Genomic DNA, 228,595 nt, shown 5'->3' on the forward strand with positions numbered 1-228,595 from the left:
CCATATACAACGCCGTGCGGACCTCGGCACGGCCACCGAAGGATTGTTCGGGCCCCCTTGACCGAGCCGCTGTCGCGGGCGCGGGGGGCCAGGCCCGCCAGCGCCGAGACCTGTTTGCCTGTCAGTTGGCCCAGCTCGGGCAGCAGGCCCAGCAACGCTCGCGAGGTTTGCGGCCCGATCCCCGGCACGCTTCGCAGCACCTCGTCGCGGAGCTTCCACTCCGTCTTGGCCTCGATCCGCTCGCCGATCGATCGATCCATCGGTTCAACCTGATCGGACAGGTAGGTGATGTGGGCTTTCAGGTCGGCTTTCACCGCGACGGTTGACGTCTGTTTGAGCCGATTCTGCTCGGAGACCCGCATGGCCACCAGTTGGCGTCGCCGATCCAGCAGGGCCTGCAGGTCGCGTGTTTGCTCGTCGGGCAGTTCGCGGGCCTCGGGGCGGACGGCCTCGGCGAAGTGGGCCAGGACGCGTGCATCGAGGGCGTCGGTCTTGGAGTGCTGGCCGATGGAGCGGGCGAAGTGGCGGACGCGAGCCGGGTCGACGATCCGGGTCGGCAGGCCGGCCTCGGCCAGGGCGACGGCCGCCGCCCGCTCCAGGCCGCCGGTGGCTTCCAGCAAGACCAGAGCGGGTGGTGACGCGCTGAGCTGGCCGACCAGCGAAGCAATTCCTGCGGGGCTGTTGGGCAGACGCACCTCGAGCCCGTCGGGTCGCGAGGCGACGTCGAGGTGGGCCTTGGAGACGTCGATGCCGACGAAGCGGGGTGTGGGTTGCATGGCGATTTCCCGATGTCCGGCGGACGACATCCCGGCGTGGCCCAGCCTTGCGAATCCGGTGTGATCCGGGCGACTGTTCCGGCTCAAGTCCGGGAAGAAACACCGCGACGACCAAGCTGTCCCACGGCCTACAATGGCCAAGGCACAAACGGACTATCGCGGCGAGTCGCCTTCCGTGGAATCATACAAGGCACCTGCGCTTCGCTGCGGAGCCAGTCCCCTTTTCCTCAATCGCGCCGAACTAGCGAGAATCGCACTCAAAGAACTAAGTGCCGGCAACGAAGTCCGATTTCTCGTCGTTGAGACCGAATATTCGCTTCTCCGCGTTTCATTCTCAAGGTACTGGCGCGCACATCGTCCCGGCTGCATCGCTTACCCAGTCGTCGGGATCGATTCGGAATGCAGTCAGCCCGCGAGCCTTCAAACTCGTCAAAATGACCTCGACAGGACTTGCCAAGTCTTTATTGTTCCGGTCCGTCGAGATGGATTTCGGCAGGATTAGCCCGGTATCCCCCCGCCCGTCGCCGTCTGCTACGCCCTGGCTTGACAAGATCGCACCTGAGACGAGCGTGAGCGTCGGGACATCTCAACACAGGGAGGTGTTTCGCATGATCTTCGCCTACTTCGGCCCCGAGACCACCCTTCCGTTGACATCGGCCCTGGCCGCGATTTTCGGATTCGTGCTCATGTTCGGCCAGCGGGTCCGATTTTTCCTCGTCGACCTGATCAGAAGCAGGCGTGAGGTTAAGGCTCATCGGCCGGTTGCCATCGCCCGTAATGCCGGCGATCGAATTCGCCGTCCGGGCAATCGTGCTGATTCGACGTTGGCCGCCCCGTCGGCTAATCAGTCTAGGGTCACCTCCTGATGGCCCTCCGAGCCGTGGTCGACCGGGTGATCGTGATCGGCCTGGATGGGCTGGAGCCGAAGGTGGCTGCGCCCCTTCTGCATGCCGGCGAGTTGCCCAACCTTGCCCGACTGGCCTCGCATGGGAGCGGCCTGGCGCGAGTCGCCACCACCTCCCCGGCGCAGACGCCTGTCGCCTGGTCGACATTCGCCACGGGCCTGAACCCCGGCGGCCACGGTATCTTCGACTTCATCCGCCGCGACCCCCTGACCTACCGCCCCGACCTCTCCCTGAACCGCTACGAGCAGGCCGCCGCCTGGCTCCCACCCAAGGCGGTGAATCTCCGCGGCGGGACGCCGGTCTGGGACCTCCTGGCCAAGGCGGGCATCCCCTCGACCATCCTCCGCTGCCCTTGCACCTATCCGCCGGCCATCGGCCGGGGCCGGATGCTCGCCGGGATGGGCGTGCCCGACCTGCGCGGGGGGCTCGGGACACCGACCTGGATGACGAGCGCGAGCGACCCCGTGACCGAAGAATCGGAGGTCGTCGTTCCTCTAATCGAATCGGGCGACGGGACCTATCGGGGCGAGCTGCTCGGGCCCCGCGGGGGCAAGGATCAAGCACCGCTCCGATTCGAGCTGGAACTCAGGCCGGCTCCCGATGGCCAGACTGCCGTCGTCCGTTCGGCTGGCTCCCCCTCGGAAAACGTCCTCACCCTCGGTGAGTGGAGCGGCTGGCTGAAGGTTCACTTCAAGGCCGGCCTGCTCCAGACCGTCCGTGGAATGATCCGGCTCTACCTCGCCGGCACTTCGCCCGACGTGAACCTGTATGCATCGCCGATCAACTTCGACCCCGACCAGCCCCTCTTCCCGATCGCCGCACCGGCCTCCTACGCCCGCGAGCTGGCCGGCGTGCTTGGACCCTACTACACCACGGGGATGGTCGAGGACCACTCCGGCCTTAACAACGGCCGGATCGACGAGTATGCGTTCCTCGACCAGTGCGCCGACGCCTGGGACGAGCGAGAGGCGATGCTGCTCCACGAGCTGAACCGGCACGAGGCGGGCCTCCTCTACTGCCTGTTCGACACACCCGACCGCGTCCAGCATATGTTCTGGCGGTTCCGCGAGCCCGACCACCCCGCGAACAAGGGGCGTGGCTACCCCGCCGAGTTCGGCCGGGTCGTCGAGGACCAGTACCGCAGGGCCGACCGCGTCGTCGGGCACGCACTGGAATCGGCCGATGACCGAACGCTGGTGATCGCGCTGAGCGACCACGGCTTCACGACGTTCAGGCGCGGATTTCACATCAATAACTGGCTGCGTGACAACGGCCTGCTGGCGTATCGAGACGATGGCGGAAGCTTCCCCGACCGAGTCGATTGGTCGAAGACCCGCGCCTATGCGCTCGGTTTGGGGGGACTCTACCTGAATCTGCAAGGCCGCGAGGGTCAGGGAACCGTGACGCCCGCGGACGCCGTGCGGCTGAAGTCCGAAATCGTCGCGGGCCTCTCGGGCCTGGTCGACGCCGAGACCGGCACGGTAGCCGTTCGTGAGGTCAAAACGCGCGAGCAACTCTATCGCGGGCCGCTCGCCGAGGGAGCCCCCGACCTGATGGTCCACCTGGCCGATCGCTATCGGATCTCGTGGGACTCGTCGCTGGGGGGTGGAGGCGAGGCGACCGGCTTGTTCGAAGACAACACACGAAAGTGGGGGGGCGACCACATCATCGACCCCGCGCTGGTGCCCGGCTGCCTGCTGATGAACCGCCCGTTTTTGAGCGAGTCGGCCCGCCTGCTCGACCTCGCGCCGACGATCCTCGAGGCCCTGGGGCAACACCCAGAGCCGGCCATGGAAGGGAGAAGCCTGCTGCCATGAAGGTACTCGTCGTCGGTCTTGATTGCGCCGCCCCAGAGATCCTCTTCGGCGACGATCAGCTCGTCAACTTCCGCCGGATGATGGCCGCGGGCCTCCACGGCAAGATGGAGAGCGTCAAGCCCCCCATCACCGTCCCGGCCTGGATGTGCATGTCGACCGGCATGGACCCCGGGACCCTGGGTGTTTACGGGTTCCGCAACCGCCGGGATCACTCCTACGACGGCCTCAAGGTCGTCGACTCCCGCTCCATCACCGACCTGGCCATCTGGGATCAGGTCGCCCGCGAGGGGAATCGGTCGACAGTCATCGCCGTCCCGCCCAACTACCCCCCCCGCAAAGTTAACGGTACCTCCGTCGGCTGCTTCCTCACGCCCGACTCGTCCAAGGACGTGTTCACCTATCCCGCCTCCGCGAGCGACGAGATTCGGAGCCTGGTGGGCTCCTATCCGGTCGACGTCAAAGGCTTCCGCACCGGCAACAAGGCGAAGCTGCTCGACGACATCTACGCGATGAGCCGGGCCCACTTCGAGGTGGTGCGCCACTACCTGAAGCGTGGCGACTGGGACTACTTCCAGCTCGTCGAGATCGGACTCGACCGCATCCACCACGGCTTCTGGCGTTACCACGACCCGCTTCACGTCCTGCACGAGCCCGACAGTCCGTTCACGCACGCCATCCGCGACTACTACCGTTACCTCGACGAAGAGCTCGGCTCCGTCCTGGAACTGCTCGACGAGGAAACCGTCATCCTGGTCGTCTCCGACCACGGCGCTACCAGGCTCGACGGCGGCTTCTGCGTCAACGAGTGGCTCGTCCGCGAGGGGCTCCTCAAGCTGAACAGCTACCCTGAGAAGGTCACGCCGTTCTCGGGCCTCGACGTCGACTGGGACAACACCGTCGCCTGGAGCGAGGGGGGCTACTATGCCCGCGTCTTCCTGAACGTCCAGGGACGTGAGCCCCGCGGCCTCATCCCCGCCGGCGACTACGAGCGTGTCCGCGACGACGTCCGCGACCGCCTGCTGGCCACCGCCGGCCCCGATGGCACACCGCTCGGCACGCTCGTCTTCAAGCCGGAAGAGATCTACAAGTCGATCAAGAACGTCGCACCCGACCTGATTGCTCACTTCGGCGCGCTCCAGTGGCGTTCCGTCGGCGGCGTGGGGTATCCGACGATCCACGTCCAGGAAAACGACACGGGCCCCGACGACTGCAATCACGCCCAGCACGGCGCGTTCATCCTGGCCGGCCCGGGGGTTCCCTCGATCGGCGAGATCCGCGGCGCCCACCTCCTCGACGTCGCCCCGACACTGCTTGAACTGGGCGGCTATGACGTCCCCCAGAATATGAGGCAATCCACCCCCTTCCGCGACATCGCCGGCGCCGTCGCCGAGGTCGGCGCGGCATCGGGCTACTCGCCCGGCGGCGAGGACCTCGTCCGCGAGCGTCTCAGCGGCCTCGGGTATATCTGAGCCGGAGAGAGATGCTGTTCTTCCAGGGTGCGAGGCCTACGCTTAAGCCGAAGCCTGGCTCCCGGGAAGCTTCTCCCGTCCCAGCGTCGTGACCCAACCGGGAAGAGTCCGATGGACTCCGTCGCACCCGGCTTCGAGCCGCGATGCGTCATCCGGCGCGACGTTCCAAGTGCGCCAACGCCCGGCCCACCGGGATCGAGACGAGCATGACGACCGTGTCCGAGCCGAAGGCCGAGTGCCGAGCCGAGGCCTCACGCATCCTGGCCCGTGCCGCCTGGTTCGGTCTAGTTGCCGGCCTGGGCGAGGTCACCACGCTGACGATCCAGCACGTCAGCTCGACCTCGTCGACGCTGGGTGCGCTGCAGATGAACCGCCATTTCATCTGGATGATCCCGGCCACCCACCTCGCCGTCGCGTTGGTCGTCACCGTCCCTTTCCTCGCGGCCTCGTTCCGCTGGCCCGCCGCGGCAAGAATCGGTTCGATCCGCACGCTACTCGCGCTCACGTTGGGCTCGCTGCTGCTCCTGGTCGCCGGATTGCACGCAGGCGCGGTTGCGGTGCTGACGCTCGGCATCGCCTTCCGCGTCGCTCCGATGATCGAACGCCGCGCAGACGGCTTTGCCAGGGTTGTCCGCTACACGCTGCCTGCACTCTTCCTCATCTTCGCCGGCCTTGGTGCCGTCTCTTATCACCGGACCACGCTGGCCGAAAAGCGTGCGCTGGCCGCCTTGCCCCAGGCCTCGGCCGATGCCCCCAATGTGCTGCTCTTGGTGCTCGACACCGTACGTGCGGACCGCCTCAGCCTGCACGGGGCCGACCGCGAGACGACTCCCAACCTCGCCAGGTTGGCCGAGCAAGGGGTCACCTTCAACGAGGCACGCTCCGCCGCACCCTGGACCTACCCCTCGCACGCGAGCCTGTTCACGGGCCGCTGGCCCCGCGAGCTCAGGATCGCCGACGAGCGTCCCCTCGACTCAACCTTCCCCACGATGGCCGAATATCTCGGCGCGCATGGCTACGCCACGGCCGGCTTCATCGCCAATACCTACTATTGCAACTCCTGGTTCGGCCTGAATCGTGGCTTCGCCCATTACGAAGACTACTACGAGGCCAATGTCGTCGTCTCGATCGATGAGTCCCTCCGCTGCTCAGCCATCGGACGCAGGATCATCAAGGCTGTCTGCACTCTCGACGGCTCCCGCCCGGGCGCGCACTTCGAGACCAAGGACGCCGCCCACATCAATCACTCTTTCCTGAGTTGGCTCGACAAGCCCCGCCCCAAAGGTGCTCCCTTCTTCGCATTCCTCAATTACATGGATGCGCACGACCCGTATAGCGCGGAGCGCGAGGACGGCAAGCACTTCGGCGCCGTCCCGGAATCCCCCGAAGAGGAGGAGTTCGTCCGGGCCTGGCACCTTGCCCCCAAGAAAGTCCTCAATCCCCGCCAGGTCGACCTCGTCCGCGATCGCTACGATGACTGCATTCACTCACTCGACGAGCAACTCGGCCATCTCTTGGACGACCTGAAAACGCGAGGGCTGATGGAGAAGACCCTCATCGTCGTCACCTCGGACCACGGAGAAGGGTTCGGCGAGCATGGGTTATTCCTCCACGGCCATAGCGTCTACAGCCAGGAAACCCACGTTCCCCTGCTCATCGTGGGGCCCGGCGTCCAGCCCAGGAACCTCGACGTCGACCAACCGGTCAGCACACGCGACGTCGCCGCGACCGTCGTCGATCGCCTCAAGATCGCCGATGGCTCCCCGTTCCCCGGCCGCAGCCTCGCCCGGTTCTGGGATGCAGGCGCCATCTCACCCGGCCAGCCGGAAGAGCCCATCTTCAGCGAAGGCATGGTCCGGACCAAGATCGCCAAGAACCCCAACCGCCCCCCCGCCCAGCGCGGGCCGCTCGCCTCGGTCATCGTCGATCGTCTGCACTACATCCGCGACGCCCACGGTCGTGAGGAGTTGTACGACATCACCGTCGATCCCCACGAGGAGGTCAACCTCGTCGACGACGCGGTCCACCGGACCGCGCTCGAACGAGGCCGAGTTACCCTGGAACAGTTCGGCGGATCAGACGTCAATCGTCGCTGACCATCTCGCTCGTCGGCGGCCTGAGCGACTCGGGCACTCGACGTGGTCGGCCGCTGCTCGGGTCGATGGCCACCCAGACGCTCCGCATCCGGGCAAGGACCTCGCCCCCGACCTTGCCGATCTCGATGAATCGCTCCATCGTCGCCCCACCGGCCTTGCCGATCCAGGTCCGGGCTTCGAGGTTGTCGCCGGGGTAGGCCGGCTTAAGGTAGTCGATCTCGTGCCGCCTGACGAACCAGGCCACCCCTTCGCGGACCTCGGGCGGCACCGCCGTCATCCAGTGCGCCACGGCCGCATCCTGCGCATAACGCAAGTAGACCACGTTGTTCACATGTCCCTGGATGTCGATATCCTCGGGCTGCACCTCGATAGGGTGCACGTACACTTCGGGGTCTGCCATCCGTGCCTCGCAGCGGGCCGGCCCGCGCGACAGTCGCGCGGGCCGGCCAGGGGTGTCCCGACTGAACTCAGACGCCATTCTTCTTGAACCAGGCGAGCATCTTCGCCCAGGCGTCGTCGGCCGCTCCCTTGCGGTAGCTCGGCCGATAGTCGGCATAGAAGGCATGAGGCGTGTCGGGGTAGACGATGATCTCCGACTTCTTCTCGCCCTTCTTAAAGGCCTCTCGCAGCTTCTCCACGGTGGCGACCGGTATGCCCGTGTCGGCTGCGCCATAGAGACCTAGGACCGGCACGTCGATCTTGTCGGCGACGTCGATGGGGTGCTTCGGCTGAAGTTCCGTCGGTTCGCCCACGATCCGGCCGTACCAGGCGGCGCCCGCCTTCAGCTTCGGGTTGTGTGCCGAGTAGAGCCAGACGATGCGCCCGCCCCAGCAGAATCCCGTCGCCGCCAGCCGCTCTGTGTCCGCCTTGGCCGTCGACTTGGCGTAGGCGACCGCCGCGTCCAGGTCTGACATCACCTGGGCATCGGGGACCTTCGAGACGACCTTGGCGAAGATCTCTTTGAAATCCTGGATCTGAGAGACATCCCCCTGGCGGGCGTACAACTCAGGTGCAATGGCGAAGTAACCAAGTTTGGCAAGGCGTCGGCAGATATCCTTGATGTGCTCGTGGACCCCGAAGATCTCCTGAATGACTAGGACCGTGGGGAACGGCCCGGCGCCCTCGGGCAAAGCCCGGTAGGCGGGGATCTCGCCATCGGCGGTGGGCACCTTCACTTCGCCCGCATCGATCCCGTTGGTATCCGTCGTGATGGTCTGAGCCGAGACGGGCTGCACCGACATGGCGAACCCCGCCGCCAGGCCCGTCATCACGAATCCACGCCTGGAAACTTCCAGGCCGGGCAGCAAGCTGAGAATCTCGTCGTGCATCAGTCGTGCCTCCAGATCCCACCGACAGCCCCGGCCGACGACCCCCCGTCGAAACCAAGGCCGGAGCCATCCTAACGACCCTCATCGACCCGGGCGAGCCCGCGACGGGTTCAACCTCCCGCCGGCCCCCAGAGCGGTTCGGCCAGGGTGTTGCTCCAGGCCTTCCATTCCGCATCCAGCGACTTGACCAGGTCGGGCCGCTGGGCGCTCAGGTCCAAGGTTTCGCCGATGTCTTCCGACAAGTTGTAGAGCTTCGCCTCAGTAACGACCGCCCGCGCCCCTTTTGTCACGGGCTCGCCCGCCCTTGCGTCGACGTTCCGGTCATAGCGCACGAGCTTCCAGTCCCCCCGTCGGATCGCCGTCTGCTCTCCGAGACGCCAGAAAAGAACCTCGTGTGGCGTCCCTTCGCGGTCACCTTTCAGGAACGGGAGAACATCCACGCCGTCCAGCTTCCAATCGGGCGAGACCTCGACCCCGGCCAGGGCCAGCGCCGTCGGCAAGACATCAAGCTGGACGAGCGGCTTGTCATAGACCTTACCGGCCGGCAGGACACCCTTCCAGCTCCAGACGAAGGGCACCCTCACGCCCCCTTCGAGGGTCGTCCGCTTCGAGCCGCGTAACGGCGTATTGATCGACCCGTTGATCGTCGTGCCACCCATCGTCGGCCCGCCGTTGTCCGAGAAGAAGATGACCAGGGTGTTCTCCTCGAGCCCCTTCTCCCGCAACTTCGCCATCACGCGGCCCACCGCGTCGTCCATCGCCGAGAGCATCGCCGCGTAGGCACGCCGCCTCGGATTGCTGATCGAGGCGAACTTCGCCTCGCGCTCGGCGGTCGCCTGCATCGGCGTGTGAACCGCGTTGAAAGTGATTTCCAGGAAGAACGGCTTCTCGCCGCTCGCCTGGCGGTCGAGGAACGCGGCGGCCTCACGCCCGATCGCGTCGGTCAGGTATTCCGTCTCTTTCACGACCTCTTCGCCGCGAAAGATCGGGGCCCCTTCGCCAGGCTGGTACGGGTGGGCCCCGCCCAGGAAGCCGTAGAACTCGCCGAAGCCTCGCTTCAGCGGATGGAACTTGGGCGCACCGCCTAGATGCCACTTGCCGATCAGGGCCGTTGCATAGCCCGCTTTCGTCAGGCGATCGGCGATGGTCACCTCGGACGTCGGCAGCCCGGAGGTCGGCCCGCTCGGGTTGAACTCATGCCCGAATCGCTGCTGATACCGGCCCGTCAGCAAGCCCGCACGCGTCGGGCTGCAATAGGGACCGGTCACATAGCCATTCGAGCACCGGACACCCCCCGCGGCCAGCGCGTCGATGTGCGGCGTCGGGATCTCCTGACCCGCCTGGAATCCGAGGTCGGAGTATCCCAGGTCATCCGCCACGATCAGCACGATGTTAGGCGTCTTCGCCGCATGCACCTCGCCTGACGCGACACCCAGCCCGATGACTAGCCCCGAAATCAATCGCTTCAGTCCGCCGCCAATCAACATCAAAGCCTCCCAATCGGCCATCCTGAATGAGATGCCCGAAGTTCCGCAGAAGTATGCAAGTCTCGGGGTGAGGCCGGTCGCACTGTCGAAAGAATGACCGACGGGCCACACCCCGCTCCTCCGTCGAGCTTGCCGCGAACTCCGTCGGACCCCGCCGATCGGCAACATCCTGTTGACGGCCGTCGGAACGAGGGGGTCGATCTCGGGACATGGTCTGGACTTCCAGCACATGCCAACCCCCCCGCCGGCGTGGACGCGTCGCACTCCACGAAGAAACAAGGTGCGGCTCGCTCGAGTTCAAACGCAGATCTCGTGGCAAGCTGCCGCCCGCAAGACGCGAGGCGGGCACAAGCACCCGCGAGAATCCGCAATGTTCAGCGGAAGGGGACGATCAATTCGCCTGGCTCACGGCAAACGCCGGCCGACAACCTGCGGCGGAGTCCACGGTCTCGCGGGCGACCAGGCCCGTCAGCCGATCGAGCCGCCGAGTCGGCGAGCCCGCGTCGAGGAATTCGGAGTTGACCCGGAGCCAACGCAAGACCGAGCGGGCCTCGAGGCCCGTCAGCCTGACCTCGCAACGCGCATCTCCCGCCTGGCCCGAGAACCCGAGCCGGAGCTGGGGACCGTCCGAATCGGTCTCGACGACCGCATAGGCCAGGAGCGAAGGATTGATCAGCACGTCACCCGCCGCCAGAAAGCTCTTCATGGCATCGTCATCCCTATCCGCAAGCCGCAGGATTGGACTACGTCCGCCCGACCGACCATCACCACGACCTCGAACCACGAAGTCGTGCAACCCGAAACAAAACCACCCTCGCCATGTCGAGGCCAACGCATCTTTGGCTTCGATTGGCAGAAAATCAACCCCTTTATTCACAATCTCGATCGTAATTATCGAGATTTGAATTGTGTCGCCTCTAGATTTGCTTCAGGCATCTCTTTGCGTGCTTGAACCGATACCAGGCCAACATTACCCGGGGCCATTGTTCCCTTTGACGAAGACGGCGTAGATTTCCCGTGAACCTGGCGATTTCCTTGCGCATGCTCGGTCCAGGTCGCGAGCGGACTGGGAGACAATCGATTCACGGTTGCGCGAAATGGCTTTAGGACTTCGATCCAAAGTAGCCGGTTTCGAATCTTCAACTGGAAGGGACGAGTTCACCCGAACGGTGTTCGGCTCTCGCGTCAGCGTGTAACCCTGGCCTCGCCCTGCGATCGGTGGAGGTAAAGATGGGCCTGGATCCCTGCCCTCACTGCAAATCGATTCGAACGACCCTGGGCCATCTCACCGCTCAAGAGCAAACACCGGCCTCGAACTTCATTCCTTCCAAGACCCGATTTTCCTTCCAAAGTTTCCTGCCGGTCGAGCTCACGGATCCAATGGTCCATGCCTGCATAAATTTGCGGGCTTGTCTGGTCAGAAGTCTCCCCGACATCGCTGTTGAGCGTCATCGAAAAGAATGGGCGCGAGGTCGCCCGACAGGTCATCGACGACCGACTTCCCGTCATCAAAGACCCTAACTTTGAAGTCGTCCTCGACCCAATCCGAGAGGTTGACTGTCTCATTCTGTACAACCAGGCCCCAACCGCCCCCCGACACCTTCGGGAGACGGCACCCATCATCTGGGATCAGGCAATCGAAGCCGTTCGTCACTGGGCCGACATGCCGCGTGAGGCGAATACGCCCTCTATGGCTGGGAAACAAAATCGTTCGTCGACGATGAGCTTGCCTGATGGAGGGACCACGGCTCGAAAATTTAGATCACCACGTCCTTGCACGCGAAGATCGGCCCTTCCAGGCAGACGCGCCGCAGGTCGGTCGAGCCGTCGGGCTGGCGGATCGGCGTCACGCAACTGAAACAGGCTCCGAAGCCGCAGGCCATGCTGTTCTCGAGAGATAAGTCGCAGTCCAGATCGTGTCGAATCGCGATTTTCGAGAGCGCCGACAGCATCGGGGCCGGGCCGCAGCCGATCACCTTGGCCGGCTTCGAGCCCGCCTCCAACCGTTTCGCCAACAAGTCGGTCACGTATCCGCGAGTTCCGGCCGATCCGTCGTCGGTCGCGACCTCGACCTCCAGGCCACCGGTGGCAAAGTCAGCGAGGCCAGCGAGCAGGCCGGCATCCCGGGCCCCATAAAGCAGCGTGGCCGACGTCGAGGCGGTATTGCCTTGGTAAGTACGACCGGCATAGGCCTGCCGGCCCAGCCACCACTTGCCCAGGGCCAGGAACGGCGTCTGACCGATACCGCCCGCGACGAACACCGCATGCCCGCCCGCCTTGGGTGGCCCGAACCCATTGCCCAGCGGCCCCCAGACGAGCACTTGGTCGCCGGACCTTCGCATGGCCAGCGCCGAAGTCCCCCGACCCACAACGAGATAGACGACGTCGATCGCCCAGGGCTCTCCGCTCGCATCCTCGACCACGTCGTAGAGCGCAAACGGTCTTCCGAGCAACGGATCGGTCGATCCGTTCGGCCGGATCATCACGAACTGGCCGGGCTGGATCGCCCGAGCCAGCACCGGAACTTCGAGTCGGATCCGATAGGTATCCCGCGCAACGGCGACATTCTCGACGACGGTCGCCATGACGCGGGTGGCCTGAGACGCAACGAGTTCTGCCGCCACGTCCTTGATCTCCCGACCTCGACTGAATCCGAATCTCGACGCCCAGCGACCACTGGCCCGAGGCCCACGGGACTGGCCATTCTGACCAGGCCGTCGCCCCCCGACAATGCGAAACGGGCCGATCGCGGCAGCCTTGGCTGGCGCGATCGGCCCGTCGTCGGATGATCTCGTCTCGTCCCGCGAGGATCGATCAGTTATTGGTCGCGCCGACAAGTTCGGGCTCGCCGTCCGTATGACTTTTGCGTAGGCCCTTGGCCTTGGGCTTCGACTCCGCGGCGAGCCTCACGGCGTCGAGCGGGGCGGGCTCATTCAATTCTGATTTGGGGGTCACCTTGGCGTACTTGACCGATTTTGCCAGGCCAACCATCTGCATCGCCCGGATGGCGATGTAGGTGGTGTCGATCTCCCACCAGGCCAGGCCGTGGGCGGCCGAGGTCTGGAAGGCGTGGTGGTTGTTGTGCCAGCCTTCGCCGTAGGTGATCAGGGCGACCCACCAGAGATTCGTCGACTTGTCGCGGGTCTCGTAGCTGCGGTAGCCCCAGACGTGCGTGGCCGAGTTCACCAGCCAGGTGGCGTGCTGCACCAGGATGGTCCGGACAAAAAAGCCCCAAACCAGGTAGGGCATCCCGCCGATTGCGAAGAGCGCACCAGCCAGCGCGATCGGGAACAGGATGTTCCACTTCTCGATCCAGCGCAGGACCGGGTCGCGGTACAGGTCGGGAGCCCAGCGGTTGAAGTACTCGGGCGAATGCGCGGCGTCGGCGTCGGGCAACATGAACCAGATCATGTGGGCCCAGCCGAAACCACGCGGGTTGGGGCTGTGGACGTCGTTCTCTTCATCGGAAAAGGCGTGGTGCCTGCGGTGGTCGGACACCCAGGCGATCGGGCCGCCTTCCGAGGCGGTCGTGCCGATGATCACCAGCACATATTCGAGCCACTTGGGCCTGGTGGCGAAGCTCCGGTGCGTCAGCAGCCGGTGGTACGTCATGCAGATCCCGATGCCGCCACTGAGCCAGTGCAGGAAGAGGCAGACGAGCAGGGCGTTCCAGGAGAAATACGCCGGATTGAACGCGAGCAAGGCGCCAATATGTAACGCCGCGATCCAGATCAGAGGGCCCCAGGCGACTCCGCTCGACTCCGGCCGGCTAACGGTCTGTGTCGACATGCTGATCCTTCGATGGTTCGAAAAGGCAGGGGGCGCGATCAGGGCGGTGGACCGACTCTCGGGGGCTACTTCCCCGAGCCGAGTCGCGCCGCGAAGCGGGCTCACATTCGTCGCCGGGACCAGACCCAACCTCCGGGATGACCCGGACGAGGGGCGATCGACACGCCGCTCCAACCGTATAAGGACACGACCGACGAACGAAATCGCTTGGCCCCAGCATTTTGGCGGCCCATCCCCGTCCACGCAACCCCGCTCGCCACGTCCTGTTCCGCCATCAGCGAAATTTTTTCTGCAAATTTGACAAAAGAAAACGGAGGGTTACATCAAATCGTCGATGGCTTTGGCCCACAGAGCCACAGAAGTTCACTGACGTCGGGAAATGATCCAGCAAGTCCCACTGATCTTTCAGACCAGTCAGAAGTTCCCTGGAACAATTTCTCCCATCGATCATCGAGCCGGGTAAACTTTCAAATCGCCTCGAACTCAACGATCCAACTCTTCGCGCTGAGCATTTCGATTCATTTCCGCTCAAAAACGAACAAATTAAACCGTCCTCGAGGAATTGACTCGACTCAGGCGAAAGGACGGGACAAACCCGATCAAACTTGGAACTTCCAAAAATTCCCCTTTATACTTCACGGCGCGACCCGCTCGAGGATCGTCACGCGGTTGCATTCTTGCCGACATCCCACCGGCTCGCCGAGATTTCCGCGGGTCGCAATTTTGGGGCTCGGCAAATCCCAACTTGCAAGAGATAAAATTCATGCGTGGATGTTTCTGTGACGGGAGGTCCATCCGGCTCCGAACCGATCTGCCCGAACCGGTCCCCGCCGCCGGGGAGGTCCGCCTCAAGGTCAGGCGTGTCGGGATCTGCGACACGGACATTCAGCTCGCCCGCGGATACATGGGGTTCCGGGGGATCCTCGGCCATGAATTCGTGGCCGAGACCGAGGACGGCCGACGCGTCACGGCCGAGATCAACAACGCATGCCACAGTTGTCCCACCTGCCTGGCCGGACGGCCGGGTCACTGCCCCAATCGCACGGTGCTCGGGATTCTCGGGCACGACGGGGCCATGGCCGATCTCGTCTGCGTGCCCGGGCGTAATCTGCACCCGATCCCCGACCATGTGTCCGATGACCTGGCCGTCTTCATCGAGCCGCTCGCCGCCGCATTTCGCATCGCCGAGCAGGTCGACCTGGATCCGTCCGTGAGGGTGGCGATCCTCGGAGACGGCAAGCTCGGCCTGCTCTGCGCCTGGGCCACTCGCCTGACGGGTGCCCAAGTCGAACTGATCGGCAAGCACCCGGCGAAGCTCGCGCTGGCCGGGCCCGGCATCGCCGTGCACACCCTCGAAGAGGCCGAGACGCTAGCCCATACCTTCGACGTCGTGGTCGACTGCACCGGCTCGCCTACGGGCCTGGCGGGTGCCCTTAAGCTGGTCCGGCCATGCGGAACCGTGGTCCTGAAGACGACGGTGGCCGGCGAACATTCCTTGAACCTCGCGCCGGCCGTGGTCGACGAGGTCCGGATCGTCGGATCCCGCTGTGGGCCCTTCTCAAGGGCCATCGCCGCACTGGCAGCGGGCGAAGTTGACGTTCGCCCGCTGATCGAGGCCGAATATCGTCTGGACGACGTCGAGGAGGCCTTCCGTGTCGCGAGCCGGAACGGGGCCCGCAAAGTGATCCTCTCCGTTCTCTAGCCGGACCTCAGATGTCGATGTCCTTGGCGGTGTAGGCCTCGGCCATGATGAACTTGAACCGGGGCTCGGCCTCTTTACCCATCAGGTCGGAGACCGTCCGGTCGGTGAACGGGCGGTCGGCGTCGGGCACGGTCACTCTCAGCAGCCGCCGCCTGGCCGGGTCGAGCGTGGTTTCGAACAGAAGCGACGCCGGCATCTCGCCCAGGCCTTTGAACCGAGTGATATTGGGCTTCGCGTTCGCCGGCAGCTTGGCGATCGCACGGTCGCGGCTGGCATCGTCGGCCGCCCAGAAGGTCTCCTGTCCCCAGCTGATCTTGTACAGCGGGGGGCAGGCCAGGAAGAGCCGCCCTTCGGCCAGCAGATTCGGCAGATGCCGGTAGAAGAAGGTCATCAGAAGGGTGGCGATGTGGTGCCCGTCGCTGTCGGCGTCGGTGAGCAGGATCACCTTGCCGTACCGCAGTCGGCTGGCGTCGTACTGGTCGTCCATCCCGCAGCCGAGGGCGCTGACGAGGTCGGTCAGCTCCTTGTTGTCCAGCATCTTGGCCCGGCCCGCCTGCTCGACGTTGAGCACCTTTCCTTTGAGGGGCAAGATCGCCTGCACATCGCGGTCTCGCCCCTGCTTGGCCGAACCGCCGGCCGAGTCACCCTCGACGATGAACAGCTCGGACTCCTCGGGGTTCGTGCTGTCGCAGTCGTGGAGCTTGCCCGGCAGGTTCAATCGAGTCGAGATCGCCGTCTTGCGGCGGACCTGCGAGGCCGCGGCGCGGCTGGCCTCGCGGGCCTTGGCCGCCTGGATGACGCGCATCGCCACCGCGTCGCCGACCGACTTGTTCTTCAGCAGGAAGTCTTCCAGCCGAGGTCGGATCAACGACTCGACCAGTCCTTTAACCTCGGGATTATTCAGCCGCCCCTTGGTCTGACCCTGGAACTGAGGCTCGTGGACGAAGATGGAGAGGATCGCCGTCAGCCCCTCGCGGATGTCCTCCCCCTTGATCTCGGTCCCCTTCTTCACCAGGTCGTGGGCCGCCATGAACTTCTGGACCGCCGCGCGCACCGCCTGGCCAAGCCCCTGCTCGTGGGTGCCGCCGTCGACGGTGGGGATCGTGTTGACGAACGACTTGACCGCCTCGTCGGTCGACTCGGTCCAGGCCAGGGCGACGTGGCAGCGGATTCCATCGGCCACTTCTTCTCGTTCCAGGACGAACGGCAAGGCCGCGACGCGCTGGTCGGCGCGGCTCTCGTTCATGGCCGCCAAGAAGTCGACCACGCCCCCGTCGTGCCGGTACTCGGTCGACGTCCCCGCCTTGAGGTCCTGGAACTGGATCACCAGACCCTTGTTCAGGAAGGTTTTGACCTCGAGCCGCTCGGCGATCAGCGACGCGTCGTAATGGACGTCCCTGAAGATTTCGGGGTCGGGCGTGAACGTGACGGAGGTTCCCGTCCCGCGCGCCGGCTCCCCCTTCTGCACCGGCCCCTGCACCTTCCCCTTGCGGAAGTGCTGGGTGAACACGAATCCGTCGCGTCGGACCTGGACCTCCAGGTGGCTGCTCAGCGCATTGACCACGCTGGCCCCGACCCCGTGCAAGCCGCCGGCCACCTTGTAGGCGTCGTTGTCGAACTTACCGCCGGCGTGCAGGGTGGTGAAGACCGTTTCCAGGGCGCTGATGCCCGTCTTGGAGTGGGCGTCGACGGGGATCCCTCGGCCATTGTCGACGACCGTCAGAGACTTACCGTCGGCTGCCAGGGTCACCGAGATCCGGGTGGCGTGGCCGTTCATGACCTCGTCCACGGAGTTGTCGACGATCTCCCAGAGCAGGTGGTGGAGGCCCGTCTTCTCGGTCCCACCGATGTACATGCCGGGGCGGCGTCTGACGGCCTCGAGGCCCTCCAGTACGGTGATCGAATCGGCGGTATAGGCTCCCGAGGACATCGCTCTTCCTTTCAGCCACTTCGGGCCAACCTCATCGAATGGCCCGATTGGCCAGCAACGGCACGTCAACTTCGATCAAAGATCCATCACGTCCTCGACGGGCGGGATCGGCTTGGCGTCCTCGTGGACGACCGCGTCGAGCGTGCCGCGCTGGAGGACGCCGTAGCCCTTGCCGCCTCGGGAGGTGACCGGATACTTGGTCGCCCGGACGAACTGGATCGCCCCTCGGCTCGTCCGGACCTGCAATCCTTCGCGTTTCCGGTCGGCCAGCGTGAAACCGAGCACCTTGTCGTCGGCGTCGAGCTTGATCGCCCCGACCCCTTTGGCGGTGCCCGAGACCACGTTGACTTCCTGGACGTGGAAGATGAGAACCCGTGCCGACCGGGTCGCCAGGCAAATGTTCTCGGTGCCGTCGGAGCACTCGACGCCCACGACCAGGTCATCGGGCCTCGTCGCGTCGAGCCGAATGACCGACCTGCCCTTACGGGTCGAGACCGTGGAATGGGCCGCGAGCGAGCATCGCAGGACCTTGCCGCCTGCCGTCATCGCCACCGCGTAGGGGGGCGGCGGGACGTCGGGAGCATGGCCGTTTGTCCCCTCGCCGTTGACCTTCGACAGCTCACCGCCGAGGAGCTTCTGCACGGGGCTGGTCGGGGTGACTGCGGTGCTGGAGACCCTGGGCAGGCACCTGGGATCGTGGCAGGCGACGCCGACAATGTGCTCGTTGTCCTCGAAGGCGAAGACGGTCCGGATCGGCTCGCCGTGACCGGTCGTCTGCGGAATGTCGTTGACCCGCATCGTGTAGGCCACGCCCCGATCGGTGAAGAACGTGATCGTCTGGCGGGCACGGGCGCGATAGACCCAGCCGACCCGGTCTTCCTCGCGGACCCGGATCGACGGCACATCGGCGAACGACTTCTGGCGCTTGAACCAGCCGTCGCGGGTGACGATGACCCAGGAGTCGTCGTCGACGATGTAATCTTCCTCGCGGAACTCGACCACCGGTGGCGGGCCGGAGAGCGTCGTCCGTCGTTCGTCGCCGTAGGCCCTGGAGATCTCTCGCAGCTCGACGCGGATGATCTGCCAGCGCGCCGGCTCGTCGGCCAGAAGCCGCTGGATCTCGGCGGCGCGGTCCCGGCGGGCTTTCAGCTCGTCGCGGATCTCCTGGATCTCGAGCTTTCCCAGGCGGTAGAGCTTCGTCTCCAGGATCGCGTCGGCCTGCAGGTCGCTCAGGCCGAAGCGGTCGATCAGCTTGGGCGCGGCGTCGGGCTTGCCGTCGCTCGCCCGGATGATCCGGATTGCCTCGTCGAGGTGGTCGAAGACGATCTCGAAGCCTTCGAGAATGTGGATCCGTCGGAGCAGGTTGTTCAGCTCGTTCGTCAGCCTGCGGGTGACGATCTCCAGCCTGAAATCGAGGAAATGCAGCAGCATTCCGCGCAAGTCGAGCCGCTCGGGCACTGCGACCTCGGCCCCGGCCGACGGCAGCAGGCAGGTCATGTTGACGTTGAAGTTCGTCTGGAGCGGCGTGTTCTTGAACAGATACGCCAGCGCGGCCTCGGCGTTGGCCCCGGGCCGCAGCTCGAGCTGGATCCGGATGTCCTCGGTGCTCAGATCCTTAACGTTTGTGAGCTGCGGAACCTGACCTTTGCCGATCAGCTCACCGATGCGCAAGACCAAGGCGTCCTTCTCGACGCTGTACGGGATCGACGTGATGATCAGAGTATTCGCGCGATCTCCATCGGGCTCGTAGGTCCCCCGCAGCTTGATCGAACCCTGGCCAGTCGCGTAGATCGATCGGAGCTCGTCGGCGGAGTTAAGGATGACCCCGCCGGTGGGGAAGTCCGGGCCTGGGATGTGCTGGGTGAGGATTTCGAGTGGGGTTTCGCGGTCGGTCATCAGGACGTCGAGCGCCTTGCAGAGCTCTTTCAGGTTGTGCGGCGGGATGTTCGTCGCCATCCCCACCGCAATGCCCGTCGCCCCGTTGAGCAGAAGGTTGGGGAACTGGGCCGGCAGGACCTCGGGCTCTTCGGTCGTCGACGCGTAGTTTGGCCTGAGATCGACGGTCCGATCACGCAATTCCTCGAGCAGTTCCTCGGCAATCGGCATCAGGCGGCATTCGGTGTACCGCATCGCCGCGGGCGGGTCGCCGTCGATCGACCCGAAGTTGCCGTACCCCTCGACCAGGGGGTAGCGCAGGCTGAAGGACTGGGCCATGCGGACGAGGGCGTCGTAGATCGACTGGTCCCCGTGGGGGTGATAGCTCTTCATCACCTCGCCGACGACCGCGGCCGACTTCATGTAGCGGCCGTCGGAGGTGATCCGCAGGTCGGTGGCCATGGCGTACAAGATGCGCCGCTGCACCGGCTTGAGTCCGTCGCGGACGTCGGGCAGGGCTCTCGACGTGATGACGCTCAGCGCGTAATTGAGGTAGCGCGAGCGAGTCGCCTCGGCGAGCGAAACATCCTCGACGATGGGCTTGGGCTTCGGCTCGCCCACGCCCATCCCGCCACCACCCTGTCGCCTTGTCCGCTTGGCCATAACTGCCGCGATCCTTCAACTAGCGTCCATACCGTGCGGGGTACCCGCCCCAAATCGGCCGGTCCCTCAATACCCTAACATCGGACGCGGCGTCCAGACAATGAAGTGACCTGTACAAAAATTCCGTTGTGAAATTCCGTCGACTCCGACGGAGTTCGCCGCGGGATTCTCCGGGTTTCGATCCCGAGAATCGGGCTAAATCCCTCATCAATGCTGGAATGGCAACACCACTTCGGCGATCATCTCCGGTCCTGGGCGCGCTGCGCCGGGCGAAATTGCAACCCGCCAAACCGCATAGGGAGACCCACCATTGAAAAAAGCTCTCGTCGAACTGATCGGAACATTCTTTCTCGTGTTTACGGTCGGGATGACTGTCATCGCCCCCGGTGCCGGGGATCTCGCCCCGCTAGCGATCGGCTCGGTCTTGATGGTCATGGTCTACATGGGGGGGCACTACTCCGGCGGGCACTTTAATCCGGCCGTGACCCTGGCGGCAACGCTCCGCGGCCGATGCCCGGTCGCCGATGCGCCGGTCTACATGATCGCGCAGGTCCTGGGGGCCGCCGCGGCCTCGTTCCTGGTGCTCTACCTGAAGCCCGCCTCGACAACCACTCCGGCCGAGATTCCGGTCGTTCCGTCGTTGATCGTCGAGTTCCTCTTCACCTTCGCGCTCTGCTTCGTCGTCCTGACCACGGCCACCACCAAGGCGACCGCGGGCAATTCCTACTACGGCCTGGCCATCGGCTTCACGGTTCTCGCCGGGGCGTTCGCCGTCGGCGGAATCTCGGGCGGTGCGTTCAATCCGGCGGTTGCCGTCGGCCTGGTCCTGATGAAGATCAAGGCGATCTCGGCGATCTGGATTTATCTCGTCGCCGATTTCCTCGGCGGCCTCGTCGCCGCCCTGCTCTTCCGCTTCCTTTACGAAGACGACCTTGCCCCGCTCGCCTGACCGAAATCTCGGAAGTTCCGCTGGCCGGCCGAGTGTCGGTCAGCGGGCCTCATCCAGGGCTCGAGTCAGGCATTCGATGCTCTGCTTCGCCGTCTCGACGGCCCCTGGGCTGTAGTCGAAGACCTCGACCGAGACCCAGCGGTCGTAACCCGATTCGACCAGGGATTTCATGATCGGGCCGAAGTCAACTCGGCCCATCCCGGGCCCTCTCAGATTGGTGTCCTGAGCGTGGAAGTGGCCGGCGCCCGCGGCATGGCGGCGGATCAAGTCGGGGACCGTCTGGCCCTCCTCGGCGCTCTGGGCCTTCACGTCCATGTGCAGCTTGAAGTTGGGATGGCCGACCGCGGCGATTATCGCCTCGGCCTCGTCGCAGGTGTTGAGGAAGTTTGTGTCGTCGGGGGCCAGCGGTTCCAGGCAGAGGTCGACACCGAGGTCGCCGACCGTGGGCATGATCGATCGGAAGACGTCGACGGCGTACTTATTCGCCTCTTCGCGGGTCACACCCGGGAGCAAGTCACGCTGTTTGGGCGAACCCAGGACCATGATCGAGCCGCCCAGGTCGCGGGTCGCCTCGGCCAGCGCGAGGAAGTAATCAGCGGTCTTCTGCCGTGTCTCCTCGTCGGGGCTAGTCAGGTAGAATCCTTCGGTCTTGGCGAGAAGCCAGTGCAGGCCGATGGTCTGGAGCCCCCAATCCTCGACAATCGACTTGAGGTCACGCCGCCGGCCGGGCTTCAGGTCGGTGATTCGCGGGGCGAGGGTGAACGGAGCAATCTCGATTCCGTGATAGCCAAGCCGCTTGATCGTCCTGCAGATATCGGGGAAGTTCCAGCCGTCGAACAGCTCGTTGCAGATCCCGAACTGGATCATCGAGGGGCCTCTTTGTCTCGTGTAGAAGCGGGCACGCTGAGCCTGGCGGCATCGAGCGTGTTTCGAAGCAGCATGGCCACCGTCATCGGTCCGACGCCGCCGGGGACGGGGCTGATCCAGGAGGCGACTTCTGAGGCCTCTTTGAAGTCCACGTCGCCGCAAAGCTTACCGTCGGCCTTCTTATGAATTCCGACGTCGATGACGACCGCCCCCGGCTTGATCCAGTCCCCTTTGACCTGCTCCGGCCGTCCCACTGCGGCAACGAGAATGTCGGCCCGTCGGGTGAACTCGGGGACATCCCTGGTCGCCGTATGGCAAACGGTCACCGTGGCATCGCCCCCGGGTCCTTTCTGCAAGAGCAGCAGGGCCATCGACTTACCGACGATCTGCGACCGGCCGAGAACCACGGCGTGGGCACCTCGGGTCTCGATGCCCAGCTCGATGAGCAGTTCGCGGACGCCCAGGGGGGTGCACGGGACGAATCGAGGGGTGCCAATGGCGAGCAGGCCGGCGTTAACCGGATGGAAGCCGTCGACATCCTTCAACGGGTCGATTCGCTCGATGACCCGTCGGTCGTCGATGTGCTTCGGCAGCGGAAGCTGGACCAGAATTCCGTGGACCGACGGATCGGCGTTGAGTCGGTCGATGGTGTCGAGGACGAGGGACTCGGGGGAGTCGGCGGCAAGACGGATGATCTCGCCACTCATCCCGGCGGCAGCACATGCGGAATGCTTGCTCTTGACGTAGACCTTGCTCGCCGGATCCTCGCCGACCAGGACCACGGTGAGCCCCGGCACAATCCCGGAGTCGGCCTTGAGCTGGGCGACACCGCGAGCGACCTCGTCGCGGACGCGCTGCGCGACCGCCTTTCCGTCGATGATGCGGGCCGGCACGTAAAGCATCTCCGCGAGGCATTGGACAGGGTGAGTCGCGGCCGGGGATTCGACGACCGCGTGCGACCGCCTATGATAATCGGCGTCGAGGCCAATGTCTCGCGGTGATCAGTCCGTTGACCTCGAACCGGTTCGGGAGTTGAGTGACGTGCCGACACCCGCCCCGAGCAATTCAGAGGCAAAGTCCGCCCGAAATCACGAGCCCATGCCTTTGAAGGAACAACCGATCGGCTGGCGGATTTTCCGGCTCGCCGGTCCTGTGCTCGTCGAGCAAGTCTCCCTCTACTTTGTGGGGCTTTCGGACACGGTGCTCACCGGGCGAATGTTCTCGGAGAGCCACCTAGCCGCGGTGACCGTATCGAGTTACCTGATCTGGGTCGTGAGCGCCGTGATGTCGATCGTCTCCGTCGGCGCCACGGCGTTGGTGGCCCGGATGGTCGGCGGGGGTGACTGGTCGGGGGCCAATTCGATTGCGAGGCAGGCGGTGGGGATGTCGCTCATCGTCGGTCTGATGGTCTTGATCGTCGGCATCGGCGGCTCGACGACGGTCATCGACGCGATGAATCTAGAGGGCGAGACGGCCGAGCGGGCCGCCCTGTTCCTACGGATCGTGCTCCTGTCGGCCCCTCTCATCGCCTGCACGTCGGCGGGCCTGGCCTGCCTGCGAGGCGCGGGCGACACGCGGACCGGAATGTGGGTGATGGTCCTGGTCGACGTGCTGAACATCGGCCTGAGCTGGGGCCTGATCGGTGGGTTCGGCCCCCTGCCGGCGCTCGGATTCGCCGGGATCGCTGCGGGCACAGCGATCAGCGAGTCGATCGGGGGCCTGATCATCCTGGCTGTCCTGGCCGCGGGCCGTTCGGGCCTCAGCCTGACGACATCCGGAATGATCCCACGCCTCGAATCCACGCGTCGTCTGCTGCGGATCAGCCTACCCGCGGCCGGCGAGAGCCTGACGAGCGTGGGCTGTCAGCTCTGGTTCGTCGGCCTGATCAACCGACTGGGTCCGACCGCCACGGCGGCCCACGGGGTGGCGATCCGCTGCGAGGCGATGGCCTTCCTCACCATCTCCGCGTTCGCCGTCGCAGCCAGCACCCTCACGGGACAGTCGCTCGGGGCGGGCCGTCCCGATCTCGCGGCACGAGCCGTGCGTTTGTCATGGTTCGCGGGCGTCACGACCCTCTCGGCGATGGGGGTCTTCCTCTACTGGCAGGCGCCCAATTTGTTCGACCTCTTCCTTGGGGGTCGGCAGTCGGAGGTGACGCGTGAGGGGGTGACCGTGCTGCGGATCGTGGTCTTCGCCATGCCCGCGCTCGCGACTCTGAATGTGCTGAACGGGGCCTTACGAGGGGCGGGCGACACGCGCTGGCCCTGGCTCGTCGTCATCCTCGGCTGCCTATTCGTCAGAATCCCGCTGACTTATCTGTTCACCCTGCCCGAGAGCTCGGGCGGAATGGGCCTGGGCCTGGCGGGAGCCTGGTACGCGATGTTACTCGACCTCTGGGTCCGGAGCGCCATCGTGACGGCCCGATTCCTCCAGGGGGGGTGGAAGCGGGTGCGCGTCTGACCGGATTCATCCGGAGAAGGCGGGGCGGGCTGGGTCTTGCGTGTTCAGACGTGTTCCATTGCCTCGCGGAGGTCGCGGTCGACCCCGAAGAGGCGGTCGAGATTGGACGTGCGGAAGACACCCTGCACCGTCGGGGTCATCTCGCAGAGGCGGAACTTTCCGCCTGCCCCCTCGACCCGACGTTGGAGCAGCACGAGCTTGCCCAGGAATGAGCTGCTGATCAGCTCGACGCCTGAGAAGTCGAGGACCAGACGCACGGGCGGCCCTTCGGCGGGAATCGCCGCGTGAATCTGCTCGCCGACCTCGCGGACGATGCGCTCGTCGAAGAGCCGCGGCTCCAGGAAGCGGATGACCGTCACACCATCGAAGTCGAGGGCCGTGACTCGGGTTGTCGTCGGCATGTCGCTCAGGCTCCGGAATGGCTCGAGAAGGGGGACTTCATCCATTCAGTCTAAAGGTTTACGGCGACCCCGACGCAGGGAGGCATTGGCGTCGCCTGCGGGTGGCTTCCGATCCGCCTGGCCCGCCGCATCATTCAGACTGGACATAGGCGTTTGCTCCGAGTGCCCGGCCGGCTTCCCCGCCGCCTCGGCGATGGCCCGGGCCGCGGCCACGTCGGGCACGAAGGTGAAGAAGGGGTCGAGCTTGCTCACCCGGAACACTTCGAAGACGTTGGCGTCGACGTTGCAGAAGATGAGCCGGCCCCCGGCCCCTTTCGCCACTTTATGAAGTGCGAGGAACCCACCCAGCGACGAGGATCCGGCGAAGGTGATGCCGTTGAGGTCGACGACAAGAACGGGAAGGCCGCCCGACTTCAGATGCGCCTCGTATTTGGCCCGAAGGTCTTTGACGGGGGCCGGATCGAGCCTGAGGCAATCCCAGAACTCGGCGACCATGACCCCGTGTTCGGTCGCGACCTCGACTCTCGGTTTCAGCATGATGGCGGTGGCGACCTCACCTGGATCGGACGTTTCAAACCGGCGTGGCCCAGCAGTCGTTCCTCGTCGCTCGACAACCGACACGTCCGCCGAACAGAACATCCTAACATCCATCGGGTGTCCAAGGAAGACAGACTCCTGCCAGGGTACGGGCACGGGCCGACGCCTCAACGCACCCGACGTCCCTCGCATCTGACTTGCCGCATCACGGAACCGGCGCATGCCCCGGCCGCGGATGTGGTATGATCCTTCAATGGACGACTCGGGCGCGGCCCGGTCCGCCCCGCCCTCCGGCGCATCCCGAGGGCGGTTTGACGCGACACCTTGGCCCGATCAGCGGCGACCGGCAGACGCACTCGTCGGACTCCCGGAGACATCCCGAGTCCCGGGGCGTGCTCGCGGAGGCTCACACAAGCCGGGACGATCGTAGGGACGCCGATCGGCGGACCCACGGCCAGGGGAGATTCCCATGCGTCGCTTCACCTTCGGGCTGATCGCTTGCGGCTTGCTCGGGCTCGCCCCGGCTCCGGCCTCGGCACAGGCCCCGGACTGGGCCAGCACGATCATCGCCCAGCGTTCGTTCGACTTCGGCACGGTGGCCCGCGGCTCGAAGGTGCGCCACACCTTCAAGCTGGTCAACACGACTCCCCAATCGATCCACATCGCCACCTGGCAGACCAAATGCGGCTGCACCGAGGTCCGCGTTGGCTCGCAGGACGTGCCCCCCGGCACGCAGACCACCGTCGAGGCGGTCATCGACACCACCAAATTCGAAGGCTACAAGGCCTCGGGTTTGACCCTCGTCATTGACAAGCCGACGTTTGCGAATATCGACCTGAACTTGACCTGCTTCATCCGGGGCGACCTGACTTTGAACCCCGGCCTGGTCGACTTCGGCGTCGTCACGCGGACGTCCAAGCCGATGGTCGCCCTGAACCTGACTTATGCCGGCGGCCAGCCCGATTGGGCGATCACCAAGATGGAGACGATCGACTCACACGTCACGGCCAAGCTTCAGGAAGTGGGGCGTTCGCCGGGCGGGCAGGTGCAGTATGTGCTCTCGGCCACGCTTAACCCGAGCGTCCCGGGCGGGTTCTTCAAGGATGCGATCACCCTGCATACTAATGACCCGAAGAGCCCGACTATCCCGGTCTCGGTGGTCGCCAACGTCCAGTCGAGCGTGGTCGTCTCGCCCTCGGTGATCAACCTGGGCCAGGTCAAGCCGGGCACCGAGGTGAAGAAGACGCTGATCGTCCGGTCGTCGCAGCCATTCAAGCTGACCGACCTGAAGTCGACCCGCCCCGAGCTGACCACGGTCACGGCCGCAATCGCCGACGACAAGCCCAAGACGCTGCACACCGTGGTCGTCAGCTTCAAGGCCCCCGCCGAGCTCGGCCCGTTCTCCGCCTGGTTCGAGATTGGCACCGACCTGAAGGATGAGACGCCGACGAAGTTGACCGCCTACGCCGTCGTCACCCCCTGACGCCCCGGGCCAAGCCCGCTTCGTCGATGCAATGAAACGAGCCCCGCGCCGATCGAGATCGGCGCGGGGCTCGTTCGTTTCAAAGTCCGGCCCGTCATCGGCAAGCCGATGGCGGGCGACGGATCAGAAGCCCTGCTTGCTCGGGGCAACCGGGGTGGCGTAGACGGGGGCGGACTGGGACGTGGGGTACACGGCCGGGGTGTCGCAAGCGACCGGCGCGGCGGCGTAAACAACCGGCTCGCACTTGGCCTTGCGGTGCTTGACCTTGGCGACCTTCACCTTGTGGTGCTTGACCTTGACCGGCTTGGGGCAAGGGGCCGAAACCACAACCGGGGCCGGGGCGGCGCAAACCACCGGGGCCGGGGCGGGGGCACAGGCGGCCTTCTTATGGCCGTGGAGGCCGCCGGTGACTGCCATCGCGGTCAGCAAGATCAGGTGCTGCATGGAATCGAACCTTTCTCAAGATGCGGGCGTCGGATTCAAACCGCCTGCGGACGCCCGCGGCGGTTGGTGCGTCCCTGCAACTGGCAAGGACGAGCATGATCCCGATCGGTCCCTTCGCGGCCGCGGTTTCCCGGCGGCTCTGAGGGGCCCATCGCCCTGAAGCTCGTTGTTTCCGGGCACCCCTCCCGCCATGAATCCACGGCAGTCGGGGCACACACGAGCACGGATTGTAGGGGCCAACCCGCCGAGCGCCAACCGGCACGCCCGTGGTTTGCGGGATTTTTCCCGATTTCGTCGATTGCAAGCCCTTCGCATTCCTGGGCATCTGGAGACTCTTTGACGTGACGATCGCCGCCTTTCATTCCGCGAGAAATTACCAATTTTATTGGATCTAAATCAATACAATAAAACGACTTGAGTCATTAATTCCGGAATCCTTGCCGTCTCGCTTGCATCCATTCCATCAAGACACCCGTGTTTCACCTCCCATTTGTCCAGGTGCCCAAGAACCCGCGAGGAAATTCTGCCCGAGTCCCACCCTGGAATCCGGGTGCGCCGGGCGTGCGTCTCGTGCCGCTGAAAAAGGCACGGCCCAGGCAGGTCTTCCAGGCGCGAATCCGCAGGGCCAAGCCCTCAGCACTGAACGCACGTTCTTGACGTGTTCCTTCGTTCAGAATAGACTCCCGTCCATGAGCGCAAACCCGCAAGCCGTTGGACACCTGGATGCCGACTGCTTCTACGTGTCGGCAGAGCGGGTTCGCGACGGCTTCCTGAAGGAGAAGGCGGTGGGGGTGCTGGGCAACCAGGGTGCGTGCGTCATCGCCAAGAGCTACGAGATGAAGGCGGCGGGGGTGAAAACTGGCGAGCCGATCTGGGAGGCGCTGGTGAAGTGCCCCGAGGGGATTTACGTCAAGCGCGACTTCCGCTGGTACGAGGTGCTCAGCCGCCTGATGCTCGACGTCATGCGCGAGTTCTCGCCCCGGGTCGAGTACTACTCGATTGACGAGTTCTTCTTCCAGGCGGTCCCCCTGCCTGGCAAGACGCTGCAGGAGACGGCCGTCGTGATCCGCGACCGGATTAACGAGCAGATCGGCGTGCCGGTGTCGGTGGGCATCGCGCGATCGAGGACGCTGGCCAAGCTGATCTCCGACACAGTCAAGCCGTTCGGCGCCATCGCGACCCTGGAGCGCGAGGCGGAGGAGGAGCTGCTGGCGGAGAACCCGGTCACCGAGATCACCGGCATCGCGGGTCGCCGCGCCGCACGGCTGGGGCACTGGGGCATCCGCACCTGCCTGGACCTGGCGCGGGCCGACCGGACTTTGATCCGCGAACTGCTGACGGCCTCGGGCGAGGCGCTCTGGTGGGAGCTGAACGGCGACCCGGTACGGCCGATCCTGCCGCAACGCCCCCGCCACAAGGCGCTGTCGCGTGGGGGAAGCTTCGGCGAGGCGACCGATGACCCGGTGGTGCTCTATGCCTGGCTGGTGCGTAACACTGAGCGGCTGATCGAGGAGCTGCATTACCACGGAGTCATCGCCGGCCGCCTGTCGGTCTGGGTGTCGTACAAGGACGGGACGTCCGGGCTGGGCCAGGCGAATCTGGCGCTGCCGACGGACCGCTTCGACCTGCTGCTGGACGCCGCGCGCCCCTGCCTGCGCAAGGCCTGGCGGCCCCGGGCCCGCGCCGAGCGGATGCAGCTGATCGCCGAGCGGCTGGGCCCCCGCGACGGCGCCCCGCTGGGGCTGTTCGATCCCCCTTCGGTGCAGGCCGAGGTACTGGCCCGCGTGAAGCGCGAGATCAACAGTCACCATGGCCGATTCCTCGTCCGCAGCGCCGCCACGCTACCGCTGGCCCCGATCTACGGAGACTCGGCCAACGGCTATGACATCTGCGACATTCGCGGCAAGAGTTGCTTCTGAATCCGACTCGGTCTCGCGTGCTCAGGTTCTCGGTTGCAGCAAGGGGACGGCCGGAGGGCTTGGGCCAGACTCAAACCGATGTGCGTAGGCGTGTCTCTAGCATGGAGCGAATTGCCCAGGGATCTGATCGGGCGACACGGCCTAGAGCGCCGCGTCCACGACCGCGGAGGCGAGCCGGAGATCCGCTTTCATTATCGCGACCGGATCCCCCGCATCCCGGTCTGGCGAGACGGCCGGCTGCAAGTGGTGCGCTGGGGCAACGGCCGGGGCCAGAGCCGGGCTCTGCCGCGGACGGGCTGGACCTGGCTGTCGACGATCGAGGAGGGGGGCTGGCGCAACTCAGGCGCGGTGCCGGTCGACATCCCGGCGTCGCTGGCCATGGAGCGCGGGGTCTGGTATCGCGTCCGCCAGGGGGTGCGCGGGCTGCTGGTGCCGGATGAGCGCGGCTTCGCGGTGGCCTATGTCATCTGCGAGCCGGCGAGCCACTACTACCAGGTGATGACCCGATCCGACCGCATGCCCGTCCTGATCCAGGAGCAGATCTGAAGCGGGGCGGCGCCGTTCCGAAGGCCGCCCGCGGATGCTACAGTCCTCACCTGGTCTTGCGGTCGAGGATCGAGCCAGCCCAAGAACGTCCGGAGCGCCCTGACATGCCGCCGGGACAGCCCCCCACCAAGAAGCCCGACCCCTCACGCCAGGGTCCGCCGCAGCAACCGCAGGGGCGGCCCGCGCAGGCGCCCCAGAAGCGCCCGCCCATTCTGACCCCCACGCCGCCGGTCATCGCCGCGCCCGGCGGCTCGGGAGAGCTAGGACTCGGCATCGCCGTCGCGCCCGACGCCGGCACCGGCACGGTCACCGCCCGCAAGGCGGGGGGTCTGCGCGACATGGGCCTCGTGGTCGACCCCGCCAAGGTTGGCCTCCGCGCGGCCTTGCAGCACCTGGCCAAGGCGGTGAACATCGCCTTCCAGGTCGACTACGGCGAGAACGACCTGGAGGCCGTCTATCAGGCCGCGATCGTCCGCAACGGCGAGATCCGCATCATCCACCGCGAGTATTTCGGCTTCGGAGACACCTGGTTCAGCCAGTTCGGCCGCCTGCTCCGCTCGCTCTCGCTGTCGTTTGAAGGGCCCGACCCCGCCTCGCCCGAGGGGCAGCGGCGCTTTGCCGAGAAGGGCGCCTCGAGCATCCGCGGGCTACTCAGCGTGGTGGGCCGCAAGCTCGACCTGGTCACCGAGTACGAAGATCGCGTCCCCGCGTCGGTCGAGCAGATGTTCGACCGCCTGGAAGCCTCGGGGATCATCGTCGGCTGGAGCCGAGACGACTGGGAGATCCGGACCACCTCCATCGGACTGGATGTCCTGATCACGCCAAAGCTGACCCTAGCAGACCGCGCCGCGTCGCGCTGAAACCGGCGCCAAGGTTCCACGCTTCTCCAACCCCTCCCACCCCGAATCGCCAACGTCCGAGGTCCCCGCATATGACCGTCCACGCGATGCCGGTGATGCTCGGCGTTCTAGCCGTGCTTGCCGTCGCCTATCGATACTACAGCGCATTCCTGGCTGCCCGGGTGGCGGTGCTCGACGGCACGCGAGTGACGCCGGCGCACGAGTTCAACGACGGCCAGAACTTCCACCCGACGAACCGTTGGGTCCTCTTTGGCCACCATTTCGCGGCGATCTCGGGGGCGGGGCCACTCATCGGGCCGGTCCTGGCAATCCAGTTCGGCTACATGCCGGGCCTCATCTGGCTGATCGTGGGCGTCTGCCTGGCCGGCGCGGTTCAGGACATGATGGTTCTGGCCGCCTCGACCCGCCTGAAGGGGATGAGCCTGGCGGGGATCGCCCGCGCGGAGGTCGGTAAGGCCGCCGGCACCGCGACGACGGTCGCCATTCTCTACGTCATCGTCATCGCCCTGGCAGGCCTGGGCATCGTCGTGGTCAAGGCGCTCGGCGGTGAGGAAGTCGCGATGAAGGCGGGAACCTCGCTCTTCTTCCCGGCCGATGCCGCCATCACCAAGCGCATCGACCGCGACGGAACCCGGATCTACGACGTCCCCCCGGGCACCGACTACGAGTACGCCCCGGGCGAACACATGAAGTTCAACGAGGGATTCAAGCTGGCGGTGGGTCGGGAGGAGCCCAAGGCGGACGACGCCAAGAAGGCTCCCGGGTTCGTCCTGCCGGCGAAGTCTCGTCGGCTGGTGCCGGGGAGTTCGTGGGGAACATTCACGATCGCCTGCACCATCCCCATCGCGCTGCTGGTGGGGCTTTATATGTACAAGATCCGCAAGGGGCGGGTCGTCGAGGCCTCGATCCTGGGCGCCATCGGGGTGCTGGGGGCGACGGTGGCGGGTGCCTGGATCCCGGGCTCCGACCTGGAGTCGACCTTCTCGCTGACGAGGGAACAGACAATCTACGCCATCGCGGGCTACGGCTTCGTCGCGTCGATCCTGCCGGTCTGGCTGCTGCTCTGCCCGCGAGACTACCTGTCGAGCTTCCTCAAGATCGGCACGATCGCACTGCTGGTGGGGGGCGTGATCGTCGCCAACCCCGAGTTGAAGGCGCCCGCCGTCAACGTCCACTTCCAGAATGGCGGCGGGCCCTACTTCGACGGCCCCATCTTCCCTTACGTCTTCATCTGCATCATGTGCGGGGCGATCTCGGGCTTCCACGCGCTCGTCGCCTCGGGCACCACGCCGAAGATGATCGGCAACGAACGCGAGATCCGCATGATCGGCTACGGCGCGATGCTCACCGAGGGGCTCGTCGGTATCGTCGCCCTGATCGCCGCGGCCAGCCTGCCGAACAAGATGTACTATGACATCAACATCGACCTGGCCAACAGGCCCAAATACGTGAACGTCCTCAAGCTCATGGATGCCGACATCCACGGGCATATCGAGGCGCCGGGGTCCAGCCTGGTCGAGGTCGAGAAGGAGGTCGGCGAGTCGTTGCACGGCCGGACCGGTGGGGCCGTGACCCTGGCCGTGGGCATGGCACGAATCTTCACCGAGGCCATGCCGCGCATCGAAGGCGTGGTCAAATACTGGTATCACTTCGCCATCATGTTCGAGGCCCTCTTCATCCTGACAACGATCGACACCGGCACGCGGATCGGCCGGTTCATGGTGCAGGAAAGCCTCGGCAAGATCTGGAAACCGTTGGGCGACCTGGACTGGCTGCCAGCGTCGGTCCTGGCGACGGCCCTGATCGTCTTCGGCTGGGGCTACTTCATCTGGACCGGGTCGATCGAGACGATCTGGCCGATGTTCGGCATGGCCAACCAGTTACTCGCGGTGATCGCGCTGGCGGTGGTGACGGCCTACCTGTTCAACCGGGGCCGTTGGCGATATGCCTGGGTGACCGTGCTGCCGCTCCTGTTCGTAACCGCGACGACGGGGACGGCCGCCTACGACCAAGTCACAGGGCGGTTCTACCGGATGACGCAAGTCCCCGAGACCTACGTCAAAGGGGCACTGAATATCGGCCTCACGCTGATGCTGCTGACCTGCGTGCTCGTCGTCCTGGTTTCCGTGGCCGTCCGCTGCGTCCGGAGCACGAGGGCCGAGCACTCCACTCCCCAGGCTGTCTGAAGTTCACGCCCAGGTTCTCCCCGAGCGACGGATCCATAAAAACGAACAACGCCCCCGAGGGAGGGGGCGTTGTTCGTTTGTTATTCGGGAGCAAGTCATCAAGGCTCGATCAGGGATCAGACCAACTCGCCGGTTGGCTGCTCGGTCTTGATCTTGCCGAGGTGGCTGTGATGCGCACCGTAAAGGAAGTAGATCACCAGGCCGATGCCCAGCCAGATGATCAGGCGGATCCAGGACTCCCAGGGGAGGCTGAGCATCAGGCCGACCGAGGTCAGGACGCCCATCGGGGCGGTGAACCAGACGAACGGGACGCGGAAGGGGCGATGGATCTCGGGCCTGCGGATGCGCAGGGCCAGCACGCCGGCCGAGACGACGGCGAAAGCGAACAAGGTGCCAATCGAGGTCATCTCATTGACGAGCGTGCGCGGCAGGAACCCGCCGCCGAACATCACAATGACGCCGGTGATGATCGTGGTGATGTAGGGGGTGCGGAACCGCGGGTGGATCTTCGAGGCCGACTCGGGGAGCAGCCCGTCCTTGGACATGGCGAAGAAGATCCGGGGCTGGCTCATCAGCATGACCAGGATGACCGACGTCAGGCCGGCGATGGCACCCAGCTTGATGAACTTCGACAGCCAGGGCATGTGGATCGCCTCGATAGCGACGGCGACGGGGTCGGGCACGTTGAGCTGCTTGTAGCTGACGATCCCGGTCAGGACCACGGCCGCCAGCACATAGAGCAGCGTGCAGATGGCAAGTGACCCGAGGATGCCGATGGGCATGTCGCGCTGGGGATTCCTGGCCTCCTGAGCGGTCGTGGACACGGCGTCGAAGCCGATATAAGCGAAGAAGGTCAGGCCGGCCGCGCGGAAGATCCCGCTATAGCCGAACTCGCCGAACTTACCGGTATTCGGCGGGATGAACTGTCCGCCCCAGTTGTCCATCGACACGTAGCTGATGCCGAAGCCGATGAAGAGCAGGATCACGACGATCTTGATCGCGACGATGACATTATTGAACCTGGCCGACTCCTGGATGCCCACCACCAGCAGGGCTGTGATCAGCACGACGATGATCATGGCGGGAAGGTTGAACATCGCGGTCGCGGTGGAGAACGAGGAGAAGTCGACGTTGGCGTCCTTGAACAATTTCTCGACCGACTCGAGCGCCTGCCAGCCCCCGCGCATGTTGAGCTTATGGGCAATGGCGTCGGGCACGTCGACGATCTTCAACCCCGGCGAGGCGGTGAGCCTGGGCGGGACGGTGATGCCCATGTCGTGCAGGATGCTGACCATGTAGCCGGACCATCCGATCGAGACGGTGATGGCCCCGCACATATATTCGAGGATGAGGTCCCAGCCGATGATCCAGGCGACGAGTTCGCCCATTGTGGCATACGCATAGGTATAGGCCGAACCCGCGACCGGCACGGTCGAGGCCATCTCGGCGTAGCAGAGCCCCGCGAAGGCGCAGACAATGCCGCCGACGACGAAGGCCAGCGCGACGGCCGGCCCCGCATGCTTGGCGGCGGCCTCGCCGGTGAGGACGAAGAAGCCGGCCCCGATGACCGCGCCGATACCCAGGGTCGTCAGGTTCAGGGCCGAGAGCGATCGTTTGAAGCCGGCGTCATCGTGTGCTTCGGCCTCCGCTTTGAGCGACTCGATCGATTTGCGTGCGTACATATTCGGCATGGTCACGTCACCTCGGGTCCGACGGGCTGGCTGTTCGTCGTGGGTGGGAGGGGGAGACGGGAGAAGACTCGGCCCGATCGCGGGGAGAGGGGGCGGCCGGGAAGCCGCTGGCATGACCGGGCTTACGCCCGTTCCGCTGAGTCCAACAGTCTGCCCTCTGCCGCGACTCGAATCCAGACCCGGCCGCGAGGTGGGCCTGATTTTCGTCCGAACCTCCCCAGACCGACGAAGGCTCGAATCGTCGGGCTGGGACGACCCGCCTCCGGCGAGTACGATCGACGGCCCCGCACCTTGAACGCTGGCAACCCAGCCGGCGGCGAGGCACGAAGCCCAGGTAGCCCGAGATGAACGCAACGACCGACGCTGAAACCGCTTCCGGGAACATCGAGACAACCACGCTCGCCGATCCCGCGGGCGAATACTCCCGGAGGCTGGCCGACCGTCGGGCCGTCGTCGACCGCCTGGATCGGGGCCAGAAGCGACTGGGAGATGTCCGCCTCGTCACCTTTGGCCTGGCACTCCTGATCGGCTGGCTGGCCTATTCCGGGTCGATCCACCCAGGCTGGCTCGTCTTACCGCTTGCGGCCTTTGTCCCCCTGACGCTGGGGATTGCGCGTTATGGGCGATCTCTGCTGGGGGCCCGCCGCGCCGTGGTCTATTACGAGGCGGGAATGGCGCGGCTGGAAGATCGCTGGGCGGGAACCGGCGATGCCGGCGAGCGTTATCGCGACCCTCTGCACCCGTATGCCGACGACCTGGATCTCTTCGGTCTCGGATCGCTGTTCGAGCGCCTCTGCGGGGCCAGGACGCGATCGGGCCAGGACCGCCTGGCGGGCTGGCTACTCGCGCCGGCGACGCCGGCGACCCTGGAAGACCGGAGATCGGCGGTCGTCGAGCTTCGTTCCAGGCTCGACCTGCGCGAAGACCTGGCGGGGCTCGGCTTCGAGATCCCGGCGTCGCTCGACCTGCAAGCCCTGGCGGCGTGGGGGAAATCGCCGAGGCTTTTGCGCGGTCAGATCCCCCGAGTCTTGGCGTTGCTGCTGGTCGCCGGGACGGTCGTATCGATGATCGCGGTCTTCGGCTTCGATGCCAAGCCGGGGCCGATGTACGCGTTCTGGCTGGGCGAAGCCCTGTTCTCGGCCTGGTATCGACGACGTGTCCGGACCGTCGTCGGGCCGGTGGAAGGAATGGCCGGCGGGCTCGGATTTCTGTCCGAGATCGCCGGAAGGCTGGAGCGCGAGACGTTCGACTCGCGCATCCTGGCCGGTGTGGGAGCCACGTTGACCGCGGACGGCGAGCCGGCATCGCGGAGCATCGAGAAGTTGCGCGGGATGGCCGATCGCCTGGCGGCGAATCACAATGTCTACTTCGCGCTCCTCGCCCCGTTCTTGCTCTGGAAAACCCGCATTGCCTTCGAGGTCGAGGCCTGGCGAGCGGTCAGGGGTGCCCGGATCGAATCATGGATCGACGTGATCGCCGAGGTCGAAGCGCTCGCGTCGGTGGCTTCTTACGCGTATGAATGTCCGGCCGACCCCTTCGCGGAGATCGACACCGAGGGGACGAGCGTCGAGGCGATCGGGCTGGGCCATCCGCTGCTACCCGTCTCGAAATCGGTGCGTAATGACCTGTCGCTCGGCGGACCGGTCTCGACCAGGGTCCTGGTCGTCAGCGGCTCCAACATGTCGGGCAAGAGCACCTGGCTGCGGACGGTGGGGGTGAACGTGGTGCTGGCCCAGGCCGGGGTGCCGGTGCGGGCCGTTCGCATGCGTGTCTCGCCGCTGTCCATCGGAGCGACCTTACGCGTGCAAGACTCGCTACAGTCGGGGGCCTCGCGGTTCTACGCCGAGATCAAGCGGATCAAGCAGGTGGTCGACCTGGCCTCGGGGTCGCGTCCGCTCCTGTTCCTGCTCGACGAGATTCTCCACGGGACGAATTCGCATGACCGCCGTCAGGGGGCCGAGGCGATTGTGCGTGGGCTGCTCGACCGAGGTGCAATCGGCCTGATCACGACGCACGATCTGGCACTGGCGGACATCGCCGAGGGGCTCTCCCCGGTCGCGACGAATGTCCATTTCGCCGACGCCTTCGACGGCGGCACCTTGCACTTCGACTACACCATGCGGCCCGGCGTGGTCCGCGAGAGCAACGCCCTGGCTCTCATGAGGTCGGTCGGCCTGGCCGTGGGCGATACGGGGCCGACCCCCGGGAAATCATGGGACGCCGACCGAAAATAACGAAAAGGGGGCGGGATTTCTCCCGCCCCCTCGCCGTCGCTGCGTGACCTGGCGCCTGCTCAGCTCGCCTTCCGCCGATCGCGGAGGCTCTTGCGAGTTGGCTTCGTAGTTGGGGCAGCCTTCTTGGTGGCGTCGCCGGCCGCTGCCGGATCCGCGGGCTTAGTCTCGGCCTTTGCCTTGTCCGCGGAATCTTTCTGGGCCTCGTTCTTGTCATAAGGCTTGCGGAGGCGGGACATGTCGAACGGCGCGCCGAGCAAGGCGTCGAAGGACTGACGCTGGTTCTTGCGGAGAATCTGCCCGGCGGCCTGCATCTGGGCGGCTGCGGACTGATCGTCCCAGGTCCTGGCCTGGGCAATCGCCTGGGCCGGGGTCCGTTGGACTCCGACTGGCCCCGGGATCGCTGTCGCCTCGATCGAGCCGTCTTCGTTGACGAAGACCGGGGTCTCGTTCTGCACTTGCTGTTGGAGGAATTCCTGCTGCTCGTTGTTGAGGCGCTGTTCCCCGGTCTCGCCGAAGACCTCGTGGATCTGCATGACCTGCTCCTCGGTCATCTTCAGTCGATTGATGACGTCGGGGCGGAGCAAGGCTCGGGCCCCTGCGTTGCGCAGGACGAGTTGATTCAATCGCTGCTTCTGCTTGGCGTCGAGCGACTTGGTGAGGCTGGCCTCGGCCTCCTCGTCGGTTGTCACGTTCGATTCGCCTTCATTCTGGGCGCTACGCCCCTCCGACCCTCGGCGACGGCGGCGAGAAAGGTCGGAGATGGCCCGGTCGATGGACTGCTTCTGGGCATCCTTGAGGTCCAGCTCGTCACGCACCTCGGGTCGCGTGAGCAGCGCCCCTGCACCGGCACCCAGAGGGATCCCTTGAAGCGTGCGGGCCTGTTCCTCGCCCTCATTCCGTCCACGCCCAGTGCGGCCCCGATCGCGGGCTTCGACCTTGGGTGCCGGTGAGGGACGCGACTGAGCCTGTGCCGTCGATGAGTCGAAGGCATCGAGCGTGAGCATCAAGCCCAGGGCAAGAGGCAGCTTGCGTGGGATCTTCATCGGGGCGACCTCCGGACATATCGGGGCTTGGACCGCCCCTGGAAGTGACGGCTGAAAGGGAGCTGAAGGGAGCAGAATGCCCCGGCTCTCGATCGGTTGAATTGACGGCCGATCAATTCTACGCCGTTCTTTGGACGCTCTGGCGCGAATTCGGTTCCGAATCGCGGATCGACGGCCAACCGATGACCCCGGATCGTCGAGCGGCGACCGCCTCGTCAGGCACGCTTCGTTTTGTAGCCCAGAGCACGAAGACACGCTTCTGCGGCGTCGAAATGTGCCCCTTGCAGTTCAATCTGGCCGTCCTTCAACGTCCCGCCCGTGCCGCACTTCCCCTTGAGGGTGGCCGCGAGCGCGGTCAGGTCATTTCCGGCAGGGTCGAGGCCGTGGACGACGGTGACGACCTTCCCCTTAGGCCTCTTCTCGACGCGAAGGCGTGCCGTCTGCTGCTCAGGAGGAGTGCGCGGGACCTCGATGACCTCGGGGGGGCAGGTACATTCGGCATCCAGCTTGTCGCAGCGGTCGCATCGAGGTGGGCGATCCCAGGCGGTCCCGGCGAAGAGGCGTCCCATCGTTCGTGGTCCCTATCGCTCAGTGGAACGAGTAACGGGGCTGGATCGCCACGCCGATGCTGGCACGCTTGGCGTAGAGAAATCTCAGGTGATGGTCCAGGTGGCTGACGTAGCCGGCGACCAGCTCGGCCAGTGTGAGTGGGCCTCGCTCGGTGTGGAGGCCCGACCTCGAATAGTCCGTGTCGGGGAGTCCCCGCAGGATCCGGGCCATCCACCGCCGATTGTCGACGAACATCCGAACGGCTTCGTCGACGGGCATCGCGTGAGAGTCGAGACGGGCAATCCAGGCGTCCTGGTCGAACGCCAGGAGGGTCGGGTTCTCTTCGGCGATGACCCGCTTCATCCGGTCGGAACCGACGAGATCGGCGTCGAGAAGGTGCGCCACCAGCTCGGCGATGCTCCAGGCCCCCGGCCCCGATCGGGCGATGGCGTGGGACAGCTCCAATCCGGTGACGGCATAGGCGAGCAGCGGGCCGCCGACTTCGTATCGATCGATCAGGTCTTGCACGCTCATGACGTCCGGTTACCCTCGGCCAGATCACCCTTACGCCAGATTGCCAGGCGGGTATTGGCGTATTCGACGAACCAGATTTCTTCCTCGATCCCCAGCTCCTCGGCGAACCGATGAGCGACGAGGTAGTTGATCACCTCGAGCGAGGCGCCGAGGAAGTCGGGCTGATTCTCGCGTACAGGGCCGGGGTTGTGGAAGATGAAACGGATGGCAAGCACGCGCTCGTCGACGGCCCCGGTGGGAGAGAGGTATCGCCCATCCATCTCGTAGATAGAATATCCACGCGAGGCCTGGCAGAGCGTCTTGACCCATCCCTGGTCATCAAAGGCGGGGTCGACCTTGCGGCTCTGCGCGATTGAGTCTCGGATGAAGGGCACGTCGCGGATCGCCTTCTCGTCGAAGAGGTCTTCCAGCACTTCCTGGATCTTGCCGAAGTAGCCGAGCTTCTTGGGCAGGATCACCTCATACATCCGGGCCTCTTTGGGCCCTTCCAGGTTGTATCCAGGCTTGACCTCGGCGGCGGCCCGAGGGCGGGCACGAGGCGTTTCACGCTTGCTCCGCTTCTTCACGTTCGACCTCGGAAGAAGGTTCGCGCCGACCAATCGAGGGATTGGTCGGCGGCGGTCGAATCGTCAAGGAAGCTCGATCACCTCGACCTTGCGGATCGTCACCTTGCTGCCCGGGTCGTGCTGCTGGAAGGCGAAGTGGCCCGAGGCAAACAGACGGTCGTGGTCGAGATACTCATAAAGGATCTCGCCGTTGATCTTCACCACAATCCGTGTGACGGTCTTCCCGCGGTAGGGGATGTCCGACGCCTCGATCTCCTGGGTGAAGTAGGTGTCGGCGGGCGCCGGAGTCTTGTAGATGTGGACCAAGGTGTAGAGCGACCCCGTCCGGATCGGGTCGGTATGGGTGGCGTTCACCTGGACCTCGTAGCCCTGGGTGAACGTCGCCTTCTTGGGCGCCCGGATGTACATGCCGGAATTGCCCTTGTCGCTGATCTTCAGCTCGGCACGATAGCGGAAGTTCTTATAATCCCCGCGCGGGCTGAACAGCATCGAGGCGTCGCCTGTGCCCACGATGGTACCGTCCTTAACCTCCCAGTTCGTCTTGGCACCGGCCTGCAGCGGCAGGAAGGTCCAGCCGCTGAGCGTCTTGCCGTCGAACAGCGGCGTCCACTTCTCCTGGGCCTGAGCCCCAAGCGGGGCGGCGAGGCCGAGGGCAATCCAGGCGTAGGCGGCGAGTCGCGTCGTTCGAAGCATCGTCTAGGATCCTTGGGTTCGTTCCGCGCGTCGCGTGCGGAGAGTCGGTTATCTCGGCGTCGGTCCGTTCGAGGGAGGATACCCCCCTCGTCGGCCGAAATCCTAAACCAAGCCGGGGCTCGTTGCCAGGATCCCGGGGCGACCGACGGAGTCTGACCGATGGCCCACCACAAGCCCACGGAGAACGAGCCGGAAATCCGGCGATCGGCCGTCGACCGGCGTACCGCCCTGCGATTCGATCTCAAACGCGATGTCGACGACTCAACGCTCCGGGTCGTTCTGGACGCGGCGACCCGTGCCCCGTCCCCTTATAATCTTCAGCCCTGGCGATTCGTCCTGATCCGGGCCGCCAGAAATCGACGGCGGCTTCGCGACTGTGCCTACGGGCAGACCTGGCTGGCCGAGGCCCCGGCGGTGGTGCTCGTTCTGGGATACCTGCATCCCGAGACGGTCCGGCTCGATCGCGTCATCGAGGAGCAGCGGTCCGGAGGCTTGCTGGACGAACAGGCCGCTGGGGCGGCGAGGTCCAGGGCGTTGCGCAGCTTCGCCCAGAGGGATGACGCCGGGCGGGCGCTCTGGGCAACGCGTTCGGCCATGCTTGCGGCAGCCTCTTTGATGCACGCCGCGCAGGAACTGGGCCTCGCACCCATTCCCTCGGAGGAATTCGACATGGTGCGGCTGCGGACGACGTTCGGGATCCCGGACGACCACCTTCCTTGCCTGATGATCGGCCTGGGATACGCCGCCGAGCGTTCGCCGGCCGCCGGTCGCCTGGCGCTGGACGAGGTCTGCGATCTCGAACATTTCGGCGCCCCCTGGCCTCAGGCCGGCGGCCCGCTGGATTCGGCCGGCCCACCCCATTAGGATGCGTCCGATTCAGTCCGACTCCAAAGTCGTGACGACGCTCTCCCGACGAGGTACAGACGATGATCCGCTTCCGCAGCGTTCTCACCGCCACCCTGCTGGCAACCCTGTCGCCGATGCTCGCCGGTGCGCAAGAGGTCCCCAAGAACAACGCGATCGAGCCCGCCTCGCGCGAGGGCTGGTGGATGAAGATGCACGAGGCCTTCCTCGAACGCGCCAAGAAGCCCGTCGACGTGCTCTTCCTGGGAGACTCGATCACCCAGGGCTGGGCCGGCGAGGACAAGGATGGTCACGGCCCGATCGAGGTCTGGAACCGCTATTACACCCCCCGCAACGCCGCCAACTTCGGCATCGGCGGCGACCAGACTCAGCACGTCCTCTGGAGGCTGGACCACGGCGAGGTCGACAGCATCAAACCCAAGCTCGCCGTCCTCATGATCGGCACCAACAACGCCGGATCGAACTCCGCCGAGCAGATCAGCGAGGGGATCACCGCCATCGTCAAGAAGCTCAAAGAGAAGCTCCCCGAGACCAAGATCCTCCTGCTCGGCGTCTTCCCACGCAGCGAGAAGCCCGACCAATTCCGCGCCAAGCTCAGCGCCGTGAATGAGACCATCAAGTCGCTCGATGACGGCAAGACGGTCCATTATCTGGACATCAGCAAGTCGTTCCTGAAGGATGACGGTTCGATCTCCCAGGACATCATGCCCGACTACCTCCACCTCAGCCGCGCCGGCTACCGCATCTGGGCCGATGCCATCGAGCCGAAGGTCTGGAGCCTCGTCGAGGGCAACTGACCTGTCCCTCTCCGAGCAGACGTGGCAATCAAGGCGCCCCGACGCGTCTGGCCATGACCGCACGCCTGCCCCGAGGGGCCTCGATCAAGAACATCGAGATCTTGCCGGGACCGTGCGGTTTGAGCTCTTGCCTGAGGGTCGCCGGCACGATCGCGACGCCCCTCGGCTTGATCTCCACTTCGCCGATTTCCCGCTCCGCAAGCCAGGCACGCACCAGCTTGCGGTCGAAGGGCAAGACCTCGATCACCTCGAATGCGGCGAGGAACGGGGAGTCGACTCGATCTGCCGAGGTCAGCGCATCCCGCCTCGTCCCGATCCGACTCAGCCCATGAAAACCCGCGAACCCGTCGAGCAAGCTCGAGCGGTCGAGCGTCGGGTCGGGGTCATAGAACCACGCCAGAGGGGCCTCAGCCGACCTCGGCCGCAAGCCGGCAGGCGTGTCTCGATCGGTCCAGGTGGCCCCGGCCGGCAGGCAGCTCGCCCGCTTGCGGCAGCCGGCCAGCGAACCGAACCAGACCGTCGCCTCCTTGCATTCCCCCTTCAGGCTGATCAGCTCCACCTCGAAGCCCGCACCGCTGAAATGCTCGTCGAAGTCACTGATCGGGCTGACCTTGAACGCCCCTCCCTCCACGGTCCTGGAGAGTTCCAGCAACTGTTCCAGGCCCGGCGAATAGTTTTCGACGGAGCGAACCCGGGTTGAGCCGACGGGACGACGGTCGGGGTCGACATGCACCAGGGTCGTCTCCCCGATCGGCGAGTGCTCGACCCGGCCCAAGATCGGGATGAGTCGTTCCTGTACCCCGTAAACTTCGGCATTCCACTTCAACCGACGGGTCATCCCGGGGTCGGCATCGAGGGCCACGACCCGGCTTGCGACCTCGGCGAACGCGATCGCGTCACCCCCCAGGCCGCTGCAAAAATCGGTGACCTCCTGGCCGGCGAAGCGACGGGCTTTCCAGCGGGCGACGACTTCGGAGGTCGATTGTTCCAGGCCGACCGGGTCCATCCACATCGAGCCGGCTCGGGTGAATTTGGCCAGGCCCCGACGCCTCCCCTCGGCCAGCCGGATCGCGGCCGAGACACGCTCCGGGGAGTGCGTCCGCCTCCAGCGGACGAGGTCGGCGGGCAGCGGCGTGGGATGCTCGCCCGCCTCAGCCAGCAGGGCCAGCCCCTCGGGCTCGGTGAGTGCCCAGAATTCGCTCTCCCAATCAACCTTGGACTGCAATGCGTCGCCTCCTGGGCTCGGCTCGTCGGGGAACTTGCAAGCGGCTAGACTGGACGGGACGCACAACGACGAGCGCCCGGAGCCAGACCTTGGACGAACGCCACGATCGGGACACGCCAACCCCGCCCTCCATCACGCGCGAGCCGCTCTGCATCGGCAACGTGCCCATCCCGTCGCGCTTCTTTCTCGCGCCGCTCGCCGGATATACCGGCCTGGCTTACCGTTCTACCATCCGCGGGCTGGGCGGCCTGGGACTGGCGACCACCGACCTGGTGAATGCCCGCTCTTTGCTCGAGAACCGCCAGAGATCGCAGGAACTGACCGAGACCGACGACCTCGACCGGCCGGTCTCGATGCAGATCTATGGCGCCGCGACCGACGAGATGCGGGCCGCGGCCCGCCGGGTCGTCGAGCTGGGCGCGACGATCGTCGACATCAACATGGGCTGTCCCGTCAACAAGGTCGTCAAGTCGGGCGGCGGGTCGGCCCTGATGTGCCAGGTTGATGCCGCCGTCTCGCTGGTGGCCGGGGTCGTCGACTCGGTGGACGTCCCCGTCACGGTGAAGATGCGCCTGGGCTGGGATGACAACGACCTGAGCGCCCCGGGGCTGGCCGCCGCCTTCGAGCAGGTAGGCGTCGCGGCCGTCATCATTCATGGACGGAGCCGCGAGCAGGCGTTTCGAGGCGTCGTGAATCGAGACGGAATTCGCGCCGTGGTCGAGGCGGTGAAGTCGATGCCCATCATCGGCAACGGCGACGTGCGGACGATTGCCGACGCCGATCGGATGTTCCGCGAGACCGGGTGCGCCGCAGTATCCATCGGCCGAGGGTCGCTGGGCAATCCGTTCATCTTCCGCCAGCTCGCCCACTGGACCGAGCACGGCGAGCCGGGCCCGAGCCCCTCCTTCGAAGAGCGTCTTGACGTCATGCACGGCCACTTTCACGGGCTGCGACACTACCGGGGCGAGCGCCTGGCGTGCCTCCAGTTCCGCAAGGTGTTGAAGTGGTACAGCCATTTCATCAAGCCGCCGAAGGAGTTGTATCACCGCCTGATCAATCTCCCGAGCGCCGCCCGCTTCGACGAAGTCGTCGCGGCCATTCGCCTGGCCGGCCCATCGGCCCCCCTGCCCGGCCACTTCGACCCCAAGATTCCCGTCCCCACCGGGCCGATCGAGCATTGGTGAGGAACCATTCGGCTAGCCCTGGGCCATGATCGGTTGGCCCACGTTGCCGCTCTCGATGATCTCGGCCTCGGGGCTGGGGCGGACGACGACCTTGGGCTCGGGACCGGGGCCGAAGACGTTGCCGGTGATGGCGCACTGACGGACGAACGGGCCAATCTCGACGCCGATCCGCATATTCGGCTCGCGGGCGCGGGCGAACTGACAGCCGACGATGCTCGCCCGATGAACCCAGTTCGGCCCGCCGCCAAATCGGATGTAGGGGACCGGCTTATTGCCCACGCCGCCCAGTTCGCAGGCCGAGATGATGATGCCCTCGGCCTCGTCGCAGTGAATCGCGGGCGCCGAGTTACTCTGCATCCGCGCCCCGATCAGCCGCAAGCTGCTGGACCGGCCCCGCACGAGGATCCCCTCGTGCTCATTGAGGAAGTCACCGCCAAGCACGTTCAGCCGGGTGTCTCCGGTGATCTGCCAGCCCCGGACACAATTGTCGGTGGCGCAGTCGACATACGTTCCATACGTCCCCTTGCCGTGGCGGGGCGAGTCGCCGAACGCGAAGCCCAGCGTGCATCCATACGTAAAGAGCCTCTGTCCGTGCACCTCGTCGTTGTAGCCGAAACGGAAGCCCGCGCCCCGGCTGGGGCCCAGGTTGCACCAGACCTCGATGTTGCGCAACGTCGCCAGGTCGGCCGTGTTGGTGATCGTCAGGCCGTCACGGCCGGGCGAGATGACGAAGACGTTCTCGATATTCGTCCGGCCGTTGGACGTGGCGTCGTCCATCACGATGCCGTCATAGGGCAGCATGATCTTGACGTTGGTGATCGTCGCCTGCCCCTGAACCAAGATGGCCGGCGGCCTGGGCGTGAACCGCCTCTCCGCGTCCTGGACCAGCCCTCCCCGCGCATCGTGGCTGACGCAATCCTGGATGGCGATCCCATGCACCGTCGCGCCATGGCCGACGGAGATCGCGGGCCCTTCGGTGTGCATCACGACCAGCGTGGGCAGGACCATCTCGTCGGGATTCCAGCCGCCGGCAACGTGGCCGATGAGGTGCTGACGGGCGAGATCCAGGGGCCGTCGAAGGATGTAGGTGCCCATCGGCACACGAACGACGGCCCCGTTGATCCGCGAGGCCTTCAGGGCGGCCAGGAACGCCTCGGTATCTCGATCCGCGCTCTCGGGCCGTCCGTCCCCGATCGCGCCGAAGTCGCGGACGTTGAAGACCAGGGGCTCCGACTCGCCCACCGGCCCTGGGGCCGCCAGGGCCTCGCGGGGCAAGGCTCCAAGCCCGAGGGCCGTCGCCGAGCTCGCCAACCAACGCCTGCGCGGGAATGTGGACACGAAACGACTCCGGGGGCGGAAGGCTCGGTGTCGAGGGCTAACGACGCGTCCATCCGGCCGAGGCCCGCCAGGGAGATGATAGCGTCACGGACGTCGGAGATGCCATGCGAGGAGAGTGATCAATGGCCGCCTCTCTGCCCCTGACGGCTTGAGCGGCCGGCGACACTTCGTAAGATGGGAGGTGGTGCGTGGCGGCGGGTTTGCGAGCCCCGACGCCTTAACGCAGCGTCCGCAACGGACACGCGGCCCGTTCGGCCGACCCTCACTCAAGACCGGGAGAGCGAACCATGGCCACGGCCACCGAGCCCAGGCGATCCCCGACACTCCGATCGTTCCAGACCAAGCTGCTCATCGACGGGCAATGGCGCGACAGCGTCAGCGGCAAGACATTCCAGACGTTCAATCCCGCCACCGAGCAAGTCATCGCCGAAGTCGCCGAGGGCGGCGCCGCCGATATCGATCTGGCCGTCAAGGCCGCGCGCAAGGCCTTCGAATCAAAAGCCTGGCGCACGATGGACGCCCGCGATCGCGGACGTCTGATGTACAAGCTGGCCGACCTCATCGAGGCCGAGATCGACGAGCTGGCCGAGTTGGAGACCCTCGACAACGGCAAGCCCATCTCCGAGAGCCGGAATGCCGACCTGCCGCTCGTCATCGACTGCTTTCGCTACTACGCCGGCTGGGCCGACAAGATCGCCGGCCAGACCCTCCCCGTTCGCGGCAATTTCTTCACCTACACCAAGCGCGAGCCGCTGGGGGTGGCCGGCCAGATCATCCCCTGGAACTTCCCGCTCCTGATGGTCGCCTGGAAGTGGTCGCCCGCGCTGGCCGCCGGCTGCACGATCGTGCTGAAGCCCGCCGAGCAGACCCCGCTAAGCGCCCTGCGACTGGGCGAGCTGGCCCTCGAGGCCGGATTCCCCGCCGGCGTCATCAACATCGTCAACGGCTTCGGCGAGACTGCCGGCGATGCCCTGGTGAAGCACAAGGGGTGCGACAAGATCGCCTTCACCGGCGAGGGTCGCACCGCCGAGATCATCATGAAGAACGCCGCCGACAGCCTGAAGCGGATCACCTTCGAGCTCGGTGGCAAGAGCCCCAACATCGTCTTTGACGACGCCGACCTCGACGCCGCAGTCGACGGCTCGATCGTGGGGATGTTCCTGAATCAGGGCCAGTGCTGCTGCGCCGGTACCCGCCTGTTCGTCCAGGAAGGGGTCTACGACGCCTTCGTTGAGAAGCTCGCGGACAAGGTCAAGACCCGCCGCGTTGGCGACCCGTTCGACCCCCAGACCGAGATGGGCCCGCAGGTCGACCAGGCCCAATTCGACAAGATCTTGAAGTACATCGGCCACGGCCAGGACCAGGGCGCCCGGTGCGTGACCGGCGGCAAGCGTCACGGTGACACCGGCTTCTTCGTCCAGCCAACCGTTTTCGCCGACGTCCGCGACGACATGGCAATCGCCACCGACGAGATCTTCGGGCCCGTCCTGTCGGTCCTGAAGTTCAAGACCCTCGACGAGGTCGTTGACCGGGCCAACGCGACCGAATACGGGCTCGCCGCGGCGGTCTGGACCCGCGACATTGGCAAGGCCCACTCCATCGCCAACCGCGTCCGCGCCGGCACCGTCTGGGTGAATTGCTACGACGTCTTCGACGCCGCGGCCCCCTTCGGCGGCTTCAAGCGGAGCGGGATCGGCCGCGAGCTGGGCGAGAAGGCGCTCGACAACTACACCGAGCTGAAGACGGTCACCGTCAAGCTCGACTGATCGGATCATCCCGATCTGACTCAACGAGAAGGGGGGGGCGGGACACTTGGTCCCGCCCCCCCCTTCTCATTTCAAGATCTCAGCCAGAGTCATTCAGAACGACAACCAGGGGGGATTCTCGTCCGCCCCTGGCAGGCTGATCAGGCTGACGCTGAGGATGTCGGGGTGGGCCTTCACCTCTTCGATGGCGGCCTCCGACGGCATCACATCCAGATTGACCACGCCAATCGCGTCGCCGCCCGGACGTTCGCGGCCGACGTTCATCTGCGCGATGTTCACGCCATGCCGGCCGAACGTCGTGCCGATGAAGCCGATCAGGCCCGGCACGTCGCGGTGCGTGAAGACGAACAGGGTACCGTCCAGGTGGGCGTCCAGCCGATACGGGCCGAGCTTCACCAGGCGGACAAACTGCTTGCCGAAGAGGGTGCCGGCAGCGATGTAGCTCTTGCGCTCTGTCTCGACCTCTGCCTGGATCATCGTGCCAAAGTCGCCCGGGTCGGTCGACTTCTCCTCGATGATCGTGATGCCGCGCTCCTTGGCCAGCATCTCGGCGTTGATAAGGTTGACCTGCCCTTCCAGGGCCGTCTCCATCCAGCCTGCGGCGAAGCTCGCGGTGATGAGCCGCGTGTTCTTGCTCGCCACCTCGCCTCGATAGCGAAGCGTGGCCGACTTGACCGCGCCACGGTCCATCTGGGCGTGCAGCATGCCCAGGCGACGGGCCAGGTCGAGATAGAGCCGCAGGTCTTCCAGCTCGGCGCGATCGAGGGTCGGCACGTTCACCGAGAACTTGATCTTGCCGCCGCGGAAAAAGTCGCCCAGGAGCTGCGCGGCCTCGACGGCCACGGAGATCTGCGCCTCCTCGGTGGAGGCGGCCAGGTGGGGGGTCACCAGCACGAGCGGGTGCTTGATGAGCGGCAGGTCGGCGGGCGGGGGCTCGGGGTCGAAGACGTCGACGGCGGCGCCGGCGATCTTGCCCGAGTCGAGCGCCGCGATGAGCGCCGCTTCATCGATCAGCCCGCCGCGGGCGCAATTGATGATGCGGGCGCCGGTCTTCATCAAGGCCAGCTCACGCTCGCCCACGATGTTTCGGGTCTCGGCCGAAAGCGGGGTGTGCAAGGTCAGGTAGTCGCAGCGGCCCCACAGATCGTCCAGGGAGGCGACCGCCTCAATGCCGTATTCGGCCGCGCGGTCGGCCGACAGGAAGGGGTCGAAGCCGACCACCTGCATGTCGAACCCCTGGGCCCGCTTGGCCACCGCAAGGCCTACACGGCCCAGGCCGACGATGCCCAGCGTCTTGCCGCCGAGTTGGGTGCCGGTGAACTTGTTGCGCTCCCACTTTCCGGCCTTCAGGCTGTCATTGGCCCGGGCCACATTGCGCGACAGGGCGAGCATGAGGGCCATGGTGTGCTCGGCGGTCGACACCGTGTTGCCGCCGGGGGTGTTCATCACCACGATCCCCTGGCGCGTGGCCGTGGGGACGTCGATGTTGTCCACGCCGACGCCAGCCCGGACGATCGCCTTGAGCCTGGGCTGATCGCGCAGGGCCTCGGCGGTCAGCTGGGTGCCGGAACGGATCACGATCCCGTCGGCCTGGGCCAGCTCGGCCCTCAAGGTCGCCAGGTCAAGCTTGGTCTTGACCACGACCTCCAGCCCGGGCTCGGCGCGGAGCAGGGCAAGTCCTTCTTCAGCAAGTGTATCGGTCACCAGAACGCGATGCGGCACGGTCTCCGTCTCCTCTCGGGCGAACCCCTTCGTCCACAGGCCCGACGCGGCGTCTTCGACGCCCCGCCTGCCCATCCGTCGCCGCCGGTTCGCCCCGGCCGGCCACGGTCCTCGATCCATTTCACGATTGAATAACTCTGGCTCAAACGGTCGCGACCCGCTTCTGCCCCAGCAACACGCGCTGGGCGGCGGTCACGGCGCGGCCGGGCTCGACCTCATATCCGAGCTCATCGAGAACCATCTCCAGGGCCGCGAGCCCCGAGATCACGTCGAGCTCGTCCATATAGCCCATGTGGCCGACCCGGATGATCTTCCCCTTGAGCTTGTCCTGGCCGCCGATCGTCGTGATGCCGAACCGATCGGAGAGCCCGCCCCGGATCGCCGAATCGGTCAGTCCTTCCGGGATCACGAATGCGGTCAGTCCCTCGGCAGGACTCGCGCTGAAGAGTTCCAGGCCGATCGCGGCAAGACCGGCGCGGCAGGCTTCGCTCATCAGCCGGTGCCGTCGCCAGACCTCCTCGATCCCTTCCGCGCGGATTTGCTGCAAGGCCTTGCGCAGGCCCAGGAAGTAGACGTGATTCGGGGTGAAAGGCGTGTCGGAATCGTCCAGCTTCTTCCTGGCCAGTTTCAGGCTGAGGTAATAGCAGGGGGCCTCGAAGGCGTCGATTCTGGCCCAGGCCTTCGGGCTCACGGCGACGAAGGCCAGGCCGGGAGGCAGCATCAGGGCCTTCTGCGAGCCGACGCAGAGCACGTCGATGTTCCAGGCATCGGTGCGACACTTCATCGCGCCGACGCCGCTGATCCCGTCGACGACAAACAACGCATCAGTCCGCGCGACCACCCGGCCGATCGCCTCGACGGGGTGGCCGGTGGCCGTCGACGTCTCGCTGAGGGTGCCGAAGACGCAGGCCACGTCGGGGTGTTGGGCCAGGGCATTCGCCACCGTCTCGGGGTCAACCGCCTGGCCCCACTCGGTCGTCAGGACGATCGGCTCGATGCCATAGGCCCTGCAAATCGTCGCCCAGCGCTCGGAGAACCAGCCGGCGGCCAGCACCAGGGCCTTACCGCCGCGAGGCACCGTGTTGACCACCGCCGCGTCCATCGAGCCGGTGCCCGAGGCGGTCAGCAGGATGACGTCGTTGACCGTCTGGAAGACGTACTTCAGGCCCTCGGTCACCTCGGCGACCACGGCTTTCGCCTCGGCCGAACGGTGATGGATGACCGGCCTGGCGAGTTCGAGCAAGACATCGGCGGGGACCGGTGCCGGCCCTGGAGTCATCAGTCGCGGCTTACGCATCAACCCCCGCCCTTCCAGGCTCGGAGCCCTGCCCCGAAGTCGGGTCGGCCCGGATCAATCCAAGCAGTGTACGCCCCGACGCCGCCTCGTAGGAAGACGGTTCGGCGGCCCGTCGCCTCGCCCTGCGTCACGCGGGACAGTCGAAAGCTTTTGGACGGTCGCGAGGAAATTCCGATCAATCGACATAAACCAAAATAAATTACCGACTTACAACCGCCCATCTTCAGACGGTCGGCTTGCCGTAAGCAAGCTCTGGGCTGAAGACAGGAGCTTCGGTCACGCGAAGGTCTCCCTCGCCATCCACCTCGCGGAAGAAGCACGACCGATAACCTTCGTGGCAGGCGCCCCCCACCTGACGGGCCCGGATGAGCAGGACATCGCCATCGCAGTCGACACGGATCGAGTGGACATGCTGGACATGCCCCGACGTCCCACCCTTGTGCCAGGCGGACTTGCGCGAGCGCGAGTAGAAGTGCGTCTGGCCGGTGGCCAAGGTCTGTCGGACGGCGTCGGCGTCCATCCAGGCCATCATCAGGACGTCGCCATTCTCGGAGTCCTGCACGATAGCCGCCACGAGGCCGTCGGCGGTCCATTTCAGATTGGCCAGGAACGTGGGGTCGGTCGGGGCTTCGGTCACGTCGGGCTCGCGTCGAGGAGTTCTAGCAGGCGTTGGGCACGCTGGCCTAGTTCGGGCTGGCCGGACTTTGTGGCCCGGAGGATGGCGATGTCGAGCAAGGTGCGAGCCGCCTCCTCCTCGTCGTTATCGATCAGGGTCTCGGCGCCGTCGACGGCCGTGGCCACGTCGTTGGGATCGGCCTCGAGCACCTCGCTGTAGACACGCGAGGCGGCCTCGGGTTCGCCCGACCGGGCATAGACCTCGGCCTTCCAGATCGTCAGCACCTTGAACATCCGGCCCCCCTGCTCGGCCGCATCGACGGCGATGGCGCGGTCGATCTGGTCGAGGGCGAGATCAGGGTCGTCGGCCGCAAGCGCGAGCCGGACCAGCGTGGCGGCCGCGGCCTGCAAGCTCGCCCCAGCTGCGATCGAGGCAGGCCGCAGCAAGACTTCGTCGGCAAAGCGGGCCGAACGAATGTCATCCCTGAGTGCCTCGGCCGAGGCGAAGGCGTCGGCGAGCCGGGCGACTTCGAGGGTCGCAGGGTCGAGGGCGTCAAGCTCCTCGGGCCCGAGGCAAGACTCGTCGGCCCCTTCCACAGCGGTGGGGTCGCGGAGCGGGACCGAGAGACGGCGCCGAAGCCGATCGAACGGGTACCCTTGATAGAGCGCCGCCGTCCTGGGACGGTCTCCAAGCTGCTCGCGCATCAGGATCACACCCGCGAGTTTTGCCCGCAGAGTCGCATCACCGCCGACGGCACGTCGAGAAGCCTCGAGTGGTGTCAGGCCGTCGAGCCCATGCCGGGCGCGTCGGATCCAGATCGACTCATAATAATGCTCGACCTCGGCCCGGTAGAGCGGTCCGCGGTGCTCGGCCTCCAGCCCTTCGGGCAGCCGGAACGACCAGACGGCGGCATCGAGCAGGGTGAGCTGGAGCGGCGTGGCCGAGCGCTCAACGTCGCAGCCGGCGAACATTCCGACCTCATCCAGCGCCTCGATGGCCTCATCTAGGCCGAGCGGCTCGGGGCTGGAGAATCGCAAGGATCCGGATGACGCGACGCCCATCGCGAGCAGACGGGGAATGTCTTCGACGCCGGTCGCCGCGTGAAGATCCTCACCAAACGGCCGGTCGAGCCACTCGAACACACGGGTCTCGCCGGTGCCAGCAACCCCGATCTCGGCGGCCCCTGGAGTGCGAACCAGCCGCGCGGCGCCATGTTCGGCGGCGAACTCGAGGACCTCGTCGGAATCGATCGGGCCGACCACCTGGACCGCGTAATTCAGATCATCTGCCACGTCCTCGGCGCCAGCCCCTTGCCTGAGCAGGTCGGAGAGCGCCCAGGCGTGGGTGGCGAAGGCGAAGTCGGCGTCGGCAAGAAGCTGAACGACGACGTCGAGTGCGTCGATGGCATCGAGGTTCCGGCCCAGCCAGGCGAAGCAAAGGGCCTGGTTATAGGCCGCCTGGGCATCTCGGCCGCCGGCAAGCTCGCCAAAAGCCGCGGCGGCGACCTCTAGGTCGGAGACGTCGCGACCTCGGAGAGCTTTGTCCCAGCGGGATCGTCGGGCGGGATCGCGCGGGTTCTGGAATGCCAGGGCGCTCCTGGCCAGTGCGGGAAGGTCGGGGGCCGTCGACAGGCGATCGAGGGCTTCGGTCGCCGCGACATTCTCCGGGTTGAGCCTGAGGGCCCGCTGCCAGCAGGCCCAGGCGGCCAGCGGTCGCTGGAGGCGCAAGTGGTCCCAGCCCCGATGGACCAGGTTCAACAGATCGTCATCCGCTTCGATCGGGGCCGGAGCCACTTCGGTTCGCCTCGTTATGCCCACAGCTCAGCGGCCGGGGATGATCAGCTTGGGTTTCTCGCCGCCGGCCGCCGGGCTGCCCGAGCCTGGTGTCCAGAGGCCACCGCCGCCGCCCTGGTTGGAACCGGGCGTCCAGATTTCCTGCTTGGTCGCCGAGACGCCGAGCTGGCCCGACGCCGTGGTGACCTTGGGGCCGAAGCGTTGGAGCAGCATCTGAAGGCCGCGGGGGTCGACCATGTACCCCTGCGCCGGATCTTCGCTGGGCAGCATCCGGACGATGCCCATCTCGATCAGGTTGAGCAGGATGACCTGATTGGCCTCGGGGCTCTGCTGATAGCGTTCCAGCACGATCGCCAGGTCGGGCACCCAGGTTTCGGGAGTCTCGGACCGGGCTCGGAGCCGGACCTCCAGCATGTCCCAGACGGGTGCATTGCGGGACTTGGTCGCCTGCGGCTCCAGGCCACGCCCCTTCTTGATCCATTCCAGGGCGGTCGCCAAATCGCCCTTCTCGGCGGCCATCGAGGCCAGGTCGCCATACAGCGAGGTGGCGGCCAGCTTGCCGGACTGGACCACGGCCGGGCGGCTGACGAGCGCCTGGGCCGCGTTGTGCATCGCAACGGTCAGGGCCAGGCGCCTCGACTTGCGATAGAAGTCGACCAGCGTCGTGTCGTCGAACCTGGACGGATCGACCCGATGATAGCGGCCGTAATTGAGCCGGCTCAGGTCGAGCCCATCGGCGGAGATTTCGGGCTCGGCCTTCAGGCCAAGCTTCTGCCGCAGTGGTGTAAGGTCGATCGAGTCGGGGCCATCCTCGAACAGGCAGAGGGCGGCCCGGAGCGCGACGACCGAATCACCGGCGGAAGCGGCCTTCAGCGGCGAACGCCCCTTGAAGGCGGGATTCGGCACCTCGGGCCAGACGTCGTTGATCGTCGTACGCCGCCGCTCGTCGGTCAGGCGGGCGAGCGTCGGTCGGTCGATCCCCTCGGGCGGCAGCCATTCCCAGGTCAGGGTCAGCACGGCTCGTTCGAGCTTGGCGACGACCTTCGTCTTGGGGTGCGAAGGGGGGACGGCCGTCCCGGCGACCGCCGTGAAGCGGCCGGTCAGGTTGTCCAGCTCGCCGTCGTCGTTCGCTTCGAGAATCGCCTGGGTGGGTCCGACCAGGATCCGTCCGACGATCTGCGGGATGTCGGTGGCCTTGAGCGTTGCATAGTCCACCGTCCCCAGCGCGGGGCGGTCGAGGAGGGCGAAGGCCTGGACCTCGGGCGAGTCTTCCTCGGCGGGGTCCAGCTGCGTCGTCCCCTCTTCGAGGACGTCGCCGATGGCCCTCAAGTTGGACAGCAGGCGTTCGCGGTCACGCAGGGGCCAGGTGAGCTGGACCCGCTCGACGAGATCGGCCGAGCTGGGGGGGGCAACCTGCTGGCAGAGCGCCTCGAGGTCGACGGCCTCGTCGGTCTCTCCCGCGGTGGCGATCCAGCGGCGCAAGGCCAGAACGGCGCCAGCGTCGTCGGCGATCCAAAGGCGGCAGAGCCCCGCGTTACGATCGCTCTCGGGGCCGCCGGTGCCGGCCGCGGACAGCGACTCGAAGAGTGCCGCGGCAGTCGACCAGAGTCCCTGCTCGGCCCAGTTGAGGGCTTCCTGGAACCGGCCACGGGCCGAGGAAGCGACGGCCGGGCCGGGCTCCGACAGCTCGTAGGGGTTCTTCAGCCAGGGGGAAACCGACGGGTTGCTCTCCAGGTTCAGCAGGGCCGATTCGATCGCCTGGTCGACCTCTCCGCCCAGCGCCGCGGCCAGCTCCAGGTGCTTGCGAGCCGCCTGGTACTGGTGCAGGTCGCCAAGCATCAGGCCGGCGACCCGGAACAGCAGTCCGAGTGCGCCTCGACGCTCGGCCGGGCAGGCCGCCAGGGCGAGCTGGAGCTGTGCGGCGCCTTCGACGGGCCCTTCGGTCTCCAGCACGGCCCGGGTCAGCAAGAGCTGCGCGCCGAGGTGTCCGGGATTGGTCGACAACACCTCGCGAAGTGTGGCCTTGCAGGCGTCAGGCTGATCGGACCTGAGCTGGATAAGGGCCTTGCGGGTCAGAAGCCAGGGGTTGGCCGGCTCCTTCTTCAGGCCGTCATCGAGCGCGCCGATCGCGGCCTCAACCTGGCCGTTTTCGAACAGCTTCTGGGCCCGGTCGGCATAGGCCTCGACCTTATGGCAGCACCACTTGAACTTCTGCCCGCTCCCGCAGGGGCAGGGAGCGTAGGGGTCGAGCGCAGCCATCGGGCGGGTTCCTGAAAGTCGGGGGTGCCACCATGGGCAGAGCGAATCAGGGTAGCAGGTTGCGGCCCGTCGCGCCAACGGCGGACGACCCGCGAAGGCGTGGGTCGGCCCCCGGAAGAGGCCTCGTCGCGCCGCCCGTCGACGATGCCCTTGTGGCCGAGATCCGTCGAGACCAAAGTATTAGGGCGAGTCGCGGCTTCCCGACGCGGCACGGGCCCAGACGACGAGGAACCGACGATGACCGCCTCCCGCAATGCGCCCCGCACCCTGATTCTCCTCTGCCTGGCCGTCTCGATGTTGGCAAGCTCGGCGACCGAGGCCGTCGCCTGGGGGCCGGTCGGTCATCGTGCGAGCGCCATGATCGCCGAGTTCCGGCTTTCGAAAGAAGCGAGGGCGGCCATCCGCGACCTGCTCGAGCCCGGCGAATCGTTGGCCGACGCCTCGACCTGGGCCGACGAGATCCGCGGCGAGCGCCGCGAGACCGGCAGCTGGCACTACGTGAATGTTCCCATCACCGACAAGGCCTACTCCCCCCGCCACTGCTCGCGCGGGGCGTGCGTTGTCTCCAAGATCGAGCATTACCGCGATGTGCTGGGGAACAAGTCGGCCACGAAGCTCCAGCGCCGCGAAGCCCTTCGCTTCCTCGTCCATTTCATCCAGGACATCCACCAGCCCCTGCACGTCGGCGACCGCCACGACAAGGGGGGCAATGACTTGCAGCTCGATTACAACCGCCGCCAGGCCAACATGCACCAGATCTGGGATTCGGGCCTCATCCGCGGTGTGGACGAGGTGACCCTCGCGCGCGCGCTGGTCGGCAAGCTCAACCCCGAGGACACCGAGAAGTGGGCCGCCGAGGAATCGGTCGAAGTCTGGGCGAATGAAAGCCTGGAGGCCGCCCGTGACGCCTACATCAATCCCGAGAACGGTGCCCCGCTCCGCGAAGGCGATAGGCTCGGCCCGGCTTACACCGAACGGCAGCGTCCGATGGCCCATCGGCGAATCAGCCAGGCCGGGGTCCGCACCGCCGCGGTCCTCAATGAGATCTTCGGCGGCGAGGCCCCCCAGATCGCGCCGGCCCGCGAGGCGGGCGCGGCGGCGACCGCACGCTAGGCCTCAGTCAAGTTCCTTGATCTTCACATTCTTGTACCAGCAGTCCGAGCCGTGGTCCTGGAATCCGAGATAGCCCTTGCGGGGGAGGTCCTTCACGACGACCTTCGAGAACTTGTGCTTCGAGCCGTCGGGGCGTTCCCCGGCGGCCGTCCACTTGTCCAGGTCGATCGTCGTGACCACGTCCTCATTCAGCTCGACGTCGATGCGCGGCCCCTTGGCCGAGATCGACATGTGGTTCCACTGGCCCACCGGCTTCTGGGCATTGATCCTCGGCGGGACCAGGTCATAGAAGGCCCCGGTGTCGTGCACGCCGGTGCCCTTGGTGTCGTCGATCGCCACCTCGATGCCGGTGTTGACCGGGTCCTTCAGGTCGCCGACGCGGAGGAAGACGCCCGAGTTGCAGCCGGGGGTTAGCTTGTAGTCGAAGCTGAGCACGAAGTCTCCGTGCGGCTTCTCATGGACGGTGATGTAGCCGCCCGACTTGTGCGGGTTCAGCCCGTCCTGCTGGACATTAGCGGAGGGGAGCGGCTTCCCCTCGGCGACGATCCAGCCCGACGGTGACTTACCGTCGAAGATCGTCGTGAACGCGTCGTCGGCGGCGACCCCCGCCGCCAGGGCGACGAGGGCGAGGGCACCACGCTTGAAGGTCATCAGTCGCATCAGATCTTCCTCTTGGATTCGATCGATCTCGTCCGCGGATCGGTGATCAGTGTGCGGTCGTCTGCAACTTCGTTTCCTCGGCGGAGGCGGCGAGTTCGAGCTCCATCTCGCGGAATTCCTTGCTCTCGGTCTTCGACCGCCAGACGGCCCAGATGATCGCCGCGACCCCGATCAGCCCGAACACCTGAAGCATCCAGGCTGAGGGCCCGCCCGACAGCGCGAGGATGGGCCCGATGGCCAGCAGGGCCACCATGTTCATCACTTTGATGAGCGGGTTCAGCGCCGGGCCGGCGGTGTCTTTCAGAGGGTCGCCCACCGTGTCGCCGGTGATGCTGGCCTTGTGGGCTTCCGAGCCCTTGCCTCCGTAAAGGCCGTCCTCGATCGTCTTCTTGGCGTTGTCCCAGGCCCCGCCAGCATTGGCCATGAACACCGCGAGGAGCTGGCCGACCACGATCATCCCGGCCAGAAATCCGCCCAACGCATAGGGCCCGAGGTAGATGCCCACCAGGATTGGGGCGAAAATCGCCATCAATCCGGGGCCGATCAATTCGCCCTGCGCGGCCTGGGTGCAGATGTTGACCACCCGGCCGTAGTCGGGCGTCTTCGTCCCCGCCCAGATCTCGGGGTCGCGGAACTGGGCGCGGCATTCCTTGACGATCAGGAACGCCGCGCGGCCCACGGCGCGGATCAGCATGGAGCTGAACAGAAACGGCACGGCGCCCCCGAGCAGCATGCCGACGAAGACCGTCGGGTCGGCCACCGACAGCCGGCCGGCCTCCGCGGCATATTGCGCCGCGGTCATCAGGCCGATTTTCGACTCGCTCCCCACGGCGATCACCGCGATGAAGCTGGCGAACAAGCTCACCGCCGCGATCACGGCACTGCCGATGGCGATCCCTTTCGTCTCGGCCTTGGTCGTGTTGCCCACCGCGTCCAGGTCGGCCAGGATCTGCCTGGCCCGCTTGTAGTTCTCCTCGCCCATCTCCTCGCGGTCGTAGCCCATCTCGCCGATCCCGTTGCTGTTGTCGGCCACCGGCCCGAAGACGTCCATGCTGATCGTGTTGCCCGAGAGCGTCAGCATGCCGATCCCGCACATCGCCACACCGTAAGCCACGAAGATCGGGCCCGATCCCGCGTAGATCAGGACCGACATCATCAGGGCCGACGCGATGATCAGGACGGCCACCACGGTCGACTCGTACCCGAGGGCGAACCCCTGGATGATGTTGGTCGCGTGCCCCGTCTGGCAGGCCTTCGCAAGCCCCTTCACGGGCTCGTGGCTCGTGTGGGTGTAGTAGCTCGTCCCCTTGTTCAGGGCCACCGCCAGGATGATGCCCACCAGGCACGTCAATGCCGGCCTCATGTCCAGCGTGGACACGCCGAAGCTAGCCCAGGACGGCAGGCGTCGATCGGCCAGGATCTGCTCGTGGTAGTCCTTCACGAACGTGCGGAAGGCGAGGGCCGTCGCCTCGGCGTTCTCAGGGGTGATGGGATGCGCCGCGTCGAAGGCCTTGCGTGCCGCCTGGAACTCGGCGGTCGTCGCGTAGCCTTCGAGCATCTGCGGGTGCTCACGCACCGCGTCATCGTCGAAGTGGAGGTAGCTCAGCCCCAGCAGGAAGAATCCCGCGACGCTGATGTAGGAGCCGAGCAGGAATCCCTTGTGGACCGCCCCCAGAGCCTCGTCACTTGAACTATCCGGCCCGGCCTTCACGCTGTAGGTGCTGATGATCGAGCCGATCACGCCGATGGCCCGCACCAAAAGGGGGAAGATGACCCCTTTGTGGCCGAAGCTGGCGTAGCCCAGGATCATCGCGGCGACGATGGTCACCTCGTAGCTCTCGAAGATGTCGGCCGCCATGCCGGCGCAATCGCCCACGTTGTCGCCCACATTGTCGGCGATCGTCGCGGCGTTTCGCGGGTCGTCCTCGGGGATGTTGGCCTCGATCTTGCCGACGAGGTCGGCCCCCACGTCGGCCGCCTTCGTGTAGATCCCGCCGCCGACTCGCATGAACAGGGCGAGCAGGGTGCCGCCGAAGCCGAAGCCGAGCAGCACCTCATAGGCGTGTTCCCCGTAGATCATGAAGATCAAGGTGCCTCCGAGCAGCCCCAGGCCGTCGGTGAGCATCCCGGTCACGGTACCCGTGCGATACCCGAGTCGGAGGGCCCCGCCGTAGCTGGTGCGGGCGGCCGCCGCCACGCGGAGATTCCCCCGCACGGCCAGGCTCATCCCCACATAGCCGACGGTCCACGAGAAGGCAGCACCGGCGAAGAAGGCGACGGACCTGCCGATGGCGATCGAGGCGGCGCTCTCCCCGCCGGCGGTCAGGAAGTAGAGGAGGGCAGAGATCAGGAGGACCAGGGTGATGATCGCCTTGAACTGCCGGCCGAGGTAGGCGTTGGCCCCCTTGCGGATCGCGTCGGCTACCTCGCGCATTTTCGGAGTGCCCTGGTCGGCGCCCAGGACCTCGCCGACGAGAAGGCCAGCATAGGCCAGGCCCAAGACGGCGATGCCCAAGACCGTCCAGAGGGCGGCGCGCTCGAACGAGTCGTACCGGGGGTCGTGCATGAACCCGAACGGTTCGAAGGAGACCTCATTGGCGGGTGCGACGGCGGCAGGCGCCGGACCCCCTTGTTTCATCACGGCGGCGTCCAGGCGGGCGGCGGAGGCCGCGGCCAGGCCGATCAGGGCGATCAGGGCGGGGATGACCAATCGACGTCGCATCGGGGGGAGCCTCCGCATCGAGAGGTGACTCGGGCGTCGGGACGCCGCGGCCGGACGTCGGGCCCGGCGGCTTGAAGCCATCCGGCCACGCCTCTTGAGGGCCTGCCGCATTCATCCCGGGTACGCGTCTGAGGGTCGGCAACCCGGATTAAACACCACCCGTCGCGCCCCCGGAAGGGGGACGAGCCGCGGACTCCCCCGAAGGGCCCCGTCTCTGGCGTAGAGAGCCCGGCCGTCAGCGAGTCGGACGCGGGAATTTGCGGACGTCGACGTAGCGGTAGACGCCCCCGGTCGACTTCGCCAGGTCCTGCAACGGCCCCTGATGCCGCAGGTCCTCGCCCAGTCCGAACTCCACGGCCTGGATCCTGATCTTGCCCGCCTCGGCCCGCAGCTCGGCCGCGTCGCGGGTGGTCATCAGGTCGCCGTCGCTCAAAAAAAAGATCACCTCGGGCCTCAGGTCGAACCCCGTGCGCAGGGCCAGCATGTGGTCGGTGCCGCCGTCGGGCGAGACGCTGGAAAGCAGGGAACGCACCCGCTCCTTGTTCGCCGCCGTCGCCGTCATCAATGAGGCGCGGCCCTGGGAGTCGGTGAAGACCGTGGCCCTCAGGTTATAGAAGACCACGCCGAACCGCGCGTCCGGCGGCAATTGAGACAGGCTGGCCATCAGCTCGCGCTTGGCGAGGTCCAGGGCGCCGCGAGATTGCATGCTGCCCGAACAATCGATGACATAAGCGAACGAGCCGGCGCGTTCCGCGACGTTGAAGAACGTCGTCCCCGGCCCAGTCCCCCGGCCGATCCCCCCACCCGATCCTCCGCCGCTCCCCCCTCCGCCCCCGGTCCCGGGGCCCGGAAGTGTCCCCAGCCCGCTCGTCGCCGGGCCGGGCAAGGCCCTCGGCGAGGGGGCAGACGCGGTCATCGGCGCGGGCATCGCCTCGGCAAGCAAGGCATCGGCGGGGTCGACGGAATCTCCCCCTTCGGGCACCACCGCCACGGTCTCCTCGATCCCGAGGGCCCCGAGCTCGCCGGGATTGCCGCCGCCCAGGGACCCACCGGCCCGGTTGTCCACCGGGCCGAGCTCTCCCTGAATCTCGGGGGCAGGCTGTTCCTGGCCCGGGCGGATCACCTGGAAGGCCGCCCACGAGGCCAGGAGCATGAGCAGCGAGTGCACGACGAACGAACTCGACAGCGACCGAAGGTCGGTCATCGGTGACTCACCCAGCTTCAAGCGTTGCGCCGGCATGGGACATGACCTCGGCTCGGGACCTGGCTCCTTGAGGGCGTGCCCCACAATTCTAGGGGAGAAGTGTCCGCCCGGCGAGCCCGCCCGCGTGAGGCGGCGCCCCACGCGAGACGGCCCGGCCCTCCGCGTCGTCGCGGGAGGGCCGGGCCGTCAGCAAATTTTCAAGTCGAGGTGGGAGGCTCGACGGATCAGCGGGCCCCGGGGGTCACCGTCGGAAGCGTCGGCGTCGTCGCCGCACCCGTGCTGACCGGGGCACTGAGGGCCTGGACTCCTCGGGCCGCGAACGAGTAGGTGAAGATGTTGTTGATGACCGTCGAGAATGGTGCCGCGAGGCGGTCGAGGAAGATCGTGCCGCGGACGATCGGGTCGCGATAGACCACGACGCGGTCGCCGGGCATGAGCTGATAGTTCGTCGTCGAGTCGCCCGTGCTGGTGATCGCGTGCAGGTTCACCGGCAGGACCTGCTCGCAGCAGGCACCGGGCGGGGCCGGCCGAACCAGGCGGATGTTCCGCGGGGCGGCCGTCGGGATCAGGCCACCGGCGAAGACGATGGCGTCGAGGACCGTCTCGTTGCCGGTGATCGGCAGGCGACCGGGCGTGCCGACGTCCCCCTGCACATAGTAGAATTTGCTGTTATACGCCGAGACGTCCACGATGACGGTGTCCGAGTCGGCCGGGTCGATTTCCTTCGGCTCGCCGGTCTCCTCATCCTCCTGCACCAGGCCCAGGTACTCGTCGCTGAGGTACTTGCGCAGGTGGAGGACGATCTTCTCCTTGGCCTCACGCAGCGTCAGGCCGGCCACGTACACCGTGCCGTAATAGCCGAGCGAGACCTTGCCGTCGGGCCGGACCAGGGTCTCCCCGGTGATCGGCCTGCCCTGCAACGCCTGCAAGACCTCGATGACGAGGAGGTCGGGCGGCTCGATGACGTAGTCCGGCATCGAGACCTTCTGGAATTCCCGAGGCAGATTCGTCTTGGCGATCTGCTGCTCCGGCGTCTTGACCGTCTGGCAGCCCGTCGCGGTCGTCGAAACGACGGCGGCCAGGGCCAGGAACCAGCCGATCCGTCGGTGTGTCACCTTCAAGCCTTCCATGCCACACTCCTGCCCGTCGATCCGGGTACGGCTGAGGTCCGCCGGCATCGCGCCGGCCGTTCGGCCCCGACTCTTGGCCCTTCGATCCGCAGCGGCCAGGGTCGAGAGACCCCCGTCATCCGCACCGCATCGGCCCGCCCGCCTGTCCGGGGCGGGCCATCGACCATCATCATCGACACTGATCCCATCGGCATGTCGGGCCTCGCCGCTGGAATGCTTTTCCAGGCCCAACCGTCAATACCCGTAATTTTGGAAGAACCCGCCCTTGCGAGTGAACTGGCTATGCGTCTGGTCGGTCTGACGGATCCCGCGCTGGAAATAGCGCGAGGCGCCGGCTCCGGCCACCTTGCCGGTCGCCACGACCGACGGCGGCCTCGCCCCGACCACCGAACGGCCCTGCCGGGCCGCCTTGGACATCTTCCCGCCGCCGAACGTCCGACTCAGACCGGTCGGAACCCCGCGATCGGGAAGCTCGTCGCCCCCGCGATCGGCCAGGCCCGTGACGCCCCGATTGGCGTCCGCGGCCCCCGCATTGCGACTGGGCCTCACACCGCTGAGCTGGCCCGAGCCGAGCCCGCCGTTGGCCTGCTGCATCTGGAACGCGTAATAGCCGACGGCCGTTTTGTCCATCGATGCATTGGCCGAGAACGGGTTGAACAGCGGGTTCATGTACGGATTGGCATACGGAGACTGCACATAGCCCCCGGGCGAGGCCGCCGCCGGCACGTTCGCCTGAGGGTTCACCTGGGCCCCGACTTCCGAGGAGGCCCACGCCAGAGTCAGCAATCCAAGGCCCAACGTGCGAATCTTGCCAACCATGGCCACCCCCGCGGCATCTCGTCCCTGGACGCCCCCCGTGTCGCAACCGGCACGGGGCCGATCCGCGAGGAGTTCCGTCCTGCCTCTTCTCGGATCGACACGCCCGGGGCCGGACCATCAACGCTTCTGCCGAAACCGGTCGAGCCCGGGAGCCGACCCGGCCATTGCTCCGGTGCATTGTCGAGAATCGCTAGAACCCTATAATCCCGATCTTTCCCACCTTGCCTAGATTATTGAGTTCTAACCGCTCCGATTGCCGATGGGATGGCGAGGACGGTGCCTGAGGCGTGGCGGCGCGGAGTGGTTCTGCGGCGGCCCCGAATCAACCGCAACCGGTGAGGCAATAGGATGCGAGCGATGACACGGAGGCGCGACCGGCTGTCGGCAACCCTGGTGCTGACGGTGCTGGGGATCTTGGGGATGGAGGACCTGGCCCAGGCCCAGCAGGGCGGGCTGTTCCCCCTCGCGGGCACCCATCGTCGGCGAGATGAGCAGCCCTGCGACCAGGAACCGGCCATCTACAAGATGTACCGGCAGGAATATTTCGGCTATCACCCGACCTGCTGGCGTCAGTTCCCGGGCGGCTGGGGCTGCCCGAGCCCGTACGCGGCGAACAAGGCCGAGGAATACCGCAAGCTCCCGCTGACCAAGCCGAAGCCCCTCGACGCCGACAACGACGACGCGCCGCCCGATGCCTCGGCGCCGCTGCCCCCGGGCGACGAGGCCATGCCCGGGAATATCCCCGATCTTCCCGACGCTTCGACCCCCTCGCCGTTCAACCTGGACAATGCCCCCAAGCCTGGCGCCGCGTTGCCGCCCGCCGACCTTCCTCGTCGCGATTCCGCCCAGCCGCCGGCCGCGGCCGAGCCCAGCGACCTCGCCCCGCCGGCGAACGCCCCGTCGCCCTTCGATGTCGGCCTGCCCCCGGCCGCGACCGCGACTCCCCCGCAGGCCTCACGGCCCAGGCTCCTCCCCGGCCGCACCGTCTCGCTGGCCAATACCACCAGAGAGATGCCCGTCATCGCGATGCCCGAAGCCCCCGAGACCGGCATGCCGGCGGCGTCAAGCCTCACCCTGACCCCGCCCCCGGGGACCGTCATCGAGGGGCTCCCCGTCGTCACCGAGCCCGAGGCGCTCGCCCCGGTTCAGGCCCCCCAGCGACGCGGGATCCTCACCGGCCTGTTCGATCGCGCCAACAAGCGGCGTCGTTGAGCCGTCCGAGAGAAAAATCCTGACGCGAAGGGCGGGATGCCCGAGGCCCAACCGGCCCGGGTCTCCCGCCCGTTTCGCATGCCACCAACGGACTCCGCCCGAGGCACGCGACTCGCTGCCCGATGAAAACTTCCGCGTCCCCTGGCACAATGGCCGGGGCCGCCCCGCGAATGACCTGGCGGCGGACACGTCCAGACTCAGACTCGCGCGTGCACGAGACCATCGCCAATGCGATCGCAACCCTTCAGGCTCGCCTTGGCCCTGATGACCCTGGCCTTCCTCTCGGCCACCTGGCTCGTCGTGTCGCTCATCGACATGCACGACCGCCTGGCCCGGTTCAGCGCCCCGGTCGCCGTCGGCTTCGTCGTCTTCGCGACGATGATCTTCGCCGTCTCGAGCCTGGCCGCCGCGAGGTTGCTCTGGAGGTTAGGCCGCTCGCCCGACCGCGATGCAGACGCCGTCGCGCCCGCTGACGTGATCCGCGCCGCCGAGATCCAGGCGGAGAAAGCCGAAGGGGTCATCACCCAGGTTGGCGACGAGGCCGCACGAGCCCGGTTGTCGACTGAACTGGCCGAGATTCGCTCGGACCACCGACGTAAGACCTTCCACGTCGTCGTCTTCGGCACGGGCTCCGCGGGCAAGACGTCGCTGATCAACGCCATTGTGGGCCGGGACGTGGGACTCACCGAGGCGACGATCGGCACGACCCGGTCGGCCCATCAGCAGACCTACGTGCTGGACGGCGTCGACGAGCAGCTCATCCTGACCGACACGCCGGGTCTCTCCGAGATCGGCGTGGGCGGTTCCGCCCGCGAGGCCGAGGCCCGCGATCTCGCCGCCAGGGCCGACCTCCTCCTGTTCGTCCTGGAACACGACCTGATCCGCTCCGAGTACGAGCCTCTCGCGGCGCTCGCCCGGCAGGGGAAGCGGTCGATCGTCGTGCTCAACAAGGTCGACCGCCTGAGCGATGCCGATCGCGAGACCATCCTGGCGAAGCTCCGCGAGCGGCTCGATCGCCTGATCCCGGCCGCCGACATCGTCCCCGTCGCCGCCTCGCCTCGGCCGACGGCCGTCCGGGTCGTCGATCCCGACGGCTCGAGCCACGTCATCATGGAGGTCGAGCAGCCCGACCTCAGCAAGCTCCGCGAACGGATCGCGGCGGTCCTCGACGCCGAGGGGGGCGAACTGCGAGCCGGCAACCTGCTGCTGCGTGCCCACCTTCTGAGCCGTGCGGCGCAGGATCAACTCTCGGCCGAGCGCGATCGCAAGGCGAAGGCGATCATCGACCGGTTCCAGTGGCTCACCGCCGCGACCGTCTTCACCAACCCCATCCCGGCGCTCGACCTGATGGCCACCGGGGCGGTCCAGTTCCAGATGATCAGCGAGATCGCCGGAGCCTACGGCGTGCCGCTGACCCCCTCGCACGCCAAGACGATCGGCGGGCAGATGGTGCAGCTCCTGCTGAAGCTTGGGATGATCGAGGCCGCCAGCTCGCTAATCGCCGGCCTCTTCAAGTCGTCGATCGTCGGCTATGCCGCCGGTGGCGCCGTGCAGGGGGTGACGATGGCCTACCTCACGCACATCTCGGGACTGACGTTCACCGAGTATTTCCGCAAGGGCCAGAACTGGGGCGACGGCGGCATGCAGGCGGCCCTCGCCCGGCAATTCGACCTCCACTCTCGGGGCGAGTTCCTCCAGGAGTTCGGCCGCCAGGCCCTGGAGCGGGTCAAGTCTTATTATGCACGCCAGCCCGCCGAGGCCCGCTGACACTCGCCTTCCGCCAGGGGCCCCAGCACGGCATCATGGCGGTTTGGACGCCGCGACTTAGGATCTCCCGAGCGACTCAACATGAAACGCATCGCGATCCTGGGGGCAGGCGGCATGGGAACCGCCCTGGCGATCCTCTTCGCCAGGAGGGCCCGAGGCGTGACCCTCTGGGTCCGAGACCCCGACCGCGCCACCGAGATGGCCGCCACCCGGACCAATGACCGCCACCTCCCGGGCGTCAGGCTGCCCGACAGCGTGATTCCCCTGGCCAATCCGTGCGACGCCACCGCGGGAGCCGACCTGATCGTCGCGGCGATTCCCTCGGCCTACCTGCGGGCCACGCTCGCCCCGATGGCCGAGCGCTTCCCGCCGGGCGTCCCGGTGCTCAGCGTGGTGAAAGGCCTTGAAAACGAGACCTTCGCGCGGCCCAGCCAGATCATCCGCGAGATCCTCGGCCCTCGCTCCGTCTCTGTGCTCAGCGGGCCCAGCCACGCCGAGGAGCTGTCGCGCGGCCTGCCCGCCTCGCTGGTCGTCGCGGGCGAAGACGACGCGCTGAATCGGGCCGTGCGGGACGCACTGAACAGCGAGACATTCCGCGTCTACACCAACCCCGACCCCCTGGGCGTCGAGCTGGCCGGGGCCCTGAAAAACATCCTCGGCGTGGCCGCGGGCATATGCGACGGCCTGGAGTTCGGCGATAATGCCAAGGCCTCGCTGCTCACGCGCGGGCTGGTCGAGATCTCCAGATTCGCCGTCTGCCTCGGTGCCAGGCCGGACACCTTCAACGGCCTCGCCGGCATCGGCGACGTGGTGACCACCTGCTACAGCCCGTTCGGCCGCAACCGCAGGGTTGGCGCACGGATCGGACGGGGCGAGTCGCTCGACGCGATCCTCGCCGGCATGGTCGACGTCGCCGAGGGGGTCTCCTCCACCCGCAGCGTGCACGGACTGGCCCTCGCCCGCGGCATCGAGATGCCCATCACGGCCGAACTCTACCAGGTCCTCTTCCACGGCAAGGCACCCCGCGCCGCCGTCACCGACCTGATGCTCCGCCAGCCCAAGGACGAATGGCAGCCATGACCGGACCGGGCGACCCCTCTTCAGCAAGTGCCTGCTCCGTCGCCTTCAAGGAGTGGGCCGGCATCTGCGACGCCCTCGCCGACGGCCGACAGTCGATCCTCCTCCGCAAAGGGGGCATCGCCGAGGAGGGCGGACGATTCGTCCCCGAGCACCCCGCCTTCTGGCTCTATCCCACGCGACTCCACGAGTCCCAGCAAGGGCTCCGCGCCGAAGCTCCCAGCCAGGTCCAGTCGCCCCCCGGCACCGTCCCGCTCTACGTCCTGGCCGTCGCCGAGGTCGTCCTCCATCTCGACCGCGAAACCGACCTGGCCACGCTGGGCGACCTCCACATCTGGACCGACGAGACGATCCAGAAGCGATTCCACTACCGGACGCCCGGCATCTGGGTCCTCGGCGTCCGTGCTTATCGTCCCGAAGCCCCGATCGTCCTCGAAGTCACCCCCGAGCAGGCCGGCTGCAAGACCTGGGTCCCGCTCGATCGGCCCATCACAACCGCGGGGCTCGTCCCGGTGCTCGAAGACGCGAGCCACGCCCTCAGGATGGATCGGCTCCGGGAACTCGCGGCGGTGACACGATGACTCGCGTCGGACGCCTTGCGACCATGACCCAGGCCGGCCCGCCAGAGGACGACCGCTTCGCCCTCTGGCGCGCGTTCCCGGCCACCTCCGCGCTGGCGGCCCTCTGGGTGGCCGTCTATGCGTTAATGCTGCTGAGCCGCAACACGGCGCTTGCGCCCGGAGGCGGGCTGGTCGGCCCCGGCGGGATCGACACCGCGACCGCATGGCGGTTCGGCGATGCCACGGCGCAGGCCGTCTGGGGAGAGGGGCAGCTCTGGCGTGCCGAGACGGCCGCCTTCATCCACTTCAGCCTGCTCCACATCGGCATGAACCTCGTGGCCCTGGTGCAACTCGGCCGGATGGTCGAGTCGATGTACGGCCCGGGACCGACCCTCCTGATCGCTTCCCTGATCGCCTTCATCGCCAACGTCGCCGCCTCGTACGGCCGGATCGCCTTCAACGACTCCCCCGACACCCATTTCGGCGGCGGCTCGTCGGTCATCATGGGGCTCGTCGGGCTGCTGGCCATCGTCGGCTGGCGTTCGGGCACGGCAGTCGGTCGATACATCGCCCGCCAGATGTTCGCCGCCACGGCGTTCATCGTCATCCTGGGCATCGCCCTGCCCGTGGTCGACAATTATGGCCACGCCTGCGGAGCCCTCGCCGGCGTTCTCATCGGGCTCTTCCACCGTCGGCTGCTGCGGCTTTCCGACGGCCCTCTAGGCCGACGATGCGGCGTCGTCGCCGTCGCTTCGTTCGTCCTGGCCGCCAGCCTGCAATATCGCGGCTCCTCGCAGCCGATCCCACGGCCAGTCGAGCTCGAGGCCCGGCAAGACCCGAGCCTCAATCGCCCCCGGCAGTTCAACGGCCTCCAGCTCGCCCTCGTCCTGTACTTGAACTACGCCGAACAGGCGTCCAGACCAACCCCCGTGATCGTCCCGAATGAGGCACTTCCCCCGCTCTCGCTCCTGAAGCTCCGAAGGCCCCCTTCGCGCAAGTTCCCCAAGCGAATCCTGCGCGAAATCCTCCGCTCAACCCTCGCGGAGTGGGACGACCACCTGGGCAATCTCCGGGCCCCTCGCCCGAGGCCCGATGCCGATTACGACCTCGCGAAGCAGCTCCTGGGCCGGGCCATCAGCAAGCCCCCCACCCTCGAAGAAGCCCGAGAATTCCGCACCGCCATCGACCGCCTCGCCGCCCGCACCGGCATCATCCCGACGCCGCCTGCCAGGCCGGTCCGCAAAGCGACAGAGCGCCCGTTGCGTCAGATTCCGAAGATCCAGGAGTAGAAGATCGCGAAGCAGGCAATCACCCCCGCGATGAACCACCAGGGGCGACGCGCAGGCCGGGCATCCTCGCGAGAAACCCAGGCTCCGCAATAGGGGCAGCGTTCCGCGTCTTCGTAAATCTCCTTGTGGCATCGGGGGCAAGGGGCAGTGGCGTCCTCGTCGTCTTCATCGTCCCAGGCATCGTCGTCCAGATCGGCCAGGCGAGGCATGATCGAATTCCTCTCGGGACCGGGGCGGCCCTCAATCCAGCGGCCCGGCCGCCATCAGGTCACCGCCGGCATGCCTCGGAATCCCCTTGCCGGAGCGAACCGCGGTCACGAAGTCGGCCATCGTCCGGATTGTCCCGGGGAACTCGGTGTGATAGCAGCCCACCACTTCGGCCTGGTGTGCATCGCTCGAGCCCGTCCGGCCCATCGGGAGCCTTGAGAGCAGCCGCTCGGCCTTCGCTCGGGTCTGCGGGGTCACGTTGTTGCTGACCATCTCGATGCCATCGAAGCTGGCGCCATTCTCCGCGACGATCGAGTCGAAATCCTGGTCCCACCGATAGGGGTGGGCTGCCACGATGGCCGCCCCGCGCCGGCGCACCACCTTCAGCAGCTCTCGGACCCGCATCCCTGGGCGTACGTCGGTCAGGTCAGGAAGCCCATAAACAAGGAAGTGGCCCTCGAAGGCCGAGACTTCGACCCCGGAGAGGATCACGAAGTCAACCAGGCCGGCGTTGATCTCCTCAAGCTCCTCTGCGCTCCACTGGTGGTCGTGCTCGGTGATCACCAGGCCGTCGAGACCCGCAGCCCGGCCCCGCACCGCCAGGACGTTCGGATCGATGATGCTATCCGGAGAGTGGCGCGACGTATGCAGATGATGGTCGAACTTGGCCATGTCAGCAGGATCCTTGGAAGCGTTCCGCGGGGGTCAAGCCGAGTCCATCCCGGCGCCCCGTTGACCCTCATGGGACGGGATGTTCACGAGATGCGCCCCCGACCCGTTCACTCGAAGATAGTTCGTCGCCGAATGCCAGCCGCCCAGCACCACCAGCCGGGGAGACGGGCCCGGGTCGTCCCACTGGACGTGAATGTGACCCACCACGAGCAAGTCGATCTCGCCCGCCACCGAATCCGCATACTGCCGATAGATGACCCGATGCCGGGCGTCGGTCTTCTCCAGGAGGCGGGCGTTCGAGCGTTTGAGCTTCAACGCCAGGCGGTCGGCAACCAGGGACGGGAGCAGCCCGAATCCGTGCAAGAAGGCGCGACTCTCCATCGCCCCCTTCCAGGCAGACCTCGCCCCCAGCAAGTGGCCGTGAACCATCCGGATCCTGAGGCCGTGCGAGACGACGTCCAGCGGCTCGTCCACGACCTCGGCGTCGAACGTCTCCCTGTAGAACGAGCCCAGCCAGGTGTCGTGGTTTCCGAGCAGCACGGTCGTCCGGCCGCCGGCATCCCGCCGCCGGATCAGGGCGAGCAGGCCCTCACATTTCGTGATGTCCCCGAGGCGCTGCCGTGCCGCGAACCAGAAGTCGCAGAGGTCGCCGACGATCGTCAGATCATCGCCGGGAGCGACGCCTTCCAGGAAGCGCGCGAGCCGCCGACCCCGCTCGGGCCGGTCGAGTCTCAAATGGACATCGCTGATGAAGAAGCTGGGCATAAGCTCGGTCGGGCAGGTTGTGAGTGCGGAAGCGGGGAGTCTCAGGTGGGCCAGTTCCGTCATCGCCAGTCGGCAAACCAGGCGGGCATATCGCTCGCCGGCCTCGCCACCGAGGCCCTCGGCGTCGGCCTCGCCGGCTTCACCTCGATCCGATCCGAGGCTGTCCACTGAGCCGCCGCGTACAAGTTCACCCTGCGCCCGGAGGCCCTGGCTGCTTTGCGTGCGGCGCGAAGCGCCAGGGCGGGCTCGTTGCACTGCTCGCTCAGGTGCAGCAAAACCACGTCTCGAACCGAGGCCCGGCCCGATCGCCCTAGCACCGAGGCGAGCAAGGCCGCCCCCTGTTCGTTCGACAGGTGCCCGTGCTCGCCCAGCACCCGCGCGATCAGCGAGGGCGATCGCCCCGAGGTGCGCTGGAGCTTGACGTCGTGGTTGAACTCCAGAGCCAGCAGGTCGACGTCCGCCATCGCGTCGGCCATCGGGTCCGACCAGCTCCCGGTGTCGCTCAGGAACCCGATCGCCGCCGGCCGCCCTCGCCGCCCGCCGTGCACTTCGACCCGGAAGCCATAGGTCGGCCCCGCGTCATGTCGCAGTGTGACAGGGTCGACCCTTGCGCCTGAGGGGACCAGGAACGGCTCATCGCCATACCATCGCACCTTTTCGGCCGCCAGAAGTGCCTTGAACCCGCTCGACCAGGCCAGTTGCGGCCCGTGCCCCTCGTGCACGTAGAGGCAGATGCCCAGCCGGGCCATCCACCGCAGGGTCGCGTTATTGACGTGGTCGCCGTGCGTGTGCGTCAGCACGACCGCCGCCACCGATCCCCAGGCCGCGCCGACGCTGGCCATCCGCGCGGCCAGCGCCCGAGGCCCCAGGCCGACGTCGATCAGGAGCCCCGCGCCATCCGTCCGGATGAGCGACGAGTTGCCCCGAGATCCACTGCCCAGGACGCAAAATTCGACGGGCATCGTCGGGCCATCACCCCCGGACAAGGCCGAGGCCGGGACGTTCCTCCCCCGGCCAGGCCCCGTCACTGTAAGCGAATCCACCCGCACAGGCAAGCCGGTCAGCCCCTCCCGGGCCGCACAGGAGACCATCCCTCGATCGGGGACACTCGGGCGATCCGCGGGATTGGCCCGGGCCCGGCCAACGTTCCTTCATCGAATACACATCAATCGCATATCAAATGAAACCGATTGCACGAACGTGCCCCCGACCGGATTCGATGGAATCGTCGCGGCCGGAGAGACCTTCCTCTGGAGGTCGCCCCCCGGGGAGAGGGCCTGGTCCCCTCACGCCGCCGCGGAGCAAGTCCTGCGATCGCGCCAACCAAGCGTCAACGGGTCCCAACCTCGAGGTTTCGACCGTCGCCTGCCAGTGGATGGCTGAATCCTTGAAGCCACAGCCGACCCCCATCTTTGAGTTCGACGGTCGTTCGTCTTGCCAGCGAGGCAGAGGACTGGCCCCGGACCTTCGTCTGGCTGAAGGAGCCCTCGTCAGCCGTTGACAATAAAATTTGCGAAATCGAAAGATCGTAGGGAGAGACCGGCTTAAAAATCGGACTATCTTAAGGTGGCGTCTTGTCACTGCCCATCGTCCGCAACGCCCAGCAGTGAACACGGATCGACCTCGAGGGGCGACCAATAATCACAGATCCTAAGTGGTTCATCCGGCAGGTGATTTGCAGGTGGATGGAGGTATCTCCCAGGAGACCTCGCCATGGCCGCCCGCGTCCTTCTCCGCCCGATGACGTCCGAGGAGCAGCAGGCCATCGCCGAGTTGCTCCACTCGCGCACCGCCCCGGTCCGCCTGGTCGAGCGAGCCCGCATCGTCCAGGAGGCCGCCTACGGCCGATCGGCCCCCACCATCGCTGCGGCCCTCGGCTGCTCGCGGCCGACCGTCTATGCTTGGATCCGTCGCTTCAGCGAGCTGGGCATGGCCGGCCTCCAGGAGCGGCCCCGCGCCGGCCGACCGCCGACCTATACCGTCGACCAGCGGGCCGAGGTCCTGGCCGTCGCGCTGACCGCCCCCCAGGACCTGGGCCTGCCCTTCGGCTGCTGGACGCTCGACCGCCTGGAGGCCTACCTCAACGAGCAGAAGGACATCGCCATCAAGCGGAGTCGGATCGACGAGATCCTCGCGGAGGAGGGCCTCCGCTGGCGCAAGCAGGAGACGTGGTTCGGCGAGCGGGTGGACCCCGAATTCGCCGAAAAAAGGGGGCCATCGAGCGACTCTACCGCGAGCCTCCGGCGGATTCGGCGGTCGTCTGCCTCGACGAAATGGGGCCGGAGAGCGCCAAAAGCTTCCCGGGACAGAACCCCCTGCGAACCAAGCCCGAGACGACGGCCGAGGGCAGCCGCCAGCCCGCCGGCCGCGCTCGGCAGGAGGCCGACTACGGCCGCCGCGGCAAGGGTTACGTCTTCGGCGCCTTCCGACCCGCCACTGGCGAAGCCTTCACCCGCCCCTACGACAGCCGCTCGACCCGCAACTGGGTCGAGTTCCTCGGCCAGGTCGAGGCGTGGGTCCCGGCGGACGCCGAACGGGTCTACGCCATCCTCGACAACCTGAGCGCCCACCGCGCCACCGACGTGCTGCTGTTCAGCCTGGCCCATCCCCGCTGGGAGTTCGTCTTCCAGCCAGTCTCCGCGGCGTACCTGAACCTGATCGAGCCGTGGTGGAAGGTGCTGAGAAGCCTGGCGTTGAAGGGCCGCCGGTTCGAGACTTGGGAGGAGATCTGCCAGGCGGTCGAACGAGCGACAGCGTACTGGAACGCGCATCGTCACCCCTTCGTCTGGGGCCGTCGTCGTCGCCATCAACCACGCCGAACGCCGGGAATCGCCGCCGTACCGGGTGTCAGGACACTTGCCGGATGAGCCACTAAGTCCTTTACGACAAGAGACTTGACTCCTTCGAATGAGGCCAAGCCGTGCCAATTCAAGAGACCTGGTCCGCGTTCGGCGGCCGGTGAATTCACGAAGACGAAACGAACCCGAGCGTTTATTTAAATCAACATCTGGATCGCAGTCCCGAGAAAACCAAACGAACCCGAGCGTTGATTTCAATCAACACAGCCAACATCGTGGTCCAGCGCCGAGATGACGAAACGAACCCGAGCCTGGCATCCGGCCCGACCTCGGTGACCACCCGCCTCAACCCAGGCGCCTTGCGACCCGGCACTCGCCCGTGAACAATCTAAGATCCGTCCTCGCCCGCTAAATCTGCCGAGGCCTCACCGATGACCCGAACGCCCCGGAAATCCCTGGTCCTCATTGTGGTCGCCCTGCTCGCGGCCTGTGAGGCCAGGTCCTCCTGCGCTCTTGCCCAGGTGCCCGACCTGGGAGGCGAGATGTCGGACGATTCCGGCATGCCGGCCAAGCGAGGAGGTGCCCGCAAGAAGGGACGGGTGAGGAGGGTGCCGCTCAAGGCCGGGGCCGAACCTAAGGCCCAGCCCAAAGAAGTCGAAAAGGAGATGGAGAAGGCCGCCGAGCCGGCTGAGACCAAGGCCGAGGCCGCTCCCGCCGATGCGGCCCTCGTCTTCTCGCGTGACATCGCGCCCGTGCTGGTCGCCAATTGCGCCCGCTGCCACAACGACAAGCAGAAGCGCGGTGGGTTCGACCAGACGTCGTTCGCGGGCCTGATGAAGGGGGGCAAGACCGGCCCCGCCATCGTTGCAGGCAAGCCCGAGGAGAGTCGGCTGTTGCAGATGATCTCCGGAGAGGAGACCCCCAAGATGCCGCCGGGCCAGACGAACCTGGCGCCCGAGACCATCGAGCGGATCGCCAAATGGGTGAAGGCCGGGGCGATCCTCGACGCCGGCAAGAACCCGACCGCCCCGCTGGCCTCCTACGCCGCCAAGCCCGAGGACATCCGCAAGTCGCAGCTCTCCAAGCTCAGTCCCTCGGAGCGTGACACAAGGCTCGCCGAGCTGGCCAACGAGCGCTGGAAGAAGGCGAGCCCGTCGGGCCCCAAGCCCGAGATGGTGTCGGTCGACCGCCTCCACTTCCTCCTCTTCGGCGAGGTCCCCAAGGATCGCGCCATCGCGTCGCTCAAGGTTATCGAAGGGCAATACATCAAGCTCCGGAACCTCCTCTCGACCCGCGGCAAGCCCACGCCAAACTTCGACGAGAAGGTCAGTATCTACGCCTTCAAAGACCGGGCCACCTATGTCGAGTTCGTCCGCAGCGTCGAGAACCGCGAGGTCGAGCAGGGAACTCAGGCCCACGCCAAGCTCGCCGTAGACGGCCCCTATATCGCCTGCATCGCCCCCCAGGCGGGCGGGGCCGAGGCCCCGGCGACGCAGGCCAAGAAGCCCGGCCGGTCCAGGCGCGACGAGGGGGGCGGAGCCGAACGGACCCTCAATGGGCTGGTAGCTGAAGAGCTTGCCATCGCCGCGATCAACCAGGCCGGCAAGCCACCCCGCTGGGTGAGCCTCGGCCTGGCCGCCCAGCTCGCCTCGCAGCTCGAGCCCCGCGCCACCTATTACAGGGCGATCCGCGGGGTCGCCTTCGAACAGGTCCGGCTCGGCTGGATCGCCAAGTCCACCGAGGCCCTGGGTGACGACGCCGACTCCGACAAGGCTCGCGCCGTCGGCTTCGCCATCTTCGAGTTCCTGGGCAACAACTTCAGCCAGGCTTACCCCGCGTTCATCCTGGGGATGCTCGAAGGGGGGAACAAGTTCGACGAAGTCGTCGCCGCCTGCCTCGACGCCAATCGTCAGCAGTTCCTCACGACCGCCGGCGAATGGGTTGGCCAGGCCTATGCCCAAAACTGAACGGACCCATTCATGAGCGACGAAAACTACTTCATCGAGCGGGGAAGCGGATCACGCCACCCCCTCTTCCCCGGCGTGGTGGCCCTCACCACGACGGGCCAGGGGATGACCCTCTCGGTCGTCAATTTCGAGGCCGGCTCCGTCGTCCCCGAGCACGCCCACCCGCACGAGCAGATGGGCGTCATGTTGAGCGGGAGCCTGACCTTCCACGTCGGCGGCAAGACCAGGGTCCTCGGCCCCGGGGACCAGTGGCGGATCCCCGGCGGAGTCGCCCACCGGGTCGAGGCCACCCACGGCCCGGCCGTCGCCCTCGACGCCTTTCACCCCGTCCGCGACGACTATCGCTGACGCCCCGGTCAATCCCCCGACGCCTTCGAGATCTGCCGCCTCGGGTCGGGTATTCCGTGGATCAGGCCGGTCGCCGGGTCGACGATGATCGTGTGGGCATCCCCCTGGATCCCGCCAACCTGGAGCTTGTGGCCCCTGGATCGAAGATCGGCGAGAGTCTCTTCGGGCCAGGAGTTCCCCTCCAGCCTGAGGACGTCGGGAAACCACTGATGATGCGTCCGAGGGGCATGCACCGAGTCCCTCGGCGAACGTCCGAATTCGAGGACATTCAGCAGTACCCAGAGCGTCGTATTCGGGATCGTCCTGCCCCCCGGAGAGCCGGTCACCACCCGCACCTTGCCGTCTTTCAGCACCAGGGTCGGCGTCATCGAGCTGATCATCCGCTTGCCCGGCTGGATCAGGTTGGGCTTGGTGCCGATCCGCCCCGCGACGTCGGTGCGGCCCGGGATCAGGTTGAAGTCGCCCATCTCGTTGTTCAGCAGGAACCCCGCGCCGGCGACGACCGCCTTCGACCCGTATCCCTCCTCCAACGTATAAGTCAACGCAACGGCATTGCCCTGCCCGTCGATCGTAGAGAGGTGGGTCGTGTGCTGCCCCTCGACCCCCTCGATCGGGAAATTGGCCAGCGAGGCGCTCGGAGTGGCCCGCTCGCCGATCGTGGCGGCGAGCTCGTCGGCATACCGATCGGAGATCAGCTTCCGGACCGGGACGTCGACAAACGCAGGGTCGGCAATCTCCGTCGCCCTGCTGAAAAAGGCCCTTCGCATCGCCTCGGCAACCCTGTGCAGCGTCCTGGGCGACGTCGGGCCGTCGGCCCTCAGGTCGTACCGCCCCAGGATCGCCAGGGCTTGCAGCGTGACGATCCCGCCCGAAGATGGCGGGGCCATGCCGTAGACTTCATGCCCACGATACGTCCTGTGCAGCGGCTCGACGGACCTGGCCTCGTAACGAACCAGGTCTTCCGACGTGATCAAGCCATCATTCTTGCCCATGTAGTCGACGATCAGGTCAGCGGTCCGCCCCTTGTAGAAGCCGTCGGCCCCGTCACGGGCAATCCGGTCGAGGGTCTCGGCCAGGTCGCCCTGGATCAGCCTATCTCCGCCCGCCCACTGCGTGCCGTCGGGCTTGCGGAACGCGGCCACCGACGAGGGGAAGTCGGCCAGGCGATCGGCCTCCGGTCCCAGGTCCTCGGGCACACCCGATCGATCGGTGGCCAGAAACAGCTGGCCGTTGAGCGACCGAGCCAGCGTAGGGGTGATGACAAACCCTTCACTCGCCAGCCTCGCCGGCCCGCTCAGGAGGTCCGCCCAGGGAAGCTTCCCGAGCTTCGAGTGCGCCAGGGCAAGCCCCTTCACGGTGCCCGGGACCGCCGCGGCGCGGGCGCCCGCTCGATAGTGCGAGAGGAGCCTGTCTTTCGAGTCCAGGTACATGCGGTCGGTGGCCGCGGCCGGGGCCATCTCGCGGAAGTCGAACGTCAGGACCCGCTTCGAGGCCGAGTCGTAGGCGACCAGGAACCCGCCCCCCCCGAGATTCCCCGCGGCCGGGTGCGTGACCGCCAGGGCGAACGCGGTGGCGATGGCCGCGTCGACGGCGTTGCCTCCCCGGCGCAGGACGTCCCGCCCCACATCGGCCGCGTCGCCCTGCTGGCACACGACCACATGCTTGCGGAAGACCCCGTCCTCGACTTGCTCGGCACAGATCGCGGCCCGGGTGGGGACCAGCACCAAGGCCAGGACAGCAATCACTCTGAGCCGCATTCGTGGGGACCTCCGTCGTATCTCGTGTCTCGCCCGCCTCGACCTAACCCGTCGATGTTATCGCATATGACGGCCGAATTCCCGCGGTGCCGGGAGAAATCGCCGCATCTCCCTTTGATGTTGACCGAATCCGGGTCAATCTCTAAAGTCCCGCCCATTCCATCCCGGAACTTGAATCGATTTCGGGATTCGTGGGGACCACGCCCGGCAGGAGGCTCAGCGTGATGTTCGCGACGGCGCAAACTCGACATTTCCGGCGGATGGCCGCCCTCTCCCTGGCCCTGACCTCTGCGGTCGGCACCAGCCATGGCCAGGTCGCGCCCAAGGCGCAAGCCCAGGCCCAGGCCGATGCCTCCAAGGTAAGGGTCGGCGTCAAGGCGATCCCGGTCAACCCGGGCGACGCCATCGCCACGATCAACGGTGAGCCGATCACCCGCCAGCAGCTCGCCGACGAGGCCGTCGCCCGCAAGGGTACCGAGATCCTCGAGACGATGATCGCCCGCAAGCTCATCGACCAGGCGATCAAGGCCCACAAGCTCGACGTCACCGCCGACGAGATCAACCAGGAGATCGAGAACACCGCCCAGCGCATGGCCGGCGTCACTCGCGAAGCCTGGCTCAGGTCGCTTGAGAAAGAACGCGGCATCAGCCCGGTGATGTACGCCCGCGACGTCATCTACCCGGCCCTGGCCCTGCGCAAGCTGGCCACGCCGCGCGTGCAGGTCACCGAGAAGGAAATCGACTCCGCCTTCGACGCCTCCTACGGCGCCAAGGTCCGGTGCCGGATCATCATGGTGACCAAGCTGCGTGAGGCCCAGGAGATCTGGGAGCAGCTCAAGAAGAACCCGGCCGGCTTCGAGAAGATCGCGCAGGAGAGGTCGACCGACTCGGCCACCCGCTCGCTGGGCGGACTGCTCGCCGAGCCGATCTCGCGCCACGCCTATCCCCTGGGCGTCTCGACGGCCGTCTACCGTCAGCTCTACGACGGCGACCCCGAGGACAAGGACCCGGCCCACAAGCCGAAGGACGGCGACTTCACCGGCCCGGTGCAGGTCGAGGAAAGCTCCTGGGTCATCCTCCAGCGCGTCAGCGTCATCGACGCCCAGCCGCAGGTCAGGACCAACCCGGCCATCCGCGCCCAGCTCAAAGACGTCGTCTTCGAGGCGAAGCTCAAGGACGCCATGTCCAACGTCTTCATGGAGGTGATGGACGCCGCCGCCATCGAGAACCAGCTCACCGGCTCGACCAAGCTCGCCCACGAAGGCAAGCACGCCGAGTCGCGAGTCGACGGCGACGTCAAGCTGATGTCCAACCCCCCAGCGGCGGCCAACTCCGCCCCCAAGGGGACCGCACCGGGCACCCCCGGTCGTGCCACCGGCAAGATGGCCTCGCCCGTCGGCCTCTCGGAAGCGGACCAGAAGCGGTTCGCCGTCCCGAACAAGCCCAAGGCCACCGGCACCATCCCGGTTCCCGTCCCGGCCGCAGCTTCGGCCCCGGCCAAGCCCTGATCCGAGTCTGGGACAAGCCAACCATCCAACGGCAAGAGGCCGGCCGGGGTCACACCCCGGCCGGCCTCTGTTATATTGAAAGACGAGCGACGAAGTCCGGTTGGGTTGCGACGAAATGGTGAAAGCTTGGCTCGGCGACGTGCTGTCTCTTGGTACCCACTGAATCGGAAGACCGCCTGTCCTGCCATGAACCTTTCCGCGGACGCTCCCCACTGATTCCAAGGCCAGACCCGCGACGGCAGACCGCCCCAGAACGACGCGACGCACAGGACGACTCGACGATGCTCGACCATACGACCCATCCCGACCACGTGCCCGACTATGACATCGACGTGGCGCCCAGGGTCCGGGCCCTGCCCCCCTACCTGTTCGGCAAGATCAACGAGCTCAAATCGAGCAAGCGGCGAGCCGGTGTCGACGTCATCGACCTGGGCATGGGCAACCCGACCGACCCGCCCGAGTCGTGGGTCATCGACAAGCTCTGCGAGGCCGCCAGGGACACCCGCAACCACCGCTACAGCGTGGCCTCAGGCGTGTTGAACCTCCGCCGCGAGGTGGCCGCCCGCTACGACCGCCGCTTCGGAGTCTCGATCGACCCCGACCAGGAGGTCGTGACCACGATCGGCTCGAAGGAAGGCTTCAGCCACATGTGCCTGGCCCTGCTGGGGCCGGGAGACACCGCGCTGGTGCCCGCGCCCAGCTTCCCGGTGCACGTCCATGCCATTGCCCTGGCCTCGGCCAACGCCATCGCGCTGGACGCCCGAGACCCGGCCGCCTTCCTTTCTAGCGTCGACAAGGTCTGCGAGAGCCTGTCACCCAAGCCCAAGATCGTCGTCATCAACTACCCCCACAACCCGACCGGGGCCGTCGTCGAGACCGACTTCTTCAAGGACCTGGTGGCGCTCGCCCGCAAGCATCGGTTCCACGTCATCAGCGACTTCGCCTATGGCGACATCGGCTTCGACGGCTACCAGCCCCCCAGCTTCCTCTCGGTCCCCGGGGCCAAGGAAGTTGGCTGCGAGTTCACGACGATGTCCAAGGGCTACAACATGGCCGGCTGGCGCGTCGGCTTCGCCGTGGGCAACCCGGCCATGCTCCGGGCCCTGAAGGCGATCAAGGGCTACTACGACTACGGGCTGTTCCAGGCCGTGCAGATCGCCGCGATCGTGGCGCTGCGGCATGGCGAGGAAGCCAGGCTCGCCCAGGTGGCCGAGTACCAGATGCGCCGCGATGTGCTGGTCGACGGCGTCCGGCGAATGGGCTGGGAGGTCGAGACGCCTCGCGCCGGCATGTTCGCCTGGGCGAAGATTCCCGAGCCCTGGGCCCAGATGGGCTCGATCGACTTCGCCATGAAGCTTCTGGACGAGGCCGAGGTCGCCGTCAGCCCCGGCCGTGGCTTCGGCGAAGTGGGCGAAGGCTACCTTCGGCTCGCCCTGGTCGAGAACGAGCAGCGACTCAGGCAGGCCGTCCGCCAGATAAGCCGCTGCCTGAAGGGCGACCGCACGCCCGTCTGACCAAGGGTCTCAGGCCGGGGTCGGCCGACGCGGGCCTTCCCCGGTCTCGGTCACTTCGCGGGCGGTCGTCGCGTCATTCTGGACGGCGTGATTGCCCGACCCGCGAGGTCCGGGGCCTTCCACTCGGCCGAAGATCATCCGGCCGGCGCTGGTCTGGAGCACGCTCGTCACCGTCAGGCGGACCATCTCGCCCAGGTGATTGATCCCCTGCTCGGTGACGACCATCGTGCCGTCGTCCAGATAGCCGACCCCCTGCCCCGGCTCCTCGCCGCGTTTGATCAGCTTGACGGTGAGGTATTCGCCCGGCAGCACGATCGGCTTCATCGCGTTGGCCAGGTCATTCAGGTTGATGACCTCGACGCCTTGCAGCCGCGCGATCTTGTTCAGGTTGTAGTCGTTGGTGACAACCTTGCCATTGAGGTGCTTGGCCAGCACGACGAGCCGCTGGTCGACTTCGCGGATGCCGGCAAGCTCGGGGATCTCGGCGTCGTGGATCTTCACCTCGATGCCGGGCATCTTCTGGAGCCGGTTGAGGATATCCAGGCCCCGCCTCCCTCGGTTTCGCCGGAGCTTGTCGGAGCTGTCGGCGATCCCCTGAAGCTCCTGGAGCACGAACCTGGGGACGAGCATCGGCTGGTCGATGATCTTGGCCTCGGCGACGTCGGCGATCCGGCCGTCGATGACCACGGACGTGTCGAGGATCAACGGGCGCGAGCCCTTGACCTCCTTGGAGAACTCCATGTACGGGATGATGAACCGGAAGTCGTCCTTGGTCTGGAGGATCGTGCTGACGCAGAGGTAGCAGATCACGATGGCCAGCAGCCCGCCGATGACCTTGCGGACCTCTTCGCCGTGGAAAAAGAGGTTGAGCGTCGGCTCCAGGGCGCTCGCGGTCAGGTCGCTGAGGATCAGGCCGACGATCAGGCCGAAGTAGACCGCGGAGATGGTCTGGATCTTCTTGCGCGGGGTGAGGATGTCGACCACGATCAGGGCGACGGCACCGAGCAGCAACGAGAAGAAGACCGTCAGGCTGGAGACGCTGAGGCCGGTCGGGAAGCCGGCCAGTCGGGTTGCGAGCCCCGCGACGACCAGCACGAACGAGGCCCGGACGATATTAATAAGCATGTCGTTATACCTGACAGGCGGCAGAAGTCCGCGTCGTCGGAAAGGTTCGAGTGGGGGCCGCGGTGCGGGCCGTTGAACTCTCGGCCCGCGTCACAGCTCGCCCGCGAGGCGGTCGTAGAACTCGTGAAGACTCTCGATCAAGACCTTGGTCTCGCCCAGCACCGGCATGAAGTTCGTGTCGCCATCCCAGCGAGGGACGAGATGCCAGTGCATATGACCCGGAAGCCCCGCGCCGGCGGCGCTGCCGAGGTTCAGGCCGACATTGTAACCTTGAGGTCGGAGCATCACGTCTAAAATTGTGATCAATCGGCTGATCGTCGACAGGGGTCCGTTCAGCTCCTCCCCCTCGAAATCCTGGAGATTCGCCCGGTGCTTCAAGGGGACCACCAGCAGGTGGCCATTGTTGTACGGGTAGCGATTCAGGAAGACGGCCGAGTGGGGGAACCGCCAGACGAGGAGGTTATCGCGATCGTGATCCCCGGCCAGGGCCTCGCAGATGAAGCAAGACACTCCACCGGCCGCGACAGGCGGGCTAGCCTTTTGAACATACCCCGCGCGCCAGGGTGCCCAGAGTCGTTCCATGGAATCATCCGACCTCGTACGAGTCCCAGTCGGACCTTGCGACGCGGTCGCACCCACGCCCATTGGTCTCGATCTTATCACGCAACCGACGGAAAGTCGCTGTCCCTCGGGCCGAAGTCGCCGCCGAAACCCACCCCTCATCGAAGGAGTCGCATCTCGCCGAGCGGGTACGACTGGGCCCATGCCTTCCCGATGACCATATCCGATTCGATCAGGATCGAGTCGCCAAACCTCTTCCCCGGGTGAGAGAATTCGAAGCAGATCAGCAAGAGGTTTTCGGGAACCCGAAAACGCCCCCTGCCCGAGAGCCTCGCCGAGGTCGGCCCCGGAAGACCATCGACCGCAAACCGCCCCGGGGACCATGCCACTTCCTGCCCCTTGCCGGCGATGACTCTGGCCATATTAAAGCGTTGGGGCGATTTCGACTCAATCCAGACGACCTCCCCCGCCTCGGGCGAACGACCGAGGTAGGCCCGACGATTCACCAGAAAGATGGCCGACCGGTCCCCCTGTTCGAGGGCCGGCCAGGCCAGGGTGGCGCCCGCCAGCAAGACCGGCCCGTAGATCATCGCGATCACGAAGCTCGCCAGCGAGAATCGGAGCCAACGCGAGTTGAACCCGAGGAACGGGCGACGGGAGATCGCGGCGACCGCCAACCTGACGTGGGCCGCGAATGCGTAGACGATCGAGATCCAGGCGAGGTAGCGACCCCAGCTCATCAGCGCAATGCAGACGGCAACGGCCGCCGAAGCCCCGAGAAGCAACGATCGAGCCCGATCAACCTCGGGCATGGCGTGCGGCCCCGGGGGTTTGGGCCCGGGGATCTTGCACGAGGAGGGCGCACCGGACGAGACGGCACGCATCATGGCTGAAACTCCCGAGTCGGCCTGGTTCCACGAGGTCTGGATGCCGTTTACGCGTCACAGAATCCCGTGTTCTTTGAAGACGTCGGCCAGGCTCCGCCCCTCGGCGAGTTCCCGTCGCGTTGTGTCCTCGCCGTCGACCTTCGACCAAGCCCATCCGAGGATCTCACGCTCGCGGGCGCGAGGCACCACGACAACCCCGTCTCCGTCTCCCACGATCAGGTCGCCGGGCGCGATCGCGACGCCGTCGATCTTGATCGGGACGTCGGCGTCGACCACGATGCCCCGGCCTCGGGAATCCAGGGGCCGACGACCGGTGCAATAGACCGGAAGCTTCATTTCCTTGATCCGCGAGGCGTCCCGGATCAGGCCGTCGAGGACCACGCCTCGACCACCGCGGGCGACGGTCGCCGTCGACAGAAGCTCTCCCCAGGGAACGATTTCCGTCGACCGACCGGCCGCCATCACCAGCACCTCGCCGGTCTTCAACGAGTCGAGCGCCGCGATCTCGCGGTCATACGGCCGTTCCGGGATGTGGAACATCGGGGCCCAGACGACCGTCTTGGCGCGCCCGACCAGGACGAGCGACTCGTCCAGCGGCCGGATGTCCGGCAATAACGACTGAAACCTCAGGCCGGCCGCGTCGCAGGCGTCGCTCACGACCGCGGTGTAAAGGTGGGCGGCGATCCAGTTGAACATCGCCGTCTCGTCGGCGAACTCGGGCAACACGTTTTCGATCGGACACCCCCTGCCACCAGGGCTCGTACTCAGTCGCTCGCGCGACCAGGAGTCGCCCCGGGACGACGACCTTGACCTGTGTGAGAACTAGGCGCTAATCCGCCCATGGTTGTGCCCATGGCCGAGAAAATTCTACTCCAGCCCCGTTCCGGTGGCAGGAAAATCAGGGATGAGTGCGCCGAATGACGTCCGGTCAAACCGTTCGTCATTGACGAAAATCTTGCAGGCGATAGGATATTTACCACGACCGATGAAGTTCCACGGGCCGGCCGCGCGCCGCGCCTCCCCGCCCGCCCGCCGCGAGGCCCTGGTCGAGTTCTCGCGGCGCGACCCGCGTTCGATCGCTTTTCACCCGTCTGTCCCGCCCGTCGTATCGGACGGGACATCTCCAGCCCCATGCCCGAGCGCGTGTTAGACCCCGGGACGAGGGCACTCGCCCCTATCGAGAAATTCCCATCGCTCATGGAAAATCTGCGAAACGTTCGGAACATCGGGATCTCAGCGCACATCGACTCGGGCAAGACCACGCTGACCGAGCGCGTCCTGTACTACACGGGGCGCATCCACGTCATCAATGAGGTCAAGGGCAAGGGCGACGGCGCCGTCATGGACCACATGGAGCTGGAGAAAGAGCGCGGCATCACGATCACGTCGGCCGCGACGACCGTCCAGTGGGATGACAAGAAGATCAACATCATCGACACACCCGGCCACGTCGACTTCACCGTCGAGGTCGAGCGGTCGCTCCGCGTCCTCGACGGGGCCGTCCTCGTCCTCTGCGCCGTGGCCGGCGTGCAGTCGCAGTCGATCACCGTCGACCGCCAGATGAAACGGTACCGCATCCCCCGGCTCGCGTTCATCAACAAGATGGACCGCACCGGCGCGAACCCGGCGAAGGTCATCGAGCAGCTCGAGAGCAAGCTCGGCCTCACCGCCGTGCCCATCCAGCTCCCCATCGGCGGCGAGATCAACTTCCAAGGCTGCATCGACCTGATCACCCGCCAGGCCGTCTACTTCGACGGCGAGAAGGGCGACGACGTCCGCCACGAGCCGATCCCGGCCGAGCTGGTCGACGAGGCCGAACGCGCCCGCCAGGGTATGCTCGAGGCCCTCTCGCTCGTCTCCGACGAGATCATGGGCCTGCTGCTCGACGAGAAGGACGTCCCCCTCGACCTCATCCACTCGACCATCCGCGAGGCGACCGTCGCCCAGACCATCTGCCCGGTCCTGGTCGGCTCGGCCTACAAGAACAAGGGCGTCCAGCTCCTCTTGAACGCCGTCAACGCCTACCTGCCCAGCCCCCTCGACCGCGAGATCCACGCCAAGGATATCGACGACGGGATGGCCGAGATCGGGCTGAGCCCCGACGAGAGCAAGCCGCTCGTCGCCATGGCGTTCAAGCTCGTCGAGGAGCAGTTCGGCCAGATCACCTACGTCCGGGTCTACCAGGGGACGCTCAACAAGGGCCAGTTCTACTTCAACAGCCGCCAGCGCAAGAAGCAGCGGATCAGCCGCATCCTTCGCGTCCATTCCAACAAGATGGAAGACATCGACGCCGCCTCCGCCGGCGACATCGTCGCCGTCATGGGCATCGAGTGCGCCACCGGCGACACGTATTGCGAGGAGGGGACGAACATCTCCCTGGAGAGCATCTTCGCCGCCGAGCCGGTCATCGACCTCTCGATCGTCGCCGCCAAGAAGGGGGACAGCGACAAGCTGTCCAAGGCCCTCAACCGCTTCATGCGCGAGGACCCGACCTTCCGCGTGCACAACGACCCGGAGACCTCCGAGACCATCATCTCGGGCATGGGCGAGCTGCACCTGGAGATCTACGTCGAGCGCATCCGCCGCGAGTACAAGGTCGACTGCGTCGTCGGCATGCCCAAGGTCAGCTACCGCGAGGCGCCGACCAAGGAAGTCTCGTTCGACTACAAGCACCGCAAGCAGACCGGCGGCTCGGGCCAGTACGCCCACATCAAGGGCGTGCTGACCCCGCTCGAAGCCGGCTCCCCCGAAGTCTTCATCTTCGAGAACGATGTCTCCGGCGGACGCATCCCGACCGAGTACATCCCCTCGGTCGAAAAGGGCTTCCGCCAGTCCCTGGTCAAGGGCCCCGTCGCCGGCTACGAGGTCATCGGCACCAAGATGGTGCTCCAGGACGGCTCGTACCACGACGTTGACTCGTCCACCATGGCCTTCGAGATCTGCGCCCGCGACTGCTTCCGCGAGACCTTCCGCAAGTCGGAGCCGGTCCTCCTCGAGCCGATCATGAAGGTCGAGGTCGAGTGCCCCACCGAGTTCCAGGGGCCCGTCACCGGCCAGGTCTCTTCCAAGCGTGGCGTGATCCTCGGCACCGAGAATCGCGGCAGCTTCGTGGTCATCGAAGGCGAAGTGCCCCTCTCCGAGATGTTCGGCTACTCCAACGACCTCCGCAGCATGACCCAGGGCAAGGGGGGCTTTACCATGGAGTTCCTCAAGTACCAGAAGATGCCCGCCCGCCTGCAGGAAGACGTCGTCAAGAAGTCCCTGGCCGAGGTCAAGTCCTGACCCACGCCCGCCTCTCTCTCCTGAACTGATCCACAACGGCCCGGCCCCATCCAACGATGGGGCCGGGCCGTTTCCAATCCGTCGTCCCCAGCAGGAAGAAACACCCCTCCTCCTGGCTCGCCGGACTCGAAGCCCAGTTCGAGGAACACATCCGGGGCCTCGACCTCGAGACCGGCCGAATTTGGGGCGAATTGACGGCCCGAGCCCAGAAGAAGGGCGTCGTCATCCCCGCCGCCGATGGGCTGCTCGCCGCGACCGCACTCCGCCACGGCCTGCACGTCATGACCCGCAACGCGATGCACTTCGAGGCGAGCGGGGCCCTCATCCTGGATCCTCGGCAGGGTCACGATTAGCCCCAGATCAAGGGAATGATTCGACAGGACTCGAGATTGCGTGGGCGCATGATATGGATGGCGTGATGTCCTGTCATCGGACCGAGGGGAGGGGGTTCTTCACGAACCGGCTGGGCTTAGGGCCGGAGCCGTGCTAGCATCAAATTAAGTGCAAATTCGATGCAAGGAGTCAGGCCCGTGCTCGACCTTACCAACGACATCGATTCCCTCTCGCAGTTCAAGCGACACACGCCCGAGTTTATCAAGCGGCTCAAGGCCGAGGGACGCCCGGTCGTGCTCACCGTTAACGGCAAGGCCGAGGTCGTCGTGCAGGACGCCGCCTCCTACCAGAAGCTCGTCGAAACCGCCGAACGGGTCGAGCGGATGGATGCCCTGAAGGCTTCGTTCGAAGACATGAAGGCGGGCCGCGTCTCTCCGGCCGAGGAGATGCTCGCCGAGATGCGTCAGATCCTCGAAACGAAGAAGCCACGATGACTTATCGGGTCGTCGTCACGGCACGGGCAAGAGCGGATGCCCTGGAGGCGTTCGGCTGACTCGCCGAGCGGTCCCCCGATGCGGCCGAACGCTGGTATCTCGCCTTGCAAGAAGCCATCGCCGAGCTGGCGACCATGCCCGAGCGGCATCCGGTGGCCGAAGAGGAATCGGAGTGGCTCAGCCTCACGCTCAGGCAGATGCTCTATGGAAAACGTCGAGGAGTCTACTGCCTCCGTTTCTCCGTACAGGACGACGTCGTCACACTTCATTATGTCCATCACGCTTCACGGGGGCCCATTGAACGATGAGTATCAGCACCAAGACGCGTCGTTAGCCTTAGATAAAGGGAATTATCTCCGGTAAAGAATTTGATTTCACGGTTTAGAGGAGGAAGGTATGGCCCCATATCAGGAGTGCCCGGAGGGTGATACAACGGCTGTCATGAAGCACGCTTATCTCCAGAACTCTTTCTCCAAGGTCGAAACCACCGTGAAACGAATTGCCGTGTCAGTGCTGGCTGTCGGGACCTTGCTCGGCACGCTGACGGGCCCAGGCCGACTCGCCCTTGCACAGGACGGGACCAGCTCGCGGGCCACGCCCGGCTTCAACACCGAGATTCCCGGGCAAATCCTCACGCCAGATACGTTGGAGACCCGCATCGGAACGCTGAAGTTCTTCGATGGGCTTCCGACGAAAGAGACCGTCCAGAAAGTCTACGACAACCTCGATTTCATGCGTGGAGTCGATGTGTTCCTGAACTTTATCCCGGCCACGTCGATGGAAGCGATTCGTCGCGGCCTGGCGGATGTCGGCGTCGCCAGGGCGAACCAGGCCATCCTTTTCGACGGGTTGATGGACTCGAATTCGCTCTTCCTCACGGGCAATACAGACACCGTCTACTGCTTCGCATTCACCGACCTGGAGAAGGATGGCCCGACGGTCGTCGAGATTCCGCCGGGGTGCGGGCCGGGCACGGTGAACGATGCCTTCTTTCGCTTCGTGACCGACATGGGCATTCCCGGCCCCGACCGTGGCAAGGGCGGCAAGTACCTGCTGGTCCCCGAGTCCTACAAAGGTGTGGTGCCCGAGGGATACATCGTGGCGAAAACATCCACTCACGTGAATGCGGTCATCCTTCGCGGCTTTCTCGTGGACGGAAAGACCGACGCGGCCAGCAAGATGTTCAAGGATGGTCTGAAGATTTATCCACTCTCCAAGGCCGGAAACCCACCGCCTATGGACTTCGTCAGCGGTTCGCACAAGGCCTTCAACACCGTCGACGCCAACACTTTCGCGTTCTACGAGGAGTTGAACGCAGTCATTCAGAAGGAACCGATTGATTTCCTCGACCCGGAACTGCGTGGCCAGGCGGCGAGCATAGGCATCATCAAGGGCAAGCCGTTCGCCCCGGACGAGCGGATGAAGAAGCTCCTGACCGAGTCCGTCGCCGTCGGCAACGCGACCGCCCGTGCCATCGGCTTCCGCAATCGCGACCCCCGCGTGTTGCTCTACGATAACAGCCAATGGAAGACGGGGTTCATCGGCGGAGATTACCGCTGGCTCGACGGCGACGGCGTTGCCGGCCGAGACCTCGACGCCCGGACGTACTTCTTCTACCTCGCGACTGTGAACACGCCCGCGATGGCCGCCAAGATGGTCGGGCGGGGTGCCCAGTACGCCTTCATCAACACCGACAAGGACGCAAGCTACCTTGACGGCGGGAAGGACTACCGGCTGCACATGCCCGCCAAAGTCCCGGCTAAGGACTTCTGGTCGGTTGTTGTCTATGACCCGCAGACCCGCTCGGAACTCCAGACCGGCCAGCCGTTCCCGAGCAAAAACAACAAGCGGGACGAACTCCTGGTCAACGCGGATGGCTCAGTGGACCTCTACTTCGGTCCGAAGGCACCACAAGGCAAAGAAAAGAACTGGACGCAAACCGTTGCCGGCAAGGGCTGGTTCGCGTTGCTGCGTCTCTATGGCCCGCTGGAGCCGTGGTTCGACAAGACGTGGCGGCCCGGAGATATCGAGTTGGTGAAGTGAGCTAGCGAGCTAGCCTCCCTCGCCGATAGCAGCTTTCCCAGCGGTTTCCGGCGAGGGAGACATAAAGGCATTATCGGCTGGTTGCCTTTCCAGAGGGCCGAAACCCACATCCGGCAGCGGTTATTGGCACTTTGATTCCGGAATGCGAGATGGGGAAGGCATTCGGGACGTTTCAGGCCATGTTGCCCGGTCGAGTGGAAACATCCCGAAATCGACCGGGTCCTGTTGGCGAATTCGGCCGGGTGGTCGGTGGTCGCTGTCGTTCAAGGTCGCCTCTTTCCAAGACTCAGGCCTATGCGGCACCGTCAGAAATTCGCCGACGGAAGCGTGCAGTCACAAGTCCCGCTCCGAGAAACTTTGGGAGATTTCCAAGAAAGTAGGGAGGGCACGGCCGTTTTTTCAGATTGTTCTTGATAGGGGCCTCGATGGCGCGACGTCGCGCACGAGGAGCCAACGCCATGCCGGCGACATCTTGAACCGACCGACTTTGAGAGGCGCAACGACGCACCATGGATACTCCCACAACCAGCCAGAAGCGGATTGACGCCAACCGCCGCAATGCGATGCGCAGCACCGGGCCCCGGACGGTCGAGGGGAAGGAGAAGTCTCGGCGGAATAGCCTGGTTCATGGGCTTTCGGGGGCGGGGGTCGTGCTGCCTCGGGACCAGGAGCAGGCGGCCAGGGAGCGGGCCGAGCAGTGGAATTCGTCGCTGCGGCCGATGAATGCGTTCGAGATGAGCCTGGTCGAGACGATCGGCGTCGAATCGCTGCGCATCGAGCGTTGCCGTGTTGAAGAGCGGCTCGCTCGCGACAATCGAAGCCGTCGCGCCGTCAGTTGCTGGGGCGATGAGCGGAAGGCCGAGACGGCCAGGATTGCTCGTGGTCTGGAACGCCGGCCGGCGGAGGTTGCGGCCAGGCTCAGCATCAACGCACCAGGCTGTGACTGGATGATCGACCGCTGGCGGGCTCTGGGCCATGCCCTGGATAAGAATGGGACGTGGACCGATGAACAAGTGACGCTCGCGCTGGACCTGCTCGGCATTGACCACACGCTGCGAGACCTGCACACGCCGCTCGATCCCGCCGATGAATCCAGCATTCTCGACCATCGCCAGGAGCTGATCGACGACCAGCTTGAACGGCTGCTCGACCGCAAGGATTCGAGCCTCGATGACATCGAGGAGGACGAGCGCCAGGCGGCGATCCTGGGATTCTCGACCGGCGACGACCGCGTCCTGGTCCTGCTGCGCCGCTACGAAACCGCCAGCTTCCGGCGCATGAAGTGGGCCCTCGACCTGATGCACAAGGGGCGATCCCGGCCCAACAATCCCGTCCCCGACCCCAAGTGGGATGATGACGCTCCCGCCTCGCGGAGCCCGTACACGACCGGTGAGGAGGTCGAGCGGAACCGGCTCGCCAAAGAAAAGTTCGATGCCGAGCGAAGCCAGCCCGCCAACGCATCGGCCCACGCCAGGCCGATCTCGACCCATCCGCGACTGGTGACCTTGTTACGGAACGAACCCAACGCGACGATCATGAAGCCAGTCCATGCCACCCCCAAATCACGCAACGAGGCCCGCCAGATCGCCAATCACAACGCCCGTCTCCTTCGCGATCTCCCCAAAGCACGGCGCCCCACAAACACGTCCCTCGCCGCCTGATCCGTGAGGTTGAATTTTGGGTGCCATGCGCTCGACGCAGCATGAGCTTGGGAACTGTTGACCCCGCGACGCGTGCTCCGGCCCTGCCGGGAGTTCGTCCTCGCTCCATTCTCGTCGGCGCTTACCCCTTGACCGAAGTCGTTCCAGCCCCCTGCCGGGGCCCACGGCCCGCTCGCGTCCTTGACGGTTTAGGGGCAGATCGCTAGTCTCGGCGGTATTCAGCGCATCCCGACGAAAGTCGAGGAGGCCCTTAGCCTCCAGGCTTGTTGGCCCCCGACGGATCTATTTTGGAGCGAGCACGACAGATGGCGGACCAGCCCAAGCACGTGTATTCCTTCGGCGGCGGTAAGGCCGAAGGTAAGGCTGACATGAAGACCCTGCTCGGCGGCAAGGGGGCCAACCTCGCCGAGATGAACGTCATCGGCATCCCGGTCCCTCCCGGCTTCACCATCACCACCGAGGTCTGCGCGGCGTACTACGAGAACGGCAAGAAGCTGCCCGACTCGGCCGTCCCCCAGATCAAGGCCGCCATCGCCCACATGGAGCAGCTCTTCGGGGCCAAGCTCGGCGACCCTTCCAACCCCCTGCTCGTCAGCGTCCGCTCGGGTGCGGCCCTGTCGATGCCGGGCATGATGAATACCATCCTCAACCTCGGCCTCTCCGACGTCTCCGTCGAAGGGCTCGCCAAGAAGACGGGCAACGTCCGCTTCGCCTACGACGGCTATCGCCGCCTCATCGACATGTTCGGCTCGACCGCCATGGGCGTCGATCACGAGCACTTCGAACATGAGCTGAGCGCCCTGAAGGCCGAGAAGGGCGTCAAGCTCGACACCGACCTCTCCGGCGACGACCTCAAAGAGCTGGTCAAGCGGTACAAGGCCGTCTACAAGACGCACGTGAAGGCCGACTTCCCGCAAGATCCCATCGAGCAGCTCATGGCGTCCATCAACGCCGTGTTCAATAGCTGGATGGGCAAGAAGGCGATCGAATATCGCCGGATCGAGCGGATCAACGGCCTCAAAGGGACGGCCGTCAACGTCCAGGCCATGGTCTTCGGCAACATGGGCGAAGGCTCCGGCACCGGAGTCGCCTTCACCCGCGACCCGAACACCGGCGAAGACGTTTTCTACGGCGACTACCTCATCAACGCCCAGGGCGAAGACGTGGTCGCGGGCATCCGCACCCCGGAGCCGATCTCGCGGCTCCAGGACGACATGCCCAAGGTGTATGACGAGCTGATGGCCATCCGCCAGAAGCTCGAAAAGCACTACAAGGAAATGCAGGACATCGAGTTCACGGTGCAGGACGGCACCCTGTACATGCTCCAGACCCGGACCGGCAAGCGCACCGGGTCGTCGGCCGTCCGCATCGCCGTCGAGATGGCCAAGGCCGGCCTGATCGACCAGAAGACCGCCGTCCTGCGGGTCAATCCCGACAGCCTGAACCACGTCCTGCTGCCCCAGCTCGACCCCAAGGCCAAGGTCGAGATCGTCGCCCGAGGGATCGCCGCAAGCCCTGGTGCTGCATCGGGTAAGGTCGTCCTGTCGGCCGACGATGCCGTCGCCTTCGCCGAGGCCAACCCCGGCGTGCCGATCATGCTGGTCCGCAAGGAGACCAGCCCCGAGGACGTCGCCGGCATGAATCTGGCGAAGGGCATTCTCACCGCGACCGGCGGCAAGGCGAGCCACGCCGCCGTCGTCGCCCGCGGCTGGGGCAAGCCCTGTATCGTCGGCTGCGAGGCCATCGCGATCGACGAGAAGAACGGCCAGATCACCATCGGCGACAAGGTGGTTAAGGCCGGCGACTTCCTGACCATCAACGGGACCACCGGCGACGTCATGCTCGGCAAGGTGCCGACGGTCGCCCCCGAGATGACCGGCGACTTCGCGACCATCATGGAGTGGGCCGACCTCCACAAGACCATGAAGGTGCGGACCAACGCGGACACGCCGCAGGACGCCCTGAAGGCTCGCGAGTTCGGCGCCGAGGGCATCGGCCTCTGCCGGACCGAGCACATGTTCTTCGAAGGCCAGCGCATCGTCGACATGCGCAAGATGATCCTGGCCGACGACGAGGCCGGCCGCAAGCTGGCCCTCGACGCCCTGGAACCCTACCAGCGCGAGGACTTCGTCGGCATCTTCGAGGCGATGGGCGGCTACCCCGTCACCATCCGCCTGCTCGACCCGCCCCTGCACGAGTTCCTCCCCCACGAGGAAGCCGGCCAGGCCGAAGTCGCCAAGCAGCTGAACATCCCGCTCGAGAAGGTCAAGCGGCGCGTGGAGCAGCTCCACGAGTCGAACCCGATGCTCGGCCTCCGCGGCTGCCGCCTGGCGATCAAGTTCCCCGAGATCGGCGACATGCAGATCCGGGCCATCATCGACGCGGCCATCGAGGTCAAGAAGAAGGGTATCGACGTCCTTCCCGAGATCATGATCCCGCTGGTCGGCAGCGTCGAGGAGCTGACGTTCCTCAAGAAGCGGGCCATCGAGATCGCCGACGCCCTCATCAAGAAGTCGGGCGTGAAGGTGGAATACCTGATCGGCACGATGATCGAGGTGCCCCGCGCCGCCCTGACGGCCGACGCCATCGCCGAGGAGGCCGAGTTCTTCTCCTTCGGCACCAATGACCTCACCCAGATGACGTACGGCTTCAGCCGCGACGACATAACCTCGTTCATGTCGAACTACATCGACAACAAGATCTTGCCCATCGACCCGTTCCAGTCGCTCGACGTCTCGGGCGTTGGCCAGCTGGTCGAGATGGGCGTGCAGAAGGGCCGGGCTTCACGTAAAGCCAAGACAGGTCAGCACTTGAAGGTCGGTATCTGTGGCGAGCACGGGGGCGATCCCGACAGCGTCGCGTTCTGCCACAAGGTGGGCATGGATTACGTCTCCTGCTCCCCGTATCGCGTCCCCATCGCTCGGCTGGCCGCGGCCCAGGCCGCCCTGTCCGACGGCAAGACGGCCGCCCGCGACAAGTGATCGATCTCTTCTGACGACAAGCAATTCACACGAGCCGCCGATCTCAACGATCGGCGGCTCGCTGTCGTTGCGAGATCTCGCCTTTGGTCGCCGTCAAGCACCTCGTAACTTCCCGACCCCGAATGGACGGAAACCACCGTCGGGACGGGGGTTGATTGCCGCCGCACTTGCCATGTGATAGCCTGAATGGTGGTCGCCCGACGCCGCGCCTTTCTACGGACGAAGGCCTCGCGTGACCTGCCCGACTCGTGGTCGTCTTCGCGGCCCGCAGACGCCCTCCTTCCTCGCAGATCCAGGTCCAAGTCCGGGGGAGTGCCCGCGACGGGGTTTTCCCGCCGCTCGGGTCTTCTCCGCCCGCAATCGCGGGGTCCCCCCGTTATGGAGTCAGGTCCCCATGGCTAAGCAGAGCCGCGACTGGAGCGACATCCTGATGAGGCGCGGGGCCGTCGGCCCCGACCAGATCAAGGAAGCCCAGCGGATGAGCACCGTCCCCATGGAGGACGCCCTCGTCAAGCTCGGGTACGTCGAGTGGGACGACATCATGAAGGCCAAGGCCGAGCACTCCGGCTACCCCTTCGTGGACCTCCACGAGATCGAGATCCCCGCCTCCATCGTCGAACGAGTCCCCGAGTCGATCGCTCGCGAAAATTCCGTCATGCCCCTCTCCGAGGAGAATGGCACGATCCGGGTCATCATGCACGACCCGATGGACTTCGAGACCGTCGACAAGCTCAGGTTCGTCCTGAACCGAGAGATCGAGGTCGCCCTCGCCTCCAAGGAAGCGATCGTTGAGGCGATCAACCGTTATTACGGCAAGACTTCCTCGGAGACCGAGTCGGTCGACTCCATGCTCCAGGAGTTCACCGACACGGCGATCGACTACGACGACTCCGACGCCGGGGCGACCAAGAGTTCAGCCAACCGGCTCGAGGCCAATGACGCCCCGGTCATCAAGCTCGTGCACCTGATCATTCAGGAAGCGATCGTGAGCCGGGCCTCCGATATTCACATCGAGCCGTTCTCCGACCGCGTCCGGATCCGCTACCGCATCGACGGGGTGCTGACCGAACGTGAGTCGGCCCCCCGTCGGCTCCTGTCGTCGATGATCAGTCGCCTCAAGATCATGGGGTCGATCGACATCGCCGAACGTCGTCGACCGCAGGACGGGCGAATCAAGATCTTCGCCGGCGGCAAGGATGTCGACCTGCGTGTGAGCATCCTCCCAACCAACCACGGCCAGTCAGTGGTCATGCGCATCCTCGACCGCGACAACATCAAGGTCGGCCTGAGAGATCTCGGGTTCGGCGAAGAGGACTGGAAGCGCTTCAGCCAGCTCATCAAGCGCCCCAACGGCATCTTGCTCGTCACCGGCCCCACCGGGTCGGGAAAGACGACGACGCTCTACGCAGCCTTGAACGAGTTGAATCGCCCCGACGTCAAGATCATCACCGCCGAAGACCCGATCGAGTATTACCTCCCTGGCGTAAACCAGTGCGAGGTGAAAGCCAAGATCGGGATGACCTTCGCCCGGATCATCCGGGCCATGCTCCGGCAAAATCCGAACATCCTGCTCGTCGGAGAAATTCGCGATGAAGAGACCGCAAACACGGCAATTCAGGCCTCACTGACAGGACACTTGGTTTTCAGTACGCTGCACACGAACGATGCCCCGAGCGCTGTTACGAGACTGGTCGATATTGGTGTTCAACCGTTCTTGGTCGCGAGTTCGGTGATGGCGATCATGGCCCAGCGCCTCGTTCGCAAAATCTGCCCCAAATGCAAGCAGCGTTACGAGCCTTCCGCGTCGCTTCTAGAGTCGATCGGCCTCAAGCCGGAGATCGCCAAGAAGGCGAACTTCATGAAGGGCAAGGGTTGCAGCAACTGCAACAAGAGCGGGTATCGGGGCCGCATGGGTATCTACGAATTGATGGTGATGAGCAGCCAGATTCGCGAGCTAACCTTCAAGGGAGAGTCCACCCAGGCCCTGCGTAAGGTCGCACGGAAACAGGGGATGCGCTCCCTCTTCGAGGATGGGATGGTTAAGGCCATCAAGGGTCAAACCACGATCGAAGAGATCCTGCGCATCACTCACAAAGAGAAGGTCGAATAAGGCCTTCAATCGCAGGCCGGGCGAGTCTTCTCTCCAGGGAGAGACGTTCGCCCGGTGGTGCGGCACCGTTCTCGACCGGACGCCCTTGAATGCCGATCTTCTCGATTCCCGGCCCAGGCAAATGCATGCTCGGAACGTGTCCAAACCCGTTCTGAGTCTGTTTTTTGCTTGATTCGACATGCTGTCGATCGAATAAATAGGTTGAACCCACCCCGCAATCGGTCGACGCAACTCTCAACTGAGAATGATGGAAGTTGCGGACACCTGGTTTGCGGGACTGAGTCAACCCTTCCCCACCCCTACACAAACCAGCCTGCTCGCTTCGGGCGTTCGCCGCCGGAGGCTGGACGGGAGGACTGACTCGACATGGGTACGCTGCTCATCGACAAGCTGCTGCAGACCGTCTGCACCCAGAAGGCGAGTGACCTTCACCTGACCGTCGGCAGCCAACCTATGCTCAGGCTCCACGGCCACATGAGGCCGCTGGCGACGAAGGTGCTCGAGGCGGCCGATACCGTCGCCCTGATGAAGAGCATCACGCCCGAGCGGTGCCAGCAGGAATTGCAGGAAGTGGGGGGGACCGACTTCGGCTTCGCCTTCGGCGAGATGGCCAGGTTCCGCGTCGCCGTCTACAAGCAACGCGGCAACATCGGCCTGGTGTTGCGGCGGGTCCCGAACGAGTTCCTCACCTTCGAGCAGCTCGGCCTGCCGACGGTGATGGAGCAGCTGATCCAGCGTCCTCGCGGGCTCATCCTCGTCACCGGGCCGACCGGCTCGGGCAAGACGACGAGCCTGGCGAGCATGATCAACTGGATCAACAACAACATGGACCGCCACATCATCACGATCGAAGACCCGATCGAATACTTCCACAAGCACAACAAGTCGCTGGTCAATCAGCGCGAGATCGGCATCGACGTCCCCGACTTCCCCGAGGCCATCCGCCGGGCCCTGCGTATGGACCCCGACATCATCCTCGTCGGCGAAATGCGCGACCTGGCGACGATCCAGGCGGCCATCACCGCGGCCGAGACCGGCCACATCGTCTTCGGCACCCTGCACACCAACTCCGCCGAAGGCACCGTCAACCGGATCATCGACGTCTTCCCGCAGGAGCAGCAGGACCAGATCCGCACCCAGCTGTCGGTGGCCATCCTCGGCATCCTCGCCCAGGCCCTCCTGCCGCGCAAGCCCAAGGGCCTGGTCGCCGCCTACGAGATGCTCGTCATCACCCCGGCCATCTCGAACCTCATCCGCGAGAACAAGACCTACCGCATCGACAGCTCGATCCAGACCGGCAAGAAGCACGGGATGATCCTGCTGGACGACAGCCTCTTCAACCTCTGGAAGCAGGGGCTCGTCGAGGAGGAGGAAGTCCTCTACAAATCCCGCAAGGTCAACGAGCTCCGCGAGCGGATCGAGCTGGCCAAGAAGGGGATCTTCGAGGACGAGCCCGACGAGGACGAGGAAGAAGCCCCGCAGAAGAAGAAGTGATTTCATGATCCTGCGTCACGCACGCCATCTGGCGGCGTAACATTCGGCGGACGCCGCGCGGCGACGACCCGATCGGGTCCCCGGCGGCGACGCCCACCTTTCGCCCGTCTTTCCCTTCGTCCACCACCGTCTCGCGACCTGCCCCCGGAAGGATTGTGCTCCCATGGCACGTCTCGGCATGATCCTGGTCGACCTCGGCTACCTCGACGAGGAAGCCATCTTCAAGGTCAAGGATGAGCAGGATAAGAGCCCTGCGCAAGAGCTGTTCGGCAAGGTCGCCATCCGCATGGGCCTGGTCACCGAAGAGCAGGTCCTCAAGGCGCTGGCCGAGCAGTTCGGGATGAAGATCGTCCGGCTGGCCGACATGACCATCCCGAGCGACCTCGTCGACGTGGTCAACGAGACCATGGCGACCTCATTCAAGGTCGTGCCGATCTCGCAGAACAAGAAGGACAAGTCGATCACGGTGGCGACGGCCGACCCCCAGAATCAGGCCATCGACAGCATGGGCCCGTTCCTGGGCGTGCCCGTCAAGGGGGTCCTGACCACCGAGTCGGAGATCGCCGCGGCGACGACCAGGCTCTACGCCGGCAAGCAGGAGTCGATCCAGGACGTCGTCCGCCAGATCGAGATGGACAAGGGGCTCTCCCAGTTCGCATCTCGTAATGAGAATACGATCGACCTGGAGGCCATCGAGGAGATGGCCGACGCGGCACCGGTGCGCAAGCTGCTGAACATGGTCCTGCTGATGGCCATCCGCGACAAGGCGTCGGACATTCACTTCGAGCCATTCGAAGATGAATACAAGATGCGTTATCGCGTGGACGGCATCCTCTACGAGCTGGTGCCGCCGCCCCGCCACCTCGCGCCCGCCATCTCCAGCCGCATCAAGGTCATGTCGAACCTGGACATCGCCGAGCGTCGGCTCCCCCAGGACGGCCGGATCGAGCTGGCCATCGGCGGCAACTCGGTCGACATCCGCGTGAGCACGCTGCCGACGATGTTCGGCGAGAGCGTCGTGCTGCGGATCCTCGACCGGACCGTGGTCAACCTCGACCTGGCCAAGATCGGAATGGCCGATGACCTGCTCGCCAGGTGGCGTGAGGTGATCCACAAGCCCAACGGCATCATCCTCGTCACCGGCCCCACCTCCTCGGGCAAGACGACCACGCTGTACGCCACGCTCAATGAGCTGAACAGCGTCAAGGAGAAGATCATCACCACCGAGGAGCCCGTCGAATACGACATCGACGGCCTCGTCCAGGTGCCGATCAACCCCGAGATCGGCGTCACCTTCGGCGCCTGCCTGCGGGCCATCCTGCGGCAGGACCCCGACAAGATCCTCGTCGGCGAGACCCGCGACCTGGAGACCGCCGAGATCTCCATCCAGGCGTCGCTGACCGGCCACATCGTCTTCACCACCCTGCACACCAACGACGCCCCGTCGGCCATCACGCGGCTCCGCGACATGGGCGTGGCCACGTTCCTCATCACCGCCACCATCGAGGCCGTGCTCGCCCAGCGGCTCGTCCGCAAGATCTGCAGCAACTGCAAGACCGAGTTCAGCCCCAGCCAGGAGGTGACCATGGAGCTGGGGATGGACGCCGAGGAGGCCGCCACCAAGAAGTTCTTCTACGGCCGCGGCTGCGAGAAGTGCAACAACACCGGCTACAAGGGCCGCATGGGCCTGTATGAGCTGCTCGTCATGAACGAGGAGCTGCGGGAGATGATCGTCCGCGAGACCTCGCTCGACGAGTTCCGCGAGTCGTGCCGCAAGTTCGGCATGCGGACCCTCCGCGAGTCGGGCCTGATCGCCATCCACGCGGGCCAGACTTCCATCGAGGAAGTCATCCGCGAGACCATGCTCGACGACATCTGATCGCCGGCCATCGACACCCAAGGGCTGACCGGGTCGCGCACCGCCGCGGGCCCACGCCAGGACACGCTCGGGACACACATCGGACGCGACACGGGAGGCCCCGCAGATGCCGACATTCCAGTATGAAGCGATGGACCGGACGGGCCGCGAGGTCAAGGACTCGATCGACGCGTCGACGCAGGAAGAGGCCCAGCAGCTCATCCGCCAGAAGGGCTTCTTCGTCACCAAGATCAGCGAGCGGGCCAAGGGTGCCAAGGCCGCCAAGAAGCCGGTGAAGAAGGGGGGCCGCAAGAAGAAGCGGTCCTTCACCATCGGCCGGATCTCGACGAAGCAGCTCTGCACATTCACACGCCAGCTCTCCACCCTCCAAGACGCCGGCCTGCCGATCTTGCGCAGTCTGAAGATCCTCGAGGGGCAGTGCAAGCCGGGCGTGCTGAAGAACGCGCTGGGCGAGGTGGTCGAGGATATCGAGAGCGGCCAGACGCTGTCGGAAGCCTTCGCCAAGCACCCCAAGGCGTTCGACAAGCTCTACTGCAACATGATCAAGGCCGGCGAGGCGGGCGGTGCCCTGGAGGCGATCCTCCAACGCCTGGCCGACTTCAAGGAGAAGTCGCAGACGTTGAAGCGACGCATCAAGGCGGCGATGGTCTACCCCGTCGTCGTGATCACCGTCGCCTGCGTCATCGTCGGCTTCATCCTCTACTTCATCATCCCCAAGTTCGAGTCCATCTTCAAAGACTTCGGCGTGTCGCTGCCCAAGATGACCATCTTCCTCATCTCGGCCAGCCACATCATCATCGACAAATTCTACCTCGTGATGCTCACGCCGTTCTTCATCGTGGTGGTCATCAAGCTCATCTATCGAATGCAAACCGGGGCCTATGTGCTGGACTGGATCCTGCTGAGGATCCCCGTCATGGGCTCAATCGCCGAGAAGGCCACCGTCGCACGCACGATGCGCACCCTGGGGACCCTGGTCCAGTCGGGCGTGCCGATCCTCGAGTCGCTGAACATCGTCCGAGACACCGCCGGCAATGCGGTCTTCGAACGGGCGTTCACCCGGATCTACGACTCGATCCGCGAGGGCGAGACGATCGCCCAGCCGCTCCGCGAGTCACGGATCGTCGATGACATCGTCGTGAATATGATCGACGTCGGCGAGGAGACCGGTGACCTCGACTCGATGCTCAACAAGATCGCCGACAACTACGATGAAGAGGTCGAGACGGCCGTCGAGAGCCTCGTCAGCCTGCTCGAGCCGATCATGATCGTCGTCCTCGGCGGCATCATCGGCTTCATCGTCATCGCCCTCTTCCTCCCCTTGATCTCGCTCATCGAGAAGCTCTCCGGCTGATCGAAGCCGCAGATCGGGGCACAGCCCGAGCCGTCAATCGTGTCCGTCTCAGCCCGGCTTGGCCGGGCTCGATGGGCCAGCCGGGGAAGCTGCCGACCCGGCCTGCCTTGCCAGCTCAGTTCCGTTCCGCTCACGTCGTTGCGACACACCGACCGAAGCCCCAAGACGAAGTGGACGAAACGTCCCGCCCGGCTCTCGCGGCGAGGATGCCCACGAGGACTCGACCATGATCGCCTCATCGCCCATGGAGACCCGACCGATGCGCGTCTCTGACCCCCGCCGGCGTGCCGGCTTCACGCTCATCGAGCTCATGGTCGTCATCCTCATCCTGGGCGTCCTGATCGCCCTGCTCCTGCCGGCGATCAACGGCGCGGTGAAGACCGCCCGCGACGCCACGGTGACCGCCGAGATCAACCAGATCGCCACCGCCCTGGCCGACTTCAAGAGCAAGTACAACAAGTATCCCCCCAGCCGCCTCATCCTCCGCGAGGACGGCATCTACGATACGTCGGTCAACACCGCCCTCTCGTCCGTGCCGGCAACAGCCTGGGTCGGGGGGGCGGAGACCTTCCCCGCGGTGGTCGGCGACCTGACCTATGGTGAGCTCGCCACGCGATCGCTCAAGTTCCTCAAATCCAACTGGCCTCGCGCGTTTTTCGTCGAGGGAACACCCTCCGCCACCGCCGCCCAGCAGCACGACTTCAACGGCAATGGCACGTATGAGCAGGGTTCGATCTACCTGGAAGGGCACGAGTGCCTGGTCTTCTTCCTGGGCGGGATCCCCATCGCCCAGACGCTCGGCGGCCCCGGGGTCTCGGGATTCGCCAATAGCCCGACCAAGCCGTTTGTCAACTCGAGCCTCGCGACGAATCGCACCGCGCCGATGATGGAGTTCCGCGTCTCCCGCCTGGTCGATAATGAAGGCGACGGCATGTATGGCTATGTCGATCCCCTGGGGACGTCGCCGGACGTCCGCTATTACGCCTACTTCTCGGGGACCGGCGGCGGATACGACCCCAATGACGTCAACTTCGTCGTGACGACCGGGGCGAACGGGATGAATGAGCTCGATGCGCTGGATACGTACGAGTCCGGCGCCAGGACCTACAAGGTCGGCTTCCGCACCGCGCTGATCTCTTCCACCGCCCCCAATCCCTACACGACGAGCCTGCCGACGGCCACGCCGACGACCAACTACGTGAATCCGGATAGCTATCAGCTGATCTCCGCAGGCCGCGACGGGCTCTACGGGCTCGGCGGTCAGTACAGCCCCAACGAGCCCTCGACCAAGCTGCCGGGCGATGTCAACGTCAACGCCGGCCAACGCCAGGGCGAGTCCGACAACCTGACGAACTTCGCCAACGGCCACCTCGACTGATCGAACGCCCAGGGGGCGGGGGTGCTTTGATCCCTTCGCCCGAGATCGGCTGTCGGCATCCACGGGCCTTTATCTGACGACGGGAGAGTGAGTCGTGCGACGCGTCCCTCGTAACCATACCGCCGGCTTCACACTCATCGAGTTGATGGTTGTTGTCGTGATCATGGGCATCATCATCGCCTTCATCACAACCGCGGCCATGGACGGCGTCCGTCGCGCCGAGGAGCGTGCGACTCAGGCCCTGATCACCAAGCTCGAGTCGGGCGTTAGCGATCGCCTGGAAGCCCTGATCGGCAACCGCCCGCCTATCAACGACGCACATCGGGCCCTGGCCAGCATCTATCCCACGGATCCCGCGGGCCGACTGATCGTCATTCCCGGCGAACAGCGTGCTGCCGCCATCGCCCTGGCCGACTATCTGAAGTCCGAGATGCCGGATGTTTTCTTCATCCAAAGCAATACAGACTTTCCCTTGAACTTCGCGGGAACTCCATATCCCAACCCGTTCGCGACAGGGGCTCCAATAGCTGAATATCTCCTGCCAATGGGACATTCGCTCCCGAAATTCGTCGGTACACCTGCGAGACCAATCCCCCTGGGGGATTGGCAGCAGGACACGAATGCCGCCAATTTTGATCCGTCTGAAGGTGACCCTGTCCCTGGGGGTCTTCGTGCGGGCAGCACGGGCATCTTCGGCGCAAGCTATGCCGCGCAAGCAGGAATCAAAAAAAATCTGGGATTTACGGCCGCCGGCTACGATGGGACCGACAACGATGGAGATAAATTAGTCGATGAGTGGGATGAAGGCGTAAACACCGCTGATGCAGCTCAAGTCAAGATAATCACGGACAGAATGAGGTTGCACACACATAAGACGGCCCGGTCGGAGATGCTGTACGCGCTGCTCGTCGAGGGCATCGGTCCGATGGGGAGCCTGTTCACCGCCGACGAGTTTCGCGACACCGAGGTGAAGGACACTGACGGCGATGGGTTGCCCGAATTCGTCGACGCGTGGGGCGAGCCGCTGCAATTCTTCCGCTGGCCCGTGATGTACTTCTCGCCGTCTTCGAGTGAGGTTCAGAAGGGTTATAACCCCTACACCCAGACCGAGACCCGCCAGCAGAACCCCCTGGACCCGAACCAGAACCTGGTGGCGCCCGCCTGGTGGGATTCCAATTACAACGCGAACGATCCGACTGTCTTCGCTCAGATGGCCCCGGCAAACACGAATTGGAATATGAGTCGGATGGCGGCCACCTTCCAGGCCAGTTTCTACAGTCTGATGGACCCGCGCGGCGACCTCTATCCGACGAATGTGCCGCGCGCTTTAGGGTGGGCCTGGGACCGCAACGCCAGCTCGGGACGACGGGCTTTCTACAGCAAGTTCCTCATCCTATCGGCCGGACCTGACCGCGTCCCTGGGGTCTTTCTCTACGATGAGTCGACCTTTCCGCCCAATCCGAAAATTGCGACGGCCTTGACGATCCTGGAGAACCAGGCCTCACCTTACATCCCTGCCGATCGTGGGCCCGAGGCTTACGTTCCTAACAATCCAAACCTCGCGTCATTCTACCCCGTGATCAAGTCCATCACGGCGAGCGCAAACGTCATCGCCGGGATGGATGACGATCTCACCAACCACAACATTTCGTCCGCCGGGACGGGGGTGCGATGATGGACCGATCTCGACAAATCCCCCGGGGGTTCACGCTCATCGAGCTGCTGGTGGTCATCGCGATCATCGGCCTGGTCAGCATCGCCACCCTCCCGGTGATCCTCCCGGCCTATCAGCATCGTCAGATCAGCGAGAGCGCCCGGGTGCTCCAGGCTGCCCTCGCCGGGGCCCGCGACGCGGCCCTCCGCGCCGAGTCCTCCCGCGGCATTCGCCTCCTCGCCGATCCCGTGTATCCCGGCCCCACCCCCGGCAATCCCGACGCGCCCCTGGCCTTCAACCGCTGGGTGCCGATCGAGCCGGCCAATGACCACACCGAGGGGTACATCTCCCTGGGAACTCCGTTCAATAACGATCTCAACTTTATGAGCGGTGTGAACTATTTGGGAAATGCAGTTGAAGCTGGGTTTAACATCCCGACCGTGTCCGCGACTAATTTCTATGGCCTGCTGGATTCTGCCCAACTCGGGAAGCTCGTTTATAATTCAACCTCAGGACTGACCTACCCGAATAACTACGCCGGACATGACCCATTCCCGTTCGGTCGGATCGGCGTTCAGGAAACGAAGTTCTACGCAGTGCCAGTGCCTGGGAGTGTCCCGCCAACTGTGAACTGGCTTCCCAACCCTCCCACTTCCTGGTTTTGGAACATCCGCCAGGGCGACAAGATTCGATTCGATGATTCGGGGCGGTATTACACAATCGCCGGGCCAATGCTCCAGGGAATCTCCAATGGGGCCGGGGTGGCCGTTAATCCAGAGCGGTACATCAATTACGGCATGCCCGGTTCGACAAACACTTATCGTGAGTTTCTCTTCCTCGTCAATGGCTTAGACGATGACGGCGATGGCTGGGTTGATGAAGGCTTCGATGGCGTTGACAACGACAACGACGGAATCACGGATCCGGGCTTCAACGGCATTGATGATGACGGAGTAAATGGTGTTGATGATCCCGCAGAACTCTTTATCAACAACGGGGGCGAGTACGAGCCTGAGCAATTCGTCGGTAGTCAATTCGCTCCACACAGGGATAACGTCGACAATGCGGCTGATTTCGACCCCCTGATGGTTGATCAGATCGGCGGCCCTCCAGGGAATGGGCTCATCGATGAGGTCCAAGAATGGTTCTTCAACAAGAAGTACACGATCATTCGAAGGCCTGTGGTCACCGCCGGAGCCCGCGAGACCATGCTGCCGTCGGGCGTCGTCATCGATGCGACGACCTGGAATTCGGGGACGATTAGGCAAACGCTAGGAAACCCGGTCGGGAGTCCAGGAGTAGCCGTGAGCCCTCCACCGCTGCCCGAGCGTTCTCGGCTGCCGATCGACCCATATACACAGACCGCGGACATCATGGTCGCTCCCAATGGGCAGATCACCCCCGGTGGCGCCGGGACTGGAAGTGTGCTGCAGAACCCAACGGCTGCGGCGGTCAATGTGCCATTCTATCACTTCTGGTTGGCCGAACGAGAGGACGTCTATTCGACCATTGGCGCCCAGTTCGTTCGGCGATCCGCAAACGGGCCTGCGGTGGCGCAACTCAGGGCTAATCCTCGTTATAACCCCGGGGGGCTTGCTGCCGACTTGGCCGCGAATCGCCCCTATCTATTGCCCATGCCCGAGGGAACGGTCGGCTACGAAGACGCGACCCCGCTCTTGTTCCCAACGAACACGTTCCTGAAGGGTCAGCGCCGCCTGGTGACGCTTTTCACCAAAACGGGCCAGACGCTGACGACCGACGACGTCCAGTTCATGGGCAACGACACGAACTACCCCTATTACGCCGCCCAGGCCGGGGCGAGGGAAGCACGATGACGCACATGACGCATCACCCCCGCATGGGCCGACGCGGGATCACCCTCATCGAGATCTTAATCTCGATCCTCATCATGGGCGTGGGCCTGGTCTCCCTGGCGACGCTCTTCCCGCTCGGCCTCCTGCGGCTGCGCGACGCCGCCCGCAACTCGCGCTCGGGCCTGCTCGCCGAGAGTGCAACCGCCGACATCAAGGGCCGGAACCTGCTCAACAAGCAGAGCTTCCTCGATGCCAGCACTTGCCCCTGGTATTACGGCTCCGCCAACACTCTCTATAATCCCGCGATTCCCATCGCTCCGTATGACCCCTGGCTGGAAGATGGTCCTGCTCCCCCCGTCGGGAACGGCATCAACCTGAGGAGCGGCGGAAACTATGGGCCCGGGTTGCCGGTCTGTTACGACCCCTTCTGGCTCGCCATCACCGGATATTACGGATCGGCCAATCCCAATAACAAACCGGCTAGGTTCGCCCAGGGAACTGATCTCCAAAGCCAGCCCGATTCAATCGGTGGAAGGACTGCCAGCGCCCACGGCCTACAACGCATCACCAACTTCTCAGTTGATTTCCCGACCGTCGCAGCCCTTGGGACGGGTGTCGCGTCCTGGCAAACACTCCAGAATATCTTCGTTTCGCCAGACGACATCGTTTTCAACAGCCTCGAAGACGCCAACAAGCCAGGTGGGGCAAGCTCAACTCTGCCTGACCTCACTCCGACCACGCCCGGCGGCCCGTTGGAGATGAAGCTCGACTATGCTTATAGTTGGTTCTTCACCGGGCATCAGTCGGACATCACCAACGATAGCTGCTTCGTCGGTGACTTAGTCGTCTGCAACAATCGCCCATTCGGCGTCGAGACCATCGGCGGGTTCGACACGGCCACGGGCGAGACGGTTGTCGAGGGTATCTTTGGCTATTCGACGCCCGTCATCGACTCTCGACATGCGGCAGCCGGAGTTTCATTCGGGTATGCCCCACGTTCCTCCCGGACCGTCCTGCTCCGCTGGCCGGCCGGCATGCCCGATCCCGAAGTTCGAGTCGGAGGCTGGATCGCGGACGTGACCTATGAGCGTTTAGCGAACAATGAGGCGGTTAAGCTCAGCGAGGCCCTCAGGATGGTTACCGCCGATATTGCCTATAACGCAGGTCTCACATTCCCCCGAAACCCGATAGCCTTGACTCCGCTCTATGGGATGCAGCGATGCCACTGGTACCGGATCGTCCGCAAGAGCGTCGTTGAGGACGAGATCCCGAACACGACTAGGCCGCCGGCCGTCGCGGGCTACCGCCGGATGACGGTGGTCGTCGGCTCTGAGCTCCAGTCCCTGACGATCATGGACGCCGCCGGCAACCCCGCCCACGTCAACGCCGCCCTGGTGATGCCGAGCGTGGTAAACGTCTTCCCGCGTTCGTTCAACACCCATTAATCAACTCATTGCTCGTTCGCAATTCTTCATTCGTTTGTTCGTTCTCTCCCCCGGGCGGTGCCCGCGGCTCTAATCGAGGTCAACACGATGCGTTCCCCGCTCAGTCACCTTCGATGTGGCCGACCCCGACGAGGCATGACGCTCGTCGAGATGATGGTGGTCGTCGCGCTCGTCGTGCTGATGATGTCGATCCTCGTGTCGATCTTCTCCTCGGCCACGGGCGCCATCTCGTCTTCGAGGGTCTTCGTCGAGCTCGACTCGGGCCTCCGCGGCCTAGACGCCACCATCCGCCGAGACCTCGCCGGCGTGACCGCCCGGATGACCCCGCCGCTCGACCCCAGTAAGAATCTTGGCTACTTCGAATACGCCGAGAACAGCTTCTCCGACGCCCAGGGGGAGGATGGCGACGACACACTTTCCTTCACCACCAAGGCCCCAGAAGGCCAGAAATTTACTGGTCGGTTTTACGTCAAGTACCTCATCAAACCAGGACTCATCTCGCCCACTGATGCGGGCGTTCTCTCGATCGCGACGACACAGCCGACGTTGATTAGTAGTGACTTCGCCGAAATTATCTATTTCCTCCGAAATGGCAATCTCTATCGCCGAGTTTTACTCATTGTGCCCGAGAAACAAGGTGCGGGGCTCGAGCCACCACTCGGAAGCGTATTCAATCAATTCACGTCAGGTCAGTTCAATCTCCCCAATGGTTCGAGCTGGCAAGGCTTGAATGATGTCTCGGCACGCCCTTCGATGGTTGATGGCAGTCCAGCACCCATCCTGAATACGCTCGGAGATCTCACGAACCGCCAGAATCGATATGCCAGACCGAGATTTAGCAATGATTATGCGACATCTTTCGCAACGGCTCGTTCCATCCCGGATGGCCTTCCAGATGATGGTAATGCCGACGGCTTGCCCGACTATTATCCGACAATGTATGCCAAAATGATGGAATCAAATCTTGCAGGCCTCCTAAATTGGACACCGCCTTCTGCCCCACAACTTTTTAACTTCAGCGCAACCCCGAATTATGAATCGATCTTCGCATTTCCCTACATCTATCCCGCCTCATACTCCAAGCCGGATCCAACGCGAGGGTCTAACGGCACGACATCCGATGTCATGGGTTGGATTCGCAGCGCGATCGTTGCCAACACGATCAATCAGTGCCCGCTTGAGATCGGCGACAATCTCATCACGGTCGCGACGACACCCGCGATTGACAATCAGAGCTGGTGGGGATATCCGACCTGGCGTGAGACGATGAGCCCGAAATGGGGCGATCCCGTCTACAGGCTCAATTCATCATCGACCAATGGAATTCAGGCTTCGGGTATTCAGCCGCAGCCGCAAATTGGTTCGACACTCTTCACGTCGGCCACGGCAAATTGGGTGGTGAACAATATGTTGCCCCCGGTCAATCCGTTGATCGACACCACCACGGTGACAAATACCAATACCGGACAAGGGGCAGGATTCGCGATTTGGGCGAACAATCTCCTCCCGACTTCGGCGGGTCCCCCCCCTGGGTTTACCGACAATGCGGGCTTCAGCGGCTCGGGTACACTGACCCCATTCCGGCCCACGGGTTCACCCAGTAGCGGCTACAACCCTAACATGGTCTGGGAAGACGACCTGATCCTAACCGGGGTCCGCAGCTTTGACGTAAAAGCTTATGACGATGCTTATGGCGGCTATCAGGACTTAGGTTGGGGAAATAAGTCGATTTTGCCGGCGGATGACTTCTCCTACAACCCGTCCGTCCTACCGAACCTCGCGGCTCCAAGCACCGCAATTCCCCTTAATTATTTCCTCGACCGCACCCCATTCCGCATGAGTTGGAACAACCGGCTCTGGAAAACGCTGGACCACACATTCGCACACGAAGGTCGCATCCCGCCACTTGTGGAGGATGGCCGATACGACGCTCAATCCTTGGTCCACCCATTGGGTGACAATACCCCCGGGGTGATCCGTATGAGGCGCGTCTGGGATAGCTGGTCGACGGATTACACCAGGGCTCCTGCCACGAATATCCTCGGCCAGGGCTGGAACCCCCCTCTCACGAATGGCCTGCCGCTAGCGATGAGCAGGCCCGCTTATCCTTCGTTCCCGCCGCCTTACCCAATGCCGCTACGTGGCATCCAAATCAACGTCCGCCTGGTCGACCCGCGGAACGAGAAGGTCCGGTCTCTGACTATCACTCAAGACTTCTCCGACAAGCTTTGATCCCTCGAAGAGGCGGCCCGCGACCGGGGGAAGAACCCCCGAACGGACGCCTGATATGCCGGGAACACATCTGCTCAGGAGGGATGGATCATCATGCTCGCCCGAAGAAATCGAACAGCCGGACGCCGTCGAGGCGTGGTGCTCATCCTGATCCTGGGAATGCTCGGCCTGATGGCCCTGATCGGCGTAACTTTCGCCGCATTTGCCGGCCAGGCTCAGGTTGGCTCCCGCAACTTTGCCGCGGGGGTTGCCTCGGCTAATGCCGAGCAGATGATGGATTACGCCCTGGCGCAGCTCATCAACGACACAAACAATCCGCTCTCTGCGCTGCGCGGACATAGTCTTGGCCGCGACATGTACGGCAATGACTCCGTCATGGCGAATGGTATTAATAATTCGCTCTACAAGAATTATCTGGAGGCGCTACCGAATGGAAATTTCATCAGACTTCAGAGCGTGGGGACACACCCTGGCGGCTCGCCTCATCCCACGCTGGCCGGCAAAATTCGGTACGAGACGAACATCCCGGTTGGATATACCTATCCCCAGCTCTATGGGCTGAACTTCACCCAGTGGACGGCACGGATTCAGGATCCGACAGGTCCCTACGCTGCCCAGACCTTCGAGATCCTCGAGGACGATATCCTCTCCGGTGCGAACCATATCTTGACGCTCTCGGTCTCAGATGACCAGATCAGCAAGCCGCTTCCGCACCCGACCCCTCATCCGACTCCCGGCCAGAATGTGGGGGCCGATAGGGCGGACAATGTTCCCCCGACAACGCTCTTTAACAACAACACTAACGGCCTCACGCAGCCCACTCCCCCGACGCTTCTCGCCCCTCCTGCACCTGGTGTCACGTTTCTAAGCTCACCTAGAGACCTTTCTGGCGCAGTTAACACGGCCGCTCGAGTTGTACTCGATGGCCGCCGTATTCGCGCATTCAATGGTCCAGGTGTCAGTGCATTGAGTCGGACGCTTGCCGACGGCATCACTGAGATCAACGCGGGGTACTACCCTAACTACCGGATTAATGGTGGTCTTCTCAAGCCACTGGGAACTTATGCGGGCGTCAACGCCGGAGGTAACCCCGATGCCGTCGGCCTCGACGAAGACTATGACGCCTGCGACCTCGAGAATTGGTTTCTCGCCATCCAGAGTGCCGATGGCAAGGTTGTGGTCCCATCCTTCCACCGCCCGGGCATTATCCGCGTGGATAATCCTGGCAATCTGCTCAACGACGACTGGATGCGGCGAGATGTGGAGGCTGCCGCAAGATTTCTTCGGCCTCGTCAGATCGACCATCCGCGCAGCGGCTTGAGAAACCTGTATCCCGACGCTAATAACCAGATCACTTACGACATTGACAACGACGGCGACGGCACGACGGACTCCGTCTGGCTCGACCTGGGATTTCCGCCGTCTCGTGACTTGTCGGGACGACTCTCCAAGCCCCTTTTCGCGTTCCTCGTGCTCGGCCTCAACGGTCGAATGCCGCTCAATACCGTCGGCAACCTGCAAGCTCGCGACTCCAACGCATACGACTCCCCGACCGGCACCAATCCGGTCCGTTATCCGGCCAACCTCCCGACCTTCGATCATGCGTCACACTTGGGCTACTCACCGAGCGAGATCAACCCGAAATTCGCCCTCCAAGTCCCATACGACCCAGACCCGCTTGTGACGATGAAATATTCGTTGGCGGATAATGCACTCGACCCGAACGATCTGCCTTTACAGCTCCCTGTCTTCCCTGCGCCGCCTATCGTTCCAGGGCGGAATTATCGAGGCGTCCCTGTCTGGCTCACACAACTCCGTAATCTGCTCGCCGGAACCAGGCCTCAGAAGGATCCTCAATCGACCGACTTCACGGCGAATGGTGACGCGAATCTCGTCTATTTCAATGGCGCCACTTACGCCATGCCAAACGGACTCTTCGACAACAACGACAGCATTGGTACCAGCGCTGGGATTGTGAATATCAACACCCCCGCCGTTCCCGGTCGTTGGGGCGAAGCGGGATTTATTCCCACGGCCTTGCATAACAGGGTCATCTCGGTGGCTGGCTCGTCGATCCCAACAAATACTCCTGCCACGGTACTCAATTGGATCTACCCGCCGGCTCGTGCCGGCGCGACCTGGCCCGGTGGCACCGGAATGACTTTCCCGCTCAACCATCTGAATTGGATGAACCCGGTCCGGGCCGGTAAATCGGCCTCACCCGACGCCCCACACGCCACGGACTCGACCGACGACAATTACACCGCCTGGGATCCATACCCTTATTTTCAACGCGGCCCCAATAACTCACCCCCTTTGAGCACGCCCGAGTATTACAACCACCTTGACAACTCGGGCTCGCTAACTCTCGCCTCCGAGCGGATGCGAAGATTTCTCACCCCTGTCGACGTCTCCGGCAGCGGTCGTGTCGTTCGGTATGACTCTCCTTCGCCCGCGAAAGTGGGTCTTACAGCGGCCGATCTCGGTTCTGATGCGAACTGGGGGGCGGATTCCTACGGTCGGGTCGGGTATTTCAATTACTTCAGGCCCCCTGGCCTGCCGGGTTATGAGATCCAGAATGGTTTTTCCACCTGGGTTGCACCCCCGGGCCTGACCAATATGGCAGATACCGCCACCAACGGTCTCGGATGGCCCGCCAATACTGCTGCAAGGTCGACGAACCTTAACGTCACCGGGGGTTTTGAGTCGAGGCGGATCCCCGGGGGCATCAATCGCCGTTCGATGGGCCGTATGCCTCAGGACAATACGACCGCAATCCAGACTGCCCAGGGCGACGCTGGCCTGCCACAAGCCCTCACGTATCTCTCTCAATCTCTACTACTCGACTATGGCAGTCTCCGCGGCATCTCATCCGTCAGTTCTGAGCCGAGCATCGAGACGATTACCACGCGCACCGGGACTTATCCCGATAATTACACGGTGCCCCCTCCGTCGACGACCGATTCTCCCATGGGTTCGCTCGCGGACGGTCTGAGGATGGCGAGCGTCCAGTACCCGATGGGGAGCCTTGGCCGCGATGAAGCCGACGAGATGAATCTCTATCTGCCCACCAACGTGGACTCCCCATACAGCGTGAGCGACCTGGAATGGCTCTACCGCCTGCATGACACGGACGGCAGTTCGCTCACCAGCAGGTTGGCGAAACTTGCCCCTATCAGTTTCACCAATCCCGATGACGGACTCACACGTCGCCGGCTTTTCTCGGTCGACTCCTGGGAATTGACCAATGCCGCTTGGTCACCCGACAATCCCGTCAGCTCGTTCCACGGTGCGATGGGGGTCCCGGCTTTCCCCAATAATTCCCACTTCGCGCCTTTCGCCAATGCCAGCGTCGCCAACTTCAGTGGCTACCAAACCCCCCTTTCTCCGGTCAACCTGGTCGACGGATCCGGCGTCTATCCGGCGTCCGAAACTCCTTCGGTCGCCCACGCAGACAAGAAGATCAACCTGAACTTCCCCCTTCCAATCTCGAACGACCCCGATGAACCGGTCCGGAAGAAATGGATTGGCGAAACCTACAAGTATATGAAGATGGTCCTGCCGCCCAGGGCCGTAGATACCCCCGAAGAACTGGCCGAGCTGAGCCAGTTTCTCGTCAATCTGGTCGACTTCAGGGACACCGACGGCGCTTGCACCCACTTCGCCAACCCCGACCTGAAACTCGTCGATGCGAGGGCAATTTCCCCGCCCCGTGTGGTCTTCATCAATGATGTGATTGATCCAGCGGTCTTCAGCACAAGGATTTTTGAGCAGTTCGGGATGGAGTACAACCCGATTGCACTCAACGAGGTGCTCGCCTACCGCTTTGAAGGCAAACCTTCTGGTGTTGCCACCTCGATGACCAGGCTGTTCATCGAGGTTGTGAACACGCTCGTCGAGACGGAACCCGCCGGTTCTGCCGACCTGACTCCCTCCACTGACTTGAGGGGATGGGAACTTCTGATCCTCCCCGACAATCCGGCAGGTCGCCCCAATCCGGTCAACGGCCAACTCTCGATTGATCCTCTCGCCCCCGCGCTCGCCACGAACAAGATCCAAGGCGTTCCGCTCTCGTCCTTGAGCCGTAGTCCGACGGCCGCGGCTCCGCTCGCCCAGAGTATCCCACCACTGGCCAGTCCGGTTTTGAATGCCGACAACCCCGGCCGGTACTATTACGTCATTGGACGAGACCCTTTCGACGCGACCGGTGCGCGGATTGATCCAGCCTCCGTCGAGCATGCTACGCCGGCAGTTGCTCCCGATGCTTACCTCCAGCCCGCGCCAGCGGCAACCGTGAACCAAGATTTATTCAGGCAATTAGATCTCATCGTCGATCCGGCCAATTTCGTCGACGCCGGCACAGGCCCCACACTTCGGACGGTTCCGGTCGCTGCAGAACGTAACTTCAAGTGGCTTTATCTCCTCCGACCATCCAACCCTTTCGATCCTACCTCGGCGAAGGTCGTGGCAGACTGCATTCGATTCGCGTTCACCGACACGGGCGGTAGAGCAAACCCCGTTGCGATGGGCACGGGGATGCCCCTGACGACTCAAAGGCTGCAGCCCTTCCGCGGCGGACATTTGATCAGCCCCATCGGTCCCACGGCCGCGACTACTCCCGCCGCCAGCGGCCTGACTCCCTTCAGCCCTTCGGACGCCTACGGATACTCGGAGCAGACCTCTTCCCCGAGCGGAACCGGCGACACCCGTACAGGCCCCATTGGCAGTACAGGAGGGACCATCAGGCAGGTCCTCGGATCCTCCACCGATAACCCCCTAAATGTTGCAACGACTCCTAATACGCCGCTCATCCTCTCAACGCTTGGGGCGGGCAACATTCCTTCCGACCCGAACTGGGAGAGGTTCACGTTCCTCGACCGCGATTTCCAAAGCGTTGCCGAGATCTTGATGGTTCCGGTGACCCCGCCGGGCTTGTTCACCAAGAGGTTTGTTGAGAACGCCCCCCCGGCGCTCAATGTAGGTGCCTACTCAATCAGCAATGATCCCGTGCCGACGGCAATCCCCGCCGTCGGACTAGACGCAGGACAGCAGTTCCCCAGGACAACACTCGCCGATGCGACGAATCCAGACAAAATTGTGGCCCTGACTTTCCCCTACTTATCCGACAAATTCTTCTACACCGCCGCATCCGACGCCTTCCATCCCGGTGTGAATACTGACGCTAGCACCACCCGCCGCACCACGGGTACGCAGGGGGGATGGACTTCCGCGGGTTGGCATAGGATGCTGGAATTCTTCGATGTTCCGAGTCCGGCGCTCGGCTCGATCGGGCTGGTGCAAGATGGGGCGAATTTCGATTGGGCGCGCCAGGACCTGAAGCCCGGCATGCTCAACATGAATCTGATCATCGACCAGGAGGTCTTCCTTGGGCTCCTCGATAACCCCAATCTCGACCTGAGCAATGCGCTCGCCCCGGCCGATGGGACTACCCCGAGGGTCGTCAATCAGATCGGGAGTGCCCTGAATTACCCGAATGCCTCTTTTGCCATGACGTCCAAGTATCTCGTCTATCCCAATGATGACGATTCCTACCATAAAGAGGGGACTACCTTAGTCCCACTACTCCCGCTCGTCCTGCCGCATAGCCCAGAAATGGGTATGACGGCCGCATTCTCCGATTTCCTTAAGCTACGACACGGGGGCTCGGGCTACCTGTTCGCCTTCGGGACCGGGGTCGTGGGCTCGGGTGCAGCCCCGACGAAAACCGTGACCCCCAGCATCGTCGAGGCCAATTCTCGGGTTGCCGCCGAGCGGCCATTCCGCTCCCTCTCCTATCCAGACATCGATTACACGGTCCTTCGCCCGGCAACACTGCCGCCGAATCTGCTATCTCTAGATGCAACGCTTCAGGTCCCTCCGCTCCTGTCCGCTCCGCTCGTCACCACGCCAGCCCAGGGGAACACTCAACCCGACTTCAAGGTCGATGGACCGGCCTCAAACTATTACACGGGCGACCCTGGGGTGAAAAATCCATGGGTCACCCCAGCAGTGTTGCCGCCCAACCCGGCAGCCTCATTTCCTGCCTATCGGATGCTCGCTGATTTGGCCACTTCGACCTCCGTCGTACCGAATGGCAATGGGAGTCTAGTCGCGGACGCCACCACCAACCCCCTCGGGACAATCACAACAATCGTCCCAAGCACAGGGGCAGACTTTATGCGTGCGTCGATCACTACAAGTGTCAATGTGACGACCACGCCGCCTTACAATGTCCCTCAACCTCCGCCAATTCCCACGCGTCGTCTGTTCGCAATCGCCGATGCTCCGAATCCCCCTGGCATGATCGCTCCTCCGACGAATAAGTTTCCTGCCAACAGGCCGCCGATGTACAACAGCAACGCGGCCACGAAGCAGATCTGGACGGCACTTGGCGATAACGGTCAGCCCGAGATCAACCAGCCAATTCTGCATCCAAATCTTTCGAATCCCTTGGCTAATCTCACCGCCTCGGGAAGGTACGAGACACCTACCTTTAACTCACGCTTCCTCGGCGGTTCGGACCCGACTGATCGCAGGCAGCACCCTTACTTCCGCACCGAGATGCTCCAGAAGGTGATGAACCTGACCACAGTCCGAACGCACCAATTCGCTGTTTGGATTACCGTCGGCTTTTTCCAGGTCGTCCGGCCTGGGAATGCGACTTTTATCAATCCGGACCCCACGTACCTCCCCGACGTCATCGCTCAGCCCCAGCCGGACGAACTTGGCCCGGAGATCGACCTGGAATTGGGTCGGAACCGACGATTCCGCTCGTTCTTTGTGCTGGACCGAACCAGGCTGAATGGGTTCAACCCTGGCAACCCGCAAGACTTCCGCGACGTTGTCACCTATCGTCGCCGGATCGAATGAGGTCGGCCGCGACACGAACACGCGCCGGGTTCGTAATACAAAACAAACCCGGCGCGACCCGTCAACTTCGATGCTCAAGCCTTGCCCGGCATCACCCGCCCGCGATAAGATACCAAGAATTACGGTCCCCGAATTTCTTCCGAAAGGACCAGTCATGACGCGTCGTCGTCGCCCCGGTTTCACGCTGATCGAATTGCTGGTTGTGATCAGCATCATCGGCGTGCTGATGGGCCTGCTTCTGCCCGCCGTGCAGGCGGCGCGTAAGGCGGCCCGCAAGATGCAGTGCGCCAACAACATCCGCCAGGTCGGCCTCGGCCTGATCGGATTCATGAACGCCAAGAATTACCTGCCCAACTCCGGCACCTACGGCGAGCCCGACGTCCCGGGAGCCACCTCGAACATCGCCGCCACCGCCTTCGGCACCTCCTTCGCTGGAACCGCCTCCGCAGGCGTCACCACGAAGGTCGACCAAGGCCCGCTCTATAGCTGGGTGGTGGACTGCCTGCCTTACCTCGACAATCAGGACATGTACAACGCCTACAATCGTAGCCGCCTGTACTATGACACCGGCCTGGTCCGGGAGACGGGCTCCACGGTTCAGATCCCGTCCAACTTCACGGTGGCGAGCACCGCGATCAAGATCCTTCAGTGCCCCGACGACGACACGCTGGCCGAAGGTCAGGGCAATCTCTCCTACGTGGTCAACGGCGGCTTCTCCCGCTGGCACTATCCGGCCGCCTTCACCGCCGCCGACAACGCCACGGTCGGCTGGGTTGGTGGTGCGCTCGGCGATGGCTCGCCCGGCCCGGCTCCCACCTGGGGCCAGAAGGGTGTTGCTGAACGCCTGGGCGTGATGTTCCTCGGCTCGTCCTCGGGTCGTGCCCCTTGGGACGTCCGCACGACTCCCAGCAGCATCATCGACGGCACGAGCACGACCGTCCTGGCCAGCGAGAATCGCGCCGCCGGTTACTCACCCCAGATCTTCGGCTCGACCGTCTCCCTGGCCTCGAACTGGGCGACCCCTCACCCGAACTATGTCACGTTCATCGGGTCGGGCAGGATTTGCCCCGGCGGCGTCTGCGACTTCACGGCCTCGGGCCTCATGGCCAGCAACACGGGCACCGGCGGCCAGCAGATGGACGGGCCCGCCTGGTCGTTCGCCAACAAGTCGGGCACGAACGAGAACATCAACGGGTCGCTGACCGCCTCCGACGGCCGTTACCCCTATCCCACGAGCTATCACTCTGGCGGCGTGAACGTCGTGATGTGCGACGGCTCGGTTCGCTACGTCAATGACACCATCGACGGCAGCGTCTGGGCCAAGGTCCTCTCGCCCGCCGGCAGCAAGCTCCCCGTCATCAAGCAGCTCCCGGTCGATGCCGACGCCATCGGCAACTGATCCGGATGAAATTTAAACTCGATTGATCTTCAGAACCCCGGCACGATCTCCATGATCGTGCCGGGGTTCCTTGCGTCAATGCTTGCACCCATTGACGCTCGCACTCGTACAGGGAAAACTAACTCGACGGTGGAATTCGGGCTCAGGACCACTCGACTTGCCGCCCAATAAAATCGCGGTTCTCTTGGTCTTCAACCTCTCTCGGAAGGACCAGCCATGACGCGTCGTCGTCGCCCCGGTTTCACGCTGATCGAGTTGCTGGTTGTGATCAGCATCATCGGCGTGTTGATGGGCCTGCTCCTGCCCGCCGTGCAGTCGTCACGCAGGGCGGCCCGCAAGGCGCAGTGCGCCAACAACATCCGCCAGGTTGGCATCGGCCTGATTGGCTTCATGAACGCCAAGGGCTATCTGCCCAACGCCGGCACGTTCGGCGAAGCGGATGTGATCGGCGAGCATTCCAACATCGAAGGATCCTTGTATGGATCGAACTTCGGGGGATCGGCCACCGGTGGCAACTCGACCAAGGTTGACCAGGGCCCGCTCTTCAGTTGGGTCGTCGACTGCCTGCCGTACTTCGATGAGCAGGGACTGTACAACTCATTCAATCGCAACCGCCTCTACTTTGACAAAGGCGCGATGCGTGAGCTGTCATCGGTCCAGTCGCCCTCGAATGCCATCGTCTCGAGCACGACGATCTCGGTCCTCCAGTGTCCCGATGACGACACACTCGTTCTGGGCCAGGGGAACCTCTCCTACGTCGTCAACGGTGGATTTACCCTCTGGCACCACCCATCCACGCTTCCGCCCGACCCCAACAAGCCCCCTCGCTTGAACCAGATTGCGGGTTGGACGGGCAGCCAGCTCGGCGACGGCGTCCCAGGGCCCACCCCTTGGTGGGGCCAGAAGGGGATCTCCGAGCGCCTCGGCGTCATGTTCCTCGGCTCCAATACCGGCGGCTGCCCCTGGGACGCCCGCTCGAGTCCCACCAGCTTCATGGACGGCTCGTCCACGACCGTCCTGGCGTCCGAAAACCGGGCGGCCGGATATTCCTCTCAAGTCCTCGGCTCGACCGGCGGCATCAGTTCGGGCTGGGCGAGCCCGCACCCGAACTACATGATGTTCATCGCGTCGGGCAAGATCTGCCAGAATGGCCTGTGCGATACCAGCCCCTATGGCCTCTCCGTGAACGTCGACGGCAACGGCGGCCAGACCGATGGGCCCGCCTGGTCGATGGCCAACAAGGCGGGCACCTTCGAAAATATCAACGGGTCACTCACTGCGAGCGACGGCCGTTTCCCTTATCCGTCCAGCTATCATGCCGGCGGCGTGAATGTCGTCATGTGTGACGGCTCGGTCAGGTTCGTGAACGATAAAATCGACGGCACCGTCTGGGCCAAGATCCTCTCGCCCGCCGGAAGCATGATCCCCGTCATCAAGCAGCTCCCGGTCGACTCCGACGCCATCGGAAATTGATCGGTCGAGTTCAGCCCCTACAAACTCAGCGCCCCGGCACCGTGGCCACCACCGTGTCGGGCGTGCTTGTTTCGAAGCTTCACCCCTTTCCTCAGGCAACCGAGTCCGCCGCAGCCAACGTGCCGCAGGCCGCCTGGATGTCGGCACCCCCGGAATACCTGCGGACGACCGGCTGTCCGACGTACTTCGTCAAGGCATCGCGAAATGCCGCCATCTCTTTGGGGCCTGGAGCCTGGAAGGACCCCTTCGGGTCGGTTACGTCGATGAGGTCGATGCGCGTCGGCGTGTCGCCGATCAGTTCGCCCAGGGCTCGTGCATCGTCCTCGCCGACGTTGCGGCCGCCGATGCAGACGTAAGCGAGATTGATCCGCTGACGACGTGCCAGGGCGTGACGTCGCGCGGCGGCCATGACCTCGGCGGCCGACCAACGGGCCGCGACCGGCACGAGTTCCCTGCGTTTCTCGTCGATGGCCGCCCCTAGGCTGATGGTCAGGCGATACTTGTGCCCCTCGGTCGTGTAGCGGTCGATCTCGGGGACGAGGCCGACGGTGCTGATCGTGATCGCGCGGGCTCCGATCGAGGCCCCGTAAGAGCAGCGGAACAGGTCGGCGGCGGCCATCACGCGGTCGTAGTTGGCCAGGGGCTCGCCCATCCCCATGAAGACGATTCCCGTGACCCGCCGGCCCTGGCTTTCCACCATGGATCGGGCCTGCAAGAACTGGTCGACAATCTCCCAGGTCGCCAGGTTTCGCCTGACCTTCATCCGGGCCGTCGCGCAGAAGACACAGCCCATCGCGCACCCGACCTGAGACGACAGGCAGAGGCTCACCGCACCGATCTTGTGTAGCGGGATCAGGACCGTCTCCAGCGCCAGGCCATCGTTGGTCCCGAATCTGAGTTTCTGGAACCCGTCCAGGGGCGATGTCACCGACGCTTCAAGCCGCAGCCTCGGCAGCTCACCCGCCGCCAGACTCAGCACCTTGGGGACCTGGAATCGAGTTCCCCAGACCATTGGATCGAATTCTTCCCTCCCGACCACAGCACGAACCATGCGCCGTGCCGCCTCTTCGGTCACCCCCAGCGCCAGGCAACGCTCGATCATTCGTCCCGGCGTCTGGTCTCTTGGGTCGAGCACGGCAACTCCGCTCTCTGGAATCGTATGATTACGACCGGCCATCCGAGGATCGTCGTCTCAAGGATCTCGGAGGCCGGCCGAATGACTGATCGAACGCATTTCCGTCAATAATTGAGGCCGGTCCCAGGTCGCCCGAAAAAAAAGGGGCGCAAACCATCCGGTCTTCTCGCTCGTAGAAGCTGAGTTGGCTGTTTCCCGAGGGAAGCGCCACCCAATGCGATTCTCTTAAAACGACCCCAGGAGTTCACTTCGCATGAATCGGAATCTCGTCGCCTGGGCTGCACTGGTCGTCTCCACGGCCTCGCTCGTCAGCTCGCAAGCCATGACCCGCAAGGTGCCCGCCGCGCCCGACCTCCCGGCGGAGGGCCAGAAGGTCGCCCGTGAACTGTCCGAGGCCTTCGAGGCCGTCTCGGAATTCGTCAAGCCTTCGGTCGTCCAGATTAGCGTCCAGCGCAAGTCCGGCGCCACTGCAAAGCTGCGCGGCGCCCCCGGCCGCGGCAATCCGTTCGGTCCCAACGGCAACGTTCCGACCGATCCCAAAGAGCTGCAGGAGATGCTGAAGAAGTTCTTCGGCCCCGAATTCAAGCTGGAGAAGGAGCAATTCTCCCCCGGCGAACAAGGGACCGGCTCGGGCTTCGTCTACGACGACAAGGGCCATCTCCTCACCAATAACCACGTCGTCGAAGGGGCTGAGAAGCTCGTCGTGACCTTCCACGACGGGACCGAATTGCCGGCCAAGGTCGTGGGCACCGACCCCGAGACCGACGTCGCCGTGATCAAGGTCGACTCGTCCGAGTACCGTGCGATGCTCCGGGGCAATAGCTCCAAGCTCCGCGTCGGCGAGTGGATCCTCGCCGTCGGCTCCCCCTTCGGCCTCAGCCAGACGGTGACCGCCGGGATCATCAGCGCCACCGAGCGGAACGAGATCGGCATCAACCCGTTCGAGGCGTTCATCCAGACCGACGCGGCCATCAACCCGGGCAACTCGGGCGGCCCGATGGTCGACATGAACGGCCGGGTCGTGGGCATTAACTCGGCGATCGTCACGGGCACTCGCAGCAATGCCGGGGTCGGCTTCGCCATCCCCATCGACATGGCCTCTGAGCTTGCCGACAAGCTCATCCGCGACGGCAAGGTCAACCGCGCCCGCATGGGTGTTGGCCTCGAGGTCCTGACCCCCATTCTCGCCAAGCAGCTGGGCCTGGACTCCAAGACCAAGGGGATCGTCGTCGATCAGGTCCTGAAGGGGAGCCCCGCCGACAAGGCCGGCTTGAAGGTGGGCGACGTCATCCTGTCGTTCAACGGTGAGCCTGTCCTGAGCCGGGCCAGCTTCCGGATCAAGGTCTCCAGCAGCGATACGGGCAAGGCTTATGACCTGGGCTACTTCCGCGAAGGGGAGAATTCCAAGACGAGCGTGACCCTCGCACCGCAGGATCAGGTCGTCTTCGACCAGGAACGGGTCGGGCGTGAGCAGCGAGCCGAGAAGGAAGCGACGAAGAAGGAAGAGACTCCCGCGCCCAAGGTGGTCAGCGAGGGCTTCGGGCTCGAAGTGCAGCCCCTCACCCCCGAGTTGGCCAAGCAGTTTGGACATGCGGAAGGGACCGAAGGCCTGGTCATCTCCAAGGTCAAGCCTGGCGGTGAAGCCGAAGCGGCCGGCCTGGAATCCGGTCAGGTCATCACCAAGGTCATCAAGGACAAGAAGGTGACCGCCGTCTCCGAGCTGAAGGACTTCGACGCGATACTCGCCAAGGGTGACACCATCGCAGTGTTCATTGAGGTGCCCGGTGGTGTGGGCAAATTCGTCACTTTGAGCAAGGTGAGCAAGTAAGTCAGACCAGGCTTCCGACAGTGCGGACGGGAGACGGGGCGGGCCCGGCGAGAGAATTCTCGCCGGGCCCGTTCGCGTTGACCGTTCGGCACCGAACCGCTACCCTCTCGATCCGCCGGCCGGACTTGGACAGGCGGGCCTACCCGAGGAATGCGCATGCGGGCGATGCTCAAGGTCACGGTCCTCAGCTTCCTGGGCCTGTTCGCGGCGGGCTGCGGCACCACCAAGGTGACCGGGACCGCGCGATCTGGCACCGAGCAGCTCCTGCTCACGAATGCCTGGGACACCGCGATCCAGAAGGTCGACTTCCGCCCCCTGACGGGCGTGCCGGTCTACCTGGACACCACCAACGCGATGGCGCAGGACCAGGGATGGGTCGTCTCGAGCCTCCGCCAGGCGATGCTCACCCAGGGCGTCCTGCTTCGCGCCAAGCCCGAGCAGGCCCAGTGGATCGTCGAGGCCCGCGTGGGCGCCTATGGCACCGACTCGTACAACTGGCTCGTCGGCGTGCCCCAGGTCACCATCCCGACGACCGTCACGGGCATGCCGGCCGGGACGATCCCCGAGATTCCGTTCATCAAGAAGAGCGACCAGCAGGCCGTGGCCAAGCTCGCCCTGTTCGCCTATGACCGGGGCTCGGGCCGTGTGACCTGGACGTCGGGCACGTCTCTGGGAACCGCCAACGCCAAGGACGTCTACCTGGGCTGGATCGGGCCGATCCAGTCGGGCACCATCCGCGGTGGGACCGAGTTCGTGGGTGTCAAGCTGCCCACGGCGGGCGATCTGCATGGGGGCACCGACGGGCCGGCTGCAAGCAAGGACGCCCTTCCCTTCAGCACGCCTGCGATCCGGACCCCCGCCATCACCGGCGACACCGACTCGTTCTCGCCGCCATGATCGCCCGGATTCGGCCACGGCCTACCCCCATCGACCCGGAGTGGGTGCACAATGGGCCCGATTCGGTTATAACGGGCAGGTCCAATGCGGGACGACCCCGCTCGGGCCATGTCCGGAGCCGCCCATGACCCCGCCCGCCTCCCAGGTTGATCCTCGCGACTTTATCCGCGATGTCCCCGACTTTCCCAAGCCGGGCATCCTCTTCAAAGACATCACCCCGCTGCTGTCTGACCCGGCCGCCTTCGCCGCCGTCATCGACGGCCTGGCCGAGGCATTCAAAGACCGCCATATTGACGGAGTGGCCGCGGCCGAAGCCCGCGGGTTCATCTTCGGAGCTCCCCTGGCGCTCAAGCTCGGCGTCGCCTTCATCCCGATTCGCAAGCCGGGCAAACTTCCCTTTCAGAAGATCTCCCACAAGTACGACCTCGAATACGGGTCGGACCAGGTCGAGATGCATTCCGACGCCGTGAGCAAGGGTCAGAAGATCCTCCTCCTCGACGACGTCCTGGCCACCGGCGGCACGATGAAGGCCTGCCACAACCTGGTCTCCGACGCAGGCGGCGAGGTGGTCGCCTGCGCCTTCGTCGTCGAGCTGGCCTTCCTGGAAGGGCGTTCCAAGCTCGAGCCCTGCGAGATCTTCAGCTTGATCTCCTACTGATCCGACGTCGGTCCTGTCGGACGCGGAGAGGACCGGGCCCGCATGAGGCCCGGCCCTTCGGGGGTAGCCGATTGCGTTCTCGTGCCTAGACTCAACTGGGTTGAATGCAAAGGGCGTTGCGACGGGAGCGATCGACAGATGGACCACAGACGGGTCGTGGTCATCGGCGCGGGAATCGGCGGGCTCTCGGCGGCCCTTGAACTCCGACGGCGCGGGTATGAGGTCACCGTCCTGGAGCGCCACCCGTACGTCGGCGGCAAGGCCCGAGAACGCCACGAGGCGGGGTTCCGCTGGGACGAAGGGCCGAGCATCGTCGTGATGCCCTGGGTCTATCGGACCTTGTTCGAGGCGAGCGGGCTCGATCCGGACGCCTACTTGCCGATGGATCGGCTCGATCCCGCCTTCCGCGTGGTCCTCACCGACGGCACCGACCTGACCATCCCGGCCGACGAGAAAGGGCTCTGCGACGCCTTCTCCGAGATCGACCCGGTCGACGGCCAGGCCTTGCGCGGCTTCCTGGAGAAGCTCGACCGATTCGCCGCCCTCATCGGTCACGCCTACTGCGACCGTCAGCTGGAGAGCTGGGGGCAGGTGATGCTCTCCCCCCTGCTCCTCTCCGCCGCGCTCATCTCCCCGCGTCAGTCCTACGCCGCCGAGATCGACAAGACGTTCCGGTCGAAGGCGATTCGCGAGTTGCTCTACGGCTTCCCGACCTATTCGGGGTTCGACCCCAAGCGGGCGCCCGCCTCGCTGACGATCATCCCCTGGACGATCATACGCGAGGGGGTCTGGTATCCGCGATCCGGGGGCATCGCCGCGATCCCGCAGGCGATTGCCCGCGCCTGCCGCGACGTCGGCGTCGAGATCGTCAACGGCGTGGAGGTCGAGGCGATCGAGCTCTCCGCCGCGGGCCATGTCGTGGGGGTCGCCACGTCGGCGGGCCGGTTCCCGGCTGCCGGGGTCGTCTCCAATGGCGACTACGTGAACACCCATCGCCTGCTGCGCGGCGGCAAGGGGTTTGGCAAGGAAGTCGAGTCGCTGCGAGCGGGCAAGGCGGAGCCTTCGAGCTCATTCTTCACGATCGAACTGGGCTGTGACCGGACCTGGGACAACCTGGCCCATCACCTGCTCGTGCTGACCCCGGGCTCCGACCGCGTCTATGACGAACTCTTCGAACGTGGCCAGTATCCGACCGATCCGCCGATCTACGTGAACGCGACCAGCGTGACCGACAAGGCCGACGCGATCGAAGGGGGATCGAACCCGTTCATCGTCATCGGTGCCCCCCCATTGCGGACCGAGGATCAGGCGGCCGATCGCGAGTTCGAGGCGCGTTATGCCGACCAGCTTCTGGCCAGGCTCGAAGGGGTAGGCCTGACCGGCTTGCGGGCGTCCGCTGTCACCCGCCAGATCAAGGGGCCGACTGACTGGCGCGACGACTTCAACGCGTTCAGGGGGGCCATCTACGGCTTGGGCAACAAGCACAATATCCTCGGCGGTAGCTTCCGCCCGCTCGTCTACCGGAAGGATGTTCCGGGGCTCTACTTCGTGGGGGGTGGCGTACAGCCTGGCGCGGGGATGCCGATGGTGGTTCAGAGTGGCAAGATCGTCGCGGACCGCCTTGCCCGCGACTTCCCCGTCTCGGCCCCATCGGTCGCACGACGTTGAGGCTCGCCCGATGAGCCTCGTCTGGATTCTTGCCGTCCTGGCGGCACTTGCGGTTTGCCTCGCCTGGTCGTGCCTCGCCGCACGTCTCATCGGCCGTCGACATGCCTACGCGTTCCTGGGCCCTGATTCGACGACGGTTGACCAACCGCCGAGGATCGACGCGATCATCCCGGCACGCGACGAGGAAGAACATCTCGAGGCGACGCTGCGGGGGCTGGCCTCGCAGGACTTTCCGGACCTAGCCATGATTGTTGTCGACGACCAGTCGAGCGACAGGACGGCCAAGATCGCGGAGTCGCTCGCGGATCGCCTTGGCGCGCCGATCCGTCTGGTTCGTGGCGTCGAGCGTCCGGCCGGCTGGGTGGGCAAGACCTGGGCAGTGCATCAGGGGGTCGAGACGTCGACGGCGGACTGGATCTGGTTCGTCGACGCCGACATGACTCTGCACCCTCGGGCCCTGGCGACCGCCATGAACCTGGCTCGCTTGCATGGGTCCGACTGCGTCTCGCTCTTCCCCAGGCCGGTCTGTCGGACCTTCTGGCAGGCGACGATCGCGACTTCGTTCCTGCAGATCCTGGCCCAGCTTTATCCGTTCGACCGGGTCAACGATCCCTCAAATCCCGAGGCCGTCGCCGCCGGCGGGTTCATCCTGGTTCGCCGGTCGGTTTACCTTGATATCGGCGGTCACGAGTCGGTTCGCGGCGAGATCGTCGAAGACATCCAGCTCGCGCGGCGGATCAAGCGGGGGGGCTTCCGCCTGACGGTCGCCCTGGCCCCCGAGCTGGCCAGGACCCATATGTACGGCAGCCTGGCGGCGATCGGGCGTGGACTGCGCAAGAACGCGTATGCCGGCATGGACTATATCTTCTACAAGTTTGCGTTCGGCCTGATCTTCGGGGTGTTGATGGCCTGGACCCCGCTCGTCACGCTGGTTGCCGGTCTCGGATTCGGGAACCTTGTGCTCATCGGGCTGGGTGCCTGGGGGATGCTGGCTCAGGCCGCGGCCAGTTATCCGACGACGCGATTCCTTGGCGTCTCTCCCCTGTATGCATTCGCATTCCCGGCGGGAATCTCGGCCTACATGGCCATCGCCGCGTCGAGCGTCTGGCAGTACCATCGTGGCGGGACGGTCTGGAAAGGCCGGCGGTTCGAAGCGACGCACGATGAGTTGGGGGCGCGATGAAACCCGGCGAGGAGGCCCGGATCATCCGAGCCGATAAGAGGGGCTGGCCCCGCCTGGCCGTGCACTCGATGATCGTCGGCAGGATGCGCAAGGGCCTGTTCCGGGTCAGGGCGCAAGGCCTGGAACGGCTGCGGGCCTCGATGGATGCGGAGCCCGGAGGGACGCTCTTCGTCGCAAATCACTCGTGCTGGTGGGACCTCTTCCTGGCCCACTACCTCAACGAGCAGGTCCCCGTTGACGGCTACGGCATGATGGAGCATGCAAATCTCAAGAGGTTTCGCTTCTTCAATCGGATCGGCGCATTCTCGGTCGACCGGGAAGATCTCGCCTCGGTCCGCGCATCGCTGGACTACACATGCGAGCTGCTTGAACGCCCCCGATCGGGCGTCTGGATCTTCCCTCAAGGCAAGATCGTGGCCAATGACGCCCGGCCGCTCGACTTCCGGCCCGGGCTGAGGGCTCTCGTACGACGGGCGGGGCGGGTGCGGATCACCCCCGCGGCCTTGCGGTACGAATTCTGGCAGGACGAGAGGCCCGAGGCCTTCGTCCGATTCAGCGAACCCCGCTGGTACACTCGCGACGACCTGCCCCTGCTTCTCGGATCGGTCGAAGAACGCCTGATTGCCGAGCTGGATGCACTGAACGTCGACGTCCGATCGCAGGAAGCCGGGCGTTTTACCACGCTGCTACAAGGTCGCGAGTCGATCAGCGAACGTTACGGCCGATTCGTGGCCGGTTTGCGCCGCGAGAGGCCGGGTTGACCGGGCTCGCCCTTCGGCTACGATGCCGCGGGATCGAGGCCTGCGGAGGATGTGCTCGGATGGATCGGCGTCTGGAATGGATCCTGCTGGCGGTATTGCTGGCCTGGGTCCTCGGGCTCCGGGCTACGCAGCTCGATCAACCGATCCTGGAAAACTACGTCGGCCGCCAGATCCCGACGGCGATGGTCGCGCGAAACCTGGAGCGAGGCTCGGGTTTCCTCCACCCGCAGCTCGACACCGAGCCGACCCCCAACCTATTCCTGGTCGAACCGCCGATCTATGCGGCGACGGTCGTCGGTCTCCGACGGCTGACCGGCTTGAATCTAGAACAGGCCGGGCGTTGCCTTTCGGCCCTGGGGGCGACGCTGGCCGCCTGGGGTTTGTTCGGCCTGGTCCGCCGCCGTGAAGGCCCGGCCGTGGCCTTGCTGGCGGTTGCCGCCTGGTCGATCTGCCCGCTGACCGTCCGCTACGGTCGAGCCTTCCAGCCCGACATGCTGATGATGGGCCTCTGGATCGCCGGGCTCGAACTTCTGGACCGGGGGACCAGCAGGCGGGTTCCCGGGCTTTTCCTGGTCGCGCTCGGGCTGACGATGAAGGTGACGTCGGCCCCGATGCTGGTCCCTCTGCTGGCGATCTTGCCCTGGAAGCGGCTGCCGAAGCTGCTGCTCTGCCTGACCCTGCTCGTCCCAGCGGGGCTCTGGTACGTACATGCGGGCCGGACGATGGCCTTGGCGGGGGGATCGCAGGCCTCGGCGGAGAACGGCGCAATCTGGCTCTCGGTGCTCGTGCCCAGGGCTTTGCTGGAAACAGAGACGTGGTGGCACGCCGTCCGCTTCACGTTGCTCCGAGGGTTCACGCCCCCGGGGTTTGTCCTCGCGATTTACGGCTTCTGGCTGGGTGGTCCGTTCTGGCGACAATGGACCCTTGCAGCGCTGGCCGGCTTGCTCGCGCTCGCCGCCAAGCTCCATCACGAGTATTATTGGTTGGCCCTGGCGCCCGTCGCTTCGGTTGGCATCGCTCGCGGTATCGCCAAGCTCTGGAAGGCACGCCGCGCTCGGCGGATCGCCGGCCTGGCGCTGGCCTTGGTGCTGGTCGGCTGGAGCCATGCCGCGACGCGTTCGACCTGGCGGACTCCGCCCGAGTGGGCTTCGTGGGATGTCGCGATCCGCGAGATCGAGCGAGTCGTCCCCGAGGGTGAATCGATCGTCGCGCCCGAGGCCTTGCTCTATCTGGCGGACAGGCGAGGCTGCCGGATGGAGTACTCGGCCGACTCGATACGTCGGGCGATCCGCGAATGGCCCGGGCCGCATCCACGGGCCCTCGAAGCGACGGACCTGCTTGATTTCTACGGCACCCGGGGTGCGACCTTTTACGCGGACCTGACTACCGAGGCCGACCCCGATCGCCGGGCGACGCTGGACCTGATCCGCCGGAATTACCCCGTGGTCGTCGACGGCTCGGGCGTCTTGATCGTCAGGCTCAGAGCTTTGAGAGGATCTGCGGATGGCCGTTGAACCCGCCGTCGTCACCCCGTTCGACCTCCTCAGATGGAAGGTCGACGGCCGCAAGGTCGTGATGCTCACGGCGTACGACTACACGATGGCCCGCCTGCTCGACGCCGCCGGCGTCGACTGCCTGCTGGTGGGCGACTCGCTCGGCACCGTCGTCCAGGGGCGTGAGAACACCCTGCGTGTCACCCTCGACCAGGTGGTCTATCACGCCGAGATGGTCTCTCGCGCGGCAAAACGCGCCCTCGTCGTGGCCGACCTGCCATTCGGCAGCTACGAAGAATCGCCCGAGCAGGCGCTCCGCTCGGCGACTCGGCTTCTCAAGGAGACGGATTGCCGCGCGGTGAAGCTCGAAGGGGGACGGCGGATGTCCGAGACGATCAAGACCCTCGTCCGCGCCGGGATCCCCGTCATGGGTCACGTCGGGCTGACCCCCCAGGCGGTGCATCGCCTGGGGGGCTTCAAGGTCCAGCGAGACTCCGACGACATTGCCTCGGACGCACGGGCCGTCGCGGAGGCGGGAGCCTTCGCGATCGTCCTCGAATGCGTCCCGTCGCCGGTCGCCGAGCGCGTCACCGGCGAGGTCAAGATCCCCATCATCGGGATCGGAGCGGGGCCGACCTGCGACGGGCAGGTGCTGGTCACCAACGACATGTTCGGGCTCTTCGACGCCTTCCAGCCCAAATTCGTCAGGCGCTACGCCGACCTCGGCGCCGCCATCGGCGAGGGGGCCGGTCGTTATGCCGACGACGTCCGCCAGGGCAAATTCCCGACAATCGCCGAGAGCTTTCGATGATCTAACCGGAGCATCCAGCCATGCCCGACACCACCCGAGATGATCTCATCCGCAAGCGGTGCGTCCCTTGCGAGGGAGGCGTCCCCGCGCTGACGCCCGCCGAGGCCGCCACGCTGCGACCTCATGTCCCGGAATGGTCGATCACAGCCGATGGCAAGCGGATCCGTCGCGAGTGGATCGCCAAGAACTTCGTCGCCGCGATCCGGTTCTTCGACAAGATCGCCGACCTGGCCGAGACAGAGGGGCACCACCCCGATCTCCACCTGGAAGGCTACCGCAACGTAGCCGTGGAAGTCTGGACCCACGCCATCGGCGGGCTTTCCGAGAACGACTTCATCCTGGCCGCCAAGATCGACGAGATCCCCTTCGACCAGAAGAAGCCGAAGGGGAGCCAGCCGTAACTCCCGAACTCACTTCACGTCGAGCATCCGCTGCAAGGCGACGCGGGCCCAGTGGGCCGTCTCCTCGGGCACGCTCACCCGGTTGACGACCGTTCCTTGCAGCAGGTTCTCGACCACCCAGGTCAGGTGCGGCAGGTCGATCCGGTACATCGTCGAGCACATGCAGACCATCGGCGAGAGGAAGTGGACCGTCTTGTCGGGATGGGCCGCAGCCAGCCGGTTGACCAGATGAAGCTCGGTGCCAACAGCCCACTTCGAACCGCTGGGGGCCTCGGCCACCGTCTTCAGGATAAATTCGGTCGAGCCCACCAGATCGGCGGCGTCCACCACCGGCATCGAGCATTCGGGGTGAACCAGGATCTTGATCCCCGGCTCACGCTTGCGGAACTCGTCGATGTGTGCCGGCTTGAACATCTGGTGCACCGAGCAGTGCCCGCGCCAGAGCAAGACCCGACTATTTTCCAGGGCCTCGGGCGTGTTCCCGCCCAGCGGCAGCCTCGGATTCCAGACCGGCATCTGCTCCAGCGGGATGCCCATGGCGCGGGCCGTGTTGCGCCCCAGGTGCTGGTCCGGGAAGAACAAGACCCGCTTGCGGCGGGCGAACGACCATTCGAGCACCGCCCGTGCGTTCGAGCTGGTGCAGACGATCCCGCCGTTGCGGCCGCAGAACGACTTCAGCTCGGCCGTCGAGTTGATGTAAGTGACCGGCATCAGCTCGTTCAGGTCGATGTGCTCGCCCAGGTCGGCCCAGGCGGCCTCCACGCTCTCCAGGTCGGCCATGTCGGCCATGCTGCACCCGGCCGTCATGTCGGGCAGGATCACCTCGACCTCGGGCCTGGTCAGGATGTCGGCCGTCTCGGCCATGAAGTGGACGCCGCAGAAGGCGATGTAGCGGCAAGCGCGGCTTTCGGCGGCCATCGCGCTCAACTTGAAGCTGTCCCCGCGCAGGTCGGCGAACTTGATCACCTCGTCCTGCTGGTAATGATGACCCAGGATCAGCAGCTCTTCGCCGAGCGCCGCCTTGGCGGCCGTCAGCCGCGCCTCCAGCTCCTCGGTCGGCAGGTCGCGGTAAGCCTCGAAGATCAGCGGGGACGCGTCGGACAGGGTCGTGGACATGGCGGGACAACCTCGCTTTCGCTCTCCGGCGACGACCCGAAACCGGGTGGGGTCGTCGCTCAGGCGCACTCTTCCCGTATTATAGACGAGCAAACCTCTCGAAAGGCCCAAAAGTCCCGGACCGGATGGTACGAAGCGGCGGCCGGGCCGCGAACCGGGGAGGCACCGGGCATGACTCAGGCCATCTTGATCGTGGGGGACCGGGCGGGCCACAGCCGCCTCGTCGACCTCCTCCAGCCGCCCGACTTCCAGGCGTCTTGCTCGGACGCGGGGGGGCCGATCGCGTGCGAGTCGCTCCCCAGCCTCATCATCCTGTCGACACAGGCCCATCCTGCGTGCGAGATCCGGGCCATCCGGGCTTGCCGCTCGATCGAGGGTGTTCCGATCCTGGCCCTCTGGAACCCCGCGGATGCGGCGGATGTCGAGTCGATCCTTGATGCGGGGGCCGACGATCTCATTGATCCCGACACGCATCCCGCCCTGCTCCGCTGCAGGGTCGGACACCTGGCCCGCGGGCATCAGCTCCACCTGTCCAACCGCCGAGACGCCCAGATGGCTTCCGCCGGACGGCTGCTGGCCGGCATCGTTCACGAGCTCCGCGGCCCGCTCGCCTCGATCCTAGCGCACGCTGAGTACCTCAGGCTCACCGGCGAGGCCGACGTCTTTCTGCTCTCCGAGATCGAGCCGATCATCAGGGCGGCCGACCTGATGCGGGGCCGCCTGGAACACTTGATGGCCGGGGCATGCACCGGCCCGGGCCGGCCCATACCGCTCGACGCCGCCCCCTTGCTCCGCGAGGTCGTCGACTTCTTCCGCAAGAATCCGAACAGAAACCTCCGCCGCTGGACGGTCGAGTTGACCATCGACGACTCGCTACCCCGCGTCGAGGCCGACCCCGGGCGCCTGTTGCAAGTCGTCTTCCACCTGCTGATCAACGCCATGGAGGCCGTCAGTAATCAGCCGACCGACGGAACCATCCGCGTCCACGCCTGGTCCGATCCCGAGACCTTTGCCATCGAGGTCGCCGATAACGGCCCGGGCATTCAACCCGGCCACGTCGCCCGCATCTTCGAGCCCTCGTTCACCACCAAGCCCGACGCCCGGGGCTACGGACTCTACCTCGCCGCCGAATTCGCCCGCGAACTCGGCGGCCGGATCGACGCGACCAATCAACCCGACGGAGGGGCCCGCTTCCGACTTCAACTGCCTCGCGCCGGTCCGGTCGCCTGATCGGCTTCCCGGGGGAATTCAGGCCCAAACTGCTCACGTTGGCGACATATTCCGAGCACGTCCGATGAGCCGTCTCGCAACCCCTCACGCTGTTCACCCCTGGTCGCAACGGCTCGGTCACCTCGTGCCGCTGGCGGCAAGCGCCGGCGCGGCGTCACTTGCCGTGTACTGTGGATTTCCCTCACTGGCGTTGGCCGTGCTTGCAATCGGCGTCGCCGGCAACCTGGCTGGCTGGTGGGCCGCTCGGGCCGAGACCAGGCGGCTTCGATCCAACCTGATCGACTCATTGTCGAGCTGGGCCGAACGGCCGGCAAGGCAGGAGCTTCGCGTCGCACTCGGACTCACCGACGCAGACTGGCTCAAGTTCGGTCCCTCGCTCCGACTCTTGCGCGGCGAAGACCCGCCTCCGCCGGGCCTCATGTCGCCATACCACTCCGAACCCGGCACCATCAGACGCGGGCATAACCCTTCGCTGATGACCCGCAGCGGCATGTTCGAGCCCCCGATGGCGCCCCACGTCGCCACGTTCGATCCGAATGCGTCCGCCGACTACTCCACGGCCGACATGGTCAATCGCCTTGAACCCGGCACCCTCGATTGGATCGACTCCAGCGCCGCGGAACAGTCATTCCTGGGCTTCTCCCTGGCCAAGCTCCGGTCGATGTCCTTCCTCGATATTGTTGACCCCGAGGACCGGGGACTCGCCGCCGAACAGCTCAGGATGGCGCTGCTCAAGGGGGAGGCGCATGGGCTCGTCTATCGGATCAGGACCGCGGACGGCGAGCGTAAGGCCATCGAGGTCAATGTCGGCGTCCGCTACGGTCCCGGCATGGTGGCGACCCATCTCCGCTGCCACCTCACCGACGTCACCGCCAAGCTCAGGGCCACCCGCGAGCTGCGGCGGCGGACCAGGGAGCTGACCCTGGTCAACCAGCAGCTCAGGAAGGCGAACCGGGAGCTGGAAGACCTGCGAGACCGCTATCGCGACCTCTACCAGAACGCCCCGGCGATGTACTTCAGCCTCGATGCCAACGGCCGGTTCACCGAGGTCAATGACACACTCGTGCGTGCGCTGGGCTATCCCCGCGAGGAACTCGTCGGCCGCCCCTATTCGATGCTGCTCACCGCCGAACGGCGGAACGGCTTCGCCAGCCAGATGACCGCGTTCGTCAAGACGGGCACCGTCGAGGTCGAGAGCAACTGGCGGTGCGCCGACGGCCGGTCGCTCGACGTCTGGGTCTCGGGCTCGGCCGTGCTCGCCGCGGACGGCTCATTCGACCACTCGCGGAGCGTCGCCCAGGACATCACCGCTCTCAGGACCCTGGAAGCCCAGCTCCAGGTCAAGAACACCAAGCTCGGCCGGACCAACGAGGAGCTCTCGCGCAAGAATCGCGAGCTGGATGAGTTCACCTACGTGGTCTCGCACGACCTCCAGGAGCCGATCCGCACCCTCATCGCCTTTTCCGACTTCCTCCTCAGGGATTACGGTGAGCAGCTCCACGAGGAAGGTCGGGAGTATGTGCACTACCTCGTCGACGCCTCTCGGCGGATGCGTTCCCTGATCCAGGACCTGCTGAACCTCTCGCGAGCCGGCTTGGTGACCGGCGAATTCGGACCGATCGACCTGGATTCGCTCATCGACGAGGCCCGCGCCGACCTCGGCGAGCTGATCCGCTCGAAAGGGGCCGAACTTCGAGTGCGAGGCCCGCTCCCCTCGATCTGGGGAGACAGGGAGCGTGTCGGCCAACTCCTGCGCAATCTCCTGAGCAACGGCTTGAAGTACAATCGGGACCCAGCCCCCTGGGTCGAAATCTCGGCCGGGCCCGATGACCCCGCCGGGTTGGCGGTGCTGGCGATCCGCGACAACGGGATCGGCATCGAGCCGCAGTTCCACGCGAAGATCTTCCAGCTCTTCCGAAGGCTCCACAATCGGGACGACTACGAGGGGACGGGGGCAGGCCTGGCCATCTGCGTCAAGATTGCACAAGCCCACGGCGGCCAGGTCCGGGTCGAGAGCGAGCCGGGAAAAGGATCGACTTTTTTCGTCAGCCTTCCCAGGCCACCGACGATGACTCAGAAGACGACGGCCCTCATGACCATCACGACGCCAACGCCGGGCACCAATTCTCCATGACTCCGTCGCTTCACATCCTGCTCGTCGAGGACAGCAAACCGGACGCGCTCATCATCGAGCGTGCCCTGCGTGAGGGCCATGTCGCCCACACCCTGGTCGTGATCCAGGACGGCCTGAAGGCCCTGGACTACCTGGGCGGCCTGATCGGCGACGGCCCAACGGGCGACGACACACCCGACCTGATCCTGCTCGACCTGAATCTGCCGGGCCTGGACGGCTGCCAGGTCCTCTCCCGGATCAAGTCCGACGAACGCCTCAGGTCCATCCCCGTCGTCGTCCTGACCACTTCGCGGCGTGAGGAAGATGTACGCCGGACTTACCAGGCAGGCGCCAACACATTCATCCAGAAGCCGTCGGAGTTCCCCCACTATCGCGACCTCGTCGTGGTCCTGAAGCAGTACTGGCTCGACTACGCTCTCCGCCCCCCCCGACATCGCCTCACGCAAGGCCACGATCGCTGATTTTCAGCCCGTTTCGCCGGGTCTGATCGGCCGAGGAACGGGGCTCCCCTCGCTCGGCCCCCGGGATCTTCGAACTTGCATCGCGTCCGGAACTAGTGTGAGATGCCTCCGCAACCCGTGGATCTCGCACCCAAGGAGGGGACGACAGGATGGACTCCCGGTTCCCGCTCGCCGCCGATGCGCACGAGGCCCCCTCGGGCCGGACCAGGGCCCGCCGCCGCATCGCCGTCCCGCTGGTGCTGGCCGCCCTGACCGCCGCCGCGGCGGTTTATATGGGGTATCATTGTTTCTCCATCGGGCCGAGCCTTGAGGACTCGAATATCCTCGAGACGGTCCTGATCCGCTCCCTCGGGTCGCAATTCCTCCTCGGGCCGGGCGCCCTCTATGGGCCATTCACCAGCGACCACCCCTGGGTCCTGATCCACGCCCCGCTCTATTACCGCCTCGCCGGCCTGATGGCCTGGCCGGCCATCATCCGGGGTGTCGACGTGGACCTCGCGTCGCTCTACGCCGGGCGGATCCTGGCGTTCGCCGCCTGGGTGGCCACCCTGGTTGTCGGCTACAAGCTCACGCGTCTGGACGGTGCCCCCCGCTGGGCCGGCTACGCCTCGGTCTGCCTGATCGCCTCAGCGGCGGTGCTCGCACCGTTCCACGTCACGGTCCGGCCCGACACCCTGGGTCTCTTCTTCCAGACCGCGGGCGCCTGGCTGGTCGCGCGGGCGTGGCTCGATGGCCGTCGACCGACTCGCGACCTGATCCTGGCTTACACCGCGTTCGCGCTGGCCTCCTGCGCCAAGCAGCACGACGTCTTCGTCGCCGCGGCCTGCTCACTGGGCTTGTTTGTCGGAGTCTTCCGCGGTCGCTTCCGAGCCCGAGACGTCATCGTAGCTCACGCCGCGTCGGTCGCCATCGTCGCCGCGTATTACGGCGTTGAGGAATGGGTGACGGGCGGCATGATGTCCCGGTCTGTGTTCATCCTCCCCGCGCGGTTCCGCGAGTTGACCTACGGCGGCTGGCCCCGGGTCGGGATCATTTTCTACGACGTCATTCGCCGCTCCGCAGGCCTCCTCGTCATCGCCGTCGCCTGCCTGTTTGCATCGAACCGTCGACCGGCCGGCAACCGACTCGACGCGTTCCTGGTCGCCTTGACCGCGGTCGAAGTCCTCTCGATGATCCCGCTCTGCTTGTACAGCACGGGTTCGTTCTATAACTACGCCATCCAGGCCGTCGTCTTCCTCTCCATCCTCGTCGGCCGCGCCCTCCCGCGTGTGCTCGAACCGACCGAAGAGACTCTCACGCCCGCGCGCCGCCTGGCATCGGCCATCGTCGTGCTGGCGACATTTGCCCTGCTCGCCGACGTCACGCGGTTCTCCCTGATCAGCTACCGACTACGGACCGAGACCAACCAGGCGCTAAGCGACCTTGTCGCGGCTTCGAGACTCTCGGGCATTGGCCGCGAAGGACGCTACTTCATCGATGGGCCGCAGCACAACCGCCTCGTCGGCCGAGGCGAGCTCTCGCACGATGAATGGCTCTATGGCGCCTACGAAGCGACTGGTGATGTCGAACCCCGCCAGAAGTGGCTCAAGCAGGCTTTGACGGGAGACGGTCCCGTCCACCAGGTCATCGCCACTCTCGACAAGCCAACCATCCCCGGCATTGCCGAGTCGATGGAAGAACTTGGGTACCACCGGGTAGGAGTATACGGTCCATTCCGAGTCTGGCAGCGAGATTGAACAGGAGCCTGGGAAGGTCGCTGCTCAGGACCGCCCCTCAGCTTCGATGAGTCGATCGAGGAGTTCGGGGATAATTTTCCCCTTGAACCGGACCTTTCCATCGATCGCCACGACGGGGACTTCCAGCCCATAGCGGGCCGTCAGATCGGGGGACGTGTCGATATCGACCGTCTCCAGGGCGAAGCCGTGGCGCGCCCTCAACGGCTCGAGCACGCCCATCGCCGTCAGGCAGCAACCGCATCCTTCCCTGGTGTAGACTGTGACCTTCCAGTGGGAAAGATTCGCGGCGGTCCGGGGCCTTAGCAGGCGGGCGAGGGCTGCGATCATCGTCGGGTTTCCTTCCCGGTCGGGTCGGTGGCGGGCCCGACCTGCACGAGATTGTCGAAGAAGGTGGCGCCACCCCCCATGTCGGTGAGCGCCGTCGAGGTGGTCGCGTTGGCGTTGGCTGCTCCTGGCACGAGCTTGTTCCAGTAGAGGCCGGCAGCGACCGCGACCCCGGGCTTGACCGAACCTTCCAGCGCCACCTTCGCCAGGAACCGTCCACGATCATTATAGACCTCGGCCCAATCCCCGGCCCGCAACCCCCGGGCCTCGGCATCGGCCGCCGCCATCTCAATCGTCGGCTCTCCTGCCGCCTTTCGATGGCTCGTCGAGTTGGCGAACGTGGAGTTGAGGAACTGCGGACGCGGCGGGCTGAGGAGTTGAATCGGATACGAACGGGCCAGATCGGGCCTAGTCTGCGGATCCTCGCGAGGCGGAAGATAAGCAGGCAGAGGGTCGAAGCCCGCACTGGCCATCGACTCCGAATACAGTTCGCACTTGCCCGACGGTGTGGGGAAATCTCCCTCGGCGAACGGTGAGTATTCCTCGGGAAGATTCAAGCGGACGCTCTGCTCGGCCACAAGTCGCTCGTAGGAAATCCCTTCCAGCGTTGGGCCGCCATCGAGGACCTCGCGGATCAGCGTCTCATCATCCGGGAACAGATCGGGCTCGAATCCCATCCGATCGGCCAGGGCCCGGAAGACGTCATTGTTGGAGCGGCATTCGCCGCGAGGCTCGATGGCCGGCGGGTTGTACATCACGAAGTGGTGGCCATAGGAACCGTGGACGTCCACATGCTCAAGCTGGGTCGTCGCCGGCAGGACGATGTCGGCGTAGTCCACAGTGTCGGTCGCGAATTGCTCGTGGACGACCGTGAACAAATCGTCCCGGGCCAACCCCTTGAGAACCTTCGCCTGGTCGGGGGCGACGGACGCCGGGTTGCTGTTATAGACATAAAGGGCCCGAACCGGACCGCCTGGTAGCTCGCCGGCCAATGCTTGCGCCAGCTCGTTCATGTTGACCGTGCGAGTGCCGGGCGGCGAGAGGTCGGGTCGGGTGAGCCGTTGCATGTCGAAGTCATAGGTCCCACTCGTCGTGAGCAAGGCCCCGCCGCCGTGGTCTCGCCAGGCCCCCACGATGGCAGGAAGGCAGGCAACCGTGCGGACCGCCATCCCGCCGCCAAAGTGCCGTTGCATCCCGTAGTTCAGGCGAATCAGCGACGGACGTTCGGTCGCATAGCGCCGTGCCAGGGTCTCGATCTCGGCCGGTTCCAGGCCTGTGATCGACGCAACACGCTCGACGGGATAGTCCTCGTGCGCACGACGTCGGAGGAGGTCGGCCCCGATGGTGGCCCGTTCCAGATAGTCTTCATCCTGGAGCCCATCCCGCCAGATGACGTGCATCAGTCCCAGGGCAAGCGCCGCATCGGTCCCTGGGCGGATCGCCAGGTGCCAGTCGGAACGGGCCGCGGTTGCGCTTCGGAACGGGTCGATCGTGACGATGGTGGCCCCGTCGCTTCGGGCTTCGATCATCCGACTCCAGAGGTGACCGTTCGTATTGGCGGTGTTCGATCCCCAGTTGATCAGCAGCTTACATTTTGACGCGGCCGAAGGGTCGGCCCCCAATCGACCGCGTCCCACGGTGTATTCATAACCGGCCGCCCCCGCGGAGGCGCAAATGGTCCGATCCAGAAGACTTGCGCCAAGTCGGTGGAAGAACCTGCGGTCCAGGCTGCTGGCCTGTAGCTTCCCCATCGTCCCGTAATAGCTGTAGGGCAGGATCGACGCAGGCCCGTCGCCCGAGGCCGCGATCTCGGCGAACCTCGAAGCGATCTCCCCCAGCGCCTCATCCCAGCCGATCCGAGCAAACCGCCCAGACCCTTTGGCGCCAACCCTACGAAGTGGAGTTAACAGCCGCTCGTCGCTGTTCACTCGATCCAGGTAACGGGCCATCTTCTGGCAGAGGAACCCGCGAGTGAACGCGTGATCTTTGTCCCCTTCCAGCGAGACGGCCACCCCACCCACCACCCCGACGACCATCTGACAGGTGTCGGGGCAGTCGAGCGGACAGACACACTTGGTTATCGATTTGACCGATTCCAAGGACTCATCTCCCCGGCCGAAATCGGCCATGACGAAACGAACCCGGCGCCCCTTCAGGGGGTGGCCAGGGGCGTGTCGATCCAGCACTTGCGCTCGTGCGAGACCAGCACCGCGTCGGCCACGAGCTGGGCATTCAGTCCGTCCAGGAAGCTGGGTACGGCGTCTCGGCGTTCAACGATCGCCGAGACGAATTCCCACATCAGGTCGTAGCGGAAGACGGTCGCGGGCTTACCCTGGCTGGGGTCGCGGGGGCTCCCCTCGGGCTTGAGGAACTCGGCGGGTACTGCCACGGGGGCCAGGTCGCTACCGGTCTTGCCCAGGAGGATCGAATTGGGCTCATGCAGCCGATAAACGGCCGAGCCCTCCGAGCCGTTGATCTCGGCCCACTCGTGGCCGAAACCGTCTCGGTTGTATCCCTTGGCCAGGGTGGTCCCTTCCCAGACGCCGGTCGCACCCGATTCGAACTCGCCGATCAGGCACGACCAGTCGTCCACGTTGGAGGGGGGGCAGGACTTGCCGTCGGGCGTGGTGGTCCTGGGGGCGAACCGGGCCACGGAGCCGCTGACCCTGCGGATGGGGCCGAGGAGGTCGATCGCGAAATCGATCCGGTGGATGGTCATGTCGAAGAGGTCGCCGGCCCCGGCCTTGTCCTTGTACTGCCGCCAGCCCCAGCTCGTCTCGGGCCAGTCCAGGAACCGCTGAGACCGGAAGTGCCTGGGCTCGCCCAGGACGCCGCTCTTGAGCAGGTGCCTGAGGTAGCGCATCGATGGGGCGAACCGATAGGTGAACGCCGTCATGTTCACGACGCCATTGTCGCGCGCCGCCTCGTACATCTGGCGGACTTCCACGCCGTCCAGACCCAACGGCTTCTCGCACATGATGTGCTTGCCGGCGGTCGCCGCGGCGACGGCGATGGGTAGGTGGGTGAAATTCGGCGTGGCGATGATGACGGCGTCCACCGAGTCGTCGTTGCAGAGCGTGGCGGGGTCGCTGGTGACGTTGGAGCAGCCCCACTCTTCGCCCTTCTGTCGGGCCAGTTCGGGGTTGGCGTCGCAGACCGCGGCCAGCTCGGCCCTGGGGTCGAGCCTGATGGCAGGGACGTGGTGATAGTCGCTGACCGCCCCCGCGCCGATGATCCCGATCCGCACCTTCTGCCCACTCTGGCCCTTCGTCATCGTCGGTCATCGCTTTCGTCAGAGAGAATCTGCGGACTCGCCCGTCCGCCGCAGGACAGCCAGCAGCGAGACCCCCGCAGGGGGGCGAAACCAGCTCCATGTGCCGGTCGACCGAAGGAGCCGGAACAGGGCCTCGTTGGCGGGCCCGGGCGGGATTGCATCCTCGGCCCTCGGGGCGCCCGGCTTCAACGGGACGAGCTTGCGCCACGACCGGACCAGCCAGATGGCAGGCAGGAGCGCGGCGTTGAAATACTCGCAGCGCTCGACCTTCACGCCCGGCACGGAACCGATCAGCTCCAGCAAGTCGGCCTTATGATAGCGCCTGTAGTGGTGCAGGACCACATCCCAGTCGCTCCAGAGCCACCGAAGGGCCGGCACAGTCAGCACGATCAAACCGCCGGGCCGGGTCAACCTCACAAGTTCGGCCAGCGCCCCGCGATCGTCCTCGATATGCTCGAGCACATCCATGGCCGTCACCACCGTCGCGCTGCCGTCGGGCAGGTCGACGGCGTGCAGCGGGGCCTTCAGGCAGCGGCCGCCGGCCCCCTCGATCCTTGGACGGGCCAGCTCGATGCTCTCGTCATGGTCGTCCACCCCCAGGATCCGGCAGCTCCCGGCCATCTCCTCGAGCCATCGCCCCGTGCCCATCCCGGCGTCGATCAGGAGATCCTCGGGGGCGAGCTTCAACGACCGGTCAATCCAGCGACGGACGATCGCACGCTTGCCCCGATAGAACCAGTGATCGCGGTCGATCCGGTCGAGCTTGATGTATTCTGCGGGATTCATGGGGGCGTGACTCTCGGGCGAGGCAAGGCGGCGCGGCCGACCAGGCCCATCAAAATAGCCGATCCCCCCGGAGGACTCCAGCCGGGCAGCCTCAGAGTGTCAGGCGGCAGGCCAGCGCGTTCACGTCATATCCGATCAGATTCGGAACCGCCTCGTCGGCACCCGCGGCGAGCAAGGCGGCCAATGAGGTCGTGGTCCCGACGCCGACCGCCCACGAACCCGCGGACTTTGCGGCCTGGATACCGACCAAGGCGTCTTCGAAGACCACGCTCCGCCTTGGGTCCAGGCCGGCCTTCTTCGCGGCGACGAGGAAGATCTCGGGGTCGGGCTTGCCTCGTCGGACATCCTCGACGGAGGCGATCGAAGAGAAGTAGCCCTGGAGACCGCATGCCTCGACGGTCAGCTCCAGGTTGGCCCGCACGGCGCTGGAACCGATGGCCAGCCTGAAGCCGGCGGCAAGCAGGCGATCGAGCAGCTCGCGGACGCCGTCCATCAGCACGACCCGGCCTTGGGCCACCGAACGGTAGCACTCTTCCTTGATGTCCGAGTATTGCGCCAGCTCGTCGGCCGGCCGTTCCTCGCCGAAGATCCTGGAGAAGATGCTCGGGTTGGTCATCCCGAACGTCTCGTGGATCAGCTCGGCCGAGACGGGCAGGCCGCAACGCTGACCCATCTCGACCCAAGCGTCCTGATGCATCGCCAGCGAGTCGACCAGCACCCCGTCGTGGTCGAAGATCGCCAGCGGAGGTGACGCGTTGGTGTTGCTCGATGAATCGGGCATGGACATGGAGGGAAGTCCTTCGGCGACTCGGGGGCCGACGGCGCCCCCGTTGCTGGAAATGGCGGAAGGCCCGGCCGGAAAACCCGGCCGGGCCTCGATTGATGTTCATTCTACACGATCGTGCGAGCCGACGCCGGACATCGGACTCTCGCGGGACCGGTCAGCGAGTGCCCGGCTGGGGTACCGAAGGGTTGGGGATGGGCGGGGTAGCGGGCACCAAGGGCTGGGGCTCGGCCGGGGTGACGGGCTGGACGACCGCCGCAGGGTCGGTGGCCACCGGCGGGGGCGCGACGGCCGCAGGCTCGGTAATGGGGGCCGCGGCGGCGACCGGCGGGTTGGCGTTCGCCTCGATGGCCGGGTCGGCCTGGGCGTTGGGGTCGCGTGCCAGCACCAGCCTCATCCATCCGGTCGGGTCGAGCGGCGAGACCTCGCGGATGATGAACCCGCGCAGGGGAAGGTTCGAGAGCGGCAGGTCGAGCGGCTGCCCCTGGATCTTCAGGCGGGCGGCGGCCAGCACGATGTTCGTGGTCAGGCCCGAGAGCGGGACGGCCTTCGACTCGTCGTCGTTGATCGCATAGATCTTCGTCCCCAGGCCGGGGTCGAACTCCTCGACCCGACCGGTCAGCCGCAGCGGGCTCGTCGGGGTCTCGGGGGCGATCTGAACCGAGATGGCGAACTCGGCCTGCGGCGAGACGATCCGGTAAATCTGGGCGGGCGGGCCGATCAGGCCGCCGCCCTTGGCCGCCTGCGGCGGCGCGGGGACTTCCAGCTGGAAGTCCTTGACGAGGGCGACAAGGTTCCCCTTGGCATCTGCCTCGAACTCGGGCGGCTTGCTCGGCTTCTTCACCCGGATCGCCTGAGCGGCGGGGTCATTTAGCGCTTTAGCTGCGGCAACCGCCTCGCGATAGGCGTTGAAGTCGACATTGGTCCGGACCTTCACGCCGTCGCGCGGGGAGGCTCCGGGGGGGACCTTCTGAGTTTCGATCATGACGTTCTCGACCGCCTTGGCCTGATCCGAGATCAGGTAGCCGTCGGCCAGATTGTTCAGGATCGAGCCGAGGTGGACGTCGGCCGTGATCCCCGTGGACGGGGCGGCGAATTTGGTCGGCTGTGGCGACTCGGCCCCGACGCTGGAGGGAAGGTCCTTCCAGACCAGCTTGCCGCCGATCAGGGCGAATTCGGGGCGGGAGCGGAAATCCAGGCCGGTGACGAGCACGTTGCCCAGGGCGAGCGTGTTGTTGCCGATCAGGAACTTCGACAGGGCCGCGTTGCGCTGCGCGGCTTCGGCCGAAGTGCGCTCGTTCGTCTCCTCGGCCGACTCCTTGACGACGTTCTGCTGGATCTCGGGGATCGCGTTGTTGTAGATCTCCTGGGTGATCCGGCCTTGATTGAAGCCGACCAGGGAAGCGATGGCCCGGCCGAAGCCCCCGCCGGGCTGCGGGGTCGTGGAGATCAGGGCGTTAACGGAGTGCTGATAGGTGGGGATGATCTGAAGGCCGGACGGGCGGATGACGACCAGCACCGTCAGCGTGGGCGAGCTGAACGAGGTCGCCCCGACCTGATACATCTTCGCCACCCTGCGGCCGCGCTTGTCCTGCTCGAGCTGACTCTGGAAGTCGGTGATCGGCGTAACGCTCGACAACGCCTGGCTGTTGGTGAACGCGATGCCGTCGTCGCTGGGGAGGAGCTGGAAACCGAGATAAGGGCCGGCGGTCACCTGCGACCAGTAGCCTTTGCGAAACACCGGCCCCGACGTGACCAGGTTCGCCGCCAGCAGCGGGTGGAGTGTGGGCGTGTCGGCCGTGATGTCGAGGTTTGGCAGGCTCCAGAGCCCGCCTAGGGCCTGCTCGAGGGCCAGCGAGGGACCCCAGGGACGGGTCTGATTGCCCCCCCTGATCGCCTCCAGCCCGAGCTTCAGCCGCGCGAACGCCTGTCGGCGGACGGCGACGGTGGGGGCCTCTTCATAAGCCTTCAATGAGCTGGCCAGCTCGTTGTCCACGAACCGGATCCAGCCGTCTCCGTTGGTCTTGGCCGATGGGTCGGCCTGCACCGAAGCCTGGACGACGGCGAGCACCGACCGCTCGGCCTCGGCCAGCTTGAGCCGCGGCTGGAGCCAGGCATCGAGGGCGGCCTGAATCCGGTTCGAAGGCTCCCAGGCCACGCCGCGGAGGGCCGCCGAGAAGTAAGCGAGCCGGCCGAGCGAGGCGCCACGGGCCTCCGACTGCTCGGCAGCGGCGTAAGTCTTCAGCTCGCCGTCGATCGCGTCGAAGATGGCATTCCAGCCCGGTGAATTCGGGTCGGGAACGACCCCCGGCTTGGTCCATTCGGCCCGGAGCGAATCGATCGCCTCGCTCACGCCGACATAGCTGGGGGTTGCTGGCGAAGCCCCGAGGCACGCCAAAAAGCAAAGGGCGACGGCGGCCCGCCCCCAAGTTTGCGCACGTTGCATAAGCGTCGTCCTGCTAATTGTGGCTCTTCACCAGACTCAACAAAGATCGCATCCCGACGGCGGACGGCATGACCACAAATTCCACCCAAACATCCAGGATGGTCCGATTTTACCAGAATGTCTCAAGTCCCGGCGTCGAACTCTGGCAATTCCAGTGATTGGATTGAGTGGGCAAATTGGCCAAGCGGTGCCGTGGCCGATGGGCCGGATTTAGCATCCCTCGTGCCAGCGGAGGCGGGAGAAGACGATTCGAGGTCAAGGTCGCCGCTTGACGGGCGATTACGCCCTCGCTTGCACGACCAGGATGGGTCTATGATGGTCCGTAGGCCAAACTTCCGGCCGACCTCAATATCGCCATCATTTCGCGGAGAATTCCTTGATGTTGGCCCAAAGAGCCGGGCTGTACCCCTCGCTGCGCATCAATATTCCCCTCGCCCTGTTCGCCGCGTCGCTGCTTTTCGGCTGCAATCGCGGAGTGGACCTCGACAAGGGATCGGGCGCCGCGGCGACTCCGGATGTGCCCAAGCTGGCCGCCCCACCGGTCGTGCAAGACACGACCCCGAAGTCCGCCGGCGATTCGGACGACCGTCTCTCGGGATCCCGGGTGGCCCATCCTTCGAATCTTTCGATCCCGCAGTCACCCAGTCCATTCCGATTCGAGGACATCACCAAGTCTTCGGGCGTCGACTTCGTCCACCTCTCGGGGATGAACGCCGAGAAGTACTTCCCCAGCGCCAATGGGTCTGGGGCGGCCATCTTCGACTACGACGGCGACGGCAAGATGGACCTCTACTTCGCCACCGGTCGCGAACTTCCCGTCGACGCCTCGAGCGCGCCGGGGCCTTCCAACAAGCTCTATCGCAACCTGGGCGGCGGCAAGTTCCAGGACGTCACGGGGACCTCGGGGCTGGGATTCCGCGGCTATTGCCACGGGATCATCGTCGGGGACCTCGACCATGACGGCGACCAGGACGTCTTCCTGGCCAATCTCGGCCAGAACGTCCTCTTCCGCAACAACGGCGACGGCACGTTCGCCGACGTCAGCAAGGCGGCCGGCATCGACAGACCGGGCTGGTCGTCCGGCGGGGCGGTCATCGACTACGACAACGACGGCGACCTCGACCTTTACGTATCCGACTACGGCCGCTGGCATTACCCCGAAGACCATCGGAAATGCACCGGCGAGGGGGACGGCAAGACGCTAAGGCTCTACTGCTCGCCCAGGAGTGTCACGACCGTCAAGCATCACCTCTATCGCAACAACGGCGACTTCACCTTCACCGATGCGATTGACGAGGCACTCGGCGTCGCCGGGCTCGACGGCAAGAAAGTCGCCCGATCCGACGGCCATGGCTTCGGCGTCGTGACCGCCGACGTCAACGGCGACGGCAAGATCGACCTGTACGTGGCCAACGACCTCAACCCTAATTTCCTCTACATCAACAAGGGCGACGGCACCTTCGAGGACGTGACCGACTCGTGGGGCGCGGCCTTCGACGAGAAAGGCCTGGCGCAATCGGGAATGGGCGTCGACTGCGAGGACATCGACGGCGACGGCCGCCCCGACCTGTTCGTGACCAACTTCCAGAATGAGTACAACACGGTCTATCAGAACCTGGGAAACGGGTTCATGGATATGACCGCCTTCTTCGGCCTGGCCGCAGACAGCATCCCCTGGGTTGGCTGGGGCTGCGCCCTGGGCGACTTCGACAACGACGGCTGGCCCGACGCGTTCGTGACCAATGGTCACGTCGACGACAATCGGGTCGAGCTGGGACAAGCGGGCGACCATGCGCAGCCCCCCCTGCTCCATCGCAACGAGCCGACCGGCGACACGCGGCGATTCAAGCTCTCGACCCGCGATGTCGGGCCTTACTTCGATACCAAGCACGTCGGCCGAGGTGCGGCCTTCGGCGACCTGGATGACGACGGCCGGCTCGACATCGTGGTCAGCCATCGCGACGGTGCCCCGGCAATCCTGCTGAATCGGACGCCCGGAGAGAATCGGTACGTGCGGCTGGACCTCGTCGGCGGAAAGAGCAACCGGAACTCGATCGGGGCTCAGGTCGAGCTCAAAGTGAAGGGCCGGACGATTTATCGCCAGGTCAAGGGAGGGGTCAGCATGCTGTCATCGCACGACCCTCGGCTCCTGATCGGGGTCGGGCCGAACGAGGTCGTCGAGTCCCTGGTCGTCCGCTGGCCCTCCGGCGCCGAGATCCGTCAGGCCGACCTGAAGACCAATCAGACCCTCCGGCTCGAGGAGCCGAAGTCCACCCCCTGACGAATCGCCGAGAAGACGAAAAATGAAGGCGGCGGCGAGGAGAAGATCTCCTCGCCGCCGCCTTCGTCGCTTCGATGCCGATCGTCTTATCCCCTCGATCAGGGATGACCGCCCATCCCAGGGAGGTTCAACGGAAACGACGGCTGACCGCCGCCCGGGGGCATCGCCCCTTCGGGCTTCTCAGACTTGGGGCGGATCAGGGCAGCGCGATCCAGAGCGATGCCGCGGAAGCTGTCGCCCGGCGTGACGTAGTACCAGTCGGCGAAGCGATCGGAGAGACCCTGCACCGTCTTCTGGGCGACGTCGAGCGACAGCTTGACCTTCCTGGCCTGTTCGTCGGCCTTGTCCTTCGCGGCCTTCTCTTCAGCGATCCGCTTGGGGTCGCCGGGATCGAGCTGGAAGACGTTCTCGGGGAGTTCGAGCGGAGGTTCCGGAGGAGCGGGAGGGGGCGGGACCAGCGACGGGTCGTAGGCGACGGTCACCATGAGGTAGCGATTGTCGGCGGCCCCGGCCCCTTCGGCGGACTTGTCCTTGGGCTTGGCCGCGTCCTTGGCGGGGGCCGTATCCTCGTCGCCCGCGGAGAGGGCCTCGCCGGTGGCGATGGAGACCTCGCCGTACCGCAGGGTGTAGACCGCGCCGTCCTCGGTGTAGACCTTCACGTCCCCCTCATTGGAGAGGATGTCGCCGGCCTTGGTGGGGTAGAACCCGCGTGAGCCGAGCGACGAGACGACCTGCTGCGTGAGCTTGAGGGCCTCGCCGCCACCGGCCTTCAGGTCACGTGAAAGGCCGGGCGGCTTGGGCCGGACACCGACGATCTTCAGGTCTCCCAGGGCGGTCACCAGGGCCTGGAGCTTTTCGCCGTTCAGCTCCTGGCCGGAGGGCAACTCGCCGTCGAAGGTCCAGGGGCTCGACGCGTCCTTGCGCTCGATGGTCAGTTTCTCGCCGGGGATGATCGCCATGCGGTCGGGGTCGACCTTGTGGCCATCGAAGACGATCTTGCGGATCTTCGGGCCTTCGAGCTTGAGCAGGTTGGTCTCGATCCAGTCGCTGAACTTGGTCGAGAGCTCCACCTTCACGTTCACGCCATAGGTCCGCTTCTGCCCGGGCACTCGCACATATCGCTGGCCGGGACGCTCGCGGACCTCGTTGCCGATGATGAAATCGGCCAGCACGCGATCGGAGGCATCCTTCAAGGTCACCCGCTTGCCGCGTCCCTTCAGACTGGTGGTCTTCGCGTCGAGGGGGTCGACCACTCCCAGGGTCTCGTGATCCTCGGCGCGGTCGCTTCGGATGGTGTCCTTGGTCAGGTCGATGACCCCGGCGGCGGTCTTCGCCAGCCGGTCCTTGGCGTCGGCCGGGTAGTTGTAGTGCGACGGAATTGTCCAGAGGCCCGGCTTCTCGGCCTTGGCGGCCCCCTTCGCCTGCTCGGCGTCGGGCTTGCCGGGCAGCCTGGTGACCTGGAACGGGAGGGGTGTTGCGGTCGATGCGTCGAAGTCGATGACCTCGAGCGTGGTGCAGGTGGTCGGGTCGTTGAACTCGGGGAAGAAGGGCTTCCCCTGGTCGTCGAAGGCGGCGGCCGTCGAGGCGTTGCCCGGCAGCCGAACCGCGGCCGCGCCGGCGAACACGGCCGCCGCCGCGACGAATGCGATCGTCTTCTGGAGGTCGGTCATCGATCAAGATCCCCGCTGGGGTTGGCTCAAATGGGTTCGTGTGGGCTGCGTCGGTCCGATCCGGCGAGCCCTCAGGCCAGGCGGGTCGGGCTGGCGCCCGTGTTCTCGCGCCTGATCCGGACGCCGAGGACGACGATGCCCAGGAAGAAGGCCGGCAGCGGGGGGATGAGGATGGCGAGGGTCCGGAACCGGTTCTGGTCCCCGCGGATCTTCCGCTCCAGCTCCGACTTGATGTCCTGGAGCTTGCGCCGCTTCTGGTTCTCGATGTTGGCCTTGTCGACGTCCAGCCGGCGATTCTCGACCTGCTGGAGATTGGCCAGCATGATCTCCTTGGTGCGGTCGTCCATGTCGGTGCGGGCACTGACGGCGGCCACCTTCTCGTCGAGCGCCTTCTGGCGCCTGGCCAGGTCGTCGTCCGCGGCCGTCTCGGCGATCTTGGTCTCGGCCTGGCTCTGGTCGTAGTAATTCTTCGTCTGCGCCTCGAACAGCTCCAGCGTCCTGTGCCTGGGCCGACGCTTGCGCAAGGCGATGAACGAGTCGTCGCCGGCGAGGGTATCAACGCAGTTGAGCACGAAGGTGACGTTGTCGAAGTCGAGGTTGGCGACCTTCTGACGGCGCAGGTCGAAGAACTGCTCGGAGATCAGGTCAAGGTCGGCGATGACAACGGCATTGATCGCCGCGGCGGCTTTCTCCTCGGACTTGGCGTCCTTGGCCTCGGCCGGCTTCGAGCCCTGAATCCGAGCGGCCAACGTGTAGGCCAGACCGGTCGCAAAGTGACGGCGGCTCTGGTTCAACGGGCCGAGGCCCATGGGGCCCTGCCGGGTCAGGTCGCGGAAGGCAATCGTCCCGCCCGAGTCGCCCGTCTTCAGCAGCGGTGTGAACTCAAGGCCCGCGACGCCCCTGGGGCGCAACAGGCCGGGGAACAGCATGACGATTTCCTGGAGCCCCGAGGTCGAGGGCTGGTCGGCGTTGAACGCGTCGTTGCCGGCGTCTCCGCGGCCGACGAAGACGATCTCGGGGGGGAGGTCGCCAAGCTGCGGGTGCGGGTTGTACGTGCTCCAGACCGTCTCGGTGTTGGGCCAGTCGACGCCCAAAAGGGTCAGGAGCGGGGTCAGATCCCCCTTCGGCTCGGGGGGCTGGCCGCCGCCGAACATCCCGCCCGGCGGCTGCTTGGGCACCTCGGGGGCGAGTTGGGGGTCGAAGATCGGCATCGGGTCGAGGAACAGCAAGGCCGGTCGGCCCGCCTTGACGTAAGCGACCAGCGTGTCGATCTGCGGCTGTGTCAGGGACGACGGCTGGGCCACGAGCAGGCAGTCGAGGTCGGTCGGGATGGGCGCATCGGGCGCGACGGAGCTGACGTCGTACTGCTTCTTCAACTCGGTGACGACCGACCATTCGGGGGCCTGGCTCATGGCCCTGAACTCGAATCCGCCAAGAAGCTTGGCGTCGGTGCCCAGGATGCCCACCTTCTTGCGGGCGCTGCGGGAGGCAACCCGGATTGATCGTGTCAGCTCATATTCAACCGGAAGACCGGGATCGAAGAACGGGACGACCACTTCTTCCAGGCCCGACGTGAACGCCACGCCCAGGAAGACGTCGGCGGTCTGCTGCTTGGCCTGGTCGCGGCTGAGCACCCGCCTCGGCTCGATGCCGAACCGCGTCTCGGCATCGCGGGCCGCGTCGGAATAGAGCTCGGTGTCGACGAGGTTGAGCTGGACCCGGTTCCCGCCACGGGCGGCGAATTCCTTGAGCAGGCCGACGAGGCTGGCCTTCGTCTCGACGAACTCGCGGGGCACGTCGGGGCTGATGTACGCCTGGATGTAGACCGGGCGATCGGCCGAGACCTGGTCGATCAGGCGGATCGACTCCGGAGAGAGCGTCGAGAGCCGCTCCTCGCTGACGTCGGCCCTGGCGCCAGCCCGTGCGATCAGCACGTTCAAGCCCGCCAGGCCCACGATCAGGGCCAGGCAACGGACCAGGAAGTGGGCCGAGAGCGCCTTGCTCCGGGGCCCGCCCACCCAGTTACGCCGGCCGAGCAGCACCGTGTTGGCATAGAGCATCGCCGCGGCCAGCGACAGGAAGTAGAAGACGCCCGAGAGCGGCACCACCCCGGAGCCGAAATCCTGGAACTGCGCCGGAACCGAAAGCGATTCCACCTGCTGCCGCACCACCGGGCCGAACAGCGCCCCGAGCATGCCGAAGTAGACCGCGATGGCGCCGAAGACTGCGCCGAGGATGAAGCCCACCGTCACGTTGGACGAGAGCAGCGACGCAACCATCCCGATGGCGATCAGCATCGCCCCCATCAGCCAGTAACCCAGGTAGGTCGCGGCAATCACGCCCAGGTCGGGCTTGCCCAGCCAGGACAGGAGCGGCAGGTGCCCCAGGGCCAGGAAGACCAGCGCAGTGGTGTAGATGCCCAGTGCCGCCAGATACTTACCGAGCACCACCTCGACGTCGCGGGCCGGCAGGGTGAGCAGCAGTTCCTCGGTCCCCTGCCTGCGCTCCTCGGCCCAGGCCCCCATCGTGATGGCCGGGATGAAGAAGAGCAGCAGATAGGGCATCCAGGCGTTGAGCGGGTCGAGGTTGGCCAGGTTGTTGGCGAAGAACTCCGGCTGCCAGAACGCCACCCACGAGCAGACGAAGACGAACAAGGTGATGAAGACGTAGCCAGCGGGGTTGCTGAAGTACCCCGAGAAGTTGCGGCGGAAGACCGCCGAGACGATGCTGGGCCGGAACGGGCTGCGACGGCGGGGCTGAGAGCCAGCCCCGATGCCGGCTCCGGCCTGTTTCTTCTGGACGGTGGTCACCGGGTCAATCCTCGTTCTGGAAAGTCGGATGAAGGGAGCGCCCGGCCTGCGGAGTCGGCCGGGCGTCGCCGCCGGCGCGGGGGCGCGCCGGGGTCATCTCGGATCGTTCATGGGGGTAGGCTTCGTGCCGCGAGTTTCAGGCGGGCTGCGCGGTAAGCCGGTGGAACTGCTCTTCAAGCGACCGGGCGTCTGGCGCCAGTTCCGAAGGCTTGCCGTCGAAGACGAGCTTGCCATCGTGGATGAACAGGACGCGATCGGCCACCGGCTCGACTTCCTGGAGGATGTGAGTCGAGACAAGCACGGTCTTCGACTTGCCGAGTTCGCGAATCAGCTGGCGGACCCCGCGGATCTGGTTGGGGTCGAGCCCGCTGGTCGGCTCGTCCAGGATGAGGACGTCCGGGTCGTGCAGCAGCGCCTGGGCCATCGAGACCCGCTGGCGATATCCCTTCGACAGCTTGCCGACCGACTTCTGGGCGACCGAGGCGAGCGAGCATTGGTCGACGACCGCCTCGATCCGCCCCGCGAGCCTGGCACCGGTCATCCCTCGCGCCGAGCCGAAGAACTTCAGGTGTCCCAGGGGGGTCATGTCGGGATAGAGCGGGCCATTCTCGGGCAGGTAGCCCAGATGCTCCGCGGCCGAGATCCGGTCGGCCTGCACGTCAATGCCGGCGATCCGCGCCGTCCCTCGGGTGGGGGCGATGAACCCGGTGAGGAGCCGCATCGTGGTCGTCTTGCCCGCTCCATTCGGCCCCAGGAAGGCGACGACCTGCCCCTTGGGCACGGTGAACGACACGTCCCGGACCGCCAGGAACTGGCCGAATTGCTTGGAGAGACCCACGGCCTCGATCATCAACGGACTGCTCATAAGATCGACTTCCTCCGACCCATCCCCGGGCAAGCTCCGCCCGGCGACGAGACACCGACGGCCCACATAGGCCCCGATTATGCATGGCCCGGACGGCGTAACGCAACCATCCCGGCCACATCCGAGGAATGCACGCGGATGTCCGCGAATTCAGCGAACCTCCGGGGCCTCCGCCCGCTCTCCTCCTATACGCAACGAAGAGTGCGGATCGTTCGCCGGGCCGGGGCAAAACCTTTAACGATCTTGCCCGAGAGCTCGGCCTCCCGTGAATTCGAGCGATTTCGGCCACCGAGGCCTTCCATCCGGGGCCTCAGCTCGATAAGATTCCCCTCGTCAGACGCAAGTCGCACCCGTAGCTCAATTGGATAGAGCATCGGTCTACGGAACCGAAGGTTAGAGGTTCGAATCCTCTCGGGTGTATAAAGCGGGGCAAGGACTTACGTCGAGTGGTCCCTGCCCCGTTTTCTTTTGTCCCCGATTTTTGTCCCCGGAGAACGAAAGAGCCCCCCGGACGGTGGCACGTCCGGAGGGCTCAGCCGATCACGAACCTCAGCGGCCCGCGAAACGGTGGATCAACCGTGGTCCCTGTTGAGGTTCACCCGATGCGGCGACGCGAACCGTTCTTCAAGAAATCCCACCGCGCCTGGTACGTGCACTTCGAGGGCTCCTACATCCGTCTCGGGACGGACGAGAAGGAAGCCTGGGCGAAGTTCGACGAGCTCATGGTCGCGAAGAAGCGTGCCGAACGCTTCGTCACCCCCGGCCTCCCGACCCCTTACTCGCTCGGACGGCTCTACGCCGAATTCCTGGCGTCGGCGTTCGTCGACCGGTCGGAGGCGACCAGGAAGTTCTACGTCGAGAAGCTCGACCCCTTCGTCGCCCACCTGGGCGAGCAGTTCCCCGCCGACCAGCTCAAGCCGCTCCACGTCGAGCAGTGGATCGCCATCCATCCACGCTGGAAGAAGGGGACGAACCGCACGGTCTGGCAGGCCGTCCAGCGGCTCATGAAGTGGGGCGAGCGGAGCGGGCGGACGGCCCACTCCACGGTGTGCGACTACGGCAAGCCGGGGGCGACCCGGCGGACGGTGATCATCAGCCCCGAGGATTACGAGAACGTCATCCTCCCGAACATCCGCAGCTCGGCGTTCAAGGAGTTGGTCAACGTCGCCTGGGAGTGCGGAGCTCGCCCGCAGGAGTTCCTCGAGGCCGAGGCCCGGCACTACGACCCGACGTCGAAGCGGCTCGTCTTCCCCCAGGAGGAGGCCAAGGGCGACAAGTGGCCGCGGATCGTCTACCTGTCTGACGAGGCGGTGCCCCTGGTCGAGCGGCTGGTCGCGCTCAGGCCGAAGGGCAAACTCTTCCGGAACCTGAGCGGTGCCGCCTGGAACAACAGCAGCGTGAATTGCGAGTGGGTCCGGGTCCGGCACCGGCTGGGCTACGCCCGGATGAAGGCCGAGGGGATCGAGCCCTCGGACGAGGCGATCGAGAAGAAGGTGGCCACGCTCAAGCCGACCAAGATCGTCAAAGGCCGCGAACGGGAAAAGACAGCAGCCGAGCTTCGCGAGGAAGCCCGGCTGAAGTGCCGTCAGAAGATGGCGTCGAGGCTCGCCCCGAAATTCTGCCTCTACCACTTCCGCCACTCGTGGCTCGACCGGATGCTCAAGAAGGGCGTCGACGTCCTGACGTGCGCGATTCTCATGGGTCATCGTGACCCGTCGATGATTGCCAAGACCTACCAGCATCTCTCGCAGTCTCCCGATCACTTGCGGGCCGCCTTGAACAAAAGATCGGTCGGGTGACCCTCCGTGGACCTGACCGTCCCCTTGGCGAGGTATTCATCGAGCGCGTCGGGAGGGATCAGGATCTTCCCCCTCCCGACGCCGACCCGCTGGTGGCGGAGACGCTTGGACGAGCACAGGGCATACACGCTCGCCTCGGAGAGTCTCAGCATCGGTGCCGCTTCCTTGACGGTCAGCGGCTTGGTGTCGGTCATGTCTCTATCTCCTTAGCGACGCGGAGGAGTTCCTCGAAGCTTCGGATTGAGACGCCTTGCTTCTCGGCCGCCTCGAACGCGGCGGTCAGCTTTGCCCGCGTCAGGAAGCGTTGCTCGCGGAGACCCTCGGCCACGATCCGCGACCGCTCCTCCCGCGGCAGGGCTTCGAATTCTTCGTTGGTCATGTGCCGCCTTCCTCTCGTTCCACCTGGTCACCTTGGACGACTCCGGGGGGCCGCCCCTGCCGAAACCGCCGGTCCGCGATGCGTAGCGCCTTTGTGAGGATGACCTCACTGGCCTTGATCCGCTCGATGTCCGCCTCGTCTCGCCCGGCCCGTTGCAGCCCCTCCACGATCTCGTCCCGCACCGACAGGGCGCAGAGGACCAAATCCACGTGGTCGTAACCCGACTTCATTGGGCACCTCTCTGTTTCTGAACCTGCTCCTCGACGTAGAGGAGGAAGTGATCGTAAGTCTCGAACTTCTTGCCTTGCTCTTCGAGCATGGCCCGCATGGCCTGCATGGCGTCGTCGAACTGGGCACGGCTGCGATAGCCGAGCGCGTCGGCGACGAGCTTGAATCGCTCCTCGGTGATCATCTGGGGCGCCTCGCTTCCTCTTCTCTCCACATCGCCTCGGCTCTCGCGCCGTCGATGCGGCCGATCGCCAGCTCAGCCTGGTAATCCTCCTCGTGGCGTCGGAGTGCCTCGACCCATCTCTCCGCGTTCGTCTTCTTCGCATCACTCAGGAAACTGCCGTGGACTTGATACGACCCCGACGGCAGCTCTCCTCCCGCGGGGAACATCGGGCGACGCTCGACCTCGTGATGGATGACCGCGCCCGCCCGGATCTGCTCGTCGATCGTGGGCGGGACGAGGTGCGGGGTCAGATCTTCCCACTTGCCGAACGGCACCAGCATCGCCCGCTGGAAGCGAGTCATCGGGGTGTGAGTCGCCACCCAGTAGAACGCGGCGCCGATCACGAGGGGGGTGATCGTCTGCGTGAGGAACGAGGGACGCGGCCCGGTCGGGCCTCGCTTCTCCGGGTTTCGCACGACGTATGAGCGGTCGCGCCGCTCTGGGGACACGGGTGTGGACATCAGGATTTCCCCCCGTTGATGATCCTGAGTCGGATGGCCTCAAGTTCTTCCTCATCGATGGGCGGGGACAGCATCTCGGAGAGACGCTGGAGGGAACCCGAGGAGCAATACACGCCGCGGAACGCACCGATGGTGATCAGCATTCCTCCCTTGCACGGCTTGCGGCTCATCAAGCAAGAACCCGGACCGGTTGCGTGGATGGTTGCGGGAATGTCCATTGTGAGGCTCCTGGTTGGGGTAGGAGAACGAGTAGGAGAAAACGGAACGCGTCACCTGCCCGGTCGCCTACTCATCGAACGAGCTTTTCAGCGGCGGGATCAGGTGAATCCGGGACTCGTCCGACGCGGACGGGTCCCCAAGGACGGCGGGCGCACCCAGGGGGGCAAACGACCTGCCCCAGAACTCGAAGAAGTGGAAGAAGAGCCAGAGGGCGATGACGAAGACGAGCCCCTGGGCGAGGAGGAACGGGGCCTTGTGGGGCGTCTCCACCTTGTCGGGATCCTTGAGCTTCGCGAGCAGATGACCGAGCCCGCCGCCCGAGTGATAGAAGACTTTCGAGAATCCGATCTCACGCAATCCCTGGCCGATGACCACGACGTAAGACACGGCGCCAATGGCCATGCACCAGCGGGAAAGGACGGCAGCGTAGAACGTCCACTGGGGCGCCACGCTCGGGAGGACGAGCGTCACCCAGTGTTGCGAGGTGGCGCTGAGGATGAGCAGCGTGATGATGGCCCAGGGGATGACGTCGCGATCGTCGTCGAGCGCCGTGGCGTATTCCCACGCGGAGTAGAGCGCGCCGACGAAGAGGAACAGGCCGTAGATCGAGGCGACGTTCCGCCACAACTCCCAGGGGGGCAGGACCGCCAGCGCCGCGGACGTGGCGAGCGCGGCGCCGATGATGACGATGACGAGGGCAAAGGCGAGATGCTTCCGGAACATTCGGGGTGCCTCTCAAGGTGGTGAGAGTCTCCCCCCGGCTCGCGCCGAGGGGAGGGGTTGGGGGTTATTCGAACTCGCTGTTGTTGGACATCGCGTCCATCCACTCGCTGGCCTCATCAAGGCCAATGATCGCGTCGGTTAGGTCTCTCGGCTGGCAGAGCAGCGCAGGCCACTCTGGGATAAAGTCCGAGACGCACCCCCAAGCCTTGACGGTATAGCCCCAAGGGAACCTAGGGGCGCTGAAGACGTAAGTCCTCATCCTGCCCTTCCGGAACTCTTGAACGCCTTGCTCGGTGATGGTCCTGAACTCGGACGGAGGATCCTCGATCGATCTCCCGGCGTCGAAGTATTTCGCCGTGAAGGCTTCGACCGCGGCCAACCCTGCGATTGCCGCGGATAGGTTGCAGCTCATGAACGAGCCCCAACGACGATCTCCACATGTCCGGAACTGCTCGATCAGAAGCTCGCCCTCAATAGCCAGCAGATTCGTGGTCACGCAATCGTAGTCCCACGACTCCACTACCAGCACGTGGTCACCTCTCTTTCTCGTGTAGTTCATCGTTCATTCCTCCTTTCGATTTACGCTTTGTCCTCGGTCTCTCTGACGACCTCGTCCACCACGCGAAGTGCGAAGTCGAGCGCCGGGATGTCGCGGAACCGGCACAGCACAAAGGGCCAGCCCTCGACGGTGCCGGAGGCGTATCCCATGAACGCAGACTCGGCGACGTAGTTCGCGGCGAAGCTCGGAGTGATGACGTATTCGCCGCTCCCTTTCGCTTCGATCTCGAACTGCTCGTAGGGGTCGAGACCTCTTTGGGGGTAAGCCTCCGCCAGATACTCCTCGTAGGCTTCGTCGACGTATTCCCGAAGGAACCGATCGGCGTCGAAGTATCTCCGCATGAACTCCCCCATATCCACCAACGCCTGGGCCGCCTGGGTCACGTCATTCTGCGTGAGCGTCCCCCGACGCCGCCCCGCGTCGTCGATCCGGACCTGCTCGACGTAAAGCGCGCCGCGGGCGACCAGGAGGCTCGTGGAAACGCTCCCGTAGCTCCATGTCTCCAGCTCCAGCACGCGGTCACCTCTCTTTCTTGTTTGACTCATGATCTCTCCCTCGAAGGCCCCCCCCAGCGTCCGCCGGGAGGTTATTGGTTACAGTTAGAAGCGCGGCCACATCGACCCACGCTTGAGCTTCTTCTCGGTCTTGGCGATCCAGCGTCTCGCCCAATACAGCGACTTGATCGCGTCGATCAGGTCCAGCGTCTCGAAGTTGTGCGTCTCGCCGATCCCCGCGGGGGAGGAGTAGAGCCGCACCATCTCGACCTTGAAGACCAGGTCGTCGAACCGGCCGCGGTTGGCGTAGACGTAGACCACCACCATGCCGAACCGCTCGCTTGCCGCGGAGTTTGTCCTGCGGTCGAATCCTTCCTTTCTGTCATTCATGACGTTCATCCCTTCTTTCATTCAGCCAAATAACGGGGAGTAGCCGTGCGGGATGCACGACTACCCCGAGACGGGTTACAACCGGGAGTAGAGGCAATAGATCACCCTGGCGATCACGCAGTACCCGATGGGGCGTGCGATCAAATCCAGGAAGAACAACGCCCCCAGCCAGTCCCTACCCCACGGTCGCCGACCGCCACCGAGCCAGTCCGGACGATTCCGTTTCTTCCTTCCGGCATAGAAACGATCGATCCGCTCAAACTCGATGTCGACGACCCTGGAGTACAAGCTCCGATAGTCCTCTTCCTCCTTTCTCAACGGATACATAAACGGCCTCCTCTTTCATTCACTAACGTTTAGACCCTGCCGCGATGCGGCTTTGTTCTCACCCTTGGGTCTGATGGGGGTGCCGGGTTTTCAAGAAACGCCGGGGGACCTTTTCCCTGATGAAAGGAAAAGCGAACGCGGGGGCTTCAGGACATCTCCCGAAGCTGTCTCAGAACCTCCTCGGCCTGCGGATTGCTCGGGGGCTTCTTGCGCCCGCGCACCTTCAGCGGAGGAGGTGGTGTCTTGGGTTTCGGCGGCGGAGGCGGTTCATCGCCGTCATCCTCGTCATCGTCCTCGTCGTCGTCGGGCAGGTTCTTCTCGTCGCCACTCGGAGCGACGGCGACGAACTTGTGGCGAAGCTCGGCACCGAGGAAGGTCGTGACGCCGTCGGGCTCGGGGAATTCGGTGGCACGGATCGACTCGACGAGGGCGAGCGACATGGGAAAATCAAAAGTGATAAACTGCGGCCCGTTGAGCCGGGTGAAGCCGGTGTCGGGCGACGCCTCGATGATCGCCAGCTCTCGGGTGGAGTTGAGCATCTCGATCTCGTCGGGGCCGAACCACGGCGCCTCGACCTCTCGCGTCGAGACGGTGGTCGCGTAGCTCGTGCCGGTCGAGGCCTCGGTCACCGTGCGCGTCCGGCCGTTCTCGATCTTCGCCCGCACGCCGCCGATGGTTGCCAGCCGCTTGCGCCCCGAGTCGTCCATCGCGGTGAAGGTGATCTTGACCGGCAGGTTCGCGGTCAGCGAATCCGTGAAGTCCTTCTCCCGCGTCTTCGCGTCGGACAGGTTCTGCATCGTCGCGATGATGGACACTCGGCAGTCCCTCGCCTGCTTGATGATGAAGTCGATCGTCCTCTGGAGGATGACGTTGATCTCGTCGATGACCAGGTAGACGTGCGGCCCCCGGTCTCCCCGCGAGCGGGCGGCGCTATACGCGAGCCGGGCCACCATGCGGCCGATGGTGCGGGCCGCGATCTCGCCCACGCTCGGGGCGAGCGAGAAGTAGATCACCATCCGCGACAGCATCGCCTGGCCGATGTCGATCTGGGGGACGTTCGGGTTGATCACGTTGATCTGGGGCAGCTCGGCCAGCTCGCGAATGGTATTGATCGCTTCCGTCGCGTCCTTGATGTCCTTGGCGCTGAGCTTCATCGCCTTGCGGAACTTGCGATCCATGGCGATGGAATACATCTCCCCCCACGAGTCGACGTCGGGCCTGTATTTGAAGATCGCGGCGATGAGGGTCCGCGCCACCCCGGCGAAATACGAGTCGCCATACGTGCCACCATGTTCAAGGCCGAAGACCTGGTTGAAGAACTCGGCCTTCTCCGCGGGGCTCATCGACCGGAAGGCCGAATCCCTGAAGATGCTCCAGACGCTGGTCGGGATGTCGAGGCTATTCGAGAAGCAGAGGAACAGCGCGCCGAACATGACGCAGAGACACTTCATGCACTTCATCAAGAGCCGATCGCCCTTTGCGTCGATGAGCAGGATGGACCCCATGCCGCGCATCAGGATCTGGATGACGATGGCGAGCATGGCCCGCATGGTCTTGCCCGAGTTGATCGCGCCCTGGATTAGGCAGCCGACGTCGAGCAGCCCGCCGAACTTGACGAGGTTCGGGGCCTCCGTATCCTTGAACTTGCCGAGCATAGCGTGATCGGCCTCAAGCTCGTGCGGCGAGTCGGCGAGGGCCTGCATGGTCTTCATCTGCCAGTCATCACTGACGGGGGTCTCCTCCAAGAGCTGATTGAGCTTCTCGATCGCGATCTTCGGCTCGGGACTGGCCGGGCCGAATTCGATGGCGAGATCGTTCGCGGACGCGAGTGGTTTGCGGAAGAAGGGGCCGAACCAAAGGAAGGCCATCCCGAGGAGGCCCGTCGCGGCTTCGAGCACCTTATCCACATCGGTCCTCATGTTGGCTGTGAACACCGCGGTGATCGCGAGGCCGAACCCCATCACCCACCACCGGAAGAGCTTGATCTGTTTCAAGCGTTCGCTCTCGTAGAACGGCAGGAGGCGCTTGGCCATCACCGTCCCCTTGGTGTCGGGGAGTTCCTTCCACTTCACGGGCCAGTTCATTGGGGCTTCTTCTTTCTTCTCGTGAGGAGATTGAGGAGTTCCGGCACGACCACCGTGATCGCGCGGAACTTGGAGGTGTCATTGCGGAGTGCCTGCCGCACCCGCTCGGCCTTGGACCGGACCGCGGTGATGATCGTTATCTGTGCGGCATCCCGTGCGAAGGTCTCGTGCCAGGCTTGGCTGTTATCGGCCCGCCCGGTGTAGGCTTTGCGCACCTTGTGGGCGAGTTGCTTGCTGCTCAGGCTGTACTCGGGGACGAGGATGCCGAGTCGCGTCATGTTCGGGTCGCTTCGGTCGACGTAATACCTCGATGCGCAGACCTTGCCGATGTCGAGTTGGGGGAACCGCGCCCGGAACTCGGCTCGGGGGATCCGGCTCTGCCGGTGCTGACCCAGGAAGCAGAAGGCGGCGATGGCCAGGTTCTCGGCGATGGACTGCTCGCCCGGCGGCCTGCGGTAGGCTTTCGGATCGAGCCCGAGCGTCTCCGCCCCGAGCGCGGTGAGATAGTAGATGTGGGCGTTGCCGCGATAGGCGTGGCTCGCCACGAGCCCGAACTGCTTGAGTTGGAGCAGGTGCTTCTCCATGCACTTGGCGCCCACGTCCCCGAGGGCGACGATGAGCAGTTCCTTCGTCGCCGCGCGATAATCGCGGAGGATGATGAGGGTTCGTTCTTTTGTGGTCATCACCAGACCTCGAGACAGAGGCCCGCGGCCCTGCAGGCGGAAATCATCTTCCGCAGCCGGTTGGCGCTATATGACTTGCCGCCGTATTCGATGGCCCGCACGGGATAGCCCGAGGGGTGGAGGGCGACGATGTCCGGAGCGAAGTTGCGGATCCTCCGGCGACGACGGGCCGTGTAGAACTTGTCCGATACCCAGCCGATGACCGAGCCGGGGTCGATTTCGCGAGAGGCGAGGTAGACCTGCGGCAGCATCAGGTCGTGCGAGATCTCAAACGGCTTGTTGAGCTTCGGCGGCGGGCAGCCGATCAGGTTCGCCCCCTTGATGGTGAGGTGATAAAACTCGGTGTCACGCGGGGCGTTCACATGTCGCTCACCCAGCGCGTAGCTCCATTGGCCGAGGCAGCTCGGGATCGGTGCCTCTGGATGTGTAGAGAAGAGCGGCATCAGCAGCGGCGTTGGGCGGCTGACGATGGCGCGAGAACATGCGAGGAGTCCATACTTCATGGCGCGAATGATCGCGCCGCGGGCGGGCTCCTGAAGAAGCGGGTCGGCCTGGTCCGCGGTGAAGACCGGGAGAATGCGGCCGAGGTCGACCAATCTCAAGGCGCAGGGGTCCATGCGCACCTCCGGAGGGCGTGTGGGTGGATCGGAACGGGGCGCACGAAGTCCCCGACGCCGCAAAGCGCGGCGTTTTCTTATGGATGGATTGGGATCGGAATTGACCCGGGCGGGGCAGGCGGTAAGATGGGCTTGCTGAGGGCTCTTACGCGCCAAGCGTCAGGGTCGGAACCCCTCGACACCGCCAAGTGCCGGGGGGTTCTTCTTTCCGCCTCTATGAGACCACGAGATACCTCCCGACGCCCGAGGCGTCACAATAGGCCTTGAGGTCGCTGGCGAGTTGCGCCCGCGCATTCTCCGAAGCCACCTCGTTGCCCGTGGCCAGGTATAACGCGACCTTCTCTCCGGCCGCGGGCCTGAACATCGACGCGAGCCGCGCCGCCGGCTCTCCGGCTCGTCTCGGGGGCCCGAGCTTGTAGCCGGTGATCACCGCGTGGGGGACGAACTCGCTCCCGAGCGTCACGGCCGGGTCCCACTTCTCGTGGAGCTTGCGCTGGCCGTCGGCCTCGCCTAGCCGGTCCCACAGCTCCAGGAAGAGCGTGGTGACGGCCGAACGGATGACGAGCTCGGTGATCTCGTCATGCGACCGGGTATGGCGAAGAGCGACGCGCTCGACCCAAGGCGCGTGCTTCGCGAGGTAATAAATCCGAGCCTCATCGCCCGGGGCCTTCTTCTTCTTCTTGCCGTAAATGTTTTCGATCAAATCATCATCAAGGATGGTCGTCGACCGAGAAAGCGGGGTCGGGTTGGCCGGAGGGGGTAGAGCAGGAAGAACCTCCTCAGGGAACGCGAGCTCGGGATTGTACGCGGGGGTGATGATCGGCAACGACGGGATGAGCGCGGTGCGAAGTCCTAACTCGGGGCACTTCTCCATCAGCGTCGAGTTGATGACCTTGATGATCTTCAGGTGCTCGGAGCGTGGTGCGTCCCCGCAGTAAGGTCTGACGAAGTCGTGGTCGGCGTAATTGGCGGCGCGCATGAACACCGCGGCGTCGAGCACCTCAAGCATTAGCCGGACGTTGGGAGATGCCTTCAACTCTTCGGGCGAAGGCAGGGGGAAGGTCTCGGACATGAAAACAGCCGCCTCGATGATCGTGTGAGACGACCACCCGGCGGCTGGAGTGTCTTGAGAGACGCGCGGCCCCTACAGGACCGCGCATCTTTGTTCGACCTCTTTACCCGACGGCTGGTTCGCCTGTCAGTGCACGAGCGATTGCCCGCGCTTGTCTGAATGTCTGGAGGAACCGAGGTTTCGGAATCCACTCCACGCGCATCGTCTGTCGCACGTGGCAGCTTTTAGGTTAGGCGGCGGTGTTGCCACCCGTCAATCCGAAAATCTAGAATTTCGACCAGAATTTCGAAAACCACTCTTCGCTATCCATCTGTGTACTGCGGTGCTAAGTAGTGAAAATATGAACATGTGTAGTGACTAGCCCTGATCCGCCCGGCATTCCCCAATGCCGAGCGGGTTCGGCGCATGAAAGGTTTTTCATGGACCGGCCCGTTCGCCCTTTACCGAGGAGCGAACATGTCGGAAGCGAAGCTGATGCTCCACTGCGGAGCCAGGCACGTCCCACGCACCGAGCTGGCGACGGTGCCCACGCCCGATGGTACTCGGACCTGGCGGCCGGTCAGTCACGAGCGGGTGATCTCGACCGTCGAGGAGTCCCTCCAGTCCTCGGGCTTCCTGGTCAGGAAGAGCCAATTCGGGCTCTCGCGCGGTGATGCACGCATGTTTGCCACGCTCGACCTTGAGTCGGCGTTGGCGGCTGGCGTCACCCTGGCGGTCGGCATCCGCAACTCGATGGACAAGTCGTTCCCGATGGGGTTCGCGGCTGGTTCTCGCGTGTTCATATGCGACAATCTCGCCATGCGTTCAGAGCTACTGATCCGCAGGAAGCACACGGTCAACGGCCTCTCCCGGTTCACGGACGCCATTGCGGGCGCGGTCACCGGCCTCAAGCAGTTCCAGGCCACGGAGACCCGGCGGATCGCCAGGATGCAGGAGATCGAGATCGACGACGTCAAGGCGGAGTCGGTCATGCTCCGGGCCTACCACGCGCGCATCGTCTCCCACCGCGTCCTGCCCGACGTCCTCGACCAGTGGCGCGAACCGCGCTTCGAGGAGTTCCACCCCCGGACGCTTTTCAGCCTGCTGAACGCATTCACGTCGGCGATGGCGCCGAGGTCGACCAGCAATCCCCAGGCGTATGCGACCTCGACGATGCGCCTCTACGGCGTCCTCGATCAGAACTTCCCCCTGGCCATCGAGGCGGGGGAGGTGATCGATGTCAAGCCGTAGGGGGCCGCGTTGCCTCAAACGAGCCAACGGGAAGCGGAGATGGATCGCCATCAACCGCAACGGAGTGCGTTTTCGATAGACAGGGACGGCCATCTCGGCAGGGATGCCGCTCCTTCTTACCGAGGACTCATCCGATGGCGCGACGAAAGGCCGAAGAGGCAGCGGAAGCACCACCCGCCGAAGCACCTCTGGAACCGCAGACGAACGGCAACAAGCCGGTCCACGCAATCCGCATGGGCCGGATCCGGGCGAGCATCTGGGGCAACCAGAACGAGCACGGGGTGTTCTATTCGGTGAAGATCAGCCGGTCCTATCAGGACGGCGAGGGTTGGAAGAGCACCGATAATTTCGGGCGCGACGACTGTCTGCTCGCGGCGAAGGTGCTCGACATGGCCCATACCTGGATCTGCCAGACGCTTGCCGGCGGCGAGATCCCCTTCTAGGGTTCAACCGGGACACGGAAGTCCCTTCTGTTTTCGCGTCGCCCCTCCCCCACCCAACTGGAGGCCCCGTCTATGAGACCCGCGCCCCAGCGAGGGACGCTTGCAACGGGCTTATGGCTCCTCAGAAACGAGCTCGTTCCCGTGCCCACCAGGCCGCGTGAGAAACGCCCCATCGAGAACGGCTGGGGGATCGCTCCCCCGAGTCGCGGCCAGCTCATACAGACGTTTCGGGACTTCCCCGGCGCGGGCGTCGGCATGGCGCTGGGGCCGATCCCCGGAATTGTGGACCTTGAAGTCGACGACGTCGAGCGTGGCACGCCGCTCCTCGAGACCCTTGAGCTCCCTCCCACGCTGGGCTGGCTGTCGAGCCGTGGAAGTCATCGCATCTACAGGTGGGACCCCAGGCTCCCCGATGAGAAGGCCGTTCACTATCTGGCCGGGGGTGCCATCGAATTGAGGATCGGTGGCGAGAAGAAACAGACCTTCTCGGTCTGCCCTCCGACTCTGGGCGAGAACTATCGGCGCCGAGTTTGGTTTCCCGTCTGGGAGATCTCCCCATTGCCCGAAAGGCTTCTGAGGGAGATCGATCGGCCGACGAAGCCCAGGGTTGCGGCCCGGATGGTCATGCCCCGCGTGGCCGACGGCTATTCGCGGGCGGCATTGCGGAACGAGGCCAAGGCGGTTGCCCAGGCCGGCGAGGGCAATCGGAACAGACAGCTCAACAAGAGCGCCTACTCCCTCGGGACCTTGGTCGGCGCCGGGTGGCTCGACAGGTCCGCGGTCGAAGTTGTGCTAATCGACGCCGCGTTAGCATGCGGGCTCTCGGAGCGAGAGGCGCTCGCGACGATCAAGAGCGGGTTGGATGCGGGGACTATTCGCCCCCGATCGGGTTGACGCGCCGCTGCCCCGCCGCCATCAGGCCAACAGGACACGACGATCCTCGGTCCGCCGCTTCGCCTCGGCACCAGCCTTGGCGACGGCCTCGATGCCCAGGGCGATCAGAGCGTCCGTGTCCTTGCCGGCGACGAACTTCCCATTGCCGTTGATGAAATTGACGAACGCCGCCACCGAGGCGCCTATCGCCACCTCGTCGATCTTCGTGAGCCCGTGCTCGCGTTTGTGCGACTCGAGACCGCCGAGGATCATCGCCAGCGCGCTCTGGTAGAGCGTCTCGCGGAAGGCGTCAACCTTTGCCTTCTTGGCCTCGGCGTCGAGCGGCACCGGCTTCGTCGGGCGTGCGGCGATTCTTGCTTGGTTCCGTTCCATCTCCCTCCGCAGCCTCTTGCTCACGCCGCCTCCGCATTCACGTTCTTCCATGCCTGGTAGAGCTTACTGAGCTCCGGAAACTCCTTGCCGTAGACCTCGCAGAACGCGATGAACATGATCACGCAGGGCGAGAGATTCTGCCGCGTGGCCTCGGCATCGAGCGCCTCGCTCATCCACTCCATCTGCTTCGGGATGGTGAACCAGAACCTCGATAAATCACGCCGCTTCGAGCCGACGCCGCCGACGAACCCCTCGCCCGGCCGGTTTGCGAAGTGCGTGCTGAACGCTCGGCGGAAGATGTCCCCGACCGTCCGTTCGTACTTCTCGCAGACCGCCCAGACGAAGGGCACCACCCACTTCATGTCATGCCGCAACGTGACGGCGATGACCTTCAGTTTTCGCTTCGGTGTCTTCTTAGATTTCGCCATACCTCTCCACTCAGTTGTTACTTCTCTTCTCAATTACGTCTGTGAGTCCCTGTCGGTCGAGCTCTCCCTCGAGCCCGCCGTTGTTGTCCTGTTGGATTTCAATTGTCGGCTGCTCGTAATCCCCAAGGTCGTCACATTGTGAATCGGAGGAATAGGCACACCCCTCGAACTCCCGGTAGTGCTTCTTGCGCCACTCCCGATACACGTTGACGCGGGCCGAGGTGATCGGGTCCTCCGGCTTCGGGACGTATGGCCTCTTGGGGACACACTGATCGAACTTGGGATCGCGCGGATCGTGCCACCCTTCAACCATCCTGTCAGCGGGCCGCGTGCCCATATCCTCTGGCTTGGTGATCGTCACGAATCCGTATCCAGCCGCCAGTGCCAGAATCGCCAATGTCGTAAATTTGATCATGTCCCTGCCTCCCTCTCTCCAACCGTTTTGATTAACCTTCCAACTTGTCCAGCATCTCCGTGACCGCCATGTCGCTCAGCGCGTCCATTGCCCTGTCCGCATAGCGCTCCGCCATCGGCCCCGAGCCGTTGTAGCAGCGGAACGCGTCGCGATAGGTGGCCACCTTGCTCAGCTTCTTCGCCTTGGCCGCCTCTTTGCAGTTGCCCCAGACGACGCCCGCAATCTCGAAGTTGACCCGCAGGTCGAGCAGGTCCGCCCAGGTCTTGCCATACTTCGGCGCGTGCCACGCGGCAACCTGGAAGGGCCCATACGAGCACCGATAGGCGTCACGCTGTTCCGGGTCCTTCGTGATCTTGTTCGCCTGTTCGAGCCAGAATTTTGAATCCCACTCGCACCGTTTGGCCTCGCGCCTGTTCTTCCCACCGTCCTCCATCTTGAGCAGGGTGATGGCGACCGGCTTCTCCATGCCCATCCGCGGGGCCTCCTCGATCAACTCGTCCATCGATGGGTCCCGCTTCTCCACCTCGATCGGCACCTGGACATGTTCGACACGGACCGGCGGATTGACGAACCCATATAAGGACAAGCCGCCGACCGCGGCACCGCTCAGCACGATCAGGAAGAAACACCAGGTCACAATCCGCTTCACCATTTTGACCTTGCGGTCGATCCAACTTCCCACGCTCATAATCGTCTCCAATTTGTTCTTTGCTCAAAACCTTCAGCTTCCGGCGAGCACGCACCCGCCGATCACCACGATTACCCCCGTCACGAAAATCATCACCGCCAGCGTCCGAGTGTCGATCGCCTCGACCACTTCGGGCATCCCCTGGGCTAAGTCATACGGGCTGAGCGGCAACGACCGCTTTCCGCGGGCAAAGTCCACGCGGATCACGTTGTCGATCTCCGCCCCGTCCTCGGTCTCCACCAGCACCGGCCATCGTCCGCTGCAGTTCATGTCCATAGTCCCTCCCGCTGTTCAGATGCGACGCTACATCGTTTGTTTTCAAACCGTCAACAAATATTCATAACGCCAGATGGACCGCTTCCCTTGAGCCCTATTTCGTGCTCTCCGCTGGTTTAAGCCGCTGAAAGCTGATAGCGTCGTTAAATCAACGCATTGAGTGTCTTAGAGGCGAGTTGGCAACCCCCTACAAACGCGGTCGGACCTTCGAATACCGCGTCAGCGCCCGTTTGGTCGGGCTCGACTACCACGTCGTGCGGTCGGCTTCCTCCCACGGGGAGGCCGATCTCGTGGCCTCCCGGGCCGGAAAGACTCTGTTCGTCCAGGCAAAGACGCAGGACCGCCTCGACCCCGGGGAATGGAACGCCCTGTTCAACGCCGCCAAGAAGGCCGGCGCGCTGCCGATCCTGGTCACCAAGGACAAGAAGCGGAAGCTCGTGTTCTGGCGTCTGACCGGACCGAAGGTCCCGAGGAGCCGGCACAAACCGAGGGAGCTCTTCGAGCCTTGAGCAGCGAAGGGGCGGCCGTGCCGCGGCGTGCCCCGCCGCACGTCGTGTTCGAGGCCGAATTTACCCAGTCCAGCCCCCTGACGGGGGAGCGTGCCATGTGGGCGGCGGTCGTCCGCTGCGCCCTGTCCGAAGCACGTCGTCCGCTCCTAGGCAGCGAGGCGAAAAGCGTCCACAATGAGCCCCGTAGGGAGGCGCGGAAGTGGTTCAGGAAACGCTCGCGCGACTACATCGGCGGCTGGGGTTGGATCATCGACTCCGTAGGCATCTCGCCGCACATGGTTAAACGCATCGAAGCAGCGGCGAAGGCCAGCACAAGGCGGGATGGCGGGTGAAATCCGAGACGTAGCCCTCAAGATTCGCTTGGACACGGGCGAAACCGAGGCCGCGTTGAAGCGACTCAAGGACCAGTACGACTCGCTCGGAAAGGGCGGCGGCGGCTTCGACAAGGGCACCGACAAGGCCAAGCAGAGCTTCACCGAGCTGAATAGCTCCTTAGAACTGGTCAAGAAGGGATTCTACGGGGTCCAGACTGTCTTCGATTCGCTGGTCGCCGTCATCAACCGCGGCCAGGGCGTCAGCGAGCTATCCGCCGCGTTCGGCACCCTCCAGTCGGCAGCGGGTTCTCTCGCGTCGAACGAGCTCCAACAACTCCGCACGGCCACCCAGGGGCTCCTGAGCGACACGGAGCTGATGCGGGCCGCGAACGAGGCCCTCGCTTCCGGGCTCAAGCCGGAGCAGTTCAACAAGGTGGCCGAAGCCGCGGACGCGCTCGGCGACGCCTTCGGGAAGAACACCAAGGTCGCGCTCGACGACCTGACTCGGGCCCTCGTCACCGGCCAGGAGAAGCTCCTCAAGCAATACGGGATTCAGATCGATAACGCGAAGGCGGAGAAGGAATTCGCGGCATCGATCGGAATAACGGCCAAGCAGCTCAACGAAGCCGGAAAGCTCGAAGCCGCCCGAATCGCAATCCTAGACGAGATCGTCAAGAAGAGCGGTGAAGTGGCGGGCGGCACGGAGACCGCTGGCGACGCGGTCCAGAGGCTGGGCGTCTCGTTCAACAACACGCTCGACACGATCTCCCAATACATCAACGAAGCGTCGGGCGTGGTCGCCGTATTCGACGCGATCTCGAACGCCGCAGCCAAAGCCGCCACGCTCAGCGAAGCCTACTTCGGGAAGAGCATCCAGTCCCAGCTCTTTCGGGCGAAGGAGAACCTCAGGACGCTCGAGACCGGTTCCTCGAACTTCGACATCTCGTTCCGCGAGAGCGAGGCGGGCCAGAAGCAGATCCGGGAAGTCACCGACGAGATAAAGAGGCTCGAGGCCGAGGCCGGAAAGGCGGCGACCGAGACCGCGAAGATCAAGACCGAGATCGATAAGACCGGCAACTCGACGGAGGCGCTGAGGCAGAAATACACCGACTTCGGCAAGACCAGCGAGGAGGCGAATAAAAAGGCGGAGGAGGCGGCCAAGAAGCTGCTCGCGGTCCAGGACGACCTGCGAAACACGCTGACGCAGTCCACCAGTGCGAACACGCTGAAGCCGCTCGCTGACCAGCTCGACAAGGCATTCGGCGAAAGCTTTTCCCCACAGAACGCGACTGCAGCATTCGATAAGTACATCACCGCGTTTCGATCGTCGGTCACCACCGAGCTGCAGACGAAATACAAAGATCAGCTCGGAGACGCGACCGTCCAGGGGATGATCCAGGGAATCACCGACTCGAAGGTAGCCGAGGCGACCTACGAATTCTCCAAGCAGCTCGAAGAGGCCACGAAGCAAGCGTTTCAGGGGACCGTCGATTTCTTTGCGGACATCTTCACGTCCAGCATCGACGGCAGTGCCCAAAGCATCGAGCAAACGCTGAAGGACGCGCTCAAGAGGGTCGCCGTAGGTTTCGCGAGCCAGATCGCGGCCAACATTGCGTCATCCGCCGGGTTGACTGGTCTGTCCAACGTGGGCTCCGCCCAAGGGCTCGGCCAGTCCATTGCCGCCACCTTCGGCTTTGAGGGCGGCGGGGTTAAGGGCCTGACAGACCTCTTCTCCGCTCCCGGCATCCAACTCACCGCATCGGCTACGGCGCTCGACGGATCTGCCGCGGCGCTCACGGCTGCGGCTGGGGCGCTCGCTCAAGGCGGGCTCGGAGGGCAGCTTGGCGGACTTGCCGGGGGCGATGGTCCCTTCGGCGGCGTCACCGGAAGCGGCGGCGTCACCGGGACCGGATTTGAAAAAGTGGCCGGCTCGATTGGTTCGGAAACGCTTCCATCAACCATTTTCGTCCAAGCCGGGATCGTTGGCGCGATCGCGGGCGCTGGGGTCATCGCCTATAACGCGATCAAGGAGTTCGACAAATCGAACAAGAGCTTCAGCGATGCCGGGAAAGCTGGCGCGCAGACCTACTTCGCAGGCGACGTTACCGGTATCTCTCAGACGGCCTTCGCGGCGTATGCAGCTTTCGGCCTTGGTGGGAACCCGAGGCTCGCACAAGAGCGAGAAGGCCGGGCGGCAGGGATCGATCAGATTCTCGAACTCTTCGGCCAGGCGGGAAAACAAGACCTTCCCAAATTCCAGGGGATCAACGGCCTTCTCACTCTCGACGATAAGAAATTCAACATTGATCAACCCAAGGGCTCGAAGGAAGCTTTCGCGGTTGGGCTGGCCAACCCGCTCGCTCAGATCGTCTCTGGTGGCGACGAGAAGCTGACGAACGACTTCGCCGCGATCTTTGCGAACGCAACCAGCGACGCCGACAACTTCAACGAGGTGATCGCGAATACGCTCTCGCTCATGGACAGTTTGGGCTTCAACGCGGCAGACGCTAAGAAGAACCTTTCGGACACCTTTCTCGACGGAAAGCTATCGGCCCAAGCGTTCGGCGAAGATCTTCAAGCCTTGAATATCCTGGCCACCGAGGCGCTGGTCGGCCCCAACTCGATCGCCGAGGCGTTCGCCATCATCGGCAAGAACATCGACGGCGAGGGCGACGACTCGCCGCGCACCGCCCTCAAGGGGCTGGAGCTGGAATTCAAGGCCCTGGCCGCGGCCGGGTTCGACTCGACCGAAGAAATCGTCGGCTACTTCGACTCGATCGGCCAGTCGGACATCGGCGACTTCTTCGAGAAGCTCGGCGCGATCGGCGTCGACTCGTTCGATGACATAGCGGCGGCCATCGAGAAGAACCCCGACTTGGTCTACGCGCTCTACAGCGCCCTCGTCGACGCCAACGGCGCTTTCAGCGACCTCAGCCACACCGCCGCCGAGGCCGGGACCGCCACGGCCCGCGTGCTGAGCAACACGACGACCCAGATCAGCAGATCGACCCAGGCCATGCGGGGCTTCACCCAGGAGACGGAGCGTGCGGCCCGGGCGATCAAGCAGCTCGGCAACGCGAATGACGGCGCGGCCTCATCGGGCGGCTCGGACCAGAGCCTCAACGAGCGTGCCGCCACATGACGCTTGTGCTCCTCCCCAACAACGTCTGGCACGACGCCGCCCAGATCACCGTCACCGACGCCTCGAACGTCGCGACCGGCGATACCGCGGGGCTGGAGAACGTGATCGGCGGTCCGCGGTCGCTGGCGTGGAGCTCGTCGGATTCGGGAGCCCGGCGGATCGTGCTCGTCAACAAGGCCGGCGGGCTCGGGTGCTCCCATGTCGTCCTCGCCCGCGCGGACCGCCACGCCGGGAAGAGCGTCAGCGTGCTCTCTTGGTCGAACTACCCGTCGGCATCGAACACCGAATTCTCGTCGGCCAGCTTTTCGGCGACGCTTGTCGGGCCCCGAGCCCAGGACTGGGTTCTGCCGCTGGCGCTCTCCGGCAAGCAGGCGATCGGGCTCAGCCTGAATTCGGCCGACTATACGAAGGACGTCTACAAGTTGTTCGTGTCGAACGGGTTGAGCTTCGTGCACCACACGGCGCCTTCGTTTCAGATCCTCCCGTTCCCTAGCCGCCACCAGTACCGGCGGCAGACGTTCCTGGTGGACACCGAGTGGAACTTCTTCGTCGAGCAGCTCACCCGCGCCGAAGTCGACGCGTTCGAGGCGATCCCGAACCTCCTGTCTGAGCCGATGTTCGTCTACGACCCCGACGGGCACTCGATCTACCACAAGAATCTCCACGGGATCGTCACCGCCTACCAGACGCTGGCCGCGTTCGACGACCTCTACCAGCTCTCGTTCACAGTCCGGGAGCTCCGCCAATGGCCCTGACCTTCCTCGTCAACCACGCAGGAGTCGCAGCCGACTCGATCGAGGTGCCGACCGGGGCCACGTCCGCCGAGGAGGGCTTCGCGTCCAAGCACATCATGACCGGGCCCCGCTCGACCGGCTGGCGTTCGACATCGGGCGGGTCGGCGGGCATCGGCTACGCCTACGACGAGGACGTGGCGATCACCCACGTCGTGGTCGCCCGCGCCGACTGGCTGCTCACCAAGGCGACACAGCAGGTCCTCGGCCGCCAGCGGGACAGCTCGGGCGCTTGGTCGAGTATCGCCGGCTTCAACAAGAACCCGCTCGTCAGGGCGGATCTCATCGGCCCCCGGCAGCAGGACCTGGTCGTCGAGTGCTCCCCCGCCGACCTTCGCGGAATCGGCATCCTGACCGGCGCCCTAACCGGCAGCGAGGCCACCCAGGTTTCGAAGATCTACGGGTCCCACGGATTCAGCTTCTCGGACGCCGACCCCTCGCTGGGCGTGGCGACGAGCACGTTCGAGCCGGGCGTCCGGCGCAAGGTGATGCACGGGAGCATGGAATACGAAGTCGAGAAGCAGTTCGGGCTCCGTTTCGAGGGCGTCGCGCACGCCGAGCTCGTGTCGTTCCGGGCGGTCGCCAACCTTTTCTACTGGCCGTTCTTCCTCTACGACGCCGAGCAGGCGATCTGGCCGTGGAAGCTCGAGCACGTGATCCTCGGCGGGTTCTCGGCGACGCCGTATGTCGAGGGCTACTGGACACTGGAATTGAGTTTCTTCAGACTGAGGCACTGGGATTGAGCTCACTTTTCCCCGAATTGGACGTCGAAGTCTGCAATCTCACGCTGCTCCCCAAGGCCGGAGGAGCCGGCGTAGATTATTACTTCGCCCTGGACTATTGGCCGGCGGGCACCATCTATCCGGGGAGCCCGGCCTGCTACCCGCTGCTCGTCTCGTCGCCGGTGGTCAAGCGCGGCATCGACGTCTACTTCCGCACCGACTACGACGTGTCGATCGAGATCTACGCCGACAGCCACCTCTCGGAGTATGGCAAGACGTTCTTCGATCTCCTGCAGACCCACGAGATCCACAACGCCTACTGCGAAGTCCGGTATTACGCGAAGCCCGTGTCTGACGGCACGCTGACCGGCAGCGACCCCGCCGCCCTCCGGCGGTCCATCCCCCTCTGGGGAGGCGTCCACGCCGCCCTGCCGACCCCCGACGGCTCGATCAGCTCGGGCGACCGGGCCCACCTGGCGTTCACCTACCGCGGTCCGTTCGACTCCGGTTCGGTGAGCGCGTCGCTGACCACGCACGTCGACGCCGACAACATCCGGCAGACGCTCCGCGTGATCGACACCCAGTACGACGGCGGCGCGGGCGTCCTGACGCTCCGCTGCGGCGACGTGCTGTTCAAGGACAAGGAGGTCTCCCGGCGGCTCGACTCGACGATCCTCGCCAACCTGGACGAGAAGTGGAAGGGGAAGTACGGGGCGATCGTCTTCGGCCAGAGCACGACGGCCGGCGAGGGGATCGCCATCGACGCGCCGTTCTTCGACTCCGGGATCGTGAGCTCCCTGCCGTCGGCCAAGCTGTTCAGCGGCTGGGCGTTCGCCAACCACCCGAACAAGTCGCTCGAGCGCATCCTGGTCAAGAACCAGTACACCGACCTGAACCCAGCCGCGTGGGTTGAGGTGGCGCTCGAATCCACCGGCAGTGCCGCGGGCTTCGGGGAGTTCATCTCCTACCCCGACGTCGACCCCCCGAACTGGGCGCGGGACCTCTCCCGCTGGTCGCGGGCGGTCGTCTACGCCCCGGCCTCCGACGCTTCGAAGATCCTCGTGAATATCCGGGCGTACCTCCTCGCCAACGAGCTCGCGAGGTGCGCGGACCTGATCGACGGCCAGCATTTCTTCAACGCCGACAACCCGGGCTTCCTCAGCCAGAATAACCACGACATGACCGTGGAATTCTGGGTGAATTTCGACACGCTCTACGCCGTGGCGGACCGGATCATCATGCGGCAGGGCGACATCGCGTCGAAGACCCTGGAGTGGGTGGTCTACCTCAATTCGGCCAACAAGATCACCTTCGGCATCTCGAGCTCGGGCGAGGAGATCTCCCGCTCGGTGTCGTGGGGCACGGCGGCGACGACAGGCGTCTGGTACCACGTGATCTGCCAGAACGACAACGACGACCCGGCGCCGGATCCCGACGTCGGCAACATGGCGATCTACGTCAACGCGGGGGCCGCCGTCACGCAGCTGACGGCGACCACGAGGACCGTCTCGGGCTCGGGGCTCTCCCGGAACGCCAAGGACATCACGACGCTCACGACCACCGTGGCCCACGGCTTCAAAAAGGGCGCGGCGCTCACCGTCACCGGGGCTTCGAGCTCGGACTTCGACGGCGACAATTTCGAGATCTTGGAGGTCCCGACCACGACGACGATCAAGTACGAGGACAACGGCTCGTCGGGCAGTTCAGGGAACGGCACCGTCGTGGCGACCGACAGGTACATGAACCGGGATGGGCCGTTCTCGATTGGGTCGAACATCTACGGCGACCCCGGCCTCGACGGCAAGATCATGTGCGTCCGCGTCTGGAGTCGCCTCCTGACGAGCGTGGACATCACGAATCTCTACAACTCGGGCACGCCCGTGCTCCACGAGGAGATGGCCGACGAGTTCCGTGAGGGGCTCCGCGGCAGCTTCGACCTGACCGAGCCGACCGGACTACGCGACAGCAGCTCGGGGTCGGGAAAGCTCACCTCGGCCGCGAACTCCGCGTCGATCTCGCCGTTTATCGGCTACGGCTACTCGACCAAGGCCGTCACGCTCACCAACGTCCACGGCCAGGCCCGGGTCGAGGTCTACGAGGCGGAGAGCGCGGACGGCGGCGCGACCTACAACCCGGTGGGCTCCGCCCTGCGCACGTCCCTGCTCGACGTGATGAGCACGAACATCCTGAGCTTCCCTCAGCTCAACTACTGGCAGCTCCAGCCGCCGCTGGTCATGGCGCCCGGCGTGCCCTACATGACGATCCTGGACTTCACGAAGGACACGGGGAACACCTACTTCGCGAGGTGTTCTTATGTGTCCTCCGCGGGCAAGCACCACTACGCCCGCGACAAGCGAACCTCGACCTCGCGGGAGGAGGCGCCGAACTGGGTAATCCAGAACGACACCGCGTTCGACCTCGAGCACTTCTACCTCGCGCAAGGCTCGGCAAACTGGGTAGCGTCGGCGGGCAGCGCCGAGCTCTACAGCTTCCAGTCGCTGGAGACGCTGACCATCAACCTCGGCAGCGGGCAGACGCACCTCGAATTCGACGAGGGGCTCGAGTTCAAGCTCTGCGTCTCGGGCATCGCCGACGACGGCTCGGGGACCTACACCGGGACGCCGAACGCCATCATCGAGCGGCCGACCCACCTCATCACGTTCACGCTCCTCGACCCGGACTTCGGCGTCGGCGACGACGTGTCCGCCGCCGATGTCGACCTGTCGGCGTTCGCCAACGCCGGGACCGTCCTCGAGACCCAGTACCCCGGCGGGCTCAAGATGCAGATCGTGCTCGAGAACCAGGTCTACGCCAAGGACTTCATCCGGGAGATCTGCAGGCAGGCCCGGCTGGTGTTCTTCAAGACCCGGCACGGCAAACTCTCGGTCAAGGCGCCGACGATGCACACGTCGTTCAACGCCCGGTTCTCGGAGGCCCGGCACCGCGAGGGCTTCGACCTGCTGAGCGTCGCCGACCGCGACTACGCCCAGGTGGTCAACGAGTTCCACCAGCTCTACTTCCGCGACCCCGTCAACCAGCCGCCGGAGACTGACTTCCACCAGCTCAACCCCAAGGAGAAGCTCTCGAACGAGCTCTACATCACGCCCGACGAGTCGGCGTCGGGCGACGGGTATTTCCAGTCGCTGTGCGCGGCGTCGCAGGCGCTCTACGGCAGACGGGAGCACACCCCGGTCTTCAACTTCTACGACAGCGCGACCTGGGCCCAGCCGGTCCAGAATTACTACTGCTCGCGGTACTCCACCCTCCAGAAGCGCGCGACGTTCCGCGTCCCCCGCCGGGACTTCTTCGCCTCGCTCGACCTGTTCTCGGCCGTCCAGATCCAGCACACCGGGCTCGCGCACGTCGACGGCACCTCGCTCAAGGCCAGGGCCCACCAGGCGGGGGCCCCCATCGTGGCTTACCACGAGGGCACGCCTGTATTAATGTGGATGGGAGGGACGCTCGAGGGCCAGGTCATGGAGATCGAGGAGTCCGGGGCCTGGATGACGCTCACCATAGAAACGATTTCGCCCTTCACCTGAGGCCTCATGTCATCTCTCGACGGCTCGACTTTCCTCAACGGCGCGACGATCAACGTCGACGAGCTGATCAACATCTTCAACAAGCTGCCTATTCAGCCCCAATCCTCGAGCGCGGGAGCGGCGTCCACGGCGAGCACGACGTTCATCGCCGCAAATTCGAAGACGTTTGCGGTCGCCGCCGACGACTACATCATCTGGAACTCGAATCTCACCTACAGTGTGGACGACGCGACCTGCACGGGGGCGATCAAGTTCACGGTCGACGGGGTCACGATCGGCAACAGCTACCCGCTTAGGTCCACAGGCATCCTCGCGTCCAATGGCCTCGTCATGCCACAAAGCTTCAGCGTCCATGTCTTCGACCTTGCCGCGGGGAGCCACATTTTCAAGATCGAGGTCCAGCGCACGAGCGGATCGGGGACGCTCTACCTCGCCAACAGCTACAGCTGGTTCGCAGTCGGGAAAAGGAGATCGTGATGCAATCCGTCGAAGCCTCGGAGCTCTCCGGGCGAATCAACCACGAGAAGATCAACCAGGAGCTCGAGGCCGCGGGATTCCCAGAGGTCGGCTGGCTCGTGCGCTACGATGACGGCGGCGCGGTAAAGGCGATCGAATTCGACTTCGAGGAGCGGCTCGGGTACGACGCCAAGCGGGTCGGCGACGTGTTCAGATCACATCTCAGGCTTCCCGAGGAAAAAGACGACCTCCAGGAGGCAGAAGAACGTGTTAGCCTCGACTCGGGTAAGACGCTCGACCTGGAAGCTCAGATTGCGGCCTTAACAGAGCGCGTTACCTTGCTGGAAAGGCGGAATGGAGGATCGGAGGACGGTGGCTCAGATTAAACGGCACCTGAAAAGGGCGAGCGAATGTGGGTGAGTATGGACACGTCGTTTTTAATACAGCTATCGGTCTGGTACTTTCAGGCATTAGCGCTTTTATTACTTGGTCTCTCCATCGCTACGTCCGTCAAAACGATGAAGCTTTTAAGGGGATCGGCAGCGCTTTCGACGCAATGGAGAAAGATATCCTCTATCTCCGAGGACAAAACCACGACCTCTGGAACGGAGTCCACGTCCTTTCCCTTAAAATCGAGTTTCTGGAGAGAACCTCTACATCGGAACACAAGGAATGAGGGACTTCCTAACGGCGTCCTGGCTTACGGCCACGGCGGCGTGAGGCCCCGACGGCCCTTTGGGGAGTAGATTGATGGAGGTGATCCGCGCTAGTCTTGCCCCATGGGCGCCCGGCGCCTCCATGGACAATCGAACTGCGGGCAACACCGCGGGCACCACACAGGAGCTAAAGTGATGAATCGCGTGTTAACGGCATATTGCCTTGTGCTCCTGTGTTCCTGTGGCGGCGGGGGTGGCGGCGGTGACGACGATGAGGTTGCCGTTGTTGCGGCTCCCGCCCCTCAACCCACTCCGGTCTTGGTCACGCAGTGCGGCGATGTTGCGGTGGACCTCGAAGCGGTCGACGAGATCGTTGAAGCCGCGGAGGAAGAAGACGTTGACGTGTCCGAGATTGTCGATGAGCCGGTAGGGCTGAACCAAGCGGGGGCGCTCAAGACCGGGGTGATCATCGCCAACTGCGGCAGCACGGTAGTGACCAATGATTCGGTTAACGACAACGACACCGTGACGACCGTGAACAATCCCAGGCCGGCAGAGCGGTTGCTTGCCGCGATTCGAGCCCACGAGGTGGCAAGCCTCGAGATGCACCGTTGACACGGCTCAAATCGCCTACAGACGTCCTCGAATAGCCGTGGCATCATGGCCCCATGAACTGGATCAGACTCCTACTCGCCGTCGGTTTGTCAGGGTGCAGCCCGGTTTTCGGAAACCCCGTGACCAACCAATGCCCGGTCAAGCTCCTGCAGTCGGTCGACGAGCACCTGATCCAGTCGCAGAAAGCCTATGAGGAGCTATGCCCCAAGAAGCAGTCGTCGTTGATACCTCCGGTCCTGTAAAGGTCGTCGATTCGGCGGCCGAGGTCCTCGGGCCTCCTAAAGACGAAGTCCCGGCGTGGCGCAAGACGCTCAACGTGTTACTGGGCGGGGCGTGGATCGCGCTTTGCGGCTTCCTCTCCCAGTTCCTACAGGAGCACTCCGAAGAAGTCCGGGTCCTGATCATCTCGCTCCTTCCGCTCTACCTGAAGGGATACGCCGGCGCCGCCGTGGGTATCGCCGTCGGCGCGTTGACGACCTGGCTGAAGAAGCGGAACACCGCGACCGTCCTCGAGGCCAAGCGCGACGCCCTGGCCACCGTCCCGCCTCCCGACATCGAAAAGTACTACTGAGCTCATGACGCTCCGCGAGGACGCCAGAGAGAACGCGGAGGGCTCGAGCGACCGGCTCATCCCGCTCGCCTGGCTGATCCGCCGCGTGTGGGCGATGCTTTTCGCATATAGGCAGCGCCCCCGTATGCGGCGATAATGCGTGCATGCCGAGGAACCCCGTCAAGACCCGCCGCTCCGGCCCCCTGTTTCCGGGGGCCTATTCGTCGCTGCCCAATCCGGACGGCAGGATCGACGCCGGAGACCGGGCCCAACTCGCGTTCACCGCGAGGCCCCCGTTCGAGGGGCTGGGGACAGGGGTCGCGACACACGTGACTCGCGGTAGGTTCGGAGGGGGAAGCATCCGGGGCCACCGGGTGGCCGGAACGGCTCGCGGGAGGCTCTAGACCATGGCCCGCCCCACCGTACAGAAGATCCTGCCCGGCCAGACGAAGACGTTCACGATCGGCTACGACGGCTTGCTCCCCGAGGGCGTGGGCTTCGCGACGAGCGGCCACACCGTCTCGGCCGCGAACCACTACAGCGGCGCCGACGCGGAGGAGATCCTCGGGGACACCGAGCCGACCATCGCCGGCACCGACGTGTCGTTCGTGTGCACCGGGGTGGAGATCGGCCAGCGGTTCGACATCACGCTGGGCCTGATCCTGGACGACGGCACGCCGTCCGAGTTCCCCGAGAAATTACTGCTCATTGGCGTGGAGTTCCCCGATTGATCCGCTGGCGAGCCGTCATCTTCCTTCTCAGCTCCCTCGTCTCTTGCGGCGATGAGTCCGACTATCAGGCGTGGCTCGTCGAGAACGCGGCTGCGGCTCCGGAATCCATCTGCCCGGGCGGCTCGAGCCCGCGTGCCGACATCGACTTCTGTCTTGACTTCGAAACCGCCACCGGGTGCACCACGGGACAAGAAGCGGGATGCGCCACGAACAACGGGCTCGGTTCGATCACCACCAACGGATACACTGAAGACCTCAAAATCAGCCCAACCTGTCCCGTCACTCCGCCGACGGGCGCGGGATGTATCTATGGCTCGGGTAAAGCGGGGAGCACCGGCCCCGGCTACACCAACAAGAGCGCGGCCACACCATCGAATTACGCTTCCTTGCGATACATGGTGCGCTTCGGTGACGGCTACCTCCAATCGAACGTAGCAAGCGCCAACCACGGCCCAGGCATCAACTTTAGCGGAACGAGCTGCGCGGGCTTCGTCGGCGTCGACTACGTTGCGGGCAATCCTACGTGGCTCATAGAGGGAACATGTCCGGGGGTCGCTTTTAATTCGGCCATATCGAATAACATCGCCAACTGGGTCCCGAAGAACGGTCACTGGTACTCAGTCGAGATGCGCGTCAGGCAGAACACCGGGCAGATCGGCGGGACCATCCACGATGGCACGGGCGGACTGTTCGAAGTGCTCATCGACGGCGTTCAGACGGCGTACTATACCGACATTAACTTTCAGGGAACCGCGACTAACTCTCTGTTCACGGATATCTACGCAGCGCGCTCTTACTACGGCATGGGTGTTCCGAGCTGGAAGCCAAACATCTATTTCGATTCGTTCGTCTATTCGAAAACCGGAACACTCATCGGTATGCCCTCGCCGATGAATGCGGCGGGGACTGAAGACACAAAATCGTATTACAACGGATGCTCATATTCAGGTTACATCGGCCGCGCTCAGCAGCCCGATTGTCGGCAGACCGGCGCAGCAGGCGACGTAGCGGCGCAGTGTATTCCGCTCATCGACTGGCGCACACGAGGCTCGCTCTCGAGCGCTCAGCAGCACGGCACATACATCAACAACTGCCCTCTTGGCTCTGGACCAACGGCAGACCTCTCCCTGCTCGCCGCGGCCCCAGCTGCAGGCGGTAGCGGTGTCTATAGCCCGCTCTATACGCCAGCCTCGACCTATGACCGGGCAGTGGTTCATGCTTGGCAGTACTGGCCGTCAACGAACGCATACACAACGAACGTGCCCACAAGCGGCTTTGCAGCCTACCACTTAACGACCAATTACGATCGTTATGTCGCGCCCTGCCGCCTCACAAACGGGAATCTTGGTGTCTGTTACCGAAACGACGCGACATACACCCAGACAGACACGGGCGTCGCGCTCACGACGAATGCTTGGCATGAGCTTGAAATGCACATCGCCACTGGCGATAAAATTTCGCTTTACTTCGACGGCACCTGGCTTCTTGACGAAGCGACAACGGCGCAAGCGGGCGTCTATTCTTGGGTGTCCGTCTCTGCCGGCGGCGGCCGCCATGCGATATTCGGAGTCATCAACAACACCGAAGCCAGTACCTTCAATCTCTACGTTGACGACTCAGACCAAGGTAACGCGAGTTTCATTAGTTCAAAAGGCTGGGGCTCATCCGATCCGTTTGCGGGTGGAACGCCGACCCCGACTCCAACACCCACGCCGACACCTACCCCGACGGCCACGCCCACGCCCACACCCACTGCGACGCCCACGGGCACGGGAGGGGCCGGGACATACAAAGCTAGAAACCCACGAGGTCACGGACGATGAAATCGATCAAGCTGCTCTTCGCCATTCTCCTGCTCGCGACCCCCGCGTTCGGCCAGGCCGTCGGGCAGTTCGTAGGGACCCCGCTCGTAACGGGCTCGAGCCCTGCGGTCACCGACCGCGCGATGAGCAGCACCTCGATCTACGACGCGATGGGCTTCCTCGCACCGCAGTCGAAGACGATCACCGAGATCTCGGTCTACGTCAGCGCCGTCTCCGGGAGTGGGTGGGGGACGACAGACGGCCGGCTCGACATCTACACCAGCACGACCGCCGGGGCCCCGAACGCCTCGCTGGCGAACGTCACGTTCGACGCGAGTTCCGTCGGTGTCAAGCGGCTCACCTTCTCGCAGGCCGTCACCGGGGGCACGCAATATTGGTTCGTCGCGAGGAACACCAACGCGTCGGGCAACTACTCGCTCCGCGCAATGCCCGAGGGCTCGATCGGCGTCGACATGGGAGGGTGGGGCACCACCGGGCTCGGCCGGTTCGGGGCTGCCTGGAGGCAATCCGGGGACAGCGGAACCACTTGGACCTCGTTCGAGCGGACCGCTTCCGCGGCGTACCGGATCAAGTTCAGCGACAACACCTACATCGGCTATCCCTACACGAACGCCGACCACTCGACGAACCCGATCGCGTCCGCCGATCGCGTCTATTCCGCGATCGAGGTCGGCAACAAGTTCACCGTCCAGGGGACCGGGAACATCCAGTTCGACTGCCTGGCCTTCAACGTGGGGACCGCCGCCGGGACCCCGACCGGGAGCATCCGCTATCGGCTCTACGACAGCAGTTCGACCACGCCGATCGCCACGACCCAGTCGACCACGGCTCCGCTCGTCGCACGCGGTTACATCCCGCTTTGCTTCACGACCACGCAGACCCTGACGGCGGGATCGACCTACCGGATATCGGTCGGCGAGACCACGCAATCCGACACCTCGTCGAACGCCTATGGCCCGTGGAGGTTCGACTGGGATTCGGACTCGAACTCCCTGCCTCTGAAGCCGTTCGGGGGGACCATCCAGAAGACCGTGCTGAGCGGCACCTGGACCGATACCGCCGCGTCGTTCTATTCGATGATGATCCTCCCGAAGCCCGGCTATGAATCGGTCTGCGTGGCCACGGGGTCCGATTGCAACGTGGTGAGCTGGAACGGGAACGCCGTCGCCAACCTGTACGACGGGGCATTGGTCAGCGAGTCGACGACGACCCTCGGCCTCTCCACCGCACGGGTCTCGGCGGACGACCAGTTCAACGACGGCTTCGCGATCGTCGTCTACGACCCCAACGGGCTCGTCCAGGCCCGGAGCTGTATCGTGGACTCCACGAACACCGGGGAGACGATCGTCACCCTCAAGGACATCTCGGCTCTAGTGGCGCCCGGCGACAAGTACATCATCCAGCCAGACGCGGGGTGCGCGGCGAACGTGCAGTACGCGAACGGCGGGGACCTCAGCGGCAACAACGCCACGGTGTATTTTAAGCAGCTCAACGTGGTGAACTCGACGGGCTCGGCGATCGTGGCGAACTCCACCGGGTCGAACGGCAGCGGGATCTCGGCCCTCGGTCAAGGCAGCGGGAGCGGCATCCTGACGACGGGCGGCTCCACGGGTCGGGGGCTTTTCGCTCTCGGTGGGGCGAGCTCGGGCGCCGGGTTACGGGCCGAGGCGCAAGCGTCGGGCTCTCCGGGCTTCTACGGCATCGGCGTGGGCTCATCGCCCGGAATGGACCTGATTGGCGGCACGACCGGGAGCGGCCTCGTGGCGACCGGCCAAGGTACCGGGAACGGCATCAGGGCGGTTGCAGGGACGACAGGCGCGGGGATGAACCTCGTGGGCGGCACGACCTCGGGCTCTGCCCTCCTCGGGACGAACACGAGCGGCAACGCGGCGAGCTTCGCCTCTAGCGGGGGCAACGGCCACGGCTTGGCCCTCGCAGGTCAGGGGACCGGGGCCGGCGTCCAGTCGACGGGCGGGGCGACCGGCAACGGAATCAAGGCGACCGGGGGCTCGACCTCGGGCGATGCGATCCTGACGGCGGTGACTTCGGGGACTGGGTTGAACGCGACACTCTCGGCATTGGCCGCGACCTACGCGGAGCCGACCGCGTGCCTTGCGTGGCCCGCGACGCTCCCCGACATGCTGAGATTCGTGACCACGTTGGCGCGAAACAAGATAACGCAGACCGCCACGACGTTCACGCTCAAGAACGACGCGGACTCGGCGGCGATTTGCACGAGCAGCACTTCAGACTCGGGGACGACTTTCACCCGCGACGAGCTGCACTAACCGTTCTTCAGCCTCGACGGTGCCACCGGCATCGTCGGGGCCTTCTGGAGCCTCTCGATCGTCTCGGAGATTTCCCGCTGGGTCGCTTGCAGCCGGCGGATCAGCATCAGCCTGCTCGAGTTGACGGAGCGTCTGGCATGGACCAGGATCTCGGTCGTCGACCAGCGAGCCGAGCACTTCTGGCACTCCCGCGTCCTCTGGATCGTCCTGAGCTTCTTTCGGCTGTCGGTGACGAAGTTCTTCGGGTGCTGGCACTTTGGGCATCTCAATGCAGACTGCCCTTGACCAGGGCGCAGGCGTGCTTATGGCCCTTCTCCGCGTCCTTCCACGTCGAGTAGTTCTCCACCATGCCGTTCATTCGGCCTCCGATCACGATGGTCTCGAACACCAGCGGGCGATTTGATTGATTGGGCGCGACGTCGAAGCCCACGAAGTAGGTCTCGACGATCGTGTAGTCGAGGAACTTATGGCAGGCAACGAGGCGTTGCTCGCGCGGCCCGCTCATCCACCGCTGCCATTCTTCGGAGTCGACGCACGGCAGCGGCTTGCGTTCGACGAGGATGTAGTGGTCGGTCAGCGGACGTCGTTTGATCTTCACGAGCTCAGCTTCGCCCATCTCGAACCTACTGGGCAATATGGGGAAGCATCTCGGCCCGGAGCTTGGCGAGCTCTTCGCGGACGTGCTCGCGGAGCACGCGGTCGAGTTCGGCGATCGCGTGGTCGGTGAGCGTCTTCGAGTGCGCGGCGACGCCGATCGCGACGCCCGACATGTACTGGGCCTGCTCGGGAGTCACGGCCGAGCAGGCGATCTGCTTTTCGAGGTCGTTGGCGACGGCACCGAACGTCGTGAGTTGATCGGGGTTCGTGCGAAGAGTTTGGATCAGCAGTCTCAGGCTCATTTGACTCGCTTCAGGATTCTGGGGCTCTTCACCGAGAACATTTTCAGACACGCGGGGCATTCCATCCAGGAAGTCTCCCAGGCGCGCGTCGCCAGGATGTCGTCGCCGCAGTTCGGGCAATACTCAAAAGTCGTGACCCTCGCCCAGGTGTTCCCCGCCTCGTAGAGCGGCTTGCCCCGTGCGTCCAGCATCGTGCCCTCCGCAGGTTTACGCTTCTCCATCAGCCTCGTCGAGCGTATCGGAAGCGTAGGCTCCGAGCATTGCGTCAAGATCCCGGAGAAGGTCGGACCTGTTCTCGCCCTTGGGGGACGCCGCCGCCGGCGCGATCTTGACCACCTGGCCCCGATCGTCGCAGAAGACCTCCCGAAACTCGAAGGTCCCCTCCCGGCACCTCACCACCCGGTAGCCCCATTTCGGAATCATGCTCGCCCTCCCATGGTCTGGGGTTTGGGATGCCCCAAGTTTCGCATGGGGTTCGTTTTACGCCAACCCGGCGAACGTTCGCCCGTTCTAGTCGAACAGGCTCGTCTGCCAGATCGTCTGGACCCGAAGCTCGCTGGCCTCGGTGACCACGCCCTCGGGGAGCGGATTGATCATCGTGACGAACTCCCCTCGGACGTTGGTGTCGAGCATGATGTGGGCCCCTGACGACGGCTTGCCGTCCACGGTGGCGAGCGACCGGGAGTAGAGGCCCGCGGTCCCCGCCGAATTGCCCGCCCAGTAGCCATAAGCCCCGCTCAGCAGGTAGGAGACGCCGGGCGGCAGGTTGGTCCGGTCGTTCGCGCTCGAGACCGCGTAGACCCGCCTGTCGCCCGGCGGGAACGTCTCCCAGCTCAGGAACGCGGCCGGGAGGTTCGCCCGGTCGAACTTGTGGGGCTCGTTGACCCCGGGAGCACACCGGACCCGGATATCCGAGACGATCCCGTTGAACGTCGCCGCCCACCGGCTGACCACCTCGACGCCGACGTGGTAGGGCGCGCGGTCGTTGAAGGAGATCGCGCCGGTCGGCGTCTGGGCGAAGACGCCCAGGTGCGGGCCGGAGAGCTTGGCGGGGTCGAACACCCTCGCGACCTCGACCCCGTCGATCATCACCCAGAACAGGCCGGGGATGCCGTTGTGCGTCTGGATCTCCATCGGCAGCCCGCCGGCGGAGTTGAGCCTCGCCGTGTTGACGATCGAGAACTGGCCCTTGCCGAGCGAGACCTGCGGCCCGTTGCCGTCGCTCCTGAGGGCTTCCCACCCCCCGGCACGATTGAAATTGAAATGGATCCCCGGCGCCCGATAGGCGTCGTCCTTCGTCCTCGCATCCCGAGGCACGGACTTGCGGAACACGACCCCCGCGAAGGCGTTCGCATGGGCGGTGAAGAACGACGGGCGGATCTTGAGAGCGAAGCGGCCGCCCTGGATCTCGGCGAGCCGCTCCCCAAAGGGTTGGCCGAGCGTGCGTTCGTCACCCACGAAGAACAGGCCGGACTCGCAGCCGGGCCTCCCCTCGAAGATGATCGGCCGGGAGGAGCTGTTGACGTCGTTCGTGTATCTGCCGGGGTCGTACGAGGTGAACCAGCCGGTCCGAGAGCCGTCTGCGTTGGGCGCCGGGGCGTCGTCGACCGAGTCCTCCGAGGACCAGTAGAACGGGGCGAACTGGGTGATTTCATAGACGTAGTTTAAGGTGTCGAACAGAGTCTCCCGGCCCGTGTAGTTGTAACGCTGGGTCTCGGGCATGCCGAAGCAGGCGATCGGATTGCCCATCGAGGCGTTCGAGCCGCCTACGGTCGGATCGTTGCCGCCGACCCGGAACGCGGTCTGGAATGCGGCGCCCGCGTGCTCGCGAAGGAGGGGCGGACACCCGTCCCGGTACGCCTGGAGGATCGCCCCGCCGGCCTTGGGGAAGAATCGCAGGGCGGTCGCCCCGTGCTGCAGGACGACGTTGCCGCCGAGCTCCCGGTAGAGTTTGGACGTCACCGGCTTCGAACTGGGTTCAGATTCATACCCCTCCGTCGTTGTTGGGCTCAGCTTTCCACAGGGCGAGGGGCTTTCGCAAGGGCCTCGAGCTCACCTTCTCACCCTCCAAGCCGCGAACACGGCCGCGGCGACGGCGATTACCAGCATGGTCATTCGTCGGCACTCCCGTTGATGCAGAGCTCCCAACCGCGAGCCCCCAGCCTGGGGACGCAGCGCTCCGGCCCTTCCGATCCTTCTGCCTTGGCCAGCGAAGACACGAGAGACTCGCCAGCCCTTGCCGCCCACAGGACGTCGCCCCAGAACAGCGGGTGGCGGAGCAACACATAGAGGCAGGTGAAGACGACCAAAGCTCGTGTCATCGCTTCCCCCCGCATCGGATAGACACTGACCCATCAGCAGACTGAACCACTACGTTCTCACCATCGCCGCAATAAATGTTCGGACTGTTCGGGCCGTGGGTCGTTTGAGTGATGCGTCCCCGTTCCATCCCGTAATCGCCGAACCGCAACGGCTCAGCCTCTCGTTCTCGCTCGCAGGAGGTGAGGAGCATGGCTAGGAGGATTAGGGCTCTCATGGCTTGCTCCAGTTACAGCTCACACCGCTGCTTCCACTCGCGCGGTTACTGCAGACCACGCAATCAACTCCCTCGATGCTTCGGCGGTCGCAGGAAGTAACGGCTGTACCAAGCACCTGGCACCCAGCGAGACTCAGCAGGAGCAACAGGGCGGCTAGGCGGGTCATGCGTCACCCGGAACGATGCGGATACGTTCTTGTAGAATGCTCTCGCCGTTGGGGTTGGTAACCTCGATGGACGCACCTCTCAGCGCCGCCGCGATCTCTTGACGAACCATGTCAACCGCGGCTCGATTGTCTATCTCCGATGTTTCTATCGCCGCCGCGATCCGCTCGTCCGCAATTTTGCGCACCTCCGCCAACAGAATCCGGTCATGCAGCGGCCCGCTTTTGTTGCTCGGCTGAACGCTCCAGTAACGCGCCATTGCTTCTGGCAGCTCGGGCATCTCTCCCGCGCTACTCTCCGCGGGTGCGGGGTGAGTCCGGCCAGAGCGGGTAATCGTATACGGCTCGAAGTCCGCAGGTAGACACTCCATTGTCATGAAATTGCTTTGCCAGCAGCCGCCGTCCGCGGTCGACCAGAACTCAAAGCCGTCACTGTATCGCCATCGCAGACCGTTACGGTTCATCGCCTCCAAGGTGCCAGGGTGTTGCCGCAGTGCCTCCTCCGCTTGGGCAGTGGACAGCACAGAGATTTTCATGTCGACGTTCGCCGTTTTCTTCGACATATCCTCGGGACGTGTCGATTCGGTGGACACTTCACGCTTGGCGATCATCTCGTCGATGCGATGAAGTGTACTGAGCAAGGTCAGATGTCGAATCTCATGCGGGTATGTCTCCCGCCGCTTCTGTTCTACCCACGCGCGCAACTCTGCTAGCTCGTCTTTCACTTGCCACCCTCCCGCACCAGCTTGGACACCTCGCGCCAAAGGGCGGTGAGGATATGCGCGTGTGGGCCGTCGGGGTTGAATACCTCCCTGCTCATCGCCTCCTTTACGCTCTCGGGTAGCTCCTCGTTGCCGGGCTCGTCTTCAGCAGAGAACGGAGCAGCAGTGCAAACGAAGAATTGACCTCCGGAGAGGACTCCAGACGCAACTAGAATCTGTCCTTGCGGGTTGATCCACCCTTGGAGCCCGTTACGGTCGCGGACCCTCCTCCCTCGGTGCTTGTTGCAGAAGTCGATCGCCTCGGCGCTCGTTTTCAAAATTCTCGGCATGGTTCCTCATTTTGTTCTGCAAACTCTTCAACCGCCGCATCGTCTCCGAATGTCCCCAGGGGGAGATGCGTCGCCAGGTCGTCATGGTTCAACCGACTCAATCGCCCGGTCGAAGGCGGCAAGCACCTCCTCCTTGGTCCGTTCGGGCTCGTCATTCCACTTGCTGATCGCCAACCGTCCGATCGACTTGCGATAACGGTCCGTGGTTCTGATGAATGAGGCGCCGGGGATGGCCCCCATCGCCCCATAAGGGCACCAGGCAACGGCATCGACGTCAGTCGTCCCCGTGGGTTCCCCGGCGGCGTTCCGAGCCGAAGTTCCCTTGCACCAGCCTTTCTCGACCAGCTTCCTGGCTTCATTGAGCGCGTTAGTCTCGTCCATGACCCTCCACGTTTTTCGCCTCGCACAGCATCGTCGCGATTTCGTGCCAGGCTTGGGCACGCTCGTGTCGCCGCCACCAGTCCACGCCGTCCGGCTCGCACCGGTTCCTCGCCTTCATCTCGAGCTCGAAATTCTTCCTCGACGTCCGCTCCAGCTCGACAATCTTCGGAGCCTGCCGCCTGAGCGCGTTCCTCTGCTCGTGCGTCGCCTGCAGTGCCACTGCCCGCCTCTCTGCCCGCTTCACCTTCTCATCGCCGGTCCAGACGGTCGTGCCTTTCTTCTCGTACCTCATTCCCTTCCCTCATCCGTTGGTATTCCCTGTCCACGCTTCGCCGGTACGCCTCCACGTCGTCGGGCGACAGCCGCTCCCAGCCGGGAACGGCCCCTCGCTGGCGGGCCTCGATTCTGGCCGTCGCCCGGCGGCGGAAGTCCTCGGCGCTCACAGAGGAGCGTCGGCTAGCTCAAAGGTCTCCTCAGCTTCCTCCGGCTCCTCCTGACGGCTCTTCGCCTGTCGGGCGAGCTCCTTGTTCGCTTCGTGCTGCCCTGCCAGCTCGGTCTTCTGCGGCTTGCTCAGCGTCTGCCAGTAAGCGGAATACGCAGCGGTTCCCTGCTCGGCGACCGCCCGAGCCTGCGCGACCAGGGCCGCGCCGAGGAGCGTGCCCTTGGCCCACTGGGCGAGCCTCTCGCCGATCTGTTCGCTCAACTGTGCACCGTCAGGGATGAGCGGCCGGTGGATCTCGCTCCGCTTGGGCACCCCATTCCGGAACCCTTCCTCCGACCAGTCGGGGACGCCGTTCGCCCCGGGCTGGAGGAGGCAGCGGACCGTCATCTCGAACGCAAACTCCTCACCCGCAATCGCTTGCCACCCGAGCTGGATCGGCTCCTGGCCGCGGACGATCTTCAGCTTCTCCTTGGCCCGGAAGTCGAAGACGAACGCGCAGTTCATCTGCAGGATCGAGTTGATGAGGCGGCGGCGGTCCTGGGCTGGCTTGATCCAGGCCGTGAAGGTCATCCGTTCCCGCTTCTTCCAGTCGGTCCCGGCAAGGCGGTCGAGCTCCGTCTCGTGGTATTCCAGGTAGCCGCCCTCGCCCTCGTGCTCGTGGGACATCGAGTCGACGATAACCACCCCGCCCTCGGCCTTCTCCGCTGCCGCTTTGAGCGCGGCGAGGTAGCGGAGGGAGGAGAAAGGCGGCTTGAATTCGAGGTAGGTCAGGTCGAATTCGTCCGCGTAGTGGAGCATCCGCCGGGCCTCGGTATCGATCCCGACCAACTTCCCGCCGCGTACCTTCTGGATCCCCGTGGCGAGCCGGAGCGCGCTCTTCGTCTTCCCCGCGCCCGACGGCCCGACCAGGCCGATGAGCAGCGGTGTTGCCTCCCGCCGAGCACGCTCGACGAACTCGAATTCTGCTGTGGTCTTCTCTGTCGTTGTGTTTGTCATTGATCCCAAGCTCCTCCGTTGTAAATCAATTGGGGCATGTCGGTGTCCAGAAGGACGTGCGGCTCGTGCGACTCGCGCCACGGCTCGTTCCCGAACTGCTCGACGTATTCCGCGTAGCGACGGATCAGCGCGGAGATGCGAAGCTCCCCGTCGGTCCAGTAGGCGTTCGGCTCCGCGTTCGGGTATTCCTCGCGTTGCAGCACGATCGGCCGCATGTCGAAAGGCTCGTCGGACTCGATAAACAGGAACTCGAAGTAGTGGTCCGCCTTCGTGACGAAACCGCTCCACCACTCGTTCGTGTAATCGCCGTGGACCTGGATCTTGCTCGCGCCGAGCTTCAGCCGGGCGATCTCCCGGACGTAGTGGTAGAACACCGCCTGGGCGTAGTATCCCTCGTAGAACATGGCGTCGAAGATCGCCCGCTCGGTCGACTTGCCGCGGGTGTTCGAGAACGTCTTCAAGTCCACGGTGTGCGTGTGCCGCACGTAGTCCATCCGGGCCTTCAGCATGACCCCGGTCGATGGGTCGCGGACGAAGAACGAGACTTCGGCGAGGCCGGAGTTAAGAGACTTGCGAGCGTGGGCACTGCCCTGGACCACTTCCGCAATCCGGTCGAGGTGACGCATCTCTTGAGCAGTGACCAAAACCTTCCCAGCGGTCTCCCCGGCGTGCGCCTCGACGAGCTCATCCCAGATCAAGGCGTCGATGCCAGAAGCCCGGATACGGTCGATGCGCTCCTGCTTCCGCTTACCCGTGGTCGGAAGGCCGTTCTCGACGAGACAGGCCTTCAGGTCATCGTCGGTAACGAGGACGCCAGGGTAATCGTCCTTCGAGAGTTTCGCCGCGTAGGCACCAGAGAAGCGCTCAGCTTCTAGCAGGCGGCAATGCACCGCATGCCCCCACTTCAGGGCGTCGGTCTCTCGACGCTCGCACGCAGGGTTCAGGTTCTGGTGCCAGTAGTTCAACGGGGACACCGCGAGGTGCTTCATCCCGCTATTCGAGAGCCCGTCGGCCGCGTGGTAAGTATCCTCAGGCAGGCCGATGTAGATCCCCTCTTCGATGACAGGGCGTCGATCGGTAGCTTCAGCCTCTTCTTGAGCTGTAAAGTGTTCTCTTTCATCTGGTTGCATAAATCTCCGTCGTTGACTCTACCCATCAAGGTATGTCACAGTTCAACCGAAGATGTCAACCAATGGGTTATGAAAAATATGACGGTAGAGAGAATAATCGAGATGTGCGGAGGCGAGAGCGAAATCGCTTACCGCATGCGTCTGGCGAACAAAGACGTGGTGAGGAGGTGGAAAAGGAGGGGCATCCCGCTAGCGAACTGGGAGACCTTGGTGGAAATGGCGTCAGGCAACGGACACGAATTGAGCGCCGATATGCTTTTCGAGGCCGTGAGGGGGCTGACGAAAAAACGCGGCCCCAAATAGGTTTAGTCGATCCGTGACACGTTCCCCGTCTGTTCGAGGGGTCTGAAGCAGCAGCCATCCACCGAAGGAATTACGCCAATGGCGCGACCCCGTAAGACCGGGCTTGATTACTTTCCGCTCGACTGCGTCCTCGACGAGAAGGTCAGGATGCTCGAGTGCGAATTCGGGAACGACGGCTTCGCGGTGTGGATCAAGATCCTCCAAGCCGCCTACCAGACGGAGCACGGAGAGGTGGATTTTTCGGGGGTTATTCGGCGAAAAACCTTCGCAAAACTCGCGAATATCTCCGAGGAACGCTTCACCCAAATCATAGAACTGTCTGTTGAGATTAACCTTTTTGATAAGTCCCTATGGAAAGATAGGGAAATCCTCACGTCACCAGGGATCAAGTCGAGAATCGACAGCGTGAGCGCCGACCGGAAGCGCGCCCGAGAGCGGATGGAATCCTCCCCCTGTACCCCCACCTCAAAGAAAAGAAGAGTAAGAGTAAAAGTAAAAGAAAACCCCCCGTTATTCGGCGAAAAACCCCCGAATAACTCTGAGGGCGAGAACCCCTTTGTTTTGGAACCCTTGGAGCATCAAACGAAGGGTCGGAAGACACAAATCACGCGCAAGGCGAGTACAGCGCGTACACCGTCGGACACCATTCGCGCACTCGCCGAGGATCATCCGCTTCCCTCATCCCTGGACACTCCGCTCTGTCGGCAGGTGCTCGAAGAGTGGGTTGAATACAAAGTCCAGATGAAGTCCCCATACGCCCCAATCGGGTTACGGAATCTCATCTCTCATTGGGAGCCCATGGGAGCCGACCGCTTCATCGCCGCCGCACGAAACTCGATGTCCAACAACTGGCAAGGGCTGGTCGAACCGCGGAGCAAGGGCCCAAGTCCAGGTGGCTTCGGCAACGGCAGCGTGCACCCCGGAATCGACAACTCCGTAGAAGCCATCAGAGCTCGCTGCGGGAGATCACCCAAGGACGACCCAAACGTAATCGACGTAACCCCAAGGAGGCCGCAATGATTGAAGACCAATGGCTGGAGATGCTCGCCAGGATTTTCGAGTTCTACCGAGTTCAGGTCACGCACACTCTTGTCGAAGAGTTCATGACCGAATTCGAGAACATCCCGGCGAGCATCGTCTACGAAGGATTCCGAAACTGGCGAGCTGCCGACACCAAAGGCTTCCCGCCGCATGTCGGGATGATCTCCCGCGAGGTGAATAAGATTCTGTTTCCGGCCCTCTCTCGCCCCTTCTCCGAAGCCAGCCGCACGAACCCGTTGCGTATTAAGGCGGAGAGACGTGCGGGAATTCGCCCCGTTGCCTACAACCCCTGGGGTGACGGCGGACCGACGACGTACGAGTCGAAACGAATGGGTGAGGCTGCCGCGGAAATCTACGAGCAACTCCAAGAAGAGTCCTTGGGCAAGACGACCCAGACGCTCCTGCGAGAGGTGCTGGCGTCGGGCGAGAGGATCGCGCTGAAAAACCACCTGGCGTCGCTGGGAGTCACGATAAAACCACACCTAAAACTTGTAGGAAGCCGACATGAGTGAAAATCGAATCCAAAGTGTCTTTCGCGACGTGATGACCCACCGCAACGCGAAAGGAGAGGCGGTATTTGCTACCAAGGAGTATCTCGAGCTCAGCCAAGAGGCGTCGCGCGACTACGAACAGAAGATGCAGGCCCAGGGTTTTCGCAAAGTGCCGGTCGCTGTGTCGAGTACCAGGCAGGGCTACGTTTGGGAGAGGACCCGGCAGCAATCCGACGAGGAGCATCGGAACGCGAAGGCGGGATGCGCACCGACCGAGAAGCCAAGGCGTACCGACCTGCCGCCAGCGGCCGAGAGAGCGAAGTCCGTCGCGTCCGGGCTCGATGATGGTCATGACTGGGCGACTGCCCATTCGGTTCTCGACGATTTGGGGCGGCTGCCCAAAACTGAGAAGACGCCTCCCGCAAACAGGTACGCGGCACCCACACCCCACGTCGGCGAACGCTTTGTCGCCCAGGTTCGCGACACGGACCTCGACTCACCTCCGCCTATCCCCGTGGAAGTTCTTCGCGCACAGGAGCGGGACGCGGATTTGCTCGCCGCGCGGAGAGCATAGAGCGGGAAACTGGTAGGGCGGTCGGGACGCAAATTCTGGTCGCCGAATCACTTGCGCCGGACCGCCCGTCGGTGCTAACCTGAACCCGCATATTCCTTTGTCGTCGTTCTTGCCGCCCGGTACTCCACGTCGCCGGGCGGCGTTTTTTCCCCGTCTTACGCCCGTCTGGGTCTCGCGCTACACTCGGCGCATGCACCTCGACCCCGAATTACTCAAGCAAGTCACCGCGGAGCTCAGAGCCGACGAGGGCGTCCGCAACGGCGTCTACGACGACTCCACGGGCAAGTCCCCAGTCCTGGCCCGGTGGGACGGAGATCGACTCGTGCCGAGCCGGGGACGCCTCACGATCGGCGTGGGACGGAACCTCTCGGACAGGCCCATCTCGGATGCGGTGATCCAACTTTTGTTTAACGAGGACATCGCGATGGTGGCTGAAGCGGCTCGACGGCTCTTCCCCGCCTTCGACGAGTGGGCCCAAAACCGCAAGGCGGCCGTGCTCAACCTGCTCTGGAACCTCGGAGAGGGCGGACTCATGGGCTTCGTGAACACGACCAAGGCGATCCGCGAGGACAGGTGGGGCGAGGCGGCCAACGGGCTGATCCGCTCGCTCTGGTTCAAGCAGATCCAGGTCAGCCGGCGAGACCGGGTCGTCAAGCAAGTCCGCAACGGTTGACCGGAATTGACGTAATGCCCAGTAAAAGCACCAAGAAAGGCGACCGGAAGTCAGCGAAGCGCGGCGAGGAGAGGGCGAAGAAGGCCGCTGTCGACGACATCCCGGCGATCATCGTTGAGCTCCCCGACGAGGCCATGCAGCAGGCCGCGCTCGCCCTCGCGGCTTGCGGGTATCGCCGCGGTTCAAACCGCAGGAACGGGGCGGTGAACTACGCGGCCCGCCAGGCGAACGTCAGCCGGGAGACCATCTACAACTGGCTCGAGAAATACCCCGAGTTCGAGACGGCCATCCACGAGGTCAACTCGATCTTCGTCGCCGAGTGCATCGCCGGCCTGCGGCTGTGCGTGATGCGCGGCGACGCGAAGGGCATCACCGAGTTCCTCTCTCGGCTCGACCCCGAGATGGACCCCGCGTGGCTCCGAGAGCGGGAACGCCGCGAGCACGAGAAGGAGATGCTCCGGCTCAGGTTCGAGCTCGAGGCGAAGGCCAAGCTCGGGGCTGGCGACGGCGAAGTGAAGCCAGAGCCCGACTTCACGTTCCGCGAGACCGCGCCCGGCGAACGCCTGGTCGATGACGACGACGATCCCGACGACGACGAGTGACCCATTAACAAGCTTTGACAACACTTCCCATCTCGTGCCAGTGTCGGCTGCATGGAAGAGCCCGACAAAACCGTCACCATGACCATCTCGTTACCGCAGGCACTCAAGCAGTTCGTTGAGGGCCAGGTGAGCGACGGGATTTACTCGACGTCGAGCGAAGTCGTCAGAGACGCGCTTCGGCTTCTTCGCGATCGGTCGTCGGCGGTAACGCCGGGAATGAGCGGGTAAACACTCAAGGGTAATCCAATGTTTTACGACGAAACTGATGAATCAAAGCACGAAGCGGAAACAGTGCGGCAGGCGACATCGAACATGATTCGAATCGCGCGCGGTCTGCGCGGGTGCCGTAGCGAACGGGCCATTGCGATCTCCAAAGCACTGGATCCGTTTGTCGTCCAGCTCCGGGAACTATCAGACGAGTTGAACCCGGTCGACGACAGGGCGTAATGCCGAGGAGCAGCGGGTAAACAAGGGCTGGTAGTTTAATTGGAAAAACACTCGGCTTGCAACCGAGAGACCGGGGTTCGACCCCCCGCCTGGTCCACACTTTAAAAAGGATCCATGACCGGACAAAAGCTGAATCAACTCGCACTCTACGTTTTTGGCCCAATGGTTTTTGTCGCCATCGACATGGCGGTGTGGATGCTGCCGTGGAGCCTCGGTGTTGACGGTGCCGTGTGTTCGATAGCGGGCCTGATCTGCGTCGTGCTCGCTCTCGTCGGGGGAGTGATGTTCGAGAGCGATCAAGCGGAGCTTCGAAAACAAGCCCAACGCGACCACGAACGGGCAGAGACATCAGCTCGAATAGCGGCGCGCGAGAAAGAGATCGAGTTCGAGAAGGCGAAGCTGAAGGAAGCTCGGGAGGCGCGAACGAAGAAGGCGACCGCATCTCCGAAGGAACCGAAGTGAGCATCCTGATTCTCAAAGCCGCATTCTGGTTCGTCGCGCTGTTCTCGGCGGCCATGGTCCTCATAGGGCTCCTCCAGGTCATCCTGGTGATCATGTGCGTAAAGGCCGGTCTGCTCCGCTGGGAGACGGTCGTCAAGTTTCTGGTGGGGGTGGCGCAATGAGCGAAGTTCAGCCATGCGCGTGGTGCCGGAAGGAGCCCGAGAGAATGGGCAGCGTCATCGTGCACCACTCGTGCCCCGTGACTCGGATCCAGCGGATGAGCGTCGTCACTTGGAACGTCGTGCAGGAGGCGACCCTCGCCGCCCGCCGCAAGGACTTCGAGGCCGGACGCGCAGTGAGCGCCGCGGACGAGACCCCCGACTACGGCGACTTCTTCTTCGGCTACGAGTCAGCCGAGGACTACCTCACGGGGGAGCCACGCGAGACCAGGCCGTTCGGGTGGAGTTTTGAAGACGAATGGAGCGGGAATGAGCAACGTTGAGCCGTGTGGTTGGTGCCGAACGCCAACTGCGATTTTCGTGGATGACCTCGTCTGGTGCCAGACGCCCGGATGTCCCCACGGCGGCAACGTCTATCCGCTGGATCGATGGAATCGCTTTCAACTGGCGATCGTCGAGGCGAGGCGGAAGGACTTCGAGGCGGGTCGCTACTTCAGTCATTGGATTGAGCGCCGCGGAGGCTTGGAGGAAACGCCCTCATGGGAGGAGGCGAGCAAACTGGATCGCCCAAAGTTCTTCAACGAGGAACTCGAAGAGATCGACGCGTTCGATGACTACATCGCGATGAAATATTAGTATGAGCCGATCCCCCGGACTATTCTTTGTCGGCATCTGCATTATTGCGGCGGAGCTCATCCGGGGCCACGCCCAGCACGTGGGGCAGCAGGACGCCGTTTGCGAGCGCGAGTGCGCGAAGCATTATCGCGTGGGCGACTGCCTCGTTTCTCTGGATCCGACGATGATGGCGAACCCTCACGATTGGTTCCACGGCGAATACCACTGCAAGCGGGTCATCGTGGAGGAACGAGAAGGCGGCTTCGAATTTCGGCGATACGTGGAATAGGGTGCGGGGGATATGAACGACCGAGTCAAAGAGATCAAGGAGCGGTGTGAGAAGGCGACGCCGGGGCCGTGGATGTTCGATGAGAGTCTCCATGTCGCGGCAGGATTTGATCCGATTTTCGGATGGGACGGGGCAGGCAAAACGGAGTGCAAAGAATCGGACGCCCGCTTCATCGCCCACGCCCGCGAGGACATCCCCTATCTCCTCGCCCGCGTCGCCGAGCTGGAGGAATTCTTAGCTGGAGCGAACACTGGACGAACCAAGATGTCCGACCTCTACTCGGCGGCTTACGACAGGGCGGAGGCCGTCACCAAGGAGCGGGACGCGCTCCGCCTCGCGTGCAGCGAGGCAAACGACGAGGTGTGCCAGACCCTCGGCAAAGCCCTCGGCTATCCATGGTTCAAGGACGATCAGAAGAACTTCCCCGGCGCTGATGAGACGCACGGCGTGTGCGTCGGCGAGCACGTAGCTGAGACCATCGCGGAGGCGGCGGCGAAGCGAATCGCCGAGCTGGAGGAACAGTGTTCAGCATGCGAGGACGTTGCAAAGGAGTGCATAGGGCTGAGGCGTGAGGTGGCTATCAGCCGCAACGAGCTGCGGGATGAGATTGACGTAGCGGCGGTGCGGATCAGGGTGCTGAAAACGTGGCAGGCCAGCGCCGCGGCACTGCTCGTCGACATGATGTCCGCCTGCGATTCCGGCCAGCTTCAGCGTGAGGCCCAGGCGCTCATCGACTCCAGCGGCTACCGCAAGCATCTTGAGACGGTGCCGAAGTGAGCTGCTCACTGTGCGGGAACAAGCCGAGCTGGTGCGAATGCACCCAAGCCGATTACGCGGCGCAAGAGGCCGCCGACGACCTGGCCAGCCTTGAAGCGAAGGTCGCTCGGGCGCTCGTGTTGCTTGAGGCGCTGACGTCCGCCATTGAGGCCCGCGAGCGCGAGGCTTTCGAGGCGGGACAGGCGGTGCGGGTCGGCCTTGACGGCTTCACACAAATTTGGGGCACCTTTGACGAGTGGAAGGCGAGCAAGCGATGAGCGAGACAAGATGTTCTCGGTGCGTCAAGTTCATACAGGAGACCAGCACCTCCCCGCTTGCAAAGGCGGACGTCTGCACCTGCTGGATGCCATCACCTCCGCCGCATTGGTTCCGACTGGACGGACAGCCTGAACCATACGGGCAACAGAAGCCGGTGGAAGGGTGGAGTGCGGTCTGGTCGGATGAGGCGAAGGAGGGCGAGTGAAGACAGCGATTCACTTGCGATCACCGGCAACAGGCTATTACGGCTGGTATCTTCACGAGAGCGCGATTCCCGAGCACGTGACAAAGCAGATTCAGCATGAGCTCGATCTTGCTCGCGGCATGGCAGAGTCGGGGTGTCGAACGTACTCTGAGTATCGCAATAAGATGACGGTCCGCTTATGCGAGTTCGCGCAATTGATCGGAGGTCAGAACCTGCCTCTTATCCGAATAATGCCGACGGGGGGCGAGTGATCGCAAGATATGACCTCAAATCGGGTCCAATAATTTAGTGGAGGAATATGGGATGCGATATTCATTTCGTGGTTGAGAAGCGAGTCAACGGGAAGTGGCTTGGAATCATGTGGTCACGTCACGCAGAACGACTGAAGGCGAAGCAACGCAACTACTACGCGTTCAGTCAGCTTGCATGCGTGCGCGGCGTGCCTGGAACGGAGACCAAGCGTTGGCCGAAGTTTATCCCAGCAGACATTTCTAAACTCGCGCTCTTCGCCATCGCGGACGATGGGACCGATGGGCATTCTCATAGCCACCTGTCCCTCAGAGAGTTCCGCCAAGCGCACCTTGAAGCTCAGGAAGTTGATGATTGCTGCGAGAAGAAGGTTTCTTCGGAAGATATGGTCGAAGAGTTATTCGGGATTGCCCTATCGGACGAGGAAGACGAAGAAGCGGCAATTGACAGCTATCGCGTGGTTTTTTGGTTCGACAATTAGGTGACAGCTAACCGCAGCCAATCGGGCGAAGGAGGATTGTGGCAAGATGCGATCAGACGATGAAGATGCAGTTAGTGCGCACGACATATCAAGTGCGGTTTGAGCCGGGGGATTCGGCGGAGGAAATCGCGAAGGCGTTCGCCCAGGTTCCGAGCGCGGCAAAGCTACTCGAATGTGACGACGCGGCTGGTGAGCTATTCGCCTTGTTCGAAGTTGAGGCGCAGCAATCGGGCGAAGGAGGAATGTGAGCGGAAAACGCACATCTAAGACCGTTCGTTTCGACGACGAACTGTGGACGAAGGTTGCAATCTTTCTCGCGATTAAGCGCGAAGACTTTCAGGAATACGTGGTGAGGTTGGTTGAGGATGATTTTCGTGCCCGCGCGTTTGATGTGCGGCGAGAGGGCGCGAAGATGATCGTAGCAAATGCGCCGGAAGGCGTTGACCGCTAATAGCAGTTATTTTTCCTCGGAGGGTTATGTGTATCGTTTCGAACGTCGGCGATGGGTATCGAGATAACTTTCGAGAACGCTGGCCGCAGGTTCCGCTTCAACCAACGTTCACGATCCCTGAGATCTCGCGAGTGGAATTCGATGCACTCAAGCGGGAGGTTGAGGCGTTGAAGAAGCTTCTCGGAGAAGCGAAGCGATTCGACGAAGTGACTGGGCAACCAGATTGCGAGATGGACTCGAAGGTGAAGTTCATCAGGCAAATCGCAGATGCGGTCGGGGTGGACTTGAAAGACGTATTCGGCCCGCGAGGCTGAACAGGAGGAACGTGAAGATCGAGATCGACGAGAGCAGAAATGAAGCAAAGGTGTCCAGGTCTGACGGCAAGGTGTCGACGGGTTTCGTTGTTAACCAGGCGGTCCATTTACGACCAGGTGAACGCGAGCAGCAGGTAATTACGCTCGAGCTCGATGGCTGGACGGACCCCGAGCCCGTCTCTGAACCAGCACCCAAGCTCGAAGTCCGCGACATCACCCTGAAGCTGCGTGTCGACACGAGCGAGGCCGACGAGAAGTTCGCCCGGATTGGAGAACGAATTCAGAGACTGACCGAAGCCGCTCGTTCGATCGCCGTTACTGGCGTGATGAAATGCCCAGTTTGCGAAGGACGAGGTCGCGTACTCGTCGATGCATCGCGTCGCGAATTCGGAGCCTGCCACGGCTGCGGCGGCAAGGGGTGGGTGCGGTGAGAAGGCGAGTGGGCGACGCGATCTGCAACCTGATCATGATGTGCGTTTGCATGATCATCCTTTGTATCGGCCTGGGGGCCTGTCTCGGTTTCCTAGCTCTCGGCTTTCTGATGGTGTTGCGGTGAGCTTTCGAGACTGGTTTGATTTCGAGTTGGAGCCCGAACCACGCTGTGATCCCTGTCCTTTTTGCGGGGGCTCGACGCAGTTCGACGGCACATGGTGGTTTCGCACGGATTGGTTCGTCACCTGCCTGTCATGCTACGCCCGCGGTCCGTTTGGAAAGACGATCAAGGAAGCCGCTCGGCTATGGAATGAGATGACCAATCACCTCCGCTGGATCCCCGTCCGCCGCAAGACACCCAAGGTCGAAGCTCGCCTCTCCCTGCCCGGCGAGTCGATCCAGACCGCCACTGGCCTCCAGCGGGTGCCGCCCGGCGACTTCATTCTGCGTGACGATAGCGGGGCCGAGTGGGTCGTGAGCTACGAGGATTTCTGCCGCTTCTACGAGGAAGAATGAAGGTCACGGTGGACCTCGGCGGCATGGTGGAGTTCCTGCTCCTCGGCGAGGTTCCGGGCGGGGACGACGAGGCGAACGTCATCGGGCTCTCGACCGTCGCCTACCTGTCGGCCAAGGACCCCGGCCACGTCCTCCTGCCGGCCGCCATCTGGCACGACGCTGCGTACCGGTCCGGAGCCTCGATCCAGTCCGAGTGGCCGCAGTGGATGGTTGACCGCGAGTTTCTCGACAAGATGCTCGCCATCGCCAACTCGCCGACGCTCCACATCACCCCCGAGCAGCGGTATGACCTTGAACGTGAAGCACTTGCGCTCTACCTGCTGGTCCGCAAGTGGGGCCGGAATGCCTACGAGGGGACCGTCGAGTGAGCGGCGAGCTCCAGCCGAGAAGGGGTATCCACGCCAAAGGCGCCACGTGAGATAATCGGCGCACGATTAACTCCAAAACTCCTCGCCTCGACTGTTGAAAGAACGAACCCTCCACCCAGGTCAGCGCCTCCTCATCGAGGACAAGGCCCATACCGAGCACCTGATCGTCGCGGGGATTCGGTACGGCAAGAGCTTTTGCGGCCCGGCCTGGCACTACTACCGCGTCAAGAAGAACGCGGCTCAGGGCGCGAAGCTCTCGCTCGTCACCGCCCCGGATTACAAGCTCGCGAAGCAGGTCTGCCTCACCTATTACAAGAACTTCCTGGTCGCGAGCGGGCTGAACGAGGGCAACTATGGCGACTTCCGGATCAACAAGTCCGACCTCACGATCTATTTCAACAGGCACGACCACACGGTGCTGACGCTGTCCGGGGAGACGCCCGACAAGATCATCGCCTACACGTCCTCGCACGCCTGGAACGACGAAGCGGCCCGCTCATCCAAGGAAGTCCGGGACAACCTCATCCAGCGGAACAGCTTCACCTGCGACCACCAGCAGCTCCTCCACACGACGACTCCGCTCGGCTCGGAGCACTGGCTGTTCGACGTCTTCGGGCCCCACAAGGTGCCCCGCATCGAAGGCACGCAGCATTCCATCTCGGACAAGGAATCGAAGATCGTTCTTCACGGGCGGACGATGGACAATCCCTACCTGAGCCGGAAGTATATCGCGACGCTCAAGCGATCCTTCGAGTTCGACACCCTTTATTACGCGAACCACATCCTCGGCGAATGGGTCTCGCTCAGCCGGAACCGTTTCTATTTCAAGTACGACGAGACCAAGCACGTCGGCGACTTCCCGCCGAAGTTCACGACCCCGCACCTCTACCTGTCCTTCGACAACAACGTCGGAAATCTGGCAGTCGTGGCCATGCAGCCGAACGCGGGCGGCACCGCCGTCGTCTGGGCGAACGAGTGCGACGCCGAGAATATCCCCGTGGCCTGCGAGCAGTTCCTCCGCGCCTTCCCGCCGGGCACATGGGGCAGCCATTACCTGACGATCTACGGCGACGCCGTGCTGTGGGACCGGTCGAACCAGACCCACACAACCGGGTTTCAGCTCATCCGGTCTCTCCTCCAGCCGCACTTCCCGAAGCTCGAGGTCCGGGCCCCGCGGTCGAACCCGCTCATCCACGATCGCTCGATCGTGACCAACCGCGTCTTCGGCGAAGACCGCTTGAAGATACATCGGAACTGTAAGAAAGTGGTCCTGTCCGCGCGAACGACGCAGACCACCAAGGAAGGCAAGGTGAAGAAGGATTCCAAGGACATCATCACCCACCCGATGGAAGCGGTCGATCGGGTATTGGCCGCTACCGAGGGCCTGTTGATCAACCGCAGAGCCGCATAACCGGGGGCCCTTGGCAGATATCACGTTCCATACCCATCCCCAGCTCGTCAGGAACTGGGAGCGCTACCAAAAGATCGCCGACTTCGAGGACGGCGAGCATGACCGGGTGGTCAGCTACCTCTGGAAGTACGGCCTCGAGAAGGACTCGAACCCCAAGGCCCAGGCGCACTACGATTCCCGCGTCGAGCGGCTCCACAACGATAACTTCGTCGAGCAGTATCTCCGCCTCCACATCGGCCACATGAGCCAGCCGATCCACGTCAACGGCATCGAGGCCAACGAGCGGCTCGGTGCCATAGAGAAGGACGTGACCGGCCTGGGCATGAGCGCCCTCCTCGCCGCCCAGGAGCGGCTCCGGCTCTACATCCGGGACGGCCGCGTCGGAACGCTCATCGACAGCCCGGCGGCGGTGAGCCAGAGCAAGGTCGAGGCGATCGCCGAGCGCGAGCAGTCCTACCAGGTCATCTACGAGGCGACGGATATCCGATACTGGGAGCGGTTTACGTCCGGCCGCAGGCGCGGGCAGCTCAAGTCCGTCATCCTCTCCGCCGAGCCCTACCTCCACAAAGGTCAGGTCCACGCGTCGTTCCGACGTTACTCCCAGCCCGAGGCGGCAGGCGCCCCCTACCGGTGGGAGTGGATGCGCACGAAGCTCACGACCTCGGTATCGCCTCTCGTCGGCGACATCACCTGCGAGGTCATCGATGCCGGGGAAGGCGGAGTCGAAGGGGTGCCGTTCGTCATGTGGGGCAACGGGCCGCGCGAGTCGTTCGTCAGGAGCGTGGTCAACCAGAACTGCTCGCACATGAACGCGCTCTCCGTCCGCGACAACGTGCTCTGGTACACCGGCATGCAGAAGAACGCGTTCGTCGGGGTCACCCCCGAGGAGCTCGACAAATGGTCGGAAGCCGCCGCGCTGATGATCTCCAACTCGGAAGCGCGGATCTTCACCGTGGAATCGTTCGACCCGGTCGGCCTGAACAACGCGATTGCCCGCCTGGAGAAGCACATCCACCGGCACGGCAAGTTCCAGTACAACCAGCTCGCCGACGATACCCGGCAGACGCAGGCCGCGGACTCGAAGATCCTCGACCTCAAGGTCCAGAAGGACATCTACGACAAGACCCTCGACCGGCAGACCGAGGTCGAGCGGGAGATCTGGCGCTGGCACGCCCGCTACGAGCGCGCGACGCCCGCGGAGATCGACGCCATCAGCGTGTCCATCGCCCGCGACTACGGTTTCGACGACCCCGCCGCCGAGGAGGCCGAGCACCAGGCGGCGTGGAACGAGGCCAGGGAGTTGGGGGCCATCAAAATTCAGAAGCAGCTCCTCAAGGCCCGGGTCTACAAGATGGAGCTCTACCCCGTCGAGGGGCAGACGGTGGAGGAGCTTCGCGACGAGCTTCTCGGGGAGATCGACGCCCTTCAAGCCCGGGAGAGCCGGGTGAGCTCGGCGATCAATGGCCTGGGTTCACGCTTGTTCGGCGGGGCAGATGGCCAAGTCCAAGCCTAAAGCCAAGCCGACCCCCGCCGACATCAAGAAGCGGGTGGTGAACATCGCCCAGGCTCGCACCGACGCGCTGTCCTCCATCGAATCTGAGATCGAGAGGCTCTACTCATCGTATTTCGACCGCGTGCGCTCGGTGATCGCCAGCGACAAGGAGCTTCGACGCACCGATGTCCTGACCCTCCAGAACGCCACGGCGACGATGGCTGACCTCGAGAACATCCTCATAGACGCGGGCATGGGAAGCGTGGTCGCCAAGTTCGGGGAGCACTTCCCCGAGTTGGCGGAGGTCGCCGCGACCTACTTCGAGCCGTTCGGCGTCGACAACGCCCTGGCCGGGGTCTCCAAGCAGACGCTCTCCGCCTGGGTGGACTTTTCGGCGACCGAGCTCACCAAGCTCTTCGACGGTGAGCTGATCGCCCCCGTCCGCTCGGCCCTCCTGCAGGTCAACTTCGGCAACATGACCCGCGACGCCCTCATCGACCAGATCACCACACTCCAGCCGGGGATCTCCACGAACAACGCGGTGGTCGCCGTCGACGACGCGTTCTCCCAGTTCCAGCGGGCAGTCGTCGTGGCCGCAGGGGACGCCGCCGAGCTGGAAATCTACCAGTACCTCGGGCCGGACGACGGCATCACCAGCGATCAATGCAGCGCCATGCTGCATGTTAGCAAGCACGGCGCACCGGGGATTCTCTACAAGGACGAGATCACCTCGCAGCTCCATCCCAACCTGGAACGCTACGGACGAAACCCGCTGATCGGCGGAGGACACCCCCGGTGCCGCCACCAGTGGTCTCCGATCCCGGAAGATTACGCGGTCGAGCAATTCGGGTTCAAACCTCGATGAAGTTCTCGCTCGACCTCTCCGCACTGCCCATTGATCCCGACTTCCTCAAGCGGCACGAGCAGGAGTTTCGCAAGCTCCTCGACCAGGAGATGCTCAAGACCCGCGCCCGGATCATCGCCAGCGACACCGCCGGCCAGCAGGCCGAGGGCGGCGGGCTCAAGCCCTACTCCTCGAGCTACAGGGCGGCCATCGACAAGGGGCAGGTCGCGGGCAAGGAGCCGGGGAACCACACGCCGAATCTCACGGCCACCGGCGTTCTCCATCGCTCCCTGACCATCGAGCAGGGCTCAGGGCTCGGCGAGGTGCGGATGTTCTTCAACGGGAGTCATCCGCCTCGGCAAAAGGTGCAGCACCCCCAGAAGCGAGTCAAAGCCGCCCACAAAAGGCGGGAGAAGCAGGGCCTTGCTCCGCTCGCCCCGCACAAGCACGCCCGGGCCGCGAAGGGCGCCGGAAAGACCCTGGGCAAGGGAGCGGCGCCCGCGAAGCGCCGATCGGGCGGGGGCAGAGGCTCCACGCAGAACGCGGTCATCGCCCAGGCCCAGTACGACATGGGGCGCACCGGATGGTTCACGTTTTCCACCGAGGACCTGGAGCGCATCCAGAGGAAGCTCGGAGACCTCGTCGCCCGACTTTTTTTCAAGTAGGGCAAAAATACCCCCCTTCACGCGTTTTCACCGCCGACGTAGTCTCGGCGTGTAAAAGCATGTTTACGGATAATCAAAACAGGGGCACAATCAATGCCAGAACCTACCTCTCCCAATCCTTCAGCGTCGGACGACGACAAGGACACTTCGGGAGCCTCGGACGAGGGAAAAACTAAGACAGATACGGTGAGCAGGACGGAAGCCGAAGAGGCTTTTCGGGCGCGCGACAAGCTCAAGGACGAGAAGCGGAAGCTGGAAGCCCGGCTCAAGCAGATCGAGACCGAAAGCCTGGAGCGCGTCAGCAGCTACGAGGCGCGTCTCAAGGAGATCGAGGACGCCAGGAACGCAGCCGAGGAAGACGCGGCGAAGCGGTCAGGCGACGTCGACCGACTCCAGAAGACCTGGGACGGCCAGCGGAGCGAGCTGCAGAAGCAGATCGACGCGGAGAAGGCGGCGCGAGCGAAAGAAATCGCGGAGTGGCAGGACAGGCATGACGGCCTTGCCCATAAGTATCACTCGAACCTCGTCGAACGGGCGTTGATCGAGGAGCTCAGCACGCTGAGCACGAGCGCGAAGGCCGAGTTGGTGTTCTTCCAGAAGAAGTACCAGTTCGAGGCGGTGGAAGACGAGGACGGGCGATTCATCGGCGTCAAGCCGAAGGATTCGGACAAGACCATCGCGCAGCTCCACAAGGAGATCTGCGATGAGTACGGCCTGCCGTTCGACAAGAACGACCGGGCCAACGGCAGCGGCACCCCGGTGCAGAGCGGCGGCGAGAGTTCAAAGACCTCGTCGAAGATGCCGGCGAACTGGGAGCGGCTGTCGAAGGAAGAGCGCCAGAAATGGTTCGCTCAAAATAGGAATTTCAAACTGGGGTGAAGCCCCGGGTAGCTTGGAGAGAAAGCTGTGGCAGGTGAGTCAACTTATAGTGATCAGGTAACCCTAGCGGCGTACATCGACGACGGCATCATGGAGGTCCTTCGAACGACCAACGTGATGTTGAACCTGATGTACCCCGTCAACCTCGTCAAAGGCTCGAACTCCAAGAAGCTTCAGAGCCGGAACGCGCAAACCGCGTCGGTCGTTGCCGAAGCCGCAGAGGCGACTCCAGCGGTATTTGGAAAGACCGCGGGCGCCACGCTTCTCGCGAAGAAGGTCATGGTGCTCAACGAGCTCACTCTCGAGTCCGAGCTCTTCGGCGGCCTCAGCCCCGACGAGGTAAAGGTTGAGCAAGGGCTCGCCGTCTCCGAGAAGGTCGACACCGACGCTTGCGCGTTGTTCCCCGGGTTCTCGAACACGGCGGGCACGACCGGCGTCGCGCTCACCATCGACAAGATGATCGAAGCCGACTACAAGGCCGGACTTTCCTTCGCCCCAGGCGCGCGGATTTTCGTCCTCGGCAATGTTCAGATCCTTCACCTCAAGCAATACATCGTGACCTCGGGTGCGTCCGTTTGGGCAAATCCGATGGTATCGAACCTCTTGGGCGAGCAGGCGCAGCCGAACGGGTTTGTCGGCTACATCCTCAACCGAGCGGTGTTCGAGACCCAGCACGTTCCGCTCGTCAACTCCAACGCGGACCGTTGCGGGGCATGCCTGAACCCGATGTATGCACTCGCCGCTGCCTATGTCCGGCCTCCGAACACGGAAGTCGAGGGCAACAGCTCGAAGCGGACGCGCGAAGTATCGACCGACTACTTCTACGACGTGAAAGAGCGGCTCGACGGCGCGGGCTGCGGGATCATTTCGAAGGCCACCGCGTAAGAACCGCGCGGACGTAAGCGAATCGACAAGCGGCGCAGCCGCAGATCAGGAGCGAGAAATTTTATGCAAGATGTTGTCATCGATATGCGCCAGAACGGCGGCATCAACCCCAAGAACCTCCCCTATATCGACTGGGAGCGGACCGTGAACCCCGGCCAGGGAGCGGAAGGCGGAGAGAAGAGGGAGGTGCAGCGCGTCACCCTATTCGACTCCAAGGGCTCGCCGTTCGTTTGGCTCGACGAGAACTACGTCAGCTACAACCTGAAGAAGGGCTGGAAGATCGTCGGGCACGGGAACTTCGACAAGGTTCGGCGGCACGACGGCACCCAGCACCAGCAACTCGAAGACATCCGCGCGATGGTCGAGGAACGCGCGCAGTCTACCCACGAGGCGGACCTCCTCCGAGCTGAGAACGAGCAACTCAAGGCAGAACGGGCGCAGCTCATCGCCGAGCGGAGCGCGATGTCAGCTTCAGCCGCAGCCGGCGACTTCCGGACCGAGGACGAGAAAGATGCGGGAGTGGTTTCCGTGGTTCTCGACCACGATGTTCCGGCCGGAGAGACCGCTCTCGAATCGACGAGCGCAACCACGTTCGGAGATCCGAAGAAGTCGACCAAGGCAAAGTAATCCGGACGGCTCCGAGCTGAGCAGAACGAGCAGGTGACCATGAGTGAATCGAACAGCCCACGCCCGAGCACCGAGCAAAAGCGGAAGCTCACCGACGAGCTCAAGGGAAACCTGAAGGCTCAGCTCGACCGTGAGGGCAAGCAGTCCTCGCACCGCGAGATCGAACAGCGGGTGAACCGCATCGCGGAGCGCACGGACCGAGAGAGGGGATGGTAATGGCAGCGAAGAAAATCGCAACCGCGCCGAACGTCAAGAAGACGGCTCCGGTGAAGGCGCCTGTGAAGGCGATGAAGCCGGCGGCGAAGAGCAAGGGGAAATAGATGACCACTTATCACTACGAGGAGCAGCGTTTCGCTGGCGGTGTCGCGAACTCCGTCGCGGCGGCGCTGACCGCAGCCGGGACCAACCTGGCGACCGCCCTCGCGTTGACCTCGAACGTCAATCGCGTTTCGACCGCCGCTTCGGGTACCGGAGTAGCTCTCCCGTCCGCAACGCCGGTCGGCGGGGTGGTCACCGTGCAGAACCTCGGCGCAAACGACCTCAAGGTCTACCCGCCGGACGCCTCAACCTCGATCAACGGGGCCGCGAACGGTGTTGGGCTCACGCTCACGACCGCAGCCCGTCAGATCGGGGAGTTTCGGCGGCTCACGGCGACGGCTTGGATGGCGACGGTTTCGGCGGGGCCGCAGACTTAACGGAGGCTGGTGGCCCTGATTCGGCACATCTACGGCAGGCCCATCGTGTTCCGGTACATTCCGATCGCCGGGGACGAGGAGTTTGTCGCGGATTCGCTGATCTCGGCCAGGCTCTACGGGCCGAACGGCTACCCCTCGGACGCCCAGATCGCGGACAGCGGCCAGGCGTCCACGGGGCACATCGGCAGCCGGGTGACGGAGTGGGAGCTCGTCAACGAGGAGGGCACGGGACCCGCGGAATACCGCATCGTCTTCCCCCCGATCTCGGATGCCCAACCCGACAGCCGGTCCGAATACGACCTGTTCTACGTGGCGCTGAACTTCCTCGCGGAAGCGACCGGCGAACCCCTGCGGGACGTCGAGCAGATCCAGGTGTTCCGGGCCGACGGGCTGACCAGCAAGATCAGGGTGAGGGCGGAGGACGTGTGGTCGCTCGAGTCGAAGCTCGAAGGGCTCGACCCGAATCCGCCGCTCTGGACCGAAGAGAAGATTGAGGCGGCAATCGAGGAGATCCTGTCCCGGCTGGAGGGCCGCGCTTACGCAAAGGCGAGGCTGTTCAATCTGGAGAAGCTCAACGGGGCCGCGAGGCGGCTGGCCTGCTCCTACGGATGTTTCGACCTGATCAGTCAGGGAACGGAGTGGGCGGAGAAGGCCGCGTTCTGGAGGGAGCAGAGCGACGTGCTCCTCGACATCGCCAAGATTGGGTACGACCAGGGGGCAGCGGACACGCCGGCGCCCGAAGAGAAGGTGAACACCGGGGCGGTGATCATAGCGAAGTAGATGGCAATCAGCACGGAGCGGACGGTTCGAGACGTCATCGTCGCAGCCATCAAGGAGATCGCTGCGGACCTCGGGTTCTCGGACCCCGAGGGGAACGTTTGGGACTATCCCCTGATCGGGCACCAGAAGGAGCAGACCTCGACCTACCTGATGGCGAGGGTCGGCAACGGCAGGATAGCCAGGGCATGGGCGGTGGACGTCGGCGGTTACGACGAGTTGTTCGCGATGAGGCAGAAGCCCAAGCGAAACTACTCGATCTCGATCATCGGGTACTACGCGAAGGGCAACGGCGGGGTGGCGTACAACACGATGAAGGACCACGCGAGGCTGATCCGGGGGGCGATTAATCGCATCTCGCCCTCGCTGTCCGGCACGGTGACCGAGCTGACCAGTGCCTCGCCGATCTCGATATCCGAGCGAGACTCGGAGGCGGGACCGCTACTCGAAGGTGTGATGACTTATGGCGCGGTACGCACGAACCCGGATTTCTGAGGGAGCCATGGAAGACGAGACGAAGGTCGAAGAGAAGAAGGTCGTGGTCTACGAGCTCGAGAAGATGCTCGACGAGACCCTCAGGATCGGCAACTCCATCGAGGTGCCGCAGAGCGAGGCCATCAGGATGGTCGACCAGAAGAAAGCGAAGTTTCCCGATCACCCGATCGGGGTGATCCCTGAAGAACTGACCTAAGTTAGCGCCTAAGGACGCAAACACACCTTGTCGATTATCGGATTTAATGGTGCCGTCGCGGGCGTCGTCAAGGGTAACACCTACGGCACGGAAGCCGACATCACGGCCGGCGGGATCAACCTCTACGCGTCGTCGATCTCGCCGAGCGGAGGGTATGCGGATTTCGTGACCCGAGACTTCGGACAGGGCGGAAAGCGGACGAACAACGCCCGACTCGCCGCGAGCTTCGATTGCAGCCTGTCCTTCGACTGGACCTTCTCGCAAGCGTGGCAGGTGTTCCTGGCGGGCATCCTGGGGACAGAAGCCACGCCGTCGGAGACGACCGTCGGACAGGGAGACTACCTCCATAAGTTCGACGTCGCCGACTCGATCCAGGGATTGTTCTACACCGTCGTGTACAGCATCGAATCCGACCGGACGATGGTCATCCCTTCGTTCACGCCGACGTCTATCACGATCGCCGCGGAGATCAACGGGCCAGGCACGGTAACCGTCCAAGGCGTCGCGGACAACGTGAAGGAGTCCTCGATGAACACCGTGGCCGAGGTCACGGCGCTCGTCGATTACCCGTACGAAAGCGTGGTGATGGGCGGGGCGAATCAATATACCCGCATCCACAACTATTCCACCGGCAGCCCTCTATCGAGCACGCACGACAAGGAGATCGCGGGCTTCACGCTCACCGTCTCGCGTCAGAAGGATCGCCGATATGGGATGCGGGGCGCGTTGTCGAAGTTCACGAAGGAGCCGCTCGAGCTCGGCCTCATCGACGCCACGCTCACCGTCAGGCACACCGAGCTCGACAACGCGGGATTCGACATTCTCGACTACTGGACGAACCCGTCCTACAAGATGGGCGAGTTCTACTTCGACGGCTCGCAGATTGGGTCGGGCGTCAACGCCTCGTACAAGCTCCAGTTCCCATCGATGAAGGTCAAAGGAGCCTTTCCGGGAGGGCACGGGATCTCTTCGAACAGGGGATTGTTCACTCCGGACGTGACCTTCGATCTTTTCAAGGCCGCTGCCGCCCCATCGGGCATGACTGGCGTTACGGAGCTCCTGAGGGTCTCTTCGGTGAACGCGGTCCGCTCGGCGAAGTGGGGCACGTAATCCCCTAACCCTCCGGTTTCTTCACCCTCGGCTTCCGTGCTAAGCGTTGATCATACGCTGATCACAGGAGCCCCATGTCCATCGTTGACCGCTATCGCAATCGCGACAACCGCCCAGTGCGGTACACCGTGCCGTATCCCTTGGAAAATCCGTTCCTCGAATTTACCGTCAAACGCATGCCGATGGCCGTGAGGAACAATACGAACATCGACGTGATGGGCACGATAAAGCGGGCTGGCATCGACCGCCCCGAGGCTCCGCCCAACCCCGAAGACGAATCCGACCCGATCAATAAAGAGTGGAAGAAGTATCAGGGTGCTTTGAATTCCTGGCACGCCTACCACCTCGTCGACCAGGGCCGGGACCTGTTCGTCGATTGGAAGGTTCTCGACGGAGGCAAGTGGCCGACGTTCTCGAAGCAGGCGTTCGCGGACTTCGTCGCCGAGATGGATATCGACGAGAAGCAGACCCTCGGCTACTGCTACATGATCAAGGAGAAGGAAGCCGAGAAGGAGGATAAGGATTCAAAAAAGGACGATTCGGAGACGGCTTCCTCGACGCCCTCCGAGAGCGAATCAGACACTCCGTCTTCAACCCCAGGCTGAACTGCGGGGCGTGCTTCGGGTCGGCCCATCGGAGCGCGGAGAACAACGCCAAGGCCGGGAAGAAGACCGAGCTCATCTATCTGCCGTGCTACGTCGGACCGAACAGGCGGGGCGGGTGCTCGGTCTCCCACCTCATGCACCCCGAGCTTTCGGTCTGGATCCAGATGTACGCCCTCATCGGCCACGAAACCGCGATCAGCCAGGCCCTAACGCTCCTCGACCGAGCCGGGGCCACCGAGGAGGACTACGACGTCTTCCTCGACATCCGTAATTGGTACAACGAAGCCCACGAGGAGAAGCGGAAGGCCGAGTCCAACAAGGGCTAGGCCGGGAGGAGGATGCACGCCCTACGACATGCACGCTAGTCCCCGACATCCTTTTTCTCAGCCGACCGTCCGCTTGAGCGAACCAAGGTAGTTCAGGTCGCACTGGAACGCCCCGCACCGGGTGGTGAACTGAATCGTGACGAGGGCGTCGTCGCTGCCCGCATCCCGCCCGAACTCGATTTGCTGAGAGAGGGTCCCGCCCGGACACTCGATAGCCTCCACCTTGCTCGCGTTGAGTCGGGTGTCGGTCGCTGTGCCCGTGAACGTGTCCCCGCTGGGAATGTCGACCACCACCTCGCTATCGGCCTGATTGACCGTGAGCGTGGTCTGAATCGTGTCGTCCGCCGCCAGGTTGCAGTTGTTCCGCACGATGCTGATTTCGCCCTTCCAGATGCCCGCAAAGGACTCGCCCTCGCCGTGGCCTCCGTCTCCACTCCCCCCGCCGCTTCCGCCGCAACCCGTGAGTAATGCCGCCATCGCGACCGCTGCCAATCTCTTCGCTGCCTTCATGTCCGTTCCGTCTCTTCTTCCCGAGGCTTGCAGCCTCCTTGTTATCCGCCCGACTTGCCCACCGCCGGGGTTTCGCCTGGTAGGGCTCCACCGCGGCCGTGGACAAATCTCTTCCTTCACTACCCGTGGACCTCGTTCGCCTCGCTGGCCGCCGGTTCCAGGCGGTCCGCTACGACCTCGCCGTGGTGGATGACGATCTGCACGTCTTGGGCATCGTCGACCGCTTCGAGAAAGAGCTGCACGCCCCGCTCGGCCGCCCGCTGCATCACCCGAGCCCGGCTTCGCTTGTCCAGCCCGCCGCTCCGCGACATGAACACCACGCCCTGCGGGTTCAGGGCAAACGAGATGGCCGTCGCGACGTCCCATTGCTCGGCTTCGCTGCACTGCTCCCAGGGCGAATCCTTGAACCGGATGGAGTCCTCGTCGAACCGGAGGCCCTCGACCGGCAGCTTCGCGCCCGCGAGCAGTTTGGCTTTCTCCGCGTCCACAGATTCGATTTGCTTCGTCAGCTTGGCCACGGCTTGCATCGCCGCTGTCAGCTCGGCCTGCACCGCCGCACGTTGCCCGTTCTCCCTGACCTTGCGGTTCGTCGCCTCAACGGTGGCTTGGCGTGCCCGGATGGCCTCGACGTCGGGTCGCTGGAAGCTGTCGGTCAAGGCCTTGCCCTTCTCGGCGCGGCTCGCGTCGGCTGCCCGCTTCTCGGCGAGGGATTTCTTCTTCGCCTCCAGACGAGCGAGGTCCGCGTCGATGTCCTCGATTTGCTCGTCACGCTCGCGAACGCTCTTCTCCAGGGCCTCGACCGCGGCGACCTGCTTGTCGTGGGTCGCGATGGCCGATTGGGCGGCGTCGAGCTCGCGAGTCAGGTCCACGATTGACACCTCCGCCTTCGGGGCGTCCTCATGCCACGCCAGCCCGCTGAGTTGGCCCTCGAGCCGCTTCAACTCGCGGCCGTGCTCGGTGCGGCTCTCGTATGCCTCGTCTCGCTTCGCGTTAAACTCGGTGAAGTCCAAGCCAGTCAGCTTCCGGAGGGTCTCGAGCTTCGCCTTGGGAGGCATCGCCATCCACTCGCCGGGGTCGAACGACAGCGAGCCGAACAACTCCTTCAGGAGCGTCACCGAGTCCGACGTGAATTTCGTGTTCCCCTGCTGGCGAATCTTCAACTTCGTCTTCCGGTCGGGCATGACCTCGAAGTCGATTTCAAAACCGTTGTCGAGCACCAGGTGCCCCGTGCCCTTCTCGGCGCCACGCTTCACCGGCTCCGCTGGCACGAAGTCCTTGCCCCCGAGAATCATCTTCAACGCGTTCTGAAGGCTGCTCTTGCCCTGACCGTTCTCGCCGCCGATGGTCACCGATTTGCCGTTCGGCTTCGCTTCTGCTTTCGCGAGCCCGAGAATGTTCTCTACCCGCAGATTGATTACCTTTGCCATGTTCCTCTGTTGTCGTTCTTCGTCGTTAATTCGCCCGACTTATCAACCGGAGGGGTTCCGGCCTGGGTGGGCCTCCACCGCTCCCGTTGATAAGTCTCTTTCCTGCTGCTTCGGCCCGTGCTGGCTCGCCCGAGTTGCACACAGGAGGGGTTTCGCCTGGGTGGGCTCCACCGCTCCTGTGCACAACTCTCTGCCCTGCCTTCGCACCCGGTCCTGATTCTCTTCGGGGTCCGTGCCAGGCCCGAGCAGAGCAGCCGCCGCCAGCCCGTTCTCTCGCCCCTCGTGTCGGTTCCGCACCGAGCTCGCCCTGTCCTCCCCTCTGCCGGGAGGGAAGAGTTCAGGGGAGGGCCTTGCGGCCCGTCCCGTTCCTACTTCGTTTACTCCTCGCTCTCTATCGCCCGAAGTTTCGCGGCGTTCTCCTCAAATGACCCGCTGACCGACACGGCACCGAAGCTGAGCTGAAGCTCGCACCGGTCGCCGTCCTCTTCGAGCCCTTGCACCGCCGAGGCCCGCACCAGAATTCGGGCCGAAATCCCGCGCTTCTTCGGATGGTCAAACTCAATCCATTGTTTCCGCATGTTCCTCCGTGTCATTTCCGCTTCTTGTGCTTCTTGTTCCATCGCCCGTGCTTCAGCCTCTTCGATTCTCGCTTCAATTTCCGGGGCTCTTTGCCGCTCATAGAGCTGCGCGGAATAAACCGGGTCAATGTCGTCGTAATCCATCTCCGTGCCTTCGTGCGGGGCCTCGCGACCCCTTTGCGTTCAACCGACCTGCACCAACTCCCGCCATTCGCCGCCGTCTTCGTCTTGCACGAGCACCTTTGCCGCGCGCCAGGGACCGCTAAGCGCCTGAGCCCAATTCCTTGCGAAGTCGGAGTTGGCTTTAATTTCGGCCTGCGTCGGCGGCTCGGTGTTGCTGTCGTCTAGCCAATCCATCAATTCTTCCAACTCGATTTCAACCCCGTCGCCTTCGAGCGACCAGTTTTCGAAATAGCCCGCTTCTTCGGTGCTTGTGCGTTTTTCGATACTCACCCCGTGCCGCTTGAAAACCGCGGCCAGGTCTTCGAGGAGCAAATCAAGTGCTGCGTCTTTGTCATCGTCAACCGGAATCGCTTTGCTCCACTCCTTGCAGTCGCTGCATCTGCCCCACCCGTCGGAGTCAATCTCGCCGTCTATAGAACGGCTGCAGCAATCTGAAATCATTTCTGGGGCAATTTTTAATTCGTCCACTTCCTGCGCCTTCGTGCGGGGCCTTGCGGCCCCCTTCGGTTAGTCTCAGTGAATGATGCTCGTGAACTCGGTTTCAGTCACAACGAGGTGGTCGAGCAGCTTCATTCCGACCAGCTCGGCCGCTTGCCGAAGCTTCTCGGTAATGTCGCGGTCCTGCGGGGACGGGTCAGAAGCCCCAGAGGGGTGGTTGTGGGCCACGATGAGCCCGCAAGCTCCGAGCAGGCACCCGCGTTGAAGCACTTCTCGGGAACTCGCTGGTGAGCAAATCGCCGTCCCGGTATGAACAACTGAGTAAGCAATCGGAGAATGGTCGCCAGCCAAGTAGACCGCGATGAAGTGCTCTTGGGAGTTGTTCGGCAGAACCTTCCGGATGAACTCGGCAGCGAGCCAAGGCTCGGTAATCGACCCCGCCTTTCGCTTCGGCCCCCTGTAATTCACCGTGACTTCTCGAATCGTGAAATGGTCCATATTCCTCTATTCATTTGCGGGGCAGCTCCACACTCCCCTTGTTCTGATGCGACCATCTCACGATTATGCTCAAACTGTCAACAACCCATTTGCATTATTTAATAAATTAGGTTTCAGACCCGGACCCCGCGTAATTCGCCGCCCTCGTCCGTGAACCACTTGAACCCGGCCACCTCTGCGGCTTCGAGCTTCTCGTTCACCGGGTAGAGCCGCTCGGGACGCGGCACGCTCCGCACAAGGGTGAACTCCTGCCCCTCGCAAGTCAGCCGATAGCCGACCCGTCCCCGCCCGTTCAACTTCACCGCGTCGATTTGCTTTCTTCGTTCCATCGCTTTTCCCTCCGTCTTCAGTCGGCTAATCCAAAACTCCCGTTCTCAGCTCACAGCTCGCCCCGCCGATAACGCTCCGCCGCCTCGATTCCCGCACGAGTCGCGGACATCCGCGCCGCGTGGAAGTCGAAGAGCAGCAGCATGACCGACGCCCGAGTCTCTTCGACCTCCTCGCCCCCGTTCAGGGTGAAGGCCATCAGGGCGGATGTCAGCCATGCCCGCGACGGGAAGCCATCCCGTTCCTTTTCGCTCAGCCCGGCCCTCACGGTTGCCGGTTCTCCTCACGTGCTTTCTCTTCGGCGCGGGCCGCGATGTATTCCGCTTCTGCTTCGCGTTCTTCGTCGCCGTAGCAAACCTCCCACGCCGCACGCCGCTCGTAGGCCATATTTCCTTCCGGCTCGTCCCGATGCCGCCAGCGTCCGTCCTCTTCGTCCCAGACGTAATCGAGGGCGTGAGCCAAGCCGATAAACTTGGCCTCGAACACAGCCTCGCGGTCACAGTTCGGGTTGTTGGCCTTTTCACCGTCGGCGTAGTGGTTCGCGAGTTTCTTGATGGTTTCCAAAATGTCGTCGTTCATGATGCCTTCGGAGCAGTGGCCCGGCTTGCGGCCGGGTAGTTTTTTTAGAAAGTGATTAAGTCGACCCTCGCCGAATACTGGTCTTGGCCAAAGCAAGCGAACCCAACTCGATACTCTTTCGCGATGTCTCGGAGTCGCGGATAGAAGTGCCCGTGCGATGCCCACCCATCCTCGGGACGGTTCATTACCCACCAACCGCCGCGCGACTCGTCGAACCGCGCAACGGTGTCGCAGAACAGGCGAGTCTTTCCGGTCACGTGGTCGTTTAAGTCGGCAAGAAGTTGTTCGTTTAGCGATGGGAACTCGCGGTCGATATCCCGCGACAGTTTTTTGGTTCCCCGGTTGTAAGCTGCAACGCCCATTTTGCCTCTGAAATGCCGCCCGGCTTGCGGCCGGGATTTGTTTGCTTTCGATTGGGTTGATTACTCGCTCGCTCGCTCCTCGCGGAGCCGGTCACCGTATGCCTCAATCTCCCGAGCCAGAGCCGCGGCTTCTCTCAATGCCGGGTTGTTGTCCCATTCGTGCTGGGCCAGGCCGTCCGCGTGGGCACTTTCGAGGTCGTCTTTCGCCGTCACTTCGGCAAGCAGGTCGTTCACGTCGTCCCGGCAAGACTCTGAAGCGTCGAGCTTCAGCATGACCCGGTGAACCGCCGCCTCCCAGGTTTCATCGAAGGAGTCGCCGCCCTCGCCTCGCTCGTGAAACCAGTTGCACAGGCTGCAATTTCCGGCGAACACCGCCTTCATTGCTTGCTCTACCGCGTGATATCCGATGACCATATTTCCCCCTTGTCGTGGCGGCTCGACACCGCTTCATCCATCTAGATGCGACCATCTCACGAATCGGCTCAAACTGTCAAACAATTGTTTCACTTTATTTCTTCCCGGTGAAACTGCTCGGGATTTACGCTGCTAGTCGGAGCCAAGGGTTTCTGATACCACCGGGGCAGGCGTGGCCACGCCGAGAGCGGAGCGGGCAGGTCGTCGGAATCGGGACCCGCTCCGCACGTCCAAACCGCTCGGGGATTTGCCCGGGCGCCGCACGGCGGCGTCAATCGAACGGTCGGAGCACCCGCCGCCTGAGCGGGAGGCACGAGTGCGGGACCGGCTCCAGACGGAGCGGCGCGCGAACACGGTTCGCGAGACGGAGGAGCTCGAACAGTTGCCGCACCACGGGTGCGTACGGCTCGACGTCGAGCGACGAGAAGAACCGGCCCAGGGACGCCACGTCCCGCCGCACGGCGGCCTCCATCACGAACGCTTTGAGCAACGCCATCTGACGACGGGAGAGCCTCACGGAGGGGTGGAGCCTGCCGTCCCTCCCTCGCTTGCACGAGATCGAATAACCGGCGAAGTAGAACGGGCGACGGCGGAAGTCCCGGAACGCCTCCTCCTCGAAGAACCGCCCGCTCCCCTTGGTCGCGACGATAACGATGGAGCGCCGGTGCCTGAGGTACTGGACGCTGGCGATCCCGGCCCGCTTACGGCGGGCACGCTCCCACTTGGAGCACGCGATCCCGTAGCGGGCGATGAGCTTCTCGTCGACTTCGGCCGGGTCCTTGTCGTCCGGGATGACGGAGCTCGAGTAGAAGTGATAGCCACGGCAGACGTACGCGACGGCGAGCTGCTGGACGAAGCCGCCGACGGAGGTCGCGACGCAACGGTAGGGGCGAACGACGGGCACGGCACCTCTGAAGCCGGTGTGAGTAACGCCCACCGGCAGACGGGACCTCAAAGCGAAACCGGCTCCGCTGTGGAGCACGCTCAAAACCTGTCCAACCTTCTCGGGCTCAGGAGATCCTCGCTACGATCCCATGTTCCAGTATCGAGTGGCCCCAATACATGGAATGCCGGTCCAACCTCCCTCGCTCTTAAGGTGCTCGTTCCCGTCAGGGCCCGAGCCATTTAAGCCGCCGTCGCTGTCGTCAGACGTCCCACGGTGGGACCGTCGCCGGGGTGGTGATCGCATCGGACCTTTCGTTGACCCGGCTCCGCAGAGCCACGCACGCCTCCGCGACTGCCTTGCCGCCTCGGCTCCCTACTCAGTCCGTCTCCCTGTCCGCGCGTTCGTTCCGCTGACCAGGCGGAAGCCGCCATCGCGGTGCTCCCGCGGACACTCCCGGATTAGGATCGAACGTCACGCATCGAGTCATGTCGCTAGGGGTTGTAGGCCCCGGTCGGCGTGCTCGTCTCCCCGACTCCCGTCAGGGAGTGGTTTCGACCGTCGGGTCATTTCGGCGCGTCGAACACAGAAATCCGCGCTTACCCCAGCACGCCGATCCTTCGCGGTTCGGCTCCATCTCTCGTCACGCTCACCAGCTCGGGCTCGCGCCCTTCAAAGGTTGAGCTATTCGCGGCGTCCGCCTTCGCGGACCTCCCCGGCTCGGTCGTGCCGGAACATGCCATCGCTGGCATGCTGCTCCCCTCGCTTGGTCCAGGTTGAGCGCGGCTTATCTGAGGGCTTCCACCCCGTCCGCCGCGTCGCGGCTGTGCCGCTCGCCCCCTGGCGTGGATTTGCACCACTTCGCTTGATCCGAGCCCCGAAGGGCCTTTTCTCCGTCGCCCCTGTTCTCGAGCAATTGGATCGAGGTGCGGTTTTGCTGCTCGCGGACCGCGAACATTTGTCCCGCACAGCTTCCGCCGATCCGGACAAGCGCCTCTCGACGCATCCGGCTCTCTGCGATCGCCTCGGCAACGCGAAAGCGTCGCATTTATAACGGCCACGGGTCTTCCGCCCGCTGCTGGGCTGAACGTATCACCGTTGAGCAAGCCGCGGGAGAGTGATACGGTCGGCTCGATTCCATAGTCGCAAGGGAGGCGGATGGCTCTGTTACGTTCGATCGCGAATCTCTTTCGGTGCGAACAGCGGCCCGACGCGGAGTACTACTTTGACGTGTATCTGAAATTACAAAGGGTGATCATGGCTGATATTCAAGAGCTGAAGTCGGACGTCGCGGACGCGTTGGAAAGCGTTCAGGATCTCGTAGAAGGGTTCAAGCAGGTCGTCTCGGTCGTCGAGGAGCAGAAGACGCTGATCGTCGAGCTCAAGGCAAAGATCGAACAAGGGACCGTGAGCCCGGAAGACCTGGACGAGTTGGACAGCCAGGTCGATCAGATCGTGGCCATCGCCAAGGGCGCCCTCCCTGCGGACGAAGCTCCTGTCGAAGGAGAAGCCGACACGGACGAACCGGCTTAAAGCCCGCCGACTTCCGTTGTTGATTACGGCCCGCCACTCGCGCTACCGTCGAACTGCAAGCGGCTCGACGGCTGCAGAGTGGCGGCGCTGTACGTTCTGGCGGCAACACACCGCCTAAGAGTGTGGCGAAGTTTTTGCGCATCCGAGTCGAGGCCAATCTCCTCGGGTCTGCGTCTCCTTTCCTCGCCTTCCCGTTGCCGCGCAAGTCGGCACGGCCGTCGGTCGCTTGTTTCGGAGGACAATGCGCTACCTGCCCGCGCTCTCGCTCGTGTTCGTCGCCCTCAAGCTGACCGGCCACATCGCATGGTCCTGGGTTTGGGTCCTGGCACCGCTTTGGATCATTCCCGTGATCCTCCTCGCCTCCGTGGGCGCGACGTTTCTCTATGCCTACCTCATGCACCGCTATCTCAGCTAGGAGGCGATTGAAGAAGAAGCGACCCGCGAAACGCATCCGCAGTTTCAAGATCGAGAACGACGTCTGGCAATACGTGCTCTTCGTTCGGGTCGGCGGGACCCGAGAGCAGGCAGAAAGCTGGTTCGATAAGACGTTCGGTGAACCTCAGTCCCTTGCCTGGTTGAGCAAATGTCGTAATGCGACGACTTTCTACCGGACGGACGAGAGAAGCCATCTCATCTGGTTCGACGCGAAACCGGGCGGAGGGATCGTCTCCCACGAGGCGCTCCACTCCGTCCAGCACGTCCTGTCACACTCTGGGCTCGGCCCTCTCTCCGAAGCGACGGAGGAAGCATACGCCTACCTTCTCGGCTGGACGGTCATGCAGATCGGGCTGAGGCTGTGGTGACGGCAACGCCCTTCGTGCCATAGTCCGATCCGCCTATCGTTCGGAGTCGTTCTGTGTACGGCGTGCCCCACGGGGTGCGTCGGCTCCGGACGGTGGGCTCTATCCGTGTAGACAGATCCCCCGATCCTCGGCTCACCCGAGGGGCGGGCGACGACCACTTCGGTTTTTTTCCGACCCCTCGGGGAGCTCATACCTTGAAGACGATATCCGGCTGGAGAGACCTGGAGCCCTACGGGATCATCCCGCTGACCCTGGAGGCGTGCGGTCTGAGCTACCGGCTCTTGCTCGACGTCACCGAGCAGGGGAGGAAGATCCTCGGGCACTGCCTGGGCATCCCGAACATGACGCTCGGTGAGGCGTGGAATGGCGGCACCAAGGAGGCCCCGCACGTCGGCAGCGTGATGCTCGCCCAGGTGATGCTCGTCCCCGTCGCGGTCTTCGCCCTCCTCGAGGGCGGCTGCCGCGAGGCTTACCTGCTCGGCAACGACGTCGTCGGCATCGAGCCCGGGGACCCGGCCGACACAGTCGAGACCCTGAAGCGAGTTTACCGGGCCGATTACGCCAGGCGGTTCAGCTACGGCGGGACCGCGGGCGACCGGAACACCCACCAGATGACCGGCCGAGTCGAGTAGTCGAACCGAAGTCTATCTCGACTCCCTACTTGCGGCGGTTACAATGGCCGCCTGGGTGACGTGCGATCCCGCGAGCCACTTGGACGGCTTGGAAGGAATTGTCGATGAACGGATCTGGCCAGGCACCCTGTGATCAAGACCTCGCCCAATGGCTGCGCGACACTCTCAAGCAGGCCGTGGAGGAGGTCGAGCGGCAACCGGATACGGACGAGGAGCTATTCGTGGGGACGCTGATCCTCTCCGAGCAGCCGTCCGGCGTCCAAGACTCCGGCGCCGACGGCTTCGCCTTCACGATGGGCGGCGTCGAGTATGTCGTGCGGGTATCCGCTCGACGACCAGGCGGGTGACCCCCGCTGAGGACCGGCGGGCGAGAGGTTCCCAGCGAAGGTTCTTTGAACGTCGCCCGGTCCCTCCCTCATCGATCCTCCGCTTTTTTCCGATAACTCCTTGGTAGCGCCCGCCTTCGGGCGAAGCGTCGATATTTCGTAAGATGATCTGGCAGCGTACTTTGCGCCCGGTATAATGGGCGTTTGTTCCGTACTTCCCGCGTCAAGGATGACGCGGCGGGGGAGGCAAGGATGCCGCCGCAGCTCTATGAGAACGGGCTGGTCGTCCAGCACCCTCTCGAACAACTCTTCAACGCCAGCGCTTGGGACATCCTCTCCGCCATCGAACGCGGCTTCCGTGCCCAGGTGGACGTGAAAGGCAAGCTCGCCGAGTGGTTCCTCTACAAAGATCTCGTCGAGCTTCAGAAACGCGGCGTCGTCGAGGAGGTTCACTGGAGGGATTCGGACGGGCTGCCGGACTTCCCGATCAAGGTCCGCGGGCGAGAGCTTCAGGTCGAGTGCAAGAACGTACGGAGCGGGGACGCGGTCTTCAAGGACGGCTTCAAGGTCGAGATTCAGAAGACGAGAAATCAAATCGGCGGCGGCCCGGCCCGTGGATACAAGGCGGACGAATTCGACATCCTCGCGGCCTGCCTCTTCAATCAAACCGGCGTCTGGAAATACCTCTTTTGCGCCTCCGCTAACCTCGAGCGACGCCCGCAACACCCCGACTATCTCGTCATCATGCAGAAGGTTCCTCCGAAAGCCGCCGGCCACTGGCGAGAGCACCTCGAAGAGGCCATCGGCGACGTCTTGGGCCCATGACCATGAAACCTCTCTACGAAACGCCGCTCGGCAAAGCTTACGTGGCGGACTCGCTCGAGTTCATGCGTTCGATCCCGGACGGTAGCGTCAACCTCGTGATGACCTCACCGCCGTACGCCCTTCACTTCAAGAAGGAATATGGGAACAAGGACCAAGGCGAGTACGTCGATTGGTTCTTGCCGTTCGCCGACGAGTTCAAGCGAATCATCCCGGACGACGGCAGCATCGTGATCGACATCGGCGGTGCGTGGACCCCCGGACAGCCGACCCGGTCGCTCTACCACTTCGAGCTGCTGATCGCCCTCTGCCGGAAGACGGGGCTCCACCTGGCCCAGGAGTTCTTCTGGTACAACCCCGCGAAGCTCCCGTCGCCCGCGGAGTGGGTCAACGTCCGGAAGATCCGCGTCAAGGATTCGGTCGAGTGCGTCTGGTGGCTCTCGAAGACGCCCAACCCAAAGGCCAGCAACACGAAGGTGCTCCAGGAATACAGCGACGACATGAAGCGGCTGCTCGTCCGGGGCTACAAGCCGAAGACCCGCCCGTCCGGCCACATCATCACGAAGAAATTCAAGGACAACGGCGGCTCGATCCCGGGCAACATCATCATCTGCGGCAACAACGACGCGAACGGCCATTACTTGGAGCGATGCAAGCAGATGGGCAAGAAGCCCCATCCCGCCAGGTTCCCGATTCAGCTCCCCTCGTTCTTCATCCGCTTCCTGACGGACCCGGGTGACATGGTGCTCGACCCCTTCGCGGGGAGCAACACCACCGGCGCGTCCTGCGAGGAAGAGGGCAGGCGCTGGATCGCCATCGAGCACAACGAGGATTACCTCGACGCCAGCCAGTTCCGGTTCGAGCCGCACGCCGCCGAGACCGCCGTTGTGCCGCTCGTCGCCGATGCGGCCATCGAAGCGATAGAGCCCCCAGCCCCCGAGGCGAGGAAACGCGGTCGGCCGAAGAAGGTCGTAGGGAATGGGAACGGGCAGTCGGAGCTTTTCTAAACGTCGATGGCGGCGGGCTAGAGCCCCATCGACTCGATGGCAAACTGCTCGAGGATCCGGCTGCTCGGGTGGTCGGCCAGTGAGACCAGCTTGTTCACGAGCGCGATCGGCATCAGCGCGTTGTCGTACATGTCGCACTTCAGCTTGGCGACGTTCTGGAGCAGTAGGGATAAGTTCGGATAGGCCGCGGGCGCCAGCTTCCAGTTCGCCTCGGTGGTCGGGATCGAGACGACGTGGAGCTGCCCAGTCTCCGTTTTGAAGATCACCTTGTGGCTGTAGTACGTGCTCCGGCCGTAGGGCTCTTTTGGGTCGGCCTTGCCGGGGATGATGTAGCGGTAGATATATTCGTCGTCGAGTAGAAGGGCAGTCCCGGGCTCCAGCCTCTCGGCAATCTCGTCGGCGTGCTCGACGAAGCCCCCGCTCTTCTCCAGACCTACCATGTAGATGTTGTGCTTTTTGAGCAGGTGCCGAATCAACTCCCTCATCGGCTCGTGCAGGTTGGCGGTCTGCCCGAAGTAGGCGAGCGGGCCATCCTTGATCAGCATGATCTGAGACAGGAGTGACGGCTTCGTCCGCAGTATGATGCGGATGAGGTGGACGAGGAGCATCTGCTCGGTGGCGGTCATCAGGTAAGCCAGCATCCCACCGGCGCCGAGCTCGTCGTCGATCGCCTCGTGGAGGCGGAGGACGTCCGTCAGGTAGAGCTTCCCCGCACACTCGGGGCAGTCGAAGGTGTGGTCCTTCCTCATCTTCGATCGCTCGAGCGGCACCTGCCTGGCCCCGCAGCCCGGGCAGCTGGCCAACGGCCACACGGATCGCTTCTCGCCGTATTCCTGGAAGACGAGCCACTTGAGGGTCTCGATCAGGCGGTCATCCGACGGGTTCTTCGCGTAGAAGTCGTAGACCGACCGGCGGACGGATTGGGTGAGTGTGGCGTCGCCCTTCGTCGTCACGTTCCGCACCGGGATGACCAGCTTCAGCCGCTCGATCCGCTTCAACTTGGCGATGTCGTCCGGCTCGATGAACGGCTGCAGCCCGATCGCCTCGAGGTCGTTGACCGCGAACTTGAGCACGCCGAACTGGAAGAAGCAGACCGTGGCGGACGGGAATTTCTTCTGGACGGCAACCTCGGAGTAGCCGCCGTCCACCGCGATGATGTGCTTGATCGGGTTCGTCGCCAGCGGGGGAACCCGGACGCAGCGATCGCCGGGGACGTGCACGTCCTCGCCGGGCCTCGGCAGGTCGCAACCGGCCAGGAACGCCTTGACCTCGGCGTCGTTGATCACGTGGGTGTGCGACGTCTTGCTGGCGAACTCGTAAGGGCGCCCGTTCTTGCTCGAGAATCCCATGGATCAACCCTCTCCCTTGCCCGAGGAGAACCGGTCGATCTGGACCGGGACAACGAACGGGTTGGAATAGGTCTTCATGCGGACGAAGCCCTTGTCGTCGCTGGCGCTGAACCTCACCAGCGAGTCCGTGAAGTCGCCGAAGTCGTAGTACTTCCTGATCTCCCGGGTCTCGTCGTCGTTGTTGAGGTGGGCGATGAACCAGTTCTGGGTGTTCTTGAGGATGTTGCCCCCGATCGAACTCACCTCCTGGGTGGCGTAGATCAGGCCCAGGTTCAGCTTCGCGCCCTCCTTCGCGATCCGGTTGTAGATCTGGCTCAGGTCCTTGTCCTCCTTCCGCGGGAAGAGGTTGTGGGCCTCCTCGAAGTAGAACTGAACGAAGTTGTTCGGGAGGTTCTTGATGAATCGCCCCATCGCATTCGCGAAGATCTGGCGGCAGATCCGCTCGGAATAGAGGCGCTGAATCTCCGGGTCGCCCTGGGAAAGGTCCACAATGATGATGCGGCCCTTCCTGAGTTCCTCGATGATCTCTTCTTCGAAGGGCTTCCCGACCGTCTCAGTGTGGAGCCCGACCAGATCCCTGAGCTTCAGGTAGCCCGAGATCGTTGGGCTTCCGCCTGGCACCTTCTTGCGGGTGAGGAAGATCATCATCGCCTTGAGGTCTTCGTCGGCCCACTCGTGACCCTTCTTCCGTTTGTAGTCGGCGAAGAACGGGGCCTCGTAATTGTCCCAGACGGCGCTGAACCAAGTGGTGGCGTCCTCGAGCGACAGGCCCTTGCTCGGATCGAGGCTCCCGTCGTCGCGCACCAGCTTGTTGACGTCCGCGTTCCCCTGGAATTTCACACGGAAGTTCGCCGGCGCCTTGAAGCCCGCTCGATAGAGGCAGCATTGGTAGGCGGCCGTTTTCCTCGCCCACCGGGTCATGGCCGAGTGGTCCGATTTGTCCTCGGGCTCCGCCAGGTCGGCCGAATTGAAGCTCTTGGAGTAATCGGCCGCCACCGTCGCGAGGTGGCTCCGCACGAGCTCGAACCCGGAAAGGGTGTCCTGGTAGAAGTTGACCTTGAGCACCTTGAAGCCGGGCTTGTCGAGGACGCTGTATCGCGTGACGACCTTCTCATAGATCTCGTAGATCGCCGTGCCTTCGTCCTGCGTGTTCGGGTTGGCGTACTCGCCGTTGATGTCGAAGATGATCTGGCCCACCGGGTATTCGGGCACGCCGTCCTCCGAGAACGGGTCCAGATTCTCGCCCCCTCCTTTGACGGCCGCCTTCGCCAACACGGAACCGGCCTGCTCGCTCATGAGGACCGTCGCCTGGATGATCTTCTTGACGGTGTTCGACTTGCCGGTCCGTGTCATGCCGAACAGGGCCGTGCGCTTGCCCAGGAAGTCGCGGGGGCTCACGAAGACGGGGACGTCCTCGCAGGCCGCCTGGAATCGGCGGGTGGAGGAGTAGCGGACCTTCCCCAGGCGAATGTCGGTCGGCTTCCCGACGATGTCGCCCTCCCTGAAGTTGACGATCGCCTCGAGCACGTCCCGGTTCGGCTTCACCACGCTGTAGTTGTGGGCGCTGTAGAAGTTCTCGACGTCGGCACCGAAGTGGGTCTTGCCGTCGCCGTCCCGATAGAACGTCCCCAGGACCCTGCATTCCAGGCCGGAGAAGCTGAATTCGTACCTGGTGAAGCTGTCGAGGTTCGTCTGCTTCCCCGCGGTCCTCAGGTTGTCCTTGTAATACTCGACCATCGAGCTGATGACGTCGCCGTCGGTCGGCAGTTTCGAGGGCCGCAGGGCTCGCAGGAGCAAGGTCTCCGAAACCGAGTCTTCGTTCTCGTAGTAGGCGAGCAGGAACGTCCCCTGGGGGATCCCCTGGGCGCGGGCCTTCCACGCGTCGGCCACCAGCAGGTAGGCTCGGTCGTAGTCGACGGAGAAGGGGCGACCCACGAAGATCCCTGTCTCGAAGTCCCCCTTCGTGGAGCGTCTGAACAGGTCAATGGATGCAATCTTGGCGATCTCGTCGGTCAGCGCCACGCTCATCGGGTTTGGTCCCCAGGTCGGAATTGAACGCCTCAACAGGAATGCGAGGCTTCTGATCGAGCGCTCGGCGTCGAACGCGGTTACCGAAAGACTTTAGGATCGATTCCGGAGCACAAGATGGGTTGCTACGTCCAGGTCCCAAGCGAACGGGCAGTTCGTGGACGCGAGTGCAGATGAGTTCCGTGCGCTTCTCGAGCCTCGCAACAGTGCCCGCCGATTCTCTCGCGCGATCATGGATGCGCGAAGGGCCTGCCGACTCGACGGGTGATTTTAATGAGCGCGGGGCCGCTCGTTCGCGAAGCGGCACGGCGGCGGGTCAGTACACGCCCTCGACGAGGTGTCGGTGCATCACCTCCGGGCCTTCGGCTCGAAGCCGCTCCAGGAAGGTTTCGAACGGCAGCAGGTCCTCTCCGAGGGAGAAGTGCATATCGACTTCGGCAGTCCTATAGTTTTGGGCGAACCGATGAACGCGCAAGGCGTAAACGCGTTGGAAAAGCTTCTCAAGCATCAACCGCATCGCCTTCGCCGCGGAGATCATGTACCAGTGGCCGGCCTGGATTCTCCGGTAAGTCTCGGGGTAAGGCGGGGCGTTCGTGCTGGCCATGTGGTTGGCTATCGCGTCCTCAAAGTCTCGCTTTTTGATCCCGCTCTTGGTCGACATCGCGATCAAGGCGTTGGCGTCCTGCAAGGCGGTCGGGATCGCCTGCCCGATGGTGATCCCGGAAATATCGGTCACTCCGATGATTGCGAAGACATACGGGATGCCCTTCGCGACCTGCTCCTCTAGAGCGCTGTTGATCTTGTACGTCGCGAGAGCGAACGAATCCTCGGGATCAAGGCCAACCAACTCCCGAGCTTTCTGGAATCGGGACCCGTGAAACTTGATGTTCAACTGGCACCAGCTCGATTCTCCAAGCTTGACGTGATAGTCGCTGTTGCCGCGTCCCTCTCGGAGATCTTCGAGTCGAAGCCCCTGTGACTCGAGGCCGATCTCGTATCTGGCGACGAAGGCATTTTCCGCTGCGACACCCAATAGCATCTGGCCCAGTTGCTTCTCGCGGCGAGTACGGTCATCTGTCGCGATCGCCGATGCCTCTACGCCCAAGACCGCTTTTAGCGTGTCCGGAGCCTCCGCGATCTTACGCAAAGTAGGTTTATGGAGCCCCAGACTTCTCGCGACTTCATCCAGAGAATCCCCGGAAGAGATCCGACGAGCGGCTCCGAGATACTTCAGCCACTTTGGGCGCACCTCGGCAGGAAAGACCTGCTCGCCGAGACCGATGAGTTCTTCCAGCATCGACGCCCCTGGGCGCTGCCCTACGACCTGACGGCGTCGTCAGGGATGACCCCAGATCGAGAAGGATCGGGCCATTAGATCGCGCGAGCGTGGATGCGCGAAGAGGTTGCCGACTCAGTTAACGTGTTTCTAAGGGACGCTGCCGCGACTCCCGTTGCCCAGAATCGACCGTTCTGGTACGAACACCGCGCCGCGAAATTCCGGGCATACTGAACACTTGAATCCTGGATGCCGTGCGCCCAAAATAGGAGTATCCGAACAGGAGGCGCACGCCGTGTCGAAGCTCGACCACTCATGCCGAACAGCCGAAGGGGTGCTGACGCTCCTCGGACTCCCCGGCGTGGGGCCAAGAACGGCGTCCGTCCTGGCCCACGAGTTCGAAACCCTCGACGATATCGCGAGGCACGCCTCGGCACAGGACGGCGTCTCCACGCGCGCGGAGCAGGCTGTCCGCGACAAGAAGAACTGGGCCGCGGCCGCCGATAAAGCTCGCCGGACGATCGAAAAGGCCGCCGAGCTCGGGGTGCAGATCGTCACCAATTTCGACGACGCCTTCCCGCCTCTCCTCCGTGCTCTTCCGGATGGCCCGCTAGTCCTTTATGTGAAGGGGCATCTCAGGAACGACCTCCGCAACGTCGCCTGCATCGGCACTCGCGAGCCGTCGGAATTCGGAGTCGAGGTCACGCGTCGCCTCGTCGCGATCCTCGTCAACGACGGTTGGGGGATCGTGAGCGGGCTAGCCAAAGGGATTGACGCTCACTCCCATCGCGCGGCGCTTGATAGCGTCGGCTACACCGTCGCCGTCCTCGCTAACGGGCTCGACAAGGTCTACCCGAGCGAGAATCGTCGCCTGGCGGACGAGATCGTCGAGCGAGGCGGGGCTCTCATCAGCGAGCAATCGTTCGGCGTTCCGGCGACTCCGCCCAACTTGGTGCAACGCGACCGGCTCCAGAGCGGCATGTCGATCGCCACAGTGGTCATGCAGACCGACCTGAAAGGTGGATCGATGCACACCGTTCGCTTCACGCTCTCCCAGGGCCGTCTGCTCGTCGCCCCGGTTCCCCGTGGCCGCCACGCCGAGGAGGAGAAGAGCCGGGGAATCCTCGCGCTTACAGAGCATACCGGAGCGGCCTTGGCCGACATGTTGAAGGTCAGTGGCGACTATCGGGACATCCTCGTCAGGCGTTTCGCGAAGGTCGCACCGGCCTTCGCAGTCCGCAGCCGCCGAGACTACCCGAGCCTCCTTGAGGAGCTGAGCATTCGCCTGGCTTCGGCCGGAGGTCTCGAGCGATTGACCCCTCAGAAGCTGCGGTTCGCCGGGCCGGCCGAATAGGGGGCGGATTAGAGGGGATCTTTAGGGTCCCAGGGGACGGTTTTATCGCAGTCGCGGCTTCGATATCCGGAACATCCCCAAAATGGCGCACCGTCACGGCCTCTGACTCTGCGTTTCATAGACCGTCCGCACCTGGGGCATTCCTTCCGGAAGAAGACGTCCTGGGCGAACCCGAGCGCCACGATCCTGACCTCGGCCGCGCCCGCTTGCCGTAGGACTCTGGCACATTCCCGGGCGGACGATCCGGAGGTAAGCACGTCGTCGAGGAGTGCGACTTTCCGACCGGCCCAATCCCGGTTGGTCCCGATCGTGCCTTGGATCGCATGCTCGCGGGTGGTGTAGTTGAGAATCTTGTAGTCCGGGATCTCGGCGAGGCAGGTGAGGCCGTCGAGGACGGAGCTGGCGGGCGTCGCCAGCATGGGCTCCAGGGCACCCAACAGTGGCCCGAAACGGCTCGCGAGGCCAGGTTTGGGCGGGACGGGCACGATCACGTCGGGCTTCCAAGGGTAGCTGTTGAGGAATCGCGCGATTGCCGGCGCGAAAGCCAACCCCACCTCGTGGTTCTCCTTAGCCGCGAGGATTCGCTGGCTCCATCGGGAGCCGAAACTCCTCGGGTCGCTCCCGGAGAAGTAGCGACCGAGGCATTCGCATCGGTCGCCCGTCGTGGAATCGTCCCAATAGAGACGGAACCCATCCTGCTGGTGACAGAGGAGGCCGTCGAGATCGGCCTCGCCGATATATCGACACCCGCCGAGCAACTTGGGGTGTAGTAACACTCCAGGGTGCATGATGGCGCGTTCGGGGGAAGACTTCCAGAAATCCCTCAGCTTCGGGTCGGCGA

General features: G+C 64.3%; 220 protein-coding genes, 2 tRNA genes and 3 pseudogenes (2 of these 225 only partly in view). 126 read left to right on the forward strand and 99 right to left on the reverse strand.

The features are described from left to right. A pseudogene (locus EP7_RS20860) lies at positions 1–776 on the reverse strand (IS110 family RNA-guided transposase) (it extends 182 nt beyond the left edge of the window). 608 nt (positions 777–1,384) lie between these two features. Between EP7_RS20860 and EP7_RS20865 the strand changes: the two are divergent. The 4 genes from EP7_RS20865 to EP7_RS20880 all read left to right on the forward strand — a co-directional run bounded on the left by EP7_RS20865 (position 1,385) and on the right by EP7_RS20880 (position 7,063). Then, positions 1,385–1,642: a hypothetical protein gene (locus EP7_RS20865; RefSeq protein WP_463524076.1), complete on the forward strand. Its 258-nt coding sequence runs from the start codon at positions 1,385–1,387 to the stop codon at positions 1,640–1,642. Then, the gene (locus EP7_RS20870) at positions 1,642–3,498 is read left to right on the forward strand and encodes an alkaline phosphatase family protein (protein ID WP_463524077.1); all 1,857 of its coding nucleotides are present in this window, start codon (positions 1,642–1,644) and stop codon (positions 3,496–3,498) included. The genes EP7_RS20865 and EP7_RS20870 overlap by 1 nt, the downstream gene beginning before the upstream one ends. Beyond that, the gene (locus EP7_RS20875) at positions 3,495–4,967 is read left to right on the forward strand and encodes an alkaline phosphatase family protein (RefSeq protein WP_463524078.1); all 1,473 of its coding nucleotides are present in this window, start codon (positions 3,495–3,497) and stop codon (positions 4,965–4,967) included. The genes EP7_RS20870 and EP7_RS20875 overlap by 4 nt, the downstream gene beginning before the upstream one ends. A gap of 206 nt (positions 4,968–5,173) precedes the next feature. Further along, positions 5,174–7,063 (forward strand): sulfatase, encoded by a 1,890-nt coding sequence (locus tag EP7_RS20880; RefSeq protein WP_463524079.1) that lies wholly within the window; start codon positions 5,174–5,176, stop codon positions 7,061–7,063. Here EP7_RS20880 and EP7_RS20885 read toward each other — a convergent pair. From EP7_RS20885 to EP7_RS20910, 6 genes are all read right to left on the reverse strand, one after another. After that, entirely contained in the window at positions 7,050–7,463 is a 414-nt protein-coding gene (locus EP7_RS20885; RefSeq protein WP_463524080.1) for an acyl-CoA thioesterase, read from the reverse strand. The two genes, EP7_RS20880 and EP7_RS20885, sit on opposite strands and share 14 nt — an antisense overlap. A gap of 67 nt (positions 7,464–7,530) precedes the next feature. Then, positions 7,531–8,391 carry a dienelactone hydrolase family protein gene (locus EP7_RS20890; protein ID WP_463524081.1) on the reverse strand — a complete coding sequence of 287 codons (861 nt, stop codon included), beginning with the start codon at positions 8,389–8,391 and terminating at the stop codon, positions 7,531–7,533. A gap of 110 nt (positions 8,392–8,501) precedes the next feature. Continuing rightward, the gene (locus EP7_RS20895) at positions 8,502–9,878 is read right to left on the reverse strand and encodes a sulfatase-like hydrolase/transferase (protein WP_463524082.1); all 1,377 of its coding nucleotides are present in this window, start codon (positions 9,876–9,878) and stop codon (positions 8,502–8,504) included. A 391-nt stretch (positions 9,879–10,269) separates the two neighbouring features. Further along, positions 10,270–10,584, reverse strand: coding sequence for a hypothetical protein (locus EP7_RS20900; RefSeq protein WP_463524083.1), 315 nt, complete (start codon positions 10,582–10,584; stop codon positions 10,270–10,272). 1,051 nt (positions 10,585–11,635) lie between these two features. Beyond that, positions 11,636–12,502, reverse strand: coding sequence for a dihydroorotate dehydrogenase electron transfer subunit (locus tag EP7_RS20905; RefSeq protein WP_463524084.1), 867 nt, complete (start codon positions 12,500–12,502; stop codon positions 11,636–11,638). 190 nt (positions 12,503–12,692) lie between these two features. After that, entirely contained in the window at positions 12,693–13,667 is a 975-nt protein-coding gene (locus EP7_RS20910; protein WP_463524085.1) for an acyl-CoA desaturase, read from the reverse strand. 763 nt (positions 13,668–14,430) lie between these two features. Between EP7_RS20910 and EP7_RS20915 the strand changes: the two genes are divergently transcribed. After that, positions 14,431–15,369 carry an MDR/zinc-dependent alcohol dehydrogenase-like family protein gene (locus EP7_RS20915; RefSeq protein WP_463524086.1) on the forward strand — a complete coding sequence of 313 codons (939 nt, stop codon included), beginning with the start codon at positions 14,431–14,433 and terminating at the stop codon, positions 15,367–15,369. Between the two features lie 7 nt (positions 15,370–15,376). Here EP7_RS20915 and EP7_RS20920 read toward each other — a convergent pair whose 3' ends face one another. Together EP7_RS20920 and EP7_RS20925 are read right to left on the reverse strand one after the other, a co-directional pair. Then, positions 15,377–17,299: a DNA gyrase/topoisomerase IV subunit B gene (locus EP7_RS20920; protein WP_463524087.1), complete on the reverse strand. Its 1,923-nt coding sequence runs from the start codon at positions 17,297–17,299 to the stop codon at positions 15,377–15,379. Between the two features lie 75 nt (positions 17,300–17,374). Continuing rightward, positions 17,375–19,837, reverse strand: a complete 2,463-nt coding sequence (locus EP7_RS20925; protein ID WP_463524088.1) for a DNA gyrase/topoisomerase IV subunit A — start codon at positions 19,835–19,837, stop codon at positions 17,375–17,377. Between the two features lie 310 nt (positions 19,838–20,147). On the opposite strand from EP7_RS20925, the gene EP7_RS20930 reads away from it, so the two are divergent. Further along, entirely contained in the window at positions 20,148–20,786 is a 639-nt protein-coding gene (locus EP7_RS20930) for an MIP/aquaporin family protein (protein ID WP_463524089.1), read from the forward strand. A gap of 39 nt (positions 20,787–20,825) precedes the next feature. Here EP7_RS20930 and EP7_RS20935 read toward each other — a convergent pair whose 3' ends face one another. Next, positions 20,826–21,653, reverse strand: a complete 828-nt coding sequence (locus EP7_RS20935; RefSeq protein WP_463524090.1) for a sugar phosphate isomerase/epimerase family protein — start codon at positions 21,651–21,653, stop codon at positions 20,826–20,828. Next, on the reverse strand, positions 21,650–22,546 hold the full coding sequence (gene folD / locus EP7_RS20940) for a bifunctional methylenetetrahydrofolate dehydrogenase/methenyltetrahydrofolate cyclohydrolase FolD (protein WP_463524091.1): 897 nt from the start codon (positions 22,544–22,546) through the stop codon (positions 21,650–21,652). The genes EP7_RS20935 and folD overlap by 4 nt, the downstream gene beginning before the upstream one ends. A 211-nt stretch (positions 22,547–22,757) precedes the next feature. On the opposite strand from folD, the gene EP7_RS20945 reads away from it, so the two are divergent. Then, a complete protein-coding gene (locus EP7_RS20945) occupies positions 22,758–24,113 on the forward strand; it encodes an MATE family efflux transporter (protein ID WP_463524092.1) in 1,356 nt (451 codons plus the stop codon). Positions 24,114–24,157: 44 nt separating this feature from the next. Here EP7_RS20945 and EP7_RS20950 read toward each other — a convergent pair whose 3' ends face one another. Together EP7_RS20950 and EP7_RS20955 are read right to left on the reverse strand one after the other, a co-directional pair. Next, positions 24,158–24,514 carry an STAS domain-containing protein gene (locus EP7_RS20950; protein ID WP_463524093.1) on the reverse strand — a complete coding sequence of 119 codons (357 nt, stop codon included), beginning with the start codon at positions 24,512–24,514 and terminating at the stop codon, positions 24,158–24,160. Positions 24,515–24,559: 45 nt separating this feature from the next. Then, entirely contained in the window at positions 24,560–25,051 is a 492-nt protein-coding gene (locus tag EP7_RS20955; protein ID WP_463524094.1) for an STAS domain-containing protein, read from the reverse strand. 469 nt (positions 25,052–25,520) lie between these two features. Here EP7_RS20955 and EP7_RS20960 point away from each other — a divergent pair, with 469 nt between their 5' ends. Then, positions 25,521–26,534 (forward strand): DUF1573 domain-containing protein, encoded by a 1,014-nt coding sequence (locus EP7_RS20960; protein WP_463524095.1) that lies wholly within the window; start codon positions 25,521–25,523, stop codon positions 26,532–26,534. Positions 26,535–26,657: 123 nt separating this feature from the next. On the opposite strand, the gene EP7_RS20965 is transcribed toward EP7_RS20960, so the two are convergent. Then, on the reverse strand, positions 26,658–26,978 hold the full coding sequence (locus EP7_RS20965; RefSeq protein WP_463524096.1) for a hypothetical protein: 321 nt from the start codon (positions 26,976–26,978) through the stop codon (positions 26,658–26,660). Positions 26,979–27,667: 689 nt separating this feature from the next. On the opposite strand from EP7_RS20965, the gene EP7_RS20970 reads away from it, so the two are divergent. The 4 genes from EP7_RS20970 to EP7_RS20985 all read left to right on the forward strand — a co-directional run bounded on the left by EP7_RS20970 (position 27,668) and on the right by EP7_RS20985 (position 32,489). Continuing rightward, positions 27,668–28,897 (forward strand): DNA polymerase Y family protein, encoded by a 1,230-nt coding sequence (locus EP7_RS20970; RefSeq protein WP_463524097.1) that lies wholly within the window; start codon positions 27,668–27,670, stop codon positions 28,895–28,897. 90 nt (positions 28,898–28,987) lie between these two features. Then, complete coding sequence (locus EP7_RS20975; protein WP_463524098.1) at positions 28,988–29,443, forward strand: hypothetical protein; 456 nt, start codon at positions 28,988–28,990, stop codon at positions 29,441–29,443. Between the two features lie 104 nt (positions 29,444–29,547). Then, positions 29,548–30,303, forward strand: coding sequence for a hypothetical protein (locus EP7_RS20980; RefSeq protein ID WP_463524099.1), 756 nt, complete (start codon positions 29,548–29,550; stop codon positions 30,301–30,303). A 71-nt stretch (positions 30,304–30,374) separates the two neighbouring features. Then, on the forward strand, positions 30,375–32,489 hold the full coding sequence (locus EP7_RS20985) for a carbon starvation CstA family protein (protein ID WP_463524100.1): 2,115 nt from the start codon (positions 30,375–30,377) through the stop codon (positions 32,487–32,489). A 116-nt stretch (positions 32,490–32,605) separates the two neighbouring features. Here the strand turns inward: EP7_RS20985 and EP7_RS20990 are convergent, their stop codons facing one another. Continuing rightward, positions 32,606–34,180, reverse strand: a complete 1,575-nt coding sequence (locus EP7_RS20990) for an amino acid permease (RefSeq protein WP_463524101.1) — start codon at positions 34,178–34,180, stop codon at positions 32,606–32,608. Between the two features lie 344 nt (positions 34,181–34,524). Here EP7_RS20990 and EP7_RS20995 point away from each other — a divergent pair, with 344 nt between their 5' ends. Then, positions 34,525–36,414 carry a MutS-related protein gene (locus EP7_RS20995; protein WP_463524102.1) on the forward strand — a complete coding sequence of 630 codons (1,890 nt, stop codon included), beginning with the start codon at positions 34,525–34,527 and terminating at the stop codon, positions 36,412–36,414. 59 nt (positions 36,415–36,473) lie between these two features. On the opposite strand, the gene EP7_RS21000 is transcribed toward EP7_RS20995, so the two are convergent. The 5 genes from EP7_RS21000 to EP7_RS21020 all read right to left on the reverse strand — a co-directional run bounded on the left by EP7_RS21000 (position 36,474) and on the right by EP7_RS21020 (position 39,799). Continuing rightward, positions 36,474–37,457: a hypothetical protein gene (locus EP7_RS21000; RefSeq protein ID WP_463524103.1), complete on the reverse strand. Its 984-nt coding sequence runs from the start codon at positions 37,455–37,457 to the stop codon at positions 36,474–36,476. A gap of 215 nt (positions 37,458–37,672) precedes the next feature. Beyond that, on the reverse strand, positions 37,673–38,026 hold the full coding sequence (locus EP7_RS21005) for a translation initiation factor (protein WP_463524104.1): 354 nt from the start codon (positions 38,024–38,026) through the stop codon (positions 37,673–37,675). A gap of 19 nt (positions 38,027–38,045) precedes the next feature. Further along, positions 38,046–38,540 (reverse strand): DinB family protein, encoded by a 495-nt coding sequence (locus tag EP7_RS21010; protein WP_463524105.1) that lies wholly within the window; start codon positions 38,538–38,540, stop codon positions 38,046–38,048. Continuing rightward, positions 38,537–39,106, reverse strand: coding sequence for a hypothetical protein (locus EP7_RS21015; protein ID WP_463524106.1), 570 nt, complete (start codon positions 39,104–39,106; stop codon positions 38,537–38,539). The genes EP7_RS21010 and EP7_RS21015 overlap by 4 nt, the downstream gene beginning before the upstream one ends. A 63-nt stretch (positions 39,107–39,169) precedes the next feature. Continuing rightward, positions 39,170–39,799 (reverse strand): 3-keto-disaccharide hydrolase, encoded by a 630-nt coding sequence (locus EP7_RS21020; RefSeq protein ID WP_463524107.1) that lies wholly within the window; start codon positions 39,797–39,799, stop codon positions 39,170–39,172. A gap of 159 nt (positions 39,800–39,958) precedes the next feature. Here EP7_RS21020 and EP7_RS21025 point away from each other — a divergent pair, with 159 nt between their 5' ends. Further along, entirely contained in the window at positions 39,959–40,663 is a 705-nt protein-coding gene (locus EP7_RS21025) for a nitroreductase family protein (RefSeq protein ID WP_463524108.1), read from the forward strand. A 62-nt stretch (positions 40,664–40,725) separates the two neighbouring features. Continuing rightward, on the forward strand, positions 40,726–41,460 hold the full coding sequence (locus EP7_RS21030) for a platelet-activating factor acetylhydrolase IB subunit (protein ID WP_463524109.1): 735 nt from the start codon (positions 40,726–40,728) through the stop codon (positions 41,458–41,460). A gap of 28 nt (positions 41,461–41,488) precedes the next feature. Here EP7_RS21030 and EP7_RS21035 read toward each other — a convergent pair whose 3' ends face one another. Beyond that, a complete protein-coding gene (locus tag EP7_RS21035) occupies positions 41,489–42,685 on the reverse strand; it encodes a THUMP-like domain-containing protein (protein WP_463524110.1) in 1,197 nt (398 codons plus the stop codon). 89 nt (positions 42,686–42,774) lie between these two features. On the opposite strand from EP7_RS21035, the gene dusB reads away from it, so the two are divergent. After that, positions 42,775–43,869 carry a tRNA dihydrouridine synthase DusB gene (gene dusB, locus EP7_RS21040; RefSeq protein WP_463524111.1) on the forward strand — a complete coding sequence of 365 codons (1,095 nt, stop codon included), beginning with the start codon at positions 42,775–42,777 and terminating at the stop codon, positions 43,867–43,869. 12 nt (positions 43,870–43,881) lie between these two features. Here dusB and EP7_RS21045 read toward each other — a convergent pair whose 3' ends face one another. After that, on the reverse strand, positions 43,882–45,207 hold the full coding sequence (locus EP7_RS21045) for a glycosyl hydrolase family 28-related protein (protein ID WP_463524112.1): 1,326 nt from the start codon (positions 45,205–45,207) through the stop codon (positions 43,882–43,884). Positions 45,208–45,494: 287 nt separating this feature from the next. Here EP7_RS21045 and EP7_RS21050 point away from each other — a divergent pair, with 287 nt between their 5' ends. Next, complete coding sequence (locus EP7_RS21050) at positions 45,495–46,973, forward strand: aldehyde dehydrogenase family protein (protein WP_463524113.1); 1,479 nt, start codon at positions 45,495–45,497, stop codon at positions 46,971–46,973. A 93-nt stretch (positions 46,974–47,066) separates the two neighbouring features. Here EP7_RS21050 and serA read toward each other — a convergent pair whose 3' ends face one another. The 5 genes from serA to EP7_RS21075 form a co-directional block, all read right to left on the reverse strand. Beyond that, entirely contained in the window at positions 47,067–48,695 is a 1,629-nt protein-coding gene (serA, locus tag EP7_RS21055) for a phosphoglycerate dehydrogenase (protein WP_463524114.1), read from the reverse strand. Positions 48,696–48,837: 142 nt separating this feature from the next. Further along, positions 48,838–49,992, reverse strand: coding sequence for a pyridoxal-phosphate-dependent aminotransferase family protein (locus EP7_RS21060; RefSeq protein WP_463524115.1), 1,155 nt, complete (start codon positions 49,990–49,992; stop codon positions 48,838–48,840). Between the two features lie 223 nt (positions 49,993–50,215). Next, entirely contained in the window at positions 50,216–50,629 is a 414-nt protein-coding gene (gene hisI, locus EP7_RS21065) for a phosphoribosyl-AMP cyclohydrolase (protein ID WP_463524116.1), read from the reverse strand. Beyond that, on the reverse strand, positions 50,626–52,401 hold the full coding sequence (locus EP7_RS21070) for a tetratricopeptide repeat protein (RefSeq protein WP_463524117.1): 1,776 nt from the start codon (positions 52,399–52,401) through the stop codon (positions 50,626–50,628). Before EP7_RS21070 ends, hisI begins: the two co-directional genes overlap by 4 nt. 27 nt (positions 52,402–52,428) lie before the next feature. Then, entirely contained in the window at positions 52,429–54,660 is a 2,232-nt protein-coding gene (locus tag EP7_RS21075) for a tetratricopeptide repeat protein (protein WP_463524118.1), read from the reverse strand. Between the two features lie 237 nt (positions 54,661–54,897). On the opposite strand from EP7_RS21075, the gene EP7_RS21080 reads away from it, so the two are divergent. Beyond that, positions 54,898–55,773 (forward strand): S1/P1 nuclease, encoded by an 876-nt coding sequence (locus EP7_RS21080; RefSeq protein WP_463524119.1) that lies wholly within the window; start codon positions 54,898–54,900, stop codon positions 55,771–55,773. 3 nt (positions 55,774–55,776) lie between these two features. Here EP7_RS21080 and EP7_RS21085 read toward each other — a convergent pair whose 3' ends face one another. The 5 genes from EP7_RS21085 to EP7_RS21105 all read right to left on the reverse strand — a co-directional run bounded on the left by EP7_RS21085 (position 55,777) and on the right by EP7_RS21105 (position 62,308). Further along, entirely contained in the window at positions 55,777–56,433 is a 657-nt protein-coding gene (locus EP7_RS21085) for a 3-keto-disaccharide hydrolase (RefSeq protein WP_463524120.1), read from the reverse strand. Positions 56,434–56,479: 46 nt separating this feature from the next. Continuing rightward, positions 56,480–58,999, reverse strand: coding sequence for a proton/sodium-translocating pyrophosphatase (locus EP7_RS21090; protein ID WP_463528448.1), 2,520 nt, complete (start codon positions 58,997–58,999; stop codon positions 56,480–56,482). A 391-nt stretch (positions 59,000–59,390) separates the two neighbouring features. Further along, the gene (locus EP7_RS21095) at positions 59,391–60,395 is read right to left on the reverse strand and encodes a vWA domain-containing protein (protein ID WP_463524121.1); all 1,005 of its coding nucleotides are present in this window, start codon (positions 60,393–60,395) and stop codon (positions 59,391–59,393) included. A 188-nt stretch (positions 60,396–60,583) separates the two neighbouring features. Beyond that, positions 60,584–61,489 (reverse strand): polysaccharide biosynthesis/export family protein, encoded by a 906-nt coding sequence (locus EP7_RS21100; RefSeq protein ID WP_463524122.1) that lies wholly within the window; start codon positions 61,487–61,489, stop codon positions 60,584–60,586. Positions 61,490–61,723: 234 nt separating this feature from the next. Then, complete coding sequence (locus EP7_RS21105) at positions 61,724–62,308, reverse strand: hypothetical protein (RefSeq protein WP_463524123.1); 585 nt, start codon at positions 62,306–62,308, stop codon at positions 61,724–61,726. Positions 62,309–62,656: 348 nt separating this feature from the next. On the opposite strand from EP7_RS21105, the gene EP7_RS21110 reads away from it, so the two are divergent. The 5 genes from EP7_RS21110 to EP7_RS21130 all read left to right on the forward strand — a co-directional run bounded on the left by EP7_RS21110 (position 62,657) and on the right by EP7_RS21130 (position 68,213). After that, positions 62,657–63,520, forward strand: coding sequence for a hypothetical protein (locus EP7_RS21110; protein WP_463524124.1), 864 nt, complete (start codon positions 62,657–62,659; stop codon positions 63,518–63,520). Between the two features lie 228 nt (positions 63,521–63,748). After that, on the forward strand, positions 63,749–65,287 hold the full coding sequence (locus EP7_RS21115; RefSeq protein ID WP_463524125.1) for a YcjF family protein: 1,539 nt from the start codon (positions 63,749–63,751) through the stop codon (positions 65,285–65,287). An 81-nt stretch (positions 65,288–65,368) separates the two neighbouring features. Next, positions 65,369–66,367 carry an NAD(P)H-dependent glycerol-3-phosphate dehydrogenase gene (locus tag EP7_RS21120; RefSeq protein ID WP_463524126.1) on the forward strand — a complete coding sequence of 333 codons (999 nt, stop codon included), beginning with the start codon at positions 65,369–65,371 and terminating at the stop codon, positions 66,365–66,367. Continuing rightward, positions 66,364–66,945 carry a DUF1802 family protein gene (locus EP7_RS21125; protein WP_463524127.1) on the forward strand — a complete coding sequence of 194 codons (582 nt, stop codon included), beginning with the start codon at positions 66,364–66,366 and terminating at the stop codon, positions 66,943–66,945. The genes EP7_RS21120 and EP7_RS21125 overlap by 4 nt, the downstream gene beginning before the upstream one ends. Before the next feature lie 23 nt (positions 66,946–66,968). Further along, entirely contained in the window at positions 66,969–68,213 is a 1,245-nt protein-coding gene (locus EP7_RS21130; protein ID WP_463524128.1) for a rhomboid family intramembrane serine protease, read from the forward strand. On the opposite strand, the gene EP7_RS21135 is transcribed toward EP7_RS21130, so the two are convergent. From EP7_RS21135 to EP7_RS21150, 4 genes are read right to left on the reverse strand one after another with little or no spacing between them, the layout of a single operon-like run. Further along, the gene (locus EP7_RS21135; protein WP_463524129.1) at positions 68,189–68,422 is read right to left on the reverse strand and encodes a zinc-ribbon domain-containing protein; all 234 of its coding nucleotides are present in this window, start codon (positions 68,420–68,422) and stop codon (positions 68,189–68,191) included. The genes EP7_RS21130 and EP7_RS21135 overlap by 25 nt on opposite strands. A 31-nt stretch (positions 68,423–68,453) precedes the next feature. Next, the gene (locus EP7_RS21140) at positions 68,454–69,092 is read right to left on the reverse strand and encodes a PHP-associated domain-containing protein (protein WP_463524130.1); all 639 of its coding nucleotides are present in this window, start codon (positions 69,090–69,092) and stop codon (positions 68,454–68,456) included. A gap of 33 nt (positions 69,093–69,125) precedes the next feature. Further along, a complete protein-coding gene (locus EP7_RS21145) occupies positions 69,126–69,857 on the reverse strand; it encodes a UDP-2,3-diacylglucosamine diphosphatase (RefSeq protein ID WP_463524131.1) in 732 nt (243 codons plus the stop codon). A gap of 59 nt (positions 69,858–69,916) precedes the next feature. Continuing rightward, positions 69,917–70,819 (reverse strand): MBL fold metallo-hydrolase, encoded by a 903-nt coding sequence (locus EP7_RS21150; RefSeq protein WP_463524132.1) that lies wholly within the window; start codon positions 70,817–70,819, stop codon positions 69,917–69,919. Between the two features lie 778 nt (positions 70,820–71,597). Between EP7_RS21150 and EP7_RS21155 the strand changes: the two are divergent. From EP7_RS21155 to EP7_RS21170, 4 genes and pseudogenes are all read left to right on the forward strand, one after another. Beyond that, a pseudogene (locus EP7_RS21155) lies at positions 71,598–71,978 on the forward strand (helix-turn-helix domain-containing protein); the annotation flags it as partial. A 95-nt stretch (positions 71,979–72,073) separates the two neighbouring features. Then, positions 72,074–72,724, forward strand: a complete 651-nt coding sequence (locus tag EP7_RS21160) for an IS630 family transposase (protein WP_463528420.1) — start codon at positions 72,074–72,076, stop codon at positions 72,722–72,724. 362 nt (positions 72,725–73,086) lie between these two features. Continuing rightward, complete coding sequence (locus EP7_RS21165; protein WP_463524133.1) at positions 73,087–74,622, forward strand: c-type cytochrome domain-containing protein; 1,536 nt, start codon at positions 73,087–73,089, stop codon at positions 74,620–74,622. Positions 74,623–74,634: 12 nt separating this feature from the next. Further along, a complete protein-coding gene (locus EP7_RS21170) occupies positions 74,635–74,970 on the forward strand; it encodes a cupin domain-containing protein (protein WP_463524134.1) in 336 nt (111 codons plus the stop codon). Positions 74,971–74,978: 8 nt separating this feature from the next. On the opposite strand, the gene ggt is transcribed toward EP7_RS21170, so the two are convergent. After that, positions 74,979–76,727, reverse strand: coding sequence for a gamma-glutamyltransferase (gene ggt / locus EP7_RS21175; protein WP_463524135.1), 1,749 nt, complete (start codon positions 76,725–76,727; stop codon positions 74,979–74,981). Between the two features lie 224 nt (positions 76,728–76,951). Between ggt and EP7_RS21180 the strand changes: the two genes are divergently transcribed. Continuing rightward, positions 76,952–78,235, forward strand: a complete 1,284-nt coding sequence (locus tag EP7_RS21180) for a peptidylprolyl isomerase (RefSeq protein ID WP_463528449.1) — start codon at positions 76,952–76,954, stop codon at positions 78,233–78,235. Between the two features lie 281 nt (positions 78,236–78,516). Further along, on the forward strand, positions 78,517–79,749 hold the full coding sequence (locus tag EP7_RS21185) for an aminotransferase class I/II-fold pyridoxal phosphate-dependent enzyme (protein ID WP_463524136.1): 1,233 nt from the start codon (positions 78,517–78,519) through the stop codon (positions 79,747–79,749). Positions 79,750–79,758: 9 nt separating this feature from the next. Here EP7_RS21185 and EP7_RS21190 read toward each other — a convergent pair whose 3' ends face one another. The 4 genes from EP7_RS21190 to EP7_RS21205 form a co-directional block, all read right to left on the reverse strand. After that, positions 79,759–80,874 carry a PIN/TRAM domain-containing protein gene (locus EP7_RS21190; protein ID WP_463524137.1) on the reverse strand — a complete coding sequence of 372 codons (1,116 nt, stop codon included), beginning with the start codon at positions 80,872–80,874 and terminating at the stop codon, positions 79,759–79,761. A 90-nt stretch (positions 80,875–80,964) separates the two neighbouring features. Beyond that, positions 80,965–81,456: an HIT family protein gene (locus EP7_RS21195; protein ID WP_463524138.1), complete on the reverse strand. Its 492-nt coding sequence runs from the start codon at positions 81,454–81,456 to the stop codon at positions 80,965–80,967. Between the two features lie 137 nt (positions 81,457–81,593). Continuing rightward, a complete protein-coding gene (locus EP7_RS21200; RefSeq protein ID WP_463524139.1) occupies positions 81,594–82,322 on the reverse strand; it encodes a S26 family signal peptidase in 729 nt (242 codons plus the stop codon). A 54-nt stretch (positions 82,323–82,376) separates the two neighbouring features. Then, the gene (locus EP7_RS21205) at positions 82,377–83,048 is read right to left on the reverse strand and encodes an RraA family protein (RefSeq protein ID WP_463524140.1); all 672 of its coding nucleotides are present in this window, start codon (positions 83,046–83,048) and stop codon (positions 82,377–82,379) included. A 471-nt stretch (positions 83,049–83,519) separates the two neighbouring features. Between EP7_RS21205 and fusA the strand changes: the two genes are divergently transcribed. From fusA to EP7_RS21295, 18 genes are all read left to right on the forward strand, one after another. Further along, positions 83,520–85,604: an elongation factor G gene (gene fusA, locus EP7_RS21210; protein ID WP_463524141.1), complete on the forward strand. Its 2,085-nt coding sequence runs from the start codon at positions 83,520–83,522 to the stop codon at positions 85,602–85,604. Positions 85,605–85,660: 56 nt separating this feature from the next. After that, on the forward strand, positions 85,661–85,957 hold the full coding sequence (locus tag EP7_RS21215; RefSeq protein WP_463524142.1) for a PIN domain-containing protein: 297 nt from the start codon (positions 85,661–85,663) through the stop codon (positions 85,955–85,957). Positions 85,958–86,134: 177 nt separating this feature from the next. Beyond that, complete coding sequence (locus tag EP7_RS21220) at positions 86,135–86,431, forward strand: type II toxin-antitoxin system Phd/YefM family antitoxin (RefSeq protein WP_463524143.1); 297 nt, start codon at positions 86,135–86,137, stop codon at positions 86,429–86,431. Between the two features lie 441 nt (positions 86,432–86,872). Further along, positions 86,873–88,474: a DUF1254 domain-containing protein gene (locus EP7_RS21225; protein WP_463528450.1), complete on the forward strand. Its 1,602-nt coding sequence runs from the start codon at positions 86,873–86,875 to the stop codon at positions 88,472–88,474. Between the two features lie 509 nt (positions 88,475–88,983). Beyond that, positions 88,984–90,135: a hypothetical protein gene (locus tag EP7_RS21230; protein WP_463524144.1), complete on the forward strand. Its 1,152-nt coding sequence runs from the start codon at positions 88,984–88,986 to the stop codon at positions 90,133–90,135. 305 nt (positions 90,136–90,440) lie between these two features. Further along, positions 90,441–93,116, forward strand: a complete 2,676-nt coding sequence (ppdK, locus tag EP7_RS21235) for a pyruvate, phosphate dikinase (protein ID WP_463524145.1) — start codon at positions 90,441–90,443, stop codon at positions 93,114–93,116. A gap of 394 nt (positions 93,117–93,510) precedes the next feature. Further along, on the forward strand, positions 93,511–95,226 hold the full coding sequence (locus EP7_RS21240; protein ID WP_463524146.1) for a GspE/PulE family protein: 1,716 nt from the start codon (positions 93,511–93,513) through the stop codon (positions 95,224–95,226). 366 nt (positions 95,227–95,592) lie between these two features. Continuing rightward, the gene (locus tag EP7_RS21245) at positions 95,593–96,720 is read left to right on the forward strand and encodes a type IV pilus twitching motility protein PilT (RefSeq protein WP_463524147.1); all 1,128 of its coding nucleotides are present in this window, start codon (positions 95,593–95,595) and stop codon (positions 96,718–96,720) included. A gap of 163 nt (positions 96,721–96,883) precedes the next feature. Next, on the forward strand, positions 96,884–98,599 hold the full coding sequence (locus tag EP7_RS21250; RefSeq protein ID WP_463524148.1) for a GspE/PulE family protein: 1,716 nt from the start codon (positions 96,884–96,886) through the stop codon (positions 98,597–98,599). Between the two features lie 106 nt (positions 98,600–98,705). Next, positions 98,706–99,953: a type II secretion system F family protein gene (locus EP7_RS21255; RefSeq protein WP_463524149.1), complete on the forward strand. Its 1,248-nt coding sequence runs from the start codon at positions 98,706–98,708 to the stop codon at positions 99,951–99,953. A 259-nt stretch (positions 99,954–100,212) separates the two neighbouring features. Beyond that, positions 100,213–101,331, forward strand: a complete 1,119-nt coding sequence (locus EP7_RS21260; protein WP_463524150.1) for a type II secretion system protein — start codon at positions 100,213–100,215, stop codon at positions 101,329–101,331. Positions 101,332–101,425: 94 nt separating this feature from the next. Beyond that, positions 101,426–103,006, forward strand: a complete 1,581-nt coding sequence (locus tag EP7_RS21265) for a prepilin-type N-terminal cleavage/methylation domain-containing protein (RefSeq protein ID WP_463524151.1) — start codon at positions 101,426–101,428, stop codon at positions 103,004–103,006. Continuing rightward, positions 103,003–104,820 (forward strand): prepilin-type N-terminal cleavage/methylation domain-containing protein, encoded by a 1,818-nt coding sequence (locus tag EP7_RS21270; protein ID WP_463524152.1) that lies wholly within the window; start codon positions 103,003–103,005, stop codon positions 104,818–104,820. Before EP7_RS21265 ends, EP7_RS21270 begins: the two co-directional genes overlap by 4 nt. Next, positions 104,817–106,244 (forward strand): prepilin-type N-terminal cleavage/methylation domain-containing protein, encoded by a 1,428-nt coding sequence (locus EP7_RS21275; protein WP_463524153.1) that lies wholly within the window; start codon positions 104,817–104,819, stop codon positions 106,242–106,244. The genes EP7_RS21270 and EP7_RS21275 overlap by 4 nt, the downstream gene beginning before the upstream one ends. An 87-nt stretch (positions 106,245–106,331) precedes the next feature. Further along, complete coding sequence (locus tag EP7_RS21280) at positions 106,332–108,476, forward strand: prepilin-type N-terminal cleavage/methylation domain-containing protein (RefSeq protein ID WP_463524154.1); 2,145 nt, start codon at positions 106,332–106,334, stop codon at positions 108,474–108,476. Positions 108,477–108,569: 93 nt separating this feature from the next. Next, on the forward strand, positions 108,570–115,346 hold the full coding sequence (locus EP7_RS21285) for a hypothetical protein (RefSeq protein WP_463524155.1): 6,777 nt from the start codon (positions 108,570–108,572) through the stop codon (positions 115,344–115,346). 154 nt (positions 115,347–115,500) lie between these two features. After that, on the forward strand, positions 115,501–116,745 hold the full coding sequence (locus EP7_RS21290) for a DUF1559 family PulG-like putative transporter (RefSeq protein WP_463524156.1): 1,245 nt from the start codon (positions 115,501–115,503) through the stop codon (positions 116,743–116,745). A 216-nt stretch (positions 116,746–116,961) separates the two neighbouring features. Beyond that, complete coding sequence (locus EP7_RS21295; RefSeq protein WP_463524157.1) at positions 116,962–118,218, forward strand: DUF1559 family PulG-like putative transporter; 1,257 nt, start codon at positions 116,962–116,964, stop codon at positions 118,216–118,218. A 91-nt stretch (positions 118,219–118,309) separates the two neighbouring features. On the opposite strand, the gene rlmN is transcribed toward EP7_RS21295, so the two are convergent. Continuing rightward, entirely contained in the window at positions 118,310–119,230 is a 921-nt protein-coding gene (gene rlmN, locus EP7_RS21300) for a 23S rRNA (adenine(2503)-C(2))-methyltransferase RlmN (protein ID WP_463524158.1), read from the reverse strand. A 376-nt stretch (positions 119,231–119,606) separates the two neighbouring features. On the opposite strand from rlmN, the gene EP7_RS21305 reads away from it, so the two are divergent. The 9 genes from EP7_RS21305 to EP7_RS21345 all read left to right on the forward strand — a co-directional run bounded on the left by EP7_RS21305 (position 119,607) and on the right by EP7_RS21345 (position 129,053). Continuing rightward, positions 119,607–121,181, forward strand: coding sequence for a trypsin-like peptidase domain-containing protein (locus tag EP7_RS21305; RefSeq protein WP_463524159.1), 1,575 nt, complete (start codon positions 119,607–119,609; stop codon positions 121,179–121,181). Between the two features lie 156 nt (positions 121,182–121,337). Next, a complete protein-coding gene (locus EP7_RS21310; RefSeq protein ID WP_463524160.1) occupies positions 121,338–122,078 on the forward strand; it encodes a DUF6655 family protein in 741 nt (246 codons plus the stop codon). A gap of 124 nt (positions 122,079–122,202) precedes the next feature. Then, complete coding sequence (locus EP7_RS21315; protein WP_463524161.1) at positions 122,203–122,736, forward strand: adenine phosphoribosyltransferase; 534 nt, start codon at positions 122,203–122,205, stop codon at positions 122,734–122,736. A gap of 138 nt (positions 122,737–122,874) precedes the next feature. After that, a complete protein-coding gene (locus EP7_RS21320) occupies positions 122,875–124,404 on the forward strand; it encodes a phytoene desaturase family protein (protein ID WP_463524162.1) in 1,530 nt (509 codons plus the stop codon). Positions 124,405–124,414: 10 nt separating this feature from the next. After that, the gene (locus tag EP7_RS21325) at positions 124,415–125,587 is read left to right on the forward strand and encodes a glycosyltransferase family 2 protein (protein WP_463524163.1); all 1,173 of its coding nucleotides are present in this window, start codon (positions 124,415–124,417) and stop codon (positions 125,585–125,587) included. Further along, positions 125,584–126,348, forward strand: a complete 765-nt coding sequence (locus tag EP7_RS21330; RefSeq protein ID WP_463524164.1) for a lysophospholipid acyltransferase family protein — start codon at positions 125,584–125,586, stop codon at positions 126,346–126,348. The genes EP7_RS21325 and EP7_RS21330 overlap by 4 nt, the downstream gene beginning before the upstream one ends. Positions 126,349–126,407: 59 nt before the next feature. Next, on the forward strand, positions 126,408–127,862 hold the full coding sequence (locus tag EP7_RS21335) for an ArnT family glycosyltransferase (protein ID WP_463524165.1): 1,455 nt from the start codon (positions 126,408–126,410) through the stop codon (positions 127,860–127,862). After that, positions 127,852–128,652: a 3-methyl-2-oxobutanoate hydroxymethyltransferase gene (gene panB / locus EP7_RS21340; RefSeq protein WP_463524166.1), complete on the forward strand. Its 801-nt coding sequence runs from the start codon at positions 127,852–127,854 to the stop codon at positions 128,650–128,652. Before EP7_RS21335 ends, panB begins: the two co-directional genes overlap by 11 nt. Positions 128,653–128,672: 20 nt before the next feature. Continuing rightward, a complete protein-coding gene (locus EP7_RS21345; RefSeq protein WP_463524167.1) occupies positions 128,673–129,053 on the forward strand; it encodes a 4a-hydroxytetrahydrobiopterin dehydratase in 381 nt (126 codons plus the stop codon). Between the two features lie 9 nt (positions 129,054–129,062). Here EP7_RS21345 and nadA read toward each other — a convergent pair whose 3' ends face one another. Further along, positions 129,063–130,169, reverse strand: a complete 1,107-nt coding sequence (gene nadA, locus EP7_RS21350; protein WP_463524168.1) for a quinolinate synthase NadA — start codon at positions 130,167–130,169, stop codon at positions 129,063–129,065. Positions 130,170–130,340: 171 nt separating this feature from the next. On the opposite strand from nadA, the gene EP7_RS21355 reads away from it, so the two are divergent. From EP7_RS21355 to EP7_RS21370, 4 genes are all read left to right on the forward strand, one after another. Then, complete coding sequence (locus EP7_RS21355; protein WP_463524169.1) at positions 130,341–131,399, forward strand: ATP-binding protein; 1,059 nt, start codon at positions 130,341–130,343, stop codon at positions 131,397–131,399. A 64-nt stretch (positions 131,400–131,463) separates the two neighbouring features. Continuing rightward, complete coding sequence (locus tag EP7_RS21360) at positions 131,464–133,533, forward strand: sensor histidine kinase (RefSeq protein WP_463524170.1); 2,070 nt, start codon at positions 131,464–131,466, stop codon at positions 133,531–133,533. Further along, a complete protein-coding gene (locus EP7_RS21365) occupies positions 133,530–133,994 on the forward strand; it encodes a response regulator (protein ID WP_463524171.1) in 465 nt (154 codons plus the stop codon). The genes EP7_RS21360 and EP7_RS21365 overlap by 4 nt, the downstream gene beginning before the upstream one ends. 149 nt (positions 133,995–134,143) lie before the next feature. Further along, entirely contained in the window at positions 134,144–135,730 is a 1,587-nt protein-coding gene (locus tag EP7_RS21370; RefSeq protein WP_463524172.1) for an ArnT family glycosyltransferase, read from the forward strand. Between the two features lie 24 nt (positions 135,731–135,754). Here the strand turns inward: EP7_RS21370 and EP7_RS21375 are convergent, their stop codons facing one another. From EP7_RS21375 to EP7_RS21400, 6 genes are all read right to left on the reverse strand, one after another. Beyond that, entirely contained in the window at positions 135,755–136,057 is a 303-nt protein-coding gene (locus EP7_RS21375; RefSeq protein ID WP_463524173.1) for a glutaredoxin family protein, read from the reverse strand. Beyond that, a complete protein-coding gene (locus EP7_RS21380; RefSeq protein WP_463524174.1) occupies positions 136,054–138,183 on the reverse strand; it encodes a molybdopterin-containing oxidoreductase family protein in 2,130 nt (709 codons plus the stop codon). The genes EP7_RS21375 and EP7_RS21380 overlap by 4 nt, the downstream gene beginning before the upstream one ends. 23 nt (positions 138,184–138,206) lie before the next feature. Next, positions 138,207–139,328 (reverse strand): Gfo/Idh/MocA family protein, encoded by a 1,122-nt coding sequence (locus tag EP7_RS21385; protein WP_463524175.1) that lies wholly within the window; start codon positions 139,326–139,328, stop codon positions 138,207–138,209. 18 nt (positions 139,329–139,346) lie between these two features. Beyond that, a complete protein-coding gene (locus EP7_RS21390; RefSeq protein ID WP_463524176.1) occupies positions 139,347–140,114 on the reverse strand; it encodes a class I SAM-dependent methyltransferase in 768 nt (255 codons plus the stop codon). A gap of 91 nt (positions 140,115–140,205) precedes the next feature. Beyond that, positions 140,206–140,901, reverse strand: a complete 696-nt coding sequence (locus EP7_RS21395; protein ID WP_463524177.1) for an HAD family hydrolase — start codon at positions 140,899–140,901, stop codon at positions 140,206–140,208. A gap of 154 nt (positions 140,902–141,055) precedes the next feature. Next, positions 141,056–143,251 (reverse strand): hypothetical protein, encoded by a 2,196-nt coding sequence (locus EP7_RS21400; protein WP_463524178.1) that lies wholly within the window; start codon positions 143,249–143,251, stop codon positions 141,056–141,058. Between the two features lie 472 nt (positions 143,252–143,723). Between EP7_RS21400 and EP7_RS21405 the strand changes: the two genes are divergently transcribed. Continuing rightward, positions 143,724–145,625 carry a CRTAC1 family protein gene (locus tag EP7_RS21405; protein ID WP_463524179.1) on the forward strand — a complete coding sequence of 634 codons (1,902 nt, stop codon included), beginning with the start codon at positions 143,724–143,726 and terminating at the stop codon, positions 145,623–145,625. Positions 145,626–145,723: 98 nt separating this feature from the next. On the opposite strand, the gene EP7_RS21410 is transcribed toward EP7_RS21405, so the two are convergent. The 3 genes from EP7_RS21410 to EP7_RS21420 all read right to left on the reverse strand — a co-directional run bounded on the left by EP7_RS21410 (position 145,724) and on the right by EP7_RS21420 (position 150,970). Continuing rightward, the gene (locus EP7_RS21410; protein WP_463524180.1) at positions 145,724–147,295 is read right to left on the reverse strand and encodes a DUF4340 domain-containing protein; all 1,572 of its coding nucleotides are present in this window, start codon (positions 147,293–147,295) and stop codon (positions 145,724–145,726) included. Between the two features lie 71 nt (positions 147,296–147,366). Further along, a complete protein-coding gene (locus EP7_RS21415; RefSeq protein WP_463524181.1) occupies positions 147,367–150,105 on the reverse strand; it encodes a Gldg family protein in 2,739 nt (912 codons plus the stop codon). A 136-nt stretch (positions 150,106–150,241) separates the two neighbouring features. After that, on the reverse strand, positions 150,242–150,970 hold the full coding sequence (locus EP7_RS21420) for an ABC transporter ATP-binding protein (RefSeq protein WP_463524182.1): 729 nt from the start codon (positions 150,968–150,970) through the stop codon (positions 150,242–150,244). A gap of 346 nt (positions 150,971–151,316) precedes the next feature. Here EP7_RS21420 and EP7_RS21425 point away from each other — a divergent pair. Further along, positions 151,317–151,390 (forward strand) — tRNA-Arg (locus EP7_RS21425). Positions 151,391–151,572: 182 nt separating this feature from the next. Further along, complete coding sequence (locus EP7_RS21430) at positions 151,573–152,769, forward strand: tyrosine-type recombinase/integrase (protein ID WP_463524183.1); 1,197 nt, start codon at positions 151,573–151,575, stop codon at positions 152,767–152,769. Here the strand turns inward: EP7_RS21430 and EP7_RS21435 are convergent. From EP7_RS21435 to EP7_RS21505, 15 genes are all read right to left on the reverse strand, one after another. Continuing rightward, positions 152,730–152,963, reverse strand: coding sequence for a helix-turn-helix domain-containing protein (locus EP7_RS21435; RefSeq protein WP_463524184.1), 234 nt, complete (start codon positions 152,961–152,963; stop codon positions 152,730–152,732). The genes EP7_RS21430 and EP7_RS21435 overlap by 40 nt on opposite strands. Then, positions 152,960–153,148 carry a hypothetical protein gene (locus EP7_RS21440; protein WP_463524185.1) on the reverse strand — a complete coding sequence of 63 codons (189 nt, stop codon included), beginning with the start codon at positions 153,146–153,148 and terminating at the stop codon, positions 152,960–152,962. The genes EP7_RS21435 and EP7_RS21440 overlap by 4 nt, the downstream gene beginning before the upstream one ends. Further along, positions 153,145–153,378: a hypothetical protein gene (locus tag EP7_RS21445; protein ID WP_463524186.1), complete on the reverse strand. Its 234-nt coding sequence runs from the start codon at positions 153,376–153,378 to the stop codon at positions 153,145–153,147. The genes EP7_RS21440 and EP7_RS21445 overlap by 4 nt, the downstream gene beginning before the upstream one ends. Then, positions 153,375–153,560: a hypothetical protein gene (locus EP7_RS21450; protein WP_463524187.1), complete on the reverse strand. Its 186-nt coding sequence runs from the start codon at positions 153,558–153,560 to the stop codon at positions 153,375–153,377. The genes EP7_RS21445 and EP7_RS21450 overlap by 4 nt, the downstream gene beginning before the upstream one ends. After that, positions 153,557–154,060 carry a hypothetical protein gene (locus EP7_RS21455; protein ID WP_463524188.1) on the reverse strand — a complete coding sequence of 168 codons (504 nt, stop codon included), beginning with the start codon at positions 154,058–154,060 and terminating at the stop codon, positions 153,557–153,559. Before EP7_RS21455 ends, EP7_RS21450 begins: the two co-directional genes overlap by 4 nt. Continuing rightward, a complete protein-coding gene (locus EP7_RS21460) occupies positions 154,060–154,230 on the reverse strand; it encodes a hypothetical protein (protein WP_463524189.1) in 171 nt (56 codons plus the stop codon). The genes EP7_RS21455 and EP7_RS21460 overlap by 1 nt, the downstream gene beginning before the upstream one ends. 115 nt (positions 154,231–154,345) lie before the next feature. Then, a complete protein-coding gene (locus EP7_RS21465) occupies positions 154,346–155,002 on the reverse strand; it encodes a hypothetical protein (RefSeq protein ID WP_463524190.1) in 657 nt (218 codons plus the stop codon). A gap of 64 nt (positions 155,003–155,066) precedes the next feature. Continuing rightward, the gene (locus EP7_RS21470) at positions 155,067–155,561 is read right to left on the reverse strand and encodes a hypothetical protein (RefSeq protein ID WP_463524191.1); all 495 of its coding nucleotides are present in this window, start codon (positions 155,559–155,561) and stop codon (positions 155,067–155,069) included. Positions 155,562–155,581: 20 nt separating this feature from the next. Then, a complete protein-coding gene (locus EP7_RS21475) occupies positions 155,582–156,076 on the reverse strand; it encodes a hypothetical protein (RefSeq protein ID WP_463524192.1) in 495 nt (164 codons plus the stop codon). Positions 156,077–156,160: 84 nt separating this feature from the next. Next, complete coding sequence (locus tag EP7_RS21480; protein WP_463524193.1) at positions 156,161–156,445, reverse strand: hypothetical protein; 285 nt, start codon at positions 156,443–156,445, stop codon at positions 156,161–156,163. Positions 156,446–156,520: 75 nt separating this feature from the next. Next, positions 156,521–156,772: a hypothetical protein gene (locus tag EP7_RS21485; RefSeq protein ID WP_463524194.1), complete on the reverse strand. Its 252-nt coding sequence runs from the start codon at positions 156,770–156,772 to the stop codon at positions 156,521–156,523. A 146-nt stretch (positions 156,773–156,918) separates the two neighbouring features. Continuing rightward, positions 156,919–158,856, reverse strand: coding sequence for a TraM recognition domain-containing protein (locus EP7_RS21490; protein WP_463524195.1), 1,938 nt, complete (start codon positions 158,854–158,856; stop codon positions 156,919–156,921). Beyond that, on the reverse strand, positions 158,853–159,539 hold the full coding sequence (locus tag EP7_RS21495; protein ID WP_463524196.1) for a hypothetical protein: 687 nt from the start codon (positions 159,537–159,539) through the stop codon (positions 158,853–158,855). The genes EP7_RS21490 and EP7_RS21495 overlap by 4 nt, the downstream gene beginning before the upstream one ends. Then, the gene (locus tag EP7_RS21500; protein ID WP_463524197.1) at positions 159,539–160,156 is read right to left on the reverse strand and encodes a hypothetical protein; all 618 of its coding nucleotides are present in this window, start codon (positions 160,154–160,156) and stop codon (positions 159,539–159,541) included. The genes EP7_RS21495 and EP7_RS21500 overlap by 1 nt, the downstream gene beginning before the upstream one ends. Before the next feature lie 214 nt (positions 160,157–160,370). Continuing rightward, positions 160,371–161,228 carry a hypothetical protein gene (locus tag EP7_RS21505; protein ID WP_463524198.1) on the reverse strand — a complete coding sequence of 286 codons (858 nt, stop codon included), beginning with the start codon at positions 161,226–161,228 and terminating at the stop codon, positions 160,371–160,373. Between the two features lie 456 nt (positions 161,229–161,684). Here EP7_RS21505 and EP7_RS21510 point away from each other — a divergent pair, with 456 nt between their 5' ends. From EP7_RS21510 to EP7_RS21520, 3 genes are all read left to right on the forward strand, one after another. After that, positions 161,685–162,458, forward strand: a complete 774-nt coding sequence (locus EP7_RS21510; RefSeq protein ID WP_463524199.1) for a hypothetical protein — start codon at positions 161,685–161,687, stop codon at positions 162,456–162,458. A gap of 134 nt (positions 162,459–162,592) precedes the next feature. Continuing rightward, the gene (locus EP7_RS21515) at positions 162,593–162,901 is read left to right on the forward strand and encodes a hypothetical protein (RefSeq protein ID WP_463524200.1); all 309 of its coding nucleotides are present in this window, start codon (positions 162,593–162,595) and stop codon (positions 162,899–162,901) included. Positions 162,902–163,042: 141 nt separating this feature from the next. After that, positions 163,043–163,795, forward strand: coding sequence for a bifunctional DNA primase/polymerase (locus EP7_RS21520; protein ID WP_463524201.1), 753 nt, complete (start codon positions 163,043–163,045; stop codon positions 163,793–163,795). Positions 163,796–163,816: 21 nt separating this feature from the next. Here EP7_RS21520 and EP7_RS21525 read toward each other — a convergent pair whose 3' ends face one another. Genes EP7_RS21525 through EP7_RS21545 form a run of 5 tightly spaced genes read right to left on the reverse strand, consistent with a single transcriptional unit; the run spans position 163,817 to position 165,968 of the window. Beyond that, positions 163,817–164,167, reverse strand: a complete 351-nt coding sequence (locus tag EP7_RS21525; RefSeq protein ID WP_463524202.1) for a hypothetical protein — start codon at positions 164,165–164,167, stop codon at positions 163,817–163,819. A 20-nt stretch (positions 164,168–164,187) separates the two neighbouring features. Further along, positions 164,188–164,595: a hypothetical protein gene (locus EP7_RS21530; protein ID WP_463524203.1), complete on the reverse strand. Its 408-nt coding sequence runs from the start codon at positions 164,593–164,595 to the stop codon at positions 164,188–164,190. A 10-nt stretch (positions 164,596–164,605) separates the two neighbouring features. Next, complete coding sequence (locus EP7_RS21535) at positions 164,606–165,010, reverse strand: hypothetical protein (RefSeq protein ID WP_463524204.1); 405 nt, start codon at positions 165,008–165,010, stop codon at positions 164,606–164,608. A gap of 31 nt (positions 165,011–165,041) precedes the next feature. Then, positions 165,042–165,698 carry a hypothetical protein gene (locus EP7_RS21540; RefSeq protein WP_463524205.1) on the reverse strand — a complete coding sequence of 219 codons (657 nt, stop codon included), beginning with the start codon at positions 165,696–165,698 and terminating at the stop codon, positions 165,042–165,044. A 33-nt stretch (positions 165,699–165,731) separates the two neighbouring features. Then, positions 165,732–165,968, reverse strand: coding sequence for a hypothetical protein (locus EP7_RS21545; protein ID WP_463524206.1), 237 nt, complete (start codon positions 165,966–165,968; stop codon positions 165,732–165,734). A 236-nt stretch (positions 165,969–166,204) separates the two neighbouring features. On the opposite strand from EP7_RS21545, the gene EP7_RS21550 reads away from it, so the two are divergent. The 14 genes from EP7_RS21550 (at position 166,205) to EP7_RS21615 (ending at position 182,113) form a co-directional block, all read left to right on the forward strand. Further along, entirely contained in the window at positions 166,205–166,483 is a 279-nt protein-coding gene (locus EP7_RS21550) for a restriction endonuclease (protein WP_463528451.1), read from the forward strand. Then, on the forward strand, positions 166,480–166,815 hold the full coding sequence (locus EP7_RS21555) for a hypothetical protein (protein ID WP_463524207.1): 336 nt from the start codon (positions 166,480–166,482) through the stop codon (positions 166,813–166,815). Before EP7_RS21550 ends, EP7_RS21555 begins: the two co-directional genes overlap by 4 nt. Positions 166,816–166,843: 28 nt before the next feature. Continuing rightward, positions 166,844–169,939: a hypothetical protein gene (locus tag EP7_RS21560; RefSeq protein WP_463524208.1), complete on the forward strand. Its 3,096-nt coding sequence runs from the start codon at positions 166,844–166,846 to the stop codon at positions 169,937–169,939. Then, a complete protein-coding gene (locus EP7_RS21565; RefSeq protein WP_463524209.1) occupies positions 169,936–170,694 on the forward strand; it encodes a hypothetical protein in 759 nt (252 codons plus the stop codon). Before EP7_RS21560 ends, EP7_RS21565 begins: the two co-directional genes overlap by 4 nt. Beyond that, positions 170,685–171,473 carry a hypothetical protein gene (locus tag EP7_RS21570; protein WP_463524210.1) on the forward strand — a complete coding sequence of 263 codons (789 nt, stop codon included), beginning with the start codon at positions 170,685–170,687 and terminating at the stop codon, positions 171,471–171,473. Before EP7_RS21565 ends, EP7_RS21570 begins: the two co-directional genes overlap by 10 nt. Beyond that, positions 171,470–174,994, forward strand: a complete 3,525-nt coding sequence (locus tag EP7_RS21575) for a LamG-like jellyroll fold domain-containing protein (RefSeq protein ID WP_463524211.1) — start codon at positions 171,470–171,472, stop codon at positions 174,992–174,994. Before EP7_RS21570 ends, EP7_RS21575 begins: the two co-directional genes overlap by 4 nt. A 6-nt stretch (positions 174,995–175,000) precedes the next feature. Further along, a complete protein-coding gene (locus EP7_RS21580) occupies positions 175,001–175,471 on the forward strand; it encodes a hypothetical protein (protein WP_463524212.1) in 471 nt (156 codons plus the stop codon). Then, positions 175,471–175,836, forward strand: a complete 366-nt coding sequence (locus EP7_RS21585) for a hypothetical protein (protein ID WP_463524213.1) — start codon at positions 175,471–175,473, stop codon at positions 175,834–175,836. Before EP7_RS21580 ends, EP7_RS21585 begins: the two co-directional genes overlap by 1 nt. Before the next feature lie 465 nt (positions 175,837–176,301). Further along, positions 176,302–176,721: a hypothetical protein gene (locus EP7_RS21590; protein WP_463524214.1), complete on the forward strand. Its 420-nt coding sequence runs from the start codon at positions 176,302–176,304 to the stop codon at positions 176,719–176,721. 119 nt (positions 176,722–176,840) lie between these two features. Next, on the forward strand, positions 176,841–176,963 hold the full coding sequence (locus tag EP7_RS21595; RefSeq protein WP_463524215.1) for a hypothetical protein: 123 nt from the start codon (positions 176,841–176,843) through the stop codon (positions 176,961–176,963). A gap of 74 nt (positions 176,964–177,037) precedes the next feature. After that, complete coding sequence (locus EP7_RS21600; protein WP_463524216.1) at positions 177,038–177,292, forward strand: hypothetical protein; 255 nt, start codon at positions 177,038–177,040, stop codon at positions 177,290–177,292. 386 nt (positions 177,293–177,678) lie between these two features. Beyond that, a complete protein-coding gene (locus EP7_RS21605; protein ID WP_463524217.1) occupies positions 177,679–178,002 on the forward strand; it encodes a hypothetical protein in 324 nt (107 codons plus the stop codon). After that, the gene (locus tag EP7_RS21610) at positions 177,999–179,825 is read left to right on the forward strand and encodes a hypothetical protein (RefSeq protein WP_463524218.1); all 1,827 of its coding nucleotides are present in this window, start codon (positions 177,999–178,001) and stop codon (positions 179,823–179,825) included. Before EP7_RS21605 ends, EP7_RS21610 begins: the two co-directional genes overlap by 4 nt. Beyond that, positions 179,822–182,113: a hypothetical protein gene (locus tag EP7_RS21615; RefSeq protein ID WP_463524219.1), complete on the forward strand. Its 2,292-nt coding sequence runs from the start codon at positions 179,822–179,824 to the stop codon at positions 182,111–182,113. The genes EP7_RS21610 and EP7_RS21615 overlap by 4 nt, the downstream gene beginning before the upstream one ends. Here EP7_RS21615 and EP7_RS21620 read toward each other — a convergent pair. The 13 genes from EP7_RS21620 to EP7_RS21680 all read right to left on the reverse strand — a co-directional run bounded on the left by EP7_RS21620 (position 182,110) and on the right by EP7_RS21680 (position 189,556). Continuing rightward, positions 182,110–182,382 carry an NrdR family transcriptional regulator gene (locus EP7_RS21620; RefSeq protein ID WP_463524220.1) on the reverse strand — a complete coding sequence of 91 codons (273 nt, stop codon included), beginning with the start codon at positions 182,380–182,382 and terminating at the stop codon, positions 182,110–182,112. The two genes, EP7_RS21615 and EP7_RS21620, sit on opposite strands and share 4 nt — an antisense overlap. Continuing rightward, entirely contained in the window at positions 182,379–182,711 is a 333-nt protein-coding gene (locus tag EP7_RS21625; RefSeq protein ID WP_463524221.1) for a hypothetical protein, read from the reverse strand. The genes EP7_RS21620 and EP7_RS21625 overlap by 4 nt, the downstream gene beginning before the upstream one ends. Positions 182,712–182,736: 25 nt before the next feature. Continuing rightward, a complete protein-coding gene (locus tag EP7_RS21630) occupies positions 182,737–183,012 on the reverse strand; it encodes a hypothetical protein (protein WP_463524222.1) in 276 nt (91 codons plus the stop codon). Continuing rightward, the gene (locus tag EP7_RS21635) at positions 183,009–183,203 is read right to left on the reverse strand and encodes a hypothetical protein (protein WP_463524223.1); all 195 of its coding nucleotides are present in this window, start codon (positions 183,201–183,203) and stop codon (positions 183,009–183,011) included. The genes EP7_RS21630 and EP7_RS21635 overlap by 4 nt, the downstream gene beginning before the upstream one ends. Positions 183,204–183,219: 16 nt before the next feature. Then, positions 183,220–183,435, reverse strand: coding sequence for a hypothetical protein (locus EP7_RS21640; RefSeq protein ID WP_463524224.1), 216 nt, complete (start codon positions 183,433–183,435; stop codon positions 183,220–183,222). An 87-nt stretch (positions 183,436–183,522) separates the two neighbouring features. Further along, entirely contained in the window at positions 183,523–184,974 is a 1,452-nt protein-coding gene (locus EP7_RS21645; RefSeq protein WP_463524225.1) for a hypothetical protein, read from the reverse strand. A 149-nt stretch (positions 184,975–185,123) separates the two neighbouring features. Further along, a complete protein-coding gene (locus EP7_RS21650) occupies positions 185,124–185,333 on the reverse strand; it encodes a hypothetical protein (protein ID WP_463524226.1) in 210 nt (69 codons plus the stop codon). 378 nt (positions 185,334–185,711) lie between these two features. Next, entirely contained in the window at positions 185,712–186,437 is a 726-nt protein-coding gene (locus EP7_RS21655) for a hypothetical protein (protein WP_463524227.1), read from the reverse strand. Then, positions 186,434–186,763 carry a hypothetical protein gene (locus EP7_RS21660; protein WP_463524228.1) on the reverse strand — a complete coding sequence of 110 codons (330 nt, stop codon included), beginning with the start codon at positions 186,761–186,763 and terminating at the stop codon, positions 186,434–186,436. Before EP7_RS21660 ends, EP7_RS21655 begins: the two co-directional genes overlap by 4 nt. A gap of 81 nt (positions 186,764–186,844) precedes the next feature. Next, entirely contained in the window at positions 186,845–187,144 is a 300-nt protein-coding gene (locus EP7_RS21665) for a DUF6197 family protein (RefSeq protein ID WP_463524229.1), read from the reverse strand. Beyond that, complete coding sequence (locus EP7_RS21670; protein WP_463524230.1) at positions 187,131–187,436, reverse strand: hypothetical protein; 306 nt, start codon at positions 187,434–187,436, stop codon at positions 187,131–187,133. The genes EP7_RS21665 and EP7_RS21670 overlap by 14 nt, the downstream gene beginning before the upstream one ends. Before the next feature lie 147 nt (positions 187,437–187,583). Then, positions 187,584–188,582, reverse strand: a complete 999-nt coding sequence (locus tag EP7_RS21675; RefSeq protein ID WP_463524231.1) for an ATP-binding protein — start codon at positions 188,580–188,582, stop codon at positions 187,584–187,586. Continuing rightward, complete coding sequence (locus EP7_RS21680; protein ID WP_463524232.1) at positions 188,579–189,556, reverse strand: SAP domain-containing protein; 978 nt, start codon at positions 189,554–189,556, stop codon at positions 188,579–188,581. Before EP7_RS21680 ends, EP7_RS21675 begins: the two co-directional genes overlap by 4 nt. Positions 189,557–189,562: 6 nt before the next feature. Here EP7_RS21680 and EP7_RS21685 point away from each other — a divergent pair, with 6 nt between their 5' ends. The 38 genes and pseudogenes from EP7_RS21685 to EP7_RS21870 all read left to right on the forward strand — a co-directional run bounded on the left by EP7_RS21685 (position 189,563) and on the right by EP7_RS21870 (position 210,425). Further along, on the forward strand, positions 189,563–190,015 hold the full coding sequence (locus EP7_RS21685; RefSeq protein ID WP_463524233.1) for a hypothetical protein: 453 nt from the start codon (positions 189,563–189,565) through the stop codon (positions 190,013–190,015). Positions 190,016–190,093: 78 nt separating this feature from the next. Further along, a complete protein-coding gene (locus EP7_RS21690; protein WP_463524234.1) occupies positions 190,094–191,035 on the forward strand; it encodes a DUF4373 domain-containing protein in 942 nt (313 codons plus the stop codon). After that, positions 191,032–191,568: a hypothetical protein gene (locus tag EP7_RS21695; protein WP_463524235.1), complete on the forward strand. Its 537-nt coding sequence runs from the start codon at positions 191,032–191,034 to the stop codon at positions 191,566–191,568. Before EP7_RS21690 ends, EP7_RS21695 begins: the two co-directional genes overlap by 4 nt. Next, entirely contained in the window at positions 191,561–192,121 is a 561-nt protein-coding gene (locus EP7_RS21700; protein ID WP_463524236.1) for a hypothetical protein, read from the forward strand. Before EP7_RS21695 ends, EP7_RS21700 begins: the two co-directional genes overlap by 8 nt. Positions 192,122–192,311: 190 nt before the next feature. Next, positions 192,312–192,794 (forward strand): lysozyme family protein, encoded by a 483-nt coding sequence (locus EP7_RS21705; RefSeq protein WP_463524237.1) that lies wholly within the window; start codon positions 192,312–192,314, stop codon positions 192,792–192,794. 14 nt (positions 192,795–192,808) lie between these two features. Further along, positions 192,809–193,396, forward strand: coding sequence for a hypothetical protein (locus EP7_RS21710; protein ID WP_463524238.1), 588 nt, complete (start codon positions 192,809–192,811; stop codon positions 193,394–193,396). Positions 193,397–193,474: 78 nt separating this feature from the next. Beyond that, positions 193,475–193,624: a type II toxin-antitoxin system ParD family antitoxin gene (locus EP7_RS21715; protein ID WP_463528452.1), complete on the forward strand. Its 150-nt coding sequence runs from the start codon at positions 193,475–193,477 to the stop codon at positions 193,622–193,624. A gap of 18 nt (positions 193,625–193,642) precedes the next feature. Further along, positions 193,643–193,843: a hypothetical protein gene (locus EP7_RS21720; protein ID WP_463524239.1), complete on the forward strand. Its 201-nt coding sequence runs from the start codon at positions 193,643–193,645 to the stop codon at positions 193,841–193,843. A gap of 24 nt (positions 193,844–193,867) precedes the next feature. Continuing rightward, positions 193,868–193,940: transfer RNA gene (locus EP7_RS21725), tRNA-Ala, on the forward strand. A 17-nt stretch (positions 193,941–193,957) separates the two neighbouring features. Then, on the forward strand, positions 193,958–194,305 hold the full coding sequence (locus tag EP7_RS21730) for a hypothetical protein (RefSeq protein ID WP_463524240.1): 348 nt from the start codon (positions 193,958–193,960) through the stop codon (positions 194,303–194,305). Then, complete coding sequence (locus EP7_RS21735) at positions 194,302–194,466, forward strand: hypothetical protein (protein ID WP_463524241.1); 165 nt, start codon at positions 194,302–194,304, stop codon at positions 194,464–194,466. Before EP7_RS21730 ends, EP7_RS21735 begins: the two co-directional genes overlap by 4 nt. A gap of 44 nt (positions 194,467–194,510) precedes the next feature. Beyond that, positions 194,511–194,786 carry a hypothetical protein gene (locus EP7_RS21740; protein ID WP_463524242.1) on the forward strand — a complete coding sequence of 92 codons (276 nt, stop codon included), beginning with the start codon at positions 194,511–194,513 and terminating at the stop codon, positions 194,784–194,786. Beyond that, the gene (locus EP7_RS21745; protein ID WP_463524243.1) at positions 194,773–195,099 is read left to right on the forward strand and encodes a hypothetical protein; all 327 of its coding nucleotides are present in this window, start codon (positions 194,773–194,775) and stop codon (positions 195,097–195,099) included. The genes EP7_RS21740 and EP7_RS21745 overlap by 14 nt, the downstream gene beginning before the upstream one ends. Before the next feature lie 280 nt (positions 195,100–195,379). After that, positions 195,380–196,144: a hypothetical protein gene (locus tag EP7_RS21750; RefSeq protein WP_463524244.1), complete on the forward strand. Its 765-nt coding sequence runs from the start codon at positions 195,380–195,382 to the stop codon at positions 196,142–196,144. Further along, a complete protein-coding gene (locus EP7_RS21755; protein ID WP_463524245.1) occupies positions 196,141–196,401 on the forward strand; it encodes a hypothetical protein in 261 nt (86 codons plus the stop codon). Before EP7_RS21750 ends, EP7_RS21755 begins: the two co-directional genes overlap by 4 nt. A gap of 564 nt (positions 196,402–196,965) precedes the next feature. Then, positions 196,966–197,337 (forward strand): hypothetical protein, encoded by a 372-nt coding sequence (locus EP7_RS21760; RefSeq protein WP_463524246.1) that lies wholly within the window; start codon positions 196,966–196,968, stop codon positions 197,335–197,337. 59 nt (positions 197,338–197,396) lie between these two features. After that, the gene (locus EP7_RS21765; RefSeq protein ID WP_463524247.1) at positions 197,397–197,585 is read left to right on the forward strand and encodes a hypothetical protein; all 189 of its coding nucleotides are present in this window, start codon (positions 197,397–197,399) and stop codon (positions 197,583–197,585) included. After that, entirely contained in the window at positions 197,582–197,788 is a 207-nt protein-coding gene (locus tag EP7_RS21770; protein WP_463524248.1) for a hypothetical protein, read from the forward strand. The genes EP7_RS21765 and EP7_RS21770 overlap by 4 nt, the downstream gene beginning before the upstream one ends. Positions 197,789–197,919: 131 nt before the next feature. Next, complete coding sequence (locus tag EP7_RS21775) at positions 197,920–198,102, forward strand: hypothetical protein (protein ID WP_463524249.1); 183 nt, start codon at positions 197,920–197,922, stop codon at positions 198,100–198,102. 11 nt (positions 198,103–198,113) lie between these two features. Continuing rightward, positions 198,114–198,533, forward strand: coding sequence for a hypothetical protein (locus EP7_RS21780; protein ID WP_463524250.1), 420 nt, complete (start codon positions 198,114–198,116; stop codon positions 198,531–198,533). Beyond that, a pseudogene (locus tag EP7_RS21785) lies at positions 198,472–198,834 on the forward strand (hypothetical protein); the annotation flags it as partial. The gene EP7_RS21780 and the pseudogene EP7_RS21785, both read left to right, overlap by 62 nt. Positions 198,835–198,849: 15 nt before the next feature. Continuing rightward, positions 198,850–199,050 carry a hypothetical protein gene (locus EP7_RS21790; RefSeq protein WP_463528480.1) on the forward strand — a complete coding sequence of 67 codons (201 nt, stop codon included), beginning with the start codon at positions 198,850–198,852 and terminating at the stop codon, positions 199,048–199,050. After that, positions 199,047–199,418 (forward strand): hypothetical protein, encoded by a 372-nt coding sequence (locus tag EP7_RS21795; protein ID WP_463524251.1) that lies wholly within the window; start codon positions 199,047–199,049, stop codon positions 199,416–199,418. Before EP7_RS21790 ends, EP7_RS21795 begins: the two co-directional genes overlap by 4 nt. A gap of 94 nt (positions 199,419–199,512) precedes the next feature. Continuing rightward, on the forward strand, positions 199,513–200,829 hold the full coding sequence (locus EP7_RS21800) for a phage terminase large subunit (RefSeq protein ID WP_463524252.1): 1,317 nt from the start codon (positions 199,513–199,515) through the stop codon (positions 200,827–200,829). A gap of 10 nt (positions 200,830–200,839) precedes the next feature. Next, entirely contained in the window at positions 200,840–202,342 is a 1,503-nt protein-coding gene (locus tag EP7_RS21805) for a hypothetical protein (protein ID WP_463524253.1), read from the forward strand. Then, entirely contained in the window at positions 202,323–203,186 is an 864-nt protein-coding gene (locus EP7_RS21810) for a hypothetical protein (RefSeq protein ID WP_463524254.1), read from the forward strand. Before EP7_RS21805 ends, EP7_RS21810 begins: the two co-directional genes overlap by 20 nt. Continuing rightward, on the forward strand, positions 203,183–203,830 hold the full coding sequence (locus EP7_RS21815) for a hypothetical protein (protein WP_463524255.1): 648 nt from the start codon (positions 203,183–203,185) through the stop codon (positions 203,828–203,830). The genes EP7_RS21810 and EP7_RS21815 overlap by 4 nt, the downstream gene beginning before the upstream one ends. A gap of 186 nt (positions 203,831–204,016) precedes the next feature. Further along, the gene (locus EP7_RS21820; protein ID WP_463524256.1) at positions 204,017–204,709 is read left to right on the forward strand and encodes a hypothetical protein; all 693 of its coding nucleotides are present in this window, start codon (positions 204,017–204,019) and stop codon (positions 204,707–204,709) included. A gap of 117 nt (positions 204,710–204,826) precedes the next feature. Beyond that, positions 204,827–205,594 (forward strand): hypothetical protein, encoded by a 768-nt coding sequence (locus EP7_RS21825; RefSeq protein WP_463524257.1) that lies wholly within the window; start codon positions 204,827–204,829, stop codon positions 205,592–205,594. Between the two features lie 84 nt (positions 205,595–205,678). Continuing rightward, positions 205,679–206,221, forward strand: coding sequence for a hypothetical protein (locus tag EP7_RS21830; protein ID WP_463524258.1), 543 nt, complete (start codon positions 205,679–205,681; stop codon positions 206,219–206,221). 39 nt (positions 206,222–206,260) lie between these two features. After that, positions 206,261–206,437, forward strand: coding sequence for a hypothetical protein (locus tag EP7_RS21835; RefSeq protein WP_463524259.1), 177 nt, complete (start codon positions 206,261–206,263; stop codon positions 206,435–206,437). A 104-nt stretch (positions 206,438–206,541) separates the two neighbouring features. Next, positions 206,542–206,916, forward strand: coding sequence for a hypothetical protein (locus EP7_RS21840; protein WP_463524260.1), 375 nt, complete (start codon positions 206,542–206,544; stop codon positions 206,914–206,916). 9 nt (positions 206,917–206,925) lie between these two features. Next, a complete protein-coding gene (locus tag EP7_RS21845) occupies positions 206,926–207,696 on the forward strand; it encodes a hypothetical protein (protein ID WP_463524261.1) in 771 nt (256 codons plus the stop codon). Beyond that, the gene (locus EP7_RS21850) at positions 207,697–208,188 is read left to right on the forward strand and encodes a hypothetical protein (RefSeq protein WP_463524262.1); all 492 of its coding nucleotides are present in this window, start codon (positions 207,697–207,699) and stop codon (positions 208,186–208,188) included. A gap of 7 nt (positions 208,189–208,195) precedes the next feature. Further along, positions 208,196–208,384 (forward strand): hypothetical protein, encoded by a 189-nt coding sequence (locus EP7_RS21855; RefSeq protein ID WP_463524263.1) that lies wholly within the window; start codon positions 208,196–208,198, stop codon positions 208,382–208,384. 27 nt (positions 208,385–208,411) lie between these two features. Continuing rightward, positions 208,412–209,494 carry a hypothetical protein gene (locus tag EP7_RS21860; protein WP_463524264.1) on the forward strand — a complete coding sequence of 361 codons (1,083 nt, stop codon included), beginning with the start codon at positions 208,412–208,414 and terminating at the stop codon, positions 209,492–209,494. Between the two features lie 74 nt (positions 209,495–209,568). After that, entirely contained in the window at positions 209,569–210,099 is a 531-nt protein-coding gene (locus tag EP7_RS21865) for a hypothetical protein (protein ID WP_463524265.1), read from the forward strand. Between the two features lie 134 nt (positions 210,100–210,233). Next, on the forward strand, positions 210,234–210,425 hold the full coding sequence (locus EP7_RS21870) for a hypothetical protein (protein ID WP_463524266.1): 192 nt from the start codon (positions 210,234–210,236) through the stop codon (positions 210,423–210,425). Positions 210,426–210,482: 57 nt separating this feature from the next. On the opposite strand, the gene EP7_RS21875 is transcribed toward EP7_RS21870, so the two are convergent. The 10 genes from EP7_RS21875 to EP7_RS21920 all read right to left on the reverse strand — a co-directional run bounded on the left by EP7_RS21875 (position 210,483) and on the right by EP7_RS21920 (position 216,645). Continuing rightward, the gene (locus tag EP7_RS21875; protein ID WP_463524267.1) at positions 210,483–210,935 is read right to left on the reverse strand and encodes a hypothetical protein; all 453 of its coding nucleotides are present in this window, start codon (positions 210,933–210,935) and stop codon (positions 210,483–210,485) included. Positions 210,936–211,054: 119 nt separating this feature from the next. Beyond that, complete coding sequence (locus tag EP7_RS21880; RefSeq protein WP_463524268.1) at positions 211,055–212,362, reverse strand: AAA family ATPase; 1,308 nt, start codon at positions 212,360–212,362, stop codon at positions 211,055–211,057. Positions 212,363–212,739: 377 nt separating this feature from the next. Next, positions 212,740–213,084, reverse strand: a complete 345-nt coding sequence (locus tag EP7_RS21885) for a hypothetical protein (RefSeq protein WP_463524269.1) — start codon at positions 213,082–213,084, stop codon at positions 212,740–212,742. Between the two features lie 39 nt (positions 213,085–213,123). Continuing rightward, positions 213,124–213,591: a hypothetical protein gene (locus EP7_RS21890; RefSeq protein WP_463524270.1), complete on the reverse strand. Its 468-nt coding sequence runs from the start codon at positions 213,589–213,591 to the stop codon at positions 213,124–213,126. Positions 213,592–213,636: 45 nt separating this feature from the next. Continuing rightward, complete coding sequence (locus EP7_RS21895) at positions 213,637–214,059, reverse strand: JAB domain-containing protein (RefSeq protein ID WP_463524271.1); 423 nt, start codon at positions 214,057–214,059, stop codon at positions 213,637–213,639. Positions 214,060–214,172: 113 nt separating this feature from the next. Next, entirely contained in the window at positions 214,173–214,388 is a 216-nt protein-coding gene (locus tag EP7_RS21900; protein ID WP_463524272.1) for a hypothetical protein, read from the reverse strand. A 50-nt stretch (positions 214,389–214,438) separates the two neighbouring features. Further along, on the reverse strand, positions 214,439–214,654 hold the full coding sequence (locus tag EP7_RS21905) for a hypothetical protein (RefSeq protein WP_463524273.1): 216 nt from the start codon (positions 214,652–214,654) through the stop codon (positions 214,439–214,441). Further along, entirely contained in the window at positions 214,651–214,965 is a 315-nt protein-coding gene (locus EP7_RS21910) for a hypothetical protein (protein ID WP_463524274.1), read from the reverse strand. The genes EP7_RS21905 and EP7_RS21910 overlap by 4 nt, the downstream gene beginning before the upstream one ends. A 422-nt stretch (positions 214,966–215,387) precedes the next feature. After that, on the reverse strand, positions 215,388–215,741 hold the full coding sequence (locus EP7_RS21915; protein ID WP_463524275.1) for a hypothetical protein: 354 nt from the start codon (positions 215,739–215,741) through the stop codon (positions 215,388–215,390). Positions 215,742–216,012: 271 nt separating this feature from the next. Beyond that, complete coding sequence (locus EP7_RS21920) at positions 216,013–216,645, reverse strand: hypothetical protein (RefSeq protein ID WP_463524276.1); 633 nt, start codon at positions 216,643–216,645, stop codon at positions 216,013–216,015. Positions 216,646–217,782: 1,137 nt separating this feature from the next. Here EP7_RS21920 and EP7_RS21925 point away from each other — a divergent pair. The 7 genes from EP7_RS21925 (at position 217,783) to EP7_RS21955 (ending at position 221,747) form a co-directional block, all read left to right on the forward strand. Continuing rightward, positions 217,783–218,157: a hypothetical protein gene (locus EP7_RS21925; protein ID WP_463524277.1), complete on the forward strand. Its 375-nt coding sequence runs from the start codon at positions 217,783–217,785 to the stop codon at positions 218,155–218,157. A gap of 226 nt (positions 218,158–218,383) precedes the next feature. Then, complete coding sequence (locus tag EP7_RS21930; RefSeq protein WP_463524278.1) at positions 218,384–218,572, forward strand: hypothetical protein; 189 nt, start codon at positions 218,384–218,386, stop codon at positions 218,570–218,572. A gap of 7 nt (positions 218,573–218,579) precedes the next feature. Then, positions 218,580–218,960, forward strand: coding sequence for a hypothetical protein (locus EP7_RS21935; protein WP_463524279.1), 381 nt, complete (start codon positions 218,580–218,582; stop codon positions 218,958–218,960). Between the two features lie 194 nt (positions 218,961–219,154). Beyond that, the gene (locus EP7_RS21940) at positions 219,155–219,592 is read left to right on the forward strand and encodes a hypothetical protein (protein WP_463524280.1); all 438 of its coding nucleotides are present in this window, start codon (positions 219,155–219,157) and stop codon (positions 219,590–219,592) included. A 104-nt stretch (positions 219,593–219,696) separates the two neighbouring features. After that, a complete protein-coding gene (locus tag EP7_RS21945) occupies positions 219,697–219,939 on the forward strand; it encodes a hypothetical protein (protein ID WP_463524281.1) in 243 nt (80 codons plus the stop codon). A 231-nt stretch (positions 219,940–220,170) separates the two neighbouring features. Then, positions 220,171–220,743: a hypothetical protein gene (locus tag EP7_RS21950; protein WP_463524282.1), complete on the forward strand. Its 573-nt coding sequence runs from the start codon at positions 220,171–220,173 to the stop codon at positions 220,741–220,743. Further along, positions 220,740–221,747: a DNA-methyltransferase gene (locus EP7_RS21955; protein WP_463524283.1), complete on the forward strand. Its 1,008-nt coding sequence runs from the start codon at positions 220,740–220,742 to the stop codon at positions 221,745–221,747. Before EP7_RS21950 ends, EP7_RS21955 begins: the two co-directional genes overlap by 4 nt. 17 nt (positions 221,748–221,764) lie before the next feature. On the opposite strand, the gene EP7_RS21960 is transcribed toward EP7_RS21955, so the two are convergent. The 3 genes from EP7_RS21960 to EP7_RS21970 form a co-directional block, all read right to left on the reverse strand. Beyond that, a complete protein-coding gene (locus tag EP7_RS21960) occupies positions 221,765–223,096 on the reverse strand; it encodes a DNA double-strand break repair nuclease NurA (protein WP_463524284.1) in 1,332 nt (443 codons plus the stop codon). Positions 223,097–223,099: 3 nt separating this feature from the next. Continuing rightward, a complete protein-coding gene (locus EP7_RS21965) occupies positions 223,100–225,124 on the reverse strand; it encodes an ATP-binding protein (RefSeq protein ID WP_463524285.1) in 2,025 nt (674 codons plus the stop codon). A gap of 316 nt (positions 225,125–225,440) precedes the next feature. Next, positions 225,441–226,421 carry a hypothetical protein gene (locus tag EP7_RS21970; RefSeq protein WP_463524286.1) on the reverse strand — a complete coding sequence of 327 codons (981 nt, stop codon included), beginning with the start codon at positions 226,419–226,421 and terminating at the stop codon, positions 225,441–225,443. Positions 226,422–226,695: 274 nt separating this feature from the next. Here EP7_RS21970 and EP7_RS21975 point away from each other — a divergent pair, with 274 nt between their 5' ends. After that, entirely contained in the window at positions 226,696–227,754 is a 1,059-nt protein-coding gene (locus tag EP7_RS21975) for a DNA-processing protein DprA (RefSeq protein WP_463524287.1), read from the forward strand. A gap of 8 nt (positions 227,755–227,762) precedes the next feature. Here the strand turns inward: EP7_RS21975 and EP7_RS21980 are convergent, their stop codons facing one another. After that, a protein-coding gene (locus EP7_RS21980) for an HAD-IA family hydrolase (RefSeq protein ID WP_463524288.1) crosses the window boundary here: on the reverse strand, positions 227,763–228,595 show its 3' portion. It continues 415 nt past the right edge of the window; 833 of the gene's 1,248 nt are visible here — the last part of the coding sequence; its start codon lies beyond the right edge, outside the window — the gene reads right to left on this strand; its stop codon occupies positions 227,763–227,765.

This window comes from Isosphaeraceae bacterium EP7 (genome assembly GCA_038400315.1).
In the GTDB taxonomy this organism is placed as follows: Bacteria; Planctomycetota; Planctomycetia; order Isosphaerales; family Isosphaeraceae; genus EP7.

What these genes read in the sequence shown, in the direction of transcription:
- EP7_RS20865 (WP_463524076.1), top strand. Translation starts at nt 1,385, where the DNA reads ATGATCTTCGCCTACTTCGGCCCCGAGACCACCCTTCCGTTGACATCG.
- EP7_RS20870 (WP_463524077.1), top strand. Translation starts at nt 1,642, where the DNA reads ATGGCCCTCCGAGCCGTGGTCGACCGGGTGATCGTGATCGGCCTGGAT.
- EP7_RS20875 (WP_463524078.1), top strand. Translation starts at nt 3,495, where the DNA reads ATGAAGGTACTCGTCGTCGGTCTTGATTGCGCCGCCCCAGAGATCCTC.
- EP7_RS20880 (WP_463524079.1), top strand. Translation starts at nt 5,174, where the DNA reads ATGACGACCGTGTCCGAGCCGAAGGCCGAGTGCCGAGCCGAGGCCTCA.
- EP7_RS20885 (WP_463524080.1), bottom strand. Translation starts at nt 7,463, where the DNA reads ATGGCAGACCCCGAAGTGTACGTGCACCCTATCGAGGTGCAGCCCGAG.
- EP7_RS20890 (WP_463524081.1), bottom strand. Translation starts at nt 8,391, where the DNA reads ATGCACGACGAGATTCTCAGCTTGCTGCCCGGCCTGGAAGTTTCCAGG.
- EP7_RS20895 (WP_463524082.1), bottom strand. Translation starts at nt 9,878, where the DNA reads ATGTTGATTGGCGGCGGACTGAAGCGATTGATTTCGGGGCTAGTCATC.
- EP7_RS20900 (WP_463524083.1), bottom strand. Translation starts at nt 10,584, where the DNA reads ATGAAGAGCTTTCTGGCGGCGGGTGACGTGCTGATCAATCCTTCGCTC.
- EP7_RS20910 (WP_463524085.1), bottom strand. Translation starts at nt 13,667, where the DNA reads ATGTCGACACAGACCGTTAGCCGGCCGGAGTCGAGCGGAGTCGCCTGG.
- EP7_RS20915 (WP_463524086.1), top strand. Translation starts at nt 14,431, where the DNA reads ATGCGTGGATGTTTCTGTGACGGGAGGTCCATCCGGCTCCGAACCGAT.
- EP7_RS20920 (WP_463524087.1), bottom strand. Translation starts at nt 17,299, where the DNA reads ATGTCCTCGGGAGCCTATACCGCCGATTCGATCACCGTACTGGAGGGC.
- EP7_RS20925 (WP_463524088.1), bottom strand. Translation starts at nt 19,837, where the DNA reads ATGGCCAAGCGGACAAGGCGACAGGGTGGTGGCGGGATGGGCGTGGGC.
- EP7_RS20935 (WP_463524090.1), bottom strand. Translation starts at nt 21,653, where the DNA reads ATGATCCAGTTCGGGATCTGCAACGAGCTGTTCGACGGCTGGAACTTC.
- EP7_RS20950 (WP_463524093.1), bottom strand. Translation starts at nt 24,514, where the DNA reads ATGCCGACGACAACCCGAGTCACGGCCCTCGACTTCGATGGTGTGACG.
- EP7_RS20955 (WP_463524094.1), bottom strand. Translation starts at nt 25,051, where the DNA reads ATGCTGAAACCGAGAGTCGAGGTCGCGACCGAACACGGGGTCATGGTC.
- EP7_RS20960 (WP_463524095.1), top strand. Translation starts at nt 25,521, where the DNA reads ATGCGTCGCTTCACCTTCGGGCTGATCGCTTGCGGCTTGCTCGGGCTC.
- EP7_RS20965 (WP_463524096.1), bottom strand. Translation starts at nt 26,978, where the DNA reads ATGCAGCACCTGATCTTGCTGACCGCGATGGCAGTCACCGGCGGCCTC.
- EP7_RS20970 (WP_463524097.1), top strand. Translation starts at nt 27,668, where the DNA reads ATGAGCGCAAACCCGCAAGCCGTTGGACACCTGGATGCCGACTGCTTC.
- EP7_RS20980 (WP_463524099.1), top strand. Translation starts at nt 29,548, where the DNA reads ATGCCGCCGGGACAGCCCCCCACCAAGAAGCCCGACCCCTCACGCCAG.
- EP7_RS20985 (WP_463524100.1), top strand. Translation starts at nt 30,375, where the DNA reads ATGACCGTCCACGCGATGCCGGTGATGCTCGGCGTTCTAGCCGTGCTT.
- EP7_RS20990 (WP_463524101.1), bottom strand. Translation starts at nt 34,180, where the DNA reads ATGCCGAATATGTACGCACGCAAATCGATCGAGTCGCTCAAAGCGGAG.
- EP7_RS20995 (WP_463524102.1), top strand. Translation starts at nt 34,525, where the DNA reads ATGAACGCAACGACCGACGCTGAAACCGCTTCCGGGAACATCGAGACA.
- EP7_RS21000 (WP_463524103.1), bottom strand. Translation starts at nt 37,457, where the DNA reads ATGAAGATCCCACGCAAGCTGCCTCTTGCCCTGGGCTTGATGCTCACG.
- EP7_RS21005 (WP_463524104.1), bottom strand. Translation starts at nt 38,026, where the DNA reads ATGGGACGCCTCTTCGCCGGGACCGCCTGGGATCGCCCACCTCGATGC.
- EP7_RS21010 (WP_463524105.1), bottom strand. Translation starts at nt 38,540, where the DNA reads ATGAGCGTGCAAGACCTGATCGATCGATACGAAGTCGGCGGCCCGCTG.
- EP7_RS21020 (WP_463524107.1), bottom strand. Translation starts at nt 39,799, where the DNA reads ATGCTTCGAACGACGCGACTCGCCGCCTACGCCTGGATTGCCCTCGGC.
- EP7_RS21025 (WP_463524108.1), top strand. Translation starts at nt 39,959, where the DNA reads ATGGCCCACCACAAGCCCACGGAGAACGAGCCGGAAATCCGGCGATCG.
- EP7_RS21030 (WP_463524109.1), top strand. Translation starts at nt 40,726, where the DNA reads ATGATCCGCTTCCGCAGCGTTCTCACCGCCACCCTGCTGGCAACCCTG.
- EP7_RS21050 (WP_463524113.1), top strand. Translation starts at nt 45,495, where the DNA reads ATGGCCACGGCCACCGAGCCCAGGCGATCCCCGACACTCCGATCGTTC.
- EP7_RS21060 (WP_463524115.1), bottom strand. Translation starts at nt 49,992, where the DNA reads ATGCGTAAGCCGCGACTGATGACTCCAGGGCCGGCACCGGTCCCCGCC.
- EP7_RS21075 (WP_463524118.1), bottom strand. Translation starts at nt 54,660, where the DNA reads ATGGCTGCGCTCGACCCCTACGCTCCCTGCCCCTGCGGGAGCGGGCAG.
- EP7_RS21080 (WP_463524119.1), top strand. Translation starts at nt 54,898, where the DNA reads ATGACCGCCTCCCGCAATGCGCCCCGCACCCTGATTCTCCTCTGCCTG.
- EP7_RS21085 (WP_463524120.1), bottom strand. Translation starts at nt 56,433, where the DNA reads ATGCGACTGATGACCTTCAAGCGTGGTGCCCTCGCCCTCGTCGCCCTG.
- EP7_RS21090 (WP_463528448.1), bottom strand. Translation starts at nt 58,999, where the DNA reads ATGCACGACCCCCGGTACGACTCGTTCGAGCGCGCCGCCCTCTGGACG.
- EP7_RS21095 (WP_463524121.1), bottom strand. Translation starts at nt 60,395, where the DNA reads ATGCCGGCGCAACGCTTGAAGCTGGGTGAGTCACCGATGACCGACCTT.
- EP7_RS21100 (WP_463524122.1), bottom strand. Translation starts at nt 61,489, where the DNA reads ATGGAAGGCTTGAAGGTGACACACCGACGGATCGGCTGGTTCCTGGCC.
- EP7_RS21105 (WP_463524123.1), bottom strand. Translation starts at nt 62,308, where the DNA reads ATGGTTGGCAAGATTCGCACGTTGGGCCTTGGATTGCTGACTCTGGCG.
- EP7_RS21110 (WP_463524124.1), top strand. Translation starts at nt 62,657, where the DNA reads ATGCGAGCGATGACACGGAGGCGCGACCGGCTGTCGGCAACCCTGGTG.
- EP7_RS21115 (WP_463524125.1), top strand. Translation starts at nt 63,749, where the DNA reads ATGCGATCGCAACCCTTCAGGCTCGCCTTGGCCCTGATGACCCTGGCC.
- EP7_RS21120 (WP_463524126.1), top strand. Translation starts at nt 65,369, where the DNA reads ATGAAACGCATCGCGATCCTGGGGGCAGGCGGCATGGGAACCGCCCTG.
- EP7_RS21125 (WP_463524127.1), top strand. Translation starts at nt 66,364, where the DNA reads ATGACCGGACCGGGCGACCCCTCTTCAGCAAGTGCCTGCTCCGTCGCC.
- EP7_RS21130 (WP_463524128.1), top strand. Translation starts at nt 66,969, where the DNA reads ATGACCCAGGCCGGCCCGCCAGAGGACGACCGCTTCGCCCTCTGGCGC.
- EP7_RS21135 (WP_463524129.1), bottom strand. Translation starts at nt 68,422, where the DNA reads ATGCCTCGCCTGGCCGATCTGGACGACGATGCCTGGGACGATGAAGAC.
- EP7_RS21140 (WP_463524130.1), bottom strand. Translation starts at nt 69,092, where the DNA reads ATGGCCAAGTTCGACCATCATCTGCATACGTCGCGCCACTCTCCGGAT.
- EP7_RS21145 (WP_463524131.1), bottom strand. Translation starts at nt 69,857, where the DNA reads ATGCCCAGCTTCTTCATCAGCGATGTCCATTTGAGACTCGACCGGCCC.
- EP7_RS21150 (WP_463524132.1), bottom strand. Translation starts at nt 70,819, where the DNA reads ATGCCCGTCGAATTTTGCGTCCTGGGCAGTGGATCTCGGGGCAACTCG.
- EP7_RS21165 (WP_463524133.1), top strand. Translation starts at nt 73,087, where the DNA reads ATGACCCGAACGCCCCGGAAATCCCTGGTCCTCATTGTGGTCGCCCTG.
- EP7_RS21170 (WP_463524134.1), top strand. Translation starts at nt 74,635, where the DNA reads ATGAGCGACGAAAACTACTTCATCGAGCGGGGAAGCGGATCACGCCAC.
- ggt (WP_463524135.1), bottom strand. Translation starts at nt 76,727, where the DNA reads ATGCGGCTCAGAGTGATTGCTGTCCTGGCCTTGGTGCTGGTCCCCACC.
- EP7_RS21180 (WP_463528449.1), top strand. Translation starts at nt 76,952, where the DNA reads ATGTTCGCGACGGCGCAAACTCGACATTTCCGGCGGATGGCCGCCCTC.
- EP7_RS21185 (WP_463524136.1), top strand. Translation starts at nt 78,517, where the DNA reads ATGCTCGACCATACGACCCATCCCGACCACGTGCCCGACTATGACATC.
- EP7_RS21190 (WP_463524137.1), bottom strand. Translation starts at nt 80,874, where the DNA reads ATGCTTATTAATATCGTCCGGGCCTCGTTCGTGCTGGTCGTCGCGGGG.
- EP7_RS21195 (WP_463524138.1), bottom strand. Translation starts at nt 81,456, where the DNA reads ATGGAACGACTCTGGGCACCCTGGCGCGCGGGGTATGTTCAAAAGGCT.
- EP7_RS21200 (WP_463524139.1), bottom strand. Translation starts at nt 82,322, where the DNA reads ATGATGCGTGCCGTCTCGTCCGGTGCGCCCTCCTCGTGCAAGATCCCC.
- fusA (WP_463524141.1), top strand. Translation starts at nt 83,520, where the DNA reads ATGGAAAATCTGCGAAACGTTCGGAACATCGGGATCTCAGCGCACATC.
- EP7_RS21215 (WP_463524142.1), top strand. Translation starts at nt 85,661, where the DNA reads ATGGGGCCGGGCCGTTTCCAATCCGTCGTCCCCAGCAGGAAGAAACAC.
- EP7_RS21225 (WP_463528450.1), top strand. Translation starts at nt 86,873, where the DNA reads ATGAAGCACGCTTATCTCCAGAACTCTTTCTCCAAGGTCGAAACCACC.
- EP7_RS21230 (WP_463524144.1), top strand. Translation starts at nt 88,984, where the DNA reads ATGGATACTCCCACAACCAGCCAGAAGCGGATTGACGCCAACCGCCGC.
- ppdK (WP_463524145.1), top strand. Translation starts at nt 90,441, where the DNA reads ATGGCGGACCAGCCCAAGCACGTGTATTCCTTCGGCGGCGGTAAGGCC.
- EP7_RS21240 (WP_463524146.1), top strand. Translation starts at nt 93,511, where the DNA reads ATGGCTAAGCAGAGCCGCGACTGGAGCGACATCCTGATGAGGCGCGGG.
- EP7_RS21245 (WP_463524147.1), top strand. Translation starts at nt 95,593, where the DNA reads ATGGGTACGCTGCTCATCGACAAGCTGCTGCAGACCGTCTGCACCCAG.
- EP7_RS21250 (WP_463524148.1), top strand. Translation starts at nt 96,884, where the DNA reads ATGGCACGTCTCGGCATGATCCTGGTCGACCTCGGCTACCTCGACGAG.
- EP7_RS21255 (WP_463524149.1), top strand. Translation starts at nt 98,706, where the DNA reads ATGCCGACATTCCAGTATGAAGCGATGGACCGGACGGGCCGCGAGGTC.
- EP7_RS21260 (WP_463524150.1), top strand. Translation starts at nt 100,213, where the DNA reads ATGCGCGTCTCTGACCCCCGCCGGCGTGCCGGCTTCACGCTCATCGAG.
- EP7_RS21270 (WP_463524152.1), top strand. Translation starts at nt 103,003, where the DNA reads ATGATGGACCGATCTCGACAAATCCCCCGGGGGTTCACGCTCATCGAG.
- EP7_RS21275 (WP_463524153.1), top strand. Translation starts at nt 104,817, where the DNA reads ATGACGCACATGACGCATCACCCCCGCATGGGCCGACGCGGGATCACC.
- EP7_RS21280 (WP_463524154.1), top strand. Translation starts at nt 106,332, where the DNA reads ATGCGTTCCCCGCTCAGTCACCTTCGATGTGGCCGACCCCGACGAGGC.
- EP7_RS21285 (WP_463524155.1), top strand. Translation starts at nt 108,570, where the DNA reads ATGCTCGCCCGAAGAAATCGAACAGCCGGACGCCGTCGAGGCGTGGTG.
- EP7_RS21290 (WP_463524156.1), top strand. Translation starts at nt 115,501, where the DNA reads ATGACGCGTCGTCGTCGCCCCGGTTTCACGCTGATCGAATTGCTGGTT.
- EP7_RS21295 (WP_463524157.1), top strand. Translation starts at nt 116,962, where the DNA reads ATGACGCGTCGTCGTCGCCCCGGTTTCACGCTGATCGAGTTGCTGGTT.
- rlmN (WP_463524158.1), bottom strand. Translation starts at nt 119,230, where the DNA reads ATGGTCTGGGGAACTCGATTCCAGGTCCCCAAGGTGCTGAGTCTGGCG.
- EP7_RS21305 (WP_463524159.1), top strand. Translation starts at nt 119,607, where the DNA reads ATGAATCGGAATCTCGTCGCCTGGGCTGCACTGGTCGTCTCCACGGCC.
- EP7_RS21310 (WP_463524160.1), top strand. Translation starts at nt 121,338, where the DNA reads ATGCGGGCGATGCTCAAGGTCACGGTCCTCAGCTTCCTGGGCCTGTTC.
- EP7_RS21315 (WP_463524161.1), top strand. Translation starts at nt 122,203, where the DNA reads ATGACCCCGCCCGCCTCCCAGGTTGATCCTCGCGACTTTATCCGCGAT.
- EP7_RS21320 (WP_463524162.1), top strand. Translation starts at nt 122,875, where the DNA reads ATGGACCACAGACGGGTCGTGGTCATCGGCGCGGGAATCGGCGGGCTC.
- EP7_RS21325 (WP_463524163.1), top strand. Translation starts at nt 124,415, where the DNA reads ATGAGCCTCGTCTGGATTCTTGCCGTCCTGGCGGCACTTGCGGTTTGC.
- EP7_RS21330 (WP_463524164.1), top strand. Translation starts at nt 125,584, where the DNA reads ATGAAACCCGGCGAGGAGGCCCGGATCATCCGAGCCGATAAGAGGGGC.
- EP7_RS21335 (WP_463524165.1), top strand. Translation starts at nt 126,408, where the DNA reads ATGGATCGGCGTCTGGAATGGATCCTGCTGGCGGTATTGCTGGCCTGG.
- panB (WP_463524166.1), top strand. Translation starts at nt 127,852, where the DNA reads ATGGCCGTTGAACCCGCCGTCGTCACCCCGTTCGACCTCCTCAGATGG.
- EP7_RS21345 (WP_463524167.1), top strand. Translation starts at nt 128,673, where the DNA reads ATGCCCGACACCACCCGAGATGATCTCATCCGCAAGCGGTGCGTCCCT.
- nadA (WP_463524168.1), bottom strand. Translation starts at nt 130,169, where the DNA reads ATGTCCACGACCCTGTCCGACGCGTCCCCGCTGATCTTCGAGGCTTAC.
- EP7_RS21355 (WP_463524169.1), top strand. Translation starts at nt 130,341, where the DNA reads ATGACTCAGGCCATCTTGATCGTGGGGGACCGGGCGGGCCACAGCCGC.
- EP7_RS21360 (WP_463524170.1), top strand. Translation starts at nt 131,464, where the DNA reads ATGAGCCGTCTCGCAACCCCTCACGCTGTTCACCCCTGGTCGCAACGG.
- EP7_RS21365 (WP_463524171.1), top strand. Translation starts at nt 133,530, where the DNA reads ATGACTCCGTCGCTTCACATCCTGCTCGTCGAGGACAGCAAACCGGAC.
- EP7_RS21370 (WP_463524172.1), top strand. Translation starts at nt 134,144, where the DNA reads ATGGACTCCCGGTTCCCGCTCGCCGCCGATGCGCACGAGGCCCCCTCG.
- EP7_RS21375 (WP_463524173.1), bottom strand. Translation starts at nt 136,057, where the DNA reads ATGATCGCAGCCCTCGCCCGCCTGCTAAGGCCCCGGACCGCCGCGAAT.
- EP7_RS21380 (WP_463524174.1), bottom strand. Translation starts at nt 138,183, where the DNA reads ATGGCCGATTTCGGCCGGGGAGATGAGTCCTTGGAATCGGTCAAATCG.
- EP7_RS21385 (WP_463524175.1), bottom strand. Translation starts at nt 139,328, where the DNA reads ATGACGAAGGGCCAGAGTGGGCAGAAGGTGCGGATCGGGATCATCGGC.
- EP7_RS21390 (WP_463524176.1), bottom strand. Translation starts at nt 140,114, where the DNA reads ATGAATCCCGCAGAATACATCAAGCTCGACCGGATCGACCGCGATCAC.
- EP7_RS21395 (WP_463524177.1), bottom strand. Translation starts at nt 140,901, where the DNA reads ATGTCCATGCCCGATTCATCGAGCAACACCAACGCGTCACCTCCGCTG.
- EP7_RS21405 (WP_463524179.1), top strand. Translation starts at nt 143,724, where the DNA reads ATGTTGGCCCAAAGAGCCGGGCTGTACCCCTCGCTGCGCATCAATATT.
- EP7_RS21410 (WP_463524180.1), bottom strand. Translation starts at nt 147,295, where the DNA reads ATGACCGACCTCCAGAAGACGATCGCATTCGTCGCGGCGGCGGCCGTG.
- EP7_RS21420 (WP_463524182.1), bottom strand. Translation starts at nt 150,970, where the DNA reads ATGAGCAGTCCGTTGATGATCGAGGCCGTGGGTCTCTCCAAGCAATTC.
- EP7_RS21430 (WP_463524183.1), top strand. Translation starts at nt 151,573, where the DNA reads ATGCGGCGACGCGAACCGTTCTTCAAGAAATCCCACCGCGCCTGGTAC.
- EP7_RS21435 (WP_463524184.1), bottom strand. Translation starts at nt 152,963, where the DNA reads ATGACCGACACCAAGCCGCTGACCGTCAAGGAAGCGGCACCGATGCTG.
- EP7_RS21440 (WP_463524185.1), bottom strand. Translation starts at nt 153,148, where the DNA reads ATGACCAACGAAGAATTCGAAGCCCTGCCGCGGGAGGAGCGGTCGCGG.
- EP7_RS21445 (WP_463524186.1), bottom strand. Translation starts at nt 153,378, where the DNA reads ATGAAGTCGGGTTACGACCACGTGGATTTGGTCCTCTGCGCCCTGTCG.
- EP7_RS21450 (WP_463524187.1), bottom strand. Translation starts at nt 153,560, where the DNA reads ATGATCACCGAGGAGCGATTCAAGCTCGTCGCCGACGCGCTCGGCTAT.
- EP7_RS21455 (WP_463524188.1), bottom strand. Translation starts at nt 154,060, where the DNA reads ATGTCCACACCCGTGTCCCCAGAGCGGCGCGACCGCTCATACGTCGTG.
- EP7_RS21460 (WP_463524189.1), bottom strand. Translation starts at nt 154,230, where the DNA reads ATGAGCCGCAAGCCGTGCAAGGGAGGAATGCTGATCACCATCGGTGCG.
- EP7_RS21465 (WP_463524190.1), bottom strand. Translation starts at nt 155,002, where the DNA reads ATGTTCCGGAAGCATCTCGCCTTTGCCCTCGTCATCGTCATCATCGGC.
- EP7_RS21470 (WP_463524191.1), bottom strand. Translation starts at nt 155,561, where the DNA reads ATGAACTACACGAGAAAGAGAGGTGACCACGTGCTGGTAGTGGAGTCG.
- EP7_RS21480 (WP_463524193.1), bottom strand. Translation starts at nt 156,445, where the DNA reads ATGAATGACAGAAAGGAAGGATTCGACCGCAGGACAAACTCCGCGGCA.
- EP7_RS21485 (WP_463524194.1), bottom strand. Translation starts at nt 156,772, where the DNA reads ATGTATCCGTTGAGAAAGGAGGAAGAGGACTATCGGAGCTTGTACTCC.
- EP7_RS21490 (WP_463524195.1), bottom strand. Translation starts at nt 158,856, where the DNA reads ATGAACTGGCCCGTGAAGTGGAAGGAACTCCCCGACACCAAGGGGACG.
- EP7_RS21495 (WP_463524196.1), bottom strand. Translation starts at nt 159,539, where the DNA reads ATGACCACAAAAGAACGAACCCTCATCATCCTCCGCGATTATCGCGCG.
- EP7_RS21500 (WP_463524197.1), bottom strand. Translation starts at nt 160,156, where the DNA reads ATGGACCCCTGCGCCTTGAGATTGGTCGACCTCGGCCGCATTCTCCCG.
- EP7_RS21505 (WP_463524198.1), bottom strand. Translation starts at nt 161,228, where the DNA reads ATGTCCGAGACCTTCCCCCTGCCTTCGCCCGAAGAGTTGAAGGCATCT.
- EP7_RS21510 (WP_463524199.1), top strand. Translation starts at nt 161,685, where the DNA reads ATGTCGGAAGCGAAGCTGATGCTCCACTGCGGAGCCAGGCACGTCCCA.
- EP7_RS21515 (WP_463524200.1), top strand. Translation starts at nt 162,593, where the DNA reads ATGGCGCGACGAAAGGCCGAAGAGGCAGCGGAAGCACCACCCGCCGAA.
- EP7_RS21525 (WP_463524202.1), bottom strand. Translation starts at nt 164,167, where the DNA reads ATGGAACGGAACCAAGCAAGAATCGCCGCACGCCCGACGAAGCCGGTG.
- EP7_RS21530 (WP_463524203.1), bottom strand. Translation starts at nt 164,595, where the DNA reads ATGGCGAAATCTAAGAAGACACCGAAGCGAAAACTGAAGGTCATCGCC.
- EP7_RS21535 (WP_463524204.1), bottom strand. Translation starts at nt 165,010, where the DNA reads ATGATCAAATTTACGACATTGGCGATTCTGGCACTGGCGGCTGGATAC.
- EP7_RS21540 (WP_463524205.1), bottom strand. Translation starts at nt 165,698, where the DNA reads ATGAGCGTGGGAAGTTGGATCGACCGCAAGGTCAAAATGGTGAAGCGG.
- EP7_RS21545 (WP_463524206.1), bottom strand. Translation starts at nt 165,968, where the DNA reads ATGAACTGCAGCGGACGATGGCCGGTGCTGGTGGAGACCGAGGACGGG.
- EP7_RS21565 (WP_463524209.1), top strand. Translation starts at nt 169,936, where the DNA reads ATGACGCTTGTGCTCCTCCCCAACAACGTCTGGCACGACGCCGCCCAG.
- EP7_RS21570 (WP_463524210.1), top strand. Translation starts at nt 170,685, where the DNA reads ATGGCCCTGACCTTCCTCGTCAACCACGCAGGAGTCGCAGCCGACTCG.
- EP7_RS21580 (WP_463524212.1), top strand. Translation starts at nt 175,001, where the DNA reads ATGTCATCTCTCGACGGCTCGACTTTCCTCAACGGCGCGACGATCAAC.
- EP7_RS21585 (WP_463524213.1), top strand. Translation starts at nt 175,471, where the DNA reads ATGCAATCCGTCGAAGCCTCGGAGCTCTCCGGGCGAATCAACCACGAG.
- EP7_RS21590 (WP_463524214.1), top strand. Translation starts at nt 176,302, where the DNA reads ATGAATCGCGTGTTAACGGCATATTGCCTTGTGCTCCTGTGTTCCTGT.
- EP7_RS21605 (WP_463524217.1), top strand. Translation starts at nt 177,679, where the DNA reads ATGGCCCGCCCCACCGTACAGAAGATCCTGCCCGGCCAGACGAAGACG.
- EP7_RS21615 (WP_463524219.1), top strand. Translation starts at nt 179,822, where the DNA reads ATGAAATCGATCAAGCTGCTCTTCGCCATTCTCCTGCTCGCGACCCCC.
- EP7_RS21630 (WP_463524222.1), bottom strand. Translation starts at nt 183,012, where the DNA reads ATGAGCCTGAGACTGCTGATCCAAACTCTTCGCACGAACCCCGATCAA.
- EP7_RS21635 (WP_463524223.1), bottom strand. Translation starts at nt 183,203, where the DNA reads ATGCTGGACGCACGGGGCAAGCCGCTCTACGAGGCGGGGAACACCTGG.
- EP7_RS21640 (WP_463524224.1), bottom strand. Translation starts at nt 183,435, where the DNA reads ATGATTCCGAAATGGGGCTACCGGGTGGTGAGGTGCCGGGAGGGGACC.
- EP7_RS21650 (WP_463524226.1), bottom strand. Translation starts at nt 185,333, where the DNA reads ATGACACGAGCTTTGGTCGTCTTCACCTGCCTCTATGTGTTGCTCCGC.
- EP7_RS21660 (WP_463524228.1), bottom strand. Translation starts at nt 186,763, where the DNA reads ATGCCGAGAATTTTGAAAACGAGCGCCGAGGCGATCGACTTCTGCAAC.
- EP7_RS21665 (WP_463524229.1), bottom strand. Translation starts at nt 187,144, where the DNA reads ATGGACGAGACTAACGCGCTCAATGAAGCCAGGAAGCTGGTCGAGAAA.
- EP7_RS21670 (WP_463524230.1), bottom strand. Translation starts at nt 187,436, where the DNA reads ATGAGGTACGAGAAGAAAGGCACGACCGTCTGGACCGGCGATGAGAAG.
- EP7_RS21675 (WP_463524231.1), bottom strand. Translation starts at nt 188,582, where the DNA reads ATGACAAACACAACGACAGAGAAGACCACAGCAGAATTCGAGTTCGTC.
- EP7_RS21690 (WP_463524234.1), top strand. Translation starts at nt 190,094, where the DNA reads ATGGCGCGACCCCGTAAGACCGGGCTTGATTACTTTCCGCTCGACTGC.
- EP7_RS21695 (WP_463524235.1), top strand. Translation starts at nt 191,032, where the DNA reads ATGATTGAAGACCAATGGCTGGAGATGCTCGCCAGGATTTTCGAGTTC.
- EP7_RS21700 (WP_463524236.1), top strand. Translation starts at nt 191,561, where the DNA reads ATGAGTGAAAATCGAATCCAAAGTGTCTTTCGCGACGTGATGACCCAC.
- EP7_RS21705 (WP_463524237.1), top strand. Translation starts at nt 192,312, where the DNA reads ATGCACCTCGACCCCGAATTACTCAAGCAAGTCACCGCGGAGCTCAGA.
- EP7_RS21710 (WP_463524238.1), top strand. Translation starts at nt 192,809, where the DNA reads ATGCCCAGTAAAAGCACCAAGAAAGGCGACCGGAAGTCAGCGAAGCGC.
- EP7_RS21715 (WP_463528452.1), top strand. Translation starts at nt 193,475, where the DNA reads ATGACCATCTCGTTACCGCAGGCACTCAAGCAGTTCGTTGAGGGCCAG.
- EP7_RS21720 (WP_463524239.1), top strand. Translation starts at nt 193,643, where the DNA reads ATGTTTTACGACGAAACTGATGAATCAAAGCACGAAGCGGAAACAGTG.
- EP7_RS21730 (WP_463524240.1), top strand. Translation starts at nt 193,958, where the DNA reads ATGACCGGACAAAAGCTGAATCAACTCGCACTCTACGTTTTTGGCCCA.
- EP7_RS21740 (WP_463524242.1), top strand. Translation starts at nt 194,511, where the DNA reads ATGGGCAGCGTCATCGTGCACCACTCGTGCCCCGTGACTCGGATCCAG.
- EP7_RS21745 (WP_463524243.1), top strand. Translation starts at nt 194,773, where the DNA reads ATGAGCAACGTTGAGCCGTGTGGTTGGTGCCGAACGCCAACTGCGATT.
- EP7_RS21750 (WP_463524244.1), top strand. Translation starts at nt 195,380, where the DNA reads ATGAACGACCGAGTCAAAGAGATCAAGGAGCGGTGTGAGAAGGCGACG.
- EP7_RS21760 (WP_463524246.1), top strand. Translation starts at nt 196,966, where the DNA reads ATGTGGTCACGTCACGCAGAACGACTGAAGGCGAAGCAACGCAACTAC.
- EP7_RS21765 (WP_463524247.1), top strand. Translation starts at nt 197,397, where the DNA reads ATGAAGATGCAGTTAGTGCGCACGACATATCAAGTGCGGTTTGAGCCG.
- EP7_RS21790 (WP_463528480.1), top strand. Translation starts at nt 198,850, where the DNA reads ATGACCAATCACCTCCGCTGGATCCCCGTCCGCCGCAAGACACCCAAG.
- EP7_RS21795 (WP_463524251.1), top strand. Translation starts at nt 199,047, where the DNA reads ATGAAGGTCACGGTGGACCTCGGCGGCATGGTGGAGTTCCTGCTCCTC.
- EP7_RS21810 (WP_463524254.1), top strand. Translation starts at nt 202,323, where the DNA reads ATGGCCAAGTCCAAGCCTAAAGCCAAGCCGACCCCCGCCGACATCAAG.
- EP7_RS21815 (WP_463524255.1), top strand. Translation starts at nt 203,183, where the DNA reads ATGAAGTTCTCGCTCGACCTCTCCGCACTGCCCATTGATCCCGACTTC.
- EP7_RS21825 (WP_463524257.1), top strand. Translation starts at nt 204,827, where the DNA reads ATGTTGAACCTGATGTACCCCGTCAACCTCGTCAAAGGCTCGAACTCC.
- EP7_RS21830 (WP_463524258.1), top strand. Translation starts at nt 205,679, where the DNA reads ATGCGCCAGAACGGCGGCATCAACCCCAAGAACCTCCCCTATATCGAC.
- EP7_RS21835 (WP_463524259.1), top strand. Translation starts at nt 206,261, where the DNA reads ATGAGTGAATCGAACAGCCCACGCCCGAGCACCGAGCAAAAGCGGAAG.
- EP7_RS21840 (WP_463524260.1), top strand. Translation starts at nt 206,542, where the DNA reads ATGACCACTTATCACTACGAGGAGCAGCGTTTCGCTGGCGGTGTCGCG.
- EP7_RS21850 (WP_463524262.1), top strand. Translation starts at nt 207,697, where the DNA reads ATGGCAATCAGCACGGAGCGGACGGTTCGAGACGTCATCGTCGCAGCC.
- EP7_RS21855 (WP_463524263.1), top strand. Translation starts at nt 208,196, where the DNA reads ATGGAAGACGAGACGAAGGTCGAAGAGAAGAAGGTCGTGGTCTACGAG.
- EP7_RS21865 (WP_463524265.1), top strand. Translation starts at nt 209,569, where the DNA reads ATGTCCATCGTTGACCGCTATCGCAATCGCGACAACCGCCCAGTGCGG.
- EP7_RS21870 (WP_463524266.1), top strand. Translation starts at nt 210,234, where the DNA reads ATGCACCCCGAGCTTTCGGTCTGGATCCAGATGTACGCCCTCATCGGC.
- EP7_RS21875 (WP_463524267.1), bottom strand. Translation starts at nt 210,935, where the DNA reads ATGAAGGCAGCGAAGAGATTGGCAGCGGTCGCGATGGCGGCATTACTC.
- EP7_RS21880 (WP_463524268.1), bottom strand. Translation starts at nt 212,362, where the DNA reads ATGGCAAAGGTAATCAATCTGCGGGTAGAGAACATTCTCGGGCTCGCG.
- EP7_RS21885 (WP_463524269.1), bottom strand. Translation starts at nt 213,084, where the DNA reads ATGGATTACGACGACATTGACCCGGTTTATTCCGCGCAGCTCTATGAG.
- EP7_RS21895 (WP_463524271.1), bottom strand. Translation starts at nt 214,059, where the DNA reads ATGGACCATTTCACGATTCGAGAAGTCACGGTGAATTACAGGGGGCCG.
- EP7_RS21900 (WP_463524272.1), bottom strand. Translation starts at nt 214,388, where the DNA reads ATGGAACGAAGAAAGCAAATCGACGCGGTGAAGTTGAACGGGCGGGGA.
- EP7_RS21910 (WP_463524274.1), bottom strand. Translation starts at nt 214,965, where the DNA reads ATGAACGACGACATTTTGGAAACCATCAAGAAACTCGCGAACCACTAC.
- EP7_RS21915 (WP_463524275.1), bottom strand. Translation starts at nt 215,741, where the DNA reads ATGGTCATCGGATATCACGCGGTAGAGCAAGCAATGAAGGCGGTGTTC.
- EP7_RS21925 (WP_463524277.1), top strand. Translation starts at nt 217,783, where the DNA reads ATGGCTCTGTTACGTTCGATCGCGAATCTCTTTCGGTGCGAACAGCGG.
- EP7_RS21945 (WP_463524281.1), top strand. Translation starts at nt 219,697, where the DNA reads ATGAACGGATCTGGCCAGGCACCCTGTGATCAAGACCTCGCCCAATGG.
- EP7_RS21950 (WP_463524282.1), top strand. Translation starts at nt 220,171, where the DNA reads ATGCCGCCGCAGCTCTATGAGAACGGGCTGGTCGTCCAGCACCCTCTC.
- EP7_RS21955 (WP_463524283.1), top strand. Translation starts at nt 220,740, where the DNA reads ATGACCATGAAACCTCTCTACGAAACGCCGCTCGGCAAAGCTTACGTG.
- EP7_RS21960 (WP_463524284.1), bottom strand. Translation starts at nt 223,096, where the DNA reads ATGGGATTCTCGAGCAAGAACGGGCGCCCTTACGAGTTCGCCAGCAAG.
- EP7_RS21965 (WP_463524285.1), bottom strand. Translation starts at nt 225,124, where the DNA reads ATGAGCGTGGCGCTGACCGACGAGATCGCCAAGATTGCATCCATTGAC.
- EP7_RS21970 (WP_463524286.1), bottom strand. Translation starts at nt 226,421, where the DNA reads ATGCTGGAAGAACTCATCGGTCTCGGCGAGCAGGTCTTTCCTGCCGAG.